221 protein-coding genes, 2 tRNA genes, 1 other RNA gene, 1 pseudogene and 1 riboswitch (1 of these 226 only partly in view) are annotated in these 223717 nt (G+C 61.7%); of the genes and pseudogenes, 121 read left to right on the forward strand and 104 right to left on the reverse strand.

The window, feature by feature from the left end; all coding sequences use genetic code 11:
• On the forward strand, positions 1-207 hold the 3' portion of the coding sequence (locus tag AC1PUL_RS16775) for a hypothetical protein (RefSeq protein ID WP_480465238.1). 444 nt of this gene lie to the left of the window's left edge; only the last 207 of its 651 coding nucleotides appear in the window; its start codon lies beyond the left edge, outside the window; it ends in the stop codon at positions 205-207.
• A 55-nt stretch (positions 208-262) separates the two neighbouring features.
• Here AC1PUL_RS16775 and AC1PUL_RS16780 read toward each other — a convergent pair whose 3' ends face one another.
• From AC1PUL_RS16780 to AC1PUL_RS16790, 3 genes are all read right to left on the reverse strand, one after another.
• Positions 263-517 carry a hypothetical protein gene (locus AC1PUL_RS16780; RefSeq protein WP_480465239.1) on the reverse strand — a complete coding sequence of 85 codons (255 nt, stop codon included), beginning with the start codon at positions 515-517 and terminating at the stop codon, positions 263-265.
• A 187-nt stretch (positions 518-704) separates the two neighbouring features.
• Positions 705-968, reverse strand: a complete 264-nt coding sequence (locus AC1PUL_RS16785; RefSeq protein WP_480465240.1) for a hypothetical protein — start codon at positions 966-968, stop codon at positions 705-707.
• A gap of 1 nt (position 969) precedes the next feature.
• Complete coding sequence (locus AC1PUL_RS16790) at positions 970-1263, reverse strand: hypothetical protein (protein ID WP_480465241.1); 294 nt, start codon at positions 1261-1263, stop codon at positions 970-972.
• A gap of 329 nt (positions 1264-1592) precedes the next feature.
• On the opposite strand from AC1PUL_RS16790, the gene AC1PUL_RS16795 reads away from it, so the two are divergent.
• The 6 genes from AC1PUL_RS16795 to AC1PUL_RS16820 all read left to right on the forward strand — a co-directional run bounded on the left by AC1PUL_RS16795 (position 1593) and on the right by AC1PUL_RS16820 (position 5408).
• On the forward strand, positions 1593-1922 hold the full coding sequence (locus tag AC1PUL_RS16795; RefSeq protein ID WP_480465242.1) for an SHOCT domain-containing protein: 330 nt from the start codon (positions 1593-1595) through the stop codon (positions 1920-1922).
• Between the two features lie 227 nt (positions 1923-2149).
• The gene (locus AC1PUL_RS16800) at positions 2150-3205 is read left to right on the forward strand and encodes an AAA family ATPase (protein WP_480465243.1); all 1056 of its coding nucleotides are present in this window, start codon (positions 2150-2152) and stop codon (positions 3203-3205) included.
• Positions 3206-3856 carry a DUF3226 domain-containing protein gene (locus AC1PUL_RS16805; RefSeq protein WP_480465244.1) on the forward strand — a complete coding sequence of 217 codons (651 nt, stop codon included), beginning with the start codon at positions 3206-3208 and terminating at the stop codon, positions 3854-3856.
• A 207-nt stretch (positions 3857-4063) separates the two neighbouring features.
• Entirely contained in the window at positions 4064-4633 is a 570-nt protein-coding gene (locus AC1PUL_RS16810) for a recombinase family protein (protein WP_480465245.1), read from the forward strand.
• A gap of 113 nt (positions 4634-4746) precedes the next feature.
• Complete coding sequence (locus AC1PUL_RS16815; protein ID WP_480465246.1) at positions 4747-4869, forward strand: hypothetical protein; 123 nt, start codon at positions 4747-4749, stop codon at positions 4867-4869.
• A 320-nt stretch (positions 4870-5189) separates the two neighbouring features.
• Positions 5190-5408, forward strand: coding sequence for a hypothetical protein (locus tag AC1PUL_RS16820; protein WP_480465247.1), 219 nt, complete (start codon positions 5190-5192; stop codon positions 5406-5408).
• Between the two features lie 63 nt (positions 5409-5471).
• Here AC1PUL_RS16820 and AC1PUL_RS16825 read toward each other — a convergent pair whose 3' ends face one another.
• The 5 genes from AC1PUL_RS16825 to AC1PUL_RS16845 all read right to left on the reverse strand — a co-directional run bounded on the left by AC1PUL_RS16825 (position 5472) and on the right by AC1PUL_RS16845 (position 10034).
• Entirely contained in the window at positions 5472-6644 is a 1173-nt protein-coding gene (locus AC1PUL_RS16825; RefSeq protein ID WP_480465248.1) for a Tad domain-containing protein, read from the reverse strand.
• A 250-nt stretch (positions 6645-6894) separates the two neighbouring features.
• Positions 6895-7266, reverse strand: a complete 372-nt coding sequence (locus AC1PUL_RS16830; protein WP_480465249.1) for a hypothetical protein — start codon at positions 7264-7266, stop codon at positions 6895-6897.
• A gap of 71 nt (positions 7267-7337) precedes the next feature.
• Positions 7338-8192 (reverse strand): C40 family peptidase, encoded by an 855-nt coding sequence (locus tag AC1PUL_RS16835; protein ID WP_480465250.1) that lies wholly within the window; start codon positions 8190-8192, stop codon positions 7338-7340.
• Between the two features lie 11 nt (positions 8193-8203).
• On the reverse strand, positions 8204-8551 hold the full coding sequence (locus AC1PUL_RS16840) for a MarR family transcriptional regulator (RefSeq protein ID WP_480465251.1): 348 nt from the start codon (positions 8549-8551) through the stop codon (positions 8204-8206).
• A 91-nt stretch (positions 8552-8642) separates the two neighbouring features.
• Entirely contained in the window at positions 8643-10034 is a 1392-nt protein-coding gene (locus AC1PUL_RS16845; protein WP_480465252.1) for a leucyl aminopeptidase family protein, read from the reverse strand.
• 254 nt (positions 10035-10288) lie between these two features.
• Between AC1PUL_RS16845 and AC1PUL_RS16850 the strand changes: the two genes are divergently transcribed.
• Positions 10289-11002: a tetratricopeptide repeat protein gene (locus tag AC1PUL_RS16850; protein ID WP_480468612.1), complete on the forward strand. Its 714-nt coding sequence runs from the start codon at positions 10289-10291 to the stop codon at positions 11000-11002.
• A gap of 4 nt (positions 11003-11006) precedes the next feature.
• Here the strand turns inward: AC1PUL_RS16850 and AC1PUL_RS16855 are convergent, their stop codons facing one another.
• Positions 11007-11594 (reverse strand): IMPACT family protein, encoded by a 588-nt coding sequence (locus tag AC1PUL_RS16855; protein WP_480465253.1) that lies wholly within the window; start codon positions 11592-11594, stop codon positions 11007-11009.
• Between the two features lie 7 nt (positions 11595-11601).
• Positions 11602-11991 carry a hypothetical protein gene (locus tag AC1PUL_RS16860; protein WP_480465254.1) on the reverse strand — a complete coding sequence of 130 codons (390 nt, stop codon included), beginning with the start codon at positions 11989-11991 and terminating at the stop codon, positions 11602-11604.
• Positions 11992-12245: 254 nt separating this feature from the next.
• On the opposite strand from AC1PUL_RS16860, the gene AC1PUL_RS16865 reads away from it, so the two are divergent.
• Positions 12246-15350: a DNA translocase FtsK gene (locus AC1PUL_RS16865; RefSeq protein WP_480465255.1), complete on the forward strand. Its 3105-nt coding sequence runs from the start codon at positions 12246-12248 to the stop codon at positions 15348-15350.
• A 15-nt stretch (positions 15351-15365) separates the two neighbouring features.
• On the opposite strand, the gene AC1PUL_RS16870 is transcribed toward AC1PUL_RS16865, so the two are convergent.
• Positions 15366-16175: an SDR family oxidoreductase gene (locus AC1PUL_RS16870; protein ID WP_480465256.1), complete on the reverse strand. Its 810-nt coding sequence runs from the start codon at positions 16173-16175 to the stop codon at positions 15366-15368.
• 169 nt (positions 16176-16344) lie between these two features.
• Between AC1PUL_RS16870 and AC1PUL_RS16875 the strand changes: the two genes are divergently transcribed.
• The gene (locus AC1PUL_RS16875; protein ID WP_480465257.1) at positions 16345-17154 is read left to right on the forward strand and encodes an SDR family oxidoreductase; all 810 of its coding nucleotides are present in this window, start codon (positions 16345-16347) and stop codon (positions 17152-17154) included.
• Here AC1PUL_RS16875 and AC1PUL_RS16880 read toward each other — a convergent pair.
• The 10 genes from AC1PUL_RS16880 to AC1PUL_RS16925 form a co-directional block, all read right to left on the reverse strand.
• Positions 17151-17561, reverse strand: a complete 411-nt coding sequence (locus tag AC1PUL_RS16880; protein ID WP_480468613.1) for a hypothetical protein — start codon at positions 17559-17561, stop codon at positions 17151-17153. The genes AC1PUL_RS16875 and AC1PUL_RS16880 overlap by 4 nt on opposite strands.
• Positions 17562-17893: 332 nt before the next feature.
• Positions 17894-18424 carry a copper uptake system-associated protein gene (locus AC1PUL_RS16885; RefSeq protein WP_480465258.1) on the reverse strand — a complete coding sequence of 177 codons (531 nt, stop codon included), beginning with the start codon at positions 18422-18424 and terminating at the stop codon, positions 17894-17896.
• Complete coding sequence (locus tag AC1PUL_RS16890) at positions 18421-19206, reverse strand: ABC transporter ATP-binding protein (protein WP_480465259.1); 786 nt, start codon at positions 19204-19206, stop codon at positions 18421-18423. The genes AC1PUL_RS16885 and AC1PUL_RS16890 overlap by 4 nt, the downstream gene beginning before the upstream one ends.
• On the reverse strand, positions 19203-20267 hold the full coding sequence (locus tag AC1PUL_RS16895) for a FecCD family ABC transporter permease (protein ID WP_480465260.1): 1065 nt from the start codon (positions 20265-20267) through the stop codon (positions 19203-19205). Before AC1PUL_RS16895 ends, AC1PUL_RS16890 begins: the two co-directional genes overlap by 4 nt.
• Complete coding sequence (locus AC1PUL_RS16900) at positions 20264-21364, reverse strand: ABC transporter substrate-binding protein (RefSeq protein ID WP_480465261.1); 1101 nt, start codon at positions 21362-21364, stop codon at positions 20264-20266. The genes AC1PUL_RS16895 and AC1PUL_RS16900 overlap by 4 nt, the downstream gene beginning before the upstream one ends.
• Positions 21365-21442: 78 nt before the next feature.
• Entirely contained in the window at positions 21443-22855 is a 1413-nt protein-coding gene (locus AC1PUL_RS16905; protein ID WP_480465262.1) for a PepSY-associated TM helix domain-containing protein, read from the reverse strand.
• A gap of 27 nt (positions 22856-22882) precedes the next feature.
• The gene (locus tag AC1PUL_RS16910; RefSeq protein WP_480465263.1) at positions 22883-23563 is read right to left on the reverse strand and encodes a Crp/Fnr family transcriptional regulator; all 681 of its coding nucleotides are present in this window, start codon (positions 23561-23563) and stop codon (positions 22883-22885) included.
• A gap of 96 nt (positions 23564-23659) precedes the next feature.
• Complete coding sequence (locus tag AC1PUL_RS16915; protein ID WP_480465264.1) at positions 23660-24052, reverse strand: hypothetical protein; 393 nt, start codon at positions 24050-24052, stop codon at positions 23660-23662.
• A gap of 130 nt (positions 24053-24182) precedes the next feature.
• Complete coding sequence (locus AC1PUL_RS16920) at positions 24183-25169, reverse strand: GlxA family transcriptional regulator (protein WP_480465265.1); 987 nt, start codon at positions 25167-25169, stop codon at positions 24183-24185.
• A gap of 166 nt (positions 25170-25335) precedes the next feature.
• Positions 25336-25425, reverse strand: a tRNA-Ser gene (locus AC1PUL_RS16925).
• 171 nt (positions 25426-25596) lie between these two features.
• Here AC1PUL_RS16925 and AC1PUL_RS16930 point away from each other — a divergent pair.
• The 10 genes from AC1PUL_RS16930 (at position 25597) to deoA (ending at position 34972) form a co-directional block, all read left to right on the forward strand.
• Positions 25597-25917, forward strand: coding sequence for a hypothetical protein (locus tag AC1PUL_RS16930; protein ID WP_480465266.1), 321 nt, complete (start codon positions 25597-25599; stop codon positions 25915-25917).
• A 185-nt stretch (positions 25918-26102) separates the two neighbouring features.
• Positions 26103-26762: a peptide-methionine (S)-S-oxide reductase MsrA gene (gene msrA, locus AC1PUL_RS16935; RefSeq protein ID WP_480465267.1), complete on the forward strand. Its 660-nt coding sequence runs from the start codon at positions 26103-26105 to the stop codon at positions 26760-26762.
• A 256-nt stretch (positions 26763-27018) separates the two neighbouring features.
• Positions 27019-28011 carry a BMP family lipoprotein gene (locus AC1PUL_RS16940; protein ID WP_480465268.1) on the forward strand — a complete coding sequence of 331 codons (993 nt, stop codon included), beginning with the start codon at positions 27019-27021 and terminating at the stop codon, positions 28009-28011.
• Positions 28012-28077: 66 nt separating this feature from the next.
• Positions 28078-29598 carry an ABC transporter ATP-binding protein gene (locus AC1PUL_RS16945; protein ID WP_480465269.1) on the forward strand — a complete coding sequence of 507 codons (1521 nt, stop codon included), beginning with the start codon at positions 28078-28080 and terminating at the stop codon, positions 29596-29598.
• A 7-nt stretch (positions 29599-29605) separates the two neighbouring features.
• Positions 29606-30709, forward strand: coding sequence for an ABC transporter permease (locus AC1PUL_RS16950; RefSeq protein ID WP_480465270.1), 1104 nt, complete (start codon positions 29606-29608; stop codon positions 30707-30709).
• A 10-nt stretch (positions 30710-30719) separates the two neighbouring features.
• Positions 30720-31691: an ABC transporter permease gene (locus AC1PUL_RS16955; RefSeq protein ID WP_480465271.1), complete on the forward strand. Its 972-nt coding sequence runs from the start codon at positions 30720-30722 to the stop codon at positions 31689-31691.
• A 3-nt stretch (positions 31692-31694) separates the two neighbouring features.
• Positions 31695-32087, forward strand: a complete 393-nt coding sequence (locus tag AC1PUL_RS16960; protein WP_140825762.1) for a cytidine deaminase — start codon at positions 31695-31697, stop codon at positions 32085-32087.
• Positions 32084-32890: a purine-nucleoside phosphorylase gene (locus AC1PUL_RS16965; protein WP_480465272.1), complete on the forward strand. Its 807-nt coding sequence runs from the start codon at positions 32084-32086 to the stop codon at positions 32888-32890. Before AC1PUL_RS16960 ends, AC1PUL_RS16965 begins: the two co-directional genes overlap by 4 nt.
• Entirely contained in the window at positions 32877-33653 is a 777-nt protein-coding gene (gene deoC, locus AC1PUL_RS16970; RefSeq protein ID WP_480465273.1) for a deoxyribose-phosphate aldolase, read from the forward strand. The genes AC1PUL_RS16965 and deoC overlap by 14 nt, the downstream gene beginning before the upstream one ends.
• A gap of 2 nt (positions 33654-33655) precedes the next feature.
• Positions 33656-34972 (forward strand): thymidine phosphorylase, encoded by a 1317-nt coding sequence (gene deoA, locus AC1PUL_RS16975; RefSeq protein WP_480465274.1) that lies wholly within the window; start codon positions 33656-33658, stop codon positions 34970-34972.
• An 11-nt stretch (positions 34973-34983) separates the two neighbouring features.
• Here deoA and AC1PUL_RS16980 read toward each other — a convergent pair whose 3' ends face one another.
• From AC1PUL_RS16980 to AC1PUL_RS17010, 7 genes are all read right to left on the reverse strand, one after another.
• Positions 34984-35502, reverse strand: a complete 519-nt coding sequence (locus AC1PUL_RS16980; RefSeq protein ID WP_480465275.1) for a TIGR02281 family clan AA aspartic protease — start codon at positions 35500-35502, stop codon at positions 34984-34986.
• 126 nt (positions 35503-35628) lie between these two features.
• Entirely contained in the window at positions 35629-36258 is a 630-nt protein-coding gene (upp, locus tag AC1PUL_RS16985) for a uracil phosphoribosyltransferase (RefSeq protein ID WP_298465702.1), read from the reverse strand.
• Positions 36259-36364: 106 nt separating this feature from the next.
• On the reverse strand, positions 36365-37333 hold the full coding sequence (locus AC1PUL_RS16990; RefSeq protein WP_480465276.1) for an adenosine deaminase: 969 nt from the start codon (positions 37331-37333) through the stop codon (positions 36365-36367).
• The gene (locus AC1PUL_RS16995) at positions 37330-38550 is read right to left on the reverse strand and encodes a phosphopentomutase (protein WP_480465277.1); all 1221 of its coding nucleotides are present in this window, start codon (positions 38548-38550) and stop codon (positions 37330-37332) included. Before AC1PUL_RS16995 ends, AC1PUL_RS16990 begins: the two co-directional genes overlap by 4 nt.
• Before the next feature lie 90 nt (positions 38551-38640).
• Positions 38641-39264: a TadE/TadG family type IV pilus assembly protein gene (locus AC1PUL_RS17000; RefSeq protein WP_480465278.1), complete on the reverse strand. Its 624-nt coding sequence runs from the start codon at positions 39262-39264 to the stop codon at positions 38641-38643.
• Entirely contained in the window at positions 39261-39902 is a 642-nt protein-coding gene (locus AC1PUL_RS17005; RefSeq protein ID WP_480465279.1) for a TadE/TadG family type IV pilus assembly protein, read from the reverse strand. Before AC1PUL_RS17005 ends, AC1PUL_RS17000 begins: the two co-directional genes overlap by 4 nt.
• A 146-nt stretch (positions 39903-40048) precedes the next feature.
• Positions 40049-40423 carry a pilus assembly protein N-terminal domain-containing protein gene (locus AC1PUL_RS17010; RefSeq protein WP_480468614.1) on the reverse strand — a complete coding sequence of 125 codons (375 nt, stop codon included), beginning with the start codon at positions 40421-40423 and terminating at the stop codon, positions 40049-40051.
• A 535-nt stretch (positions 40424-40958) separates the two neighbouring features.
• Between AC1PUL_RS17010 and AC1PUL_RS17015 the strand changes: the two genes are divergently transcribed.
• From AC1PUL_RS17015 to AC1PUL_RS17055, 9 genes are all read left to right on the forward strand, one after another.
• Positions 40959-41132 carry a Flp family type IVb pilin gene (locus AC1PUL_RS17015; RefSeq protein ID WP_480465280.1) on the forward strand — a complete coding sequence of 58 codons (174 nt, stop codon included), beginning with the start codon at positions 40959-40961 and terminating at the stop codon, positions 41130-41132.
• 133 nt (positions 41133-41265) lie between these two features.
• Complete coding sequence (locus AC1PUL_RS17020; protein ID WP_480465281.1) at positions 41266-41778, forward strand: A24 family peptidase; 513 nt, start codon at positions 41266-41268, stop codon at positions 41776-41778.
• 116 nt (positions 41779-41894) lie between these two features.
• Positions 41895-42707, forward strand: coding sequence for a Flp pilus assembly protein CpaB (gene cpaB / locus AC1PUL_RS17025; protein WP_480465282.1), 813 nt, complete (start codon positions 41895-41897; stop codon positions 42705-42707).
• Between the two features lie 13 nt (positions 42708-42720).
• The gene (locus AC1PUL_RS17030; protein ID WP_480465283.1) at positions 42721-44307 is read left to right on the forward strand and encodes a type II and III secretion system protein family protein; all 1587 of its coding nucleotides are present in this window, start codon (positions 42721-42723) and stop codon (positions 44305-44307) included.
• 59 nt (positions 44308-44366) lie between these two features.
• Positions 44367-45044 (forward strand): CpaD family pilus assembly protein, encoded by a 678-nt coding sequence (locus AC1PUL_RS17035; protein WP_480465284.1) that lies wholly within the window; start codon positions 44367-44369, stop codon positions 45042-45044.
• Between the two features lie 32 nt (positions 45045-45076).
• The gene (locus AC1PUL_RS17040; protein ID WP_480465285.1) at positions 45077-46366 is read left to right on the forward strand and encodes a CpaE/TadZ family protein; all 1290 of its coding nucleotides are present in this window, start codon (positions 45077-45079) and stop codon (positions 46364-46366) included.
• Positions 46367-46393: 27 nt separating this feature from the next.
• The gene (locus tag AC1PUL_RS17045; protein WP_480465286.1) at positions 46394-47878 is read left to right on the forward strand and encodes a TadA family conjugal transfer-associated ATPase; all 1485 of its coding nucleotides are present in this window, start codon (positions 46394-46396) and stop codon (positions 47876-47878) included.
• Positions 47879-47882: 4 nt separating this feature from the next.
• Positions 47883-48899: a type II secretion system F family protein gene (locus tag AC1PUL_RS17050; RefSeq protein WP_480465287.1), complete on the forward strand. Its 1017-nt coding sequence runs from the start codon at positions 47883-47885 to the stop codon at positions 48897-48899.
• A gap of 12 nt (positions 48900-48911) precedes the next feature.
• Entirely contained in the window at positions 48912-49898 is a 987-nt protein-coding gene (locus AC1PUL_RS17055; protein WP_480465288.1) for a type II secretion system F family protein, read from the forward strand.
• Positions 49899-50033: 135 nt separating this feature from the next.
• On the opposite strand, the gene AC1PUL_RS17060 is transcribed toward AC1PUL_RS17055, so the two are convergent.
• The 13 genes from AC1PUL_RS17060 to AC1PUL_RS17120 form a co-directional block, all read right to left on the reverse strand.
• On the reverse strand, positions 50034-50552 hold the full coding sequence (locus AC1PUL_RS17060) for an IS630 family transposase (protein ID WP_480465289.1): 519 nt from the start codon (positions 50550-50552) through the stop codon (positions 50034-50036).
• 40 nt (positions 50553-50592) lie between these two features.
• The gene (locus tag AC1PUL_RS17065) at positions 50593-50985 is read right to left on the reverse strand and encodes a helix-turn-helix domain-containing protein (protein WP_480465094.1); all 393 of its coding nucleotides are present in this window, start codon (positions 50983-50985) and stop codon (positions 50593-50595) included.
• Positions 50986-51065: 80 nt separating this feature from the next.
• On the reverse strand, positions 51066-51221 hold the full coding sequence (locus AC1PUL_RS17070; RefSeq protein ID WP_480465290.1) for a hypothetical protein: 156 nt from the start codon (positions 51219-51221) through the stop codon (positions 51066-51068).
• Between the two features lie 92 nt (positions 51222-51313).
• Positions 51314-51775: an SRPBCC family protein gene (locus tag AC1PUL_RS17075; RefSeq protein ID WP_480465291.1), complete on the reverse strand. Its 462-nt coding sequence runs from the start codon at positions 51773-51775 to the stop codon at positions 51314-51316.
• A gap of 104 nt (positions 51776-51879) precedes the next feature.
• On the reverse strand, positions 51880-53184 hold the full coding sequence (gene pncB / locus AC1PUL_RS17080; protein WP_480465292.1) for a nicotinate phosphoribosyltransferase: 1305 nt from the start codon (positions 53182-53184) through the stop codon (positions 51880-51882).
• A gap of 118 nt (positions 53185-53302) precedes the next feature.
• Complete coding sequence (locus tag AC1PUL_RS17085) at positions 53303-53599, reverse strand: hypothetical protein (RefSeq protein WP_480465293.1); 297 nt, start codon at positions 53597-53599, stop codon at positions 53303-53305.
• A 93-nt stretch (positions 53600-53692) separates the two neighbouring features.
• Positions 53693-54655, reverse strand: a complete 963-nt coding sequence (locus AC1PUL_RS17090) for a 2-hydroxyacid dehydrogenase (protein WP_480465294.1) — start codon at positions 54653-54655, stop codon at positions 53693-53695.
• A 13-nt stretch (positions 54656-54668) separates the two neighbouring features.
• Positions 54669-56297 carry an ABC transporter ATP-binding protein gene (locus AC1PUL_RS17095; protein ID WP_480465295.1) on the reverse strand — a complete coding sequence of 543 codons (1629 nt, stop codon included), beginning with the start codon at positions 56295-56297 and terminating at the stop codon, positions 54669-54671.
• Positions 56294-56794 carry a type II toxin-antitoxin system VapC family toxin gene (locus AC1PUL_RS17100; protein WP_480465296.1) on the reverse strand — a complete coding sequence of 167 codons (501 nt, stop codon included), beginning with the start codon at positions 56792-56794 and terminating at the stop codon, positions 56294-56296. Before AC1PUL_RS17100 ends, AC1PUL_RS17095 begins: the two co-directional genes overlap by 4 nt.
• Entirely contained in the window at positions 56782-57030 is a 249-nt protein-coding gene (locus AC1PUL_RS17105) for a hypothetical protein (protein WP_480465297.1), read from the reverse strand. The genes AC1PUL_RS17100 and AC1PUL_RS17105 overlap by 13 nt, the downstream gene beginning before the upstream one ends.
• A 66-nt stretch (positions 57031-57096) precedes the next feature.
• The gene (locus AC1PUL_RS17110; protein ID WP_480465298.1) at positions 57097-58233 is read right to left on the reverse strand and encodes an ABC transporter permease; all 1137 of its coding nucleotides are present in this window, start codon (positions 58231-58233) and stop codon (positions 57097-57099) included.
• Positions 58233-59327 carry a microcin C ABC transporter permease YejB gene (locus tag AC1PUL_RS17115; protein ID WP_480465299.1) on the reverse strand — a complete coding sequence of 365 codons (1095 nt, stop codon included), beginning with the start codon at positions 59325-59327 and terminating at the stop codon, positions 58233-58235. The genes AC1PUL_RS17110 and AC1PUL_RS17115 overlap by 1 nt, the downstream gene beginning before the upstream one ends.
• 142 nt (positions 59328-59469) lie before the next feature.
• Positions 59470-61308 (reverse strand): extracellular solute-binding protein, encoded by a 1839-nt coding sequence (locus AC1PUL_RS17120; RefSeq protein ID WP_480465300.1) that lies wholly within the window; start codon positions 61306-61308, stop codon positions 59470-59472.
• Positions 61309-61546: 238 nt separating this feature from the next.
• Here AC1PUL_RS17120 and mepA point away from each other — a divergent pair, with 238 nt between their 5' ends.
• From mepA to AC1PUL_RS17150, 6 genes are all read left to right on the forward strand, one after another.
• Positions 61547-62566, forward strand: a complete 1020-nt coding sequence (gene mepA / locus AC1PUL_RS17125; RefSeq protein ID WP_480468615.1) for a penicillin-insensitive murein endopeptidase — start codon at positions 61547-61549, stop codon at positions 62564-62566.
• Between the two features lie 90 nt (positions 62567-62656).
• Complete coding sequence (locus tag AC1PUL_RS17130) at positions 62657-63037, forward strand: methylglyoxal synthase (RefSeq protein WP_166600126.1); 381 nt, start codon at positions 62657-62659, stop codon at positions 63035-63037.
• Positions 63038-63064: 27 nt separating this feature from the next.
• The gene (locus tag AC1PUL_RS17135) at positions 63065-64105 is read left to right on the forward strand and encodes a glucokinase (RefSeq protein WP_298465774.1); all 1041 of its coding nucleotides are present in this window, start codon (positions 63065-63067) and stop codon (positions 64103-64105) included.
• A 138-nt stretch (positions 64106-64243) separates the two neighbouring features.
• On the forward strand, positions 64244-66007 hold the full coding sequence (locus tag AC1PUL_RS17140) for an ABC transporter ATP-binding protein (protein ID WP_480465301.1): 1764 nt from the start codon (positions 64244-64246) through the stop codon (positions 66005-66007).
• Positions 66008-66025: 18 nt separating this feature from the next.
• Positions 66026-66838 carry a 4-hydroxy-tetrahydrodipicolinate reductase gene (dapB, locus tag AC1PUL_RS17145; protein WP_480468616.1) on the forward strand — a complete coding sequence of 271 codons (813 nt, stop codon included), beginning with the start codon at positions 66026-66028 and terminating at the stop codon, positions 66836-66838.
• Positions 66839-66859: 21 nt separating this feature from the next.
• A complete protein-coding gene (locus AC1PUL_RS17150; protein WP_480465302.1) occupies positions 66860-67495 on the forward strand; it encodes a 2,3-bisphosphoglycerate-dependent phosphoglycerate mutase in 636 nt (211 codons plus the stop codon).
• A gap of 135 nt (positions 67496-67630) precedes the next feature.
• Here AC1PUL_RS17150 and pcaD read toward each other — a convergent pair whose 3' ends face one another.
• Together pcaD and polA are read right to left on the reverse strand one after the other, a co-directional pair.
• Entirely contained in the window at positions 67631-68419 is a 789-nt protein-coding gene (gene pcaD / locus AC1PUL_RS17155) for a 3-oxoadipate enol-lactonase (protein ID WP_480465303.1), read from the reverse strand.
• A 62-nt stretch (positions 68420-68481) separates the two neighbouring features.
• A complete protein-coding gene (gene polA, locus AC1PUL_RS17160) occupies positions 68482-71466 on the reverse strand; it encodes a DNA polymerase I (protein WP_480465304.1) in 2985 nt (994 codons plus the stop codon).
• A 427-nt stretch (positions 71467-71893) separates the two neighbouring features.
• On the opposite strand from polA, the gene AC1PUL_RS17165 reads away from it, so the two are divergent.
• From AC1PUL_RS17165 to dnaJ, 7 genes are all read left to right on the forward strand, one after another.
• The gene (locus AC1PUL_RS17165; protein WP_480468617.1) at positions 71894-72340 is read left to right on the forward strand and encodes a MarR family winged helix-turn-helix transcriptional regulator; all 447 of its coding nucleotides are present in this window, start codon (positions 71894-71896) and stop codon (positions 72338-72340) included.
• A gap of 106 nt (positions 72341-72446) precedes the next feature.
• Positions 72447-73835, forward strand: a complete 1389-nt coding sequence (locus AC1PUL_RS17170; RefSeq protein ID WP_480465305.1) for a dipeptidase — start codon at positions 72447-72449, stop codon at positions 73833-73835.
• Positions 73836-74150: 315 nt separating this feature from the next.
• Positions 74151-74609 carry a YbaK/EbsC family protein gene (locus AC1PUL_RS17175; protein WP_480465306.1) on the forward strand — a complete coding sequence of 153 codons (459 nt, stop codon included), beginning with the start codon at positions 74151-74153 and terminating at the stop codon, positions 74607-74609.
• A gap of 181 nt (positions 74610-74790) precedes the next feature.
• The gene (locus AC1PUL_RS17180) at positions 74791-77013 is read left to right on the forward strand and encodes a transglycosylase domain-containing protein (protein WP_480465307.1); all 2223 of its coding nucleotides are present in this window, start codon (positions 74791-74793) and stop codon (positions 77011-77013) included.
• A gap of 290 nt (positions 77014-77303) precedes the next feature.
• Positions 77304-79217, forward strand: coding sequence for a molecular chaperone DnaK (gene dnaK / locus AC1PUL_RS17185; protein WP_480465308.1), 1914 nt, complete (start codon positions 77304-77306; stop codon positions 79215-79217).
• Entirely contained in the window at positions 79217-79687 is a 471-nt protein-coding gene (locus tag AC1PUL_RS17190; RefSeq protein ID WP_480465309.1) for a hypothetical protein, read from the forward strand. Before dnaK ends, AC1PUL_RS17190 begins: the two co-directional genes overlap by 1 nt.
• Positions 79688-79691: 4 nt before the next feature.
• A complete protein-coding gene (gene dnaJ / locus AC1PUL_RS17195) occupies positions 79692-80843 on the forward strand; it encodes a molecular chaperone DnaJ (RefSeq protein WP_480465310.1) in 1152 nt (383 codons plus the stop codon).
• A gap of 102 nt (positions 80844-80945) precedes the next feature.
• Here the strand turns inward: dnaJ and AC1PUL_RS17200 are convergent, their stop codons facing one another.
• Both AC1PUL_RS17200 and AC1PUL_RS17205 read right to left on the reverse strand, forming a co-directional pair.
• A complete protein-coding gene (locus AC1PUL_RS17200; RefSeq protein WP_298465809.1) occupies positions 80946-81155 on the reverse strand; it encodes a SlyX family protein in 210 nt (69 codons plus the stop codon).
• Positions 81156-81226: 71 nt separating this feature from the next.
• On the reverse strand, positions 81227-81514 hold the full coding sequence (locus AC1PUL_RS17205) for a hypothetical protein (RefSeq protein WP_480465311.1): 288 nt from the start codon (positions 81512-81514) through the stop codon (positions 81227-81229).
• 159 nt (positions 81515-81673) lie between these two features.
• On the opposite strand from AC1PUL_RS17205, the gene recF reads away from it, so the two are divergent.
• From recF to AC1PUL_RS17220, 3 genes are read left to right on the forward strand one after another with little or no spacing between them, the layout of a single operon-like run.
• Complete coding sequence (recF, locus tag AC1PUL_RS17210; RefSeq protein WP_480465312.1) at positions 81674-82801, forward strand: DNA replication/repair protein RecF; 1128 nt, start codon at positions 81674-81676, stop codon at positions 82799-82801.
• 41 nt (positions 82802-82842) lie between these two features.
• On the forward strand, positions 82843-83601 hold the full coding sequence (locus AC1PUL_RS17215) for a molybdopterin-synthase adenylyltransferase MoeB (RefSeq protein ID WP_480465313.1): 759 nt from the start codon (positions 82843-82845) through the stop codon (positions 83599-83601).
• On the forward strand, positions 83598-84074 hold the full coding sequence (locus AC1PUL_RS17220) for a GNAT family N-acetyltransferase (protein WP_480465314.1): 477 nt from the start codon (positions 83598-83600) through the stop codon (positions 84072-84074). Before AC1PUL_RS17215 ends, AC1PUL_RS17220 begins: the two co-directional genes overlap by 4 nt.
• 3 nt (positions 84075-84077) lie before the next feature.
• Here the strand turns inward: AC1PUL_RS17220 and AC1PUL_RS17225 are convergent, their stop codons facing one another.
• Complete coding sequence (locus AC1PUL_RS17225; RefSeq protein ID WP_480465315.1) at positions 84078-85082, reverse strand: 2-hydroxyacid dehydrogenase; 1005 nt, start codon at positions 85080-85082, stop codon at positions 84078-84080.
• Positions 85083-85280: 198 nt separating this feature from the next.
• On the opposite strand from AC1PUL_RS17225, the gene AC1PUL_RS17230 reads away from it, so the two are divergent.
• A complete protein-coding gene (locus AC1PUL_RS17230; protein ID WP_480465316.1) occupies positions 85281-85823 on the forward strand; it encodes an SH3 domain-containing protein in 543 nt (180 codons plus the stop codon).
• On the opposite strand, the gene AC1PUL_RS17235 is transcribed toward AC1PUL_RS17230, so the two are convergent.
• Entirely contained in the window at positions 85816-86808 is a 993-nt protein-coding gene (locus AC1PUL_RS17235; protein WP_480465317.1) for an adenosine kinase, read from the reverse strand. The genes AC1PUL_RS17230 and AC1PUL_RS17235 overlap by 8 nt on opposite strands.
• Positions 86809-87132: 324 nt before the next feature.
• On the opposite strand from AC1PUL_RS17235, the gene AC1PUL_RS17240 reads away from it, so the two are divergent.
• Complete coding sequence (locus tag AC1PUL_RS17240; RefSeq protein WP_480465318.1) at positions 87133-88077, forward strand: AEC family transporter; 945 nt, start codon at positions 87133-87135, stop codon at positions 88075-88077.
• A 67-nt stretch (positions 88078-88144) separates the two neighbouring features.
• On the opposite strand, the gene AC1PUL_RS17245 is transcribed toward AC1PUL_RS17240, so the two are convergent.
• The gene (locus AC1PUL_RS17245; RefSeq protein ID WP_480465319.1) at positions 88145-88843 is read right to left on the reverse strand and encodes a c-type cytochrome; all 699 of its coding nucleotides are present in this window, start codon (positions 88841-88843) and stop codon (positions 88145-88147) included.
• Between the two features lie 155 nt (positions 88844-88998).
• On the opposite strand from AC1PUL_RS17245, the gene AC1PUL_RS17250 reads away from it, so the two are divergent.
• Together AC1PUL_RS17250 and AC1PUL_RS17255 are read left to right on the forward strand one after the other, a co-directional pair.
• Entirely contained in the window at positions 88999-89763 is a 765-nt protein-coding gene (locus AC1PUL_RS17250; protein ID WP_298465837.1) for a 3-deoxy-manno-octulosonate cytidylyltransferase, read from the forward strand.
• A 4-nt stretch (positions 89764-89767) separates the two neighbouring features.
• A complete protein-coding gene (locus AC1PUL_RS17255) occupies positions 89768-90619 on the forward strand; it encodes a prephenate dehydratase (protein WP_480465320.1) in 852 nt (283 codons plus the stop codon).
• 120 nt (positions 90620-90739) lie between these two features.
• On the opposite strand, the gene nudC is transcribed toward AC1PUL_RS17255, so the two are convergent.
• On the reverse strand, positions 90740-91699 hold the full coding sequence (gene nudC, locus AC1PUL_RS17260) for an NAD(+) diphosphatase (RefSeq protein ID WP_480465321.1): 960 nt from the start codon (positions 91697-91699) through the stop codon (positions 90740-90742).
• On the reverse strand, positions 91696-92103 hold the full coding sequence (locus AC1PUL_RS17265) for an HIT family protein (protein WP_480465322.1): 408 nt from the start codon (positions 92101-92103) through the stop codon (positions 91696-91698). The genes nudC and AC1PUL_RS17265 overlap by 4 nt, the downstream gene beginning before the upstream one ends.
• Positions 92104-92195: 92 nt before the next feature.
• Here AC1PUL_RS17265 and ffs point away from each other — a divergent pair.
• The 3 genes from ffs to AC1PUL_RS17280 all read left to right on the forward strand — a co-directional run bounded on the left by ffs (position 92196) and on the right by AC1PUL_RS17280 (position 94626).
• Positions 92196-92292: signal recognition particle sRNA small type (gene ffs, locus AC1PUL_RS17270), an RNA gene on the forward strand.
• 80 nt (positions 92293-92372) lie between these two features.
• Positions 92373-94253 carry a DNA polymerase III subunit gamma/tau gene (locus tag AC1PUL_RS17275; protein ID WP_480465323.1) on the forward strand — a complete coding sequence of 627 codons (1881 nt, stop codon included), beginning with the start codon at positions 92373-92375 and terminating at the stop codon, positions 94251-94253.
• Between the two features lie 49 nt (positions 94254-94302).
• Complete coding sequence (locus AC1PUL_RS17280) at positions 94303-94626, forward strand: YbaB/EbfC family nucleoid-associated protein (RefSeq protein ID WP_480465324.1); 324 nt, start codon at positions 94303-94305, stop codon at positions 94624-94626.
• A 22-nt stretch (positions 94627-94648) separates the two neighbouring features.
• On the opposite strand, the gene AC1PUL_RS17285 is transcribed toward AC1PUL_RS17280, so the two are convergent.
• Both AC1PUL_RS17285 and AC1PUL_RS17290 read right to left on the reverse strand, forming a co-directional pair.
• Positions 94649-95539: an alpha/beta hydrolase family protein gene (locus AC1PUL_RS17285; protein WP_480465325.1), complete on the reverse strand. Its 891-nt coding sequence runs from the start codon at positions 95537-95539 to the stop codon at positions 94649-94651.
• A gap of 82 nt (positions 95540-95621) precedes the next feature.
• Positions 95622-96242 carry an MOSC domain-containing protein gene (locus AC1PUL_RS17290; RefSeq protein ID WP_480465326.1) on the reverse strand — a complete coding sequence of 207 codons (621 nt, stop codon included), beginning with the start codon at positions 96240-96242 and terminating at the stop codon, positions 95622-95624.
• A 55-nt stretch (positions 96243-96297) separates the two neighbouring features.
• Between AC1PUL_RS17290 and recR the strand changes: the two genes are divergently transcribed.
• Both recR and AC1PUL_RS17300 read left to right on the forward strand, forming a co-directional pair.
• A complete protein-coding gene (gene recR / locus AC1PUL_RS17295) occupies positions 96298-96903 on the forward strand; it encodes a recombination mediator RecR (protein WP_480465327.1) in 606 nt (201 codons plus the stop codon).
• Between the two features lie 23 nt (positions 96904-96926).
• A complete protein-coding gene (locus AC1PUL_RS17300; RefSeq protein ID WP_480465328.1) occupies positions 96927-98189 on the forward strand; it encodes a lytic murein transglycosylase in 1263 nt (420 codons plus the stop codon).
• A gap of 9 nt (positions 98190-98198) precedes the next feature.
• On the opposite strand, the gene AC1PUL_RS17305 is transcribed toward AC1PUL_RS17300, so the two are convergent.
• Positions 98199-99833 carry an MFS transporter gene (locus AC1PUL_RS17305; RefSeq protein ID WP_480465330.1) on the reverse strand — a complete coding sequence of 545 codons (1635 nt, stop codon included), beginning with the start codon at positions 99831-99833 and terminating at the stop codon, positions 98199-98201.
• Positions 99834-100075: 242 nt separating this feature from the next.
• On the opposite strand from AC1PUL_RS17305, the gene rimP reads away from it, so the two are divergent.
• From rimP to AC1PUL_RS17360, 11 genes and pseudogenes are all read left to right on the forward strand, one after another.
• Positions 100076-100672 carry a ribosome maturation factor RimP gene (rimP, locus tag AC1PUL_RS17310; protein WP_480468618.1) on the forward strand — a complete coding sequence of 199 codons (597 nt, stop codon included), beginning with the start codon at positions 100076-100078 and terminating at the stop codon, positions 100670-100672.
• A 57-nt stretch (positions 100673-100729) separates the two neighbouring features.
• Entirely contained in the window at positions 100730-102337 is a 1608-nt protein-coding gene (nusA, locus tag AC1PUL_RS17315; protein ID WP_480465331.1) for a transcription termination factor NusA, read from the forward strand.
• Positions 102337-103021, forward strand: a pseudogene (locus AC1PUL_RS17320) (RNA-binding protein). The gene nusA and the pseudogene AC1PUL_RS17320 overlap by 1 nt, the downstream one beginning before the upstream one ends.
• 101 nt (positions 103022-103122) lie before the next feature.
• The gene (infB, locus tag AC1PUL_RS17325; RefSeq protein WP_480465332.1) at positions 103123-105792 is read left to right on the forward strand and encodes a translation initiation factor IF-2; all 2670 of its coding nucleotides are present in this window, start codon (positions 103123-103125) and stop codon (positions 105790-105792) included.
• Positions 105793-105948: 156 nt separating this feature from the next.
• Positions 105949-106353 (forward strand): 30S ribosome-binding factor RbfA, encoded by a 405-nt coding sequence (gene rbfA / locus AC1PUL_RS17330; protein WP_480465333.1) that lies wholly within the window; start codon positions 105949-105951, stop codon positions 106351-106353.
• A gap of 12 nt (positions 106354-106365) precedes the next feature.
• Complete coding sequence (truB, locus tag AC1PUL_RS17335) at positions 106366-107295, forward strand: tRNA pseudouridine(55) synthase TruB (RefSeq protein WP_480465334.1); 930 nt, start codon at positions 106366-106368, stop codon at positions 107293-107295.
• Between the two features lie 151 nt (positions 107296-107446).
• The gene (gene rpsO / locus AC1PUL_RS17340; RefSeq protein WP_185807864.1) at positions 107447-107716 is read left to right on the forward strand and encodes a 30S ribosomal protein S15; all 270 of its coding nucleotides are present in this window, start codon (positions 107447-107449) and stop codon (positions 107714-107716) included.
• A 314-nt stretch (positions 107717-108030) separates the two neighbouring features.
• On the forward strand, positions 108031-110175 hold the full coding sequence (pnp, locus tag AC1PUL_RS17345) for a polyribonucleotide nucleotidyltransferase (protein WP_480465335.1): 2145 nt from the start codon (positions 108031-108033) through the stop codon (positions 110173-110175).
• A 76-nt stretch (positions 110176-110251) separates the two neighbouring features.
• Positions 110252-111268 (forward strand): class I SAM-dependent methyltransferase, encoded by a 1017-nt coding sequence (locus AC1PUL_RS17350; RefSeq protein WP_480465336.1) that lies wholly within the window; start codon positions 110252-110254, stop codon positions 111266-111268.
• Positions 111269-111384: 116 nt separating this feature from the next.
• Positions 111385-112407, forward strand: a complete 1023-nt coding sequence (locus tag AC1PUL_RS17355; RefSeq protein WP_480465337.1) for an AraC family transcriptional regulator — start codon at positions 111385-111387, stop codon at positions 112405-112407.
• A 205-nt stretch (positions 112408-112612) separates the two neighbouring features.
• A complete protein-coding gene (locus AC1PUL_RS17360) occupies positions 112613-112876 on the forward strand; it encodes a LuxR C-terminal-related transcriptional regulator (protein ID WP_480465338.1) in 264 nt (87 codons plus the stop codon).
• A gap of 86 nt (positions 112877-112962) precedes the next feature.
• Here the strand turns inward: AC1PUL_RS17360 and fabB are convergent, their stop codons facing one another.
• Positions 112963-114186, reverse strand: coding sequence for a beta-ketoacyl-ACP synthase I (gene fabB / locus AC1PUL_RS17365; protein WP_480465339.1), 1224 nt, complete (start codon positions 114184-114186; stop codon positions 112963-112965).
• A gap of 44 nt (positions 114187-114230) precedes the next feature.
• Positions 114231-114746, reverse strand: a complete 516-nt coding sequence (fabA, locus tag AC1PUL_RS17370) for a 3-hydroxyacyl-[acyl-carrier-protein] dehydratase FabA (RefSeq protein ID WP_113458144.1) — start codon at positions 114744-114746, stop codon at positions 114231-114233.
• A gap of 304 nt (positions 114747-115050) precedes the next feature.
• Between fabA and irrA the strand changes: the two genes are divergently transcribed.
• Positions 115051-115467: an iron response transcriptional regulator IrrA gene (irrA, locus tag AC1PUL_RS17375; RefSeq protein WP_480465340.1), complete on the forward strand. Its 417-nt coding sequence runs from the start codon at positions 115051-115053 to the stop codon at positions 115465-115467.
• Positions 115468-115482: 15 nt separating this feature from the next.
• Here the strand turns inward: irrA and AC1PUL_RS17380 are convergent, their stop codons facing one another.
• Positions 115483-116118 (reverse strand): trimeric intracellular cation channel family protein, encoded by a 636-nt coding sequence (locus tag AC1PUL_RS17380; protein WP_480465341.1) that lies wholly within the window; start codon positions 116116-116118, stop codon positions 115483-115485.
• Positions 116119-116243: 125 nt separating this feature from the next.
• Between AC1PUL_RS17380 and AC1PUL_RS17385 the strand changes: the two genes are divergently transcribed.
• Positions 116244-116717: a hypothetical protein gene (locus tag AC1PUL_RS17385; RefSeq protein WP_480465342.1), complete on the forward strand. Its 474-nt coding sequence runs from the start codon at positions 116244-116246 to the stop codon at positions 116715-116717.
• Between the two features lie 6 nt (positions 116718-116723).
• On the opposite strand, the gene AC1PUL_RS17390 is transcribed toward AC1PUL_RS17385, so the two are convergent.
• On the reverse strand, positions 116724-117515 hold the full coding sequence (locus tag AC1PUL_RS17390) for a YdcF family protein (RefSeq protein WP_480465343.1): 792 nt from the start codon (positions 117513-117515) through the stop codon (positions 116724-116726).
• Positions 117516-117657: 142 nt separating this feature from the next.
• Between AC1PUL_RS17390 and AC1PUL_RS17395 the strand changes: the two genes are divergently transcribed.
• Positions 117658-117855 carry a hypothetical protein gene (locus tag AC1PUL_RS17395; RefSeq protein ID WP_480465344.1) on the forward strand — a complete coding sequence of 66 codons (198 nt, stop codon included), beginning with the start codon at positions 117658-117660 and terminating at the stop codon, positions 117853-117855.
• A 95-nt stretch (positions 117856-117950) separates the two neighbouring features.
• Here the strand turns inward: AC1PUL_RS17395 and AC1PUL_RS17400 are convergent.
• Positions 117951-118026, reverse strand: a tRNA-Ala gene (locus AC1PUL_RS17400).
• 155 nt (positions 118027-118181) lie between these two features.
• Positions 118182-118568, reverse strand: coding sequence for a TIGR02300 family protein (locus AC1PUL_RS17405; RefSeq protein WP_480465345.1), 387 nt, complete (start codon positions 118566-118568; stop codon positions 118182-118184).
• A 220-nt stretch (positions 118569-118788) separates the two neighbouring features.
• On the opposite strand from AC1PUL_RS17405, the gene cmk reads away from it, so the two are divergent.
• Positions 118789-119415: a (d)CMP kinase gene (cmk, locus tag AC1PUL_RS17410; RefSeq protein WP_480465347.1), complete on the forward strand. Its 627-nt coding sequence runs from the start codon at positions 118789-118791 to the stop codon at positions 119413-119415.
• Positions 119416-119566: 151 nt separating this feature from the next.
• A complete protein-coding gene (rpsA, locus tag AC1PUL_RS17415) occupies positions 119567-121270 on the forward strand; it encodes a 30S ribosomal protein S1 (protein ID WP_185811123.1) in 1704 nt (567 codons plus the stop codon).
• A gap of 75 nt (positions 121271-121345) precedes the next feature.
• On the opposite strand, the gene AC1PUL_RS17420 is transcribed toward rpsA, so the two are convergent.
• Positions 121346-123037, reverse strand: coding sequence for a hypothetical protein (locus tag AC1PUL_RS17420; protein ID WP_480465348.1), 1692 nt, complete (start codon positions 123035-123037; stop codon positions 121346-121348).
• 234 nt (positions 123038-123271) lie between these two features.
• On the opposite strand from AC1PUL_RS17420, the gene AC1PUL_RS17425 reads away from it, so the two are divergent.
• Entirely contained in the window at positions 123272-124669 is a 1398-nt protein-coding gene (locus AC1PUL_RS17425) for a nicotinate phosphoribosyltransferase (RefSeq protein WP_480465349.1), read from the forward strand.
• A 1-nt stretch (position 124670) separates the two neighbouring features.
• Here the strand turns inward: AC1PUL_RS17425 and AC1PUL_RS17430 are convergent, their stop codons facing one another.
• On the reverse strand, positions 124671-124922 hold the full coding sequence (locus AC1PUL_RS17430; protein ID WP_298465925.1) for a hypothetical protein: 252 nt from the start codon (positions 124920-124922) through the stop codon (positions 124671-124673).
• A 154-nt stretch (positions 124923-125076) separates the two neighbouring features.
• Between AC1PUL_RS17430 and AC1PUL_RS17435 the strand changes: the two genes are divergently transcribed.
• Positions 125077-125400 carry a DUF6665 family protein gene (locus AC1PUL_RS17435; protein WP_298465928.1) on the forward strand — a complete coding sequence of 108 codons (324 nt, stop codon included), beginning with the start codon at positions 125077-125079 and terminating at the stop codon, positions 125398-125400.
• A gap of 11 nt (positions 125401-125411) precedes the next feature.
• Here AC1PUL_RS17435 and AC1PUL_RS17440 read toward each other — a convergent pair whose 3' ends face one another.
• A complete protein-coding gene (locus tag AC1PUL_RS17440) occupies positions 125412-126035 on the reverse strand; it encodes a ribonuclease D (protein ID WP_480465352.1) in 624 nt (207 codons plus the stop codon).
• A 599-nt stretch (positions 126036-126634) separates the two neighbouring features.
• Between AC1PUL_RS17440 and AC1PUL_RS17445 the strand changes: the two genes are divergently transcribed.
• Positions 126635-128059 carry a phosphomannomutase gene (locus tag AC1PUL_RS17445; RefSeq protein ID WP_480465354.1) on the forward strand — a complete coding sequence of 475 codons (1425 nt, stop codon included), beginning with the start codon at positions 126635-126637 and terminating at the stop codon, positions 128057-128059.
• A gap of 51 nt (positions 128060-128110) precedes the next feature.
• Positions 128111-128863 carry an SDR family NAD(P)-dependent oxidoreductase gene (locus AC1PUL_RS17450; protein WP_480465356.1) on the forward strand — a complete coding sequence of 251 codons (753 nt, stop codon included), beginning with the start codon at positions 128111-128113 and terminating at the stop codon, positions 128861-128863.
• A gap of 140 nt (positions 128864-129003) precedes the next feature.
• Here AC1PUL_RS17450 and AC1PUL_RS17455 read toward each other — a convergent pair whose 3' ends face one another.
• From AC1PUL_RS17455 to AC1PUL_RS17465, 3 genes are read right to left on the reverse strand one after another with little or no spacing between them, the layout of a single operon-like run.
• Positions 129004-130221 (reverse strand): class I SAM-dependent methyltransferase, encoded by a 1218-nt coding sequence (locus AC1PUL_RS17455; protein WP_480465358.1) that lies wholly within the window; start codon positions 130219-130221, stop codon positions 129004-129006.
• Positions 130218-131012, reverse strand: a complete 795-nt coding sequence (locus tag AC1PUL_RS17460) for a DUF1365 domain-containing protein (RefSeq protein ID WP_480465360.1) — start codon at positions 131010-131012, stop codon at positions 130218-130220. The genes AC1PUL_RS17455 and AC1PUL_RS17460 overlap by 4 nt, the downstream gene beginning before the upstream one ends.
• Complete coding sequence (locus AC1PUL_RS17465) at positions 131009-132367, reverse strand: NAD(P)/FAD-dependent oxidoreductase (protein ID WP_480465361.1); 1359 nt, start codon at positions 132365-132367, stop codon at positions 131009-131011. The genes AC1PUL_RS17460 and AC1PUL_RS17465 overlap by 4 nt, the downstream gene beginning before the upstream one ends.
• Positions 132368-132608: 241 nt before the next feature.
• On the opposite strand from AC1PUL_RS17465, the gene AC1PUL_RS17470 reads away from it, so the two are divergent.
• From AC1PUL_RS17470 to AC1PUL_RS17490, 5 genes are read left to right on the forward strand one after another with little or no spacing between them, the layout of a single operon-like run.
• A complete protein-coding gene (locus AC1PUL_RS17470; protein ID WP_298466043.1) occupies positions 132609-133178 on the forward strand; it encodes a sigma-70 family RNA polymerase sigma factor in 570 nt (189 codons plus the stop codon).
• Positions 133175-133852 carry a ChrR family anti-sigma-E factor gene (locus tag AC1PUL_RS17475; protein WP_480465362.1) on the forward strand — a complete coding sequence of 226 codons (678 nt, stop codon included), beginning with the start codon at positions 133175-133177 and terminating at the stop codon, positions 133850-133852. Before AC1PUL_RS17470 ends, AC1PUL_RS17475 begins: the two co-directional genes overlap by 4 nt.
• Positions 133853-133891: 39 nt before the next feature.
• Positions 133892-134296, forward strand: coding sequence for a DUF2177 family protein (locus tag AC1PUL_RS17480; RefSeq protein WP_480465363.1), 405 nt, complete (start codon positions 133892-133894; stop codon positions 134294-134296).
• 39 nt (positions 134297-134335) lie between these two features.
• Complete coding sequence (locus AC1PUL_RS17485) at positions 134336-135349, forward strand: ligase-associated DNA damage response exonuclease (protein WP_480465364.1); 1014 nt, start codon at positions 134336-134338, stop codon at positions 135347-135349.
• Between the two features lies 1 nt (position 135350).
• Positions 135351-136970, forward strand: coding sequence for a cisplatin damage response ATP-dependent DNA ligase (locus AC1PUL_RS17490; RefSeq protein ID WP_480465365.1), 1620 nt, complete (start codon positions 135351-135353; stop codon positions 136968-136970).
• Between the two features lies 1 nt (position 136971).
• On the opposite strand, the gene glpK is transcribed toward AC1PUL_RS17490, so the two are convergent.
• From glpK to AC1PUL_RS17555, 13 genes are all read right to left on the reverse strand, one after another.
• Positions 136972-138465: a glycerol kinase GlpK gene (gene glpK, locus AC1PUL_RS17495; protein ID WP_480465366.1), complete on the reverse strand. Its 1494-nt coding sequence runs from the start codon at positions 138463-138465 to the stop codon at positions 136972-136974.
• A gap of 77 nt (positions 138466-138542) precedes the next feature.
• The gene (locus AC1PUL_RS17500; RefSeq protein ID WP_480465367.1) at positions 138543-140264 is read right to left on the reverse strand and encodes an ABC transporter substrate-binding protein; all 1722 of its coding nucleotides are present in this window, start codon (positions 140262-140264) and stop codon (positions 138543-138545) included.
• Positions 140265-140350: 86 nt separating this feature from the next.
• Entirely contained in the window at positions 140351-140632 is a 282-nt protein-coding gene (locus AC1PUL_RS17505; RefSeq protein ID WP_298465968.1) for a DUF2160 domain-containing protein, read from the reverse strand.
• 10 nt (positions 140633-140642) lie between these two features.
• The gene (locus AC1PUL_RS17510) at positions 140643-141461 is read right to left on the reverse strand and encodes a carbohydrate ABC transporter permease (protein WP_298465970.1); all 819 of its coding nucleotides are present in this window, start codon (positions 141459-141461) and stop codon (positions 140643-140645) included.
• A gap of 11 nt (positions 141462-141472) precedes the next feature.
• Positions 141473-142342, reverse strand: a complete 870-nt coding sequence (locus AC1PUL_RS17515; protein ID WP_298465974.1) for a carbohydrate ABC transporter permease — start codon at positions 142340-142342, stop codon at positions 141473-141475.
• Between the two features lie 2 nt (positions 142343-142344).
• Entirely contained in the window at positions 142345-143415 is a 1071-nt protein-coding gene (locus AC1PUL_RS17520; RefSeq protein WP_480465368.1) for an ABC transporter ATP-binding protein, read from the reverse strand.
• Between the two features lie 11 nt (positions 143416-143426).
• On the reverse strand, positions 143427-144506 hold the full coding sequence (locus AC1PUL_RS17525) for an ABC transporter ATP-binding protein (RefSeq protein WP_480465369.1): 1080 nt from the start codon (positions 144504-144506) through the stop codon (positions 143427-143429).
• A gap of 48 nt (positions 144507-144554) precedes the next feature.
• Complete coding sequence (glpD, locus tag AC1PUL_RS17530; RefSeq protein ID WP_480465370.1) at positions 144555-146066, reverse strand: glycerol-3-phosphate dehydrogenase; 1512 nt, start codon at positions 146064-146066, stop codon at positions 144555-144557.
• Positions 146067-146157: 91 nt separating this feature from the next.
• Positions 146158-146946: a DeoR/GlpR family DNA-binding transcription regulator gene (locus AC1PUL_RS17535; RefSeq protein ID WP_480468619.1), complete on the reverse strand. Its 789-nt coding sequence runs from the start codon at positions 146944-146946 to the stop codon at positions 146158-146160.
• Positions 146947-147019: 73 nt separating this feature from the next.
• Positions 147020-148027, reverse strand: coding sequence for a FecCD family ABC transporter permease (locus AC1PUL_RS17540; protein WP_480465371.1), 1008 nt, complete (start codon positions 148025-148027; stop codon positions 147020-147022).
• A gap of 60 nt (positions 148028-148087) precedes the next feature.
• Positions 148088-149041, reverse strand: coding sequence for an ABC transporter substrate-binding protein (locus tag AC1PUL_RS17545; RefSeq protein WP_480468620.1), 954 nt, complete (start codon positions 149039-149041; stop codon positions 148088-148090).
• A gap of 27 nt (positions 149042-149068) precedes the next feature.
• Positions 149069-149869, reverse strand: a complete 801-nt coding sequence (locus AC1PUL_RS17550; protein WP_480465372.1) for an ABC transporter ATP-binding protein — start codon at positions 149867-149869, stop codon at positions 149069-149071.
• On the reverse strand, positions 149866-150273 hold the full coding sequence (locus tag AC1PUL_RS17555; protein ID WP_298465992.1) for a DUF1636 domain-containing protein: 408 nt from the start codon (positions 150271-150273) through the stop codon (positions 149866-149868). The genes AC1PUL_RS17550 and AC1PUL_RS17555 overlap by 4 nt, the downstream gene beginning before the upstream one ends.
• A 109-nt stretch (positions 150274-150382) precedes the next feature.
• Positions 150383-150610, reverse strand: a riboswitch (cobalamin riboswitch).
• A 442-nt stretch (positions 150611-151052) separates the two neighbouring features.
• Between AC1PUL_RS17555 and AC1PUL_RS17560 the strand changes: the two genes are divergently transcribed.
• The 17 genes from AC1PUL_RS17560 (at position 151053) to hutC (ending at position 170943) form a co-directional block, all read left to right on the forward strand.
• Positions 151053-152006, forward strand: coding sequence for a sugar-binding transcriptional regulator (locus tag AC1PUL_RS17560; protein ID WP_480465373.1), 954 nt, complete (start codon positions 151053-151055; stop codon positions 152004-152006).
• A gap of 148 nt (positions 152007-152154) precedes the next feature.
• Positions 152155-153468, forward strand: coding sequence for an ABC transporter substrate-binding protein (locus AC1PUL_RS17565; RefSeq protein WP_480465374.1), 1314 nt, complete (start codon positions 152155-152157; stop codon positions 153466-153468).
• 142 nt (positions 153469-153610) lie between these two features.
• Positions 153611-154483, forward strand: coding sequence for a carbohydrate ABC transporter permease (locus tag AC1PUL_RS17570; RefSeq protein WP_166600197.1), 873 nt, complete (start codon positions 153611-153613; stop codon positions 154481-154483).
• An 11-nt stretch (positions 154484-154494) separates the two neighbouring features.
• On the forward strand, positions 154495-155319 hold the full coding sequence (locus AC1PUL_RS17575; protein WP_166600198.1) for a carbohydrate ABC transporter permease: 825 nt from the start codon (positions 154495-154497) through the stop codon (positions 155317-155319).
• A gap of 12 nt (positions 155320-155331) precedes the next feature.
• Positions 155332-156330: an ABC transporter ATP-binding protein gene (locus tag AC1PUL_RS17580; protein WP_480465375.1), complete on the forward strand. Its 999-nt coding sequence runs from the start codon at positions 155332-155334 to the stop codon at positions 156328-156330.
• Positions 156327-157106 (forward strand): L-iditol 2-dehydrogenase, encoded by a 780-nt coding sequence (locus AC1PUL_RS17585; RefSeq protein WP_480465376.1) that lies wholly within the window; start codon positions 156327-156329, stop codon positions 157104-157106. The genes AC1PUL_RS17580 and AC1PUL_RS17585 overlap by 4 nt, the downstream gene beginning before the upstream one ends.
• Positions 157107-157140: 34 nt before the next feature.
• On the forward strand, positions 157141-158625 hold the full coding sequence (locus AC1PUL_RS17590) for a mannitol dehydrogenase family protein (RefSeq protein ID WP_480465377.1): 1485 nt from the start codon (positions 157141-157143) through the stop codon (positions 158623-158625).
• A 6-nt stretch (positions 158626-158631) separates the two neighbouring features.
• A complete protein-coding gene (locus AC1PUL_RS17595; protein ID WP_480465378.1) occupies positions 158632-159339 on the forward strand; it encodes an HAD family hydrolase in 708 nt (235 codons plus the stop codon).
• Complete coding sequence (locus AC1PUL_RS17600; RefSeq protein ID WP_480465379.1) at positions 159332-160957, forward strand: FGGY family pentulose kinase; 1626 nt, start codon at positions 159332-159334, stop codon at positions 160955-160957. Before AC1PUL_RS17595 ends, AC1PUL_RS17600 begins: the two co-directional genes overlap by 8 nt.
• Positions 160958-161095: 138 nt before the next feature.
• Entirely contained in the window at positions 161096-162469 is a 1374-nt protein-coding gene (gene hutF / locus AC1PUL_RS17605; RefSeq protein ID WP_480465380.1) for a formimidoylglutamate deiminase, read from the forward strand.
• A gap of 43 nt (positions 162470-162512) precedes the next feature.
• Positions 162513-164021 (forward strand): HAL/PAL/TAL family ammonia-lyase, encoded by a 1509-nt coding sequence (locus AC1PUL_RS17610; RefSeq protein WP_480465381.1) that lies wholly within the window; start codon positions 162513-162515, stop codon positions 164019-164021.
• A complete protein-coding gene (gene hutI / locus AC1PUL_RS17615) occupies positions 164018-165238 on the forward strand; it encodes an imidazolonepropionase (protein WP_480465382.1) in 1221 nt (406 codons plus the stop codon). Before AC1PUL_RS17610 ends, hutI begins: the two co-directional genes overlap by 4 nt.
• A complete protein-coding gene (hutH, locus tag AC1PUL_RS17620; protein WP_480465383.1) occupies positions 165235-166770 on the forward strand; it encodes a histidine ammonia-lyase in 1536 nt (511 codons plus the stop codon). Before hutI ends, hutH begins: the two co-directional genes overlap by 4 nt.
• A gap of 235 nt (positions 166771-167005) precedes the next feature.
• Positions 167006-167806: an N-formylglutamate deformylase gene (hutG, locus tag AC1PUL_RS17625; protein WP_480468621.1), complete on the forward strand. Its 801-nt coding sequence runs from the start codon at positions 167006-167008 to the stop codon at positions 167804-167806.
• Between the two features lie 12 nt (positions 167807-167818).
• The gene (gene hutU / locus AC1PUL_RS17630; protein WP_480465384.1) at positions 167819-169492 is read left to right on the forward strand and encodes a urocanate hydratase; all 1674 of its coding nucleotides are present in this window, start codon (positions 167819-167821) and stop codon (positions 169490-169492) included.
• A gap of 17 nt (positions 169493-169509) precedes the next feature.
• The gene (locus AC1PUL_RS17635) at positions 169510-170154 is read left to right on the forward strand and encodes a HutD/Ves family protein (protein ID WP_480465385.1); all 645 of its coding nucleotides are present in this window, start codon (positions 169510-169512) and stop codon (positions 170152-170154) included.
• 51 nt (positions 170155-170205) lie between these two features.
• Positions 170206-170943: a histidine utilization repressor gene (hutC, locus tag AC1PUL_RS17640; protein WP_480465386.1), complete on the forward strand. Its 738-nt coding sequence runs from the start codon at positions 170206-170208 to the stop codon at positions 170941-170943.
• Positions 170944-170980: 37 nt separating this feature from the next.
• Here hutC and AC1PUL_RS17645 read toward each other — a convergent pair whose 3' ends face one another.
• The 8 genes from AC1PUL_RS17645 to AC1PUL_RS17680 are packed head-to-tail and all read right to left on the reverse strand — an operon-like array spanning position 170981 to position 178382.
• Entirely contained in the window at positions 170981-171313 is a 333-nt protein-coding gene (locus AC1PUL_RS17645) for a cupin domain-containing protein (protein WP_480465387.1), read from the reverse strand.
• A complete protein-coding gene (locus AC1PUL_RS17650; RefSeq protein ID WP_480465388.1) occupies positions 171306-171971 on the reverse strand; it encodes a cysteine hydrolase family protein in 666 nt (221 codons plus the stop codon). Before AC1PUL_RS17650 ends, AC1PUL_RS17645 begins: the two co-directional genes overlap by 8 nt.
• Positions 171971-173509 (reverse strand): ABC transporter ATP-binding protein, encoded by a 1539-nt coding sequence (locus AC1PUL_RS17655; RefSeq protein WP_480465389.1) that lies wholly within the window; start codon positions 173507-173509, stop codon positions 171971-171973. The genes AC1PUL_RS17650 and AC1PUL_RS17655 overlap by 1 nt, the downstream gene beginning before the upstream one ends.
• On the reverse strand, positions 173506-174183 hold the full coding sequence (gene biuH / locus AC1PUL_RS17660; RefSeq protein WP_480465390.1) for a biuret amidohydrolase: 678 nt from the start codon (positions 174181-174183) through the stop codon (positions 173506-173508). The genes AC1PUL_RS17655 and biuH overlap by 4 nt, the downstream gene beginning before the upstream one ends.
• Positions 174180-175196 carry a formamidase gene (locus AC1PUL_RS17665; RefSeq protein ID WP_480465391.1) on the reverse strand — a complete coding sequence of 339 codons (1017 nt, stop codon included), beginning with the start codon at positions 175194-175196 and terminating at the stop codon, positions 174180-174182. The genes biuH and AC1PUL_RS17665 overlap by 4 nt, the downstream gene beginning before the upstream one ends.
• 11 nt (positions 175197-175207) lie before the next feature.
• The gene (locus AC1PUL_RS17670; protein ID WP_298463153.1) at positions 175208-176128 is read right to left on the reverse strand and encodes an ABC transporter permease; all 921 of its coding nucleotides are present in this window, start codon (positions 176126-176128) and stop codon (positions 175208-175210) included.
• Positions 176125-177237 (reverse strand): ABC transporter permease, encoded by a 1113-nt coding sequence (locus tag AC1PUL_RS17675; RefSeq protein ID WP_480465392.1) that lies wholly within the window; start codon positions 177235-177237, stop codon positions 176125-176127. Before AC1PUL_RS17675 ends, AC1PUL_RS17670 begins: the two co-directional genes overlap by 4 nt.
• Positions 177238-177257: 20 nt before the next feature.
• Positions 177258-178382, reverse strand: coding sequence for a BMP family ABC transporter substrate-binding protein (locus AC1PUL_RS17680; RefSeq protein WP_480465393.1), 1125 nt, complete (start codon positions 178380-178382; stop codon positions 177258-177260).
• Between the two features lie 174 nt (positions 178383-178556).
• Here AC1PUL_RS17680 and AC1PUL_RS17685 point away from each other — a divergent pair, with 174 nt between their 5' ends.
• Positions 178557-179465 (forward strand): LysR family transcriptional regulator, encoded by a 909-nt coding sequence (locus tag AC1PUL_RS17685; protein WP_298463158.1) that lies wholly within the window; start codon positions 178557-178559, stop codon positions 179463-179465.
• 15 nt (positions 179466-179480) lie between these two features.
• Here the strand turns inward: AC1PUL_RS17685 and AC1PUL_RS17690 are convergent, their stop codons facing one another.
• From AC1PUL_RS17690 to cyoA, 5 genes are read right to left on the reverse strand one after another with little or no spacing between them, the layout of a single operon-like run.
• Complete coding sequence (locus tag AC1PUL_RS17690; protein ID WP_480465394.1) at positions 179481-180185, reverse strand: SURF1 family protein; 705 nt, start codon at positions 180183-180185, stop codon at positions 179481-179483.
• Between the two features lie 16 nt (positions 180186-180201).
• The gene (gene cyoD, locus AC1PUL_RS17695; protein ID WP_480465395.1) at positions 180202-180606 is read right to left on the reverse strand and encodes a cytochrome o ubiquinol oxidase subunit IV; all 405 of its coding nucleotides are present in this window, start codon (positions 180604-180606) and stop codon (positions 180202-180204) included.
• Positions 180606-181226, reverse strand: a complete 621-nt coding sequence (cyoC, locus tag AC1PUL_RS17700; RefSeq protein WP_480465396.1) for a cytochrome o ubiquinol oxidase subunit III — start codon at positions 181224-181226, stop codon at positions 180606-180608. Before cyoC ends, cyoD begins: the two co-directional genes overlap by 1 nt.
• Before the next feature lie 5 nt (positions 181227-181231).
• Positions 181232-183238, reverse strand: a complete 2007-nt coding sequence (cyoB, locus tag AC1PUL_RS17705; protein ID WP_480465397.1) for a cytochrome o ubiquinol oxidase subunit I — start codon at positions 183236-183238, stop codon at positions 181232-181234.
• Positions 183239-183250: 12 nt separating this feature from the next.
• Complete coding sequence (gene cyoA / locus AC1PUL_RS17710) at positions 183251-184456, reverse strand: ubiquinol oxidase subunit II (RefSeq protein ID WP_480465398.1); 1206 nt, start codon at positions 184454-184456, stop codon at positions 183251-183253.
• Positions 184457-184695: 239 nt separating this feature from the next.
• Between cyoA and AC1PUL_RS17715 the strand changes: the two genes are divergently transcribed.
• The 9 genes from AC1PUL_RS17715 (at position 184696) to AC1PUL_RS17755 (ending at position 197210) form a co-directional block, all read left to right on the forward strand.
• Positions 184696-186030, forward strand: a complete 1335-nt coding sequence (locus AC1PUL_RS17715; protein WP_480465399.1) for an MFS transporter — start codon at positions 184696-184698, stop codon at positions 186028-186030.
• A 187-nt stretch (positions 186031-186217) separates the two neighbouring features.
• A complete protein-coding gene (locus AC1PUL_RS17720) occupies positions 186218-186805 on the forward strand; it encodes an ANTAR domain-containing response regulator (RefSeq protein WP_480465400.1) in 588 nt (195 codons plus the stop codon).
• A gap of 33 nt (positions 186806-186838) precedes the next feature.
• Positions 186839-188113 carry a CmpA/NrtA family ABC transporter substrate-binding protein gene (locus tag AC1PUL_RS17725; RefSeq protein WP_480468622.1) on the forward strand — a complete coding sequence of 425 codons (1275 nt, stop codon included), beginning with the start codon at positions 186839-186841 and terminating at the stop codon, positions 188111-188113.
• A 344-nt stretch (positions 188114-188457) separates the two neighbouring features.
• Complete coding sequence (locus AC1PUL_RS17730; RefSeq protein ID WP_480465401.1) at positions 188458-189756, forward strand: CmpA/NrtA family ABC transporter substrate-binding protein; 1299 nt, start codon at positions 188458-188460, stop codon at positions 189754-189756.
• Between the two features lie 174 nt (positions 189757-189930).
• Positions 189931-190836 (forward strand): nitrate ABC transporter permease, encoded by a 906-nt coding sequence (gene ntrB / locus AC1PUL_RS17735; protein WP_480465402.1) that lies wholly within the window; start codon positions 189931-189933, stop codon positions 190834-190836.
• Between the two features lie 13 nt (positions 190837-190849).
• A complete protein-coding gene (locus tag AC1PUL_RS17740) occupies positions 190850-191647 on the forward strand; it encodes an ABC transporter ATP-binding protein (RefSeq protein WP_480465403.1) in 798 nt (265 codons plus the stop codon).
• 5 nt (positions 191648-191652) lie between these two features.
• The gene (gene nirB / locus AC1PUL_RS17745; protein WP_480465404.1) at positions 191653-194100 is read left to right on the forward strand and encodes a nitrite reductase large subunit NirB; all 2448 of its coding nucleotides are present in this window, start codon (positions 191653-191655) and stop codon (positions 194098-194100) included.
• A gap of 128 nt (positions 194101-194228) precedes the next feature.
• On the forward strand, positions 194229-194558 hold the full coding sequence (gene nirD, locus AC1PUL_RS17750) for a nitrite reductase small subunit NirD (RefSeq protein WP_480465405.1): 330 nt from the start codon (positions 194229-194231) through the stop codon (positions 194556-194558).
• Between the two features lie 3 nt (positions 194559-194561).
• Positions 194562-197210 carry a nitrate reductase gene (locus AC1PUL_RS17755; RefSeq protein ID WP_480465406.1) on the forward strand — a complete coding sequence of 883 codons (2649 nt, stop codon included), beginning with the start codon at positions 194562-194564 and terminating at the stop codon, positions 197208-197210.
• Between the two features lie 124 nt (positions 197211-197334).
• Here the strand turns inward: AC1PUL_RS17755 and AC1PUL_RS17760 are convergent, their stop codons facing one another.
• A complete protein-coding gene (locus AC1PUL_RS17760; protein ID WP_480465407.1) occupies positions 197335-197751 on the reverse strand; it encodes a GlcG/HbpS family heme-binding protein in 417 nt (138 codons plus the stop codon).
• A 309-nt stretch (positions 197752-198060) separates the two neighbouring features.
• Here AC1PUL_RS17760 and otnI point away from each other — a divergent pair, with 309 nt between their 5' ends.
• Both otnI and AC1PUL_RS17770 read left to right on the forward strand, forming a co-directional pair.
• Positions 198061-198828: a 2-oxo-tetronate isomerase gene (gene otnI / locus AC1PUL_RS17765; protein WP_480465408.1), complete on the forward strand. Its 768-nt coding sequence runs from the start codon at positions 198061-198063 to the stop codon at positions 198826-198828.
• A 173-nt stretch (positions 198829-199001) separates the two neighbouring features.
• Positions 199002-199802 carry a creatininase family protein gene (locus AC1PUL_RS17770; RefSeq protein WP_480465409.1) on the forward strand — a complete coding sequence of 267 codons (801 nt, stop codon included), beginning with the start codon at positions 199002-199004 and terminating at the stop codon, positions 199800-199802.
• Positions 199803-199809: 7 nt separating this feature from the next.
• Here the strand turns inward: AC1PUL_RS17770 and AC1PUL_RS17775 are convergent, their stop codons facing one another.
• Positions 199810-200763: a LysR family transcriptional regulator gene (locus AC1PUL_RS17775; protein ID WP_480465410.1), complete on the reverse strand. Its 954-nt coding sequence runs from the start codon at positions 200761-200763 to the stop codon at positions 199810-199812.
• A 178-nt stretch (positions 200764-200941) separates the two neighbouring features.
• Between AC1PUL_RS17775 and AC1PUL_RS17780 the strand changes: the two genes are divergently transcribed.
• The 6 genes from AC1PUL_RS17780 (at position 200942) to AC1PUL_RS17805 (ending at position 207539) form a co-directional block, all read left to right on the forward strand.
• Positions 200942-201958, forward strand: a complete 1017-nt coding sequence (locus AC1PUL_RS17780) for an ABC transporter substrate-binding protein (RefSeq protein WP_480465411.1) — start codon at positions 200942-200944, stop codon at positions 201956-201958.
• A gap of 158 nt (positions 201959-202116) precedes the next feature.
• Complete coding sequence (locus tag AC1PUL_RS17785) at positions 202117-202938, forward strand: ABC transporter ATP-binding protein (protein ID WP_480465412.1); 822 nt, start codon at positions 202117-202119, stop codon at positions 202936-202938.
• On the forward strand, positions 202938-203732 hold the full coding sequence (locus AC1PUL_RS17790) for an ABC transporter permease (RefSeq protein ID WP_480465413.1): 795 nt from the start codon (positions 202938-202940) through the stop codon (positions 203730-203732). Before AC1PUL_RS17785 ends, AC1PUL_RS17790 begins: the two co-directional genes overlap by 1 nt.
• Complete coding sequence (locus tag AC1PUL_RS17795) at positions 203732-205045, forward strand: cytosine deaminase (RefSeq protein WP_480465414.1); 1314 nt, start codon at positions 203732-203734, stop codon at positions 205043-205045. The genes AC1PUL_RS17790 and AC1PUL_RS17795 overlap by 1 nt, the downstream gene beginning before the upstream one ends.
• A gap of 2 nt (positions 205046-205047) precedes the next feature.
• Positions 205048-206460: an FAD-binding oxidoreductase gene (locus tag AC1PUL_RS17800; protein ID WP_480465415.1), complete on the forward strand. Its 1413-nt coding sequence runs from the start codon at positions 205048-205050 to the stop codon at positions 206458-206460.
• A gap of 497 nt (positions 206461-206957) precedes the next feature.
• Complete coding sequence (locus AC1PUL_RS17805; protein ID WP_480465416.1) at positions 206958-207539, forward strand: NAD(P)H-dependent oxidoreductase; 582 nt, start codon at positions 206958-206960, stop codon at positions 207537-207539.
• 15 nt (positions 207540-207554) lie between these two features.
• Here the strand turns inward: AC1PUL_RS17805 and AC1PUL_RS17810 are convergent, their stop codons facing one another.
• From AC1PUL_RS17810 to AC1PUL_RS17830, 5 genes are all read right to left on the reverse strand, one after another.
• Entirely contained in the window at positions 207555-207944 is a 390-nt protein-coding gene (locus AC1PUL_RS17810) for a RidA family protein (RefSeq protein WP_480465417.1), read from the reverse strand.
• An 84-nt stretch (positions 207945-208028) separates the two neighbouring features.
• Positions 208029-208253: a hypothetical protein gene (locus tag AC1PUL_RS17815; RefSeq protein ID WP_480465418.1), complete on the reverse strand. Its 225-nt coding sequence runs from the start codon at positions 208251-208253 to the stop codon at positions 208029-208031.
• A 76-nt stretch (positions 208254-208329) separates the two neighbouring features.
• Complete coding sequence (locus AC1PUL_RS17820) at positions 208330-209382, reverse strand: substrate-binding domain-containing protein (RefSeq protein ID WP_480468623.1); 1053 nt, start codon at positions 209380-209382, stop codon at positions 208330-208332.
• Positions 209383-209458: 76 nt separating this feature from the next.
• Complete coding sequence (locus AC1PUL_RS17825; RefSeq protein ID WP_298463192.1) at positions 209459-210481, reverse strand: ABC transporter permease; 1023 nt, start codon at positions 210479-210481, stop codon at positions 209459-209461.
• Between the two features lie 8 nt (positions 210482-210489).
• Positions 210490-211983, reverse strand: a complete 1494-nt coding sequence (locus AC1PUL_RS17830) for a sugar ABC transporter ATP-binding protein (RefSeq protein ID WP_480465419.1) — start codon at positions 211981-211983, stop codon at positions 210490-210492.
• A gap of 152 nt (positions 211984-212135) precedes the next feature.
• Between AC1PUL_RS17830 and AC1PUL_RS17835 the strand changes: the two genes are divergently transcribed.
• A complete protein-coding gene (locus tag AC1PUL_RS17835; RefSeq protein ID WP_480465420.1) occupies positions 212136-213131 on the forward strand; it encodes a LacI family DNA-binding transcriptional regulator in 996 nt (331 codons plus the stop codon).
• 15 nt (positions 213132-213146) lie between these two features.
• Here AC1PUL_RS17835 and AC1PUL_RS17840 read toward each other — a convergent pair whose 3' ends face one another.
• The 3 genes from AC1PUL_RS17840 to AC1PUL_RS17850 are packed head-to-tail and all read right to left on the reverse strand — an operon-like array spanning position 213147 to position 216051.
• Positions 213147-214037 (reverse strand): SMP-30/gluconolactonase/LRE family protein, encoded by an 891-nt coding sequence (locus AC1PUL_RS17840; RefSeq protein ID WP_480465421.1) that lies wholly within the window; start codon positions 214035-214037, stop codon positions 213147-213149.
• A gap of 32 nt (positions 214038-214069) precedes the next feature.
• Positions 214070-215104 carry an L-idonate 5-dehydrogenase gene (locus AC1PUL_RS17845; RefSeq protein WP_480465422.1) on the reverse strand — a complete coding sequence of 345 codons (1035 nt, stop codon included), beginning with the start codon at positions 215102-215104 and terminating at the stop codon, positions 214070-214072.
• Entirely contained in the window at positions 215104-216051 is a 948-nt protein-coding gene (locus tag AC1PUL_RS17850; RefSeq protein WP_480465423.1) for a 2-hydroxyacid dehydrogenase, read from the reverse strand. Before AC1PUL_RS17850 ends, AC1PUL_RS17845 begins: the two co-directional genes overlap by 1 nt.
• 97 nt (positions 216052-216148) lie before the next feature.
• On the opposite strand from AC1PUL_RS17850, the gene AC1PUL_RS17855 reads away from it, so the two are divergent.
• The 5 genes from AC1PUL_RS17855 to AC1PUL_RS17875 are packed head-to-tail and all read left to right on the forward strand — an operon-like array spanning position 216149 to position 219684.
• On the forward strand, positions 216149-216904 hold the full coding sequence (locus tag AC1PUL_RS17855; RefSeq protein ID WP_480465424.1) for an SDR family oxidoreductase: 756 nt from the start codon (positions 216149-216151) through the stop codon (positions 216902-216904).
• On the forward strand, positions 216901-217398 hold the full coding sequence (locus AC1PUL_RS17860; protein WP_480465425.1) for a gluconokinase: 498 nt from the start codon (positions 216901-216903) through the stop codon (positions 217396-217398). Before AC1PUL_RS17855 ends, AC1PUL_RS17860 begins: the two co-directional genes overlap by 4 nt.
• Positions 217395-218282 (forward strand): NAD(P)-dependent oxidoreductase, encoded by an 888-nt coding sequence (locus tag AC1PUL_RS17865; RefSeq protein ID WP_480465426.1) that lies wholly within the window; start codon positions 217395-217397, stop codon positions 218280-218282. The genes AC1PUL_RS17860 and AC1PUL_RS17865 overlap by 4 nt, the downstream gene beginning before the upstream one ends.
• A complete protein-coding gene (locus tag AC1PUL_RS17870; protein WP_480465427.1) occupies positions 218279-218614 on the forward strand; it encodes a hypothetical protein in 336 nt (111 codons plus the stop codon). The genes AC1PUL_RS17865 and AC1PUL_RS17870 overlap by 4 nt, the downstream gene beginning before the upstream one ends.
• A 53-nt stretch (positions 218615-218667) precedes the next feature.
• A complete protein-coding gene (locus AC1PUL_RS17875) occupies positions 218668-219684 on the forward strand; it encodes a LacI family DNA-binding transcriptional regulator (RefSeq protein WP_480465428.1) in 1017 nt (338 codons plus the stop codon).
• Between the two features lie 55 nt (positions 219685-219739).
• On the opposite strand, the gene AC1PUL_RS17880 is transcribed toward AC1PUL_RS17875, so the two are convergent.
• From AC1PUL_RS17880 to AC1PUL_RS17890, 3 genes are read right to left on the reverse strand one after another with little or no spacing between them, the layout of a single operon-like run.
• Entirely contained in the window at positions 219740-220714 is a 975-nt protein-coding gene (locus AC1PUL_RS17880) for a TRAP transporter substrate-binding protein (protein ID WP_480465429.1), read from the reverse strand.
• Between the two features lie 27 nt (positions 220715-220741).
• Positions 220742-222022 carry a TRAP transporter large permease subunit gene (locus AC1PUL_RS17885; protein ID WP_480465430.1) on the reverse strand — a complete coding sequence of 427 codons (1281 nt, stop codon included), beginning with the start codon at positions 222020-222022 and terminating at the stop codon, positions 220742-220744.
• Positions 222019-222510 (reverse strand): TRAP transporter small permease, encoded by a 492-nt coding sequence (locus AC1PUL_RS17890; protein WP_480465431.1) that lies wholly within the window; start codon positions 222508-222510, stop codon positions 222019-222021. The genes AC1PUL_RS17885 and AC1PUL_RS17890 overlap by 4 nt, the downstream gene beginning before the upstream one ends.
• 82 nt (positions 222511-222592) lie before the next feature.
• Here AC1PUL_RS17890 and AC1PUL_RS17895 point away from each other — a divergent pair, with 82 nt between their 5' ends.
• Positions 222593-223630, forward strand: coding sequence for a LacI family DNA-binding transcriptional regulator (locus tag AC1PUL_RS17895; RefSeq protein WP_480465432.1), 1038 nt, complete (start codon positions 222593-222595; stop codon positions 223628-223630).
• Positions 223631-223717 lie beyond the last annotated feature (87 nt).

A 223717-nucleotide genomic window follows, 5' to 3' on the forward strand; every position in this document is an offset into this window, starting at 1 on the left:
CCCATGGGTGGACAGCAGGAAATACACTGGGTTGCCGACCACTTCCCACACCTCACCCACGATCAGATGGCGCAAGCTGTCAGCCTGTCACGCCAGTTGGTTACAAGGTTCATGAAGATGAGGAGTGATCAGATTGCCAATGCCAAGGCACTCCGAGAACGTCATCGGGAATCCACGGGGGACACCTCGCGGTATGTTGCGCAGTAGACCTATACACAAGAAGGCAACACCCTGAAAAATGACCGCAGGAGCGGGAGACCGCTTAGGCCCTGTCGCTCCTGCCGATCCTTGCGCTGATCTCGCAGAGAACCCCGAGGGCAAGCCCGAGGAGCAGACCGACTACCGCCTCATCCATGGCCTCACCGCTTGTCGCAGCACTGAGATAACGCGCCGCAGCCGCTCGATTGCCTTCCATGTCGGGAGTGCTGAGCGCAACGAAGAGAGCCGTTGCCAGCCTGAACGCACTCCCCCAGAAGATGAAGTGCGCGACCACCTTGCCGATGCGAGTGAAGAACATGAACCGATACCCTCCAAAGTGGTCCCCGGCAGCGGCCTTAGCAGAGACCGAGCACATGGGGCAAGGTAGGGTGCGGAGACAGGTGGAGCGCTGAACCCAGCGTTCCCCGAGAGGATCGCCGGGGGATCATCGGCCCCCGGCAGGTCCCTCAGGTTACCCCGGTGTCGGTTACCGGGGTACTGTGGGGTCACGGCGAGAACACCGAGGGAACCCCGTGTTGCTTCAAGAGGGTCCGCAGGGACACCGTAAGGTCATGGGTCATCTGCCGCACCTCCAGCACCTCGTCAAACGCCTCGTACCTGACAGCCCCAAGGGGCATATGCCGGTAGGCGTAGAAGCCCACGTCCTCCGGCCCGTAGGCCTTGCGGGTTTCCGTGAGGACCACCTCCCCCGCCTCGTCATAGAAGACAACCGTGTAAACCGTCCTGGGGTCATGCTTACGCCGTGGCATTTCAAGCACCCTCCGCCGCCTTGTCCCTGCCGAGCAGGTCAAGCAGGAGCGAGTAGATCGAAGGGCCGAATAGCTCCCGGTTCCCAGCAGGTGCCAAGGGTCCCACGATGTCGAGACCTTCGACCAACTGGAACTCGCCGCCGTCAGCATCCTCTAAGGCTTGGTCCGCAGCGTCGGAGTAGTCCGTCGCATCAAGGAAGTCCGTGCTGAGGACTGTGCCATCCTCTTCGAAGTAGATGACACCCCAGAGGTTATCCAGCGTGGTCACAGTGGCGGCATTGGTGAGCGTGTGCATGTCCCTTGTTCTCCTCTTGGAACGCCGCAGGATCGCGGCAGGGACCTCCTACAATTCACACGAAATGACAGGCCGCAACATTATAAACCCTACGGTATCGCAGGGATTTCAATAGCTTCGCTATCGCAGGGACAGCCGACAGTCTCTCACACAGTGGGTCCCATGGGAAACATTGACCCACTTCTGGCTGTCTCTTCGATAACGCAGCATCGCTCTTTTTTGGGCTAGCGTGTCCCCGCCCCCTCCTTCGCTCTCCCGACTCCGTAGAGCGCCAGAGAGAGCGTTCTGTTGCGGGAGGTGTCGCAGGTCATCCGAGATGCTGGAGGCGCATGAATGCCCTCGACGGCAACAGGAAGAACCGCCTTCAAAGCTCGCTGTTGTCATTGACCGGCGGTTGCAGTAACTCAATCAGGACGAGACTGGAGGGGACGACCGTGGGAAGCTTTTCGATTTGGCATTGGATAGTTGTCTTCGTGATCCTCGTCCTTCCGTTCTACCTCCTCCTCCGCAAGCCCCGGCGCAACGCCAGCCAAGACAGCACAGCGCAGATCAGCGGATTGTCGAATGTCGAGAAGCTGGAGAAGCTCGCCAAGTTGAAGGCTGACGGTGCAATCACCGCAGCGGAGTACGACGCAGAGAAGCGGCGGATACTCGGGTAGCCTCGCAGGTCCCGGCAGGAGTCCCTGAGGGACCCCGCGACCTTTTCACAAAAACTGTGTGAGCGTGCTACATATACTCCAGCTCGCTGAAATCCCCCCGTGGGGTGGGGGTGGGGTCTAGCCCCGATGAGTGTTGCATGAGCCGGAGTTAAGCCTCATTACTGACTTAAGGGCGACAACCGGGTTGCAAAGTTACGCTCAGGGAAACCACTAGGATAGACATTGCTATGATCAAAGATATTGAGATTAGAAATTTCCGATGCTTCCCGTCCCTGAGGGTAGAGCAATGCAATAGCATAAATGTAATTGTTGGCGACAACGGGTCAGGTAAGACAGCATTGCTGGAAGCTGTATTTTTGGCTTTGAACAGCAGCGTTGACCTAGCCGTTAGATATAGACAGCAAAGAGGACTAGAAGGCAGCTTCAACGCTTCAGTGCGGGGTATTGAGGAGGCCATCTTCGGCGACCTATTTTACCAGAGGAATACGCAAAAACCGATCTTTATCGAATTGTCTGGTGACGGCCCAGAAGCTCGGTCCGTTAGCATATCGCGAGGCCTTGCCGACACGCCGCTAATTGAAAGCAGAAACAACGAATTGCCCAACCTGCAATCGACAGGAGCACTTACGTTTCAATGGAAAGACGCTGTTGGATCGACAAGGAGTGCAGGCTTCAGCATAGGACCAAACTCAAGCTTGTATTTTGGCAATACAGGTGAAGATCTTCCCACTTTCTTTTACTTCTCAGCCCAACAACCAATTGGGTCTACAGAAACTGCGGCCAGATTTTCAGAGCTTAGCAGAGCTCGCCGAGAGAGAGACTTCGTTGATGCTTTCGTCCGCGAATACCCATGGATTGAAAACCTCGGAATTGAGGTAATTGGTGGATCGCCGGTTCTGCATGCAACTGTTAAAGGTCTAGATGATAAAATACCGGTCTCACACATATCTGGCGCCATAAGCCGAATGATTGCTGTGCTTCTGGCCGTCTGTGCACACAAATCAGGAGTGGTATTGGCAGACGAGCTTGAGAATGGGATTTATCACAAACACTACAGGTCGATGTGGAAGACTATACTAAACTTCTGCCGGAGCAACGAGACGCAGATCTTTACAACCACCCATAGTCATGAGTGGATTTCAGCCTTACTGGACGCCGCCGGGGATCAGTTAGACGATATCGCTCTTTGGCGCGTTGAGCGCGGGGAGGCTGCTCCAGTGGTGCGACGGTTTACGGGTGAACAGGCTAAAGCCGCAATCGAACTTGGCGGAGAGCTCCGCTAAATGCCGCGCCCTACGCCACCAACCGAACTGACCCAAAACAGGCTGATCCTTTGCGAAGGGCCTCATGACAGTGACTTTTTGAGAGCGTTGATAGTCGCGAGAAACATTGGCTCGTTTCATATATGGCAACCGGATCACCAGAGCGGCCTTGGAGTAGATGGCTTCGGCAGGGCGCTACATGGCCTTCAAGCGGTCACCGGATATCAAAACATCACAGATGTCATAGTAATTGCAGACAATGACAACGACCCTTCATTATCTTTCTCCAGAGTCCGAGAGCAAATCGCATTTTCGGGACTGATTGCGCCAGAGCAACCTGGGGCTATCGCTGTAGGACAGCACCCTAGGGTTCACGTGCTGATGGTTCCGGCTTTCGGCACTGCCGGTTCACTTGAAGACCTTTGCTATACGGCAGCGACGAGTGGGCGAGACGGCGCCCGACAATGCATCGAAGACTTCGCTGCATGCGCAGGGGTGACAGCATGGCCCCCCCAGAAGCTCGCAAAGATGCGCATGAGGAGCTTTCTTTCCACGCACCACTATCAAAATCCAGATGTACCGTTTGGGAAAATCTGGACGCAAAATCCAAACTTGATCCCATTGTCGAACTCAGCTTTCGATTTCATTGCTGACTATCTTGAGTCAGTTTAACCACTCGGCACACAGGTGCTGTTGCAAGTGGAGATCGACGATTGGGGAGTGCGCCGCAGGTTCGCACCAGCGGAATTTAGCATCGCGTAACATCAGAGACCGGTCACCGTCCACAAAGTTTACTTTCTGGACACTGCCCACTTGACTGTCCATTTAGCGTCCACTAAGTCTACGTCCACAACAGCCATAGAGGAAAGTGGACGGCAGATGATCGTAGGATATGCGAGAGTGAGTTCAACCGGGCAGGATCACGCAACCCAGATTGACCGCCTCACGGCAGCGGGTGCGGAGAAGCTTTTCAGTGAGAAGCAGTCGGGTTTGGACAAGGACCGTCCTGCCCTTGAGGAATGCCTTCGGTTTGTCCGAGAAGGCGACGTGCTGCTAGTGACCAAGCTGGATCGCCTTGCCCGTTCTGCTTCGCACCTTCACCAGATCGTTGAGGGATTGAACCAGAAGGGCGTAGGGTTCCGAGTGCTGGACGACGCCACGCTAGACACCACCACCCGCACCGGAAAGCTCGTCTTCGGCATCCTCGCAAGCATCGCAGAGTTTGAGACAGCGCTTCGGAAGGAGCGGCAGCTTGAAGGCATAGCCAAGGCCAAGGCCGAAGGCAGGACCGGAGGTAGACCCGCCCAGATCACCCCCGGCATCAAAGCGGAAATCATTCAGTTGAGCGCTGAGGGCGTCAGTGTCCGCAAGATCGCGGCGGAGGTGGGGTTCAGCAAGTCAGCCGTGCAGAAGGTCTTGGACGAAGCGAAGGCCGCAAAGACACCCTGAGGGGCCCGTGGGCAATCTTGCTCGCGTCTGTCCTTCCACATTTTTCCACCTCCCCGCCTGACCCTCTCGTATCCCGCTGCGAACCCCGCAGATCACCAGCAAGGAAACCCGCCATGACCACCACAGGAACCGTTATCGTCACCATCGCTTGCATCGTGGGCTATGGGACCCTGTTCGGCCCTCCGATTGTCATCCTCCTGAACAAGCTCCGGGAGCGCAAACAGAGTGGGAAGTGAGGCACAATAAAATCGATGGGCAGGGGTACACTTTTGGTACAAACCGGGGTACACACTGGGAAAACCCCGGACTTCGATGGTCTCATAAGACTTTGATTTTGATGGTGGATTTGATGCGGCTGATTTGGAGTAAGGTGCTCACCTCTCCTCTTCTGGGCACCAAATTCCGATTTGAGATCAGCAGTTTATGCGATCGTCAAATATAGAAAAAGCCCGGTTCGCCGGGCTTTTTTCTTGCCTTAAAAAGGCGTGTTCCGCCACTTTCGGCCACGCGCCGATCCCCCTTTCCCAGCGCCGCAAACGGACGAGAAGGACAGACCATGGACGAGACCGTCGCAATCGAAAGCCGCAGCGATTTTGCGCTCTGGGCCATCGAGCGAGCCAAGGAAATCGTGGCGCAGGAGGGGACGGCTCTGGCGCTTGCGGCACGCGACATGAACGAAGAGGAGCTTCGCGAGGCCGGCCAGAAACTCGGCAGTGCCATCAGCGAGGCGCTGCTTGAAGTGTTCGATGGTCTGCTCGGCCAGGACGAAGGCTGAAGTCCATCTTTAAACGTCGAAGGGCGCCGATCTGGCGCCCTTCGAAGGTTTTGTGACGTGCGCTCAGCGCAGGATGCGCGGGTTGGGTAGTCCGCTCGTCGAGGTGGCGCCCCCACCGGAATAGGGCTCGATCTTCCAGTTCGCCGAGTTCATGATGATGGTATTGACCACCAGCGTGATGTTGTTTGTCTGGTTGGTCGTCGAGTTATAGGTGACGTCGCGGTTCGGCAGATGAATGATGCCTTTCAGGATCTCGCCCTGGCTGCCATTGAAGATGTATTGCTGCGGATTGCGATTGTTGTTCGCATCGCTGGTCTTCTCGAACATCAGGATGTCCTTGTAGGTGCCCGAGGTCGGTGCCGTCGCGGTGAAGCTCAGGCCACCATTGGCGCGGATCTCGCTGTTGACGTCGGGGAAATAGAAGGTCACGCCTTCGGCCCTTACCGTGGCACCGGAATTGATGATCATGCGGCCTGAGATGATGTGCAGGCCGGGCATGAAGGTAATTGTCGGCGAGCCATTGAAGGTGGTTCCGCAATGCTTGCCTGGCTGTAGGGTGATGTTCTGGCCATCTCTGGTGCCAGACGTGGTGCACGTGGACGGTACCGGCGGCTCCGGCAGTTTGCCCGCGAATGGGTCCGCTTCCGCCGCGCAGGGCGTCTTCAGGTTGGTCAGCGTACCGCCGTTTCTGATGAAGTTCGTTCCCTTGACGCAGAACTTGGCCGTATCGATTGTTGCACCGGAGTTCATAATGAAGGCCGGGGTGCTGGTCGAATGGACGTGGACCTCGCATTTCGCCGATTTGACGTTGGCGCCCGAGTTGATCAAGACCGCCTGGCTTCGATTGCCCAAGGCGTAGATGCAGCCATTGCCGGCTGCCGTCTCTGCCGGACCTGCCGCGACCGTCGTGCTGACGCCGATGTTGAACTCAGATAGGCCAATGATCCGCAAAAACTGGTTCTCGACCTTCTTCTCGTAACTCCCGGTCAGTGACCCATCTGCATTGACCGTCAGGCGAAAGCCAACGGTTTCATTGATCTCGTCTTCCCTGGCATCAAGTCCAAGAAAATTGCGAGCCTCCAGCTCCTGGGCCGTCTTGCCACTTTTGTGTGCCGCAGCCAGCATCGCCGCATCCAATTGTCCCTGGAAATCGACGCGTGCGTTATAGGCACTGACAACATCGAGCGCGCCCCCTGCCGAGACCAGCAGGATTGGCGCCAGCGCGGCAGAAATCATGCCGAAATTGCCTGAGCGATCTCGCCAAGCCTGACGAAGCTTTTCCAAGAGCATACGTTTCCCCATCGTTCTCAAGATCCGCCGTTCAGACCTCGATTTTCCGGCGAACGAGTGCGGCTATGGGCGAGAGTATCGCCGGGATGCGATACTTTTACGTGTGCGCGATCACTAAAATCTTAATCAAGACAGCCTGAAAGCCCGCTGAGATGGACTTTTTTGGTTCAAAGGGTCGTTACTGCGGGTGGAAAAATTAATCGATGACCCGCGGATTGACGCCGGGGTACCACATGCGACCTGTGCGCGGCGGTTCTGTCCCTTCGTAGACGATGCCGTTCTTCTTGCAACGATAGACGGTGTAGGGAAGGCTATCGCGCAGCTCGTTGCGTCCGAAGCGGCGATCGGGTAAGACGGTGCGTGTTTCGCAGCTGATGTTTTCGCCGAACTGGTTTGCTGGATCCTGGGGTTTGACACCCGGCAAGTCCTTAAAGCTCTCCTGCCCGGCCCGACCCCAGGCTATGCCTTCGGCGGCCTGAACAGGTGACACGAGGCCTCCAAGCAACAATGCCAGAGGAAGCAGGAGGCGCTTGCGCGGCAAATGAGGATTTTGGCGAACCGGCAGCATGGGCAATCATCTCGTCAGCTGTAACGGTGTCGATATAAGCGCTTGAACCGCCGCGACCAAGTCCAGCGTCATCACGTTTCGGCGACAGGGCGACGGTAGCCGGTCGGGGTGCCGTAGAGCCAGCCGATGCGCTCGATGGCGGCTTCAAGCGTTTCCCGCGCCACGGACATGGTGTTGCCGTTGGCGTGGATCATGGTCGTCTCGTCTTCCATGATCGCTACATGGCCCTTCCAGAAAACGAGATCGCCGCGCTGCAGGTCCTTCCGTTCGATCGGCGTCCCAAGACCCGATGCCTGCATGTCGCTGTCGCGCGGGGCTTTCTGGCCGGCAAGGCACATGGCCAGCTGGACGAGGCCAGAGCAATCAATGCCAAAACCGGATTTGCCGCCCCAGAGATAGGGCGTTTCGAGAAGGTGGGCGGCAACGCCGACATAATCCGAAGCGGGCGGATCGCCGATCGGGCGAAGATGGCGGGCGACGAGGGCTCCGCCATCCGCCAGCATGAGATAGCGGGTGCCGCGGGTTTCGGCCTCGCCGACGACCGTCAGCCGGCTTCCGATCGACAGGGCCATGCGGGTGGGAAAGCGGAGATCAGCCCCGGAATAGACGAAGGTGCGGGGTGCCGTGACGACATGGGTTGGTTGGACAACCGGGCCGAGCGCCTCCTCAAGCAGATAGCCGACATAGGCATCGTCGACGGCCTGCACCCAGGCCCAGCCATTGCTGTGTTCGAAGACACGGACTTCTTCCCCGATCAGGAGTTCGGTGTCGATGCCGACTGTAGGATCGGGCTTTGGGCGCAACGCGGCGACGGGCTTTGTGACCATTGCCGGTTCGGATGGGACGAAACGGTCGGCCTCAACCTGACCCTGAAGGGCGATGTCGGCAAGGTCGGGACGGAAGGCGTTGAGCCGCCGGTCGAGCATGAAAATCTCCGTCAGCCGAGGGATCGGCCCCTGGCGATGATGGTGTCGCCGAATTTTTCGAGATAGAGCGCACCGCCGACGGTGCGCTTGACGATGACGCTGCGGCGATCGAGGTCGTCCCTGATGCGATCGACAAGGCCCATTTCTCCGAGCGTATCGAGAGCACGGGTAATGACCGGCTTGGTGACGTTCAGCGTTGCCGCAAGACCACGCACCGTATGCGGTGGGGGCACAAGATAAATTTCCAACAGGATCGCGAGCTGGCGCATGGTGAGGTCAGGACCTTGCCTCTGCACCTGATCCAGCGTCACCCTGTGCCATAGGCCAAGTGCCTGGGTTGCCGTCATCTCCAGGGCCATGGCCCCTCCCCAATCGTGGTCCGGCCCGTTGGCCCTCACATATATCATTCCGGTAAAGGAACGATCTGGCAAGGGGTGCTCAGGCTAAGGGTCACTCGGTGCCGGACTGCAGATAACGGTAGAGGGCGCGAATGGCCTGGGCTTCGCCGCCGACCGGGGAATGGGCGCGCTCGGTCTGCGACCAGCCGAAGATATCGAAGTGCGCCCAACGGCGGCCGGGCGAGACGAAACGCTTGAGGAAGAGGGCTGCGGTGATCGCCCCCGCCATGCCGCCCGAGGGGGCATTGGTGAGGTCGGCGATCTGGGCTTTCAGCATGCGCTCGTAGCCCTTGTGCAGGGGCATTCGCCAGAGCGGATCATCGACTTCCAGGCTCGCCTCGGCAATTGAATGGGCGAGGTCTTCGTCATCGGTGAAGAAGGGGGGCACATCCGGGCCGAGCGCGACACGGGCGGCACCGGTCAGGGTCGCCATGTCGATCAGCAGTTCCGGCTCCTCGGCATCGGCATAGGCCAGCGCATCGGCGAGGATCAGGCGTCCTTCGGCATCGGTGTTGTCGATCTGGACAGTCAGGCCCTTGCGGCTCCTGTAGACGTCGCCGGGGCGGAAGGCATTGCCGGCGATGGCGTTTTCGACGGCGGGGATGACGACATGCAGGTCGACCTTGAGCTTGGCATCCATGATCATCAGCGCAAGGCCTAAAACATTGGCGGCACCGCCCATATCCTTCTTCATCAACAGCATCGAGGAGGCCGGCTTGATGTCGAGGCCGCCGGTATCGAAGCTCACGCCCTTGCCGACGAGAGTGACCTTGCGGTGGCCCTTCTTGCCCCAGCGCATCTCGATCAGGCGGGGTGCCACCGTGGAGGCGCGGCCGACGGCATGGACGAGGGGGAAATTCTTCTCGAGGAGTTCGTCGCCGGTGATGACAGAAACCTCGGCCTTGTAGTGCTCGGCCAGGTTCCGGACGGCGGCTTCGATATCGGCCGGGCTCATGTCGTTGGCCGGCGTGTTGATCAGGTCACGGGCGAGGTAGACGCCGGCGATCTGGCGCTTGATGTCGGCGGCATCGGCATCCTGCGGGATCAGCAGGCGCGGTTCGGTGACGCGCTCTGAGCGATAGCGGTCGAAGCTATAGGCACCAAGGCCGTAACCCAAGAGCAGGCGGTTGGCGGTGAGCGGGGCAGTCTCGATATGCCAGTCGCCGGCCGGCAGAGCGCGGGCGAGCTTGCCGGTCAGATAGGGATTCTCCGAGGGGTTGGAGCCGAGGCCGAAGAGGGCGCCACCGACATGGCCATCGGCCGTCGGGATCAGCAGGACCGAACCTGCTTCGGCCTTGAAGCCAGCTTTTTTTGCCCAGTCCAGAGCCAGCGGTTCCAGCGTTCCTGTCTCGACATGCGCCGGCGTGACCGCAAAGACCGGCAGCGATTTGCCGCCCTTGGTGCTGAAGGGCGATGGTCTTTCGATGTACTGGAACGGGGCCATGGTGGACGCTTTCTGGAGAGACGGCTGAAGAATCGCGGATTGTCAGATTAACACTCCGTTAGGGTTAACAGATTATTGCTTGAGTGGAGGTTGCGCCGCCCTTCACGGACGAGGCGGTGGATAGGATTTAACTCAGGACGATCACCATGCGCATGCGAAATCCAGGTTCGGCAAACCGTTTGCGGATCATGGCCACGGCCGGCCTCGTGCTGGCGGCGCTAACGCTGACAGGCTGTGCATCGTCGAAGAAGGAACTGACGACCGGCTCGATCCCGAAGATGAACCGGCAGCTCGACCAGCTGAGCGGGCCGCAGCTCAACCGTGCCGTTGAAGGGATCGGTCAGGCCTATGAGCGCAATCCGAAGGATCGCAATACGGGTCTATCCTATGCCAATGGTCTGATGATGACCGGGCGCAATACCCAGGCGCTTGCGGTGATGCAGCAGGTGGCGATCGCTCATCCGAGCGACCGGGAAGTGCTGGCGGCTCTCGGCAAGGCGCAGGCCGCCGCCGGCCAGCTGGAAAAGGCGCTTGGCACTATTCAGCGGGCGCAGACGCCCGACCGGCCCGACTGGCGGCTCTATTCGGCAGAAGGTGCCGTGCTCGACCAGCTCGGCCGCTCCAGCGAAGCGCGCTCGCGCTACCGCATGGCGCTGCAGATGCAGCCGAACGATCCGAGCGTGCTCTCCAACATGGGCATGTCCTTTGTGCTCTCCGGCGATCTGAAAACGGCGGAAGGTTTCCTGCGGCAGGCTTCGCAACAGCCGGGCGCAGACAGCCGCGTGCGCCAGAACCTGGCGCTGGTCGTCGGTCTGCAGGGACGCTTCCAGGAAGCCGAGCAGCTCGCGGCGCAGGAACTCGACCCGCAGCAGGCGGCGGCAAATCTGGAATATCTGCGCGGCATGCTTGCCCAGCAGAATTCCTGGAAGCAGCTGTCCAGCCAGGACAAGCCGAAGAAGAACGGCTAACCCGTCAATCTGGAAAGACCAGGTTCGAGCGTCCGCTGGTGAGATCGCGCACCAGACGGATCGCCTTGTCCTCGTCGCCCTGTCGAAGCGTGACGGTAAGGTCCACGCCTTCTGCCGTGAAACTCTCGTCGAGGACGAGATGCGGGATCGCAGTCAGGCGCGATTTGACGAGCGCGAGATCCGAAAAATTCACCGCACAGAGCCCTGAGACCATCGGGATGATCTCGCGCTTGTCTGAAGCGCGCAGCATCTGGGCTGCAGTGCCGCCATAGGCCCGCACCAGGCCGCCGCTGCCGAGCAGGATGCCGCCGAAGAAGCGGGTAACGACCACGACCACGCCATCGAGATCCTGGCCGTCGATTGCCTGGAGGATCGGCTTGCCGGCCGTGCCTGAGGGTTCGCCGTCATCGGAGAAACGATAGGCCTGACCGAGACGCCAGGCCCAGCAATTGTGATTGGCGGCGGGATCGGAGACCGAGGCCAGGAAGGCTTTCACCTCCTCTTCGCTTGAGATCGGCGCTGCCTGACCGATGAAGCGGCTCTTCTTGATGTCCTGGACCAATTCGACGGGAGCGACGAGGGTGTGGGGCATGGGCGGCTCAGTTGGCCGATTCGTGACGGTCGAGCCACTCCGCCAAGGCAGCAATGACCGAGAGCCGCAGCGAGGCCTTCATGGCAAGCGCGCGGGTGAGCGAGGCGTCACGGCTGGAATAGCCGAGTTCGGCCATCACAGCGGAGGGCGAGAGTTTGCGGGCACGCATCACCATTTCCACCCGCTCGATGGTCGAGGGCAGCAGATAGCGGCCATTGGCAATGAGGGCTGCGGCATCGTCGGGCACCGGGTCCTGGCCCTGCCGCGAGGTGTCGGCGCCCCTCGCCCGCGCCTCGGCCTGGACCAGATCGAGAAAGGCCTTACGCTCTTCCGGACCCGCTGATGTCCAGGCCTTCAGGAGCTTCTTCAAGGGGCTGGGCTTCTCTTTCTTCGACATGACCGGCTTTCTGTTCGTTACCGTCCATAGCCCGAGCCGAGATACGGCGCGAGAAAAAAACTTGGGGTCCCGCTTCTTGTCGCAGGTGAGGAAATTCGGCTTTGGCAACAGCGGCATCGGGGTCGAAACCGTCGTTTTAAGGGTGCCCGTACATTAGAGACACCTGCTGGATGGAAAGCGGTCGTTAACCTTTATTTTCTACTCAGATAGCTCCGTTTTCGCGTTCTTGTATCCCGCCAGCGTTCAGGTTTTCGATGCACCCTCCCCGTTCCAATTCCGCGTATCAGGTCAATCAGTTAGGGGATAACAAGGGTGAAGGCGCCGATCAGTCGGCGGCCAACCAGATCGAGGGCCGTGATGAAACACCGGTCTGGCAGACGGCTTTCGTGCTGGGCCCGAATGTGCGGTTTACGCGCACGCCCGACCGGGTGCCGGCCAAGCAGGAGCCCCAGCCAAACGCCGCCCCCTCGACAAGCGCACAGGCCGCGCGCCCGAGCGCGCCGCAGCACCCCATCGCAAAGCAGCATGGCGCCCAGCAGCCCGCACCCGTGACGCAGACGGCCACCCATCGCGCGCCGGCGATGCAGCCGCAGAGGCCGCAGGCAGCGGCCCCTTTGAACAACGTGCCCTTTGCCGGACTGCCGCGCACCGGCGCGCCTGCTCCGGCACCGAAGCCGGAAGCACCGCGCATGCCGGCCTCCGTGACGCTGCCGCAGCCGCCGGATGCGGTGGGCGCGCGGGCGCTTACCTACAAGCTTCGCCGCGAACTGGCGCGCCAGCAGGCCGAACAGGCTGCCTGGGAAGCCTCCATGACCGAGGGTGCTGCGACGGGCGAGATCGGCCCGGCACCACAGCCGATGCAGCCGGCGCCGCTCGTTCAGGGCATGCGCAGCGTGCTGGCGAGCACGCAAGCCGCCAGCGTCGGCTCTGCCACACGTCCGGGAACCGAGGCGCAAGTGCCGCCGCATCTGCAGCGGTCGCTGGCCCAACAGGCCGAGGCCGCACGGCTTGCCGCCCAGCAGGCAGCCCCGACGCCGCGTCCGCCGATGGTGCGCAACGCGTTTCTGCGCACACCGCCCCAGCCGGTCGCTCCGGAGCCGGTCGCGGCTCCGGTGACAGCGTCTGCACCTGCGCAGCCAGTTGCAACTGCTCCGGCTGCAAGCCCGGCTGCCGCACCGAGCTTTGCCGCCTGGGCGCAGATGACCAATCCGGCGCCGGCTATGCCCGAGCCACTGGTCGCTGTGGCACCCGCCGCAATACAAGCCGAGCCGCCGGCCTCACCGCTTCCGATCGCCTCCCTCCTGTCGGACCATATCTTCTTCGAGGCCATGGTTGCGCCGGTGGAGGCGCCCGCCGAAATCGAGATGGCACGGCCCGTTGCCGCAAGGCCGGTGGCGCAGTCGCGCATGCCGGTCGCTCGTCCGCCGGTTCAGCCGAGCGCGCCGCAGCCCGTGCGGACCATTCCCGAGCCGGCACCGCAGGCCGTTTCGGCCGTTCGCGCCGAAGTCGTGCGTTATCGTCCCGAGGGCGTTTCGCTCGCGACGCAGCCGGTCCCGACTGTGCCGCGCAAGCCTGCCTTCGAGCCGACGCCAGGCTCGGTGGTGGCGCTTTACCGCGAGGTGGCAAGCCGCGCCGTGTCGGCGGCGTCTTTCTTGCCGGCACAGGCCCAGCCGGCGATGAGCGAGACTGCCGCGCCGCTGGAGATGGCCGCTCCGGCAGCGGTTCAGGGGAACACCGCCCACTCTGCCCCGATCTCGACCGCACAGCCGCGCCAGCCGCTGTTCAAGGCGCAGGAAGCGCTGGGTGAAGGCGAATACGAGCTGCCCTATCTCGACTATCTGCAAATGCCGCCGGTGCAGACGGGCGTGACGATGACGGCAGAGGCGCTTGAGCAGAGCGCCGGGCTTCTGGAAAGCGTGCTCGAAGACTTCGGCATCAAGGGCGAAGTGATCGACGTGCGCCCCGGCCCCGTCGTCACGCTCTACGAATTCGAGCCGGCGCCGGGGGTCAAGTCCTCGCGCGTCATCGGCCTCTCGGACGATATCGCCCGTTCGATGTCGGCGCTGTCGGCGCGTGTCGCCGTCGTGCCTGGCCGCAACGTCATCGGCATCGAACTGCCGAACCCGGTGCGCGAGACGGTCTATCTGCGCGAGCTGATCGAGACGCCCGATTATGCCGAGACGCGCTACAAGCTGCCGGTCTGCCTCGGCAAGACCATCGGTGGCGAGCCCGTGATCGCCGAACTGGCGAAGATGCCGCATCTGCTCGTCGCCGGCACCACCGGCTCGGGCAAGTCGGTGGCGATCAACACGATGATCCTGTCCCTGCTCTACCGGTTCCGGCCGGACGAGTGCCGATTGATCATGGTCGATCCGAAGATGCTGGAGCTTTCCGTCTATGACGGTATCCCGCATCTGCTCACCCCGGTCGTGACCGATCCGAAGAAGGCCGTGATGGCGCTGAAATGGGCGGTGCGCGAGATGGAGGATCGCTATCGCAAGATGAGCCGCCTCGGCGTGCGCAATATCGACGGCTACAACGCCCGTGCGGCCCAGGCGCGCGAGAAGGGCGAGACGATCACCGTCACCGTGCAGACCGGCTTCGACCGGCAGAGCGGCGAGATCGTCTATGAGGAACAGGAACTCGACCTCTCGCCGATGCCTTACATCGTCGTCGTGGTCGACGAGATGGCCGACCTGATGATGGTGGCCGGCAAGGAGATCGAAGGCGCGATCCAGCGGCTGGCGCAGATGGCGCGTGCGGCCGGCATCCACCTGATCATGGCGACGCAGCGTCCCTCGGTCGATGTCATCACCGGCACGATCAAGGCCAACTTCCCGACGCGTGTTTCCTTCCAGGTGACGTCCAAGATCGACAGCCGCACCATTCTGGGTGAGCCGGGTGCCGAACACCTGCTCGGCCAGGGCGACATGCTGCATATGGTCGGCGGCGGACGCATTGCCCGCGTGCATGGTCCCTTCGTTTCCGACGAGGAAGTCGAGAAGGTCGTCGCGCACCTGAAGTTGCAGGGCCGCCCCGAGTACCTGGGCACCGTGACCGAGGATGCGGACGAGGTGGAAGACGAGCCGGAAGAGGATGTTGCCGTCTTCGACAAGAGCGCCATGGGCGAAGAGGACACCAACGACCTCTACGACAAGGCCGTAAAGGTGGTGCTGCGCGACAAGAAGTGCTCGACCTCCTATATCCAGCGCCGACTATCCATCGGCTACAACAAGGCCGCCTCGCTGGTCGAGCGTATGGAGCAGGAAGGCATCGTGGGGGCTGCCAACCATGTCGGCAAGCGGGCGATCATCGTCGGCGGACGCGAGGTGAGCGGCGACAGCGACTTCGAAGGCTAAGCCTTGGGCTGGCTGTCAGGGCCGGAACTCGGCCTTGACCTCCTTCATCGCCAGGCGATCGACGATCTCAGGCGCCAGAAGCCGGAGCCAGCGACCGAGCTTCATCCGGGGCGTCATGAGAACTTCACGGCGCCCCTTTTCCATGCCCTCGCGGATGAGCCTTGCGCAGGTTTCGACCGGCATGGCGCGGTCGTCCCGGATCATCGAGACGCCGGCCGGTGAACCGCCGGGGCCGAAGCCGCGCTTGCGCAGATCGGTATCGATCGTGCCGGGATAGGCGATCATCACGCGCAGACCCTTGGGAGCGAGTTCGGCACGCAGCGCTTCGAGAAAGCCGTTCATGGCGAATTTCGTGGCGCAATAGGCGGTGCGGCCGGGCACGCCGACGAGACCGGCGACAGAACTGACGCCAACCACGAGGCCTTTCGAGGCAATGAGATGCGACAGGGCGGCTTGGGTCAGCCAGACGACCGACCAGTAGTTCATCACCATCAGCTTTTCCGACCAGTCGAAATCGGCATTGGTGAAGCCTTCGAAATTGGCATGCGCCGACATGCCGGCATTGTTGACGAGCACATCGATCCGGCCGAGCCGGTTGATCGTCTCGGCGATCAGGTGACGGCAGGCTTGCTGGTCCGTGACATCGGTGGGAATCACATCCACGCGGGTGCCATGGCCCCGAAGCTCGCGGGCGAGATCGTCCAGACGCGCGACATTGCGGGCGGCGAGGACGAGGGCGACCGCGCTCTTCTCCTTTTCGGCGATCTGGCGCGCGAGCTCGCGGCCGATGCCTTCGGATGCGCCTGTTATGATGACGGTCTTCATGTCTTTGTTTGCCCTCGCCAAATGGTTTTGCTGAGGGTGCCGGTCGACACTGTCTCGGTCAAGCGCAGGATCAGGTTCGAAGGACCGTTACAGGGCTTGTGCCAGGATGGGAGACAGGGCCAAATGGCGGCCTGCGCTGCGGGCTGCGGCGCATGGCAGGAGGAAGAGCATGAGTCGTCTGGATGGCAAGATCGCGGTGGTCACGGGGGGAACGCAGGGGCTGGGCGCCGAGGTGGCGCGGCTGTTTGCCGAGCGCGGGGCGGCAGGCCTGGTGATCTGCGGGCGCAGCGTGGCAAAAGGCGAGGCCAAAGCGAAGGCGATCAGCGAGGCCCATGGTACCAAGGTGCACTTCGTGGCGGCCGATCTTGAAAAGGTTGAGGACTGCCGGCAGGTGATTTCAGCGGCCCGCGAGACCTTCGGGCGGCTCGATGCACTGGTGAATGTTGCCGCGATCACCGACCGGGGCACGATCCTCGACACCGATCCTGCGCTCTTCGACCGGATGTTTGCGATCAACACGCGGGCCCCGTTCTTCCTGATGCAGGAGGCGATCAGGCTGATGCTGGAGACGAAGACGGAAGGCACGATCGTCAACATCTCCTCGATGTCGGCGATGGCCGGTCAACCGTTCATTGCGGCCTATTGTGCCTCCAAGGGCGCGCTCGATACGCTGACGCGCAATACGGCCTTTGCGCTTCTGAAGAACCGCATCCGGGTGAACGCGCTCAATATCGGCTGGATGGCGAGCGACGGCGAAGACCGGATCCAGCGCGAGTTTCACGGCGCGCCCGAGGACTGGCTGGCCCAGGCGGCGGCGAAACAGCCCTTCGGGCGGCTGGTCGACCCGGCCGAGGTGGCGCGGGCCTGCGCCTATCTGTCCTCGGAGGAATCAGGGCTGATGACAGGGGCGACGATCAATTTCGACCAGTCGATCTGGGGCGCCTATGAGGACAGCCCGCATCCGTCGAAGGCGTTTTAGACCTGCACGGGACGGATGGTATCGATAGCGATGTCGCCCTTGAGAACACCACGACGAAGGTCGGTCCGGTCCCGGTCGATTTCGATCACGGTATAGAGCTTGTCCGAGCGGAAGGCGCTGGCCATGGATGTGGTCACGTCTTCGGCGGGTTTGGCGTCGACTTCCATGAAGTCGAGCTCTCGTCCGGCAGCGACGATTCGTGCATCACCGGTGGTACGCGCGGCAACCACCACGGTGCCCTGGAAGGGTGAGTTCTCCCAGCGGGGATCATCGGGTTCGGCGATGGGCTGCAGGCAATAGATATTGAGGCGCTCGGGATGCGCATCGCCGCCTTGCGCAGCCTCGGCGGCGTCGGCCTCGCGGGCGGCCCGCTCCAGAGGGCGAGCCGTCCTTTCCGACTTCACCATGTCATGGTTGTTGTCATCGTTGTGCGGATCCATGTTCCTCTCCTGCGGTTCGGTCGTTTTATCCAACCGCCGGAGATAGGCCTGGTTCCACTATTCGTCGGTGAGCGGGCAACCGTAACCTTTAGGGACGCCGTGCGGGCTTCGTGAAGCGTGACCCGAAGAGGAAATCGCGACCATCGGAGAGCCTTGCCTCAACGCCATCACGGCGCAAAGGGTCACTGTCTCTTGTGTGCATTCTTCGTGCGCGCCTATCACATTTATCGAAATCGAAAGTTTCCTGACTAACTGTTCGATAATGATGGGCAATTGCCCGTCACCGGGATGCGGAAGTGTCAGGGCTTATGGTCACCATGGGCGTGGCCGGCCTCGCCCTCGGCACCTTCGACCATCACCGTGCCCTCGAAGCTGGCGAAGAGAGCCAGCGTTTCGGCCGGCAGCGGCTTCTCGGCTTCGGCGAGGTGATGGGCGAGGTGTTCGGCGTCGTGAGCAGGGATGCCGATCTTGGTCAGCACCTCGGCTTCTTTCAGGCTGTCGCCGCTGCAGAGATGAATGCTCCAGCCTTCGCCCTTGCGCTTCAGAAGCGCGCGCCCACCCTTGCCGTCCTGCGTCCAGCCGGCGATCGCCCAGTCACCGGCGACCACGACCGGTTCGACGGAAAGCGGGTTTGCCTCGGTTTCGAACATCGCCTTGAGCTTTGCGGTGATATCGACGGTAGCGTCCCCTGTCGGGGCGGGTTCGTGGGCGGAGCCTGCGCCATGGGCCGCATGGGCCTCCGGGTGTTTGTGACCCGAATGGGCCGAGACCGAGGCGGGGATCGCGAGGGCAAGAATCGCCGCCAGGGCGGGTATCAGATGCCTGTTCATGGGGAATATCCTCCTGAGGGTGAGTGCTGCTGGATTGCTGAAAGCGGCAAGATGACGGGCCGCCCTTGGCGGCAGGTGAGAAACTCCGCTTCGACCCCGTAGATGTCGCGAAGCGTGGTGGGCGTCATGACGGCCTCGAATGGGCCGGCGCCAACGAGTCCACCCTGGCCGAGCATGATGACGCCGTCGGTATGGCGGGCGGCGAGATTGAGGTCATGGATGGCGAAGAGAACAAGGGCCCCGGTGCGCATGACATAGCGGCGCAGCAGGTCGAAGACGCGCATCTGGTGGGCGAGATCGAGCGCGCTGGTGGCTTCGTCGAGGAGCAGCAAACGGGGTTCGCGGAGCAGGCGCTGAGCCAGCATGACCAATTGCTGCTGCCCACCCGAAAGCGTGCGGATCTTGCGCGAAGCGAGATTGGCGAGGCCGAACTCGGACAGGATCGCACCTGCGGCTTCGAGAACATCCGTGGCCACGCGCCAGCCGAGGCGCTCGTGGCGGCCGAGCAGGATAACTTCCATGACGGTGAGATCCGCTGCCACCTGGCTCTGCTGCGGCATGAAGCCGATTTCGGCATGGTGGATCGGGGCGTCGGCAAAGCGGATCAGGCCATTATAGGCAACCGTACCGGCGATGGCGCCGAGCAGGGTGGATTTGCCGGCGCCGTTCGGTCCGATCACGCCGATGATCTGGCCAGCGGCCAGGCTGCAATCGATGTTGTCGAGGATCCGGCGGCGATTGCGGGTGACCGAGAGGTTTTCGAGTGTCAGCCTGTGGGTCATGCGCGCCCCCGGTTGCCGGAGAACAGAATGACTGCAAAAAGCATGGGAATGCCGGCGACGGCGGTGACGATGCCGACAGGAATGGCGGCCCCGGGTGAGATGGCCTTGCCGAGCACCGAGGCGCCGATTAGGATGATCGCACCTATGACGGCGGACAGCGGCAGCGAGAAACGGTGATCCTCGCCGACCAGCATGCGGCAGACATGCGGGGCAATCAGCCCGACGAAGCCGATGGTGCCGACGAAGCAGACGGCAGCGGCGGTGAGCAATGCCACGAGCACGAAGCTCTGCCGGCGCAGGCTGTCGACGGAGAGACCGAGGCTCCTTGCATTGGCATCGCCGAGCTTCAGAGTGGTGAGGGACCAGCAGTTGCGGGCAACAAAGGGCAGGCAGGCGAGGAAGATCAGGCCGCTGACCGTCACGCTGGTCCAGCTTGCCTTGAGCAGGCTGCCGAACAGCCAGAAGACGATCTGCTGGAGGACTTCCGGCGACGCCATGAATTGCAGGAGCGACTGCAGGGACTGGAAAAAGAAGGACACGGCGATGCCGCCCAGCACCAGGATTTCCGGCGAAGCGCCACGCAGTCTTGCGATCAGATGCACGATGCCGGCGGCGCCAAGCGTCATGGCGAAGGCGGCGAGCGGGGTGACGATATAGATCGGGAGTGGCAGGACGCCGCCGAACATGATGGCGAGTGCTGCACCGAAGCCGGCGGCGGCCGAGAAGCCCAGCGTGAAGGGGCTGGCGAGCGGATTGTCGAGAATGGTCTGCATCTGCAGGCCGGCAAGCCCGAGGCAGGCGCCGACGATGGCTCCCATCAGGGTCTGCGGCATGCGCAGCTGCCAGAGGATGGTGGCGATCGTCTTGTCTTCGCCGGCAGGCCCGGCGATGAGACCCGTCCAGACATCCTGCAATGGCATGCCGGAGAGGCCGGTGGTCAGATCGAGCAGCATCAAAGCAACGAGTGCGGATGCGGCCAGCACGAGGCTGACCGCACGGCGGACGGATGCACGGCGGAACGCGCCGTGCATCGCATCGATATCGCCGGAGGCGAGGCTCATTGGCCGGCGGCCTGATAGGGCAGCACGAAGACGCCTTCGGCCTTGATCGGCAGCCACTTGGCGTAATAGTCGGCGATGTTCTTCGCCGGATCGACGTCCTTGAAGGCGTCCGGATAAAGCTGCTTGGCGATATACTGGGCGTAGACGAAGTCCGACAGGGTGCGGGCGCCGCCATGGTAGATCGCATGAACCTGGCCGTTCTTGACCGCCGGAAGCTCGCTCCAGCCGGCGCGCTCGACATAGGGCTTCATCCGCTCGCGGGTGACGGCAGGATCGGCACCGAAGCCGACCTGGACCGACTGCGGGCGGTTGACCCATTCGGAACCGGCGAGGAAGATCAGGTCGGGCTTTTCGGCAAGCACATATTCGGGGCTGAGCGGGCCCCAATTGCTGACCTGGCCCTTGGCGATGTTCTTGCCGCCAAGCTTTTCGATGAGCGCACCCCACATCGTGTCGCCATAGGAGTTGCCGACTTCGGCAGCGCCCTTCTGGGCGAGTTCGACATAGACCTTCTTGTCTGTTGGACCGGCTGCCTTGATGCGGGCGTCGATGTCGGCCATTGCCGCTTCATAGTCCTTGGCGAGCTGCTCGGCGCGATCTTCCGTGCCCATCAGCTTGCCAAGCGCCAGCGTCGAGGCGATGTGCTTTTCGACGGTCTGGGCGTTGTAGTCGAGCACGACGATCGGGATGCCGGCGGCTTCGATCTGCTTCACGCCTTCGCCCAACGCGTCATAGGACCAGGCAGCCAAGATCAGGAGATCCGGCTTGGCGGCCACGACCTTTTCAATCGAAAACGTGTTGTCTTCGGTGTTGCCGATATCCGGGATGGAGGAGAGCTTCGGGAGGGCCTTCTCGTAGAGGGCGAACTGGTTCGGGCGCCAGTCCTTCCAGGTGGAGAGCGACAGCGCCACGACCTTGTCGAGGGCATCAGGGCCGGCGATGGCCAGATAGTCTTCGTAGTAGAAGCCGAGCACGACGCGCTCAGGCACATCCGGCACGGTGACCGTCCGGCCCTTGACATCGGTGACGGTGATATCGGCAAAGGCCTGGCCGACAAAGGCGAGCGTCGCGACAGCGGCGAGGAGGAGTTTCTTCATCAATGGTACCCTTTGTATTTCATGGATTTAAAGTGGGTGCGGCGGCAGCAAGCCCGCCGCCGCACCGATCGCCGTCAATCAGCTGAGCGCCTTCTTCAGCGGCGTGATGTGGCGGAAGACGAGGAGGTCGAGGAGGAGAACCGCCAGGAGAACGGCGCCGGAGAGCGGGAAGAGCAGGGCCGTTCCCAGCATGACCAGCGCTCCGGTCTTCCAGAGCGGTCCGGGCTCGCCGACTGTCGGGGCGACGAGGCGGGCAGCACCCTTCGGGCGGCGTTTCCACCACATGACGAAACCGCTGACCGAGAGGAAGATGAGCGACAGACAGAAGACATTGACCAGGATGAGGTTCCAGAGGCCCATGTCGCCCTCGTGGAAGGCGATGCCGGCGGCCATGGCCTTGCCGGCGGCGCCGTAATCGTCGAAGCCGACATCGGCGAGAATGCGACCCGAATACTGGTCGACATGCACGGTGCGATCCATCAACGGATTGGCGCTGTCATTGCTCATCGTGTCACGCGAAATGGTCCAGACGGCCGTCTCGTCGCCGGGGAAGGCAAGCTGGAAGCGCTGGTCGAAGCCGAGCGTGCGGGCGAGCGTGACGATGGCGTCGAGCGTGACGGGCTGGCCTTCGGGCGTGCCGGTGACACCGGCATCCGAGCCGGAAGCCGGCATCGGGGTCTGTTCCAGCGTCCACGGCACTTCCTTCACGCCGCCATGGTTCATGCTGGCATGGGTCTTGTCGGACAGGGGGACATTGTCCCACTTCTCGGCGGGGAAGGTGCTCCAGGCCTGGGTCATCTTCTCGCCCCAGATCCCGGCCCAGGTGAGGCCCGAAATGAGGAAGACCACAAGGAAGAGCGAGGCATAGAAGCCGATCGTCAGATGCAGCGACTTCCAGAGTTGGCGGCCCTTGGACGCGAGGCGGGGAACGAGAACGGAGCCGAAGCCCTGGCCGTCACGCGGCCACCAGAGGTAAAGCCCGGTGATGACCAGCACGATGCCGAAGCCGGCGGCGATCTCGATCAGGCGGTCTCCGAGGTCGCCGATCAGCAGTGTGCCGTGGATATCGCTTGCGAGATCATAAAGACCGCTGCGGCGGTCCCAGTGACCAAGGACCTCGGCGCTGTAGGGATCGACCGCGACCATGAAGGAGGTTTCGCCCTGATTGATGCGGAAGAGCGCGGCCTGTTCAGGGGTCCGCGGCGCGATGTACTGGATGATCTGGCCGGGGATCTCCAGGGTGGCGGCGCCGGCCTGGGCGGAGACGGAGGCAACCGTCGCCTGTGGCTCGACCGTGTAGGTCTTTTCGCCGTCGCGACCGAAGAGGGTCGCCGTCCACAGCATCATCAGGCCGGTGACGGCGAGCATGATCATGAAGGGCGCGACATAGAGGCCGGCATAGAAGTGCCAGCGCCAGGCGGTGATGTAGAAGCGGCGCGACAGAGCTGTGCTGTTCGCCTTGTCGGGGGAGAAATCGGAAACGGTGGTCATTCTGGGTCTCGACTGGTTGGAATGGGTTCACGGGGAGAGCGGGCGATCGCCGGCAGCGATGCCCGAGAGCTTTTGCGGGTCGAGCAGGGTGACGAGGTCGCCCTGTCTGATGTCGATGAGGCCTGCCTTTTTCAGACGGCTGAGGCAGCGGCTGACTGTTTCGAGGGTCAGGCCGAGCCAATCGGCGAGGTCGCCGCGCGTGGGGTAAAGATGAAAGGTGATCGCACCCCGTCGCTTGTCGCGCGCCGGGCGACCGAATTGTCCGGCAAGATCAAGCAGCGCCGAGGCGACACGTTCGGGGGCTGTCTTGCGTCCGAGCAACATGACGAGCGCCTGGGACCGGGCCAGCATTTCGGCGAAGGCCTGGTCACGCTCGCCCTGGGCCATGGTTTCGGACACGGCTTCCAGTCGGGTGAAACCCAGCGTTTCCGCAGAACAACGGTTTCGGTCACCGAAGCCGAGGCCGATCAGGCGGCCAGGCCCGATGAGATCGATGATCTGGCGCCGGCCGTCGGACAGGGTCTGGGCGGTGGCGACGCAGCCATCGACGACGCGATACTGTGGCGTACTGGCCGAGCCTTCGCGGAAGACCATGGTCCGCGGCGGAAGAAGCGGGCCGATGACCTGCGATATCCTGACTTCGGCCAGTGGAGCAGACAGGTTGGGGAACGGAGGCGTTGCCCCGTGGGTTGCGAGCATTTGCAGCATGACAGACATCCGATTGCGACCGGAGCTGCAGAGACTGCATGCCCGCCGGTCTGACGATGCGAACGACCGACGCGAAGCGCCGGCGACGACAGTCGATCAGACGGACACGGGGGGTGCGCGGGGATGGCTGTCGGGCGGGAAAAGCTGGCGGTAGTGGGCTTCTGCCGGCTGAGGCAATGTCACGGACGCCGTGAGCGGCAGGCGGATGCCCGTCGCATCACCCGGCGCGGGCAGAAGCGCTGCTGCGGAGATGCGGCAGGCCTCGCAATCGGATGACAACGCATGGGCCTTGCCCTTGCCATCCTCGGATGGCAGGCAGAGTTCCGGCAGGGTGCCGTCCGGCAGTGTCAGGGCGGCAATTTCCTGCGGGGAGAGCTGCGGGGCGGGCGAAACGGCAGGCCGATGCGCCAGGCCGAGCAGGACCAGCGCGACAACGCAAAGCAAGCGTGTCGCCCGGTCAAAACTCATCCGGATGCGCCAATCGGCCATTCTATCCCCCGACAGATTTGGCATGGATAGCACTCGTCCGGATCGCTCACAAGCGGGTGATCGCACCCCATGACGTCGCAGGCAGGGACGCTAAAACAGCAGATCCTGAAGCTAGAGTATCGCCGGGTTGTCAGGCGGCGGGCTGGCTGCGCATCTGGCCGGGCGTCTTGCCGTATGTGCCCTTGAAGACGCGGGTGAAATGGGAGGTGTTCTGGAAACCGACCTGCAGGGCGATATCGATCAGCGAGGCATTGGTCTGGGTGACCAACATCTTGGCTCGCTCCATGCGGAGCTTGGTATAGATGCGGGCGGGGGAGACATCGATCTTCTGGGCGAAGAGGCGCTCCAGCTGGCGGCGCGACAGACCGACGGAGCGGGCGAGCTGGTCGATGGTCAGTTCGTTTTCGAGGCTCTGCTCCATCAGGATCAGAACCGCTTTCACCCGGGGATCGTCGCATTCTATCGTCAACGGCCGGCGGACCTGGATGTCTTTGTTGGTGCGGGCTTTCTCGATCTGCAGGACTTCGAGCGCATTGCGTTCGGCGTCGTGGCCGAGATACTGGCGGACGATGAAGGCAGCGAGGTCGGCAGAGCTGCTGCCGCCAGCGCAAGAGCCACGGCGGCGATCGAGATTGAACAGGCGGTCGGAGCGGACCTCGTGATCGGGGAAACGATCGCGGAACTCCTGGTAATGCAGCCAGCTGACGCAGGTCTGGTGGTTCTTCATCAGCCCGGCATCAGCGAGGATGAAGGTGCCGGTGCACAGCCCGATCAGAGGGACCTTCTGGGCATCGGCCTTCCTGATGAAGGCGATGGTCTGATCATCGACGGCCGGCTGGCGGGACAGCAGGCCACCGACCACGACGATGTAATCGAAGCGGCTGGGATCGACGAAATCGCTTGTCGGCGCGACCTGCACGCCGCAGCTGGAGGTGATCAGATGGCGGGTGCTGCCGAGCACCTGCCAATCGGCCAGCACGCGGCCGGAGCGGTCATATTCGTCGCTTGCGAGGCGAATGGTATCGATGAACAGGGCAAAGGCCGAGAGCGTGAACGAGCGCGATAGCACGAAGCCGATCTTCAGCCTTGGCCTTTTTGCCGCTTCATCCGCCGACATGGGTTCGATCTCCGCATTTCCGGATCGGGACTCTATCAGTGGGGCGGTGTTGCCGCAATCGGAGCGACATGCTGGAGGGTATCAGGATCGCACAGATCTGTGAGTCCAGGGCACACGGCGTAAAGGGCCGATGCCGATTTCGAAATGGTCGCACGTTATAGGATAATGGCGGACAGGGTGGGATTCGAACCCACGGTACGCTTTCACGCACACACGCGTTCCAGGCGTGCGCCTTAAACCACTCGGCCACCTGTCCAGGGGGATCGCGGGGAAAAACTACCGCGGTTGGTCGGGCGCGATATATACCGAGGAATTTCGGCGGATCAACCTAAATCTATCAGAATTTTGACAACGGCCGACAAATCCCTATCTATAGGCGCAGCACGCGGGGTCCCGAGAGGGAAGCGGGCTTCAGCCGGAGAGTTTTGTGGTGCGGTTCCTGTTCAGGTTCTTGAGTTTGCTTGCGCTTTGTGTGGCCGTCGTGCTCGGCGTCGTCGATGCGATCGCATCCGTTTCGGCTTCGCAGGTGCTGATGACGCCGCTTTCGGTGGCCTGGATCGGCGCCCATCCAGGGTCGCTGATGGGGCTGGAGACCCTGGTGGTTACGCGGCTCGGCGATGGCGCCTGGCTTGCCGTTCGCGACGTGGTGCTGCCGCAGCCCGCCTTTGCGGCGATGCTGGTTCTGTCTCTCGTCTTCTGGATGATCGGGTACAAAAGACCCTCTCCGGCCGGACGGTTTGCCGCCTGACGGGGCGGGCTGAGATCAGGAACCAGCGCCACAGGGCGCCGTGAGCTTGTAAGTTTTACAGGGTATCGGCGACCATAGACGCAGAAGCAGAAGCCGATTTGCCTGATGTCGTGAGCAGCAAGCTGCCGGCGGTGCAAAGCTTCAAACGGGAAAACAGGCCGAAGGACGGCCTCAGGAGGTTTCATATGTTCCTGATCGATATGTTCAACAAGAAGACTGTCATGCCCACGGCCGAGAACGCGCTTCCAGGCCGTGCCGAGCCGATCCCGACGGCATCGACGCATTTCGTCTCGGGTCTGCCGCTCAAGGGCGCCGTGCCGCAGGGCATGAAGACCGTCTATCTCGGGATGGGCTGCTTCTGGGGTGCTGAGCGCCTGCTCTGGCAGACGCCTGGGGTTTATCTGACGGCATCCGGCTATCAGGGCGGGATCACGCCGAACCCGACCTATCAGGAAACCGTGACGGGCCTCACCGGACACACGGAAGTGGTCAAGGTCGTTTATGACCCGGGAAAGATCACGCTCGAAGGCCTGCTCAAGGTGTTCTTCGAGGCCCATGACCCGACACAGGGCATGCGCCAGGGCAACGATATCGGCACGACCTACCGCTCGGCGATCTATGTCGAGGATGAGGACGATATGGCGCTTGCCGTTGCCGTGCGCGACCGGTTCCAGGAGGCGTTGGTGAAGGCCGGAAAGAACAGCCGGATCACCACGGAAATCGCCCATGCAGATACGTTCTATTATGCCGAGGACTATCACCAGCAGTATCTGGCGAAGAATCCCAACGGTTATTGCGGGCTGCGCGGTACGGGCGTCTCCTGCCCGATTACGCCTGCGGCTTAAGGGCAATTGCTCAATCCAGCAGCACAAATCTCATTGATCTGACTGATTTTTCAGCGCCAGGCGCTGAAAAATCAGCAGGCTTGTGAATCTTTACCAGATGAAAAAAATCTGGTGAATTTTGAAACGAGCCATGCAAGGATGAAAGCCAGCCAGGACCTCCGGAAAAGGGGGCGGCGGTTCCGCAGACATGTCTTTCTCTTCGGAGAAGGCTTGCGGGAGGACCCAACAAGATCAATAGCAACAACAGGGCTGCACAATGAAGAAAACCCTCCTCAGTCTCTTTGCCTTGGCCGCGATGTCGACGACCGCGCTTGCGGCCGATATCAAGCCGGCGCTGGTTTACGGCACGGGCGGCAAGTTCGACAAATCCTTCAACGAAGCTGCTTATGGTGGCGCCGAAAAGTTCAAGGCCGAGACCGGCATTGAATATCGCGACTTCGAGCCGACCAGCGACACGCAGGGCGAACAGGCTATCCGCAACTTCGCCTCGCGTGGCTTCAACCCGGTTGTGGCCGTGTCCTTCGCCTGGACATCGGCCATCGAAAAGGTTGCCGCTGAATTCCCGGATACCCAGTTCGTGCTCATCGACTCCGTGGTCGACAAGCCGAATGTCCGTTCGGTCGTCTACAAGGAGCATGAGGGGTCCTACCTCGTCGGTCTTCTCGCCGGCATGGCCTCCACCACCGGCAAGGTCGGTTTCATCGGCGGCATGGACATCCCGCTGATCCGCAAGTTCGCCTGCGGCTACGAGCAGGGCGCACGCGCTGCCAAGGCTGACATCGAAGTCTTCCAGAACATGACCGGCACGACCGGTGCTGCCTGGAACGACCCGGTTCGCGGCGGTGAACTCACCAAGAACCAGATCGACCAGGGTGCGGATGTCATCTACGCGGCAGCCGGTGCGACCGGTCTCGGCGTTCTGCAGACGGCCACCGACAACGGCAAGCTGTCGATCGGCGTCGATTCCAACCAGAACTACCTGCATCCGGGTTCGGTCCTGACCTCGATGGTCAAGCGCGTCGATCTCGCTGTCTACAACGCCTATGCCGATGCAAAGAACGACAAGTTCACGCCCGGCCTGCAGGCCCTCGGCGTTGCCGAAGACGGCGTTGGCTATGCGCTGGACGAACACAACGCCAAGCTGATCACCGAAGAGATGAAGGCTGCCGTCGAGAAGGCCAAGGCTGACATCATCGCTGGCACGGTCAAGGTGCACGACTACATGTCGGACAATTCCTGCCCGAAGTGAGTGCAAATCCGAGCGCAGGACGGCTGATCAGTCGTCCTGCGCTTTTTTTATGTCTGGGAGACCGGAATGAGTACAGCGAGCCAGGTACCCGCGATCGAACTGATCGGCATCGACAAGAAGTTCGGTGCGGTGCATGCCAACAAGAATATCAATCTGACGGTCGCCAAGGGCTCGATCCACGGCATCATCGGTGAAAACGGCGCCGGCAAATCGACGCTGATGTCGATCCTCTACGGCTTCTATCAGGCCGATCATGGATCCATCCAGATCGACGGCAAGCCGATCACCATCAAGGACAGCCAGACCGCCATCAGTTCCGGAATCGGAATGGTGCACCAGCATTTCATGCTGGTCGAGAATTTCACCGTGCTCGAAAACCTGATGCTCGGCGCCGAAGGCGGCGCCCTGCTCGGCAAGGGCACGGATGCGGCGCGCGCGGCGCTGAAGAAGCTGGAAGAAGACTACGAGCTGGAAGTGGATCCCGATGCGATCATCGAGGAACTGCCGGTCGGTCTGCAGCAGCGCGTCGAAATCCTGAAAGCGCTTTATCGCGGAGCCGAGATCCTGATCCTCGACGAGCCGACGGGCGTTCTCACCCCGGCGGAAGCCGATCACCTGTTCAAGATCCTTGGCGTGCTGCGCGACCAGGGCAAGACTGTCATCCTGATCACCCACAAGCTCCGCGAGATCATGGCGATTACCGATACGGTGTCGGTCATGCGCCGGGGCGAGATGGTCGCGACCCGTAAGACCTCGGAGACCACGGTCGAAGAGCTCGCTGAGCTGATGGTCGGTCGCCGCGTGCTCCTGCATGTGGAGAAGAAGCCGGCCAATCCGGGCGAGGTCTTCCTCTCCGTGCGCAACCTGACGGTCAAGGACAACCGCGGCGTCGTCATGGTCGACAATGTCTCCTTCGACGTTCGCGATGGCGAGATCGTCGGGATCGCAGGTGTTGCCGGCAATGGCCAGAGCGAGCTTCTGGAAGCAATCACCGGCATCCGCAAGCCGACCTCGGGCGAAATCTGGATCAACGGGCAGAATGTGGCGGGTCTCGATCCGGCAGAGCTGCGCGGCATCGGCGTGGCGCATATACCGGAAGACCGCCATCACATGGGTCTGGTGCTTCCCTTCGAGGAAAGCCAGAACGCAATTCTCGGCTATCACCGCGACGAGCGTTACGGCAAGGGTCCGTTCCTCGATCCGAACCTGATCCGCAAGGCGGCGGTGGACGAGATCGAGAAATACGACATCCGCCCGCCGAACCCGCGGCTGAAGACGGCCAACTTTTCGGGCGGCAACCAGCAGAAGATCGTCGTGGCGCGCGAAATCGAGCGCGACCCGAAGCTGCTGATCGTCGGCCAGCCGACGCGCGGCGTCGATATCGGCGCCATCGAATTCATTCACAAGCGGATCGTGGAAACGCGCGACGCCGGCAAGGCCGTGCTGCTCGTCTCCGTCGAACTCGACGAGATCCGCTCGCTCTCCGACCGCATTCTGGTGATGTTCGCCGGCAAGGTCGTCGGCGAAAAGACGCCTGACACAGGCGAACAGACACTCGGCCTGATGATGGCCGGCATTGCCGCTTGAGGTTTTGATGAGCACTGCATCCGTACCCCTTCCGAACTGGATCAACTACGCGCTGCTGCCGCTGATTAACCTCACGCTGGCCTTTTTGATGTCGGGCCTAGTGGTCTGGATCATCGGTGAAAACCCGTGGGAAGCGCTGAAGCTGATGATCGAGGGCGCACTTGGCAGCGGCGAAGGCATCGGCTTTACGCTGTTTTATGCGACAAGCTTCATCTTCACCGGGCTTTCGGTGGCGGTCGCCTATCATGCCGGTCTGTTCAATATCGGCTCCGAAGGTCAGGCCTATCTCGGCGGTCTCGGTGCAGCACTCGCGGCACTCGCGCTCGATCACTATGTGCCGTGGTATGTGACCATGCCGTTTGCGATTATGGCGGCAGCGCTCTTTGGTGCTGCCTGGGCCTTTATCCCGGCCTGGCTGCAGGCCAAGCGCGGCAGCCATATCGTTATCACCACGATTATGTTCAACTTCATCGGCGCGGCGCTGATGGTCTATCTTCTGGTCAACGTGCTGATCGTGCCCGGCAAGATGGCGCCGGAGACCCGCACCTTCCTCGAAGGCGGCCAGCTGCCGAAGCTCGACTGGCTGATCGCCATGTTCGGCGGCACGCTCGGGCCTGCGCCGTTCAACGTGTCCTTCCTGATCGCACTCGTGATGTGTGTTGTCGTCTGGGTGCTGATCTGGCGCACCAAGCTCGGCTATGAGATGCGCACACTCGGCATCAGCCGGTCGGCGGCCGCCTATGCCGGTATTCCCTATGTGAAGATCGTCATGATCACCATGCTGATCTCCGGCGGTCTCGCCGGCATGATGGCTCTCAATCCGGTACTGGGCGCCTCGGCCCGTCTTCAGGTGGAATTCGTTGCCGGCGCCGGCTTTGTCGGGATTGCCGTCTCGCTGATGGGGCGCAACCATCCGCTTGGCATCGTGCTCGCTGCCATCCTGTTCGGCATTCTCTATCAGGGTGGCGCCTGGCTCTCCTTCGACATGCCCAACATCACCCGCGAAATGATCGTGGTCATCCAGGGTCTGGTGATCCTGTTTGCCGGCGCGCTGGAATTCATGTGCCGCCCGATGATCGTGCGGATCTACCAGTCAATGACAAAGGCCTGAGGACGCGACCATGGAATCCTTTGACATGCTCATCAGCATCCTCGGCTCGACGATCCGTCTGTCGATCCCGTTGATCCTGGCCGCCCTTGCCGGCCTCTATTCCGAGCGCGCCGGCGTGTTCGACATCGGGCTTGAAGGCAAGATGCTGGCCTCGGCCTTTGCTGCCGCCTGTGTCGCCTATCTTACCGGTTCGGCCTGGCTCGGACTGTTTTCCGGCATTGCCGTCTCGCTGGTCTTCTCGCTGATCCACGGCTTTGCCTCGATTACCAATCGCGGCAACCAGATCGTCTCCGGCGTGGCGCTGAACTTCGTAGCGGCGGGTCTGACTGTTGTGCTGGGCCAGGCCTGGTTCGGCCAGGGTGGCCGGACGCCGCAGGTTTCTGGCGAAGGCCGCTTCGCACCGATCATCCTGCCTGGTGCGGATATGATGCGCGACGTGCCCTTTATCGGGCCGCTCTATTCGAACGTCATCTCCGGCAACAACATCATCACCTATATCGCCTTCCTCGCAGTGCCGATCTCGTGGTGGGTTCTTTATCGCACGCGTTTCGGTCTTCGCCTGCGCGCGGTGGGCGAAAATCCCGGTGCGGTCGATACGGCCGGCATTTCCGTGACCTTCCTGCGCTACCGCGCGGTTCTGGTGGCCGGTGTGCTCTGCGGCATCGCCGGGACCTATCTGGCGATCGCCCAGTCGGCGGCCTTTATCAAGGACATGTCGGCGGGCAAGGGCTTCATTGCGCTTGCCGCGCTGATCTTTGCCAAGTGGAAGCCGGTGCCTGTGATGTTCGCCTGCCTGTTGTTCGGTTTCCTTGATGCGCTTGCCAACTTCATGCAGGGCAAGGAACTGCCCGTCATCGGCGAGGTGCCGGTGCAGCTCTTCCAGGCACTGCCGTATATCCTGACCTGCATTCTCCTTGCGGGCTTTATCGGCTCCGCCAATCCGCCGAAGGCCGGTGGTGTGGCCTATACCAAGGAGCGCTGATCCATGGCTCACGATCTCTTCGAGGCGGCACGCGGCGCCATGGCCTTTGCCCATGCCCCCTACTCCAAGTTCCCGGTGGGGGCAGCGATCCGTGCCGATGACGGCAAGATCTATACGGGCGCCAACATCGAGAACCTCTCCTTCCCTCAAGGATGGTGTGCGGAGCCGACGGCGATCGGCTGCATGATCATGGGCGGGGGCAAGAAGATCGTCGAGATGGCGGTGATTGCCGAGAAGCTGGCGCTCTGCCCGCCCTGCGGTGGCTGCCGGCAGAAGATCTCGGAATTCGCCTCTGCGGACACCAAGATCTATCTCTGCGACGAAGTGGGTGTGCAGAAGACCATGACCATGGACGAGCTTCTGCCGCTCAGCTTCAAGACGGATGTCATCGGATGAAGGCGGCTGTCGATCTTCTCGTGGAAAGGCTCAACGGGCTTATTCCGCGCCACGCGATCGTGCTGGGGTCTGGCCTCGGTTCGCTTGTCAACGAGGTGCGGGATGCGGTTCGCGTGCCCTATTCCGAGCTTCCCGGCTTTCCGGTGAGCGCCGTCTCCGGCCATGCGGGGGAACTTGTGGCCGGCATGCTGGGCAAGACGCCGGTGATCATGCTGGCGGGTCGGGTGCATTATTACGAGCACGGCGATCCGACCGCGATGCGGGTTCCGATCGAAGTGCTGATGGGACTTGGCGTCACGACGCTGATCCTCACCAATGCCGCAGGATCGCTGCGCGAGGACATGGCCCCGGGCTCGGTCATGCAGATCACCGACCACATCAACTTCTCGGGCAAGAACCCTTTGATCGGCGAGCCGAGCGATGCGCGCTTCGTCGGCATGACTTCGGCCTATGATGCCGAGCTGCAGGCTGCGATGCGGGCGGCAGCGGAGGCTGAGGGCGTACCGCTGTCGCAGGGCGTCTATATGTGGTTCTCCGGCCCGAGCTTCGAAACGCCGGCGGAGATCCGCATGGCGCGCGTGCTGGGTGCGGATGCCGTGGGCATGTCGACCGTGCCGGAGGTGATCCTCGCCCGATTCTACGGGTTGAGGGTTGCAGCTGCCTCCGTGATCACCAATTATGGGGCGGGCATGACCGGTGGCGAGCTGAGCCACGAAGAAACCAAGGACATGGCGCCGATCGGCGGCAAACGTCTGGCCACCATCCTGAAACGGATGATCGGCGGAGGAAATGATATTGGATAATCAAGAACTGCGCGCTGTCGCGTCGCGGGCGCTTTCGCTGCTCGACCTCACCAACCTCAAGGACGACTGCACGCCCGAACAAATCGTAACCCTTTGCGGCAAGGCGCAGAGCGCCTTTGGCCCGACGGCTGCCATCTGCATCTGGCCGCGCTTCGTGATGCAGGCGCGTACGCTGCTTGGACCGGACAGCCCGATCCGGATCGCGACCGTCGTCAACTTTCCTTCGGGCGAGATGAGGACCGAGGACGTTCTGGCCGAAACGCGCGATGCGGTTGCGGATGGCGCCGACGACATCGATCTCGTGATCCCCTATCGGGCGCTGGCGGCCGGTGACGACAAGGCCGTGACCGATATGGTGTCTGCCGTGAAGGGTGCCTGCGGTCCGGCGATCCTGAAGACGATCCTGGAAACCGGCGAGCTCAAGGACATCGCACTGATCCGCCGTGCTTCGGATCTGGCGATCGCGGCCGGTGCGGACTTCATCAAGACCTCGACCGGCAAGGTCGGCGTCAATGCGACGCTGGAAGCCGCCGACATCATGCTGCAGGCGATCCGCGACAGCCGCAAGAAGGTGGGCTTCAAGCCGGCTGGCGGGATCTCGACCGTGGCCGATGCCGCCCTTTACCTCAGCCTTGCCGACACGATCATGGGCGAGGACTGGGTGATGCCATCGACCTTCCGCTTCGGTGCTTCGGGCCTGCTCGACAACATTCTTGCGGTGCTTTCGGGCCATCAGGCTCAGGCTCAGATTTCGGGGTATTGACCATGCTTCCCCAGGAGATCATCCGTCGCAAGCGGGATGGCGGCACGCTGACAGGCGAAGAGATTGCCGCGTTCATCGAGGGGCTCTCCAAGGAAACGATCTCCGAGGGGCAGGTCGCGGCCTTTGCCATGGCCGTCTTCTTCAAGGGCATGACGCTGGACGAAATCGTTGCGCTGACGCTTGCGATGCGCGATTCCGGTGACGTGCTCTCCTGGGCAGGCGTCGGCAAGCCGGTGGCTGACAAGCACTCAACCGGTGGCGTGGGCGACAATGTCTCGCTGATGCTGGCGCCGATCGTGGCGGCCTGCGGGCTGGCGGTGCCGATGATCTCGGGCCGCGGGCTTGGCCATACCGGCGGCACGCTCGACAAGCTGCAGTCGATCCCCGGCTATGACGTGATGCCCGACAATACGATCTTCCGCCGAACGGTGGACGGCGCCGGCTGTGCGATCATCGGCCAGACGGGCGATCTCGCACCCGCCGACAAGCGGCTCTATGCGATCCGCGACGTGACGGCGACGGTGGAATCCATTCCGCTGATCACGGCCTCCATCCTGTCGAAGAAACTTGCCGCCGGGCTGGAAAGCCTGGTGCTCGACGTGAAGGTCGGCAATGGCGCCTTCATGGCCAAGAGCGAAGATGCGGAGGCCCTGGCGCGCTCGCTGGTCCGGGTGGCGAATGGTGCCGGCGTGAAGACCACGGCACTTCTGACCGACATGAACGAGCCCTTGGCCGATTGCGCCGGCAATGCAATCGAAGTGCAGAATGCCGTCGATTTCCTTAAAGGTCAGAAGAGCGGCACACGGCTTGAAGAGGTGACGCTGGCACTCGGGGCCGAAATGCTGGTGAATGCCGGCGTCGCGACCGATACGGCAGGGGCGCTTGCCCGCTGCCGCGAGGCGCTTGCCTCCGGCAAGGCGGCCGAGATCTTTGGCCGGATGGTCGTGGAACTCGGCGGACCCTCTGATTTCATGGACAAGGCGGAGAGTTATCTGCCACGCGCCAAGGTCGAAGTGGCCGTTCTTGCCGAGCAGGACGGCTATCTCAGCGCCTGCGATACGCGCGGGCTGGGGCTGGCGGTTGTCACGCTTGGCGGGGGCCGCCAGCGTCCGAGCGACAAGATCGACCACGGCGTTGGCATTTCCGGCTTCAGACCGCTGGGCACAGCCGTCGCCAAAGGCGAGCCCATCGCCTTCGTGCAGGCCAATGATGAGACGGCAGCCAAACAGGCCGCGAAGACGGTTGCCGAATGCTACCGGATTTCAGAGACGAAGCCCAATGCCACGCCAGTTATCGGCTTGAGGATCGGCGCTGAGTAAAGGCCGCAGGCCTACTGGATCATCCGCAGCTTGCGGTCCTCGGCTGTGTAGGACTTGAGTTTTTTCATGAAGCTCATGCCAACCAGCGTCGATGACAGCGCCTGGTCGGACAGGACGAAGGCATCGACCTCGCGCACCCGGATGCTGCCGATCTCGACACGATCCAGAATGACATGGGCAGCCTTGATCGATCCATTCGCGGTGTTGACCTCGTGGCGAAAATCGAGACTTGCGGGGCTGAAGCCAAGACGGCGGGCGGTCGAGACATTGATCGCAACCAGCGAGGCTCCCGTATCCACCATGGCCTCGACCGGCTTTCCGTTCATCTTGAACGTGCCTTCATAGTGGCCGCCCGGCCCCATGGTCAGTACTGTCTGGCCGGAAGGGGCATTGGTGGGCCTGGCTGCGACGTCTTCGGGCGCGGTGGTCTCACGCTCGGCCAGCATAGCCTCGACCTTCGACGCGATCGTCGGCCACTGGCTGGCGGAAAGCGCAAGCATCAGGACTGTGAAGAGCGTACGGGCAAACATCGGCAATATCCCCTTGGACAATGCCGGGATCGTAGCAGGCAGGCAGAAGAAGTTGGATAACCTGCAACGCAAAACGGCCCGAAACCGGAGTTTCGGGCCGTCAAACCTTGCGATCTGGTTAAGAAATCACTTCGTTCCGTACATACGGTCGCCGGCATCGCCGAGGCCGGGCACGATGTAACCCAACTCGTTCAGGTGGCTGTCGATCGATGCCGTGTAGACATGTACGTCGGGATGGGCTTCGACGAAGTTCTTCACGCCTTCCGGGGCTGCGAGCAGGCAGAGGAAGCGGATGTTCTTCGCACCGCGCTCCTTCAGCTTGTCGACGGCGGCGATCGAGGAGTTGCCGGTGGCGAGCATGGGGTCGACGACGATGACGAGGCGCTCGGCGAGGTTTTCGGGCGCCTTGAAGTAGTACTCGACCGGTTGCAGCGTCTCATGATCGCGGTAGACGCCGATATGTGAGACGCGGGCGGCTGGCACCAGCTCCAGCATGCCCTCGAGCAGGCCATTGCCGGCGCGCAGGATCGAAGCGAAGACCAGCTTCTTGCCCTCGAGGATCGGTGCCTGCATCTCGGTGAGCGGCGTCTCGATCGTCTCCATCGTCAGTTCGAGGTCGCGGGTGACCTCGTAGCAAAGCAGCGTCGAGATCTCGCGCAGCAGGCGGCGGAAGCTCGAGGTCGACGTTTCCTTGCGGCGCATGATCGTCAGCTTGTGCTGCACGAGGGGGTGATCGATGACTGTTACGCCGTCCATGGTCGAGCCTTCTTTTCTTGTTTTCTGAGGTGCTTCTATTTTCACGTTCTCTGATGGTGCCGCAAGAGCGTTGCCGGATTTTGCCCGGTCTTCAACAGCTGCGGCATCAAAGGCGGGCGAGAAGCTGCGCTCTCGTCTCCTCATCGACAAAAGCCGCCTCAATTGCCGTGCGCGTCATGCCGTTGATCTCAGCGTCGGTGAAGCCGAATTCGCTGGACGCCCATTCGTATTCCTGGGCGAGCGACGTGCCGAAGAAGGGCGGGTCGTCGGAATTGATGCATACCTTGACGCCGGCTTCGTGGAACCTCCTCAGAGGATGGCTGGCGAAATCGGGAAAGACCTTGAGTGCGATGTTCGAACCCGGGCAGACTTCGAGCACGGTGCCGAGATCGGCAAGGCGGCGGACGAGTTCGGGATCCTCGATGGCACGGACCCCGTGGCCAATCCGGGTCGGTTTCACCAGGTCGAGCGCGTCGGCGACACTGAAGGCGCCACAGACTTCCCCGGCATGGATGGTGAGGCCCAAACCTGCTTCACGGGCGATATCAAAGGCACGGGCATATTCTGCGACGCGGCCCATGCGCTCCTCGCCGGCCATATTGAAGCCCGTCACCAGCGGATTGTTGCTGCGGGCAGCATATTCGGCGGCGGCAATGACGCTTTCAGGGCCGAAATGGCGCTCGCCGGTGACGATGATGCGTGCCTCGATGCCCGTTGCGGCTTTCGCAGCCTCGATGCCGGCGGTGATGCCGGAGAGATAGGTATCCGCGCCGAGGCCGATGCGGTCGCCGTGATCGGGCGAGACGATGATCTCGCTATAGATGGTGTCCACGGCGGCGAGTTCGCGCAGATAAGTCTCGGTCAAGAGCGCGTAATCGTCTTCCGTGCGGAAGAGAGCAGCAACACGGTCATAGGCCTTGATGAACTCGGCAAAGTCGGTCCAGGCATAGGTGCCGTCGCGCATGAAGGTCGCGGGATCGACGCCGTATTTCTCGGCCTGAGAGAGTGCGAGAGCCGGCGACGCCGCACCTTCGATATGACAGTGCAGTTCGGCCTTCTTCAATCTTTTCGTCACAGGAAGCTCCGTCCGTGGCGGCCGGGAGCGAGACCCAAATGCGCCGCGATGGTTTCGCCGATATCGGCATAGGTGTTGCGGACACCGATGTTGCGCGAGCGCACACCAGGCCCGAAGCACATGATCGGCACGCGTTCGCGGGTGTGATCGGTCCCACGCCAGGTGGGGTCGCAGCCGTGGTCTGCGGTCATCAAAACCATGTCGCCGGCTCTCAGCTTGCGATGGACTTCCGGCAGACGGCGGTCGAAGGCCTCTAAGGCGGCGGCGTAACCCGGGACATCACGGCGGTGGCCGAAGAGCATGTCGAAATCGACGAAATTGGTGAAGACGAGATCGCCGTCTTCCGCCTCGTCCATGACCTTTAGTGTCGCATCCATGAGCGCCATGTTGCCATTGGCCTTGATGACACGGGATACACCCTGATGGGCGAAGATATCGCCGATCTTGCCGACGGCATGGACCTTGCGACCGGCCTCCTGGAGGCGATCGAGCAGGGTGGGCTCGGGCGGCAGGACGGAATAGTCGCGGCGATTGCCAGTGCGTTCAAAGGTCTGGACCGTTTCGCCAACGAAGGGACGGGCGATGACGCGACCGATGTTGAGCGGATCGAGCAATTTCCGGACGATCTGGCAGAGTTGGAGCAGGCGCTCGAGGCCGAAATGGGTTTCGTGGGCAGCAATCTGGAAGACGGAATCGCTCGATGTGTAGCAGATCGGCTTGCCCGTGCGGATATGCTCCTCGCCGAAGCGGGTTATGACCTCAGTGCCCGAAGCGTGGCAATTGCCGAGAATGCCGGGGAGGCTCGCCTCGCGGCAGATCGCCTCGACGAGATCGGCGTGGAAGGCTTCGTCGCCTTCGGGGAAATAGCCCCAGTCGAACATCACGGGCGTGCCGGCGATCTCCCAGTGTCCTGAGGGGGTATCCTTGCCTTTCGAGACTTCGCTTGCGGCGCCATGCAGACCGAAAACCCGCTCGGGGATCGGCATACCCTGCGGCGTTCTGCCGGTGGCAAGCTTTGCAGCGGCCAGGAGGCCGAGTGCCGACATGTTGGGCAGCACAAGCGGGCCCTGGCGCAGACCCTTGCGGTCGCCGGCGCCGGCAGCACAGAATTCGGCAATATGGCCCAGCGTATCGGAGCCGTCATCGCCATAGGCCGGCGCATCAGGAGCACCACCGATACCGAAGGAATCAAGGACGAAAAGGAAAGCGCGTGCCATATGCAACCCATGGCCGGGTCTGGTTTGTTGTTCTGCCGGCCGTCGAGAGCATCCTTACCGTTTAGCCCCGAGCTTGGCAAATATTGGCGATCAGCAACCCTGGCAGGTCACGCTCGTGCCGAGACGCTGGCGGAAATAGAACTCGCGGAAGATGGTCAGGCTTTTGGCTGCGGTCCCCGACAATCCGGGCAGGTACATCATCAGTTCATGGGAGACGCTGAGCTCGCTGCGGATCAGGAAGGTATTTGCGACGAGCATGTCGGCGGGCACCGGCGCGTTGCTGCCGACCGCGTAGGGCGCCACGCCCGTGGTCGACCATGACCACATGACCTTTGGTGCCTTGCTCGCGTCGATATTGATGCCGCTGATCTTGATCAGCAAGTTCTTTGACTCATAAGGAACGAAGATGGCGTTGGACACGTCCACCATATCGGACAGGAAGGTCGGGTTGACCGTTTCCTGACGCGCCACGAGATCGGCAATCGTGCTGCTTGCCATCGAGGTCTTCTTGGCGACGCTGAGGCCCATGGTGAGCTCAAAGGCCATGAGATAGAGCACGATCAAAAGCGGAGCGATCAGGGCGAACTCAACGCCACCCACGCCCTGGCGGTCTTCTGCGAGACGTTCTGCGTTCCGGGACAGGCTGTGCCAATTGCGCCGAATGCACGTGAACCCTCTCATCAGAACAGCCATCCGTCGGGTGATCTCGATCATGGATACTTCTCGTTCTGGAAGGCGGTGGTGGCGACGATCAGGAAATCTGAGGGCATAGAGCCATCGGAAGGACGGATCGTCGTGATGTAGGGACGGACGAGGTCGGTGATCACCTGCCAGCGATAATAAGCGCGCAGCATGTTGACCGTATCGGGCCCTCCGGGGGTAAATCTAAAGCTTTTCGGATCGATGTCGGCAAAGGTGTTCGTCGAAACCCTGGGAATTGTGGTCGGGATATCGCCGAAGGAGTTGAAGGTGCGGGCATCGATGTAAAGCTTGCTCGGCGTTGCAATCTCGCTTTCGGAGCACTGGATCATGATGTTCAGTTCAGCGCAGAAAGCCCGGCGGAACTTGGTCACATCCATATCCGTTGCCGGCCGGTTGAGCTGATAGGTGATCTGGCCAGTGCGCAATTGTCTGCCAAGCGTATTGACCGCATTGGTGACAAGCTGCTCTGCGGCGAAGGCCACAAAGGTCTCGATAATGGCGAAGATGATCAGGAAATAGGGAACTGCGAGGATCGCGAACTCGATTGCGGCAGCACCATCTTTGGATCTCGCAAGCCGCCGCCACAGACGAAACCGTAGTCTGGGCAGACGTTCAATCCGGTGGTCTCGGTCAAGTTCGTGGCTCGTCATAGCCTGGCTCATCCTCAAAGATGAGGTGAAGCTACGGGTCAAATGTTGATTTTCCGTTTCCCGGATCTTTACACTTTGCCACGACTGACAGGCCCCAAGGGGCTAAAAACCGGCCTTGTCCGGGACATCAAAGCCTGAACTGAGGCCTACTGGGTTGTCGCGCCAGTCTGTGCGTGTTCTTCGCAATTGGGCGTGCAGGAGAGGACCGTTCTTTCGGTCGATTTGAAGACGCGCACGGTGCTCGACTCGTCGATCGACACAAGAATGCGCTCATCGACGATGGCGTTACCGTCCGCGTCGAGCAAAACGAGATTGGTCGTGCCATAGGCGCGTCCCGTTAGAACGATCGTCTTGGAGTCCGCGACAGTGGCGTCCGCGACCTCGGCATTGCCAACGATCACCTTGCTGACAGGACGATCGAGCTTCAACACGCGGGCGCTGTTCATATAGACACGCAGGATTCCCTCGTCTTCCGCCAGAGCTGCCGTGGCCGGGAATACCATGGCCATGGCCAAGGTCATGGCAGCTGCAGCGGCAAAGGTACGGTCGAACATGAGCTTGCCTTAAAGTACGCGCGTGAGAGATGGCCGAAGGATGCCGGCTTTAGGTGAATGAAGGGTTAAGGCGGGCCTTTGATGCCTTAGACTCCGCGATACCGGCAGTTGGCAGGTTTATCCGCGATGGAGGGTCCAGAGATGATCAGACGATTGCCTGCGCCTCTATGGTTGGGGAATCCGGATCGTTTTGGGACAGTTGCTGCCTTTGGGAACGGCCATATCGCTGCAATCGATTGCGGAGAAGGGCCAGGCGCTTTGCGATGCAATTGGTCTCGCTCGGGCCTCGGCCGGCAAAAGGCCGAAAAACCGGGCGAATGTTCGACATCTTATCAATTCGCGGCAGCATTCATTTACCACTGCAGTCGCTTGAAGCTTTTCACGATCTGCTAACCTTTTTTCTTAAGTCGATGGCAACAGGCCGGCGTTTAGTTTGGCGATATCCGAGCAACGGCAACAGTTGCCGGCAGTGCTGAACAACCTCGCGGAGTAGGAGAATAACATGACCAAGCTTTTCGCACGTTTCGTCAAGGACGAGTCCGGTGCAACCGCTATCGAATACGGCCTGATCGCCGCCCTCATCTCGGTCGCCCTGATCACTGGCGCCACGACCCTCGGCGGCGCCCTGAACAACCAGTTCAACGAAGTATCCAAGAAGCTGAACTACAAGGGCTGAGACCTTCCACGTATCGGCTGAAAGGGCTGCATCGCTGCTGGCGATGCAGCCCTTCGCATTTACGGGAATGGGCGAATTCTGTTTTCGAAACGTTCATCCCTGGAGGTTAGGCTATAGACAACTGGAGCTGAACATGTATCACACGGTCATACTTACGGTTCTGCCTTTCTGTCTGGTCATCGCGGCGCTGACCGATTTTTTCGAGATGACGATTCCCAACTGGATATCGGCGCTGCTCGTCTTATCCTTCCTGCTCGTGAGCCCATTTAGTGGCCTAACACTGATCGATCTTGGTTGGCATATGGCCGCAGCTTCCGCGGTTTTCGTCGCATGTTTTACCCTGTTTGCATTCAACGTAATGGGCGGAGGCGACGCAAAGCTCCTGACGGCAGCAGCGCTCTGGTTTGGCTTCAATCACTCACTTTTCGAGTTCTTGGTGCTGACGGGATATTTCGGCGGAATGCTGACAATCATCGTATTGCTGATGCGTGCCAACTGGGACAAATTTGCCACCGTTGGCCTCGCGCTCCCCGCGACCCTGATGGTCGCCAAGAAGATCCCCTATGCGATCGCTATCGGGGCTGCAGGTCTGATGGCCTATCCCAGCTCTCCGCTGGTTGTTGCCGCCATCCAAAGGGCGCTCTGACCGACGAGGCGGCAACCTCCCGTTAACTACAAATGTAAGCCGCTTATTAACCATAAGTACACCAATTCCTGATCAACCTTGCCGGTAGAACCTATTGCGTCGCCCGAGGATCGATCATGAAACCCGCCCGCCTTATCATACTCGCTGTCGCCGTCGTGGCCGCCGGTATGGCCGGCCTTCTCGCCATGCGGCTCAGCGGTAATGAGACCGTGATTGTGCAGGATGCCGTGGTCGAGAAGGAACCGACCGTCGATGTTCTCGTCTCTGCGGCAAATCTGCCGGTCGGCGCCCGTCTTGATGAAAACTCCATGCGCTGGATGCCCTGGCCTGAAGGCAGTGTCGTGGATGGGTTCATCACTTCCTCCACGCGCCCCGACGCGATAACCGAACTGTCCGGCGTCGTCGTGCGCCTGCCGGTTTTCGAAGGCGAGCCGCTTCGACGCGAAAAGATCGCTGACTCCTCTTCTCGTATCCTCTCGGCCCTGCTGCCATCGGGCAAGCGTGCCGTATCGACCGAGATCTCGGTGGCCACCGGGGCGGGCGGCTTCATCCTGCCCAATGACCGGGTCGATGTGATCATGGTACGCAAGGGTGACGACGACAATTTCCTGACTGAAACCGTGCTTTCAAACGTCCGTGTGCTCGCCATCGATCAGCAGATCGAGGAGGCGCCGGACGGTTCCAAATCCGTTATCGGTACGACGGCGACGCTCGAACTGACGCCCGAACAGACGAAGGTGATGGCAGTGGCGCAGCAGATGGCGGATCGCCTGTCGCTGGCGCTGCGATCGGTTGCGGACGCGCAAGAAGAGGATACCTCCGCCGCCGACCATCTGTTGAGTGGTGGAGATGGTCAGCCGAACATCCAGGTCATCAAGTCAGGTGAGGTCATCAAGTCGAATTCCTCGCCCGCCAATTCCATGCAGTGAGTGGGGACGCATCGTGGCAAGTCTGACGCACAAACTTCGAGTATCCCTAACCGCCGGCATCGCGTTCGCGGTCGCGTTTACGGGCGCTCACCCCTCGTTCTTCAACCTTCAGCCTTCTGTACCGGTCGCTGAGGCCGCGCAGGAGACGGTCCTTCGCATCACCAATGCCGGCCCCGGTGCGCGCCGAACAGTAAAGCTGGGCCTTAAGAAAGCCCTTGTCGTTGATCTTCCTGTTGATGCCCACGACATCTTGGTCGCCGATCCGCTGATGGCTGACGCCGTGACGCGTTCTTCACGGCGGATTTATCTCTTTGGCAAGACAGTCGGACAGACGAACATTTTCATTTTCGGCGCCGATGGCCAAGAAATCGTCAGCCTGGATATCGAAATCGAGCGGGACATTGCTGGACTAGAAGCCAATCTTCGTCGTTTCATTCCGGAATCGGATATCAAGGTCGAGATCGTCTCGGACAATATTGTCCTGACCGGCACCGTGCGGACGCCGCAGGATGCGACACGCGCCGAGGGCCTGGCCGAGGCATTCCTCAAGGGCGGTGAAGCAACAACCCGTTTTGCCACAGCCTCCGGCGGCGACAATGGCGGTGATGTGGCAATCTTTGCAGAGGGTCGTCAGCAATCCCAGATCGTCAACCTGTTGACAATCGAGGGCGAGGATCAGGTCACGCTGAAGGTCACCGTTGCGGAAGTCAGCCGGCAGGTACTCAAGCAACTCGGCTTTTCGGGTACCATCCAGGATGCCAGCAACGGTATTGGCTTCACAAATCCAGCCAATCTGGGGAACGCTGTCAATCTTTCAAACCTGACATCAAACGCGCTGGGCCAAACCCTTTCCACAATGAGCGGATCGGTCGGCGGATATGGCTTTGCAAGCTACATAAACGCGATGGAACAGGCCGGAGTGATGCGCACTCTCGCCGAGCCCAGCCTGACTGCAATTTCGGGTGAGTCCGCCAAATTTTATGTCGGTGGCGAATTTCGGATCGCCGGTGTCCAAGAGGTTGATGTTGACGGAGAAACCGGAGAAACGAACGTAACTAGGACTGTGCAGACGGTCGACTACGGGATTGAGCTGAATTTCCGTCCGGTCGTGCTCGCGCCGGGTAGAATCAGCCTCCAGATTGAAACAAACGTATCTGAACCGACCTGGGAAGGCTCACAGGTCACCGGCAACTCGTTGCGTGGCGCTCCCGGCAGCACGTTCATGTCTATCCGCAAGCGCGAGGCATCCACCACTGTGGAGCTTCCTTCTGGTGGCTCCATTGTCATCGGTGGTCTCGTGCAGGACAATATCCGTCAGGCCATGTCTGGCCTGCCTGGGCTTTCCAAGGTGCCGGTTCTCGGTACGCTGTTCCGCAGCAAGGACTTCCAGCGCAACGAGACCGAACTCGTGATCATCGCGACACCCTATCTGGTGCGACCGGTGGCGCGCGGTGCGCTCTCGCGTCCGGATGACAATTTCAACCCCGAAAACGACGGCGCGACCTTCTTCCTGAACAAGGTGAACAAGGTCTATGGCCGCCGTGAGAACAACCAACCTGCCGGCCAATATCACGGCGCGGTTGGCTTCATCTACAAGTGAACGGCGTGAGGATCGTGATGAACCATTCGACACGTCTAGTCAGGGAAAGTCGGCCAGCCATGGCATCTCAAGGTCACTCAATCCACCGCATTCTGTTTACTGGCCTGGTTCTCGGCACGGTCGCCGTTCTATCGGGCTGCGGCAGTATAAAGGATCAGATGTCGACATCCGCCATCCCCGACGACTATCGCACGCGGCATCCGATCATGCTGAGCGAGGTGGAGCACACACTCGATGTTCCGATCGCTTCGGGTGACCGTAAGCTGACGATGAGCGTCCAGGATTCGATCGCCGGTTTTGCGGCCGACTATCTTTCCGCATCGACAGGCACGATCCAGATCATGGTCCCGCACGGATCGCCAAATTCCGGTGCGGCCTCGGGCATGCGCAAACAGATCCGGCAGGTTCTAACGACACGCGGCGTTCCATCCAACCGGATCATCGAAACCTCCTATCAAGCTGAGGCGAACAGCAACGCGGCACCCGTGCGCATCAGCTATGTCGCGATCACAGCGACGACCAATCCTTGCGGCGAATGGCCGGAGGATCTGCAGAACAACACGTTTAGCAACAAGAACTATCACAATTTCGGCTGTGCGACGCAGAGCAACCTCGCCGCACAGATCGCCAACCCGATGGATCTCGTGACACCGCGCGACATGGCCCCGATTGATGCGACCAGACGCTCGACCGTGATCGGGCTCTATCGCCAAGGCGGCGACACCTCCACGAACTGATGTGACCGAGGTCCAAGAGGCAGGATGAAAGCATGAACGCGATCGACTACGACATCGGCGACACCACCGGCGGACATCGCGGAACGTCCGAAACCGTGATTGCGGGCGATGTCGAGAACCTGCGCCCGCTTCCGCGCATTTCCATTCACGCCTTTTGCATCAGCGAGGGTGTGCATCGGACCATGGAACAGTGTGCCGCAGATCGGCGCATGACGCGCGTCAGCATGCGCATCACCCATGGGAATATCGCCGCAGCAGCGAATATGTTCTCGTCGACGCCGACGCCGAACCTGATCATCCTGGAAACCGACGCGGGTCCGCGTGACCTCGTGGCCGAACTTGCGCCGCTTGCCGAGGTCTGCGATCCGAGCTCACGCGTGATCATCATCGGCCGGCACAATGACATTGCGCTTTACCGCGAACTGATCCGAAGCGGCATTTCCGAATACATCGTGGCGCCTTTCACAATGGCTGACATGATGGGATCCATCGCCTCGATTTTCGTTGATCCGGAGGCCGAGCCGCTGGGTCGCAGCATCGCGTTTATTGGCGCAAAGGGCGGTGTGGGCTCTTCGACGATCGCGCATAACTGCGCCTTCGGAATTGCGTCGCTCTTCTCCACCGAGACGGTGCTTGCCGATCTCGATCTGCCTTTCGGCACGGCGAATATCGACTTCGACCAGGATCCAGCCCAGGGCATGGCCGAGGCTGTGTTCTCGCCGGAACGCCTGGACGAGGTCTTTCTCGATCGCCTGCTGACAAAGTGCGGCCAGAACCTTTCGTTGCTGGCTGCACCCTCGATGCTCGACCGCGGCTATGACTACGAACGCGGAGCATTTCAGCCGATTCTCGATGTGCTGCAGCGGACTGCACCGGTGACCGTGCTCGACCTTCCCCATACATGGGCGGATTGGACCCGCGCCGTTCTGTCCGACGTCGATGAGATCGTCATCACCTGCGCCCCGGATCTGGCCAATCTGCGCAACATGAAGAACATGATCGATGCTCTGAAGAAGCTCAGACCGCAGGACAAGCCGCCGCATCTGATCCTCAACCAGGTGGGCATGCCGAAGCGGCCTGAGATCGCGCCAGCGGACTTCTTCGAACCTCTGGAGCTCGAACCCGTCGCCATCATTCCCTTCGACGCACAGCTGTTTGGAACGGCTGCCAATAGCGGCCGGATGATCTCGGAACTCGATGGCAAGTCGCCGACGGCCGAGACCTTCTCCCAGCTCGCGCATCTGGTGACGGGCCGCGCGACGATCAAGAAGCCGAAGAAGGCGGGCCTCGGCTCGCTGATCGAGAAACTCCGCAAGAAGTAAGACCGGTAACAAGAACAGGTAGAGCTCATGTTTGGCAAACGCGGAAACGACGGTTTCGGCAAAGGCGAGGCGGGCGTCGGCACGATCCCGGCACAGCCGGCTGCTGCCGCGCCTGCGGCACGTTCTAGTACGCTCCTCGAACCCGGCAGCCCCGAAGCGAGCAGCCGGCAACAGATGACGCCCCCCTCCATGCAGACGCCGAGCCGCAAGCGGCCGCCGCGGACGGAGGACTATTACGACACCAAAAGCCAGGTGTTTTCGGCGCTGATCGATACGATCGATCTGTCGCAGCTGGCCAAGCTTGACGGCGAAAGCGCGCGCGAAGAAATCCGCGACATCGTCAACGACATCATCACGATCAAGAATTTCGCGATGTCTATCTCCGAGCAGGAGGAACTGCTCGAGGACATCTGCAACGACGTTCTGGGCTATGGTCCGCTTGAACCGCTTTTGGCGCGGGACGACATCGCCGATATCATGGTCAACGGCGCCGGCCAGACCTTCATCGAAGTCGGCGGCAAGACGATCGAGTCGGAAATTCGCTTCCGTGACAATTCCCAGCTCCTCTCGATCTGCCAGCGCATCGTTAGCCAGGTCGGTCGTCGCGTGGACGAATCGAGCCCGATCTGCGACGCGCGTCTGCCGGACGGCTCTCGTGTCAACGTGATTGCCCCGCCGCTGGCCATCGACGGGCCGGCGCTGACCATTCGTAAGTTCAAGAAGGACAAGCTCAATCTCGCGCAGCTGGTCAAGTTCGGCGCGATCACGCCGGAAGGCGCCGAGGTTCTGCAGATCATCGGCCGCGTGCGCTGCAACGTGGTCATATCAGGTGGTACCGGTTCAGGTAAGACGACACTTCTCAACTGCCTGACAGGCTTCATCGACCAGGACGAGCGCATCATCACCTGCGAAGACACGGCCGAACTGCAACTGCAGCAGCCGCATGTGGTGCGGCTTGAAACGCGCCCGCCGAACATCGAAGGCGAAGGCGAGATCACCATGCGCGATCTCGTAAAAAACTGCCTGCGTATGCGCCCCGAACGCATCATCGTCGGTGAAGTGCGCGGACCGGAAGTCTTCGACCTGTTGCAGGCGATGAACACCGGTCACGACGGCTCGATGGGCACGATCCATGCCAACACGCCGCGTGAATGCTTGAGCCGTATGGAATCGATGATCGCCATGGGCGGCTTCTCGCTGCCGGCGAAGACGGTACGCGAGATCATTTCCGGCTCGATCGACGTCATCATCCAAGCTGCACGTTTGCGCGACGGTTCGCGTCGCATCACCCACATTACCGAGGTCATCGGGATGGAAGGCGACGTGATCATCACCCAGGATCTGATGCGCTACGAGATTGAAGGGGAAGACGCAGCCGGCAGGATCATTGGTCGGCATATGTCAACGGGTATCGGCAAGCCGCATTTCTGGGATCGCGCTCGCTATTACGCAGAGGACCGCCGTCTCGCGGCGGCTCTCGATGCCATGGAACAGAAGTCGCAGGGGATGTGAGTTCATGTTCGGCATAGATCCCACCATTCTCGCCATCGTTGTCCTGGTCGCCGTTTCGACCGGTGCCGTGGCCTATGGTGTGCTCTATTCCCGGATCGAAACCGACAAAAAAACGGCGAGCCGCATCAACCGCGTGCGCGCGGCCGAAACGGATATGTCACAGGTCAAGGCCGCCCGCGACCGGATGCAGGAAGTGTCCAAACGCCGCAAGTCGGTTCAGGACTCGCTGAAGGAACTCGAGAAAAAGCAGCAACAGGAAAAAACCAAGAAGGCGAATGCCGCCAGCATCAAGGCCAAGCTGACACAAGCCGGCCTTTCGATCACCCTGACACAATTCTACCTGTTCAGCGCGCTGTTCGGCTTCCTGGTGCTCGCCCTGGCCTTTCTGGCGGGCATGCCGCCGCTTGTCATGCTCGGTGCCTCCTTCGTTGCGGGTCTCGGTCTACCGCGCTGGATCGTCGGCTTTCTCGTCAACCGCCGGCAGAAGAAATTCCTCGAAGAGTTCCCCAATTCCCTTGACGTCATGGTGCGTTCGATCCGATCCGGCCTGCCGCTCAATGATGCAATCCGCATGATTGCCTCCGACGGGCAGGAGCCGGTGAAATCCGAATTCCGACGCATCGTCGAATCGCAGCAATTGGGTCTCAATGTTGCCGATTCAGTCGCCCGCATGCATTTGACCATGCCGCTGTCTGAGGTGAATTTCTTTGCCATCGTCATCGCGATCCAGGGGCAGGCGGGTGGTAACCTGTCCGAGGCTCTTGGCAATCTTTCCCGCGTTCTGCGCGACCGTAAAAAGATGAAGGCCAAGGTCAATGCGCTTTCCATGGAGGCCAAGGCTTCGGCTGCCATCATCGGCGCCCTGCCCTTCATTGTTGCTCTCCTCGTCTACCTGACATCTCCCGAATACATCATGATCCTCTTTACCGACTCTCGTGGCCACCTGATCCTCGGGTTCTCGGCCATCTGGATGAGCATCGGACTGCTGGTCATGCGCAACATGATCAATTTCGAGATCTGAGGAGCAAGGCCGATGTCGGAAAGTTGGGCCGCACAAGTGACCGATCCGGCATTGCTGATCGCCGTGCTCGTGGCGCTCGCGGTGTTCGGGACATTCTACACCATCGCAATGCCCTATCTGGAGCGCGGCGACCTGAACAAACGCATGAAGGCCGTATCGACCGAGCGGGACCTGATCCGGGCGCGCGAGCGCGCCAAGCTGAATGCGGAGGCGTCCCAAAACCGGGCATCCCTCCGGACCACGAACAACAAGTCAGTTCGAAACATTGTCGAAAAATTCAACCTGCGTCAGGCACTGGTGGACGACCAGACGGTTGACAAGCTGAAGGCTGCCGGTCTTCGCTCCCAGAACGCGCTGAACATGTTCCTCGTCGCGCGTTTCCTGCTGCCGTTCGCAACTCTGGCGCTCACCGCATTCTGGATCTTCGTTCTCGGCAATCTGGGTGAAAAGCCTTTGCCGATTCGGCTCTTTGCCACCATTGTGGGCGGCTATATCGGCTTCTACCTGCCGAACATCTATGTCTCGAACCGCATCACCAAGCGACAGCAATCGATCAAGCGCGCCTGGCCCGATGCATTGGACCTGATGCTGATCTGCGTCGAATCGGGTATTTCGCTGGAAGCATCGATGCGGCGCGTGTCGGACGAGATTGGCGAGCAATCGCCGGAGCTGGCCGAGGAGATGGTCCTGACCACTGCTGAACTGTCATTCCTCCCCGATCGCCGTCAGGCGCTGGAGAATCTCGGCACACGTACCCAGCTTGATGGCGTTAAAAATGTGGTTCAAGCGCTCATTCAGGCCGATAGATACGGCACGCCGGTCGCACAGGCGCTGCGTGTTCTCGCGCAGGAGGGTCGCGACGAGCGCATGAACGAGGCGGAGAAAAAGGCCGCAGCGCTTCCCCCGAAACTGACCGTCCCGATGATCCTATTCTTCCTGCCGGTGCTGATCGCCGTCATTCTGGGACCAGCCGGCATCCAGGTATCAGATCGCTTCTGATCGGACGAGCCAACCCGCTAGAGCATCTCCGGCGAAAACCGTTTTGCCCTCAAGTCTCTATCTCCTAGGTATGCCGCAATTCCCAGCGCAAAACGCTGCGCACTCTTATCGGGATTGCCCTAAAGCGTGTCGCATTTATTCAGCCTCATATCCTGCGGCTTTGAAGAAGTTTCGGCATTCAGTGACAGAGAAGAGGGCGATGATGTCGCCGAGGGCTTGGGCAATCGTGTCGAAGCTCCTGGCTGCTCGCTTTCGCAAGAGCGCCTTGAGCTTTGAGAACGCCATTTCGATGGGGTTCAGGTCCGGCGAATAGGGCGGCAGGACGAGAAGCCAGGCCCCCTTCGCCTTGACCAGTTGTTCGGCTTTCTCGCTTTTGTGGAAGCCGACATTGTCGAGGATGACAACATCGCCGGGCGACAGTGTCGGCGCAAGCTGTGTCTCGATCCATGTTTCAAAGATGCGGCTGTTCATGGGTGCATCGACAATCCATGGCGCGGTCAGGCCATGGCAGCGCAGTCCGGCGATGAATGTCTGCGTCTTCCAGTGGCCGAAGGGAGCGTAAGCCGCAAAGCGACTGCCTTTGGCAGACCATCCGGTGCGCTTCGTCAGACGGGTATTCGTGGACGTCTCATCGATAAAGATGAGCCGTGACAACGCCTTGTTGAAGAACCGCTTTCGCCGGCTAATCCAAAGATCACGCGCCTTGGCGATCTCCGGTCTGAGCTGCTCGCTTGCCTTGAGGCTTTTTTTTATTGCTGAGCCCAAGCCGATGTAGAAACCGCCCGACGGTTGCGCGGTGGACTTCGATGCCGCGCTCGGCCAGTTCGAGACACAGTTCGTCCAGCGTCACTTCGCCATTGAGGGCTACGCGCTCGCTGATCCATTCCCCATACGGCGAAAGTTTACTGCCAGGCGGGTGGCCCTGTCTGGCAGGCCGAAGAGAACCAGAGGAACGATGCAGGATCATCATGTTGTTGACGAACCGGGGCGAAACCCGGAAATGCCGGGCGGCTTCCCGATTGCTGTTGCCTTCATTCACAAACGCAACGACACGCTCACGCAACTCCATCGGATGCGGCTTGCCCATGGCGCTTCTCCTTCCACGGGCACAGTCAATCACAGATCAAGAAAAACCGGAATCCTGAATCCCGTTTGCCGCGACACGCTTTAGTGGACGGTTGTAAGTTCTTCCTGGAGGAGCTTCAGCGCATCCTGGAGCGCTTCGACAAGGATATCCGTCAATTCGTCGGATTTATTCTCGAGAAGCATCAGCTTGACCGCCATGTCCTGCTGCTCGAAATACTGATCAGGTCCTTCGTTCATCATCATGTCCCCTTAAAGCCGAATCATCTCGGCTGGTTCCACGATGCCGCCGCTTCCTTGTGCCGGGCTTTCACCCGATCCCGCGTCATCCGTCAAGCCTCTGTCTCGACACCACCGGTCACAGCGGAATTGAAGTTCGAGAAAAACTCACCGGCGAGCTTCTTTGAGGTCGATTCGATCAGCCGGCTGCCAAGCTGGGCGATCTTGCCGCCGACCTCGGCCTTCACGGTATAGGTCAGGAGGGTCGCACCATCCTCTTCCTCAGTCAGCGTCACATCGGCGCCGCCCTTGGCGAAGCCCGCAAGACCGCCCTTGCCCTCGCCCGAGATGGTGTAGGAATACGGCGGGTTCAGATTCTGCAGTTCGACGGCCCCTTCAAACTTGGCCTTGATCGGCCCGATCTTCAGGACGACCTTGGCTGCCATCTGGGTCTCGGATGTCTTTTCCAGACTTTCGCAGCCGGGGATCGACTGACGGAGGATTTCCGGATCGTTCAGCGCCCGCCACACGGTTTCGACCGACGCTTCGATGCGCTCGCTGCCTTGCATATCCATCCGGCATTCCTCCCTTGCAGTGTGCGGGCTCCCTCCCGCAAGTCCCAAGACTGCATGTCGAAGGCGGCGGATGCAAGACTGCTAAAGCAGCAGATCAGCTCCAATCAGACGAGGACGGCCTGCTCGACGCGATCCTGCGAGCCGAAGAAGCGGAGATAGCGCCCCACTTCAGCCGGGTCGCCGGTTGCCTTGCGCGGATTGTCGGAGAGCTTCACCGCCGGACGGCCATTGGCTTCGGAGACCTTGCAGACAATCGAAATGGGGCGCAGACCTGCGATTTCCTGCGGCGCGCAGCCGGCAAAGTCGTTGGTGAGGTTTGTGCCCCAGCCGAAGGACATGCGCACGCGCCCGGCGAAGTGCCGGTAGGTGTCGATGATGGCATCGACGTCGAGGCCGTCGGAGAAGATCAAGAGCTTCTTGCGGGGATCGCGGCCCATCTTCTTCCACCAGTCGATGATCTTTTCGCCACCTTCGATCGGGGGGGCGCTATCGGGGCGGAAGCCGGTCCAGTCTGCAACCCATTCCGGTGCATGCTGGAGGAACGATGTGGTCCCGAAGGCATCGGGCAGGACGATCAGAAGATTGCCGCCGTAGAGGCGATTCCAATCCTTCAGAACCTGGTAGGGCGCGGCGGCTAGCTGTTCGTCATTCCTAGCCAGCGCCGCGACGACCATCGGCAATTCGTGGGCATTGGTTCCGACGGCTTCGAGATCCGAATCCATGGCGAGCAGGACATTGCTGGTGCCGGTAAAGGCCGGACCGATGCCTTCCTTCAAGGCTTCGACGCACCAGCGCTGCCAGAGGAAGCTGTGACGTCGGCGGGTGCCGAAGTCGGAGATCCGCAGACCCGGCAATTCCCTAAGACGCTCGACCTTCGACCACATCTTGGCCTTGGCGCGGGCATAGAGGACATCAAGGGTGAAATAGCCCAGCGAGCGCATCGCGGCGCGGGAGCGCAATTCGTTGATGATGGCGAGCGCCGGGATTTCCCAGAGCGTCGTTTCCATCCAGGATCCGTGGAAGGTCAGTTCATACTGGCCGTCGCGCTTGGAAAGCTCGTATTCGGGAAGCTGAAGATTGCCGAGCCAGGCAAGAAATTCCGGTTCGAAGATCTGGGCACGGCCATAGAAGGTGTTACCGGCCAGCCAGATCATCTCCTTCTTGGTCAGGCGCAACGACCTTACGTGATCGAGCTGCTCGCGCAGCTCATGCTCGTCAATTTCATCCGCCAAGCGAACCGAAGTCGTGCGGTTGATCAGGGTGAAAGTCGCGTTGACCTCAGGGTAGAGCTTCCAGATCATCTGGAGCATCAACAGCTTGTAAAAGTCCGTGTCGATCAGGCTGCGGATGATGGGATCGAGCTTCCAGGCGTGGTTGTAGACCCTGGTCGCGATATCTGTCTTGGTCATGATCGACTGCCTTATCATCCGCAGCGGGCGCTGCGGGGGACGACCGGAACGTTTCGGTCGCTTCCGCAGCAGTTATCGGCAATCGACTTCGGATTGTCCAGTCAGCGACGCGCTATGTCTACTGTCCGGGGGTCGGGTTGGACTGTGGCATGTTCTGGTCCGCACTGTCCGGGCCCGCAGGAGCGGGTGCCGTCGTCTGCGTGGGCTCATTGGCCGGGTTTTCCGGCGCGATTGAATTGCCCCACCATTCGGCAGGGATCCAGACCAACATCGCCAGGATCAAACCGGCGAGCAACACGATCAGTACCGGTTTGCCGCGAAAGCCCTGACGTGCTTCGGTAGGCGTCATCGGCTCCGGTTTCAGGCCCCGGGTCCGGCGGTCGGTGGTATCGGGCAGATCGGTTCGGCTGCTCATGTCGTTGCTCCCTATGTCCTGGGGCGCTCAAGGCGCAATTCTCAGGACAAACGGGAGCTGACGGCGGTTTGTTCCGCGAGGTGTCGTGCTCGATCAGTAACCGCTTGCGCGATCGACAACAAACTCCAGCGGCTGGCCGGCTTCGAACCGGGCGATCTGCTCCTCGACATGACGGAAGAGGGCGCGGACATCGGAGGCTGCCGCAGCATGGGGCGTGACGATGACATTCGGCATCGACCAAAGGGGGCTTTCGGAGGAGAGCGGCTCTTTCTCGAAGACATCCAGAGATGCGGCTTTCAAGGTACCATCGGCCAGGCATTCAATCAGCTCGGCTTCCTTCTGGCTGCCGCCTCGACCGGCATTGAGGAAGATGGGACCGCCCAGAGGACCGGTACGGCGGAGCTTGGAGAAGAGCGCGCGATCATAGATGCCGCGCGTGTCATCCGTCAGGGGCAGAAGGCCGACAAGCATGTCCGTACGTGCCAGAAAGGCATCCAGCCCTGCGGCGTCGAAGGTTTCGATCCCTTCGATCGCCTTGGGCCGTCGGGACCAGCCAATGACATCAAAGCCCATGACCTTCAGCTTGCGGACGGAATCGGCACCGAGGACGCCGAGACCCATGACACCGACCGTCACGTCGCGAGCTTCCGGCTGGTCGGCGATCTCGTGCCAGACGCGATCGCGCTGTTGGCCTGCATAGGCGATGCCGTTGCGCAGGTGATGCAGGCATTGCCAGACGACCCACTCGCTCATGCGGTCCGTCAGGCTGCGATCGACGAAACGGACGATCGGCAGGTCCGGCAGCTCATAGGCGGAGAGGATGTGATCGACGCCGGCACCGCCGGAGAAGATGGCCCTGAGCCCCGTGGCGCGGCGAAAGAGCGCCGGATCCGGCTTCCAGACCACCGCGAATTCGGCGTCCGAGAGATCCCGGTCGGCATTGGCCGGATCGCCCATGTCGATCACAGGGCGATCCATGAAGGCGGAACGGAGAGCGGAGACGACGCTTTCGCGGGCGAAACGGAGGTCGATGACGACGGGGCGTTTTTCGGACATCTGGAAACTCACATTATTGGCGGATGCCGCCGGCCTCGACGGCTTCGAGATCGAAAGCCGCAGCCATCAGCGCGCGGGTGTAATCGGCCTTGGGTGCTGCGAAGACCTGCGCTGCCGGGCCCTTTTCGACCACCTTGCCGCCGCGCATGACAATCAGCTCGTTGGCGAGCGCCTTCACCACCTTCAGGTCGTGGCTGATGAAGAGATAGGCGAGATCGTGTTTCGCCTGCAGATCGCGCAGGAGATCAACGACCTGGGCCTGGACGGTCATATCAAGCGCGGAAGTGGGTTCGTCGAGCATCACAAAGCGGGGCTTCAGTACCATGGCACGGGCGATCGCGATGCGCTGGCGCTGGCCACCGGAGAATTCATGCGGGTAGCGCCAGCGGGTGGCTGGGTCGAGGCCGACCTCCTCAAGAGCCCAGGCGACTCGGGCATCACGTTCGTCTGCGGACAGCTGCTTTTCGTGGACCTTGAGACCCTCGGCGATGATTTCACCCACGGACATGCGGGGGCTGAGCGAGCCGAACGGATCCTGAAAGACGATCTGCAGGCGATCGCGAAGCGGGCGCATTTCGCGGTATGAAAAGGCGTGGATGTCCTTGCCGATAAAGCTGATGCGGCCCTTCGACGAGATAAGACGCGACAGGGCGAGACCGAGCGTGGTCTTGCCGGAGCCGGATTCACCGACGACGCCAAGCGTCTGGCCGGCGCGAAGCGTGAGATCAACGCCATCGACGGCCTTCACGTGATCGACGGTGCGGCGCAGGAAGCCGGCCTTGATCGGGAACCAGACGCGGATGTCCTCGCCCTGCATCACGATCGGCTTCGTCTCGTCCAGGACGGGCGGCTCGCCGCGCGGCTCGGAGGCAAGCAGCTTCTTCGTATAGGCATGCTGTGGCCGTTCGAAGATATCCTCGACGGCTCCGGCCTCGACGATCTTGCCCTTGGTCATGACGCAGACCCGATCGGCGAACTTGCGGACGATGCCAAGGTCATGGGTGATGAAGAGCATGGACATGCCGTGCTCGGATTTCAGGCGCCCCAGGAGTTCGAGGATCTGAGCCTGGACGGTGACGTCGAGGGCTGTGGTCGGCTCGTCGGCGATCAGCAGCTTCGGCCTGTTGGCGAGCGCCATGGCGATCATCACGCGCTGGCGCTGGCCGCCGGAGAGTTCATGTGGGAAGGCTGTCAGCCGTTTTTCCGGCTCCCGGATGCCGACCTGATGCAGGAGCTCCAGCACGCGGGCACGGGCTGGTGCGCCTTCAAGGCCCTGATGGAGAGCCAGGATTTCGCCGATCTGCCGCTCGATCGTGTGCAGCGGATTGAGCGAGGTCATCGGCTCCTGGAAGATCATGGTGACGTCGTTGCCCCGCACGGCGCGGAGCTCAGGCTCGCTGGCGGTCATTAGATCACGACCGTCGAAAAGGATCTGGCCTGAGGGATGGCTCGCAGCCGGATAGGGCAGAAGCTTCAGGATCGAGGCGGCGGAGACCGACTTGCCGGAACCGGATTCCCCGACCAAGGCGACGATCTCGCCACGGCGGATGTCGAAGGAGACGCGATCGACAGCCAGGCTTTCTCGACCGCCCTGGTGGAAGGCGACGGAGAGCTCGCGCACGGAAAGCAGGGGTTCGGTCATGCGGTGAGGCTTTCGATCAGGGAGGTGAGCGACGGGGCGTCCAAGCGGCAAACTTCGAACAAGGCAGGCTCCTCCGAGGACCTATCTATCACAGAGTTCGCGATGCCTTGATCATCAGTTAAGAAATGCGTGGTGCCGATCGCCAGAGCCGATGCGACATGGATGGCATCGGGAAGCTTCAGACCACTGCGTCTGGCACGTAATTGTGCAGCCACATCAAGAACGCTGTTGGAAACCGGAACGATCTGCAACCATGGCAGACCCGAACCCCAGTCTCTGTAGACTTCAATCAGCCTCGTGTCGTTGTTGCGCAAAGGCTTGACCAAAAGTTCCGACACAGTAAACGCGCTGGTGGCGAGGATCGCGCTTGGTCGGGATGATGCCTTATCCGTCAGGTCTCGCAACATTTCACGCAGGACACCCTCACCCTCGACGAGCAAGATCGCGGCATTCGTGTCGAGATAGAGTTGGTGCCGTTGCGGCATCAGTCGTCCCATTCGTCGCGAAGTTCCCGAATACGCGCCACAGCTTCAGCGGTCGTCACGCGGCGGTCGTCCTGGCTGCGATAGGCCGCTACCTTTTTCATGAACTCTTCAAAGCTGGTTTTGGACGGGCTCGGGACTTCACCTTCCATCTCCACCACGACACGCACAGTGGTGCCTTCGGCCAGCCCTTCTCGTAGGTCGGCGGGCAAATTCTCAACCGGATAATGCTCTCTGACGATCTTGTTCATGGCATCACGCTCCTGACCGGACTCGTCGCATCATGCCACAGATGCGTCTCCATGACGAACCCGCACTCATCGGAAGGTCTTCCTGGGATCGAACGCATCGCGCACGGCTTCGCCGATGAAGATCAGGAGCGAGAGCATGATCGACATGGTGAAGAAGGCGGTGAGGCCGAGCCAGGGGGCCTGGAGGTTTCGTTTGCCCTGGGCGATGAGTTCGCCGAGCGAGGGCGAGCCGGGGGGCATGCCGAAGCCGAGGAAGTCGAGCGAGGTGAGCGTGGTGATCGAGCCCGAGAGGATGAAGGGCAGGAAGGTCAGGGTCGCGACCATGGCATTCGGCAGCAGGTGGCGGAACATGATCGTGCCATTGCCGACGCCGAGCGCGCGGGCTGCGTTGACATATTCGAAATTGCGGGCCCGCAGGAATTCGGCGCGCACGATGCCGACGAAGCCGACCCAGGAGAAGAGCAGCATGATGCCGAGCAGGACGAAGAAGCCGGGCGGCAGGATGGCTGCGATAATGAGCAGGATGTAGAGCACCGGCATCGACGACCAGATCTCGATGAAGCGCTGCATCAGAAGGTCGGTCCAGCCGCCGAAATAGCCCTGGACGGCACCGGCCGTCACCCCGATCGCGGCAGACGCAAGCGTCAGTGCCAGGCCAAAGAGGATCGAGATGCGGAAGCCGTAGATCATCCGGGCCATGACATCACGCGCCTGGTCGTCGGTGCCGAGCCAGTTCATGTTGCCGAGCACGCAGTTCGGATCTTCGGCCTTCAAAGGATAGGCGGCACAGCGGGTTTCCTTGTCCATCAGCCAGAAGGGCGCAGTTGGTGCGGAGTGGGGCACTTCGGAATTGACCGTGCGGTAAGAATAGCGGATCGGCGGCCAGACCATCCAGCCATTGGCGTTGATCTCATCTGATATGAAGGGCGAGCGGTAGTCGGTGACCGCGAGGAAGCCGCCGAATTTTTCTTCGGGGTAGTCGACGAGCACAGGGAACAGGATCTCGCCCTTGTAGGACGCGATCACAGGCTTGTCATTGGCGATGAACTCGGCAAACAGGCTGAGGACGAAGAGGACCATAAAGATCCAGAAGGACCAGAAACCGCGGCGGTTCGCCTTGAAATTCTCAAGGCGACGGCGGTTGGTGGGATTGAGCCAACCCTTTTTCGGCGGGGCGATGGTTGCGGTCTCGACGGCGGACATCAGACGTCCCTCCGGTCGAAATCGATGCGCGGGTCGATCCAGGTGTAGATCAGGTCGGAGATCAGGCCGATGACGAGGCCCATCAGCGAAAAGATGTAGAGCGTGGCAAAGACGATCGGATAGTCGCGGTTGACGATCGCGAGGTAGCCAAGACGGCCAAGGCCATCGAGCGAGAAGATGTTCTCGATCAAAAGCGAGCCGGTGAAGAAGGCGGAGATGAAGGCCCCCGGCAGGCCGGCAATGACGATCAGCATGGCGTTGCGGAAGACATGGCCATAGAGCACCTGACGCTCACCGAGCCCCTTGGCGCGGGCGGTCACCACATACTGCTTCTTGATCTCATCGATGAAGGAGTTCTTCGTCAAAAGCGTGGTGGTCGCGAAGGCCGAGAGCAGCAGGGCGGTCAGCGGCAAAGCGAGGTGCCAGAAGTAGTCGAGGATCCTCTGCCACCAGGACAATTCGTCGAAATTGTCGGAGGTCAGTCCCCGAAGCGGAAACCAGTCGAAGAAGGAGCCGCCGGCGAAGAGCACGATCAGCAGGATGCCAAAGAGGAAGCCCGGGACGGCATAACCGATAACGATGATGCCGGAGGTCCAGACATCGAAACGCGAGCCGTCGGCGACCGCCTTGCGGATGCCGAGCGGGATCGAGATAGCATAGGAAATCAGGAGCACCCAGAGGCCGAGCGAGATCGACACCGGCAGCTTTTCGATGATCAGGTCGATGACCGAGGTGTTGCGGAAGAAGCTCTCGCCGAAATCGAAGCGGATGTAGTTCCACATCATTTCGAGGAAGCGCTCCAGCGGCGGCTTGTCGAAGCCGAACTGCTGTTCGAGCTTGGCAATCAGTTCGGGATCGAGACCCTGAGCGCCGCGATAGCTTGAGCCGCCCTCCTCCGTGCCCACCTGCTGGTTCAGCATGTCACCGCCGCCAGACAGGCGGGCGTCGGCGCTGTCTCCCTGGCCGCTCAGCTGGGCGATGACCTGCTCAACAGGGCCGCCGGGTGCAAACTGGATGACGATGAAGGAGATGCCCATGATGCCGATCATGGTCGGGATCATCAAAAGCAGGCGGCGGAGGATATAGGCCGTCATGCGCGGCGCTCCCGTTTCCGGTCAGGTCTGCCCACGATGTCCAGTCTCGTTTCGTCCGCCAATATCAGCCGCTCCGTCTCACCGCGATTCGTCCCCTCCATTCCTAGAGTCTCATGCAGGCGGCGCAAGCCCCGCGGCGACATCACGGGGCCTTGGCCCACCAGATGCTGGGAAAGCCGGTGCTATAGGTCGGCAGCTCGGGCGGATGTTCGAACTTGTCCCAATAGGCATAGCGAGCCGTCCGACCGTAATAGAGCGGGATGACATAGTCGTGGGCGAGCAGAACGCGATCCATGGCCTTGGCGGCGGCGATCTGCTCGGCGCGGTCGGCCGGGAAGATGATCTTCTCGATCAGGGCGTCGACGGCAGGATCGGCGATACCGGCATAGTTTCGCGAGCCCTCCTTGTTGGCCGTGGACGAGCCCCAGTAATTGCGCTGTTCGTTGCCGGGGTTGAGCGTCTGAGCCCAAACGACCCAGGTCATGTCATAGTCGAAGGTCCGGGTACGGTTGGTGTACTGGCTGTCATCGACGGTGCGCACCGCCATCTCGACGCCGATCTTGCGCAGTTGCTGCTGGTAGGGGACGGCCACGACCTCAAGCTGAGGGCTTGGCAGCAGGAGCTCGAAACGGAAGGGCTGGCCCGTTGCGGAGTTCACCATGGCATTGCCGCGCAGCTCGTAGCCCGCCTGCTTGAACAATTCGACCGCCTTGCGAAGATTGTCGCGCGAGGCCTGCGGCGTTCCGCCGACCGGGTTCTTGAACGGGGTGTCGAAGACGGAAGCCGGGACCTTGTCCTTCAGGCTTGTCAGCAGCTCCAGCTCCTTGCCCTCAGGCAGGCCAGTGGAAGCGAGTTCGGTGCCGAAAAAGAAGCTGTCGACGCGCTGATAGGCGTTGAAGAAGACGGTTCGGTTCAGCTCCTCGTAGTCGAAGGCGTAGTTCAAGGCTTCGCGCACACGCTGATCCTTGAACAGGTCACGCCGCATATTCGGCACAAGAGCCTGCATCACGCCCGTGGCGCGGAAGGGATTTTCAAACTCTTCCCTCTTCACACGACCATCCTGCGCGGCGGGGAAATCGAAGCCGGTCGCCCAGCGGGCCGCACGCGTTTCCTGCCAGAAATCGGTATTGCCCGAGCGGAAGGCTTCGAACTCGACGTCGCGGTCGCCGAACATCGTGTAGGTGACGTCCTTGAAGTTGTTGTAGCCGCGGTTGACGTTGAGATCCTTCGCCCAGTAATCGTCGCGCAATTCATAGCGGATGGTGGCGCCGGCCTTGAATTCGGCGATCTTGTAGGGTCCCGATCCCAGGACGGGCTCCAGCGTCGTGCGGGAGATATCGCGCGGCTTGCCATCGGGGCCGTTCCCCTCCCACCAATGCTTCGGCACGACGGGGAACTGTCCCAGGATCATCGGCAGTTCGCGGTTGTTCTTCTGGTCGAAGCGGAAGGTCACATCCCGCTCGCCGGTCTTTTCTGCCGAAATCACATGGCTGTAGTAGCTGGTATAGAGCGGATTCAGCTCCTTCAGCTTCTCGAAGCTGAAGATCACGTCCTCTGGCTTGACCGGTTCTCCATCGGCGAAGCGGGCTTCCGCACGCAGTCGAAAGGTGGCGCTGGAAAAATCGGCCGGGAAGGAGACGCCTTCCGCCAGAAGGCCGTAAGCCGCCGACACTTCGTCGTCCGAATCCTTCAGCAGTGTGTCGAAGACGGTTGCAAGCCCGGGCGCCACCTCACCCCGGTTCAGCACCGGATTGAAGGTGTCGAAGGTGCCCGTAGAGGACATCCGAAGCGTACCGCTCTTCGGGGCGGCGGGATTCACGTAGTCGAAGTGCTCGAAGCCAGCGGGGTATTTGAGATCGCCGACAATCGCCACGCCATGCCGGAACGGCTCGGCCGGTTCCTGCGCGATGGCCAGTGAGGGCGGCCCTGCGAGCAATGCCACCAAGCCCCAGACTGCCACGCCCATCCTGTTCAGACCCATCGCCAACATCCCCTGATTTGCTTTTGTTGCAGAGCAGAATAAGGCAATGTCCGGCAAAAAACAGGGGACTGACACAGATGTGAGCATCTGAGCTTCCGCAGATTCACCCCATTTCCGTTTCAGGCTAGAATGACAGGTGATTCACCCGGCGACGATGCGCGGGGTGAGGTTCGGACAGACCGGGGACATGCGCACGATGAAGAAGACCTGGGGCACGCGCCCGATGGCCACGGCCCTGATGCTCGCGGCGGCCTTTGCCGGCGCCGTCAGCGATACGGCCTTTGCGGAAGGACGACCTGCCAAGGAATTGTTTGGCGGCATGGCGCTGCCGGCGAAGGCGGCCCCCTCGCCTTACGGCTCCTATGCCAAGGGCTGCATTGCAGGCGCTGTCGCCATCCCGACCGACGGACCGACCTGGCAGGCGATGCGGCTTTCGCGCAATCGCCGTTGGGGCCACCCGGACATGATCGCGCTGCTCGAGCGCTTCTCGAAAGATGCCGTGCAGCTCGGCTGGGGTTCCGGCATCCTGATCGGCGATATCTCGCAGCCGCGCGGCGGACCGATGCTTTCGGGCCATGCCTCGCATCAGATCGGGCTTGATGCCGATATCTGGTTCACGCCGAAGCCGGCCAATCCGCTTTCCCCGCAGCAGCGCGAGGAGATGCCCTTTACCTCGATGCTGGAGAAGGACAAGTTTCTCACCGTCGACAGAAGGCTCTGGACCAATACCCATGCGCGGCTTGTGGTGCAGGCGGCCAGCTATCCGCAGGTGGAGCGCATCTTCGTCAATCCGGCGATCAAGAAGAAGCTTTGCGACACCTGGACGGGCGACAGGGCGGTGCTCGGCAAGATCCGGCCGATCTATGGCCATGATGCACATTTCCATATCCGCATGCGCTGCCCGGACGGCGCTGCCGGCTGCAAGCCGCAGGCGGCCGTGCCGCCCGGCGACGGTTGCGACCAGTCGCTTGCGTGGTGGTTTACCAAGGAGCCCTGGGCGGCGCCGAAGAAAGACCCGAACGCAAAGCCTGCGCCGAAGCCGCGCGCCATGCAGGTTTCCGATCTGCCGAAGGCATGCGCCATGGTGCTTGACGCACGGGGGCCGGCAAGCGAGCTCGAAGTCACCTATCAGGCTGATGGAGGGGTGATGCCCGGCAGCGCGGCTTCGGCATTTGCGGCTCCCGCTCCGGCATCGCAGCAGGCTTTCGAGCTGCCGGCCGTGGTCCCCGTGCCCGCCGCCCGCCCAACCGGCTGGTAGGCACGGCACTCTGAAAGGGTGCCTTTTCAAGTCCGTGCGCCTGCGCTAGATGGGTGGATCAAATCGATTTAAATCAGTTGGGGACCCGTCGTGAGCCGCACCCGTTGCATCGCCCTGATCGCGCATGACCAGAAGAAGGACGACATGGCGGAGTTCGCCAAGCGTCACCAGGCCAAGCTGATGAACTGGCGAATCGTGGCGACGGGAACGACGGGCGGGCGGATCAAGGATGCCGTGCCCGAACTCGATGTGACACGACTGAAAAGCGGGCCGCTCGGCGGCGACCAGCAGATCGGTGCGCTGATCTCGACGGGTGAAGTGGACATGCTCGTCTTCTTCGTCGACCCCTTGACTCCGATGCCCCATGATGTGGATGTCAAGGCGCTGATGCGGCTTGCGACCGTCTACGACATTCCGATGGCGCTGAACCTCGCAACCGCCGACATCCTGATGCAGACCCTCACTGCCTGAGCAGCAGGGCCCTAGACCGGACAGACCATGGCCAAGACACAGCGTGACGACAAACTCCCCTTCCCGATCCTGATCGGCGATATCGGCGGCACCAATGCCCGCTTTTCGATCCTGATCGACGAAAGCGGTGAGGCGATCAGCTTCCCGAATGTGGTGAACAAGAATTTCCCCACGATCGACGAGGCGATCCGCACCTGCGTGCTGGAAACCACGAGCCACAAGCCGCGCTCGCTGATCCTGGCGCTGGCCGGCCCGATCAAGGGCGATGAAGTGCCGCTGACCAATTGTCCCTGGATTGTGCGCCCCAAAGTGCTGATGGCAGATCTCGGCTTTTCGGAGGTTCTGCTGCTCAATGACTTCGAGGCGCAGGCGCTGGCCGCCGCGACGCTTGGCGTCGAGGACCGGCAACATCTGGGTTCGCTCAGCGAGGCGCCGATCGGCTCGCGCGTCGTGCTCGGCCCCGGCACGGGGCTAGGCGTTGCCGGCCTTGTCAGGGCGCGCGACATGTGGTTCCCGGTTCCGGGCGAAGGCGGGCATGTGGACGTCGGTCCGCGCACGGCACGCGACCACCAGATCTGGCCGTATCTGACACCGGTGCGCGATCCGAACGCGACGCTCGGGCGGATTTCGGCGGAGGAGCTTCTGTCCGGCCGTGGCCTCATGAACATCTACCGGGCGCTCTGCAAGGCCGACGGGAACCTGACGCCACGCTATGAGGATCCGGCCCAGGTTTCGACCTCCGGCATTTCCGGGGCGGATGCACTGGCGGGTGAAGCGCTCAGCCTGTTTGCCACCTATCTCGGCAGGGTTGCGGGCGATCTGGCGCTGATCTTCATGGCCAAGGGCGGCGTGTTCCTGGCCGGCGGCATTTCACCGAAGATCCTGCCGGCGTTGCAGAGCGGCGAATTCCGCGCCGCCTTCGAGGACAAGGCGCCGCATCAGGCGGTGATGCACGGGATCCCGACCTTCGTCGTTACCCATCCGCAGGCCGCTCTGCACGGACTGGCCGCCTATGCGACCGCGCCTTCTGATTTCGGGCTTGCGACCGAGGGGCGCCACTGGCGCTGAAGGCCTGCCTGCCGGCCCTCTATGGCCAAAGGCGCCGCGACTGGCTATAGAGCGGCGGCGCCCGGCAGGGGCATGGACGGCAACAGCACAGGACACTCTTTTTTGGACGCCCAGGACAGCCAGACCGAGAAACCCAACATGGACAGCGTCTCCGCCGTCCTCAAGCGCGTCATCGCCGAGAACGGGCGACAGCATGTGGGCGGGTATGCCTTCGCCATCGTCTGCCTGGTCACGGTTGCGCTGACGACCGCTTTCACGGCCTGGATCATGGAAGCCGTCATCAACGAGGCCTTCGCCAACCGGCGCGCCGATCTGGTCTGGATCATCTGCGGGTCGATCTTCGCCGCCTTCGTGATTCGCGGTTTCGCCGGCTATGGGCAGGCCGTGACGCTTTCGACGATCGGTAACAACATCGTGGCGCGCTACCAGCGGCGGCTGTTTTCGCATCTGATGTCGCTTTCAATCGGCTATTTCAGCGAAGCGCGCTCGGCCCGGCTCGCCGCGCAGATCAATGAAAACATCAACGGGATCCGCGATGTCCTGAACATGACGATCACCTCGCTGGCGCGGGATCTCATGACACTGATCGCGCTTCTCGGCGTGATGCTCTATCAGGACATCGTTCTGTCGCTGATCGTGTTTACCGTGGCGCCGCCGCTCTTCCTCGGCCTTCGCTACATTTCCCGGCGCCTGCGCAGCGCGACGAAGGAATCCGTCATCCTAAATTCGCATGTACTCGGGGCCATCCAGGAGGCGGTCCAGGGCATTGCGATCGTCAAGGCCTTCACCATGGAAAGCCAGCTGGAGAACAAGATCCAGTCGACGATCGATGCCGCCGAGGGCCGTGCCAACCGGATCGCCCGCCTTAGCGAACGCAATGGCCCGCTGACCGAAAGCCTTGCGGGCCTCTCGATTTCCGGCGTCATGGTCTATGCAGCCTATCAGTCGATCTATGGCGGCGTTTTGCCGGGCGCCTTCTTCTCCTTCGTGACCGCGCTGCTGTTGGCGTATGAGCCGGCCAAGCGGCTGGCGCGCCTGCAGGTGTTCATGGAACGCGCCGCTGTCAATGCGCGGATGATCTACGAGATCCTCGATACGCAGCCCAACCAGCAGGACAAGGACGGCGCCAGGCAGATTGCGGTCAACGGGGCGAAGATCGAGTTTCGCAACGTCACCTTCGCCTATGGTTCGAACGAACCGACCTTGCGAAATCTGAGCTTCACGGCCGAAGGCGGCAAGACAACCGCGCTGGTTGGCCCGTCGGGCGCCGGCAAGTCGACCGTGATCACGCTGGTGCCACGCTTCTACGACCCGGAGGAAGGCGAGATCCTGATCGATGGTCAGAATATCGCCGATGTGACGAAGTCGTCGCTTCGACGTCATCTCGCCTATGTCTCGCAGCAGCCCTACCTGTTCGAGGGCTCGATCCGCGACAACATCCGCTACGGGCGCCCGGAGGCGACCGATGCCGAAATCGAGGATGCGGCACGGCTGGCAAATGCCCATGACTTCATCCTGGCGCAGCCGCAGGGCTACGACACGCCCGTCGGTGAGAACGGCATCACGCTTTCCGGCGGCCAGCGGCAGCGGCTTTCGATTGCCCGTGCGCTGGTACGCAATGCGCCGATCCTGCTGCTCGACGAAGCGACCTCGGCGCTCGATACCGAATCGGAGGCTGCCGTGCAGCAGGCGCTCGATGCCGCCATGGCCGGGCGCACCGTCATCGTCATCGCGCACCGGCTTTCCACCGTCGTGAATGCCGACAAGATCATCGTCATGCAGGATGGTCAGGTGGCGGAAGAAGGCACCCATGAGAGCCTTGCACAGCAGCCGGGCGGTCTTTACGCTCGCCTCAACAACCTTCAGGCCGCTTCCAACGGCCAGCACAGCAGCCAGGAATAATCGCGCATGGATACGCCCATGAAGCTCGTCGTCGTCGGTGCCGCCGGTCGCATGGGGAAGACGCTGATCAAACTGATCAGCGAAACGCCGGGTCTTGTCCTGCATGCCGCCGTCGAGCGGACCGGCTCTGCCGCTCTCGGCCAGGATGCGGGCGAACTGGCAGGCGTGCCCAAGCTTGGCGTTGCCGTCACCGACGATCCGCTGGCGGCTTTCCTGCATGCCGATGGCGTCATCGACTTCACGACACCGGCTTCGACCGTCGAATTTGCAGCGCTCGCGGCGCAGGCGCGGATCGTGCATGTGATCGGCACGACCGGCTGCCTGCCGGAGCACGAGGAGAAGATCGACGCGGCGGCACGTCATGCACGTGTGGTGAAGTCGGGCAATATGAGCCTTGGCGTCAATCTGCTTTCGGTTCTGATCAAGCAGGCGGCGCGCGCGCTCGATGCGGCCGGCTGGGATATCGAGGTGCTCGAAATGCACCACAAGCACAAGGTCGACGCGCCCTCGGGGACCGCGCTTCTGCTCGGCGAAGCAGCGGCCGAGGGCCGTGGCATTTCGCTTGCCGATCATTCGGTCCGCGTGCGCGATGGCCATACCGGACCGCGCGAGGAAGGCTCGATCGGCTTTGCCACACTGCGCGGCGGCTCGGTGATCGGGGAGCATCAGGTGCTGTTTGCCAGCGAAGGCGAGATCGTCACGCTCTCTCACAGCGCTGCCGACCGTTCGCTGTTTGCCCGTGGCGCGCTGAAGGCCGCCACCTGGGCCCGGGACAAGAAACCCGGCCGCTATACCATGCTCGACGTGCTCGGGCTCAACTCCACCCCCTGATCGTCAAGAGAGGAATTGTCGATGACCGGTACACTCGTGCTCGTGCGCCATGGCCAGAGCGACTGGAACCTGAAGAACCTGTTTACCGGCTGGCGTGATCCGGACCTGACGGAACTCGGCGTGCAGGAAGCCAATGCCGGCGGCAAGGCGCTGGCCGATTACGGCATCAAGTTCGATATCGCGTTCACGTCCGTCCTCACCCGCGCGCAGAAGACCTGCAACATCATCCTCGAAAACGTCGGCCAGACGGGTCTTGAGACGATCAAGGACCAGGCGCTGAACGAGCGCGACTACGGCGATCTCTCGGGTCTCAACAAGGACGACGCGCGCGCCAAGTGGGGCGAGGAGCAGGTGCATATCTGGCGCCGCTCTTACGACGTGCCGCCGCCGGGAGGCGAAAGCCTGCGCGACACCGGTGCCCGCGTCTGGCCCTATTATCTCACCGAAATCCTGCCGCGCGTGCTGCGTGGCGAAAAGGTGCTGGTTGCAGCGCATGGCAACTCGCTGCGCTCGCTGGTCATGGTGCTCGACAAGCTGACCAAGGAGCAGATCCTCGGCGTCAATCTCGCGACCGGCGTTCCCATGATCTACAAGCTGAACGCGGATTCGACCGTGGCTTCCAAGGAAGTGCTGGGTGACATGTCTGGCGCGCATTGAGCGCAAACTACCCTCCGCTAGAGGGGGAGGGTCGGGCCAAAGGCCCGGGGTGGGGTGAGCGTCCGGTCGATCGGAAACGTGTCACCCCCACCCGCCGCTTTGCGGCGACCTCCCCCCTCAAGGGGGAGGTGGAGACTACTGCTTGCGCATGAACCCCTGGATCAGATCGGCGAGTGCTTCCGGCTGTTCGACCGAGGGGATATGGGCGCAATCCGCGATCTCTTCGAAACGGGCGCCCGGCACGAGATCGGCAGCGGCCTTGACGGTGGCGGGGGGCGTCGAACCGTCCTGGTCGCCGACGACGAAGAGCGTGGGGACCGTGATGGTCGGCAGGACATCGGAAAAGTCCGTGTCGCGCAGGGCCGCACAGGTCGACAGATAGCCGGCGATGGACTGGCGTGTCATCATCAGGCGGTAGCCGGCAAGTTCATCGGCGCGATCTTCGTGAAAGGCCGGCGTGAACCAGCGCGCCATGGCACTGTCAGCAGCACTGTCCAGGCCGCCCTTCTCGATCCCGGCGATGCGCTCGGCCCAGATTTCGGCAGACCCGATGCGCGGGGCGGTGTCGCAGAGAATGAGCTTGCGTAAGAGATCCGGTCGTTCCTTCCAGAGGCCCTGGCAGACGAGACCGCCAACGGAGAGGCCGCAAAAGGTGGCCTTGCGAATGCCGAGTTCGTCGCAGAGGGCCGCGAGATCCGAGACGAGATCGGCCATGCCGAAGGGCTTGTCGGCATGGCCGGACAGGCCGTGGCCGCGGCTGTCATAAAGCAGCACCGAGACATCATCGCCGAGCTCATCGAAGAGCGGCAGCCAGATGCGGAAATCGGTGCCGAGCCCGTTGGAGAAGACGATCAGGTTCTTGGCTTTCGCCTCGCCGATCAGCTCGTAATGGACGACATTGCCGTTGATGGTCTTGAAGGCCAAGATTGATACTCCTGTGGGCCGAACGGGCCCCGTGTTTCGTTAACCGGCGAGGCCGGAAATTCTCAATGCGCCTCGTCCCAATTGTGGGCGGCGCGGGCGTCGACCTTGAGCGGCACGCGCATGGAGACGGCCGGCATGGCGGCGTTTTCCATGATGTCGACGATGACAGGCATGGCGGCATCGACGGCGTCGTCCTCGACCTCGAAGATCAATTCGTCATGCACCTGCAGCAGCATGCGGACACGCTCCGAGAGACCGGCTGCGGCAAGCGCCGGCTCGATCTGGATCATCGCACGACGGATGATATCGGCGGCCGAGCCCTGGATGGGCGCGTTGATCGCGGCACGCTCGTTGAAGGCACGCATGGAGGGGTTGGACGACTTGATCTCCGGGTAATGGGCGCGCCTGCCGAAGATGGTTTCCACATAGCCATGCTCACGGGCGAAGGCCTTGGTGCTCTCCATGTAGTCCTTGATGCCCGGGAAGCGCTCGAAATACTTCTTGATGTAGTCGCCGGCCTCCGAGCGCTCGATGCCGAGCTGATTCGCAAGGCCGAAGGCGGAAATGCCGTAGATGATGCCGAAGTTGATCGCCTTGGCGCGGCGGCGGACTTCCGACGGCATGCCCTCGACCGGCACGCCGAACATCTCCGACGCGGTCATCGCGTGGATGTCGACACCGTCGGCAAAGGCCTGGCGCAGCTGCGGGATATCGGCGACATGGGCGAGCACGCGCAGTTCGATCTGGCTGTAGTCGGCCGAAAGCAGCTTGTGGCCCGGCGTCGAGATGAAGGCCGTACGGATCTTGCGGCCTTCGGCGGTGCGGACCGGGATGTTCTGCAGGTTCGGTTCTGACGACGACAGGCGGCCGGTGGTCGTCGAGGCGAGCGAATAGCCGGTGTGAACGCGTTTTGTCTGCGGATGGATGTATCCGGGAAGCGCGTCCGTATAGGTGGATTTCAGCTTGGTCAGCTGGCGCCAGTCGACGATCTTGCGCGGCAGGGGCGCCCCCTCGGCGGCAAGATCTTCCAGCACCTGGGCGGAGGTGGACCACTGGCCAGTCTTGGTCTTGGACCCGCCGGGCAGGCCTAGTCTGCCGAAGAGGATATCGCCGAGCTGCTTGGGCGAGCCGATGTTGAAGCGCTCGCCGGCGAGTTCATAGACCTCATCCTCGGCAGCGGCGGCCTTCTGGGCAAGCTCGCCCGACAGGCGCGAGAGGATCTGGCGGTCAACGGTGATGCCGCGCTCTTCCATATGGGCGAGTACCGGCACCAGCGGGCGTTCCAGACGCTCGTAGATGCGGGTGAGACCCTCGGCGGCGAGGCGCGGTTTGAGCACCAGCCAGAGACGGAGGGTGACATCGGCGTCTTCGGCGGCATAGGCGGTGGCGCGATCGATATCGATGAGGTCGAAGGTGACGGAGGACTTTCCGGAGCCGGCGACATCCTTGTAGGCGATTGGCATGTGGCCGAGCCACTTTTCCGACAGGCCGTCCATGCCGTGATTGCCCTTGCCGGCGTCGAGCACGTAGGACATCAGCATGGTGTCGTCGAAGGCCTGCATGACGATGCCGTGGCGCTTCATCACCAGGTAGTCGTATTTCAGGTTCTGCGCGACCTTCAATACGGAAGGGTCTTCCAGCAGCCCTTTCAGAGCAGCCAGCGCCTCCTTCATCGGGATCTGGCCCTCGGCATGACCACCGCCGAGCAGATCGCCGACGCCGGTCTTGTGGGCCAGCGGGATATAGGCGGCGCGGATGTCGGTCGAGCCGGGGGATACGACATTGTCCTGGATCGCGAGCGAAACGCCGACGAGTTCCGCCTGCATCGGATCGAGAGACGTGGTCTCGGTGTCGAAGGCAACGAGGCCAGTCTCGCGGGCAGCGGCGATCCAGCGTTCCAGGGTCGCGATGTCGCGGATCGTCACATAGGCGCTGGTATCGATCGGCTTGCCCGCGAAGGCGTTGGCGCGGCTGGCCGCAAGATCGGCAGGGGTTTTACCGTCAGGACTGCCGGTCGTTGCGGCTGCCGGCGTGGCAGATGGTGCCGTGGCAGGAGCAGACGAGGCGGCGGGAGCATCTCCGGCATCGAGATCTGGGCCGCGAGCGGCATCACCCCATTCGACGGGGACGTCTGCGGGTTCGATGGCGGACGCATCGCAGTCACAGACTTCGGCGACACGGCGCGTCAGCGTGGTGAACTCCATCGCCTTCAGGAAGGCGATGAGCTTCGGGCCGTTCTGCGGTTCGAGCACCAGGTCTTCGAGCTTCATGTCGAGCGGCACGTCGGTGCGCAGTTCGACGAGCTGGCGGGAGACACGCGCGAGTTCGGCATTGGCGACGATGTTTTCGCGGCGCTTGACCTGCTTGATCTCGCCGGCGCGGGCGAGCAGCGTTTCCAGATCGCCGAATTCTTCCAAGAGCTGGGCGGCGGTCTTCGGACCGATGCCTGGAATGCCCGGCACGTTGTCGGTCGAATCGCCGGTCATCGCCTGCAGATCGATCATCTTTTCCGGCGGCACGCCCCATTTCTCGATGACGTCGGGAATGCCGATCTGCTTGTCCTTCATCGCGTCGTACATGTGCACGTTCGGCGTGACGAGCTGCATCAGGTCCTTGTCGGAGGAGACGATGGTGACATCGGCGCCGACGGCTTCCGCCTGGCGGGCATAGGTGGCGATGATGTCGTCAGCCTCGAAACCTTCGGTCTCGATGCAGGGCAGGTTGAAGGCGCGGGTCGCATGGCGGATCAGGCCGAATTGCGGGATCAGATCTTCCGGCGGGGCCGAGCGATTGGCCTTGTAGAGCGGGTAGATTTCCTTGCGGAAGGTCGTCGACGAATAGTCGAAGATCACAGCGAGATGGGTCGGCGTCACCCCGACATTGGTGTTGCGCGCATCGCGCAGCAGCTTCCACAGCATGTTGCAGAAGCCGGAGACCGCGTTGACGGGCAGGCCGTCCGACTTGCGGTTGAGGGCCGGGATGGCGTGGAAGGCGCGGAAGATGAAACCCGAACCGTCGACGAGGAAGAGATGATCGCCTTTTTTCATGTCGGCATGGATAGCGCGGGGCGGCTGAAACGTCCATGACGGTTTGACCCTGCTGCCGCAAAAACGCTCGCCATCCATGGGACACGATCGTGCCGGATCACCACCGAACCATCACGAAAAGCTTACCGATTTGTAATCCCGACTTCCCTTGAAAAACCACATTCCGGATCACAAATCCTAGTCATCGGCGCCTGATCACGCCGTAGTCTGAAAGAGGCTCGTCCCCCGCCGCTTCAGACTCGGGCAAAGGCCTTATCCCCCTCTCCGGGCCTTTGTCCCCATATTCCGGAGCCGTCGTGGCAGTCCCCCGCCTTTTGCCACGACGGCCTCCACTTCCCGCCCCTAAAACCCAAAATAAGTCAGCCTCGGAAATGGATCGCATGCGATGCTTCCGACCAGACGAATCTGCGACACCGTGTCGAGCGCCATGGCCCATGACCGTACGACCCCTGACCGCTCCGAATCCGCTACCTGGCTGGCGAGCCAGCTGGCGCGCGGCTTTACACGGGCGCTGCAGACGCGAGCGGCGAAACTCGGCTTTTCGCCGGGACAGTTTCCGATCCTGATCGAACTCTGGGAGGAAGAGGGGCTGACGCAGAGGCAGCTTCTCGACCGCGTCGATGTGGAGCAGGCGACGATTGCCAATACGCTTGCGCGCATGGAGCGCGACGGGCTGATCGAACGCCGGGCGCACCCAAAGGACAAGCGGGCACAGCAGATTTTCCTGACCGACAAGGCGCGCGACATGCGCGAGGAGGCGCTTGCGGCGGCCGAGGAGGCCGAGCAGGCCGTCTTTCAGGGCTTCCGGCGGTTCGAGAAGGAATTGCTGAAGGAATACATCCGCTGGGCGATCGCCAATGCGCGCAAGCTGTGAATGGATCTTGATGGCACCTTGAGAAAAATTCGCGGTCCATGCGCCTCGAAACCCAGGGAGGTTTGGTCTATCGTCCGCCGCAATTTCAAAATTGCAGGACATGACCATGACCGATCTCTCCCCAATCCTCGCGAAGGCCGACGAGGCCCTGCCGCAGAGCCTTGAGCGCCTGTTCGACCTCGTGCGGATTCCCTCGATTTCGACTGATACGGCCTACAAGGCCGAGTGCCGCAAGGCCGGCGAGTGGCTGGTGTCGGCTCTCAACGAGCTCGGTTTCGACGCATCGCTGCGCGACACGCCCGGCCATCCGATGGTGGTGGCGCATCACGCCGCTGACCGGGCCGACGCGCCGCATGTGCTTTTCTACGGCCATTACGACGTGCAGCCGGTCGATCCGCTGGATCTGTGGGAAGACGATCCCTTTGCGCCTGCCATCAAGGAGAAGGATGGCCGCAAGGTGATCACCGGTCGCGGCACGTCTGACGACAAGGGGCAGTTGCTGACCTTCGTCGAAGCCTGCCGCGCCTACAAGGCGGTGAAGGGTTCGCTGCCGGTGAAGATCACGATCCTGTTCGAGGGAGAAGAAGAATCCGGTTCGCCGTCGTTGAAGCCCTTCCTGGCGGCCAATGCCGACGAGCTGAAGGCCGACTTCGCGCTGGTCTGCGATACCAGCATGTGGGATCGCGAGACGCCGGCGATCGCTGCGGCGCTGCGCGGTCTCGTCGGCGAAGAAGTCACTGTCATCGCTGCCGACCGCGATCTGCATTCGGGTCTCTTCGGCGGTGCGGCTGCCAATCCGGTGCACATCCTGACCAAGATCCTGGCCGACCTGCATGACGAGACCGGCAAGGTCACCCTTCCCGGCTTCTACGATGGTGTCGAGGAGACGCCGGCAAATATCAAGGCCTCCTGGGAGAGCCTGGGGCGGACGGCAGAAAGCTTCCTCGGCGAAGTGGGCCTGTCGGTCCCGGCCGGTGAAAAGGGCCGTTCCGTGCTGGAACTGACCTGGGCGCGACCGACGGCGGAAGTGAACGGCATCATCGGCGGCTATACCGGCGAAGGCTTCAAGACCGTGATTGCGGCCAAGGCCTCGGCGAAGATTTCCTTCCGCCTGGTCGGCACACAGGATCCGGCCAAGGTGCGCGAAAGCTTCCGCGATTTCGTGCAGGCGCGCATTCCCGCCGACTGCAAGGTGGAGTTTCACGAGCATGGCGGTTCGCCGGCCATTCAGCTGTCCTATGATTCGCCTGAGCTGACCAAGGCGAAGAACGCGCTTTCGGACGAATGGCCGAAACCGGCCGTGATCATCGGCATGGGCGGGTCGATCCCGATCGTCGGCGATTTCCAGAAGATGCTCGGCATGGATTCGCTGCTGGTCGGCTTTGGCCTGACCGATGACCGCATCCATTCGCCGAACGAGAAGTATGACCTCAACTCGTTCCACAAGGGCATCCGATCGTGGATCCGGATCCTCGACGCGCTTGCGAACGGCTAAACCTAAAAAAGCAAAAAGGCCGGTCACAAACCGGCCTTTCCTTTACGCTTCAACGCTACCTGCCAGTACATCCGTGGTCAGGGACGGAAACGTGCCATTCGATGTCTCGGATGTTGGTCCACCTTCGTGAACCGCATCCCGGATCTTGATGATCGCGCTGGATGCTTAACAACCGGTTAAGCGCACAGAAGTTCCTGTAATAGGATCTCCGCAAACGCTCTATCGTCTGGTGACCCTGAAATGGGGACGCGGCTTGCGTCTTTCAAGTGGGCTCACAGGTTGAAATGCCTCGTCGGCTGCGGATAGACTTGTCTCATGAGCCTCGAATCCGTCCGCCAGTTCTTCCGGGAAAACGCACCCGACATCTCCGTCATCGTCACCGAAGCGAGTTCCGCCACCGTTCCGCTTGCGGCCGAGGCGCATGGCGTCGAGCCGGACCAGATCGCAAAGACCATCTGCCTCAGGATCGGCGAAGACGTCGTGCTGGTGGTTACGGCGGGAACGATGCGGCTCGACAATCGCAAGTTCAAGGACCGCTTCGGGGTCAAGCCGCGTATGCTCGATGCAGACGCCGTCGTCGAAGCGACCAGCCATCCCGTGGGTGGCGTCTGCCCCTTCGGCCTGCCCTCGCCGCTCAAGGTCTATTGCGATCTGTCGCTCAAGGCCTTCGACGAAGTCGTGCCGGCGGCGGGCGCGACGAATGCGGCCGTGCGGATTGCGCCGGAGCGCATGCTGTCACTTGTCGGCGGCGAGTGGGCCGATCTCTGCCAGTAAACTCACGGCGCGTTCAAGGCTTGTTTACGGGGCTTTAACCACCCCTTAAATCGCCGCATTTACTTTGCATTTGCGCGATCATCGACCGACGGGGCATGATCGTCCGAGATTTCTTGAAGCGATTTCCGCGCGGGTCCTCCACGGGCCGCGCATCACGAGCATCTGGAGCAAGATCACCGCAATGGTGAGCCGAGGAAAATCCCGCGACCGCATCGAGCCGCGCTTTGACGACGAGCGCGAGGACGAGGATTTCCGTCTCGATGCCGAGGATCGCGTTATCGGCGGACGCGCGGCCCGTGCCAGTGGCAAAAAGGCGACGAGCTCCGCAAAACGCGGGAGATCGGCCGGTCAGAAAAGCCGCAAGGCGAAGAGCGGTGGTGGGTTCGGGCTCGGCAAGCTGATCTACTGGGGTTTCGTGCTGTCCATCTGGTGCGGCATCGGCGTAGTTGGCCTTGTTGCCTATTACGGCTCGCAGATGCCCAGCGCCAGCAGTTGGTCGATCCCCGAGCGGCCGCCGAACATGAAGATCGTGTCGGTTGAGGGAACGCTGATCGCCAATCGCGGCGCGACCGGTGGCGAGGCCCTGCCGCTCGAGGAAATGTCGCCCTTCATCCCGCAGGCGGTGATGGCGATCGAGGATCGGCGCTTCTATTCGCATTTCGGCGTGGATCCGCTGGGTCTGGCGCGCGCGATCGTCACCAATGTGACCAGCGGCCGGGCCGTTCAGGGTGGTTCGACGCTGACGCAGCAGCTTGCCAAGAACCTCTTCCTGTCGCCGGAACGGACCATCGAGCGCAAGGTGCAGGAAGTGTTGCTCGCCTTCTGGCTGGAGCAGAAATATACCAAGGACCAGATCCTGGCGATGTATCTGAACCGGGTGTTCTTTGGCTCCAATGCCTATGGCGTGGAAGCCGCAGCACGGCGCTATTTCAACAAGTCGGCGCGCGACGTGAACCTCGGCGAGGCAGCGCTTCTGGCGGGTCTGCTGAAGGCGCCGTCACGGCTGTCGCCGGCGCGCGATCCGGAAGCGGCCGAGGCACGCGCGCAGGTCGTGCTGCAGGCGATGCTCGAAGAGGGTTACATCACTCAGGACGAAATCAAGACGGCGATGACGCAGCCGCCGACAAAGGCGAAGCGCTACTGGAGCGGTGCCGGGCAATATGTCGCCGATCTCGTGCGCGACGAAGTCACCATGCTGATCGGCAAGGTGACCGAAGACATCGTGGTCGAGACGACCATCGACATGACGCTGGAGAAGAAGGCGGAGGCGGCGCTGACAGAGGCCCTGGAGGCCGAGGGCGAGAAGGTCAATGCCTCGCAGGCGGCGCTCGTGTCGATCGACGGGACGGGCGCGATCCGCGCGCTGGTCGGCGGGCGCGATTATGCCGAGAGCCAGTTCAACCGGGCGGTCAAGGCCAAGCGCCAGCCGGGCTCGGCCTTCAAGCCCTTCGTCTATGCGGCAGCGGTCGAGAACGGTCTGCGTCCGACTTCGGTGCGCAACGATGCGCCGATCCGGATCGGCTCCTGGACGCCGGAGAATTACGACGAAAAGTATCGCGGACCGGTGAGCGTAACGCAGGCTCTCGCCGAATCGCTCAACACGATTGCAGCCCAGCTGGTGATGGAGGTTGGTCCCGAGCAGGTGATCAAGGTCGCGCACCGGATGGGCATCGAATCAGACATGCAGAACAATGCCTCGATCGCGCTCGGCACATCCGAGGTGTCGCTGCTCGAGCTGACGGCGGCCTATGCGCCCTTCATGAACGGCGGCTACAAGGCCACACCGCATATCGTGCGCCGGATCTCGAAAGCGGATGGTACGCTGCTCTACGAGAACAATTATCTGGAGCCGCCGAAGGTGTTGAATGACGGGGTCGTCGCGGCGATGAACGTGATGATGCGCAGCGTCATCGATCATGGCACCGGCAAGAAGGCCCAGCTGCCCGGCTGGGAGGCAGCCGGAAAGACCGGGACGACGCAATCCTTCCGTGATGCGCTGTTCGTCGGCTATACGAGCAATCTGACCACCGGCATCTGGTTCGGCAATGACGACGGCCAGTCGATGAAGAAGGTGACCGGCGGCGGGCTGCCTGCCCAGGCCTGGCACGAGTTCATGACGGCAGCACATCAGGGTCTGGCGCCTGCCCCGCTACCAGGCGGTGATTTCCTCGAGCCGGCACCGACCGAAGAGCCGATGACGATCGGTACGATTATCTCGGAAGTGCTGCAGGGCGGCGGCGAGGAGCGCTACACCGGTGAGCCTGTTACGGCGGAGCAATACCCGCTGGAGCCCGTTCCCTCGCAGGACGTCACCGGCTCACCCGGTCCCGTTCCGCCCGGAGAGGTCGGCCAGACCCAGGCTCCGCGCAGAACAACGCTTCTCGACTTGATTCTGGGGCAATGAAGGTCCACATCACGGTCGGGATAAGGATCGGCCTGACGCAAGCTGAGGGCGCTAACATTCCGGATCAATGACAGACGGACGGGTGCTGCAAACCAGGTGAAGCTGCTGCGCCAATCTGTTCTTTTTTCCCGGTTTTCGGCGGATTTCCAGCCTTGCAGTCAGAAATTCCGCTTCTTATATACGCGACATAACCGCAGCGGCGCTGCAGTGTATCCCAGACAATCCACGTCGAGGGGCTGTCAGGAATGCCTGATTGGGGTTCCGATGGCCTGCTTCAAGGAGAATATGACATGGCAAAAGTAATCGGTATCGACCTTGGAACGACCAATTCCTGCGTCGCCGTCATGGACGGCAAGGATGCGAAGGTCATCGAGAATTCGGAAGGCGCGCGCACCACGCCCTCCATGGTGGCCTTTTCGGACGATGGCGAACGCCTCGTCGGCCAGCCGGCCAAGCGCCAGGCCGTCACCAACCCGACAAATACGCTCTTCGCCGTCAAGCGCCTGATCGGCCGCCGCTACGAAGATCCGACGGTTGAAAAGGACAAGGGCCTCGTGCCGTTCCAGATCGTCAAGGGTGACAATGGCGACGCCTGGGTCGAGGCCCAGAACAAGGGTTATTCCCCGTCGCAGATTTCGGCCATGATCCTTCAGAAGATGAAGGAAACGGCGGAAGCCTATCTCGGCGAAAAGGTCGAAAAGGCCGTCATCACCGTTCCCGCCTATTTCAACGACGCGCAGCGCCAGGCCACCAAGGATGCCGGTCGCATCGCGGGTCTTGAAGTTCTGCGCATCATCAACGAGCCGACGGCTGCCGCTCTTGCCTATGGTCTCGACAAAAAAGACGGCAAGACGATCGCCGTTTACGACCTTGGCGGCGGTACCTTCGATATCTCGGTTCTGGAAATCGGCGACGGCGTCTTCGAAGTGAAGTCGACCAACGGCGACACCTTCCTCGGCGGTGAAGACTTCGACATGCGTCTCGTCGAATATCTGGCCGGCGAATTCAAGAAGGACCAGGGTATCGACCTCAAGGGTGACAAGCTTGCCCTGCAGCGCCTGAAGGAAGCCGCTGAAAAGGCCAAGATCGAACTGTCGTCCTCGCAGCAGACCGAAATCAACCTGCCCTTCATCACGGCAGATGCTTCCGGTCCGAAGCACCTGACGATGAAGCTGACGCGCGCCAAGTTCGAAAGCCTGGTCGACGACCTCGTCCAGCGCACGATCGCACCGTGCAAAGCAGCCCTGAAGGATGCCGGCGTTTCGGCAGCCGACATCGACGAAGTGGTCCTGGTCGGCGGCATGAGCCGCATGCCGAAGGTGCAGGAAGTCGTGAAGCAGCTGTTCGGCAAGGAGCCGCACAAGGGCGTCAACCCGGATGAAGTCGTCGCACTCGGTGCAGCGATCCAGGCCGGCGTTCTGCAGGGCGACGTCAAGGACGTTCTGCTGCTCGACGTGACCCCGCTGTCGCTCGGCATCGAGACCCTCGGTGGCGTCTTCACCCGCCTGATCGACCGCAACACGACGATCCCGACGAAGAAGAGCCAGACCTTCTCGACCGCCGAAGACAACCAGCAGGCCGTCACCATCCGCGTCAGCCAGGGCGAGCGCGAAATGGCTGCCGACAACAAGCTGCTCGGCCAGTTCGACCTCGTCGGTCTGCCGCCGGCACCGCGTGGCGTTCCGCAGATCGAAGTCACCTTCGACATCGACGCCAACGGCATCGTCCAGGTTTCGGCCAAGGATAAAGGCACCGGCAAGGAACAGCAGATCCGCATCCAGGCCTCCGGCGGTCTCTCCGACGCCGACATCGAAAAAATGGTGAAGGATGCCGAAGCCAATGCCGAGGCCGACAAGAAGCGTCGTGCCGTGGTCGAAGCCAAGAACCAGGCCGAAAGCCTCGTTCACTCCACCGAGAAGTCGGTTAAGGAGTATGGCGACAAGGTTTCGGAAACCGATCGCAAGGCGATCGAGGATGCGATTGCGGCCCTGAAGGGCGCCATCGAAGCCTCCGAGCCCGATGCCGACGACATTCAGGCCAAGACCCAGACGCTCATGGAAGTTTCCATGAAGCTGGGCCAGGCCATCTATGAAGCCCAGCAGGCCGAAGGCGGTGCAGGCAACACAGATGGCGGCAAGGACGACAACGTCGTCGACGCCGACTATGAAGAAGTAAAGGACGAAGACGCGAAGAAGTCGGCCTGATGCAGGGCCGCTTCGGACGCCGTTTTCCGCGCTGGCTGGCCCTTGGGCCAGCCGCCATTTCGTTGATCCTGGCGACCGGTGCCATGGCACAGGACAGGGGGCAGGTCAGCGCCGTTCACCGCCAGGTGAGCGCCGCCGAGGCTAAAGTGGCCAAGGCGATTTCCGCGAAGGACAGCAATTCCCTTTCCCGCATCGGCAACGATCTCGGCAAGATCATCGACGCTGCGCTTCAGCGGCGCGAGAACGGTGGCGAGGTTTCGTCCTGCGACATGGCTGCGCATTCGCTGGCCTTTGCCGCGGTCACATCTGCGGATGGGCTGATCAGCAAGGGCGAAGCGCGCAAACTTCTGATGCAGGATGCAATGGCTGCGGCCTCCGACTTCCAGAAAGACATGCAGGCCTGCGACAAGCAGGCCGGCAAGGCAGCGGGCAGCCACACGAGCGTTGGGAAAGCTTTGAGAGCTTTGTAAGACCATGGCAAAAGCAGATTTCTACGAGACCCTCGGGGTTGGCCGGATGGCGGATGAGAAGGAGCTGAAGAGCGCCTTCCGCAAGCTGGCCATGAAATATCATCCGGACAAGAACCCGGATGACAGCGAAGCCGAGAAGAAGTTCAAGGAGATCAACGAGGCTTACGAGACCTTGAAGGATCCCCAGAAGCGCGCGGCCTATGACCGCTTCGGCCACGCCGCCTTTGAACAGGGCGGAATGGGCGGTGGCGGCTTCGGCGGTGGCGGCGGTTTCGCCGGCGGCGGCTTCTCCGACATCTTCGAGGATATCTTCGGCGAGATGATGGGCGGCGGCCGTGGTGGTCGTGCCCGCTCTTCCGGCGGTCGCGAACGTGGCGCAGACCTGCGCTACAACATGGAAATCAGCCTCGAAGAGGCGTTTACCGGCAAGACCGCGCAGATCCGGGTTCCGACCTCGATCACCTGCGATGTCTGCACGGGTTCGGGTGCCAAGCCCGGCACGCAGCCGAAGACCTGCACGACCTGTCAGGGCTCGGGTCGCGTTCGTGCGGCCCAGGGTTTCTTCTCGATCGAACGGACCTGCCCGACCTGTCACGGTCGCGGCCAGACGATTAGCGATCCCTGCGGCAAGTGCCACGGCCAGGGCCGGGTGACCGAAGAGCGCTCGCTATCCGTCAGCATTCCCTCGGGGATCGAAGACGGCACGCGTATCCGCCTGCAGGGCGAGGGCGAAGCCGGACTGCGTGGCGGTCCGTCGGGGGATCTCTACATCTTCCTGTCGGTGAAGCCGCACGAGTTCTTCCAGCGCGACGGGGCGGATCTCTACTGCTCCGTGCCGATCTCGATGACGACGGCGGCGCTTGGCGGCACGTTTGATGTGGTGACACTCGATGGCACCAAGTCGCGGGTCACGGTGCCGGAGGGTACCCAGGCGGGCAAACAGTTCCGCCTGAAGGCCAAGGGAATGCCGGTGCTGCGTTCGACGCAGGTGGGTGACCTCTATATCCAGATCCAGATCGAGACGCCGCAAAAGCTGACCAAGCGTCAGCGCGAGCTCCTGCAGGAATTCGAGCAGCTCTCGTCGAAGGAGAACAACCCGGAATCGACGGGCTTCTTTGCCCGGATGAAGGATTTCTTCGACACGCTGAGCGACTGAGCGCCGTTTCCGATCGAGTCGATTTGCAAGGGCGGTCCTGACGGTGCCGCCCTTTTGCGTGCCTCTATCGTGAGACGCAGACACGGCTCACGTGAGCTGCGATCAGTAATGCGGCGGGCGAGTGATGGCTGGCGCCTCCAGGCCCTGCTCTTCCAAGGACAGGAAGCGTTCCGTGAGGCGGTCGAGCTTGGCGCGGGTCTGTTCGACCACCTTCCATTGTTCGGCGAGTTGGTCCGATAGCTCCTCGATAACGCGGGTCTGGTGGGCCACCGTCTCTTCAAGACGGGTTATGCGCTCGTCTTTCGCGTCCATGGCTCTCTCCATCATCGTCAGCCGCGCCTTGATGCCGCAAGACGCGGGCGCGGTCAAACGGGGAGTAAGCCTCAGCGCTGCTTCTTCTTGCGATAGGGCATTGTCATGATGGCAGAGGCGGTCACGGCTGCTGCAAAGATCAGTGCCAGAGGCACGGCCATCATAATCGTCGGGAGGACGGGATGGCTTGACCGGGAGAGCGAGGTGCCCAGTCCGCCAAGGTCGAGCCAGACGATGGCGAAAGCGACCAGGAAACCGAGCGCTGCTCCGAGAGTGGCGTTCAGTGCCAGGAAGCCCAGCATCTCCCAGTGGTCGCGGCGGGCCTCTTCGGGGGTGAGTTCATCGGACTGTGGGGGCATGGCACGGCCTCCGCTTCGGTTGCTCCACGAAACTAGAGCATCCGGCCAAGAGTTCCATGCCGCCAAGCGCCGCAGTCGCCCGAAGGGTTCAAGATCATCGCTTGCGCCTTGCCTTCGTGTGCCAATCGGCCTAGCTCAAGGCGACAACGATTCCGACCGATGACCCAGAAGACACAGATCCACCGGCTCAAACTCTCAGACTTCCGCAACTATGCCCAGGCAGGTCTGGCGCTGGACGGGCGGCATGTCGTGCTGGTCGGCGACAACGGGGCCGGCAAGACCAATTTCATGGAGGCGATCTCCTTCCTGTCGCCAGGCCGCGGGCTTCGCCGTGCGGTGCTCTCGGACATTCCCCGCCTCGGGGCATCGGCAAGCTTCACGATCTTTGCGGCGATCGACGGCATGGCAGGCGAGGCCGATATCGGCACGGGAACGGAGACGACGGAGGAGGACAATCTCGTCCGGCGGCTTAGAATCAACGGCGCGCCGGCCAGATCGGTGGACGAGCTCACCGATCATCTGCGCATTCTCTGGCTGACGCCGGCCATGGACGGGCTCTTCACCGGACCATCGGCCGACAGGCGCCGCTTTCTCGACCGGCTGGTGCTGTCGCTCGACCCGGCCCATGGACGGCGGGCAAACGACTTCGAGCGGGCCATGCGCAGCCGCAACAAGCTCTTGTCCGAGGGCCGCTTCGATCCGGCCTGGCTGTCCGGCATCGAGCAGCAGATGGCAGCGCTCGGCACGGCCATGGCCGCAGCGCGGCGGGAGATGCTGGGATTGCTGTCCGGCCTCATTGAAGCCGACCGGGAGACCTCCGCCTTCCCGTCGGCATCGCTTGCCCTGACGGGCTTCCTCGACGAGCTCGCCGATCTGCCGGCCTTCGAACTGGAGGAGCGGTATATCGAGATCCTCGCCCAGTCGCGTCACCGCGATGCGGCAGCCGGGCGGACGCTGGACGGCCCGCACCGCGCCGACCTGATCGTGCGGCATATCGAGAAGGACATGGATGCCGAGCGCTGCTCGACGGGCGAGCAGAAGGCGCTCCTGATCGGCCTTGTTCTTGCCCATGCCCGACTGGTGGCGACGATGACCGGCTTTGCTCCGATCCTGCTGCTGGATGAAATCGCGGCACATCTCGATGAAGGACGCAGGGCGGCCCTCTTCGCCCGCATCGATGCACTCGGTGGGCAGGCCTTCATGACGGGGACGGACAAGGCGATGTTCTCGGCGCTTGGCGAGCGCGCCCAATTCGTCACCGTCAGGGATGGGCAGATCGATGGCTGAGCGCGCTTTTCTTCCGCGCCTCCCGGTGGCAAGGTGAGCCTATGGATCCGCTCTCGCCCGAAGAACTTTCCCGCTATCACCGCCATATCCTGCTGCCCGAGGTGGGTGGCCATGGACAGCAATTGCTGAAGGCGGCGCGGGTGCTGGTGATCGGGGCCGGCGGGCTTGGGTCTCCGGTGCTGCAATATCTGGCGGCGGCGGGCGTCGGCACGCTCGGGATCGTCGACGACGACGGGGTCTCGCTCTCCAATCTGCAGCGCCAGGTCATCCACGATAGCGGGACGCTGGGTGCAAAGAAGACCGAGAGTGCGGCCCAGGCCATTACACGGCTTAACCCGCATTGCCGGACGATCCGCTACGAAGAGCGTTTCACGGCGGCATTCGCGCGGGATCATCTCGCCCGTTACACACTGCTGATCGACGGCTCGGATAATTTTGTTACCCGCTATGCGGCAGCGGATGCTGCGGAACTCGCGAAGGTGCCGCTGGTCACGGGGGCCGTCGGGCGCTTCGACGGGACTGTCACCGTGTTGAAGCCTTACGAAAGCGGACCGGATGGTCTGGCCTATCCGCGCTATACCGATCTCTTCCCCGAGCCGCCGCCCGAGGGGCTGGTCCCGGCTTGTGCCGAGGCCGGCGTGATCGGTGCGCTGACCGGTGTGATCGGTACGCTGATGGCCATGGAGGCGATCAAGGTGATCACCGGGATCGGCGAGCCGCTTGTTGGCAGGCTACTGATGTATGACGGGCTTGCGGCCCGTTTCGACACGATCCGCTACAAGAGACGTGCAGGGACATGAGTGTGAGCATTCGCCGGATTGATGAGAGCTTTACGCGCTACGAGGACTTGCTGGCGCTGATCATGGGTTCGTTTGCCTATATGGACGGTGTCATCGACCCGCCCTCCTCCGCGCATCGACTGACCGTTGCATCGCTCAAGGACAAGGCAAGGGACGAGATCGGCCTGGTGGCGGAGGTTGATGGACGGCTTCTCGGCTGTGCCTTCCTGCGGCCGGAAGAAGCGTTCCTCTATGTCGGCAAGCTGGCTGTGTCGCCGGAGGCACAAGGTAGCGGGATCGGCAGCCGCTTTCTGGCCGAAGCCGAGGCGATCGCGCGGGAACTCGGCAAGCCGGCCTTGCGGCTGGAGACCCGGATCGAACTGACCGGCAATCATCGGCGGTTCGGCGCCTGGGGCTTTGTCCGGACGGCCGAGAAAAGCCATGCAGGCTATGACCGCCCGACCTTCATCGAAATGCAGAAGCCCCTCACCTGACGATCAGCTGCGGTTCGGCAGGACCCTGTTCGGCGGCCGGTGGCCGTCTATATAGGCGCGGATATTGATGATCACCTTGTCGCCCATGTCGATGCGGCCCTCGATCGTGGCCGAGCCGGTATGGGGCAGCAGCACGACCTTGCCCTCGTTGGCGAGTTTCACCAGCTTAGGGTTCACCGCAGGCTCGTTCTCGAAGACGTCGAGGCCGGCCCCGGCGATCTTTCCGGCACGCAATGCCTGGATCAGCGCATCTTCGTCGATGATGTCGCCACGGGCGGTGTTCACCACATAGCTTGTCGGCTGCAGGAGCGCCAGACGACGGGCCGAGAGCAGGTGGAAGGTAGCAGGCGTTGAGGGGCAGTTGACCGAGACGATGTCGACCCGCGCGAGCATCTGGTCGAGGCTGTCCCAATAGGTCGCCTCCAGCTCGTCCTCGGTCGCCGGATTGACGCGCTTGCGATTGTGATAGTGGATCGACAAGCCGAAGGCCTTGGCGCGGCGGGCGACGGCGGTGCCGATGCGGCCCATGCCGATGATGCCGATGCGCTTGCCCCAGATGCGTCGCCCGAGCATCCAGGTGGGCGACCAGCCTTCCCATTCGCCCGGCTTGTCCATCAGCACGCGCGCGCCCTGCACCAGACGGCGCGGCACGGCGAGGATCAGCGCCATGGTCATGTCGGCCGTATCTTCGGTCAGGACATTTGGCGTGTTGGTGACGGTGATGCCCTTCTTTGCCGCCGCATCGATATCGATATGGTCGGTGCCGTTGGAGAAACTGGCGATGAGCTTCAGCTGCGGGCCGGCTTCGGCGATGAGGGCTGCATCGATTCGGTCGGTGACCGTGGGCACCAGCACGTCGACCACCTTCACTGCAGCGATCAATTCTTCGCGCGTTCGCGGCTTGTCATCGACATTCAGTTCGGCCTCAAACAGCTCTCGCATGCGTGTTTCCACGGCATCCGGGAGTTTCCGCGTGATATAGACCTTGGGTCTCTTCCTGTTCGTCATGGGCCGCATCGATGCCTTGTTCAGAACTCGTTAACCAAGTCGCGGGATACTTCGCTCCTCAGGAAGGCAATTTCTACCAAACCCGCCGGCGAAGACAAACAAAACTCGTCGGATAGCGGCGGATTTGTCCCTGATGCGCGCGAGGCGCTACGGGGCGGTGGAAAGCACTTCATTTCCATAGCTTAACCCGGAACGACCATGTTTGATAAACCGCGCCGCGTCAGCCTTGCATTCAGCATCCTTTCGCTGTCTCTCGTGGTCGCTCCGATCGCCGGTCACGCCCAATCGACAACGAAGGGATCGAGCGGTCTGCCCCTGCCGCGCTTCGTCAGCCTGAAGGCCGAGAAGGTGAACCTGCGGATCGGGCCGAGCACCGACTACGCCGTGTCCTGGCGCTACATGAAATCCGGCCTGCCGGTGGAAATCATCCGCGAATACGAGAACTGGCGGCAGATCCGCGATGCCGACGGGACCGAAGGCTGGGTGAACCAGACCCTGCTGACGGGCGAGCGCACGGCCGTTGCCGCACCCTGGATGCGCGGCAACGGTGACAATGTCTATGTGATGATGCGCCGCGATTCGAATTCGTCGGCTCAGGTCATCGCCAAGCTCGAGCCGGGTGTCGTACTCAAGCTCAGCGAATGCAATGGCAACTGGTGTCAGGCAGAAACCAGCGGCGTCAGCGGCTGGGTCTCACAGAACGAGATCTGGGGCGCCTATCCGGGCGAGGCCTTCAAATAAGGCCGACTGCGGCAGCGCCCTTCTGCAAGGACATCATCGGCCGTGGGCCGATCTGCTGGATGACGACACCGGCAGCATAGCAGCCGAGATGGCCGCAATCCTCAAGGCTTCGACCATTGGTATAGCCATAGAGGAAGCCGGAGGCGAAGAGATCGCCGGCACCTGTCGTATCGACGACAGTCTCGACCTTCGTGGCAGGTACGCGGATGCGCTGGTTGTCCTTGACGATCACGGCGCCCTGCTCGCCCATGGTCACGGCTGCGAGCTTGCAATCCTTTGCGATGCGATCCAGCGCTTCAGCAAAGTTGTCGGTCTCATAGAGGGAAAGTGCTTCCTGCTCATTGGCGAAGACGATGTCGACGGTGCCGGAACGCATCAGATCAAGGAACTCCGACCGATAGCGGCCGACGCAAAAGCTGTCGGACAGCGTCATCGACATTTCTCGGCCAGCCTCGTGGGCAATACGAGCGCAATCGACAATCGCCTTTTTGGCACGCGGCGGATCCCAGAGATAACCTTCGAAGTAGGTAACCTTGGACTGTGCGACCACGTCGGGTTCGACGTCCTCGGGTCCGAACTCGACGCAGGCGCCGAGATAGGTGTTCATCGAACGCTCGCCGTCCTCGGTCACGAAGATCATGCTGCGGGCGGTCGGTGGCTGGGTGCCCAGCGGGCGGGTCTGAAAATGAACGCCCTGGGCGCGGATATCATGGGTGAAAATGTGGCCGAGCTGGTCTTCCGCGACCTTGCCGAAATAGGCAGCCTTTCCCCCGAAATTGGCAATGCCGGCTGCCGTGTTACCGGCGCTGCCGCCGGAGGCTTCGACTGCCGGACCCATCATGCCGTAGAGCCGTTCGGCACGTTCCGCATCGATCAGGTTCATTGCGCTCTTGGTAATGGCGTTGTCGATCAGAAACTGGTCGTCGCAGCGAGAAATAATGTCGACGATCGCGTTGCCGATCGTCAGGACATCGAACTGGCTCATGAGGTCCGGGGCTCCGTTTGCTTGGCCTGACGGTCATAGTCGTTTTTGCAGGGAAGAAAAGGGGCAAGCGGACATACGTCATCTTGTCGTTACATCAGACAAGTAAAAGCAGCTCGTGGACGACCATCTCCCCTGGGCGCCACACGGACCCTCCGGGGTCCAGAATTCGGGAGTGCTGACCACGGATGTACTGGCGGCAGATCCCATCCCGGCCTTACCGGGCGTCGAAGCAGGCTCACCGCCTGCTTTTGTCGTTTCTGGCGGATTGGCCGCGCGGGACAAGAGGCCTAAACAAGGTTCATCTTGTCATCACGAGTCGATTTCATGACCACCGTTGCCCAGGACGTTCTTCCCATCTTCATCCTCATTCTGTTCGGCTGGGCGCTTGTCCGGCTGAAGATCCTGGCCGCCGAGATCGGCGACGGTCTCGGAGACTTCGTTTTCAAGGTGGCCGTGCCGCTGCTCCTGTTGCGGACGATTGCGAATGCAGACTTCCACGGCGCCTCTCCCTTTCGCCTGTGGATCGCCTATTTCGCCGGCGTCTTCATCGCCTGGGCGATCGGTCACCTCGTCGCGACGCGGATCTTCAAGCGCGATCAGAAGCTCGGCGTGCTCGCCGGCATCTCGTCAGCCTTCGCCAACAATGTGTTCATCGGTCTGCCGCTGGTCGAAAGGACCGTGGGCCCCGAGGGTATCGTCGCCATGTCGATCCTGCTCGCCATCCATTTGCCGCTGATGATGATCGCCGGTGTGCTGGCCATGGAGCGGGCGGAGCGGCAGACGGGCGGGCGCGAGGGCGCCGGCCTCGTTGCGGTTTCCAAGCAGGTCGGCGGCAATCTGGTGCGCAACCCGCTGATCATTGGCCTAGCAGTCGGGATCCTGCTGCAGCTTCTGGGGACGCCGGTGCCCGCCTTGATCGATGGTGTCGTCGCCCAAGTCGCGGGCATGGCGGCACCGGCGGCTCTGATTTCGCTGGGCATGACACTGAACAAATACGGCATGGCAGGAAACCTGAAGATCGCCGGAACCATCTCGCTGCTGAAGCTCGGGCTGATGCCTGCCGTCGTCTGGTTGGCGTCGACCCTTCTCGGTCTCTCGCCGCAATGGACGGCGGCGCTGGTGCTGACCTCATCCGTTCCGACGGGCATCAACGCCTGGCTGATTGCCAGCCGCTTCGGCGTCGGCCAGGGGCTGGCGGCATCGGCCATCACGCTTTCGACGGCTGCCGGGGTGGTGACCGTATCCTTCTGGGCGCTGCTGCTTCTCTGACGACCAGAACGAAAAAGCCCGGCCGCAAGGGCCGGGCGCAAGATCTCGACGGATAATCGAATAGCGATCAGGGCGTCGCAGGCTGTGCCGGCGCGGCAGGAGCTGCTTCTGCCGGAGCTGCAGGAGCAGCCTCGGCGGGCGTTGCGGCCGGAGCTTCTGCAGGCGCAGCAGCCGCATCAGCCGGGGCGGCAGCGGCATCAGCCGGTGCTGCAGCAGCTGCATCCGGCGACGGCAGCGGAACCGGGCTGTCTGCCATGGTGTGCAGATACATGATCACGTTGGCGCGCTCGTCGTCCTTCTTGAGGCCGGCGAAACCCATCGATGTGCCAGGAATGTGCTGCTTCGGAGCAAGCAGGAACTCGTTCAGGTGATCCCAGGTCCAGAGCTCGGTGCCGCCCTTCGAGAACTCGGTGATGGCAGCCGAATAGCTGAAGCCTTCATGCGAAGCGATCGGACGGTCGACAAGGCCATAGAGGTTCGGGCCAACCTTGTTGGCGCCACCCTTGTCGACGGTGTGACAGCTTGCACACTTCTTGAACGAGGCTTCGCCTGCAGCCGCATCGGCGCTGGCGAGCAGGACTGCGATCGGCACTGCGGCCACTTCGGGAGCCGCCTCGGCAGGTGCTGCCTCTTCGGCAACGATGGCAAAGCCTTCCTTCTCAGGCGTTTCCGAATGGAAAATTCCCTCCGAAGCGATCGACACAGACATCAGGACGAAGACGGTGCCGAGAAAGGCACCCACGCCCATGTTGGTATAAGAGTTCATCTGCAAAGCTCCCCGTGCAGCCGGCCGATGAGCAACCGGACGATCTTGAAATCGCGCGGAACCTATGTCTTTTGCATAACACTTGCAACACGATTATGGTCCCGCAGCTGGGACTATTTGACACTTCTGTGCGGTGATTTGAAGGGGTTACGGACATGAATGAAGGCAGAACTGCCAAAACCCTAGTCCTCATCCCCGCCCGCATGGCGTCCACCCGACTTCCGGGCAAGCCACTGGCCGATATTGCCGGCCTGCCGATGATCGTGCAGGTCGCAAAACGGGCTCACGAGGCCAATGTCGGGCGAATCATTGTTGCCGTCGACGACCAGACTGTCTTCGACGCGGTCGAGTCTGCAGGCTTCGAGGTGGTGATGACGCGGAGCGACCACCAGTCGGGTTCCGACCGGATTTTCGAGGCGCTGACAAAGGTCGACCCCGACGGACAGGCCGAGATCATCATCAATGTGCAAGGTGACCTCCCGACAATCGATCCGCAGACGATCCGGGCGGCATTGCGCCCCCTTGAAGACCCGGCCGTCGACATCGCGACGCTGACGGTGGAGATCGAGGACGAGCAGGAAAAGACCAATCCGAATGTGGTGAAGGTCGTCGGCTCGCCGCTTTCGGCCGACAGGCTTCGGGCACTCTATTTCACCCGCGCCACCGCACCGCACGGGGCCGGGCCGCTCTATCACCATATCGGGCTTTACGCCTATCGCCGGCAGGCGCTTGAACGCTTCGTGGCGCTCTCCCCCTCGACGCTTGAAAAACGCGAATCGCTCGAGCAGCTCCGGGCGCTCGAAGCCGGCATGCGCATCGATGTCGAGGTGGTGAAGACCGTGCCGCTCGGCGTCGACACGCCTGCCGACCTCGAAAAGGCCCGTCTCATTCTTTCCGCATCCTCCAACGCAGGACACTGATCCCTTGGCACCGACGAACAAGATTTCCTTCCAGGGCGACTATGGCGCCAATTCCGACATGGCCTGCCGCGACATGTTCCCCGACATGGAGCCGCTGCCCTGCCCGACCTTCGAGGATGCCTTCGTGGCGCTGGAGACGGGCGAGGTGGATCTGGCGATGATCCCGATCGAGAATACGCTGGCGGGCCGCGTGGCCGACATCCACTATCTGCTGCCGCTCTCGCGCCTGCATATCGTCGGCGAATATTTCATGCCGATCCGCTTCCAGCTGATGGTGCTGCCAGGCGTGAAGCTCGACGAGATCCGCACCGTGCACAGCCATATCCACGCGCTTGGGCAGTGCCGCAAGATCATTCGCAGCCATGGCTGGAAGGCCGTCGTCGCCGGAGACACGGCCGGTGCGGCAAAGCTGGTTTCCGAGAAGGGCGACCGGAGCATGGCGGCGCTTGCTCCGCGGCTTGCGGCCTCACTCTACGGGCTGGAGATCCTTGCCGAGAACGTTGAAGACTCCGAAAACAATGTGACCCGCTTCGTGGTGCTGTCGCGCGACGAGGACGAGCCGAAGCGCGCAAGCGCCGACGAGCGCTTCATCACGACCTTCGTCTTCAATGTCCGCAACATTCCGGCGGCCCTCTACAAGGCGATGGGCGGGTTTGCGACGAACGGGGTCAACATGACCAAGCTCGAAAGCTACCAGATCGGCGGCAAGTTCATCGCCACCCAGTTCTACGCCGATATCGAGGGGCATCCGGACGATGCGCCGGTGAAGCGGGCGCTGGAAGAGCTGCGGTTCTTCTCGGAGAAAGTCCGCATCCTCGGCGTCTACAAGGCGCATCAGATGCGCGGCAAGCTTTGAGTTGACGCAAAGAGGGCGGCGTAGAGCATTTCCGGCGCAAAGGAGCGCCTTCAATGCTCTATCCGTTTGTTTCCACGCAATTCCGGACGCAAAACCGCTTTGCACTTTTGCTGGAATTGCTCAGTGCCGCCACTCGTACCAATCTTCGATCAGCCTCCGGGCGATCGTGCCGTTTATCGGCAAAGTTCGGCCATCGGCTGAACCTTCCGACAGCATTTGACCGATCTCCGCGCGGGTGAACCAGCGGCAGTCTTCGAGTTCGGTCGTGTCGAAGGTGATGTCGAAGTCTGTGGCCTCACCGTAACAGCCAATCATCAGCTGGTGCGGCATCGGCCAGGGCTGGGAGGCGTGATAGCGGACGCGGCCGACGGTGATGCCGGACTCCTCGCGTGTTTCACGACGGACGGCGTTTTCGATCGTTTCGCCCGGCTCGACGAAACCGGCAAGCGAGGAATACATGCCCGTCGGGAAGCGCGGGCTGCGGCCCATCAGGCAGCGATCCTTCTTCTCGTCGACGACCAGCATGATGGCGACCGGATCGGTGCGCGGGAAGATTTCGTGGCTGCAGGCGGTGCATTTGCGCTTGTAGCCGCCGATGAGGGTTTCCATCGTGCCACCACAGCGACCGCAGAACTTGTTGTCGGCATTCCAGCGAAGCAGGCTCAGCGCCTGGGCGACTTCACCCAAGAGTTCGTCGCCAACAAGCGCATCGCGGAACAGCGCGCGTGGATCGGCGGGCTTGTAGTGGGCGGCAAGCGCTTCCGGCGGCACGTTGACGGGAACTGCGAGACGCGGCTCACCCGACGGCTGGTGGCCGAGAAGGATCGCATCATCGAAGTTCGGCTGGAGATCCGCCAGCTCGTACGGGGCAAAGAGCGGATCGAGCACCTGGCCATCATGCTTCAGGACCAGCTGCGTGCCGGAGAAGGCGAGAATATGCGTACCCTCGACCTTCAACGCCTTTTCGAGCGAGGTCTCGTCGCGGTGCTCGCTGTCACGATCAAGGCAATTGCCCGAGAAGGCCGTGAGTTCGCTGGGTTCGAGATGCGGGGCGCGGTTGAGGAAAATCGAATTCTTCATTGGAATGCTTCAAGTATCCTGTGCTTCATGGCCTCGAAGGCCTTTTCCTCATAGGGGACCGGCTGTCCGAACCCCCAGATCGGGCCGGGCCAGTTCGGGTCATTCTCGTTGCGGGCGACGACATGCACATGAAGCTGGCGGACGATGTTGCCGATCGCAGCGATGTTGATCTTCTCGGCACCGGTCGCCTTTTTCAGTGCTGCTGCGACCGTAACCTGCTCCAGGGCGAGGGTGACCTGATCGGTTGGCGTCAGGTCGAAGATCTCTGAAACATCAGGACGTTGCGGGACCAGAATCAACCACGGCCAGCGGCTGTCCCTTGCCAGCCGGAGGTCGCAGAGGTCGAGTTTCAGGATCGATACACTGTCTCGGCCAAGACGGTCATCGAGGATGAAGGGCTGCAAGGTGTTTCTCTCCGTAACGTTTTGATCGAGGCTAGCAGTTTTTTCAGCGCTTGGCTTGCATTTGGCGACGTTATTGCCGATATGTCTCCTCGGGAGGTTGGTGGTGGACGAGCCACTCGCCAACCGGGTCAGGTCCGGAAGGAAGCAGCCCTAACGAGCGCGGCACGGGTCATCGTGCCAGCCTCCCACCTCATCTTCATTTCCGGCCTCTGTTTCCGACATGGGCCGTACCATGCCCGGAGCCGGGCGACGGGGAAGCTGGCAACGCGATGAGCGATTTCGAGCCGACTGCAGAGGCCAAGCCCGCCCCCGGCGGCTACCGCGTTCTCGCCCGCAAATATCGCCCCAAGGATTTCACGGACCTGATGGTCGGCCAGGAGCCGATGGTGCGGACGCTGACCAATGCGTTCGAGACCGGCCGTATCGCCCAGGCCTATATGCTGACCGGCGTGCGCGGGGTGGGCAAGACGACCACGGCCCGCATTCTGGCGCGTGCGCTGAACTACAAGACGGCTGAGATCGACAAGCCGACGATCGACCTGCGCATCCCCGGCGAACATTGCCAAGCGATCATGGAAGGCCGGCATGTCGACGTGATCGAGATGGACGCCGCTTCGCACACCGGTATCGACGATATCCGGGAAATCATCGAGCAGGTGCGCTACCGCCCCGTCTCGGCGCGCTACAAGGTCTACATCATCGACGAAGTGCACATGCTGTCGACGGCGGCCTTCAACGGGCTTTTGAAGACGCTCGAAGAGCCGCCGGAGCATGTGAAATTCATCTTCGCGACGACCGAAATCCGCAAGGTTCCGATCACCGTCCTTTCCCGCTGCCAGCGCTTCGACCTGCGCCGGATCAGTGCGGGCGATCTTGTCGGGCTTTTCTCGACGATCGCGTCGAAGGAAGGCATCGAGGCGGACGAAGACGCGCTCGCGATGATCGCGCGTGCCGCCGAAGGCTCCGCGCGTGACGGTCTTTCGCTGCTCGATCAGGCGATCGCTCATGGCGGCGGGGCCGTGCATGCCGATGCCGTGCGCGCCATGCTGGGCCTTGCCGACCGGGCACGCATCGTCGATCTCTTCGAGCATATCGTCCGCGGTGATGTGGCGGCGGCCCTTTCCGAATTCGGCAGCCAATACGAGGCGGGCGCGAACCCGACCGTCGTTCTGACCGATCTTGCCGACTTCACCCATCTGGTGACCCGGCTCAAATACATTCCCTCTGCCGCGCAGGATCCTTCGCTCTCCGAAGTCGAGCGTATCAGGGGTGCGGAACTCGCCGACAGCGTGGCGGTAACGACGCTGTCGCGTATGTGGCAGATGCTGCTCAAGGGCATCCCCGAAGCCGAGGCCTCCTCGCGGCCGGCGGGTGCTGCCGAGATGGTGCTGATCCGGCTGGCGCATGCCGCGCATCTGCCATCGCCCGAGGATGCGGCGCGACGTCTGCTCGAGCTTTCCAATGGCGATGGCGGAGCAGAGCGCGGGCCTTCTCAGCCGCGTCCGAATGGCGGCGGCGGTGGAGCTTCGATGGCCATGCGGGTGCAGGCCGTTTCTCAAGCATCGCCAGACAGCGCTTCGCGCCCGGCGATGAGCCAGCCCGTTGCACATCTGCAGAGCGTGCCGGCGGGCGACGCGTTGCCGCAAGGCATGGAGCGGCGGGAAGCCAAGGTCGAGGACGCGCCGATCCCGGGCGGCCGCGTGGAGACGCTCGACGATATCGCCGATCTTTGCACCAAGAACCGGGCGCCGGTGCTGCGTGCGCAGCTGCGCCAGTTCGTGCATCTCGTGAAGATCGAGCCGGGCCGGCTGGAGATAAGGCTGGAATCGCAATGCCCGCCCACGATCGTCAACGAGCTGAAGATGAAGCTCAGCGAATGGACGGGCATTACCTGGTGGGTGACGCTGTCCAACGAGGCAGGCGCACCAACGCTGGTCGAGGTGGAAAAATCGACGCGCGAGGCACGGCTTCTCGACGCGCGGCAGGATCCGGACGTGGCCGCGATCCTCGCACGCTTTCCCGGCGCCAAGATCACCGATGTGAGAATCAAGGCGGCGGCGATCGAGGATGACGATATCGTTGCGGCACCGCCGGCTGCGGCGGAATCCGCCGATGGTGACATCCTGCCGGGCGACGACATCGAATTCTAGGGCTTCAAGCCCTCCCCGCAGAACACGACAACAATCCAAGGAGACGGTAATGCGCGACATCATGGGCATGATGGGCAAGGTCAAGGAAATGCAGTCGAAGATGGAGAAGATGCAGGCGGAAATCGCCTCGCTCGAAATCGAGGGCAAGTCCGGCGGCGGCCTGGTGACCGTGGTGCTGACCGGCAAGGGCGAGATGCGCAGCATCAAGATCGACCCCTCGCTGTTCAAGGAAGACGATGTCGAGATCCTCGAAGACCTGATCGTTGCTGCCCACAAGGACGCCAAGGACAAGGGCGAAGCCCAGGCGCAGGAAAAGATGGCGGCACTGACCGCCGGCATCCCGCTGCCGCCGGGCATGAAGTTCCCGTTCTGATCAGGAGGGCTGATCGGTTCTGTCAGCGATAGACCCGATCTCCCCAGGGGTTTTTCCCCTCGTGCAGGAAGACCAGGCTCTGGTGCCAGAACCCGTCCTGGTGGCGAGCGTGGAAAAGATCGAAGTGGCCGACCCGGTCGAAGCCAAGGTCTTCCGGCGTTAGCAGCACCTTGGTCACCGATGCGCGACGGTAGTATCGCATGGCACGATCAATCGCCTTCGGCGGTGCAATTTCATCATCCGACATGGTGACGGCGAGGATGGGGCCGGTTGCGGTGGCGAAACGATCACGCATGACCTCGGCGGCCTCACGCGTCAGGCCCTGCTCCGCCCTGCCCTGCTGCAGCCCCCAGCCATAGGCGACCCCCTTCGGCAGATCCTCCAGCCAACCGAGACGCCTGCCGGGAAAGTGCCCGAGCGCGAAGGTGATTGCGGGCATCGCGACATGCCATTTCAGGAACAGCGGCAAGCGGCGGTTCAGCCTGTAGTCCCCCCAATAGCCGTACTGGCCACCGACCGAAAGCATGGCCGAGACGCGCCCGACTGCCGGCGAATAGCCGGGCAGGAAACCGCCGATGCTGTGGCCGACGACGAGCACAAGTCCCGTCTCGTCTTCCTGCAAGGCATGGCGCAGGGCCGTGTCGAAATCCCGCTCGCCCCATTGCCGCCAGGTGAAGGTCGAGCCATGCAAGCTTTCGGGGCGGGAGAGGCCTATGCCGCGATAGTCATAGGTGAGGACAGAAAAGCCATTCTCCGCGAGATAGGCCGCGTAACGGTGGTAGTAGCGGGCTTGAACGCCGGTTGCCGGATTGATGATCACAGTTCCGAAAGGCCCTCGGTCGGCTGACCGCCACCAATGACCGGTGAGCAGCACGCCATCGGCTGCGGTCAGCTCTGTTCTCCTCGGGTCCATCACTCCTCCACTCCGGGCGGCATGATGACGAGAAGCATGGGACGGGTAAAGCCGAGCGAGCCTGAGACCTTTGGCGAGGGCCTTACATCTCGCCGGCGTGGATCGCGTCCTTGACCTTGTAATGGACCGGAGCCGCCATGTAGCGGGCGCGATCGGTTTCGCTGAGCTTGCGACCGAAGGTCGCCATCATCTCGCGCATCGTCACGCGGTCGCCGTTCCAGGGCGTGAATTCGACGGATTGACCGGCTTCGACCATGCCACCCTGGAGCACGCGGGTATAGGCACCCGGGCGGGCAGCGCGGGTGTAGCGCTTGACGATGGTCGGATCGCCCATCTTGGCGGCGAAGGTGGCGCAGGGCATGCGAGCGGAGGTGACTTCCAAGAGCACCTCACCGATGGCCAGCCTGTCGCCTGCCGCCAGCATGGCGCTTTCCAGACCCTCGATCACGAGGTTTTCGCCGAATGTGCCATAGGGCAGATCGCGGTCGAGTTCGGCCTGCCACCAGTCGAGATCGATGGAGCCCTCGATATAGACGGCCTGATCGACGCCTCCGTGGTGCTTGCGGTTGAGGATCGCGTCGCCAACGAGGCCCTCGGCGTCGACCATGATCGGACCCTGGATGGCGAGCTTGTTGATGCCGGTCTTGTATTTCTTACCCGGCAGGATCTCGGGTCGACCCAGGCAGACAGCGAGGATTTTCATTTCACGCACCCTTCGGCGATTCCGTTCTTTGGCTATATGGGCTAGAAACACGGCCATGGCAAAACGAGTCACCGGCCCCGAAATCGAGAAACTCATCCAGCTTCTGGCGAAGGTGCCGGGACTTGGCCCACGCTCGGCGCGGCGCGCGGCGCTGCATCTGATCAAGAAGAAGGACCAGCTTCTGGGACCCTTGGGCCACGCCATGGGCGAGGCCTATGACAAGGTGAAGATCTGCTCCTGCTGCGGCAATGTCGACACGATCGATCCCTGCACCGTCTGCACCGATGTAGCTCGCGACCAGTCCGTCATCATCGTCGTCGAGGATGTCTCCGACCTCTGGGCTCTGGAACGCGCGGGCGCGATGAACGCTGCCTATCACGTGCTCGGCGGCACGCTGTCGCCGCTCGACGGGATCGGGCCCGATGATCTCAACATCAAGGGGCTGATCGACCGGGTGGCAAAAGGCGGGATCCGCGAGATCATCATCGCTGTTAATGCGACCGTCGAGGGGCAAACCACAGCACACTATATAACCGACCACCTGACAGGGCTCGACGTGAAGATCACAAGGCTCGCGCATGGCGTGCCTGTCGGTGGCGAACTCGATTATCTCGACGAGGGCACATTGTCGGCGGCGCTGCGCGCCCGGACGGCAATCTGACGGTTTTGCGGGAGGAAAGATCGATGGCACGACTTCGAAAGCCGCTGCGCTGGCTGCTGACCACCGTTTCACTGGTCGCCGCCGCAGGTTTCGCCACGCACGCTTCCGCGGTTTCCCGCAGTGCCGTCGAAGCGCAGTTCCGGCAATGGATTGCAGGTGATCTCTGGCGGGCGGCTCAAGAAGGCGGGATCAGCAAGGAGGCCTTCGATCGGACCTTGCAGAACGTCAAGCTGGAATGGGACCTGCCCGATCTCGTGCCGCCGGGCACGGAGCCGCCGAAGGAGCGGACGCAGAGCCAGGCGGAATTCAGCTCGCCGGCCTCCTATTTCAACGAGAAACGGATGCAGGGCCTGGCCGCGACCGGACGAACGCTTGCAAGCCAGCATGCGTCGACGCTGCGTAAGGTGGAAGCGACCTATGGGGTTCCAGGATCGATCATTGTCGCCATCTGGGGGCGCGAGTCCGGCTATGGAAGGGCGAAGCTGCCGCATTCGGCGATCGATGTGCTGGCAACAAAGGCCTTCATGTCGACGCGCAAGCCGATGTTCCAGCAGGAGCTGATCTCGGCACTGCACATCGTCGAAAGCGGCGACGTGAGTGCCGACAGGTTGATGGGCTCCTGGGCCGGGGCGCTGGGGCAGCCGCAATTCATGCCCGGAAGCTATCTGAAATATGCCGTCGACTTCGACGGCGACGGCAAGCGCGACATCTGGAATTCTGTGCCGGATACGTTGGCATCCATAGCCAACTATCTGGTGAAGAGCGGCTGGCAGAAAGGCCGCGACTGGGGCTACGAGATCAGCATCCCCGACGGTGTTTCCTGTGCGCAGGAGGGGCCCGACAGAGCCAAGGCGGTCTCGGCCTGGGCGAGCAGCGGGCTGACGAGGATTTCGGGTCAGGCCCTTCCCTCATCAGAAGCGTCGCAGCCGGCGATGATGCTGGTGCCGGCCGGGACCTATGGCCCTGAATTCCTCGTCACGCCGAATTTCTATGTGATCAAGGAATACAACAATTCCGATCTCTATGCGCTGTTCATCGGCAATTTGGCCGACCGGATCGCGAGTGGCGGTGGCGCGTTCAGGGCGCCCTGGGGCGATGTCGGCAAGATGCTGCGCTCGGATGTGCTTGCGATGCAGCAGGCGCTGGTGCGCCAAGGCTACGATGTAGGCAGGGTCGATGGTCTGCCCGGCTTCAAGACGCGGCGGTCGCTCGGTGAATGGCAGGCGAAGAACGGGATGAAACCCACCTGCTATCCGAGTGCGGATCTGAAGGCCAAGCTGCGCTGACCCTCAGGCTCAATGATGATCGATATGCGGCTGATGGAAGACGTCATCAGCCGGCGGGATCGCCTGACGCTCGATCATCCGGTGGACCTTGGGCGGCCGGCCGCCGCGATGCAGTTCCAGTAGGCGATCGGTGATCTCGGCATCGGCTTTGGTGCGTCGCTGGTTGTGGCGGACGTAATCCACCCAGGTCGGGACGTGATAGGTTTCCGTCCAGATATCGGGGTTTTCCAGGTCGCGCATCAGCGCCCAGTTTCGCGCCCCGTCGCGCAGACGGATACGGCGGCGCTCGACCATCACGCCTAAGAATTCCGGTACGTCCTCGTCCCTGATTTCAAAATCGACATGGATGACGATCGGGCCGCTACGCGGGCGGATATCGAGCTTCAGGGAAGGCTCGTTGAAGCGGTTGAGCGGATCGAGGTCGAGGGTGGCGAAGGCCGGCATCGGCAGGAAGAAGCCGATGAACACACCAACCATCATCAGGAGGCTCGAGGCGACCAGCGCGTGACCGGAGCCGTAGCTTTCGGCCACACTGCCCCAGAGCCAGCTGCCGGTTGCCATGCCGCCGAAGGTGGCGGTCTGGTAGAGCGAGAGTGCCCGGCCGACGACCCAACGCGGGGTGGAGAGCTGGACGACGGTGTTGAACAGTGAGAGCGCCAGAACCCAGCAGGTGCCAGCGACCATCAGGGCAAGCGCCGTGATCCAGACTGAAGTGCTGATCCCCGTGACGCCGGCGGCCACGGCAAAACCTGCGAAGGCAGCGCGGACGATATCCTCGCTCGACAGGAGTTCGCGGGCGCGCTGGTTGGAAAATGCGCCGAAGATGGCGCCGAGGCCGAAGGCGCCGAGCAGGCCGCCAAAGGTGAGCGGACCGCCGGACAGCTGGTCGCGGGCGACGATCGGCAGCAACGAGAGGATCGCGGTTGCGGTGAGGCCGAAGACGAAGCCGCGGAAGAGAACCTTGCCGAGATTGGGCGACATCGCGACGTAGCGCAGGCCGGCGGCGATCGCCGAGCACAGATGCTCGCGCGGGAGCGGGCTCTTCGGAATGTCCGGGCGCCAGCGGAAAAGCGCGTAGATGATTGCGATATAAGAGAGCGTGTTGGCCGCGAAGGCAGCAGCGGCTCCCGCTGCAGCGACAATGGCACCACCGATCGCCGGGCCGACGCTGCGGGTGATGTTGAAGCCCATGCTGTTGAGTGACACGGCTGCAGGCAGATCACTGCGCGGCACGATATCGCCGACCGAGGCCTGCCAGGACGGATTGTTGAGCGCGGTACCGCAGCCGATGAGAAAGGTGAAGGCGAGTAGCGCCCAGGGGGTGATAAGATCGAGCAAGGCAAAGAGTGTCAGAAGCGCCGAGACTACGATCATGAAAAGCTGGGCGGCGATCATGACCTTGCGGCGGTCGAAGCTGTCGGCAATGGCACCGGCGATCAGCGAAAGGAGCATGATCGGGCCGGTGTTCGACGCCTGGACCAGCGCTACCATGTTTTCAGAGGTGGAGATCGACGCCATCATCCAGGCGGCACCGACGCCCTGGATCAGACCACCGAGATTGGACGAGATGCTGGCGAGCCAGATCCGGCGATAGGCTTCGTTGCGGAGCGGCAGAAGCGGAGAACGGCGTTCGTTTGCGGACATGTCTACACTTTTCTGGCCATGGCGACCTCGCGGGAACGACCACGGTGGGTCAGACCTTGCCCTGCGCAACGCATGAATGGCAAGTTTGTTTTCAACCCTTCCCGAAAAGCTTGCAAAAGCCGGGGCAGTCGCGTATATGACCTTCAAATTCTTGATCGACAGATGAAGGGTGGGCCCGGAAGGACCCGCTCTTTTTTATTGGCGATCGCAGCCAATCGGGAGTAAAACGATTGTCCGAAGACATGCCGAAGCCGGAACCCGGCGAAGCACGGATCATCACCGAGACGGGCCTTGACCGTCGTATCGCAGACATTATCGAGCCCGTGCTCGTCGCGATGGATTTCAAGCTGGTTCGCGTGCGCATGATGAACCAGAACGGAATGACGCTGCAGATCATGGCAGAACGCACCGACGGCACCATGACCGTCGAAGATTGCGAAGCCGTATCGATGGCGATTTCGCCTGTGCTCGACGTCGAAGATCCCGTCGACAAGGCCTATCATCTGGAAGTGTCGTCGCCGGGTATCGACCGCCCGATGGTCCGCAAGTCGGATTTCAGCCGCTGGCAGGGCCATATCGTGAAGTGCGAGACCTCGATCCTGGTCGAGAACCGCAAGCGCTTCCGCGGCAAGATCACCGACGTGAACCAGGACGGTTTCACCCTGGAGCGCGACCAGGTGGCCTATGGCGAGGAGCCGAAGGTGGTCATCCCCTTCAACACGCTCGCCGAAGCCAAGCTCATTCTGACGGACGATCTGATCCGTGACGCGCTGCGTGCCGACAAGCTCGCCAAGGCGCAGGCCGCGAACCAGAACGACGAAGACGACAGCGAAGAATAACGTTTTGACCTATAGCCCGAGGCCGATGCCCGGGCGTGAAGACGGAGACCTAAGACAATGGCAGTCAGTGCTAACAGGCTCGAGCTCTTGCAGATCGCAGATGCCGTCGCCCGTGAAAAGGTGATCGACCGCGAAATCGTGCTCGCCGCCATGGCCGACGCGATCCAGAAGGCTGCCCGTTCGCGTTACGGCACCGAGACGAACATCCGCGCCGACATCAACTCGAAGACCGGCGAGATCCGCCTGCAGCGTCTGCTCGAAGTCGTCGAGAAGGTCGAGGACTATTCGACCCAGATCGCGCTGGAACTCGCCCGCGACCGCAATGTCGACGCCAAGATCGGCGACTATATCGCCGATCCGCTGCCGCCGATGGATTTCGGTCGTATCGCTGCCCAGTCGGCCAAGCAGGTCATCGTGCAGAAGGTGCGCGAAGCCGAGCGAGATCGCCAGTTTGACGAGTTCAAGGACCGCGTCGGCGAGATCGTCAACGGTACCGTCAAGCGCGTCGAATACGGCAATGTCATTGTCGACCTCGGCCGTGGCGAAGGCATCATCCGTCGCGACGAAATGATCCCGCGCGAAGCCTATCGCTATGGCGACCGCGTGCGCGCCTATGTCTATGACGTGCGCCGCGAACAGCGTGGCCCGCAGATCTTCCTGTCGCGTACCCATCCGCAGTTCATGGTGAAGCTCTTCACCATGGAAGTGCCTGAGATCTACGACGGCATAATCCAGATCAAGTCGGTTGCCCGTGATCCGGGTTCGCGCGCCAAGATCGCTGTCATCTCGAACGATAGCTCGATCGATCCGGTCGGCGCCTGCGTCGGTATGCGCGGTTCGCGTGTTCAGGCCGTCGTCGGCGAGCTTCAGGGCGAGAAGATTGACATCATCCCGTGGAGCCAGGATCCGGCCTCCTTCATCGTCAACGCCCTGCAGCCGGCGGAAGTCGCCAAGGTCGTTCTCGACGAAGATGCGGAGCGCATCGAAGTCGTGGTTCCGGACGAGCAGCTGTCGCTGGCGATCGGTCGTCGCGGTCAGAACGTCCGTCTGGCGTCGCAGCTGACCGGCTGGGACATCGACATCATGACGGAAGCCGAGGAGTCCGAGCGCCGCCAGAAGGAATTCAACGAGCGCACCAACCTCTTCATGAACGCGCTCGACGTCGACGAAATGGTCGGCCAGGTGCTGGCGTCGGAAGGCTTCGCCCAGGTCGAGGAAGTGGCTTACGTCGATCTCGACGAAATCGCCTCGATCGACGGCTTCGACGAAGACACGGCTCAGGAAATCCAGACGCGCGCCCGCGAATATCTGGAAAAGATCGAAGCCGAGATGGATGCCAAGCGCCGCGAACTCAGCGTGTCGGATGAGCTGCGCCAGATCGATGGCCTGACGTCGGCCATGCTGGTCGCTCTCGGCGAAGACGGCATCAAGACGATCGAGGACTTTGCCGGCTGCGCCGCTGACGATCTCGTCGGCTGGAGCGAGCGCAAGGATGGCGAGACGAAGAAGTTCGAGGGCCTGTTCTCGAAGTTCGACGTTTCGCGCGCCGAGGCAGAAGCCATGGTCGTCCAGGCTCGTCTGGCCGCTGGCTGGATCACCGAGGAAGACCTTGCAGCTCAGGCTGAAGGTGAACTCGAAGGCGAAGAAGCCGAGCAGGAAGCGTGATGAGCGCGCAGACGCCCGACGCGACAGAGGCCGAAGACGACTTCGACCTCTCCGACGTGAACGGACGGATGTGCATCGTCACCCGCGAAAGCGGATCGCCGGAGACGCTCCTGCGGTTCGTAGCGGCCCCGGACGGGACCATCGTTCCCGATCTGAAGCGGACGCTTCCGGGCCGGGGCTGCTGGGTCAGCCCCAGCCGCGAGGCTGTCGACAAGGCGGTGGCGAAGAAGCTCTTCGCCCGCGCCCTGAAACGGGATGTGAAGGCGGATCCGGAAGCTCGGATCTGTCGTCGACCGTCTCCTGGTCGCGCAGCTGATCGGCATGATGAACATGGCCCGCAAGGCCGGCCAGTTCATCAGCGGTGCGGCGAAGGTCGAGGCGGCCGTGCGCAGCGGCGAGGCCATCGCGGTATTCCATTCGCTGGATGCCGCGGCGGATGGCGTGAGAAAGATCGACCAGGCCCGAAAGGCCTGGCACCTCGGAACGGGGGCGGATGCGGAAGTGCCCGCATTCCACCTGCTCACCGGGGCGGAATTGGACGAACAGATGGGCCAGAATGCGTTTATCCATGCTTGCGTGCTTGCAGGGCAGGCAGGTGAGGGTGTAGTGAAGCGCGCAACTCTGCTCGAAACCTATCGCGGCCACGCGCCGCAGGGATCGGGCGCTGGCCCGAAATCACAATGACGCGGTCACCGGCACAGGTCGGCCTCCGTGGTTTAGGACAGTATGTGAACGGCGAGGCCTGATGCTCGGCATCCGGCCCCGCTCGAAGGAACGGGAACGGAATGACCGACAACAAAGACGACAAGACAATCGGCGTGAAAAAGACTCTCACCCTGAAGCCCTCGGGGATGAGCCAGGGTACCGTGCGCCAGGACATGGGGCGCGGCCGTACGAAGTCGGTCGTCGTGGAGACGGTCAAGCGCCGCACCACCCGCCCGCTAGACGAAAAGCCGATCACCCCTATCGTGGCTCCTGCAGCGCGCGCTCCGGAAGCCCCTGCCCCGCAGGCACAGCGCCCGGCACCGGCGCAGCCTCAGGCACAGGCCCCGCGCGCCCAGCAGCCCGCCCCTCAGCAGCAGCGTCCGCAACAGCAGCCGCAGCGCCAGCCGGAACGCCCACGGGGTGCCGTCCTGCACGACCTGTCGGCCAGCGAAATGGACGCACGTCGCCGCGCTCTGATCGAGGCCCAGGCCCGCGAGGTCGAGGAAGCCAAGCAGCGCGCCATCGAAGAAGAGCGTCGCAAGGCAGAAGCTGCAGAAGCTGCCCGCCTTGCCGCAGAAGAGGCGGCTCGCCGGGCACTGGAACCGAAGGTGGAAGTGGAGGCCGAACCCGAGCCTGCACCCGCACCGGCTCCCGTTGCCGCAGCACCCGTCGTACCGGTTCGTCCGGCCGCTCCCGCTGCCCCGGCTGCACCGGCAGCACCGGGCTTTGTTCGCGGTCGCAAGACCGATGACGATGACGATGATCGCGGCCCCGCACGCAGCATTCCGGGTCGCGGCAAGGTCGCAGCTCCGGCTCCGGCCAAGGTCCCTGCCCGTCCGAAGGCCGAGGAAGACCGCCGTCGCGGCAAGCTGACCGTGACCAGCGCCAACGTGGACGACGACGGCAATGCCCGTGGCCGTTCGCTCGCCTCCATGCGTCGCCGCCAGGAGAAATTCCGCCGCAGCCAGATGCAGGAGACCCGCGAAAAGGTCATGCGCGAAGTCATTCTGCCGGAAACCATCACCATTCAGGAACTGTCGCAGCGCATGTCCGAACGCGCCGTCGACGTGATCAAGTACCTGATGAAGGAAGGCCAGATGATGAAGCCGGGCGACGTCATCGACGCCGACCTCGCCGAACTCATCGCCACCGAATTCGGCCATACCGTCAAGCGCGTTTCGGAATCGGACGTCGAAACCGGTATCTTCAACGTGGCTGACGACGAAGGCGAGCTTCTGCCGCGTCCGCCTGTCGTCACGATCATGGGTCACGTCGATCACGGCAAGACCTCGCTGCTCGACGCCATCCGTCATGCCAACGTGGTTGCCGGTGAAGCCGGTGGCATCACGCAGCATATCGGTGCCTATCAGGTCGAACAGAACGGTCAGAAGATCACCTTCATCGACACCCCCGGCCACGCCGCGTTTACCGCAATGCGTGCCCGTGGTGCCCAGGCAACCGACATCGCGATCCTCGTGGTCGCGGCCGACGACAGCGTGATGCCGCAGACGATCGAGTCGATCAACCACGCCAAGGCGGCCGGCGTGCCGATCATCGTGGCGATCAACAAGGTCGACAAGCCGACAGCCGATCCGCAGAAGGTTCGCACACAGCTCCTGCAGCACGAAGTCTTCGTCGAATCCATGGGCGGTGAAGTTCTTGACGTCGAAGTCTCGGCAAAGAACAAGACCAACCTCGACAAGCTCTTGGAAGCGATCCTGCTGCAGGCCGAAATTCTCGACCTCAAGGCCAATCCGAACCGGACGGCCGAAGGTACGGTCATCGAAGCCGAGCTCGACCGTGGCCGTGGCGCGGTTGCGACCGTGCTGATCCAGAAGGGTACGCTGCGTCCGGGCCAGATTATCGTGGCCGGCGACCAGTGGGGCCGTGTGCGCGCTCTGGTCAACGACAAGGGCGAGCACGTCAAGGAAGCGGGTCCTGCCATGCCGGTCGAGGTTCTCGGCCTGTCGGGCACGCCGGCTGCCGGTGACAAGTTCGCCGTGGTCGAAAACGAAGCCCGTGCGCGCGAAATCTCCGAGTACCGCCAGCGTCTGGCCCGCGACAAGGCGGCTGCCCGCCAGTCCGGTTCGCGCGGCTCTCTCGAGCAGATGATGAACCAGCTGCAGACCTCCGGCATGAAGGAGTTCCCGCTGGTCATCAAGGGCGACGTGCAGGGCTCGATCGAAGCCATTGCCGGCGCGCTGGACAAGCTCGGCACCGACGAAGTGCGTGCCCGCATCGTTCACTCCGCCGTTGGTGGCGTGACCGAGTCGGACATTTCGCTCGCCGAAGCGTCGAACGCTGCCATCATCGGCTTCAACGTCCGTGCAAACGCCCAGGCCCGTTCGCTGGCCGAACGCGAAGGCATCGAGATCCGCTACTACAACATCATCTACGATCTGGTGGATGACGTGAAGGCAGCGATGTCGGGTCTTCTGTCGCCGGAACGTCGCGAGACCTTCCTCGGCAATGCCCAGATCCTCGAGGTGTTTAACATCACGAAGGTCGGCAAGGTCGCAGGCTGCCGTGTCGTCGAAGGCAAGGTCGAACGTGGTGCGGGTGTCCGCCTCGTGCGCGACAACGTCGTCATCCACGAAGGCAAGCTCAAGACGCTCAAGCGCTTCAAGGACGAAGTGTCCGAAGTGCCGGTCGGTCAGGAATGCGGTATGGCTTTCGAGAACTACGAAGACATCCGCGCCGGCGACACGATCGAGTGCTTCCGCGTCGAACACGTTACCCGTACGCTCTGATACCAGGCGTTTCGAACCCAAGATCTCTTCGGGCGCCGGGTCTTCCGGCGCTCGCTGTTTATGGAGATCGTGATCTTCGGCCTGGCGCCGGATGAACCAAATTTCACGGCATGACGGAAAGACCTCGGGTCGGCGCATGCGAAAGGCAACTGAACCATGACCAAACCAACCTCATCGGCACCCTCGCAGCGCATGCTGCGCGTCGGCGAGCAGGTGCGCGCCGCCATTACCCAGGTCTTGCAGCGCGGCGAAGTCCGCGACGATCTGATCGAGAAGACGGTGATCTCCATCTCCGAAGTCCGGATGTCGCCGGACCTGAAGATGGCAACCGCCTATGTCACGCCGCTGGGCGTGAAGGACCACGATACGGTGATTGCCGCGCTCAACAGGCATGCCAAATTCATCCGCGGCCGACTCGGCAATCAGCTCCGCCAGCTGAAATACATGCCGGAAGTGCGCTTCCGCGACGATACGAGCTTCGACAACTACCAGAAGATCGATGCGCTCCTGCGTTCGCCGGAGGTCCAACGCGACCTCGGGCCAGACAACGAAGAAGACTGAGAAACAAGACAGATGTCCAAACCCCGCAAGCCCAAGGGCCGTCCGATTTCGGGCTGGCTCATCCTCGACAAGCCGGTTGATTTCGGCTCGACCGAGGCTGTCGGCAAGATCAAGTGGCTGTTTAACGCCCAGAAGGCCGGCCATGCCGGCACGCTCGATCCGCTCGCATCCGGCATGTTGCCGATTGCACTTGGCGACGCGACGAAGACCGTCCCTTACGTCATGGACGGGCGCAAGATCTACGAATTCACCGTGACCTGGGGCGAAGAGCGCTCGACGGATGATCTTGAGGGCGAGGTGACCCAGAGCTCGGACAAGCGTCCGGATGAGGCCGATATCAAGGCTCTGCTGCCCAACTATACCGGCACGATCAGCCAGATCCCCCCGCAGTTTTCGGCGATCAAGATCTCCGGCGAACGCGCCTATGACCTCGCTCGCGACGGCGAGACGGTCGAAATCCCTTCACGCGAAGTCGAAGTGCATCGCCTGACGCTCTTGAACTGCGAGGCCGACAAGGCGCATTTCGAGGTCGAATGCGGCAAGGGCACCTATGTGCGCTCGCTGGCGCGCGACTTCGGTCGTGATCTCGGCTGCTATGGCCATATCTCCTCGCTGCGGCGCACCTTTGTGGCGCCATTTGCAGAGGATATGATGGTGCCGCTTTCGGAGCTCGTGGCGCTCGAGGCCATCGAAGATCGCGACGAACGGCTTGCGGCACTCGACGCGTTCCTCGTCGATACGGCCGAGGCGCTCTCTGCCCTGCCGCAGCTTCGCATCACCGACGATCAGGCGCATCGCCTGCGGATGGGCAACCCGATTATTCTGCGTGGACGCGATGCGCCTGTTGCAGAACCAGAGGCTGTGGCGCTTGCCGGCGGGAAGCTGATCGCCATCGGCGAGATCGCCGGCGGCGAATTCCACCCGCGGCGCGTGTTCGCCTGAACCCATACCGCCGCCTGCTCTTTCCTTTCGTCAGCGAATGGAGTATAGGCGGCGGCAGCTGGCCCTTCGGGTGCCCGCATTCACGGCCAATGCTGGACGACATCCCGGCCTTTGGCGTCTTTTGTTTCCCGTTATCCAGAAAGGATTTCCGATGTCGATCACTGCAGAGCGCAAGGCTGCCCTCATCAAGGAATACGCGACCACCGAAGGCGACACCGGTTCTCCGGAAGTCCAGGTTGCGATCCTGACCGAGCGGATCAACAACCTGACCGAACACTTCAAGGGTCACAAGAAGGACAACCACTCGCGTCGTGGCCTTCTGACCATGGTATCGAGCCGCCGTTCGCTTCTTGACTATCTCAAGAAGAAGGACGAAGGCCGCTACACGACCCTGATCGGCCGCCTCGGCATCCGCCGCTAACGACTTCCCGGCGGACCTTCCTCACGACGGTCCGCCGGTTGCCTTTCCGGGTCAGGCAAACGACCCGCGACCGGTTCCGCGCGAAGACCGCCCGGAACGAACGACAGGCCGGATGGGCCGGATCTGTCGACGACAACCGATGACCTGTCATGGGGCAGGATTGTTGGATGCTTCCGCACCCTCAAGGGTGCATCTGCCGGCAGATGCCGATGAAGAAGCCTCCCACTGTCTTGCCCGTGATTGCGTCAGCACATTGCAGACCGACCGACCCTGCCCACCCGGCAGGACGCGGCTCTGCATATGAAGGACAAGATATGTTTGACATTCACAGCGTCGAAATCGAGTGGGCAGGTCGCCCGCTGAAGCTGGAAACCGGCAAGATCGCCCGCCAGGCTGATGGTGCCGTTCTCGCGACCTACGGCGAAACCGTCGTTCTCGCCACCGTCGTTTCCGCCAAGGCGCCGAAGCCGGGCCAGGACTTCTTCCCGCTCACCGTCAACTACCAGGAAAAGACCTATGCCGCCGGCAAGATTCCGGGTGGCTACTTCAAGCGCGAAGGTCGTCCGTCGGAAAACGAAACGCTGGTTTCGCGCCTGATCGACCGCCCGATCCGCCCGCTCTTCCCGGAAGGCTACAAGAACGACACGCAGGTCGTCGTCACCGTCATCCAGCATGACCTGGAAAACAACCCGGACATCCTGTCGATGGTTGCCACCTCGGCCGCTCTGACGCTGTCGGGCGTTCCGTTCATGGGTCCGGTCGGCGGCGCTCGCGTCGGTTACATCAACGGCGAATATGTTCTGAACCCGCATCTCGACGAGATGGACGAGTCCTCTCTCGACCTCGTCGTTGCCGGTACCTCCGACGCCGTTCTGATGGTCGAGTCGGAAGCCAAGGAACTCAACGAAGAGATCATGCTCGGCGCCGTCATGTTCGGCCACAAGGGCTTCCAGCCGGTTATCGACGCGATCATCAAGCTCGCTGAAGTCGCTGCCAAGGAGCCGCGTGAATTCGAACCGGAAGATCATTCCGCCCTCGAAGCCGAAATGCTCTCGATTGCCGAGACCGAGCTGCGCGCAGCCTACAAGATCACCCAGAAGGCTGAACGCTACGCCGCCGTCGACGCCGTGAAGGCCAAGGTGAAGGCACACTTCCTCCCCGAGGAAGGCGAAGCGAAGTATTCTGCCGAAGAAGTCGGCGCCGTCTTCAAGCACCTGCAGGCCAAGATCGTTCGCTGGAACATTCTCGACACCAAGAGCCGCATCGACGGTCGTGACCTGGAAACGGTTCGCGCGATCGTGTCGGAAGTCGGCATCCTGCCGCGCACGCATGGTTCGGCCCTCTTCACCCGCGGCGAGACGCAGGCGATCGTTGTCGCCACGCTCGGCACCGGCGAAGACGAGCAGTATGTCGACAGCCTGACCGGCATGTACAAGGAACGCTTCCTGCTGCACTACAACTTCCCGCCCTACTCGGTCGGTGAAACCGGCCGCATGGGTTCGCCGGGTCGTCGCGAAATCGGTCACGGCAAGCTCGCATGGCGCGCCATCCGTCCGATGCTGCCGTCGGCCGAGCAGTTCCCCTACACGCTGCGCGTCGTCTCCGAGATCACCGAGTCGAACGGCTCGTCCTCGATGGCAACCGTTTGCGGCACCTCGCTCGCCCTGATGGACGCCGGCGTTCCGCTCGCCAAGCCGGTTGCCGGTATCGCCATGGGTCTGATCCTGGAAGGCGATCGTTTCGCCGTTCTTTCGGACATCCTGGGTGACGAAGACCACCTCGGCGACATGGACTTCAAGGTCGCCGGTACCGCCGACGGCATCACCTCGCTGCAGATGGACATCAAGATCGCCGGTATTACCGAAGAGATCATGAAGGTCGCGCTTGCCCAGGCCCAGGGCGGCCGCAAGCACATCCTCGGCGAAATGTCGAAGGCGATCACCGAAAGCCGTGGCCAGCTGGGCGAATTCGCTCCGCGCATCGAAGTGATGAACATCCCGGTCGACAAGATCCGTGAAGTCATCGGTTCGGGCGGCAAGGTCATCCGCGAAATCGTCGAGAAGACGGGTGCGAAGATCAACATCGAAGACGACGGCACCGTGAAGATCGCTTCCGCCTCCGGCAAGGAAATCGAAGCGGCCCGCAAGTGGATCCACTCGATCGTGGCCGAGCCGGAAGTCGGCGTGATCTACGAAGGTACCGTTGTGAAGACCGCCGATTTCGGCGCCTTCGTCAACTTCTTCGGCTCGCGTGACGGCCTCGTGCACATCTCGCAGCTGGCTTCCGAGCGCGTTGCCAAGACCTCCGACGTCGTCAAGGAAGGCGACAAGGTCTGGGTCAAGCTCATGGGCTTCGACGAGCGTGGCAAGGTTCGTCTGTCGATGAAGGTCGTCGACCAGGCCACCGGCCAGGAAATCGTTGCCGAAAAGAAGAAGGAAGACGGCGAAGCCGCTGAATAAGCGGACGTCGTTCCCGATCCGAGGCGCGGGAGGGTTTCCCGCGCCTTTTTTGTTCGCCGAGAGAGAAGACCGAGCCATGAGCCGCGAGACCCTGAAGACCCTGTTCCATCCCTTCGTGACGGAGGCTGTCGCCCTTCCGGATGCGGCAAGTCGTTACCTGTTTCTCGGCGCAGAGGCCGGGTTTGCCAGACCTGAGGGCTTTGCCGCCGAACTGACGGTCGTTCAGGACTTCCGCCCGGAGTTCCGCCGCCTGGAGGCAAGCCATCAGAACCCAGTCCCGACCATCGAAGGCGACGGCTATGACGGGGCCCTGATCCTGTGCAGCAAGCACAAGGGCGTCAACGAAGATCGTCTGGCAGAAGCGCTCAAGCGGGTGAAGGCGGGTGGTCTGGTGCTGGTCGCAGGCGCCAAGGAAGACGGGATCCTGCCGCTGCGCAAGCAGCTCGATCGGTTGGGGTTTGCGCCGGAATCCATGCCCAAGTATCACGGCGTGGTCGTTTGGTTCACCGTTCCCTCCGACACGTCTGCACAGGTTTCGACGCTCGCGGCCAAGCCGGTGATGGTCGATAGCCGTTTCGAGACGCGCTCAGGACTTTTCTCGCATGCCCATGCCGACGAAGGTTCAGAGCTGCTGGCAAGCCGCCTGCCGACGAATTTCGACGGCAATGCCGCCGATTTCGGCGCTGGCTGGGGCTATCTCTCGGTGATGCTGGCGGAAGCTTCTCCACGCACCAACCGCATCGATCTCTTCGAGGCAAGCCATGAAGCGCTGGAGCATGCCAAGCGCAATCTGGCCCGCAACTGCCCCGATCTTACCGCCCGCTTCTTCTGGCAGGATCTCGGCAACGAGCCGCCCAAGGAGAAGTACGATCTCGTGATCATGAACCCGCCCTTCCATGAGGGCCATGCCGCCGAGCCTTCGATCGGCGCGGCGATGATCAAGGCGGCGGCAGATTCACTGCGTGGCAGCGGCGACCTTTTGATGGTCGCCAATCGTGGCCTGCCTTACGAGCCGGTGCTGGCGCAACACTTCAAGCAGCATGGCGAAGTCTGCCGCAACGCCCGGTTCAAGGTCCTCTGGGCCAAGCGCTGACATCCGCGTGATGAGCGGCGCATGGCGCGCGTCTTAGACTACGTGCCGCTCGACTCAACCCGAACGCTGCCTTAGCATTCCACGCCATCAGCTTCTCTTTTGGCGCCAACGGTCACATGCCTCCTCGGAGTATCACCGATGAATTGACCACTGTGGCCGGCCTCGCCTCGGCGGTGGTCGAGCATGCGCAGTCCTACGGCATCGACATAAAGCCCATTTGCAAGGCCCTGGAGATCGATCCGGAGATTTTCCAGCAGTTGACTGCTCGGATGAGCCTTGACCGCCTGTGCAGGCTGCTGGAGGCCTGTGCTCTGCTTGCCGATGACGAAGCCTTCGGGATCACCAGCATCAAGGGCTACGAGGCCGGCTCTACGGGACCTTTCGGCTATGGGCTGATGGCCGCGCCAACCGGACTCGATTTCGTCCGGTTTCTTGACGACCACATTCAGTATGTCACCAACACAAGCTATTCCAAGCTGACGATGGATGAGCGCGGCGCGCATCTCGCCTGGACATTCGCCCCGGTGATAGTCAAACGCGACCAGTATGTCGATATGTCGGTCGGGCTGGTGATGCAAAGAGCCAGAGCCTTTGCCAATAGCGATAGCATCGAAGTGCAGCTGGAACGACCACCGCCCCGCAATCCGCAGCCGTTCAAGCAGTTGCTGGCACGACGGATCAGCTTCGGAGCACGGGTGAACTGCGTGCATTTTCCGCGCAGTTTTCTTGACGCGAAAAACCCGACCGGGGATCGCCGGCTGTTCGAGCTCATGGATCTCCAGTGCCGCAGCCTGAGACCCCCCTCGCCTGCGAAGAACGAGGATTTCCTCGAACAGGTACGCCGGTATCTGTTGCTGCATGTCTCAGACGAGGATTTTCCTCTGGCGCAGATCGCCCCTTACTTTGGTATGTCGGAACGGACCTTCCAGCGGCGCCTTGCGGCACATGGCACGAGCCTGAACGATCTGAGGGACCAGATCCGCAAAGAGGTCAGCTTTAATCTTTTGACCGAAAGTGAATTGCCGATCTCTGAAATCTGCTACCGCCTCGGCTATTCCGCACCCAGTGCTTTCACCCGCTCCGTCACCCGCTGGTTCGGTACGACGCCAACAGAGGTGCGGGAACGGAAGTCGGCCTGAGCCCTTACTCGGCTTGACAAGAACCGATCAATGACCCCTAATCTTCCTCATCAAAGCGCTTTTAGTGCCGGTTTTTGCTTGTTTAGCGCCTTCGGATAAGTTCTTGGCGTCTGCTGTGAAGGACGCGGTATCATCGCAATGGTATTAGCGCCGCCAACGACCTGATGCGGATCAAGTCGTCTTTCTCCATTGCGGCACAACAACCATGAAAACCGATACCAGACGGGCCATCGGACGAGCCCCTGCTGTTTCTGTCCTCAACGATCGCGAAATTCGCTGTCTGCAACTCGTTGCAGAGGGTAACCGCGCGGAGGACGCTGCGCGTGAACTCTTTCTGTCGCGAGACGAGGTGAACCACGCGCTCATAAGCGCTCAGGAAAAGCTTGAGGCGCGCAACCTGATGCAGGCTGTCAGTCTTGCCATGCTGATCGGCGTCATCGAGCTCACCGATCCTCCTCAACCGAAGTAAGCCGTACTCCCACGGCTGGCGGACCACTTCGGATGAACGCCTGGCGCGGCAACGCGCCAGGCATTTTTGTCTTTGGCGTCCGTCGATCAGCCGTTGTGGCGCTGGAAGACCAACGTGGCATTGGTGCCACCGAAGCCGAAGGAATTCGATAGCACAGTATCGATCTTGGCGTTGTCGATGCGCTTACGCACGACCGGCACGCCTTCGAATTCGGGATCGAGCTCGGTGATGTGGGCGCTTTCCCCGATGAAGCCGGCCTGCATCATCAAAAGACCGTAGATTGATTCCTGCACGCCGGCAGCACCCAGCGAATGGCCGGTCAGCGACTTGGTCGATTGGATATGCGGGATCTTGGCACCGAAGACTTCGCGGATGGCACCGATTTCCTTGCTGTCGCCGACGGGTGTCGAAGTGCCGTGGGTGTTGATGTAGTCGACATCGCCCTTTACCGTGGACAGCGCCTGACGCATGCAGCGGATGGCGCCTTCGCCCGAGGGAGCGACCATGTCGTAACCGTCGGAGGTTGCGCCATAGCCGACGATTTCGGCATAGATCTTGGCGCCACGAGCCTTGGCGTGCTCAAGTTCTTCGAGAACCAGAACGCCAGCGCCACCGGCGATGACGAAGCCGTCACGCGAGACGTCATAGGCGCGCGACGCGGTGGAGGGCGTGTCGTTGTACTTCGAGGACATGGCACCCATGGCATCGAACAGGCTCGACATGGACCAGTCGAGATCTTCGTGGCCGCCCGCGAAGACCATGTCCTGCTTGCCCCACTGGATCATCTCATAGGCATTGCCGATGCAATGGGCCGAGGTCGAGCAGGCCGACGAGATCGAGTAATTGACGCCGTGCAGCTTGAACCAGGTGGCGAGCGTCGCAGACGCTGTCGACGACATCGCCTTCGGAACGGCAAACGGGCCGATGCGCTTCGGGCTGTTGTTCTGGCGGACGATATCGGCCGCTTCGACGATCTGCTTCGTGGACGGGCCACCGGAGCCCATGATGATACCGACGCGCTCGTTCTGCTGATAATCGGCCTCTTCGAGACCGGCATCGGCGATCGCCTGCTTCATGGCCACATGGTTCCAGGCGCCGCCCTGGGACAGGAAGCGCATGGCACGGCGATCGACCAGCTCAGTCGGATCGAGCGTGGGCTTGCCCCAGACCTGGCACTTGAAGCCGTGTTCGGCGAAATCGGGAGAAAAGGTGATGCCCGACTTGGCATCGCGCAGCGATGCCGTGACTTCGGCGGCATCGGCACCGATGGAGGACACAATGCCAAGACCTGTTACTACAACCCGTCTCATCTCTCAGACCTTCTATATGAACTTCAGGTGCGGACCGGGCCGGATCAGGCCGTCTTGTCCTTCGACAAACCGACGCGCAGGTCGGTTGCCTGATAGATAGTTTCGCCATCGGCTTTCAACCAGCCGTCCGCCGTGCCCAGCACGAGACGACCGCGCATGACGCGCTTGAAATCAATGCCGTACTCAAGCAGCTTCGTCTCGGGGCGGACCATGCCCTTGAACTTTACTTCACCGGTGGAGAGCGCCATGCCGCGGCCCGGCTCGCCCAGCCAGCCGAGGAAGAAGCCGGTCAGCTGCCACATACCATCAAGGCCGAGGCAGCCCGGCATGATGGGGTTGCCCTGGAAATGGCACGGGAAATACCAGTCATCGGGACGAACATCGTATTCCGCGCGGATATAGCCCTTGTCGAAGGCACCACCGGTTTCCGAAATGTCAGTGATCCGGTGCACCATCAGCATAGGCGGCAGAGGGAGCTGCGCGTTGCCCTCACCAAAAAGTTCACCGCGGCCGCAGGCGAGGATTTCGTCGTAATTGTAGCTGGATTGTCTCGTAACCATTGTTCTTCTTCTTCCCCCCTCTGCTTCACATAACCCGGACCCATTAGAGCAAGACGGTGGCAAATTGAAGCCCCGCAGGCGATCCGCCGGTTCTCTGAGGCCTCATCGGCCTGATCCTCATCTCATCGTCGCATACAGGAAGGAAAAGGGCATCACCAGACCCGATATGCCAAAAACCGGGCGACTCATGGCTCGCCAGGGTGCGTCCTCCACCGCAACTATTGAAACAGCCTGATTTTGCAGCTATATCCACAATCGTGCATGCCAATGCAGAGCACAGAACGACTGGAGTGCGTCTTTGACGATGGCAACCTGCCAAACGGGTATCGAACTGAAACTGCGCCGCTCGGGCCTTCGCCCGACGAAACAGCGTATTGCGCTGGCCGGCCTGCTGTTCGCCAAGGGTGATCGCCACCTGACAGTCGAAGAATTGCACGAAGAGGCGATTGCTGCTGACTTTCCGGTGTCGCTGGCGACTGTCTACAACACGCTCCACCAGTTTACCGAGGCGGGCCTGATCCGCGTCCTCGCGGTCGAAAGTTCCCGGACCTATTTCGACACGAATGTTTCCGACCATCATCACTTCTTCGTTGAAGGGGAGAACAAGGTGCTGGACATTCCGGTCAACAATATCAGCATCGACAATCTGCCGGCCCCACCGGAAGGCATGGAAATTGCCCATGTCGATGTCGTGATTCGTCTTCGCCCCAAGCAGGGCTGATACGCCACAAATCCGTTACATGACCTCATCCGGGTGTCGACCAGGCCTGTGCTTGTAGGTCGGAAACGTCCAGCCGAAATACAGTGCGCCGCCCCGAAGCAGGAAGGCGGCAATGGCGCCCATGGCGGAGGCTACATAAAGCGGCGCGCCGAACTCGTGGGCTCCGGTAAAGACCGCAGCGCCCACCAGGGCAGCCGTAATGTAGATCTCCGGCCGCAGCAGGACGGATGGCTCATTGGCCAGGAGGTCACGCAGTACGCCCCCCAGACTGGCCGTCAGCGTGCCCGTGACGATGGCGATTGTGGGCGAGCCTGTCGCGGCCAGGCCTTTTGCGGCACCCATGACGCAGTAGGCCGAGAGCCCGATGGCATCGAGCCAGATCAGCAAACGGTAGCGCGATTCGACCAGGTGCGCGGTGAAGAACACAAGCACACCTATGGCACAGCAGATCAGGATGTAATCGGGGTTGAGCACCCAGTAGACCGGCACGCGCCCAAGCACGATGTCGCGGACCGTGCCGCCGCCGAGGCCCGTGACCACGGCGAAGAACAGGAAGCCGATCATGTCGAGCTGCTTGCGCGACGCAGCAAGCGCCCCGGTCGCGGCGAACAGGGCAATGCCCGCATAGTCGAGATAAGACAGGAGCGACATGGCTACTTTCCTTGCTGGAGGCCCGGGGCCCGGCCAGATTTGCATCATGCCGTTAAGGGTGAGGCAAGACGCTGGCGCTAAACTTCCTCCTCGTTCAGCACAAATTGCGATCCGGAGTCCAGACCGTGTCTTTCTTCGCCCGCCTCTTCCTCATCGTCGCCGCCGGTCTTTTTGCCGCGCCTGCGGTGGCACAGCAGGAATTGCTGATTGATCCCGAAATCTACGAGAAAGACCATTATGGGAAACGCTGCGACGTTGTGCAGTATGGAAGCGGGTTCATCGACCGGATCGACATCAACAACGACGGAATCATCGACGCGGTGACCAACAGCAGCGAGATCGTCTGTGACGGCGTTCGCGGCCCTGACTGCACGGCGGAAGGTTGCCCCTTCAATTTCTATCTGCAGGTCAAGGAGGGCGGCTATTTCATGATCGCCACCGCGCAGATGTATTCCTATGACTTCATCAAACGCTTCGGCAATATGGTCTTCGTGTTGAAGATGCATCCACGCTATTGCGAGCGCGAAGAGGGCCAGGAGCCCTGCGCGATGACGGTGCGTGTGCGCGGCACGAAGTTTCTCACCATCTCGAAGAAGTGATCGACCTCAAGGGCCGGGATAGAACTCGTCAATCCGCCCGAGAGCCCTGTAGGCAGCAAGTCCGACCCATTCGCGGACCGAGGTCGACATCTGCTGCGCGTTCAGCGTCGGCTGGGTGAAGTCGAGTGCGAATGAAATGTTGCCGGCAGTCCGGTAATCGACCGGCCAGGGCGTTACCTCGATGCCCGCCTTGCGGAACAAGCCGACGGAGCGCGGCATGTGAAAGGCCGAGGTAATCAGGAGGCACTGGCCCAATCCGTTCGACGCGAGCAGGTCGCGGCTGTTCTGGGCGTTTTCGTCGGTGTTTCTGGATGTCGTCTCGGTGATCAAGCGATCACGCGAAATGCCGAAAGCTTCGAACAAGCGAACCGACGCGGCCGCATCACCCTCAAGAGTTCCGCTCAACGAGCCATCACCGCCCGAAACGAGGATCTTTGCCTGCGGATGGCGCATCGCCAGGCGCAGGGTTTCGACGAAACGGTCTGCCGCCTGGTTGAGATCGACCCCGCCGCGCGCGGTGGTCACCTCTGTCTCGAAGGCGCCGCCGAGCACGATCATGCAGGACACTTCGGCAGGCTCCGTATCGGGTCGCGGAAAACGCGCCTCCAGCGTCTGCAGCAGGAGCGAGCCGAGCGTCGTATAGAGTGTAAGGAAGAGGATGATCAAAGCGAGCGAAAGCGACGCGGCGGCAAGGCGCAGGCGCCGGAACCAGATGAGGACCAGACAGACGCTTCCGAACAGGAAGACAAGGGACAGCGGCTGGACGGCATTCCAGAACAGTTTGGAAAACACGAACACAGCCCAATCTCCTTGCCCAAGCCCTCAGGTCCTTCGGGAAGCTCCCTGCCGTTACGGAAAGAAAGCCTCGCTCAAGGACGCGTTACTAAACCCTCGTCCCACTGTCACCCATTTCGATTCTGAATTTTCCGGGAGGAAGCCCATGCGATTTGCCATCGACACCGTGGATGATTCCGGGAACGACCGCCTTTACATCGGCACCCCTGTTGAAGTCAGCGAAGACAAGCTGCATCTGAAGCTGCGTGACGGCGAGGTGAAGCTCGACATCCGCAAGATCATCGACTGGTTCCAGATCGATTTGACAGAGACGGGCGAGCGGGTGGAGCTGTTTCAGCGGTGAGTAGGCTTAAGCCGCAAGCTACCTACCGATCCGCGCCGACGAGGGATTAACGCGCTTCTTGCGCGACCCGATCACAAAATTCTCTGAAAAAGTTTTGGTGGAGCTAAGCGGGATCGAACCGCTGACCTCTTGCATGCCATGCAAGCGCTCTCCCAGCTGAGCTATAGCCCCATCAGGGTACCGGTATGTTTCCGGCTCCGGGAACCCCTTGGAGCGCAGTGCTTCCGTCGGGGTGGCGGCTTGATACTTCCGGTTATCGGAGATGGCAAGCCGAAAAATGAAAGCCCGGGCATTTTTTTGTGCCCGGGCCCGAAATGCTTGAAATCTCAGACTTCGTCGTCGTCGCCTGTAACGCCGATCAGGCCGGTCATGTCGTCGTCGTCATCGTCTTCGTCGGCTTCGAGGAAGGTGTCGTCATCGTCGCCATCGATCTCGACGTCATCGTCGCCGATATCGGGCAGATCGTCGCCGCCGGCCGCGTCGTCGCCGTCTTCGAGCGAGACAAGCTCGACATCGGTGTTTTCGGTATCGACTTCTGCCACGTCCTCTTCTTCAGCCTTTTCCATGATGGCTGCGACCGAGGTTTCCTCAAAATAGGACAGCGGCCAGGACTTGCCCGTGTAGGGCGACACAATCGGGTCCTTGTTCAGGTCGTAGAATTTCTTGCCGGTGTCGGGGCAAGTCCGTTTCGTTCCAAGTTCTGCCTTCGCCACTGTCAAAGCCTCATGAAGTCGTGAAGAATAGGGGCATGCGCCTAGCGCCCGGCGCGAGGCCGGCTAAACTGTAGTCGGTCCCCTTAATCGCTGGCGCCCGTCCTGTCAAAGGCAATCTGCTCGGGTGTTTTCGCAACCGCCGGATCGCATGCTTCGCTTGGCAAGGGCATCCAAGATTTGTATCAGCGATGGTAAGACAGACAGATATGAAGAGGCCCGGATGATCATCGCCATCGACGGACCGGCCGCAGCCGGCAAGGGCACGCTTTCGCGCCGGATCGCGGAGACTTTTGGCTTCCACCATCTCGATACGGGGCTCACCTATCGGGCGACCGCGAAGGCGCTTCTCGATGCCGGCCTGCCACTCGATGACGAGGCGATTGCAGAGCGGATGGCTCTGGCCGTGGAACTCGCCGGGCTCGACCGGGACATTCTCTCTGCCCATGAGATCGGCGAGGCGGCCTCGAAGATCGCCGTGATGCCGGCGGTTCGCCGGGCACTCGTCGAGGCTCAGCGCGCGTTTTCGAAACGTGCGCCCGGCACGGTGCTCGACGGGCGTGATATCGGCACGGTCGTTTGCCCCGAGGCGCCCGTAAAGCTCTATGTCACCGCCTCTCCCGAGGTGCGCGCGAAACGGCGCTATGACGAAATCCTGTCGAAGGGCGGCCAAGCCGATTTCGAGGCGATCTTTGCGGATGTGAAGAAACGCGACGAGCGCGACATGGGACGGGCCGACAGCCCATTGAAACCAGCGGATGACGCGCACTTGCTAGACACGTCCGAAATGAGTATAGAGGCCGCATTCTTGGCGGCGAAGGCTCTCGTCGACGCTGCCCTGACGAAATGAAGTGACCAGGGGCCGGCAAAGCCGGTGCCTGAGGGCCGACATCCAGTCCCCGCGCCGGAATTGCTCTTTTGAAGAGCGGATCGGTTGCCGGCCAAGATCAACACCAACCCCCGGCGCTCACGCATCCAGTGGGATGCGACTAGGAGATTTCATGTCTGTTTCTACCCCGTCGCGTGAGGACTTCGCAGCCCTCCTCGAGGAATCCTTTGCCAAGACCGATCTGGCCGAAGGCTATGTTGCCAAGGGCATCATCACGGCCATCGAAAAGGACGTCGCCATTGTTGACGTCGGCCTGAAGGTCGAAGGCCGCATCGCTCTGAAGGAATTCGGTGCACGCGCCAAGGACGGTTCGCTGAAGGTCGGCGACGAAGTTGAAGTTTATGTCGAGCGCATCGAAAACGCTCTCGGCGAAGCTGTTCTGTCGCGCGAGAAGGCTCGTCGCGAAGAAAGCTGGATCAAGCTCGAAGCCAAGTTCGAAGCTGGCGAGCGCGTTGAAGGCGTCATCTTCAACCAGGTCAAGGGCGGCTTCACGGTTGACCTCGACGGCGCCGTTGCCTTCCTGCCGCGTTCGCAGGTGGACATCCGTCCGATCCGCGACGTCACCCCGCTGATGCACAACCCGCAGCCCTTCGAAATCCTCAAGATGGACAAGCGTCGCGGCAACATCGTTGTATCGCGTCGTACGGTTCTCGAAGAAAGCCGCGCCGAGCAGCGTTCTGAAATCGTTCAGAACCTCGAAGAAGGCCAGGTTGTTGACGGCGTCGTCAAGAACATCACCGATTACGGTGCGTTCGTTGACCTCGGCGGCATCGACGGCCTGCTGCACGTCACCGACATGGCATGGCGCCGCGTCAACCATCCTTCGGAAATCTTGTCCATCGGCCAGTCGGTCAAGGTTCAGATCATCCGTATCAACCAGGAAACCCACCGTATCTCGCTCGGCATGAAGCAGCTCGAGTCGGATCCGTGGGATGGCATTGCTGCCAAGTACCCGGTTGGCAAGAAGATCTCCGGTACCGTCACGAACATCACCGACTACGGCGCATTCGTCGAGCTGGAGCCGGGCATCGAAGGCCTCATCCACATCTCGGAAATGTCCTGGACGAAGAAGAACGTTCATCCCGGCAAGATCCTTTCGACCACGCAGGACGTCGACGTCGTCGTTCTCGAAGTCGATCCGTCCAAGCGCCGTATCTCGCTCGGTCTCAAGCAGACCCTCGAGAACCCGTGGCAGGCATTCGCCTACAGCCACCCGGCCGGCACTGAAGTCGAAGGCGAAGTCAAGAACAAGACCGAATTCGGCCTGTTCATCGGCCTCGAAGGCGACGTTGACGGCATGGTTCACCTGTCGGATCTCGACTGGAACCGTCCGGGCGAGCAGGTCATCGAAGAGTACAACAAGGGTGACGTGGTCAAGGCCGTCGTTCTCGACGTTGACGTCGAGAAGGAGCGCATCTCGCTCGGCATCAAGCAGCTCGGCCGTGATTCGGTCGGCGAAGCTGCCCAGTCCGGCGACCTGCGCAAGAACGCCGTGGTTTCGTGCGAAGTCATCGGCATCAACGATGGCGGCATCGAAGTGAAGCTCGTCAACCATGAAGACATCACCTCGTTCATCCGTCGCGCCGACCTGTCGCGTGACCGTGACGAGCAGCGTCCAGAGCGTTTCTCGGTTGGTCAGGTTGTCGACGCCCGCGTCACCAACTTCTCCAAGAAGGACCGCAAGGTCATGCTGTCGATCAAGGCTCTCGAGATCGCAGAAGAGAAGGAAGCCGTTGCTCAGTTCGGTTCGTCCGACTCGGGCGCGTCGCTCGGCGACATCCTGGGTGCAGCCCTGAAGAACCGCAACAACGACTAATCCTCGCTGTTGAGTAAATGCAAAGAACCCGTCGGGAGCGATCCCGGCGGGTTTTTTCTTTTGCGGCTGTGATTGTCAGGTGAGCCCGGCCATTCGGAGATAGAGCTCATGGGCGGGCTCCGGCTGGAGCTGCAGGGCTTTATCCGAGGGCGGCGGCAGCAATGGCCTATCGGAGACGGTCGTCTCGGCGGCGTCCGAAGCGATTGCCACAGTCACCTGGCCCGAAGCTTCCGTTTCGCCGGCCGTGTGCGCGTCTTGATCACCGGCCTCTTCTTCGGCGTCCCGACCCGTGTCCCGCTCATCTCTGCCCCGGCTGTCCTCGTCCTCCTCCTCCTCGACACGCTCCATCTCGCCGTCATCGGCGATCAGATAGGGCACGAAAGGCAGAGGCATTCCTTCGCGGACAACGTGGTTGCGGAGCAGAGCCTGCTCGGGCACGGGGATGGGGAGAGGCAGCGGACGCTCGTCCCCGGGATTCCTGGTGGCGGCTTCGGGCGTCTGCGCAGCCTCTTCGGCAGCGCTGCGGAAATTCTCGCCAGCTGCGCCATCCTTCAGAGGTGGCTCGGCGATGGTTTTCTCTGAGCCTGGCGGAACTGAGGGTCTGGCTGCAGCCTGCGGATCGAAAGGCAGTGTCTTCAGCTGCAAGAGCGTGCGGACAAAATCCGTTTCGAACAATTCGGCGAGCCAGCTTGTCGGGGCCGGTGTGATGGGCCGGCTCTGCGGCTGGGCTGGCATGGCCGGGGTGGCCGAAGCGGCGGATCGATCTGCGGATGGTCGCAGGCCGTCCCGGACAGGTTCGTCGGCCTGATCGGGCGGCGTATTCGGTGCGCTTGCAAGACGCTCACTGCCATTTGAACGCGATTGGATCGCTTCCGGCGTGGCGGCGGGTCGGCCGCCCAGTTCGGGTGCTGCGCCTGCCTGCCGTGCAGTCGCGGCTTTTGGATCGGGCTGGCCGCTGATGCCGTTGCGCGATGTCTCTGGGAATTCGCTGGTGGTATCCAGATCCTGCGGTCGGGACATTGAGGGTGGAGATACGCCCTTTGCATCTGACAAGGCTGTCGCGACTTGCTCAGGACGCGACAGTGGAGCGGAAGAGGAAGAGAAGGCGACATCTCCCCTGCCCCGGGTTTCGCCTGCAGGCATCCTCTGCGGTTGACCGGGATCGACCGTCGGCTGGGCGGTCCGTTGAGGATCGGCGGACGGCCGGCTGCTGTCATTGGCGGCGGCGGGACGGCCCGATCCAGGTGCGCTGCCTCGCCCTTCGGCCGCAACTTCGCGGTAAGACGAGATGACCGAGCGCATCGCACCGTCCCTGTCGGTCTGGCGGTAGAGTTCGAGATAGAGTGCGAGCGTGGCACGCTCCGGCCCGGAGGGGTTGGCCATGGCCTCCAGCAGCGTGCGCAGCTGCAGTCCGGCAAAGGATTGGGTCAAAAGCTTCTGCAGCCGGAGGCGATCGGCCTGGGGCAGATTTGCGATACCCTCGATGAGGCGGCCCATATAGTCGTTCAGGCTTTCGTCCGGGCGCCGCTCGATCTTCAGCGCGCTATCCAGAACCTCCGCGAGTGCCGCGAGGTTCTGAGACATGCGTTCGGGACCGGAGAGCAGCATGATATTGAGCTGTCCTGCAATCGCCGAATTCTGGCTGAGGGCTGCCGGCTGCGCTGCCGAAGGAAGCGCCACCGGTCGAGGCGTTGCCGAGGGATCGGGACGCAGCTTTGGCTCGGTCACCGTAAAGGTTGCAGGGGACGCAGGGACTGGAGGAAGCATAGGCAACCTCTCCGGTTCTGGTGCCTCGGGATTCTTTGCATCCGGTGGATCATGACGGCGTGACGCGAAAGCAGTCACTTCGTCGGCTGACACCGATCCTCAATCCTCCCGCATTATGGTTAACGAAACCCTAAATTGATCGAGTAGCAGGGTACTCCAGCCTCGCGCATAGATGGGTGTGCATGATGGAGGCGCGGCGGACCATATTCTCATCAAGCAATCACAGGCCCAGGCATGACAGACAATCTTCTCCTGAACACCGACAGCTACAAGCTTGGCGTCTTTCTTCAATATCCGCAGAATACGCGCGCCGTCAGCGCCTTCGTCACCACTCGGGGGCACTCGTTTCGGCCCGAGGTGATGTTCTTCGGACTGCAGATGTTCCTGAAACGATATCTGTCCAAGCCGATTACCAGTGCGGACATCGACGAGGCGGAGGAAGTCGCACGCGCCCATGGCCAGCCTTTTGACCGCAGGGGTTGGGAGCATATTCTCAAGACCCATGGCGGGGTGCTGCCTCTCAAGATCGAGGCCCTGCCGGAAGGCCTGGCCATCCGCCGCGGGGTACCTGCCATGCAGGTGGTCAATACCGATCCGCTGGTGCCCTGGCTCACCTCCTATATGGAGACGGCACTGCTTCGGGCGGTGTGGTATCCTTCGACCGTCGCCACCACGGCCTGGCGGCTGCGTCTTGCGATCCAGCCATTTCTCGACCGGACAACCGACGACCCTGCGGGACTGCAGCCGAGCCGGATCAGCGACTATGGCTGCCGCAGCACATCAAGCACAGAGCAGGCCGCCATCGGCGGCGCGGCGCATCTGGTGCATTTCAACAGCTCGGATTCGCTACCAGCCATCCTTCAGGCACGCCGCTTCTACCATGCTTCCATGCCGGCCTATTCGATTCCGGCAGCCGAGCACGGGACGATCATCGCATGGGGTCAGGGGCGAGAGGTCGATGCCTACTCCAACATGATCGACAATTTCGCGAGCTTCGGCGCCTATTCCGTCGTTTCAGACAGTTTCGACCTGCACAATGCCGTCTCGGAGATCTGGGGCAAGAGGCTGCAGACAAAGGTGCGTGCCGCCGGCGGCGTTTTGGTCGTGCGTCCGGACAGCGGCGACCCGATCGACACGCCCGTCCAGGTGGTCGCGCAGCTCGCCTACGCCTTCGGCACCCGGCTCAACGGCAAGGGATTCAAGGTGCTCGACGGCAATGTGCGGGTTATTCAGGCAGATGGGGTGTCGATACAGGACATTCAGATGATTCTCGGCAGGCTCGAAGGCATGGGCTTTTCGGCCGAGAACATTTCCTTCGGCATGGGATCGGGACTGCTGCACAAGATCAACAGGGACACCATGTCCTTCACAATGCGCACGAGCGCCGTGCAGGATGATGGCGGACAATGGCATCCGATCGCCCGGCGTCCTTCCAATCCGCAGGAAAAGGCGCCGATGGCCGGCCGAATGGCCGCGATTGCCGATGGCTACGACATCGTGGCCATACCGCTGCAGGATCTCGGGAACAGGACCAACCTTCTGCAGCCGGTCTGGCAGGATGGCAGGCTGATGGTGGATTGGAGCCTAGAGGAAATCCGGGCACGTGCGACGGCCGCGAGTTTGCCTCGTTAACTCATACATCCACGAGGCGCATGTAACTCGGATAGAGGCCAGCCTCATCAGAGGGTAGCGGCACGCGCTCGCCGAAGGCCTCGTCCGAACGGCTGCGCTCGTCGACGATGAAGGCATCGAGCCAGTTGGCCGGTGCATATCGCGGACCTTCTTCGATTGCGGCTTGGTCGGCGGACGATTCGATCAGATCGACATCATAGATGGAGGGGTTACGCGATACCGAGTCGAGGAGGATACTGGATGCTTCCGTCATGGTCGCCTGATCAACGCCTTTGTCACACGGGAGACTTGAAAGACCCGTTTTTGCCACCGATTTGTATGTGGGGATGATGCGAAGTCTGGGTTAACGAAACCTTGGCGAACTTCGCAGAAGCCCTCCCAATTCTCATCCATGAGAAGATCTAGGCATGAGCGTCAGGCCACCTGTTTTCCTGCTGTCATCGAAACCTGGTGAGGTGCCGACGCCGCTTGATGTGGAGCTTGCCGGCGAGAAAGCGGATGCTCTAGGCCGAGCAGGTCGCAAGGCGGAAGACGCTCTCCTGAGGCTGTCGCTCGCACGTGATCAGGGCAAGACGGACCTCGACGATCTGCTTCACGAGGCGGCAGATGCCGTATTCGGCCTGATGGTTCAAAGGGAGCTTTGCGGCTTGCGAAACCAGGCCGACATGATCCGACGCTATGCCATCCCCGCAGATGTCATCGCCCGCGTTGGTGTCAGTCGCCGCAGATAGGCGCCGAAGGATCAGCTATGGGCAAAGATATCGGTTTCTTCCCAGCCGAGCAGGTCGAGCTTTGAGCGGGTGGGCAGGAAGGCGAAGCAGGCCTCGGCATGCTCGATGCGACCGTCCCGCACCAGACGCTGGGTCAGCTTGTCCCGCAGCGCATGCAGGTGAAGGACATCGGATGCGGCATATTCAAGCTGGGCCTGGCTCAAGGTCTCGGCCGCCCAGTCCGAGGATTGCTGCGCCTTGGAGATATCCACCTCCAGCAGCTCCTTGAGATTGTCCTTCAGCCCATGGCGATCGGTATAGGTCCGGCTCAGGCGGGAGGCGATCTTGGTGCAGAAGATGTTCGTCGTCGTCACGCCGAAGGTGTGAAAGAGTACGGCGATGTCGAACCTGCCGTAATGAAAGATCTTCTGCCGCGCGGGATCGGCAAGCATGGCTGTCAGATTGGGCGCAGCCGTCTGGCCTCTGGCGATGCGGATGACGTCGGCGGTGCCATCACCGGGAGACAGCTGGACGACGCAGAGGCGATCACGACGCGGGACGAGGCCCAGGGTCTCTGTGTCGATCGCGATTGCATTCACATAGCGCGCGGCATCTTCCGCTGCGATATCTCCCTCGTGATAGCGAATCGTCGTCATGCAGATCTCCGGAACCCACTCAAGCTTCCTGCCGCTATAGCCCAAAGCGCCTGCCGGCACCATCCTGAGGGCCCTCGCTGGCACGCTCACCGGCGCAGTTCGCAGAGGCACGAGACGGATAACAGCCTTGTGATAGGCGCATGCAGTCATCGTAGGCAGCCCTCCTGGCTGCATATTAGATGCGCAAACGCACTTTCATTTCCCGGAAACCGCGCCGATTCGAAAGGAATCAGGGGGAATTCGCATTCATCTGGCCGACACCACCCGACATGCCCGAGGCAAGCTATGCGCCAAACGCACTGCTGCGTTGCAACAACGGTGATTGGCAGGCCAAAGCGATGTGAGTATAACAAAACCATCGAAGCGGCGCACTCCTCCTCCCAGTGCCGCTCGGTAGGATCGGCAATACTCCTCCTCCTCCCAATTGCCGATCAAGTTTAAGAGCCTGGCGCATCCTCCTCCCGCGCCAGGCTCTTTTCATTTCAGGCCTCCTTCACTGATTATTCCTCCATGGCGCCCACGGCGGTCACTTCCGCTTGCTGCATGCGGTCGCGGGGCCATATAAGGCCTTCTGCTTGCAACACGCTCAGGAGGCATTCATGACGGTGAAGTTTGGCACAAGCGGCCTGAGGGGTCTTTCGACGGATCTGGTCGGCTCGGTATCGGCGCTTTACTCAACCGCATTCGCCCGGCACATGCTGGAGAGCGGCGCGCTGACATCAGGTGCTCCCATTGTCATTGGCCGCGATTTTCGGCCATCCAGCCCGGACATCTCCGCAACCATCATGGCTGCCGTGAAGCGGCTCGGCCTGCATCCCATCGATTGCGGAACAATCCCGACACCGGCACTCGCCCTTTACGGTGCCTCGATCGGCGCAGCCGGCATCATGGTGACGGGCTCCCATATTCCTGCGGATCGGAACGGCATCAAGTTCTACCGGCCCGATGGCGAGATCAACAAGGCCGATGAAGACGCGATCACCCGAATCGCGCAGGACCTCAAGGAGGATATAGAGGCCAACAGGGTCGAGGCGGGATCCGGCGATGATCGCGAAGCGGATGCCACCCGGCTCTTCATCGACCGCAATCTCGGCATCCTTGCGCCCGACGCCCTGAAGGGCAAGCGAATCGGGGTCTACCAGCACAGTTCCGTCGCCCGGGACATGCTGGTCACCGTCTTCGAACAGTGTGGCGCGACCGTGTTTCCGCTGGGGCGCTCGGAAGAGTTCATCCCCGTCGATACGGAAGCCGTCTCGGCTGATACCGTGGCGCAACTCGCCAAATGGACGGACGAACTTGCACTGGATGCGGTGCTCTCGACCGATGGAGACGGAGATCGGCCGCTTGTGGCCGACGAACACGGCGTGCCGCTGCGTGGTGACCTGCTCGGCTTGATCGTATCGCGGTTCCTCGGCGCAAAGGTCGTCGCCACGCCTGTCACGTCGAATTCCGGTCTGGAACAGGACGGGGGCTTTGCCGTTCGCCGCACCCGTGTCGGCTCACCTTTTGTCATTGCCGCGATGGAAGAGGCGCTTGCGGCCGGCGAGAGAAGCGTGCTGGGCTTCGAGGCGAATGGCGGCCTGATGCTCGGTTCCGATTTCACCCTCGGCGAGAAAGCGATCACGGCGCTTCCGACCCGGGACAGCTTCCTGCCGGCACTGGCGGTGCTCGGAACCGCCGCCAAACGGGGACTGTCGCTCTCGCAGCTGGTCGAGGATTTCAGTCTGCCCGTGGCGCTCAGCGATCGTCTGGAGAATTATGCCAGCGAGCGCAGCACCTTGCTGATGGCGCATCTGAGGGCTTCGCGGGAACAGTTGTCCGCATTTCTCGCCCCGCTTGGCGAGGTGGCGACGGTCAGCGATATCGACGGGCTGCGCGTGACGCTGGCCGATGGTCGCGTCATCCATTTCCGTCCATCGGGCAATGCCCCGGAAATGCGCTGCTATGTGGAGGCGGCAGACAAGGCGAGTGCTGCCTCGCTCCTGGAAGAGGGGCTTTCGCTGCTGGGGCGCTGGTCGGTCTGAACCATAGGAGATCCTGCGGCGTATTGGTCATACCAGAACCAAGAGGATGTCATGACCAAAATCGCCTGGATTACCGGTTCCAGCACCGGCATCGGTCGCGCACTTGCCGAACGGCTTGTGCGTGACGGGTATCGTGTTGCCGTCAGTGCGCGCAGTGAAGAAGGCCTTGCGACGATTGCCGCGAGCCATCCCGGCAAGGTGGGCGTTTATCCGCTCGACGTCACCCAGCCCGATGCCGTGAAGCAGGTGTTCGAGCGGATCGAGAGCGAGATGGGTCCTGTCGATCTCGCCGTTTTTGCCGCCGGTTCCTACACGCGCGATTACGCAGAGGATTTCGACAGCGAACGCACGCGCCAGATGTTCGAATTGAACGTGCTGGCGACGGCGTCGTGCCTGGAAACCGTCATGCCGGCCATGATAGCCCGCCGCCGCGGCCATATCGCGGTCGTCGCTTCGGTTTCCGGCTATGTCGGCCTGCCGGGTGCTGCGACCTATGGAGCGACCAAGGCAGCACTCAACGTCATGTGCGAGGCGCTCTATCCCGAGCTGGAGCGGCATGGCGTCAAGATGACCATCATCAACCCGGGCTTCGTGGATACGCCGCTGACGAAGAAGAACGATTTTCCGATGCCGTTCCTGATTTCTTCGGAAGAAGCCGCAGACACCATCGCCAGGGGGCTGGAAAAGGGCAAGTTCGAGATCATCTTCCCGTGGAAGATGGCGCTTGCAATCCGGTTTCTGCACGCCCTGCCGCACGGCCTGCGCTTTGCACTGACGCGCAAGATGCTCCGGCCCAAGCCGTGAGCTACTGCATAATTCCTTAAATCGGAATCGATTTAAGGTGAAAATTATGCAGCAGATATAAAGCGCTACAGCGAACCTTTGTGCGCCATGTTTGGCGCACGGCGCTGTAGAACGTCGACATCCTCACACGTGGCATATGTTCAGGCTGGCTTGTCCAGCCTGAACTGTACGACGTCGATGCGACCAAAGCGGAAGCCAACTGCGCAATAATGCAGATAAAGCCGCCACATGCGGTAGAAGCGGCGATCGAAGCCGAGCGGCTCGATCTTCTGCCAGTTGGCGGTGAACGCGCTGTCCCAGGCGATCAGCGTCCGGTCGTAGTCGCGACCGAACCGGAAGCGATCTCCAACGGCCAGTCCTGCAGCCTCAGCATCCCGTTCGAAGACGGTCACGGACGGGAGCATGCCGCCCGGGAAGATGTAGGTCTGGATGAAATCGGCACTGCGGCGATAGTAGTCGAAGCGGCTTTCATCAATCGTGATGGTCTGGATCAGCGCCTGGCCGCCCGAGACGAGGCGTTCCTGTACGGTCTTGAAATAGACCGGCCAGTTTTCTTCGCCGACAGCCTCGAACATCTCGATCGATACAATCTTGTCGTACTGCCCGCGGCAGTCGCGATAGTCTTCAAGGCGGATGTCAACGCGGTCGGCGAAACCCGCCTTCTCCAAGCGCTCACGGGCAAACTTCGCCTGCTCGGTGGACAGGGTCAGGCAGGTGACCCGACAGCCGGTCTTACGGATCGCGTGTTCGGCAAACCCGCCCCAGCCACAGCCGATTTCCAGCACATGATCATCCGGGCCGATCTTCAACTCCTCGACGATGCGGGCGTATTTGGCTTCCTGTGCATCGGCGAGCGTCATCCCAGGCTGGCTGTAGAGCGCCGACGAATAGGTCATGGTCCGGTCGAGCCAGAGACCGTAAAAGGCGTTTCCGAGATCATAGTGATAGGCGATGTTCCGCCGGCTGCCCTTTTTCGAATTGCGACGCAGCTTGTGGCGCAGGCGGGCGAGCGTCTTGAAGATGGACGAAGAAGCAAGCACACGTCCGAGCTGGGGCTCGTTGGCAAGCGCCAACTCCAGAACCGCGCCGATGTCGGGCGAGTCGAGATCACCATCAATAAAGGACTGCGCAAAGCCCAGTGTGCCGCTGGTGAGGATGCGTAATACGGGGCTCGCGTTGCGCACACACAGCACGGCATTCGGTCCGGCATCCGCACCAATCGCCACATGTTCGCCATAGCCTTCGAACTGCAGGGTCAGCCGGCCGACTGCGATGCGGTCGGCCCAGCGGCACATCATCCGCTGCCAGAATGTGAGAGAGCTAACGACAGGGTGCATTTCCTGTTCAGCGTGACTCATGACTTGTTCATCCCATTCTGCACAACGATCGTGGAGGCTATTTTGGCTGCGGCTGGCTTGTGTCGATAAATCGGAACTCCCTTCCACCAGAGCTTCAGTGCCTCCCAGTGAATGCCCCCCATCACCTTGAGGGTCATCAAAGGATACTTCAGCACCATGTGCAACAAGCCTTTGTCTGACAAAGGACGGCGCCTGCCGGAAAAAGTTGCAAACAAAAGCGGGCCTTCCGGATCATTTTCGCCAATGTTGATGGCCACGTCGTCCGAAGGCGGGCTGATGCGGAAATTGTATTCGCAGTTCATCGGCATGAAGGGGGAAACATACATTTCCTTGGCGCAACGGTGCCGTAGGATCGCACCACCATCGGCCTTCACGGGGATCACATAGGTGTGGCGCTCGTTGAAGGTGTTGCAGACCTCGTAAAGCACGGCTTCGAGGGCGCCATCTGCGCGGTAGCAGAAATAAACGGTCAGCGGATTGAAGACATAGCCGAGAATCCGCGGATAGCAGAGCATGCGGATTTTCCAATCCGTGGCTTCCAGACCCGCCGCCGAAAGTCGCTCTTCCACCCAGTTGCGGAGCTCGCCGGGCCGGCCATTGCCGTGGTCGACGTCATGCACGGAATAGAGGGCTGCCCGGTTATATCCAAACAGCCGCATGCGTCCGTTCAGCTCCTCGATTTCGTCGAGATCGATCAGCAGCGAGAAGACGCTGTAGCGCAGGCTGTGCTTCTTAGGCCGGCTGCGGACATGCAGCACATGCCCGGCATAGATTGCGGAATTCAGGGTCATTCCGCAGCCTCGAGCTGGCGGCTGATCACGATGCGGCCAGACTCGTTGGGAACCGACCATGGACGACGGACACCACCAAGTGCCTCCGCGACGGCCAAGCCGGCTTGCAGACCATCCTCATGGAAGCCACTGCCGAAATAGGCGCCGCAGAACCAGGTCTTGCGACGTCCCTGCAGCCCCCAGATCCGGCGCTGCGCGCGAATGGCCGCAACGTCGAACAGCGGATGTTCATAGTTGAAGGTCTTGATGATCTTGGACGGATTGATCGGGCGGCATGGGTTCAAGGTGACGAAGAGCGGAGTTGCCGGATCGAGCGACTGCAGCTTGTTCATCCAGTAGGTCACGCACAGGGTTTCGCTCGCATCGGCATGTGTTTCGGCCACGTAGTTCCAGCTCGACCACACGGCCTTGCGCTTCGGCATCAGCCGCTCGTCCGAATGCAACACGGCGAGGTTCGGCGTGTACTGGAAGGATTCCAGGATCTCACGCTCTTCGCTGTCTGCATCTTCGAGAAGGTCGATGCTCTGGTTGGCATGGGTGGCGAGGACAATCTCGTCAAAAGTTTCCACATGCCCATGAACATCGGTCACCTCAACGCCGGAGATCCCGCGCCGAACGCCGGTCACCGCGGTTCCGAGGCGCACTTCGCCGCTGAAATCGGCGAGAATGCGGGCGACATATTCACGGCTGCCGCCCTTCACGGTCCTCCAGCGCGGGCGATCCTTGAGCACCAGCAAGCCATGGTTGGCGAAGAAGCGAATGAAGGCATGCAGCGGATAGAGCCGCATTTCGGACGCCGTCGTCGACCAGATGGCCGCGCCCATCGGCAGAAGATGATCCTCCACGAAGGAGGGCGCATAGTTGGCGGAGGCAAGATAATCGCCAAGCGAGACACCTTCGAGTTCCGAGCGATCGAGAAGACCGGGGGCTTCCTTGTAGAAGCGCAGGATGTCCTTCACCATGCGCCAGAAGCGTGGGCGGAAGATGTTCGACTTCTGGCCCATCAGCCCGGACAGGCCGGAGCCGGAATATTCAAAAGCTCCACCGCCGAGCGAAGCGGCAAAGGACATGTTCGACGGCAAGGTCGGAACGTCGAGCTGCTCGAACAGTTTCACCAGATTGGGATAGTTCCGGTCATTGTAGACGATGAAACCGGTATCGACGGGAATATCCTTAGTGGCCCCGGGCGCAAGCACCGTATTGGAATGGCCACCTGGACGGTTTTCCGTTTCGTAAAGGACGACATCGACACTTTTCGAGAGCAGCCACGCACAAGAAAGACCCGAAATTCCCGAACCGACGACCGCGATCCTGCGTTTACCGCCGATTGCGGCCTTCGTAATACCAGTGTCCATTATCCGCCCTTTATCAAGTGTTCCATCCAATGGAATTGTCTTGGATTACGCAAGGCAATTCTCAATGGATTGATCGACACGAATAAATTCACATGAAGTGATCCGGGCGAAGAGCTGCGGCGTAGACTGGCTCATGATGAACGCGATACACATCTCGGCAGATGCGTGCCACAATGACCCCGGGCGGACAGCACGGCAACAGGTCGTTGCGCCGCTCAAACGAGGGAAAAAAAGCGTTTCGATGACCGAGTCGGTGGAAGAACTGGACCAGCGTAACTTCTCGCAGCTTCTGGCCGCCGTTGGCCGCGACAGAGACATCGAGGCCTTTGAGACGCTCTTTAAGTATTACGGTCCGAAAGTGCGTGCCTATATGGCAAAGCTTGCCCGAGACGGACAGGCCGCAGAGGAGCTGATGCAAGAGACGATGCTGGCGGTCTGGAACAAGGCCGAGCAGTTCGACCCGACCCGGGGGAACGTCTCCAGCTGGATCTTCACCATCGCCCGAAATCAGCGCATCGACGCGTTCCGACGCGAAAGACGGCCGACCTTTGACCCGTCCGATCCGGCTTTCGTGCCCGACGACGTTCCGCCGGCCGATGTCGAATTCGAAGGCAAGCAGGAGGCAGACCGTCTCCGGCGTGCCATGGAAACCCTACCACCCGAACAGCTCGAACTCCTCAAAATGTCATTCTACAGAGAAGCATCCCACAGCACGATCGCAGCCGAACTCGGGCTGCCAATGGGAACCGTGAAATCGCGCATCCGCCTCGCCTTCGCGAAGCTGCGTGCAGCACTGGAGGAGCGGGCATGACCCTCCACGTTCAACACCATATCAGCGACGAGCTTCTGCTCGACTATGCTACCGGAAATCTGGCCGAAGGCTGGAGCATCGCCGTTGCGACGCATCTGGCGCTCTGCCCGTCCTGCCGCGACCGACTGTCCTTCATGGAACATACTGGCGGACAGTTGCTGGAGGCGACCGAGGTTACAGCCGAGGAGACGCCGGCGGCAGACAGCTGGTCGGCGATGAAATCGAAGCTAAAGACACAGGCCGGTTCTCAGACATCGACCGCCAAGCCAGTTGCCGCTCCGAAAGATCTGCCAGTTCTGCCTGAGCCATTGCGTTCTTATCTTGGAAGCGATGTCGATGGTTTGAAATGGAAGGCACTCGGGCGTGGCGCCTATCATATTCCGATCAAGACAGGCGACAGCGAAAGCCAGGTGCGCCTGCTCAAGATCCCTGCGGGCAAGCCTGTGCCCGAGCATTCACATGGCGGACGCGAACTGACGCTGGTGCTGAAGGGGGCCTTCACTGATGGGGCAACGGTCTTCAAGCGCGGCGATATCGAGGAAGCGGACGAGACCCTGACGCACCAGCCGGTGGCGACACCGGATGAAGATTGCATCTGTCTTGCGGTGACCGATGCGCCGCTGAAGTTCAAGAGCCTTCTGGTCCGAATGGTCCAGCCGGTTCTCGGGATCTGATTGGAGGCCGGGCGCCCGCCCGGCCCTGGAGGAAGACCTATGCCTTACGTCATCGCCTACATCTCGACGGCCGTGGTCTTTTTTGCGATCGATTATCTCTGGCTGACCCGGATCGCGATCGGCTTCTACCGCGAGCATATCGGTGCGCTTCTACTGGAGACGCCTAACTTCGCGGCGGCGGGGATCTTCTATCTGTTCTATGTGGCCGGCCTTGTCTATTTCGCAGTCATGCCGGCTGTATCTGCCGGGACCGTCGTGACCGCACTGGTCAATGGCGCGCTGATCGGACTGCTTGCCTACGGCACCTATGACATGACCAATCTTGCCACGCTCAAGGGCTGGTCGCTGCAGGTCAGCCTTGTGGATATGGCCTGGGGCGCTTTCCTGTCCGCAACCGCCTCTGCGGCTGGCTATCTCGCCGTCTCACGCTTTGCCACGACCTGACCGCTGGCAGCCTCGGCAGCGGCGCCCTATGTTCTGGGCATGATCAAGCCGGACCTTCTTCTCCATCCGACACCCGGCGGGCTCTATTGTCCGCTGGGTGATTTTTTTGTCGATCCGGTCCGGCCGGTCGATCGGGCGCTGATTACGCACGGCCATTCCGATCATGCCCGCTCGGGACACGCCCATGTCCTGGCGACACGGCAGACGCTGGATATCATGGCAATCCGCTACGGCGCGGATTTCTGCGGCACGTCGCAGAGCGCGGCCTTTGGCGAGACCCATGTGATCAATGGGGTTTCCATCCGCTTTCATCCCGCTGGTCATGTTCTGGGGTCGGCACAGATCGAGATTGAAGCGCAGGGGACGCGAATCGTGGTGTCCGGCGACTACAAGCGCGGCGCTGATCCGACCTGCGCCAGTTTCGAGCCGGTCCCTTGCGATGTCTTCATCACCGAGGCGACCTTCGGACTGCCCGTGTTCCACCATCCCGAGCCACGGCTGGAAATCCAGAAGCTTCTGACGTCCCTGCAGCAGTTTCCCGAACGCAGCCACCTGATCGGTGCCTATGCGCTGGGCAAGGCGCAGCGGGTGATTTCGCTGATCCGCCGCGGCGGCTATGAGAAGCCGATTTATATCCACGGGTCGATGGCCAAGCTTTGCGACTACTACTCCGAGCAAGGGGTGGAGCTTGGGGAGTTGAGGCCTGCGACGACGGAAGACAAGAAGTCGGGTCATCTCAAGGGCGCCGTGGTGATCGGCCCGCCCTCGGCCTTCAACGATCGCTGGGCGCGACGCTTCGAGGATCCGCTCGCCATCTTCGCATCCGGCTGGATGATGGTGCGTCAGCGGGCGAAACAGCGGGGCGTGGAACTGCCACTCGTCATTTCCGACCATTGCGACTGGCCGGAACTGCTCGATACGATCCGGGAAGTCGGGCCGCAGGAGGTCTGGGTGACCCATGGACGCGAGGAAGCGCTGGTGCGCTGGTGCGAACTTGAGGGCATCAGGGCCCGACCGCTGCACCTTGTCGGCTATGAAGACGAGGGGGATTGAGATGAAGGCCTTTGCCCGCCTGCTCGACCGTCTGGTTCTCACCCCGAGCCGGAATGGCAAGCTGACGCTGCTGACGGACTATTTTCGCGACACGCCCGATCCCGATCGCGGCTATGCGCTGGCCGCACTCACCGATGGGCTCGACATCAAGGGTGTGAAGCCCGCTCTGCTCAAGGAGCTCGTGCTGGAGCGGATGGACCCGATCCTCTTCCAGTATTCCTATGACTATGTCGGCGATCTGGCCGAGACCATTTCTCTCGTCTGGGAGCCGCAGGCACTCGAGCCTGAAAGCGATCAGGATCTCGAAAGCCTTTCCAAAATCGTCGAGCGGCTGCAGCGGCTTGGGCGAAACGAGACGCGCTCGGTCATGCGCGACCTCTTCGACAGGCTCGACACATCCGAGCGGTTTGCGCTTATCAAGCTCGTGACCGGAGGCCTCCGGATTGGCGTCTCGGCGCGCCTCACCAAGCAGGCGCTGGCGCTCTATGGCAACAAGGACGTCGTTGACATCGAGAGCCTGTGGCACGGATTGAAGCCGCCTTACACCGAGCTTTTCGCCTGGCTGGAGGATCGGGTCCAAAAGCCTGTCTTGTCGACGCCGGCGATCTTCCATTCGGTGATGCTGTCCACGCCGATCGAGGACAGGGACCTCCCCAACCTGGACCCCAAGGATTTCGCCGCCGAATGGAAGTGGGACGGCATCCGCGTGCAGCTCTCCTGCTCAGGTGGACGCAGCCGGCTCTATTCCCGCTCGGGCGACGATATTTCCGGCGCCTTTCCGGATATCATTGAGGCGGCCCGGTTCGATGGCGTGATCGATGGCGAACTGCTTGTGGGTGGTACATCACGAACGAATGCACCGACGCGCACCTTTTCCGACCTGCAGCAGCGGCTCAATCGCAAGACCGTGACGGCCAAGATGATCGAGGACTTTCCGGTCTTCATCCGCGCCTATGACATTCTGTTCGACGGCGATGCCGATGTCAGGCCTGAAACCTTCCTTGCCAGGCGCGAGCGGCTGAGCGCCCTGGTCGAGCGGCAGGAGCCACGGCGCTTCGATCTCTCGCCCCTCGTCTCCTTCTCGACCTGGGAAGAACTGGAGCAGTTGCGGGCGGCACCGCCCGATCCGGTGATCGAAGGGGTGATGCTGAAGCGGCTGGATAGCAGCTATCAGGCGGGACGCGCCAAGGGGCCGTGGTTCAAGTGGAAGCGCGATCCGATGAATGCCGATGCCGTGCTGATGTATGCGCAGCGCGGGCACGGCAAACGGTCCAGCTATTATTCCGATTTCACCTTCGGGGTCTGGACGGCAATCCCCGGCGAAGGGGATGTTCTGGTGCCTGTCGGCAAGGCCTATTTCGGCTTTACCGACGAGGAACTCGAGGTGCTCGACCGCTTTGTGCGCAACAACACGGTCGACCGCTTCGGGCCTGTGCGGGCTCTCAGGGCCGAGCCAGAGCACGGGTTTGTGGTGGAAGTGGCTTTCGAGGGACTGGCGCGCTCCAACCGGCACAAGTCCGGGGTGGCGATGCGGTTTCCCCGCATCGCGCGTCTGCGTCAGGACAAGCTGCCCAGGGATGCCGACCGGCTGGAGACGCTGGTCTCACTCATCGACAAATAATTCAGCGCGTGGTCAGGCAGCGCGAGACGCTGTCCTGCCAGCCGGCAATCGCTGCCTCGCGCTCACTTGCAGCCATCCCGGGCTCGAAGCGGCGATCACGCCGCCACGTCGCCGCAAAGCCCTTCTGGTCGGGCCAGAGACCGGCGCGGGAACCAGCCAGCCAGGCGGCACCGAGGACGGTGGTTTCGAGAACCACGGGACGATCGACGGGGGCTGCGAGGATGTCGGCAAGCCGCTGCATCGTCCAGTCGGAGGCGACCATGCCGCCATCGACGCGGAGCACCGTCTTCGAGGCGCTGCCGTTCCAGTCCTTCTTCATCGCTTCGAGGAGATCGTGGGTCTGGTAGGCGACGCTTTCGAGCACGGCGCGGGCGAATTCGGCTGGGCCCGTGCCACGGGTCAGGCCGAAGATGGCGCCGCGGGCATCGGCATCCCAATGCGGTGCGCCGAGACCGGTGAAGGCAGGCACGAGATAGACACGCTGATGCGGATCAGCCTTGCTGGCCAGCGCATCGGTTTCCGAGGCGACCTTGACGAAGCCCATCTGGTCACGCAGCCACTGGACAGCGGCGCCAGCGATGAAGATCGAGCCTTCGAGGGCATAGGTCGTTTCGCCATTCAGGCGATAGGCGATGGTGGTGAGCAGACGGTTCGATGACGCGACGCGATCCGGTCCGGTGTTCAGAAGCGCGAAGCAGCCCGTGCCATAGGTCGATTTCATCATGCCCGGTTCGAAGCAGGCATTGCCGATGACGGCGGCCTGCTGGTCGCCGGCGACGCCGAGGATCGGGATTGCGGCTCCGAGAACTGCGGCGTCGGTGATGCCGAAGTCATCGGCGCAGTCCTTGACCTCCGGCAGCATGGCGCGCGGGATTTCGAGGATGGACAGAAGCTCGTCGTCGAAGCGGTTTTCGCCGATGTCATAGATCAGGGTGCGCGAGGCATTGGTGGCATCGGTCGCATGGACCTTGCCCCCCGTCAGCTTGTAGATGAGCCAGCTATCGACCGTGCCGAAGCATATCTCGCCCTTATCGGCGCGGGCCTTCAGACCATCGACATTCTTGAGGAGCCAGGACAGCTTGGTGCCGGAAAAATAGGGATCGAGCAGCAGGCCGGTCTTTTGCGTGAAGAGCGGCTCCAGACCCTTCTGCTTGAGTTCATCGCAGAAACGGGCGGTGCGACGGTCCTGCCAGACGATGGCGCGGTGAACAGGCTTGCCGGTGCTGCGATCCCAGACGACGACGGTTTCACGCTGGTTGGTGATGCCGATCGCGGTGACATCGCCGATCTTGATCTTGGCGGCGGAGAGCGCCTTTTCGATGGTCGCCAGCACGCTCTGCCAGATTTCGTCCGCATCATGCTCGACCCAGCCGGAATCCGGGAAATGCTGGGTGAACTCCTGCTGGGCGACGCCGACGATATGCATCTCGTGATCGAAGATCATCGAGCGGGTCGAGGTCGTTCCTTGGTCGATGGCCAGAATGTAACCGCTCATCAGGCGAAGACTCCTTATGTGAAGAAGCCGGGGCGTAGATTTCGCCCCGGCGGTTGTCAATCGACAGAGTTGTCAGATCAGTTCTGCCAGCTCTTGACCAGTTCGTCGTAGTTGACGGTCATCGGGGTGCCCTTCTCGTCAGCCAGCTTCAGCTGAGGAGCGAGGTTGCCCTTGGCAACGGCATCGGCATTCCACTCTTCGAGGGTCTTTTCCTCGGCGAGCTTCGGACCGATGTCGCCCTGAACGCCTGCACGCTCGAGACGCTCAAGAACCTTTTCCTGCTCAGCGCAGAGCGAGTCCATGGCTTCCTGTGCGGTCTTGGCGCCGGAGGAGGCATCACCGATTGCCTGCCACCAGAGCTGAGCCAGCTTCGGATAGTCAGGAACGTTGGTGCCGGTCGGCGACCACTGCAGACGGGCCGGCGAGCGATAGAATTCGATCAGACCGCCAAGCTTCGGAGCGCGCTCGGTGAAGGAGGCATGATCCAGCGTCGACTGACGGATGAAGGTCAGACCGACATGGCTCTTCTTCACGTCGACAGTCTTGGAGGTGACGAACTGAGCGTAGAGCCAGGCTGCCTGGGCACGGTCGACCGGGGTCGACTGCATCAGGGTCCAGGAACCTGCGTCCTGATAGCCAAGCTTCATGCCGTCCTTCCAGTATGCGCCCTTCGGCGAGGGTGCCATGCGCCACTTCGGCGTGCCATCCTCGTTCATGACCGGCAGGCCTTCCTTGACCATGTCGGCGGTGAAGGCGGTGTACCAGAACATCTGCTGGGCGATTTCACCCTGTGCCGGGACCGGGCCCGATTCAGAGAAGGTCATGCCGGCAGCCTGCGGCGGAGCATAGGCCTTCAGCCACTGCAGGTACTTCTCGATTGAGTAGACGGCGGCCGGACCATTGGTGTCACCACCACGGGCAACGCAGGAGCCAACCGGACGGGAGTTCTCGTCAACCTTGATACCCCATTCGTCGACCGGGCGGCCGTTCGGGATGCCCTTGTCGCCATTGCCGGCCATGGAGAGCCAGGCATCGGTGAAGCGCCAGCCGAGCGACGGGTCCTTCTTGCCATAGTCCATATGGCCGAAGACCTTCTTGCCGTCGATTTCGCGACCTGTGAAGAATTCGGCGATGTCTTCATAAGCCGACCAGTTGACCGGCACGCCGAGGTCGTAACCATACTTGGCCTTGAAGTCGGCCTTGTTCTTCTCGTCGTTGAACCAGTCGTAGCGGAACCAGTAGAGGTTCGCGAACTGCTGGGTCGGCAGCTGATAGAGCTTGCCATCCGGAGCCGTGGTGAAGGAGCGACCGATGAAGTCCTCGACGTCGAGCGTCGGGCTTGTCACGTCCTTGCCTTCGCCTGCCATCCAGTCCGTCAGGTTGCGGACCTGCTGATAGCGCCAGTGGGTGCCGATCAGGTCTGAGTCATTGATGTAGGCGTCGTAGATGTTCTCGCCCGACTGCATCTGCGTCTGCAGCTTTTCGACGACGTCGCCTTCGCCTATCAGGTCATGGGTGACCTTGATGCCGGTGATGGCGGTGAAGGCCGGAGCGAGGACCTTGGATTCGTATTCATGCGTCGTGATGGTTTCGGAGACGACCTTGATCTCCATGCCCTGGAACGGCTTGGCAGCGTCGATGAACCACTGCATTTCGGCTTCCTGGGCCGCACGGTCGAGTGACGACAGGTCACCGATTTCCGCGTCCAGGAACTTCTTTGCCGCTTCCATATCGGCAAAGGCGACGCCCGTCATGGCCAAGAGCATGGCAGCCGTCGTCGTCAAAAGTTGCTTTCGCATATTTGTCCTCCCTAAAGGTTTGCGATTGCAGACACTTTGCAGTCTCGAGGATGGCGACCTCCCGCCGCCATCCGCCTTTTCTTGCTCTACACGTAGCGGAATACGCCGATGGCGTAGACAACGGAGAGAGCGAGAGCCCACCACAGACTCGGTCCGACGAGACCGAGCCAAGCGAGATGAATGAACGCCGAACCGAGCAGCGAGACGAAGAGTCGATCGCCGCGTGTGGTTTCAAAGCGCAAGATACCAATCCGCGGATTGCCGCCGGGCGAGAGATATTCCCAAACCGCCATCGACAGGATCAACGCGAAAATCACGAGGAAGAAGATCGCCGTCGGCAGCGTCCAGGCCATCCATGAGAAATCCATCGAACCCTCCTCAGACGCGGCCCAGGGCAAAGCCCTTGGCGATGTAGTTACGGACGAAATAGATCACGAGCGCTCCGGGGATGATGGTCAGCACACCGGCTGCCGCCAAGACGCCCCAGTCCATGCCGGATGCCGAGACCGTACGGGTCATGGTCGCCGCAATCGGCTTGGCATCCGTGGTTGTCAGGGTGCGGGCAATCAGCAGTTCGACCCAGGAGAACATGAAGCAGAAGAAGGCTGCGACGCCGATGCCGGATGCAATCAGCGGCATGAAGATCTTCACGAAGAACTTCGGGAAGGAATAGCCGTCGATATAGGCGGTCTCGTCGATCTCCTTCGGCACGCCCGACATGAAGCCTTCGAGGATCCAGACGGCGAGCGGCACGTTGAACAGGCAGTGTGCGATGGCAACCGCGATATGCGTGTCGATCAGATTGAAGGCCGAATAGAGCTGGAAGAATGGCAAGGCGAAAACGGCTGGCGGCGCCATGCGGTTGGTCAGCAGCCAGAAGAACAGGTGCTTGTCACCGAGGAAGCGATAGCGCGAGAAGGCGTAGGCTGCCGGGAGCGCCACCGCAACCGAGATCACCGTGTTCAGCACCACGTAGATGATCGAGTTGATATAGCCATTGTACCACGACGGATCGGTAAAGATCACAACATAATTGGCGATCGTCGGATCTGTCGGCCACAACGAGAAATCTCCCAGGATCTCGTTGTTGGTCTTGAAGCTCATGTTGACGAGCCAGTAGATCGGCAGGATCAGGAAGACGATGTAGATCGTCGGGATCAGGAAGCCGAAGCGGGAACGGGTATCGGAAGCGTTCATCTCTCTCCTCCTCACTGGCTCTTGGCGTCGCTGACGGTCATGACGGTGTAGAAGACCCATGACAGCAGCAGGATGATCAGGAAGTAGATGATCGACATGGCCGCAGCCGGACCGAGGTCGAATTGCCCAACCGCCATCTTGACGAGGTCGATCGACAGGAAGGTGGTCGAGTTGCCGGGGCCGCCGCCGGTGACGACGAAAGGCTCGGTATAGATCATGAAACTGTCCATGAAGCGCAGCAGTACGGCGATCAGCAGGACGCGCTTCATCTTCGGCAGCTGAATGTAGCGGAAGACGGACCAGCGCGACGCGCCATCAATCTTGGCTGCCTGATAATAGGCGTCGGGGATCGACACGAGACCGGCATAGCAGAGGAGCACGACAAGGCTCGTCCAGTGCCAGACATCCATCACGATGATCGTCACCCAGGCGTCGATCGGATCCCGGGTATAGTTGTAGTCAACGCCCATCGCATTCAGGGTGTAGCCGAGCAGACCGATGTCGACGCGTCCGAAGACCTGCCAGATGGTGCCGACGACATTCCACGGGATAAGAAGTGGCAGTGCCATCAGTACGAGGCAAACAGGTACGCCCAACCCCTTCTTCGGCATGTTGAGGGCAATGAAGATGCCGAGCGGCACCTGGATCGCCAGGATGATCATCGAGAAGGCGAGGTTTCTGAAGAGGGCGTCCCAGAAGCGGTCTGACGAGAGGATGTCGGCAAACCAGTCCGTGCCAGCCCAGAAGAACTGGTTGTTTCCGAACGTGTCCTGAACGGAATAGTTCACCACGGTCATCAGCGGGATGACGGCCGAGAAGGCCACCAGCACGAGGACCGGAATGACCATGAACCAGGCTCTGTTGTTCCAGGTCTTTTCCATGGTCAGCCCTCCAAACCTACGCGCCAGGAATCGGCATAGATACCGACACCTTCGGGAACGAATGTAATCTTGGGATCAGCCGGGATTTCGGCATCCTCCGGCACGACGATCGACAAGAGCTGGCCGGCGAAGCTGGCACGGACGATCTTCTGTCGGCCAATATCCTCGACCTTGGCGACGGACACCGGCATGCCTTCACGGCCGAGGCGGACGAATTCGGGACGAACGCCAAGCTCGATCTTGCCCTGGCCCGAGAGCTTCGGGGTGCCGGGCAGGCTGACGGTCTGGTCGCCGATCGTGGCTGTTGCGCCGGAAACCTTTGCTGGCATGACATTCATGCCGGGAGAGCCAATAAAATAGCCGACAAAGGTGTGGCTCGGGCGCTCGAAGAGTTCGGCCGGCGTTCCGATCTGGACGATCTGGCCGTCATACATGACGACGACCTTGTCGGCGAAGGTCAGAGCCTCGGTCTGGTCATGGGTGACATAGACCATGGTAAAGCCCGACTGGCGATGCAGACGCTTGAGCTGTGAGCGCAGCACCCATTTCATGTGTGGGTCGATGACCGTCAGCGGTTCGTCGAAGAGGATGGCGTTGACATCGGAGCGGACGAGACCTCGACCGAGCGAGATTTTCTGCTTCTGGTCGGCGGTCAGTCCCTGGGCGCGCTTTTGCGCCATGGGCTGCAGGTCGATCATGTCGAGGATCTCGTTGACCCGCTTGGTGACCTGATCTTCCGGGACATGGCGGTTGCGCAGCGGGAAGGCCAGATTGTCGTAGACGCTCATCGTGTCGTAGACGACCGGGAACTGGAAGACCTGGGCGATGTTGCGGGCGGCCGTCGGCAGGTTCGTGACGTCGACGCCGTCGAATTCGATGCGGCCATCGGACGGATGCAAGAGGCCCGAGATGATGTTGAGCAGCGTGGTCTTGCCGCAACCGGATGGACCGAGCAGCGCATAGGCGCCACCGTCGTCCCATTCGTGATGAACTTCTTTCAGAGCGTAATCGCCGGCTGCCCGGGCGGCGGGGGAGTATGCGTGACGGATATGGTCGAGGTTGATGCGTGCCATGACGTTGCTCCTCACGCGGCCAGTTCGGCCGGCGCGCCAAGCGCCCTGCCGTCGGCGCCGAACGCCATCAGGTGACGGGTATCGATGAAGACGTCGATCTCACGGTCCGGATCGATGTCGTGGATGCCATGCGCCAGGCAGACCCAGCGGGCATCGCCAAATTCGACATGAATGAAACTTTCGGAGCCTGCGATTTCCGAAACCAGCGTGCGTGAGCGCATCGGCAGGGCCGAGGGCAGGGCCGCAAGCGACAGATGATGCGGATGGAAGCCAAGGGTGACAGGACCGTCTGCGATCGTCGCGAGATGAGCGGGGACGCTCAAGACCGGCTGGCCGTTCAGCTCGAAATGCGCCCCCCGCTTTATAAGCGCAATCGTATTGAGCGGCGGATCGGCGAAGGTCCGGGCAGTCAGAATATCGAGGGGGCGGCGATAGACATTGATCGTCTCGCCGAACTGCGTGATCCGGCCTTCGGAGAGCGTTGCCGTGTATCCACCCAACAGCAGAGCTTCCGATGGCTCTGTCGTCGCATAGACGAAGATTGCGCCGGACTCGGCAAAGATCTTCGGCAGTTCCTCACGCAGTTCTTCGCGCAGCTTGTAGTCGAGGTTGGCGAGCGGCTCGTCGAGGAGCACCAGCGTCGCCTTCTTGACGATGGCGCGGGCGAGCGCCGTGCGCTGCTGCTGGCCGCCGGAGAGATTGAGCGGGGTTCGCTCGAGATAGGGCGTGAGCCGCAGGAGATCGGCGGCCTTGCGCACTTCGCGATCGATGGTGGCTGCGTCCTTGCCGGCAACGCGCATTGGCGAGGCGATGTTTTCGTAGACCGTGAGCGCCGGGTAGTTGATGAACTGCTGGTAGACCATCGCGACATTACGCTTCTGGACCGGCATGCCCGTGACATCCTGGCCATCGAAATGGATCGTGCCAGACGTCGGCTTGTCCAGGCCCGCCATGAGGCGCATCAGGGATGTCTTGCCCGAAAGGGTGGGCCCGAGCAGGACGTTGAGCGTACCCCGCTGCAACGTCAGGTCGGTCGGGTGAATGTGATATTCACCTCCCGCCTTCTTCGAGACTTTACGCAGTTCCAACATATGTCCTCGGGCCTCCTCCAAACCGTCGGTCTTCATCGAGATGGGCGATCAGGCCGCCGCCAGCATCCCCAGATAGGCATCCAGCCCCTTCGCCTCCTCCGGCGTCAGGAACAGTCCTTGTTTCGTTCGCCGCCACAGCACGTCTTCCGACGTCACCGCCCATTCCTGCTCGACGAGCCAGCGGACTTCCGCTTCGTAAAGCGTGCCGCCGAAATGGCGGCCGAGATCGACCGCGCTCTTCGCCCGCCCGAGGATCGCCTTCGAATCGGTGCCGTAGCAGCGGATCAGTCGCTCGGCATGGATACGATCCAGGAAAGGATAGGCTTTCATGAGATCGGCGACCGTCGGCTCGAAGGCCGTCGCGGCGAAATCACCACCCGGCAGGCGGCTTCCTGCGGTCCAGGGCGTGCCCTTTTCGCCGATCGCTTCACCGATCTTCTCAAGCGCATGTTCGGCAAGGCGCCGGTAGGTCGTAAGCTTTCCGCCGAAGACGTTCAAAAGCGGCGCATCGCCTGCAGTTCCCTCGACCTTCAGGACATAGTCGCGCGTCGCTTCCTGGGCCTTGGACGCGCCATCATCGAAGAGCGGGCGCACGGCGGAATAGCTCCAGACGATATCGTCGGGACGCACCGGTTCCCGGAAGTATTCGCTTGCGGCATCACAGAGATAGCTCACCTCTTCGGGGCTGATGCGAACGTCCTTCGGATCTTCGGTGTAGTCGCGATCCGTCGTGCCGATAAGGGTGAACTCGCCCTCGTAGGGGATAGCGAAGATGATGCGGTTGTCCGGATTCTGGAAGAAATAGGCACGCGGATCGGTGAACTTCTTGCGCACGATAATGTGGCTGCCCTGTACGAGGCGGACATTATGCACGTTGTTGCGACCGAAGGCTCCGGCCAGCACCTGATCGACCCAGGGGCCGGCGGCATTGACCAGCATGCGGGCACGATGGGTCACGGTCGAGCCGTCGCGCTGCGATTTCGTCGTCACGACCCAGTGGCCGTCTTCACGATGGGCCGAGACGACGCGGTTGCGGCTCAGGATCGTCGCGCCGCGGATCTGTGCATCGCGGGCGTTCAGAACCACCATGCGGGCATCATCGACCCAGCCGTCGGAATATTCGAAAGCCTTGGAGAAGACCGGCTTCAAGGGCTTGCCGGCAGGATCACGGCGCAGATCAAGCGTCTTCGTCGCCGGCAGCAGTTTGCGACCGCCGAGGTTGTCGTAGAGGAAGAGGCCGAGGCGGATGAGCCAGGCCGGTCGGATGCCACCCTTCTGGAAGGGAAGGACGAAACGCAGCGGCCAGATGACATGCGGCGCCATGGCCCAGAGCACTTCGCGCTCCATCAGCGCTTCGCGCACCAGACGGAATTCGTAATGTTCGAGATAGCGCAGGCCGCCATGGATCAGCTTGGTGGCGCCGGAAGACGTGCCGGAGGCGAAGTCGTTCATTTCAGCCAGGGCGACGGAGTAACCACGACCGGCCGCATCGCGCGCGATCCCGCATCCGTTTATACCGCCGCCGATCACAAAGAGATCGTAGATTGGCTGCCCCGACATCGTTCCTCCGTATGTTCGCACCTGCAGCATTTGCTGCCATTGCGAAAGCGTGAATATATTTTTCGAAATTTAAACGAATGTCAAACGAAAGTTATTCCGCAACTGCGTCGGGGGTTTCAGGCGCTGTTTCAATGATGCGCACATCGCGTTCGGCGCAGATCTGGCGCACGCTGGCCGAGGGACAGTGGTCAGTGATAAAGGTCTGAACCTGCGAGATATGGCCGATGCGGACGGGTGCGGTGCGCTCGAATTTCGAGGCATCAGAGACCAGGATGACATGACGCGCATTGGCGATGATGGCCTGGGCCACTTTCACTTCGCGAAAATCGAAATCGAGAAGTGCCCCATCCTGATCAATCGCCGAGACGCCGATGACGGCGAAATCCACCTTGAACTGGCGAATGAAATCGACCGCGGCCTCACCTACGATACCACCGTCCGAGCCGCGCACCACGCCGCCGGCAATGACGACTTCGATCGAGGGAAAGATACGCAAACGATTGGCAACATTGATGTTATTAGTAATGACCATCAATTCCTTGTGGTCGATCAACGCGTCGCCGACGGCTTCCGTCGTGGTGCCGATATTGATGAAAAGCGAGGAATTGTCCGGGATCAGGCTGGCTGCGGCGCGACCGATCGCCTGTTTCTCGGTGGCCGCCATGGAGCGGCGCGCTTCGTATTTGACGTTTTCATTTCCGCTGGGATAGACAGCGCCACCGTGGATGCGGTTGAGGGCGCGGGAATCGCACAGGTCGTTCAAATCCTTGCGTATTGTCTGCGGCGTGACCGCGAAGCGCGCCGCGAGCTCATCCACCAGGACGCGGCCATGCTCCTTGGCCAGAGCCATGATCTCTGCCTGCCTTGCCGAGAAAATCATATCGGCCCCTCCCCTTTTTTCGTTTTTCTTCAATCTAGGCAAAAACGAAAGAGGAGCAATAGAGGAATGAGAATTACCGGCGGCGCAGGAGGAGAATGAATGCGACGCCGCCGACCAGTCCGGTGACCACACCGATCGGAACGTCTTCCGGTGCCATGATGGTGCGGGAGACGATGTCGGCGAGGATCAGCACGATGGCCCCGAGGAATGCCGACCAGGGAATGACCCTGACATTGTCACTCCCCACGATCAGGCGGACAAAATGCGGCACGAGCAGTCCAACAAAGCCGATTGCGCCGGAGAAGGCGACCATGACCCCCGTCAGGAGGGCCGTCACAAGGAAGAGTTCGGCGCGAAATCTGGGCACGACGACGCCGAGCGTGGCGGCCGTTTCGTCGCCCATGGCCAAAGCATTGATCTCTCGCGCCCGCAGCATCACGAAAGCGAGACCCAGGGCGAGCGTCACGGCCGGGTACGGGATGTGATCCCATTGCGCGAGGCCGAGACCGCCCAGCATCCAGAATACCACCGTGTGAGCGGCACGCGGATCGGCGAAGAAGATGGCAAGATTGGCCAGCGCGGTTGCCACGAATGCAATCGCAACCCCGGAAAGCACCAGCCGATCTGCGGCAGCGCCCGAGAAGCGGGTGACCATGAGGACGGCACCGGTTGCGAGCAGCGCACCGCCAAAGGCAAACAGCGGCACAGTCAGGAGGCCGAAGACGAGGCCCGTGTGAAGCAGCGCGATCACGGCTCCAAGCGCACCGCCGGAGGACACGCCGAGCAGATGCGGGTCAGCCAGAGGATTGCGGGTCACGGCCTGCAGCACCGTACCAACGACGGCCAATCCTGCGCCGACCAGCGCCGCCAGCAGGACACGCGGAAAGCGGACATCCCAAACGATGCTTTCGCGTCCCGGCGACCAGGTCGGCTCGAAGGTGCCCGGTGCGAGCTTGTTGACGATGATCGCCCAGACGGTTTCGACCGGAATGGCGGCCGAGCCTAAGGACACGCCTGCGGTTACGCACAGGACGAGCAGCACCATAGCCAGACCCGTCCAGAGAAACAATCGACCCTGCATTACTGCTGCCTTGCCTATTCCTTGCCGGGCGGGGCCGCGTCCACGGCCCCGCCAGAAGTGTCACATATTGCGAGGATGGAAGGCCTTCGCGAGGCGATCGATGGCCTGGACATTGCGCGGACCGGGCGTGGCCTCGACATATTCCAGGACCACGAAGCGATCCTGCTTGACTGCGTCGAGGTTCTTGAAGGCCGGGTTTTCTTTCATGAAGGCGATCTTCTGCTCCGCGGTCACTTCACCGTAGTTGACGATCACGACGACTTCCGGATTGCGCTCGATGACCGGCTCCCAGGAGACTTCGGTCCAGCTCTTTTCCACGTCTTCCATGATGTTGACGCCGCCAGCGGCCTCGATCATCGCCGTCGGGATGCCAAAGCGGCCCGAGGTGAAGGGTTTTTCGGTACCAGAATCATAGACGAAAACGCGCACAGGCTTTTCGACGGCGCCGATCCGTGTGGTGATGTCGGCGAGCTGCTTGCGGTAGCCAGCCACCAGCGCCTCGGCACGATCCTCGACGCCGAAGATCTTGCCGAGATTCAGGAGATCGACAAACATGTCGTCCATCGTCGGCTTGTTCTTGGCCATGATGTGGATGCAGGATTCGGTCAGCTCATAGACCTTGATGCCGAAGGGGGCGAGCGTCTCGGGCGTCACCTCGCCGCCGACCTTCATGCCGTAGTTCCAGCCGGCGAAGAAGAAATCGGCGTCGGCGTTCAGCAGGACTTCCTTACTCGGATATTTGGGCGAAAGCTCCGGCAGTTCCCGAACACCTTCCCGCAAGCTCTCGTCCAGGGTCTTCCAGCCGGAAACACCGGTATAGCCAACCATTCGGTCCTGAAGCTTCAGCGCCAGCATCATCTCGGTCAGATTGACGTCGTTAGAAATTGCACGCGCCGGTGCGGCGTCAAAGGTGACATCGCGGTTGCAGCTTTTCACGGTGACGGGGAAAGCGGCTGCGGACGTTGCAGCAACCAGTCCTGCCAGCAAAGTGACGGAGGAAGCGACGAGAGAAATCTTGAACACGGTTTATGCCTTTCAGTTTTAGCTGAGCGTTCTGGAAAAGGTGAAATGGCCGGCATGACTGGATGAGCTCGAGACCGAATACATGCGGGCACTGACGCCGAAGGTCTGCGATACGGCATCCTCGGTTAGGATTGCCTCCGGACTGCCGAATGCCGTCATCCGGCCGTGATGCATGATGGCGACATGCGAGGCGAAAGAGGCGGCAAGATTGATATCGTGCAGCGTGGTGATGATGGTCAGCTGGAGCCCCGCCAAGAGATCGAGGATCTCCAGCTGGTGGCGAATATCGAGATGGTTCGTCGGCTCATCGAGGATGATGATCTGCGGGTCCTGTGCCAGGGCTCTGGCGACGAGCACTCGCTGCTTTTCCCCGCCCGACAGGGTGGAGAACTGGCGATGGGCAAGCCCCACGACATCGAGATGTTCGAGCGCATGGATGACGGCCTCATGATCCCGTTCCGCCCAGCCGGTCAGACCCTGGCGCCACGGCACCCGCCCCATCATCACGACGTCTCGGGCGGTGAACGGGAAATCAGCGGGCATTTCCTGCAGGACAACGCCAATCTTGCGGGCGAGCTGGCGGGGCGAGAGGCCGCGAAGATCCGCCCCGTCGATTTCCACTTTTCCCTGAAGGGGTGTCACGCCGCGATAGAGGCAGCGAAGCAGAGAGGTTTTGCCCGCACCGTTTGGTCCGACAATCGCGAGCCGGTCGCCGGCGGCGATGCTGAAGCTTACATCGCGAACGAGATAGTGGCCGAGCTTCGGTCCCCAGGCGAGACCGGATACGGTAACGGAGCAGCCGAGCGTATCGCAACTCATTGGACGGCCTCCGGGCTCATTTCCGACACAAGGATCGCAGCCGGGATGCGGGCAAGGGTCTTGCCACGCAGGCCTGCAGGTCGCTCGGCCTCACGCGTCATGCCATCCGGCATACGCAGATAGAGGTCCGCGAAATCGACCAGGGCCTCAAGGTCGGTGTCGGGCTGAACATCGCCAAAGAGATAGGTGACCTTGCCAGACGCCTGAAAGGCAATCGTGCACGGGCGATCGCAGCCGGCCATGCAGACGGTTCCCGCGACCATGAAATCGGAGCCGGTATCGGCTCCGAGCCGGTGAAGGCTGTCCGTCAGACGATGCAGCAGATCAAGGCCTGGCCGGCATGTTTCGCCACGCCGCCGGCAGTCGGTGCATACCGTTACATGATGTCGTTTTGATTCTGCCACCCAAGCCCTCCGCAGGAGATCTCCGGAGGCAAAATGACAATATGTTGCACGCGCAAAGACGCGCGGCCGCAAAGCCAGTTCGTATCCATCGGCACACCCCGTCCGCTACGTTTTTTCCCACTTGACGGCAGGTCTCCTGGCTTACGGATATCTGCTGCATCCACCTTCCCACGACAAAGCGCAGTGGCCCGGCGCTGACGCGCCGAAAGGATGACAGCAATCCGCCTACAGTTGCGGGGGCAGCCACGGTCTTGGTCCCTGTTGGGTCGTCCGCACCGTGTTCCCTATTAATCCCCTCGGAGTCATCCGCTGGGGAACCGTCATCTGTTTGATTAAGGCCAGCGAGCCCCGTCAGTCAAGTCTTGTCGTTTTGTTATGTAATATCGTTACATTTGTCTAGTGTGATTTTGTCCCGTCCTTGGGGAGAGTACCGTCACGGTTTCACTTCGACACCATGACAATGGCAATGTGTCAGACCTCGCGGGCTCGATCAGCGCTTGTTGTACTCGTCCATGGTCTACGTCCAGGGATCGGGCGAAATCCTTCGCCCATGGATCTCGGCTGCGGCTAGCCTGGCGACATCTACTGAGCCAAGCGTTTCCCTCTCCACAGCGACCATTGAGATCCGGCGTATCATCATCATGACCCTGAGGTTGAAGTGCCTCAAAGGCTCAACCGGTCACCCGTCCGGACGTTCCCGCGGACCTTTGGAAGCAGAGGCCGGATTTGACACGGATCGGCAAAATTGGCAGCAGTGTCTTGGACTGGGAGGAGACTGCATGGCACGACGTGGTGAGGGTCACACAAGACTGGATGATGCGGCTCGGGCCGGATGGCTCTATTATGTCGCCGGCCGGACGCAGGACGAGATCGCCGCCGCCATGGGGATATCGCGCCAGAGCGCGCAGCGCCTGGTTTCGCTCTCTGTCGCGGAAAAGCTCATCAAGGTGCGGCTCGATCATCCGATCGCAGCCTGCCTTGAACTTGCCGACGCCCTCAAACGCAAGTTCGGACTGAAGGAGGTGGAGATAGTTCCCACCGATCCCGGGTCTGAATCCGCAACCGTGGGCGTTGCGGAAGCCGGCGCAGCGCAGCTTGAGCGCTGGCTGAAACAGACCGATCCGCTCGTCATCGCGATGGGCACTGGCCGCACGCTGCGCGCGATGATCGATCAGCTCTCGCCCATGGAATGTCCGCAGCACAAGATTGTCTCTTTGACCGGGAACATCAGTCCAGATGGATCGGCCGCCTATTTCAACGTCATCTTCTCGATGGCCGATGCGATCAAGGCACCCCATTTCCCGATGCCGCTCCCGGTTATCGTGTCCTCAGCCGATGAAAAACAGCTTCTGCACAAGCAACCGCTCGTGGCGCCCACCATTGCGCTCGGCCGGCAATCGGACGTCACCTTCGTCGGCGTCGGCGAAATGAACATGAAGGCGCCGCTTCTGGTCGACGGCTTTCTGAAACCCGACGAGATGCAGGATCTTCTGGGCGCCGGGGCCGTCGGCGAAATCTGTGGCTGGATTTTCGGAGAAGACGGCACACTGCTCAAGCATCCTGTCAATGAGCGGGTTGCCAGCCTGGAAATCCCCTCGCGGGAAACCTCGACCGTTGTCGGTCTGGCACGGGGTCGACGCAAGCATCCGGCGATTCTCGCGGCGGTGCGCGGCGGGCATATCAACAGCCTGATTACCGATGAAGAGGCGGCACGCTATCTCCTCTCCAGCTGAGATAGACTAAATTTTTCAATTGGATTTCATGGATTTAGGTCATCCTTGCGGCACCGCAGCAAGGAATCTGGATTGACATTTTTCGCCCTTGAAGTGAGTAATTGCCCATGAGCAAAGCGAATGCTCATTACTCTTCTGGGAGGAAGACATGAACTTGAAGACGATTTTGCTGGGCGCCTGCTCAGCGCTGGCGCTTGCCGGCATGGCCTCGGCCGAAACCCTGACGATCGCAACCGTCAACAATGGCGACATGATCCGGATGCAGGGTCTGACCTCGGAATTCACCGCCAAGAACCCCGACATCCAGGTCGAGTGGGTCACGCTCGAAGAGAACGTGTTGCGCGAGCGCGTCACGACCGACATCGCGACAAAGGGCGGCCAGTACGACATCATGACGATCGGCACCTATGAAGTTCCGATCTGGTCCAAGCAGGGCTGGCTGCTGCCGCTCGAAAACCTCGGTGCCGACTACGATGTCGATGACCTTTTGCCGGCGATCCGCTCGGGCCTGACCGGCGATGACGGCAAGCTCTATGCTGCTCCGTTCTACGGCGAATCCTCGTTCATCATGTACCGCAAGGACCTGATGGAGAAGGCCGGGCTCACCATGCCTGACGCGCCGACCTGGGAATTTGTCGCCGATGCTGCCCGCAAGATGACGGACCGCGCCAACGACATCAACGGCATCTGCCTGCGCGGCAAGGCCGGCTGGGGCGAGAACATGGCCTTCCTGACGGCCACATCGAATGCCTTTGGCGCCCGCTGGTTCGACGAGAACTGGAAGCCGCAGTTCGATCAGCCGGAATGGAAGAACACGCTCGACTTCTACGTCAAGCTGATGAACGACGCCGGCCCGCAGGGCGCCTCGTCGAACGGCTTCAACGAGAACCTTGCGCTCTTCCAGCAGGGCAAGTGCGGCATGTGGATCGACGCCACCGTCGCCGCTTCCTTCGTGACCAACCCGAAGGATTCGACCGTTGCCGACAAGGTGGGCTTCGCGCTCGCCCCCGACACCGGTCTCGGCAAGCGCGGCAACTGGCTCTGGGCCTGGAACCTCGCCATTCCGGCAGGCTCGCAGAAGGCGGAAGCTGCCGAGAAGTTCATCTCCTGGGCAACCAGCAAGGCATATCTCGAACTCGTCGCTTCAAAGGAAGGCTGGGCCAACGTTCCTCCGGGTACGCGGACCTCTCTCTACGAGAACCCGGAATACCAGACGGCGGCGCCTTTCGCGAAGATGACGCTGGACTCGATCAACGCGGCTGACCCGAAGAACCCGACCGTCAAGCCGGTGCCCTATGTCGGCGTGCAGTTCGTGGCGATCCCCGAGTTCCAGAGCCTCGGCACCTCCGTCGGTCAGCTCTTCTCGGCAGCGCTTGCAGGCCAAATGTCGGTCGATGATGCGCTGGCCCAGGCACAGAGCCTGACCGAGCGCGAAATGACCCGCGCCGGCTACATCAAATAATCCACCTCCCAAACCTGCCTGCCCGGATTGCGATCCGGGCAGGAGAGACCTCGACCGCTTGCGGCCAATGCCGGTCGTTGTCACTTTGCCTCCAACGGGTCCCGGACCTTGTCCGCTTGGGGCCATCAGGGCGAGCTTTATCATGGCTACTCAAAACACACGCACCCTGGCCCGTCTGATGATGGCGCCGTCCGTCGGTCTCCTGCTGATCTGGATGATCGTGCCGCTGGCGATGACCTTGTGGTTCTCCTTCCAGAACTACAATCTGCTCAATCCGGCCAATGTCAGCTTCGGTGGGTTGTTCAACTACCGCTATTTCTACACGGATCCGGCCTTCTTCCAGTCGGTCTGGAACACGCTGCTGATCGTTGGCGGCGTGCTGTTCATCACCATCGTCGGCGGCATCCTTCTGGCCCTGCTGCTTGACCAGCCGATGTTCGGCCAGGGGATCGTGCGCATTCTGGTGATTTCGCCCTTCTTCGTCATGCCACCGGTCGCCGCGCTGATCTGGAAGAACATGATCATGCATCCGGGCTACGGCGTGCTGGCGGACATCAACCGCGCGCTCGGCTTCCAGCCGGTGGACTGGTTCGCGCAATATCCGCTGCTCTCGATCATCATCATCGTCGCCTGGCAGTGGCTGCCCTTTGCGACGCTCATTCTCCTGACCGCCCTGCAGTCGCTCGATGGCGAGCAGCAGGAGGCGGCCGAGATGGATGGTGCACGCTTCATCGACAAATTCATCTATCTGACGCTGCCGCATCTCGCCCGCGCGATCACCGTGGTCATCCTGATCCAGACGATCTTCCTGCTCGGCGTCTATGCAGAGATCCTGGTCACGACCAATGGCGGTCCGGGCTATGCCTCGACCAACCTCGCCTTCCTCATCTACCGCACGGCATTGCTCGGCTACGACGTCGGCGGAGCCTCTGCGGGTGGCATCATCGCTGTCGTGCTTGCCAATCTCGTCGCCATCTTCCTGATGCGCGCCGTCGGCAAGAACCTGGACCGGTAAGGAGACCCGCCATGGCCCGTGCCACAAGCCCCCGCCGCAAGATCCTCTTCACGGTCCTCGCCTGGAGCATCGCCTTCGTGATCTTCTTCCCTATCCTCTACACGCTGATCACCAGCGTGAAGACGGAAACGGAAGCGATCCAGGGCTTCGACATGATCCCCACCTTCACGCTCGAGAACTACGTGACGGTGCAGACACAGCGCGACTACATCAAGCCCTTCATGAACTCGGTTATCCTGTCCGTGGGCTCGACCATCCTGGCGCTGATCGTCGGCATCCCGGCCGCCTGGGCCATGGCGTTTTCGCCGACCCGGCGGACCAAGGACATCCTGATGTGGATGCTGTCGACCAAGATGATGCCTGCCGTTGCCGTGCTTGTGCCGATCTATCTGCTGTTTCGTGATTTCGGCCTGCTCGACACCCGCATCGGGCTCACGGTGATGCTGACGCTGATCAATCTGCCGATCGTCGTGTGGATGCTCTACACCTATTTCCGCGAGATCCCGGGCGAGATCCTGGAAGCCGCGCGAATGGACGGTGCCTCGCTGTTCAACGAGATCGTCTATGTGCTGACGCCGATGGCACTGCCGGGCATCGCCTCGACGCTACTCCTCAACATCATTCTCGCCTGGAACGAGGCCTTCTGGACGATCCGGCTGACCACCACCAATGCGGCGCCGCTCACCGCCTTCATCGCCTCCTTCTCCAGTCCGCAAGGCCTGTTCTGGGCGAAGCTGTCGGCGGCCTCAACGATGGCGATCGCGCCGATCGTCATCCTGGGCTGGTTTAGCCAGAAACAACTCGTACGCGGCCTCACCTTCGGCGCCGTCAAGTAAGGATACCCGATCATGGGCAGCATCAAACTCGAACAGCTCTCCAAGTCCTTCGGCGAGCATGCGGTCATCCCGGGGATCGACCTTGAGATCAACGACGGCGAGTTCGTCGTCTTCGTCGGCCCCTCGGGCTGCGGCAAGTCCACCCTTCTGCGTCTGATCGCAGGTCTGGAAGACGCGACAGGCGGGCGGATCCTGATCGACGGCAAAAACCAGACGCAGACGCCACCCGCCCAGCGCGGTCTTGCCATGGTCTTCCAGTCGTATGCGCTATACCCACACATGAGCGTGCGCTCGAACATCGGCTTTCCGCTGAAAATGGCGAAGGTCGATCCGACTGAGATCAGCCGCAAGGTCGAGGAGGCAGCCCGCATCCTGAACCTCACCGACTATCTGGAGCGTCGTCCGGGCCAGCTCTCGGGCGGCCAGCGCCAGCGCGTCGCGATCGGCCGTGCCATCGTGCGCAATCCGCGCTGCTTCCTTTTCGACGAACCGCTCTCCAACCTCGACGCCGCCCTGCGTGTCGCCATGCGGCTCGAAATCACCGAACTGCACCAGAAGCTCAAGGCGACCTCCGTCTACGTCACCCATGACCAGGTGGAAGCCATGACCATGGCCGACAAGATCGTCGTCCTCAACAAGGGACGCATCGAGCAGGTCGGCTCGCCGCTCGACCTCTATCGCAGCCCGGCCAATCTCTTCGTCGCCGGCTTCATTGGCTCGCCGAAGATGAACCAGATTTCCGGCCAGGCGGCTTCGGCACATGGCGCCCATACGATCGGCATCCGGCCGGAGCATGTGACGCTGTCGACCACCGAGGGCATGTGGCGCGGCCTGGTCACGGTTGCCGAGCATCTCGGCTCCGACACCTTCCTGCATGTCCAGGTCGAGGGGGTCGGCACGATCACCACGCGGACCGGCGGGGAGTTCCCCGTCCGTCACGGCGATACCGTCTTTGTCACGCCGGATCTTACCCGCCTGCACAAATTCAACGATAAGGGACTGGCATTATGACCGGCAGACTGAGTGGAAAAACAGCTGTCATTACAGGCTCGGCCCGCGGCATTGGTCGCGCCTTTGCCGAGGCCTATGTGCGCGAGGGTGTCGCTGCTGTGGCGATCGCCGATATCGATTTCGAGCGGGCCTCGGCGACGGCAGCTGAAATCGGTCCGGCTGCCTATCCGGTGCGGATTGATGTCTCCAGTCAGGCGTCGATCGACGAGGCCATTGCAGCCTGCGTGGCGCGCGCCGGCGGCATCGACATCCTCGTGAACAATGCCGCGATCTTCGATCTGGCACCCATCGTCGAGATCACCCGCAAGAGCTACCAGCGCATCTTCGATATCAATGTCGGCGGCACGCTCTTTACCCTGCAGGCCGTGGCGCGGCAGATGATCGCCCAGGGGCGCGGCGGCAAGATCATCAACATGGCGAGCCAGGCCGGACGGCGCGGCGAGGCTCTCGTCGGCGTCTACTGTGCTTCAAAGGCAGCGGTGATCTCGCTGACCCAATCGGCAGGTCTTGATCTCATCAAACACGGCATCAACGTCAACGGGATCGCGCCCGGCGTGGTCGGCAGCGAGATGTGGGACGAGGTCGATGCGCTGTTCGCCAAGTATGAAAACCGGCCGCTGGGGGAAAAGAAGAGGCTCGTCGGCAAGGCCGTGCCCTTCGGCCGCATGGGCCGGGCGGAGGATCTCACGGGCATGGCGGTTTTTCTCGCCTCGGCGGAGGCCGACTACATCGTTGCCCAGACCTACAATGTCGACGGCGGAAACTGGATGAGCTGACGGCTCCCCGAGCCCCAAGCCAAGGAATGCACCCATGACGACCAAACTCTCGCTTGCAACTCTTGATGACATCGGTGACCGGGCTTCCCTGCCCGCCTATCGCCGCGATGAGATCCGTCCCGGAATCCTGCATTTCGGTGTCGGCAATTTTCATCGCGCCCATATGGCGATCTATCTGCACGAGTTGTTCAACCGGGGGCGCGACCTCGACTGGGGCATTATCGGTGCCGGCGTGATGCCGTCCGACCAGCGGATGCGTGACACGCTGAAGGCGCAGGATTTCCTGACGACCGTGGTCGAGCAGGATATCGACCGCTCGGCTGCGACGATCACCGGGCCGATGCTCGACGTGATCACGGCACCCGACTTCGACCGGATCATCGCGACGCTGGCTTCGCCGGAGATCCGCATCGTGTCGTTGACGATTACGGAGGGCGGCTATTTCATCGATCCGGCCACCGGTCGGTTCGATCCCAATCACCCGGCGATCGTTGCCGATGCCAAGAACCCGGAGCAGCCGAAGACCGTCTTCGGTCTGATCATTGCCGGCCTGAAGGCACGCAAAGCAGCCGGGATTCCGGCCTTTACCGTGATGTGCTGCGACAATATCCCCTGCAATGGCGAGGTCACCGAAGCGACCGTCTGCGGGCTTGCGCGACTGTCCGATCCTGAAATCGCCGACTGGATCCACCATAATGTCGCCTTCCCGAATTCGATGGTGGACCGGATCACGCCAGCGACCGGGCAGCGGGAGATCGCCATCACCCGCGACGCTTACGGCATCGAAGACGGCTGGCCGGTGTTCTGCGAAGGCTTCAAGCAGTGGGTGTTGGAAGACAAGTTCCCGCTCGGCCGGCCGCCGCTCGAGGATGTCGGGGTTACCTTCGTTCCCGATGTCGCCCCTTACGAACTGATGAAGCTCCGGATCCTGAATGGCGGCCATGCGGCGATCGCCTATCCGGCGGCGTTGATGGACATCCATTTCGTGCATGAATCGATGGAGAACCCTTTGATCCGTGGGTTCCTCGCAAAGCTGGAAAACGACGAGATCATTCCTGTCGTGCCGCCTGTCCCGAACACCAGTCTTCAGGACTATTTCTCCCTGATCGAGACGCGCTTCTCAAACCCGAAGATCGGCGACACCATTCCGCGCTTGGCCCAGGACGGATCGAACCGACAGCCGAAATTCATTTTGCCCTCGACAGCCGACCGGCTGGCCAAGGGGCTCGAAGTTCAGGGCCTGGCACTGGTCTCGGCCCTGTGGTGCCGTTATTTCGAGGGGGAGAGCGACAGCGGCAAGGCGATTGCCTTCAACGACCCAAGTGCCGAACGGCTGCATGCCGCAGCGCTCGCCTCCCGCAGCGATCCCCAGGCTTTCATCGGGATCACCGATATCTTCGGCTCGGTGGGCACCGATCCCCGTTTCCAGAAGCGATTCGGTGAGGCGATCGGCAGCTTGCGGAGCCACGGCGCCGCCGCTACGCTCCAGCGTTACATCGATGGAACCCTTGCCAGCTGAGTGATCATGGACCCGCAGCCGATCCACCTTGTGATCTTCGACTGTGACGGGGTTCTCGTCGACAGCGAGGGGATTGCGCTGGAGGTTCTGGTCGAGGCGCTGGCGAAGAAGGGGATCCTGCTTTCGACGAACGAGGCAGCGGAGCGCTTTCTGGGACGAAGCCTCGGATCTCTGGCGAAGGTCGTGCGCTTAGAATTCGGCGTCGAGATCGATCCGCCCTTTCTCGCCGACATGCGCGAAGTGCTCTACGCGCGCTTCAGAGGCGAACTCAAATCCGTGTCCGGCGTCGCTGGTGTTATCGATGGCCTGAAGGCCGCAGGGGTTCACTGTTGCGTGGCGTCATCGAGCCAGCGGGAGCGGATCGAGCTGTCGCTTTCGGTGACGGGCCTCCTTGCACGGCTGACACCACATATCTTCAGCGCCACAATGGTGGAAAACGGCAAGCCGGCCCCGGATCTGTTTCTGCATGCCGCGCGGCAGATGGGATATCAGCCATCGCAATGCCTCGTCATCGAAGACAGTCCCGCCGGGATCCGTGCCGCCCAGGCGGCGGGCATGCGGGTTCTTGCCTTCACCGGTGGGTCGCATACGCAGCATGCCAGCTACGAGACTTCCCTTGGCCAACTTCATCCGGACGGACAGTTTGACGCCATGGAGAAACTCCTCCACTTTGTCCTCGGAGTGAGGAGACCGGAAGATCTGACTGATGCGTGAACACCTCTTGGCCGTGGATGTCGGCACGGGCAGTGCGCGGGCGGGGGTGTTTGACCTCAGCGGCCGGCAACTGGCGCGATGCGTCGTCCCGATCAGCGTTCACCACTCCCTGCCCAAACACATGGAACAGGACAGCGAAGAGATCTGGTCGGCGGTCTGTGAAGCCGTCAAGGCTGCGATTGCCGAAAGCGGCATCGGCGCGGCGAGCGTTCTGGCAATCGGCTTCGACGCAACATGCTCGCTGGTCGTCCGCGATCGAGATGGAAAACCGCTCTCCGTTTCAGAGACGCAAGCACCCGGGCTCGATACGATCCTCTGGATGGATCATCGGGCGCTTGCCGAGACCGACGTCTGCAATGCGGTCGCCGATCCGCTGCTGGAGCGCTTCGGTGGACGGCTCTCAGTCGAGATGCAGATCCCCAAACTGCTCTGGCTGAAGACCCACCGACCCGAACTCTGGGCCGCATGCGGACAGATCTTCGACCTCTGTGACTACCTGACATGGCGCGCGACGGGATCAGCAAAGCGTAGCCATTCGGCGCTTGCCTCGAAATGGGGTTATTCGCCCGAAGCGCCTGGCACACCTCCGACCGACTATCTGAAGAAGATCGGTCTCGGCGATCTGATGGAGCGGGCGGGTCTCCCACTGCAATCGGAGCCGCCGGGCCGGCCGATCGGCAGGCTTTCGGAAGTCAGCGCCCGTGAACTGGGCCTCGACAAGGACTGCCTCGTGGCGCCTGGATTGATCGATGCCTATGCAGGGACCGTCGGCCTGTTTGCAGCAGGTGTGCGTCCCGACGTGCCGTTGTCTTCGGAAGCCGTGCTGATTGCGGGAACCTCGAGCTGTATCGTCCGGCTTTCGCGAGAGCCTGTCTCCGGGACCGGATGCTGGGGCGGGTTCCGCGATGCGGCTATTGCGGACCTATGGCTGACCGAAGCGGGTCAATCTGCATCCGGCGCCTTCCTCGACCATATCGTCTCCCTGCATCCGTCAGGCGGCATACCGACAAAAGCCCGCCACCGCGCAATCCTCGATGCGATCGCCGAGCATCTGGCCACCGAAGGCCCGGATTTCGGGCTTCCGATCAGTGTGCTGCCCGATCTGCACGGGACCCGGTCGCCGGTGTCTGATCCCTTTTTGACGGGCATCCTTGCCGGTGTGGATCTCGACCGGAGCGAGCGCTCGTTGCACAGGCTTTATTGGCGCAGCTGCGTGGCGCTTGCCTGCAGCATCCGCCATATCCTCGACCATCAGCCGCGACGCGCCGGAGCGCCGAGGCAGCTGTTGCTGGCCGGCGGGCTCGCGGACCATCCGCTGCTCGCTCAGCTATATGCCGATGCCACGGGCTGCGATGTCTTCGTGCCGGCGGAATGCGATGCCGTGCTGCTCGGCTGCGCGCTGCATGCGGCCGTCGCCGCTGGCGCCTTCTCAACGACAGGGGAAGCCGGGGCGCAGATGCGGTTTGCCATGGCGCATTTCCCCGCATCACCGACCCGCCAGGCTGCCCTTTCCCGCGACCATGCACTGCTCAAGGCGATGATGCGCCACCGCGACGAGCTCACCTTGCTGGCCTCGCCGCAGATCGCCGAGCCGAGTGCGATTCCCCTCGCCATCTGACATTTGGCGAAAGCCCAGCGGGATTTCGACACCCGCCTGGCAGTGACTTTCGACTTCGACAGCAGCACATATCCAAGCCCTCTTGCGCCAAAACTCCGAACCTGTCATGTTGCCTATACAACTTGCAAAGGTTTCGCGATGAGAGCTTCTCAAAGTCTGTTCTGTGAGCGCGTGCTCCTGCCCGAGGGCTGGACAAACGATGTGACAATCGGGATCGATCAGAGCGGCTCGATTGCCTCGATCGAATGCGGCAAGGTGCGTGGGCCAGATTCGACGATGCTGGCCGGGCCCGTGGTTCCGGCCCTGCAAAACCTGCATTCTCACGCTTTTCAACGTGCCATGGCGGGTCTCGCCGAACAGGCGGGCTCGACCGATGACAGCTTCTGGACGTGGCGCGACACGATGTATCGGCTGGTCGCGCAGATGTCGCCTGATGATGTCGAGGCTGTCACGATCAAGTTGTATAGTGAACTTCTGAAAGGTGGCTTCGGTCAGGTGGTGGAATTTCACTATTTCCACCATGCCCTGGCCGAGGTTGGCACCTCCAACGGCTTCGAAATGTCGAGCCGTATCCTGCGGTCAGCAGAGACGGCGGGGATCGGTCTCACGCACCTGCCCGTCTTCTATGCACATTCCGGCTTCGGTGGACTTGCGCCCAATGCCGGACAGCGCCCGTTCATTCATAACATCGACAGTTTCCTCGCCCTGCTCGATCGGCTGAAACCTGAGTGCAAGGCTGCCGACGTGGAGCTCGGCCTCGCCATCCATTCGCTGCGGGCCGCCACCCCCGATGAGATGCGTGCCGTGCTCTCCGCAGAGCAGACGGGCGGACCGATCCACATCCACGTGGCGGAGCAGGAGCGCGAAGTTGGGGATTGTCTGGCCTGGAGCGGTCGCCGACCGGTCACTTATCTGCTCGATGAGTTTGCGGTCGATGAGCGCTGGTGCGCCATCCATGCGACGCATATAACGGCGGAGGAAACAGCGTGGCTGGCGAAATCCGGTGCGGTCGCGGGTCTCTGCCCGGCCACCGAAGCCAATCTCGGCGACGGGATCTACCCAGCAACGGAATTCATGGCCTTGGGCGGGCGATTCGGGATCGGCACGGACAGCCATGTCGCAACCTCCGTGGCGGAAGAATTGCGCGTGCTGGAGTACGGACAGAGGCTTCGCGATCGGCGCCGCAACCGGCTTGTATCCGGTCCCGGAGCCTCGGTCGGCCGCACGCTGATCGAGGCCAGTCTGTCAGGCGGGGCCCAGGCTGCGGGTCTCAAGACGAGTGGCATTCGCGTCGGCGCACGGGCCGATCTCATCGTCCTCGACGGCGCCAACCCCTTCATCGCTGCGGCCAAGGACGACCAGATCCTCGACCGCTGGATCTTTGCACTCGGCAGCGAGGCCGTGCGCGACGTGATGGTTCGCGGAGACTTCGTGGTTCAGGAGGGTCGCCACCGGGCCGAAGAGCGCATCGACAGTGACTTTGCCCGTGCGCTGAAGAGAATACTGCAGTGAGTTTCATTAGCCGGCGAATTGTTTTCAGCGGATGGAGCGCCTGATGGTGCAGACGATCACTCTCGATACTGTTCTGACAGCCGATGCGATCGCTGCAATTGCAGAGGGCGCCAGGCTGGTTTTGAGCGAACCGGCGCGGCAGCGGATTCTCGATGCCCGGACGATCGTTGACACGTTGGTCGATCAGGGTATCCGAGGCTACGGCATCAACACGGGGGTCGGCGCACTCTGCGACGTGGTCATCGATCGCGCGGAGCAGGCGTCGCTTTCCCGCAATCTGCTGTTCAGCCATTCCTGCGGCGTTGGCGAACCGCTCGGGCTGCTGGAGACCCGTGCGATCATGGCAGCCCAGATCGCCAACTTCGCCCATGGTTATTCGGGCATCCGGCTTGAGGTCGTCGAGACGCTCATCGCCCTCCTGAACAAGGATATGCTTCCGGTCATCCCATCCAGGGGTTCGGTCGGTTACCTGACGCATGGCGCGGCGATCGGGCTCGTCGTCATCGGCGCTGGCGAATGCCGACACGAAGGCAAGCTGATCTCGGGCGCCGAGGCGCTGGCTGCGCTGGGTCTCAAGCCGCTCGTGCTCCAGGCGAAGGAAGGCCTGAGCCTGATCAACGGTACACCTTGCGCCACCGGCCTTGCTTCGCTTGCCGTCACCAGGCTCGCGCATCTCGTCGACTGGGCAGATGCGAGCGCGGCGATGAGCTATGAGAACCTCGGCGCGCAGACTGCTCCCTTTGCGGAAATGCCGCTTTCTTTGCGAAAGTCCGATGGGCTGCAGCAGGTCGGACACAACTTGCGAAGGCTGCTTGCCGGGAGCGCACTTCTGGCGGTATCTGCCGGCAAGCGGACGCAGGACCCGCTCAGCCTGAGAGCCGTGCCGCATGTGCATGGCGCGGTGCGTGATGCGCTCGTGGAGGCGCGGGCGGTGGTGGATCAGGAGCTTGCGAGCGTCACCGACAATCCCGCCGTCAGCGGCTCGCCCGAGGAGCCGAAAGTGCATTCGCAGGCACATGCCGTGGGTGCAGCCCTTGGCCTTGCCATGGATCATCTGGCGACGGCGGCAGCCGAACTCGCCGCCATTTCCGAGCGGCGGATAGACCGGCTGGTCAACCCGCTGGTGAGCGGCCTGCCGGCCTTCCTCGCCTCGGGCAGCGGCGTCGAATCCGGCTTCATGATCATCCAATATACGGCAGCAGCGCTGGTGGCGGAAAACCGGCGGCTCGCGATGCCCGCGAGCCTCGACGGTGGGATCACCTCCGGCCTGCAGGAAGACATTCTCACCCATGCGACGCCGGCTGCGGCCAAGGCGCTCGCCATCCTCGACAATCTCGAGACGGTGCTCGCCATCGAACTGACCGCCGCTGCGCAGGCCCATGACCTGCAGTCTTCCGAGGCGGCCAAGGCTGCGATGACGCAAAGGATCTACGAGCGGGTTCGTCACGCGGTGCCCTTCTACCGCGACGATCGGCCCCTGAACGGCGACATCCGGCAGATCCGGACACTCCTGAAGACGACGGCCGCCTGGTCGGAGAGCGAGGACGCATGACGACTATCCTCACCAATGCACGACTGGCGACCATTGCGCCCGACCGGCTAGGGCTCGGTGTGGTCGAGAATGGCAGGGTGATGATCGAGGGCGGGCGGATCGTTGCCGTCGGAGAGGCGAGCGAGATCGCAATACCCGCTGGCGCCGAGGTCATGGACTGCGAGGGTCGCTGGGTGACGCCGGGCCTGATCGATTGCCATACGCATCTGGTGCATGCCGGCAATCGGGCACGAGAATTCGAGATGCGTCTTGCCGGCGCTTCCTACGAGGAAATCGCACGCGCCGGCGGCGGCATCGTCTCGTCGGTGCGCCAGGTGCGGGAGGCGAGCGAGGCGGATCTTGTCGCGCAAACGCTTCCCCGGCTCGATGCGCTGATCGCCGAGGGTGTGACAACCGTCGAGGTCAAATCCGGCTACGGGCTCACCGTCGAAGACGAGCTCAAGATGCTGCGTGCCGCCCGGCAGCTCGCCGACAAGCGTCCGGTCGCCATCACCACAACCTATCTCGGCGCCCATGCAACGCCTGCCGACTACAAGGGGCGCAATCGCGACTTCATCGAAGACGTCGTGCTGCCGGGGCTCAAGGCTGCCCAGGAGCAAGGACTGGTCGACGCGGTGGACGGCTTTTGCGAAGGCATCGCCTTTTCGCCTGAGGAGATGCGGATTGTCTTCGATGCGGCGAAATCTCTCGGACTGCCGGTGAAACTGCATGCTGACCAGCTGTCGAACCTGCAAGGGGCAGCGCTTGCCGCCGAATACCGGGCGCTGTCAGCCGACCACCTGGAATACACCGATGAAGCCGGCGCTTCTGCGATGACCCGGGCCGGAACCGTCGCGGTGCTTTTGCCCGGCGCCTATTACTTCATCCGTGAGACGAAGAAGCCGCCGGTCGAGGTCTTCCGCAAACATGGAACGGCCATGGCGCTTGCCACGGACTGCAATCCCGGCACCTCGCCGCTGACCTCCCTGCTGCTGACCATGAACATGGCCGCCACGCTGTTTCACATGACGGTCGAGGAATGCCTTCTCGGCGTGACCCGCAATGCCGCCCGCGCGCTGGGGCGTCTCGATACGGTCGGCACCATCGAGGTCGGCAAGCAGGCCGACCTTGCCATCTGGTCGGTCGAGAGCCCGGCGGAGCTCGTCTACCGCATCGGCTTCAATCCGCTCTACCTACGCATCTGGAACGGCCACATCGCCAAAGGAATTCTGTCGTGACCATTACGCTTCACCCCGGCCGTGTCTCTCTCGCCGAACTCGCGCAGATCTACTGGAGCAGCGAGAGTGCCGTACTCGACCGCAGCTTCGATGCCGGTATCGAGAAAGCTGCCGCGCGCATCGCGGAAATCGCCGCCGGCAACGAACCGGTCTACGGCATCAATACCGGCTTCGGCAAACTCGCCTCGATCAAAATCGATGCGGCCGACACGGAGACACTGCAGCGCAATCTGATCCTCTCGCATTGCTGCGGCGTGGGCCAGCCGCTTGGTGCCAACATCGTGCGTCTGATCATGGCGCTGAAGCTGATCTCGCTCGGTCGCGGTGCCTCCGGCGTCCGCCTGGACCTGGTGCGGCTGATCGAGGGCATGCTGGACAAGGGCGTCACCCCGCTCATTCCCGAAAAGGGCTCCGTCGGCGCATCGGGCGATCTTGCGCCGCTCGCCCATATGGCAGCCGTGATGATGGGCGAGGCGGAGGCCTTCTTTGAGGGCGAACGGCTTTCCGGCGCCGAGGCGCTGAAGCGGGCGGGGCTAAAGCCCGTCGTGCTGGCGGCCAAGGAAGGCCTGGCCCTGATCAACGGTACGCAGGCCTCCACGGCGCTCGCGCTAGCCGGCCTGTTCCGCGCCCATAGGGCCGCACAGGCGGCACTGATCACCGGCGCGCTCTCGACCGATGCCGCGATGGGCTCGTCGGCCCCCTTCACCGCCGACATTCATACGCTCCGTGGCCACAAGGGCCAGATCGATACGGCAGCGGCTCTGCGCGGCCTACTGGCCGGCTCCGTCATCCGGGAAAGCCATCTGGAAGGCGACGAGCGGGTGCAGGACCCCTATTGCATCCGCTGCCAGCCGCAGGTCGATGGCGCCTGCCTCGACCTGTTGCGCATGACGGGCCGTACCCTTGAAATCGAAGCGAATGCCGTCACCGACAATCCGCTCGTGCTTTCCGACATGAGCGTCGTCTCGGGTGGCAACTTCCATGCGGAACCGGTGGCCTTTGCCGCCGACCAGATTGCGATTGCCGTCTGCGAAATCGGCGCCATTGCACAACGTCGCATCGCGTTGCTGGTCGATCCGGCCCTGTCCTACGGGCTGCCGGCCTTCCTCGCCAAGAAGCCGGGCCTCAATTCCGGTCTGATGATCGCGGAGGTGACGTCGGCGGCGCTGATGAGCGAAAACAAGCAGATGGCGCATCCGGCCTCGGTCGATTCGACCCCGACCTCGGCCAATCAGGAAGACCATGTCTCCATGGCCTGCCACGGCGCACGGCGCCTGCTGCAAATGACGGACAACCTCTTCTCGATCATCGGTATCGAGGCTCTGACGGCAGCGCAGGGCGTGGAATTCCGCGCGCCCCTGACGACGAGCCCGGAACTGCAGAACGTGATCTCCATCCTGCGTGCCCACGTCGCCACCCTGGAGGAGGACCGCTACATGGCGCCGGATCTTGAGGCTGCCGGTCGCCTGGTTGCTGACGGGACGCTGGTTTCGGCCGTGTCCGCCTGGTTGTTGCCGGGTCTGGAGGGGTGAACGTGATGTTGGCAATCATGGTACCCCCCTCTGTCCTGCCGGGCATCTCCCCCTCAAGGGGGGAGATCGGCAAGACGCTCTCTTCCTACCTCGTTGAGGCAGCTCTGCATGCCGCCAACTCCACGGGCAGATGGTCATTCCGGCCTTGCCGCAGATCGATCTCCCCCCTTGAGGGGGAGATGGTCGGCAGACCAGAGGGGGGTATCACAGCCTCCTGCAGAGGAGGTTTGCAATGATGCCGGTCTTCGAAATCAACCAAGGCACCTCCCCCGTCATTCTCGCCTTCCCGCATACGGGCACGGATGTGCCGCCCGCGATCTGGGATCGCCTCAATGACAACGGCAGACTGCTGGCCGATACCGACTGGCACATCCACGACCTCTATGCCGGGTTGTTGCCGGATGCGACGACGGTCCGGGCGACCTTCCATCGCTACGTGATCGATGCGAACCGCGACCCTGATGGCGTGAGCCTCTATCCGGGACAGAACACGACGGGCCTTGTGCCGGAAACGGATTTCGACGGTGTCGCCATCTGGAAGAGCGGGGAAGAGCCAACGAGCGACGATATCGCCGAGCGGCTGGCAGGCTTCCATGCGCCCTATCATGCGGCGCTGAAAGCCGAGATCGAGCGCGTAAAGGCGATCCATGGCGTGGCGGTGCTGTATGACTGCCACTCGATCCGTTCGCTCATTCCCTTCCTGTTCGAAGGACCTCTGCCGGATTTCAACATCGGCACGGATATGGGCCGCACCTGCAATGCCAGGATCGAGAAAACCGCAGCCGAGATCGCCGGTCGGGCCGAGGGCTACACGTCGGTGGTCAATGGGCGCTTCAAGGGCGGCTGGACGACGCGGCATTACGGACAGCCGGAGAGCGGCGTGCACGCCATTCAGATGGAACTGGCGCAGGTCACCCATCTCGCCACCGAAGCACCACCCTTCGCCTATGACGCCGGGAAGGCCGAGGCGCTGCGACATCATCTCAAGATCATTCTGACATCAATCGAAGCCATCGCGCTCGAACTGAAACGCTGAGGAGCGAGGACCATGAGCAATCCCAGACACAATATCCGCGACGTCCGCGCCGCAACCGGAACCGAACTCTCGGCCAAGAGCTGGATGACGGAAGCGCCGCTCCGGATGCTGATGAACAATCTCGACCCTGATGTCGCCGAGCGGCCGCATGAACTGGTCGTCTATGGCGGTATCGGCCGGGCGGCGCGCACCTGGGATGATTTCGACCGGATCGTCGAGACGCTGAAGACGCTCACCGAAGAGGAGACGCTGATCGTGCAGTCGGGCAAGCCGGTCGGCGTGTTCCGCACCCACAAGGACGCACCGCGCGTGCTCATTGCCAATTCCAACCTCGTGCCGCACTGGGCGACCTGGGATCACTTCAACGAGCTGGATAAAAAGGGGCTGGCCATGTACGGCCAGATGACCGCCGGCTCGTGGATCTATATCGGCACCCAAGGCATCGTGCAGGGCACCTATGAGACCTTCGTGGAGGCCGGGCGCCAGCACTATAACGGCAATCTCAAGGGCAAGTGGATCCTGACGGGTGGTCTGGGCGGCATGGGTGGCGCCCAGCCGCTCGCCGCCGTCATGGCCGGCGCCTGCTGCCTTGCCGTCGAATGCGACGAGACCCGCATCGATTTCCGTCTGCGCACCCGTTACGTCGATGCCAAGGCGCATACGCTGGACGAGGCGCTTGCCCTGATCGACCAGTGGACCAAGGCGGGCGAAGCGAAATCCGTCGGCCTCGTCGGCAATGCCGCCGAGATCTTCCCGGAACTCGTGCGTCGCGGCGTGCGCCCCGACATCGTCACCGACCAGACCTCGGCCCATGATCCCATCCACGGCTATCTGCCACTCGGCTGGACGGTCGCCGAATGGCGGGCGAAACAGGAGAGCGATCCGAAGGCGGTGGAAGTCGCCGCCCGCGCTTCGATGAAGACCCATGTGCAGGCGATGGTCGACTTCTGGAACAGGGGCATTCCGACGCTCGACTATGGCAACAACATTCGCCAGGTCGCCAAAGAAGAAGGCTTCGAGAATGCCTTCGCCTTCCCCGGCTTCGTGCCGGCCTATATCCGCCCGCTCTTCTGCCGCGGCATCGGCCCGTTCCGCTGGGCCGCACTTTCGGGTGATCCGGAGGATATCTACAGGACCGATGCCAAGGTGAAGGAGCTGCTGCCCGACAACAAACATCTGCACAACTGGCTGGACATGGCGCGCGAGCGCATCGCCTTCCAGGGGCTGCCAGCCCGCATCTGCTGGGTCGGCCTCGGCGATCGCCACAAGCTCGGCCTTGCCTTCAACGAGATGGTCCGCAACGGCGAGCTCAAGGCACCCGTCGTCATCGGTCGTGACCATCTCGATTCCGGTTCGGTCGCCTCGCCCAACCGCGAGACGGAAGCGATGAAGGACGGTTCCGATGCCGTGTCCGACTGGCCGCTTTTGAACGCGCTTCTGAACTGCGCCTCCGGTGCGACCTGGGTCTCGCTGCATCACGGCGGCGGTGTCGGGATGGGCTTTTCCCAGCATTCCGGCATGGTTATCTGCGCGGATGGTACTGACGATGCCGCCCGCAGGCTGGAGCGGGTGCTCTGGAACGATCCGGCGACCGGCGTGATGCGGCATGCCGATGCGGGCTATGACATCGCGCTCGATTGCGCCAAGGAAAAGGGCCTGCGCCTGCCCGGCATCCTTGGCAACTGAGAGGAACGAATGAGCCCATGTGCATCCGCATCCAGCGCTTCGACGAGCACCTGACGATGCCTTGGAAAAACGGGTTGGGGATCACCCGCGAGGTGATCTCCCGGCCTGCTTCGGATGGCTCCGGCGGGTTCGACTGGCGAATCAGCCTGGCAACCGTCGGAACCTCCGGTCCGTTCTCGGTCTTTGCCGGGATCGACAGAACGATTGCCGTTCTCCAGGGCGACGGCATGCAGTTGACAGTCGATGGGAGGCGGGAGGTGCCGCTTGTCGTGGGCTCGCCTCCCTTCGTGTTTTCCGGCGATGCGGAGGTTCAGGCGGATTGCCTCGGAGGAGAAACGCTTGATCTCAACATGATGAGCCGTCGCGGGGTTTTCGTCCATCGCATGACGAAGATCGCCGTGTCAGCCGCGCAGACCCTTTCGGTGTCCGGCGACACCGTCGCGATCGTGTTTCGCGGCGATGCTGTGGTTAAGATCGATAGCATGCGATCGGATGTTGGGCTCGGCGACGTCCTCATCGGTGACGAGATACCATTCGAAATCGCCGTCGAGCCTCTCGGGGCGGATTGTGCCCTTTACGTCATCGAGGTGTCTGCCGTGGCCGATCAGGGATCTGGTCTTGAACCGGTTGCCTCGACAAGGCCTGAGCCGATAAGTGAATGACCGCCGCGCCGCGAGAACATATTCGCTTCGCCACCAGCAGGATCGACCAGCATGTCCGATGATCAACCAGGCTTTGCGCTTCCCGAGGAAGGTCAGGATACGCCGCTTTACGAGCAGATGAAGGCGGAGATCAAGGCGCGGATCGAGCGGGGCGAATGGCCGATCAATTTTCGTATCCCCTCTGAAAACGAGCTCGTCGAGATGCTGGGGGTCAGCCGGATGACGGCGCATCGGGCGCTGAGAGAACTGGCCAGCGAAGGCGTCATCGTGCGGGTCCAGGGGCGCGGCTCCTTCGTTGCGCCGAAGAAGCGCCGGGCCAATGTCAGCGACGTGCGCAACATCGCCGAGGAGATCGCCGAGCGCGGCGGCCAGCATTCCGTCGAGATCGTGCTGATGCAGGCAGAAGTCTGCGATCACGATCTGGCTGATAGGCTGGAAGTGGAGGCCGGCACATCGGCTTTTCATTCGGTCATCGTGCACAAGGAAGACGATCTGCCGATCCAGCTGGAAGATCGCTTTGTACATGCTGAGCTTGCGCCTGCCTATCTCGACCAGGATTTTCGGGCGATCACGCCCAATGCCTATCTGAGCGGAATTGCGCCGATCTCACGCGCCGAGCAGTTCGTCGAGGCGGTGTTGCCGCAACCCTGGGAATGCCGGTTGCTGGCGATCGCCAGGTCCGAACCCTGCCTTCTGGTTCGGCGTCGGACCTGGTCCGGCGACCGGCTGGTCACGGCGGTGAGGCTGCTTTATCCGGGCAGCCGCTATAGCCTGGAAAGCTCCTACTGAGTTATCCGGGCGTTAGAAACTTAGCCGGCAACAGAGTTCAGAGGATCTTGACCGGCTTCGTCCATTGGATGAGCACGACGCAACCCTCCTCCGACGACACCGAATGCGTTGTACCCTCAGGATTGGCGATCAGCGACCCCTTCGGATAGTGGCCGAATTCATCGCTCTGGGACCCATCGAGCACAAGGATGGTCTCAAGGCCCTGGTGAAGGTGGCGGGGGACCGAGGCGCCGGCGGCGTAGCGCAATAGCGCCACTTCGGGCTCGCCTGTCACCAAACGGCAGATCTCGACACCCTCGCGAAAATACTCGAACTGGCAATGCTGCCAGCCACCGCGCAGGAAATCCGGAAAACTCAAGGCTTCAGACATCGAGCACCTCTACGATTTCTTCCACGGTTGCCGCCCAGCCGACGAGGGCTCCTTGTGCGGTGATCATGTCGATGGCCGCCTTCTTGAATTCTGGGAAATAGCTTTCCGTGGCATCCGTCGCGAGCAGGCATTCGAAGCCGCGATCATTGGCCTCGCGCATGGTGGTCTGGACGCAGACTTCGGTGGTGACGCCTGCGAAAACCAGCTGACTGATCTTCCGCGCGGCCAGGATTTCTCCGAGGGGCGTGGCGTAGAAGGCGCCCTTGCCGGGTTTGTCGAGCACGATTTCGCCTTCCACCGGATAGAGCTCCGGAATGATGTCGGCACCGGGTTCGCCGGAAATAAGGATGCGGCCCATGGGGCCGGGATCGCCGATGCGCAGAGACGGCTTGCCGCGCTCGCGCTTGGCCGGCGGGCAATCGGAAAGATCGGGACGATGGCATTCGCGGGTGTGGATGACGGGCAGGCCGGCAGCGCGGAAGGCGGCGAGGAGGAGTGCCGTTGCCGGAATGATCGCCTGCAGAAGAGCCACCTTGTTGCCCAGTGTTTCGCCGAAACCGCCGGGCTCGACGAAGTCGCGCTGCATGTCGATGATGATGAGGGCCGCATGGTCCCGATCGAGGTCGAAGTCGAAGGGACGCGCCTTGATGATTGCCATCAGTGATGTCCTGCCATGTGCCGGCCGATCTCGCCGATATCGGCGTTTGCGGCTGGGGTCTCATACGCGATATGCCCTTCCGACATCACCAGGATCCGGTCGGAGAGCTGGAGAATTTCGTCGAGGTCTTCTGAGATAAGAAGAACTGCGGCTCCGGCATTCCTTGCGGCCATGATGCGGGCGCGGATTTCGGCGACAGCCGAGAAATCGAGCCCGAAGCAGGGATTGGTGATGATCAGAAGATCGACGTCGCCGGTGAGCTCGCGGGCAAGAACCGCGCGCTGCACATTGCCGCCGGAGAGCGAGGCAATCGGGGACTGGAGCGAGGCCGTCTTGACCTTGTACTCGCCGACCAGATGGCCCGCCTGTTCGAGCATGCGGCTGCCATCGAGCCAGAACTGGGCGCGCCCTGCGGTGAAGTCAAAGTCCCGGAAGAAGATGTTTTCGGCCACCGTCATGCGCGGCGCGCAGGCGTTCTTCAAGGGCTCTTCGGGCAGATAGCGGACGTTGAGTTTGCGGGCTTCGTCGCGGCGTGCGTGATAGGGCTCCGCCTTGACCCGGATCTCGCCCTTTTCCAGCGGCCGCTGGCCGGTCAGGATCTCCATCAGCTCCATCTGTCCATTGCCGGAGATGCCGGCGATGCCGACGATCTCGCCGGATTTCACGGTGAGATCGGCGATGTCGATGGTCTTCAGGCCGGAGCGATCAGGGGCCCTGACGCCGGAGACGGAGAGGACGGGCACACCCTGGTAGGCGACGCGGGCGGCCGGCTTCACCAGCTCCTTTTCGCCGATCATCATCGCCGCCATGTCGGAGGTCGAGAGATCGGAGACCTTGCCGCCGCCGACATATTCGCCGCGTCTCAGGATCGAGACCTCGTCGGCAAAGGCGGTCACTTCGCGGAACTTGTGGCTGATCATCAGGCAGGTGAGTTCGCCGGCACTCGTCAGCCCCCTGACCATGCCGAGCAATTCGTCGGCTTCCGCCGGTGTCAGAACCGAGGTGGGCTCATCGAGGATCAGGAAACGGCGGCCGAGATAGAGCTGCTTCAGGAGTTCCAGCTTCTGCTTCTCGCCGGCAGCGAGCCGGCCGACGGGTATGTCGAGCGGCACGGAGAAGGGCATGCGGTCCATGAAGGCGGAGAGCGCCTGGCGCTCCTTCTTCCAGTCGATCAGCGCCGGTGCGTCCGCCCGGCTGATGACGAGGTTTTCGGCTGCGGTGAGCGAGGGAACGAGCGTGAAATGCTGATAGACCATGCCGAGTCCGAGATCATGGGCGGCACGGGGATCGGGGATCTCGACTTCCAGGCCTTCGACCATCATCTGGCCCGACGTCGGCTTGTAGAAGCCCATCATGCATTTGACGAGGGTCGACTTTCCCGCGCCGTTTTCGCCAAGCAACACATGGAAGGAGCCGGCGGCGACACGGATTGAAACATCGTTGAGCGCCGTGAAGCTGCCGAAGCGCATGGTCATGCCGACGGTTTCCACCGACATGGCGTGATCGGGTGCTTTGAACTCTTGCGCCGGGACCCTCATGGCAGAGCGTCCACGAGCTTTTCGCTGTCGGAGACGGAGCCGAAGACGCCGCCCTGCATCTTGACCATCTTGATGGCGGCGGCGTGGTTGCCGGGATCAGTCGCGCCGCAGCAGTCCTCAAGGATGACGCATTCGAAGCCACGGTCATTGGCCTCGCGCATTGTCGTGTGCACACAGACATCGGTGGTGATGCCGGTCAGGACGATGTTCTCGATGCCGCGGGTGCGCAGGATGAGTTCGAGATCGGTGGCGCAGAAAGAGCCCTTGCCCGGCTTGTCGATGATCGCTTCGCCCGGCAGGGGCGCCAGTTCGTCGATGATTTCCCAGCCCGGTTCGCCGCGTACGAGAATGCGACCGCAGGGACCCGCATCGCCGATGCCGGCGCCAATCTGCTGCGAGCGCCAGCGCTTGTTCGGCGGCAGGTCGGAAAGATCAGGGCGATGGCCCTCGCGGGTGTGGATGATGTGGTAGCCCTTGGCCCGCATGGCGGAGAGCACCTTCTTGATCGGCTCGATCGGCGCGCGGGTGAGCGAGAGGTCGTAGCCCATCTTGTCGACATAACCGCCGACGCCGCAGAAATCGGTCTGCATGTCGATGATGATGAGCGCGGTGTTCTCAGGACGGAGATCGCCGTTATAGGGCCAGAGATAGGGATTTGCCTTGATGGTCGTCATTCCGCCGCCTCCTTGTTGATCTCGCCATAGAGGCGCACGGGTTTCGGGAAGCCGCAGGATGTACCGTCGGTCACCTGGACTTCGTCTTCCCAGGGCAGGCGGTACTTGTTCGCGACCAGATCCTGCATGAAGGTGTAGGGGCAATCGCCTGCACCGCCGGCCACGGCCGAAAAGCCGCGATGGCCGAGCTGGTAGATGTTGTTTTCGACACCCCAGACCCGGCGCGCCTCGCGAACGAGATCGGGGCGGACTTCCGCCGTGATGATCTCATCCGGTCTACCGGACGTGCCGTGGGCGATAATGCTGCCGTCGAAATTGACGATCATGCCCTCGCCCATGGAATCGAAGGTGCCGTCAGATCCGCACATGCAGACATTGGCGGTGACCATCAGATTACAGAAGGAATTGGACTGGTTGGTGAAGCGCCAGGCCTCACGCATTGGGGCGGTGTAACCCGCCGTGCGCAGCATGATTTCGGCGCCTTTATAGGCTGCCTCGCGGGCCATTTCCGGGAACATGCCGTCGTGGCAGATGATCAGCGAGAGCTTGCAGCCCTTCGGGCCTTCGATGACGGGAATTCCGAGATCGCCGGGTTCCCAGGGTTCGACCGGCACCCAGGGATGGAGCTTGCGGTAATAGAGCCTGATCTCGCCCTGGTCATCGATAACAAGACCGGTGTTCCACGGATTGCCGCCCGGATTGTATTCCATGATCGAAAAGCAGCCCCAGATGCGGTTGCCGCGGCAGGCCTCTCTGAAGGCTGCGACTTCCGGACCATCCATCCGGCACATGATCTCCGGGTTGGTGTCCATCGACAGGCCGTGCAGGGCATATTCCGGGAAGACGACGAGATCCATTCCGGCGATGTTGCGGCGCGCCTTGGCGACCATGCCGACGACCTTGTCGGTCTGGGCTGCGAGATCGGCCCGCGTCACCGTGTTCGGCAATTGCAGCTGCACGAGGCCGATGACCACCCCCTCGGGCGACTTATTGAGACCGCCAAGTCCGTTCATGGATCCTGCTCCTATTTGGTGATGCTGAGTTCGCCCGGGGCCGAGACCATGGCCCGGCTGCGCGAACTGATCGCGATCAGAAGGCCAAGGGTGAGCACGTAAGGCGCTGCGTAGAAGAGGTAGTAGCCCTGGGTGACGCCGACCGATTGAAGGGCGGGCCCCAACGCCCCTGCGCCGCCGAAGAGCAGCGAGGCATAGAGGCAATGGACCGGGTTCCAGCGGGCGAAAATGACGAGGGCAACGGCCATCAGGCCCTGGCCTGAGGAAATGCCTTCGTTCCAGCTGCCCGGATAAAATAGCGAGAGATAGGCACCGCCGACGCCGGCCATGGCGCCGCCCACCGCCGTCGACCAGAGGCGCACGCGGTTGACATTGATCCCAAGCGCACGGGCCGCATCGGCGCTGTCACCGGCGACGCGGATGGTGAGGCCGACGCGCGTGTTTTTCAGAACCCAGGCGGCGAGGAAGGCGAGTGCGATGCCGACGAGGAAGAGGACGTTGACGTTGAGGGCCGCCTGGACCTGCGGGATATCCGACCAGAAACCGAGCGGTATCGACGGCAGATCGGGGGCGACGGGCTGAACGTAGGGCTTGCCGAAGAAGAAGGCGAGGCCCGAGCCGAAGATCATCAGGGCGATGCCGATCGCGATGTCGTTCACCTTCGGGAACTTGCAGATCCAGCCGTGCAGGAGACCGAAGAGTAGACCTGAGACTGCCGCCGCGAGCGTGCCCGCCCAGGCGGAACCGGTATGATAGGCGACGGCATAGCCGCTCATGGCGCCGAAGACGAGCGTGCCTTCGAGGCCGAGATTGATGCGGCCGGAGCGTTCTGTCAGGCATTCACCGATGCTGACGAAGATGAAGGGGGTGGAGACACGGATCGCGCCGCCGAGGATGGCAAGGGGCACGCCCCAGAGACCGATATCCGTCATGCGCGCTTTCCCTTCAGCAGAAGGCCTTCCAGCGTGATCCGATCACGGAACGCGTCGGACAAGAGGATGGCAATGAAGATCATGCCCTGGAAGACCACGATGGTCGCATCCGGCAGGTCGAGCCTTCGCTGGACGAGGCCGCTCGACGCCTCGAAGCCGGCAAAGAGCAGTGTGGCTGGGATGATCGCCAGACAGTTGTGACGGGCGAGGAAGGCGATGAGGATGCCGGTATAGCCATAACCGCCGGCAAGCGAGGCATTGGCCGAGCCATGGACGGCGGCGACCTCGAAGGTGCCGGCGAGACCGGCCAATGACCCACCTAGCGCTGTAAAGCCGATCATCAGCAGGCCTGCCGGCAGACCCTGCACCTGGGCGGCCCTCAAGTTTCCGCCGACAATGCGCGCCGCAAATCCGAAGGTCGTCTTTTCGATCAGCACCCAGCAAAGGATGCAGGCGATGATGCCGGCCGCGAGCCCCCAGTGCACACCGATGCCGGGGATTTCGCCGATCCGGTAGAGTTCCGGCAGGGGTGCCGTGGAGGGCTTGTTGAGGCTGGCGGGGTCGCGCAGCGGTCCTTCGACCAGATGGTTCATGAGCGCGATCGCGATATAGGCGAGCAGCAGGCTGGAGATCGTCTCATTGACCCCGCGGAAATGCCTGAGAGCCCCGATGCCGCCGATCCAGATGGCGCCGACGAGCGCTCCTGTGATCATCATGGCGAGGATCCCCACCGGACCCGGCATGCTAGGTGCCAGCATGGCGATTGCACCGGCGCCGACACCGCCCAGCACGATCGCCCCCTCCCCGCCGATCACCACGAGACCAAGCCGGGCCGGCAGGGCGACGCAGAGGGCTGCGAGAAGAAGGGGTGCCGCACGGGCAAGCGTGTTGGTCCAGGAGAAGGACGTGCCGAAGCCCGCCTTGTAGACGAGGGTGTAGAACTCGATCGGCGACGTGCCGATCAGGAGCAGAAAGACGGCAAAGAGGAGCATGCCGGCGAGCAGCGCTGCCAATGGCAGGAAAAGCGGGTCGAGCCAACGCAGAACCGTCTCGAGCGAGAGACTGCGTCTGGCCAGGCCCTGGCTTGCGAGATCCGCCGGTGCACTCATGGCATGCCCCTCCCGGATGCTTAAGACGTGGATCCGACGACGCCCTCGACGAGGTAGCTCATGCTTTCGAGCGCAACATCCGTCTCGGCGAAGGCCTGTCCCTCGGTCGCGATGACATTGCCCTTGTTGTCCTTGAGCGGTCCCTTGATGACCGAGAAGCCGCCCTTGAGGATTTCGGCAAGGGTCGCGTCGAACTGCTTGCGTGCCGGTTCGGTGACCGCCGGGCCGAGCGGGCTCATCTTGACGAAGCCTTCGGCAAGGCCGCCACGGACGAAGTTGTCAATGGTGCCGCCGGCCAACGTCGTGTTGACCATGTCGGTATAGACCTTGGACCAGTTCCACTCGGCGCCGGTCAGATACTTCTCGGGCGCCAGCGGGCTCTGGTTGGCGTGGTAGCCGCAGAGGAACATGCCGCGGCCGGCGCCGGTTTCCATGACGACCTTCGGGCCGTCGACATGGCAGGTGACGACGTCGACGCCCTGGTCGGCGAGTGCGTTTGTGGCTTCCGCTTCCTTGACGGCGAGCGACCATTCACCGGTGAAGATGACCTGGCAGGTGATCGTGGGATCCACGGCTCGGGCGCCGAGCAGGAAGGAGTTGATGTTGAGCAGGACCTGCGGAATGGGCTTTGCCGCGACGAAGCCGATCTTCTTGGTCTTGGTCATGTGACCGGCAACGATGCCGTTCAGATACTGGCCCATGCCGATATAGCCGAAATAGGAGCCGGTATTGGCGGGCTTGTCCGGCGTCCAGAGGCCGCCGCAATGTTCAAAACGGACATTGGGATATTTCGGCGCCATGGTCAGGATATGGGGGTCGAAATAGCCGAAGGAGGTCGGGAAGAGCAGCGTCGCCCCGTCGAAGTTGATCATGCTCTCCATGGTCTTCTGGACGTCGACCGTTTCCGGTACCTGTTCTTCCTCGACCACGGTCACGCCCTCGATTGCCTTGATCGCGGCAGCGCCTTCGGCATGGGCCTGGTTGTAGCCGAAGTCATCCTTCGGGCCGACATAGATGAAGCCGACGGTCAGGCCTGCGGCGCGGGCGATGTCGAAGGGAAGCACGCTGCTTGCGGCGGCAAGGCCGGCGAGGCCGGCTGACTGGCGCAGAAACTGGCGGCGGCTCGGCATAAGAAACTGGCTCATGAAGGATCTCCCAGATCACGGTATGGACGGCGAACAGTCGGGCGGGCGCTGGTTCCCCTGATTATTGATGGCGCTCCGCGTTCACCTTTGAGTAACCCATATGGCGCCGCTTCTGTCTTGTGCTAAGTTTTGCGCGAGCCGCTGCAAATTTTGCATCACCCGGAGAGCCGTCGCATGCGCCATCTGACTTCGCTGCGTTATATCGATGCCGTTGCCAAGGCCGGCTCCATTCGTGGGGCGGCCGAATCGCTGGCAATCACATCGACGGCGCTCAATCGGCGCATCCTCGCGCTGGAAGAGGAACTTGGCGTGCCGGTCTTCGAGCGGCTGCCGCATGGGGTTCGGTTGTCGAGCGCCGGCGAGATCCTGATCCATCACATCCGCAACCAGATCTCCGACATGGAGCGGGTACGCTCACAGATCGCCGACCTCTCTGGCGTCAGGCGTGGTCATGTGTCGATCGCCTGCAGCCAGGCGCTCCTGCCCTATTTCCTGCCGCATCAGATCGCTCACTATCGAAAGGACCATCCGGCGGTGACCTTCGGCGTGCATCTGCGCGACCGGCAGGCGGCGGAGCAGTCGCTGGTCGATCATTCGGCGGATCTGGCGATCGTCTTCGAGCCGGTGCGTATGGCGGATTTCATGACGCTGATCCGGGTGCATCAGCCGGTGCATGTGGTGATGGCACCGCATCATCCTCTGGCAACCAAGGACACCATCCGGCTGAGCGACTGCCTCGGCTACCCATATTCGCTGCCGACGGCCCCCTTTGGCGTGCGCCACTTGATGGACATGGCAGCGCAGAAATCCTCACATCGACTGGAACCGGTGATCGAATCCGACAGTTTCGAATTCCTGCGCAACCATGCGGTCGCGGAGAACATCATCACCTTCCAAATCCCGATCGGGCTTTCGGACCATACGATGACGGGCGAGATGATCACGCGCCCGCTCGACAAGCGCGATGTGCCGGCGGGCGTGCTCTATATGGGGCAGTTGCGCGGAAGAACCCTTCCGGTCGCCGCCGCACGGTTCGCCGCCCAGCTGTCGACTGCCCTTGCCAGCCGATACGAAGTGTCGTGACGGCTTGGCCGAAAATTACCGCTCGACCGCGTCAGGTCGCGTGGCGCGATAGAGCAGATAGGCGAAGACCGCCGCCAGGCCGAACCAGGTCATGGCATAGCCGAAATGCTTGTTGGGGAAGGAAACCACCGTCAGCCCGCCGACCGGCATGCCATCGCCCTGTTGATCGGCATCGATGAAATAGGGTGCGACCTCTGCGAGCCCGAGGGCCTCAGCCATGGCGACCGTATCACGGGAGAACCATCGATTGCCCGCGGGGTCGTTGTCGCGGAGAAAGGCACCGCCCGGCTGGGTGATGCGCAGGAGCCCTGCCACCCTCTGCTCAGCCTCAGGTCTCGGCCTGTCTGCGACGGAGGTCCGGTCATCGGGCACGAAGCCGCGGTTGATGAAGAGGCGCCAGCCGTCATCCGTCTCAAAGGGCGTCATCACCCAGAAACCGGATCCGCGCGAGGTCACGGCCTTCACCAGGAGGTCGTCTACGGGCAGATAACGGCCGCGCACTTCGATGCGGCGATACTCTGATGTGTCGAAGGTCACCTGAGCCCAGGTATCGGGACCCGGTGCGGAGACCGGCGGGGCCACAAGCCCCGCCTCGACGCGTTCGATGAGAGCCGTCTTCCATTGCAGGCGCTGGAGCTGCCAGACGCCAAGGCCAACGAGCAGGCCGATGGCGAGGACGCCCAGTCCAATGAACCACCATGGTCTGCGCGCCTCGGTCATTGCCTTGCCGATCTCTTCAGGAGCCGAAGCCCTGGAAGCTCTCGTGATCCATTGTCGGCATCATGTTGGTGTTCAGGTTGTACATGACCCAGACCGATCCGGCGATCATGATGACCACGACGATGATCGTGAAGATCATCGAAAGCATGGTCCAGCCCTCGTCGGAGCGGGTGTTCATGTGCAGGAAATACACCATATGAACGAGAATCTGCACGACGGCGAAGCCGATCACCGTCACCGCTGTAAGCACGCGGCTTTCGAAGCCGCCGCTCATGACCACGGCAAAGGGAATGATCGTCAGGATCGCGGCCAGCACAAAGCCCGTCAGATACGAGCGGTAGCTGCCGTGATCATGGCCGGTATTGTCGTGACCGTGGCCCTGGTCGTGATGGCCGTGGGGCTGGATGGAAGGTTTGGACATCAGATCATCCCCAGGAGATAGACGAAGGTGAAAACCCCGATCCAGATGACATCAAGGAAGTGCCAGAACATACTCAGGCATTCCATGCGGCGGGTGTTTGCCGGGATCAGGCCCTTTTGGTTGATCTGGACCATGAGAGTAACGAGCCAGATACAGCCGAACAGCACGTGCAGGCCATGCGTGCCGACGAGCGCGAAGAAGGCCGACAGGAAGGCAGACCGCTGCGGGCCGGCGCCGAGTTCGATCAGGTGGTGGAACTCATAGATTTCGAGCGCCAGGAAGGCGAGGCCCAGCAGCAGCGTGACGGCCAGCCAGATCTGCATGCGGGCCTGACGGCCCTCATACATGGCCAGCATCGCAAAGCCGAAGGTGATCGAGGAGACCAGCAGGAAACCGGTGTTGATGGCAATCAGCGTCAGATCGAACAGAACCTTGGGGCCGGGGCCGGCCGCATAGCTCTGGCCGACCACGGCGAAAACGGCGAAGAGGACCGCGAACATCAGGCAGTCGCTCATCAGGTAGATCCAGAAGCCGAGACGCGTGGACGCGCCTTCCGGATGATGATGCGGCTCGGTTTCCCAATAGACGGCAGGCGTATCGGTGTGGGTGACGGTGCTCACGGTCTTCACGCTCCTACGCTGGCCAGTTCGCGGTCACGGGCCTTTTCGACACGCTCGACCTCGTCGACGGGGACATAGTAATCCCGGTCATAGTTGAAGGTATGGGCGATCGAGACGGCAATGATCGCGAGGAAGGACAGGGCTGCCAGCCACCATATGTACCAGACCAGGGCGAAGCCGCAGAGCGTCGCCAGTGCTGACAGGATAACACCTGTGCCGGTGTAACGCGGCATGTGGATCGGCAGGTAGGGTGCCTTCGGGCGCGTCTGGCCAACCTGCTTCATGTCGTGCCATGCATCGAGATCATGGACCACGGGCGTGAAGGCGAAGTTGTAGGCCGGCGGCGGGGAAGACGTCGCCCATTCCAGCGTGCGGCCATCCCAGGGGTCGCCGGTCACGTCCATATTGTCCTTCCGCTGCAAGATCGAAACGGCGATCTGGATGAAGAAGGCAGCAATACCGATAGCGATCAACAGCGCACCGAGGGCTGCCAGGATGAACCAGATCCTGAGATCCGGATCATCGAAGACACGCATGCGGCGGGTGACACCCATCAGGCCAAGCACGTAGAGCGGCATGAAGGCGAGCCAGAAGCCACTGACCCAGCTCCAGAAGGAGACCTTGCCCCAGAAGACGTTCAGCTTGAAGCCGAAGGCCTTGGGCCACCAGTAGACGATCGCGGCAAAGCAACCGAACAGCACGCCGCCGATGATGACGTTGTGGAAGTGCGCCACGAGGAAGAGCGAGTTGTGCAAGACGAAGTCGGCCGGCGGTACGGCGAGGAGGACGCCCGTCATGCCGCCTATGGTGAAGGTCAGCATGAAGGCAATCGTCCACATCATCGGCAGGTCGAGGCGGACCCGGCCCTGATACATCGTGAAGAGCCAGTTGAAGATCTTCGCGCCCGTTGGCACCGAGATGATCATCGTGGTGATGCCGAAGAAGGCGTTCACCGATGCGCCAGAACCCATCGTGAAGAAGTGGTGCAGCCAGACCACGTAGCTCAGGATGGTGATGCAGACGGTGGCATAGACCATCGAGCTGTAGCCGAAGAGCCGCTTGCCGGAGAAGGTCGATGTGATCTCCGAGAAGACGCCGAAGAGCGGCAGGATCAGGATGTAGACTTCCGGGTGGCCCCAGATCCAGATGAGGTTGATATACATCATCGGATTGCCGCCGAGATCGTTCGTGAAGAAGTTCGTTCCCACGTAGCGGTCAAGCGTCAGAAGGATCAGCGTCATCGTCAGGACCGGGAAGGACGCGACGATCAGGACGTTGGTGCAGAGCGCGGTCCAGGTGAACACCGGCATACGCATCAGGGTCATGCCCGGTGCACGCATCTTGATGATGGTCACGAGCAGGTTGATGCCCGATAGCGTCGTGCCGACACCCGCGATCTGCAGACCCCAGATGTAATAATCGACCCCGACCCATGGACTGTAGCCGATGCCCGACAGAGGCGGGAAGGCGAGCCAACCCGTCTGGGCGAATTCACCGACGAAGAGCGAGGCCATCACCAGCACGGCGCCGCCGACGGTCATCCAGAACGAGAAATTGTTGAGGAAGGGGAAGGAGACGTCGCGCGCGCCGATCTGCAGCGGCACGACGTAGTTCATCAGACCCGTGACGAAGGGCATCGCCACGAAGAAGATCATGATCACGCCATGAGCCGTGAAGATCTGGTCGTAATGGTGGGCGTTGAGATAGCCCTCGGACCCGTTGAAGGCCAGCACCTGCTGCAAGCGCATCATGATGGCATCGGCGAAGCCGCGCACCAGCATGACCAGCGCCAGAATGATGTACATGATGCCGATCTTCTTGTGATCGACGGAGGTCAACCACTCACGCCAGAGATAGCCCCAGAGGCGGAAATAGGTCAGCGCGCCAACGGTTGCGGCACCGCCGATGGCGACGACCACAAAGGTGGAGAGAACGATGGGATCCGTCGGGATCGCACTCCAATTGAGGCGACCGAGAAGAAACGTGGTGGAATGGTCTATTGCGGTGGCCATGCCAGTATCCTGTCAGAGTTGCGGCGCAGTGCCGGAGGCCTGCCGAACGAGCGCGATGAAGCGCTCAGCATCCCCGCCGAAGGGCGATGCGGGCTGTGGCATGTTGTGTCCCATGAGCGGGCCGGAAACGATCGGTTCCACATCGGCGGAAGCGGGCTGGGCGGTCAGCATCTGCTCGAGTTCCTCGATGGTGCAGAAACCGAGGACCTTGAATGGCTCCCAGCCGAAGACCGGCTCGCGCATGCCGCGGCGCTCGTGCTTGTCGTAGATCAGGGCGCTCATGTTGACCGTGCCGGCGAGACCCGTGCCGCCCTGGGCGTCGAGCGCCATCATCTCGGCCATGCAGATCTTGCCATCCTCAACGCACATGTTGACGACACGCGGGAAGAGCAGCGGATCAACGCTAGCAAAGGTCATAGGCTCGACATTTTCGGTGGGACGCTCAAGCTCCAAGTAGCGGGCGCGGTCCAGCTTGTCGGCGCCTGCACGGGCTTCAGCAACCCAGGCATCGAATTGCGTGGAGTCGCTGGCCTTCGCCTTGAAGCGCATCCCCGAGAAGCCCGCGCCGGAGTAGTGCGAGGCAAGGCCCTGGAAGGTGCCCTCCTGATTGAAGACGCCATGCAGTGTCGTCTGCATGCCAGGCATCGCGTAGATCATGCCGGCCATGTGCGGAATGTAGAAGGCATTCATTACGGAAGAGGATGTCAGCGAGAAGCGGATCGGGCGATCCACGGGAACCGGCATCTCGTTGAGCGCAGCCACGCCATATTGCGGATAGATGAACAGCCATTTCCAATCGAGGGCGACGACCTGGATTTCCAGCGGCTCCTGTTGCGGGTCAAGCGGCTTTTCGGCCGAGACCCGGGCCAGTGGCCGGTAGGGATCAAGCAGGTGCGTCTGTACCCAAGTCAACGCGCCAAGGCAGACAATGATCAGAAGTGGGATCGCCCAGATGATCAATTCGAGCTTTGTCGAATGAGACCAGTTCGGCTTGTAGACGGCTTGCTTGTTCGAAGCCCGATAATGCCAGGCAAACCAGCAGGTCAGCACCATCACCGGAATGATGATGATCAGCATTAACAGGGTGGATGTGATCAAAAGATCGCGCTTCTGAGCGGCGAGGTCTCCTGTCGGAGCAAGGACTTCTGCCTTGCAAGCGGATAGAAACAAGACCGCCCCAAGGGCGGCCAGTATTTTCGGGAGGCGAAGCTCTTGCATCTCTTACCCTGGCACACTGGAGGGTCACAGAGCAGGGGTCCCCCCGAACGCTACTCGACGACCATTGATATTCGTGGAGGTAGTTAGTCCGGTTTTGCGGTGCAGCACATACGACAATTTGTCACCTGTCAATTTGGCCGCACCTGAAGCATTTCGTTTCAGCATGTTAGACTACGGTTTGGACCGCATATCCCCCAATGCATGTCCGTCCTGTTCCAACCAGAAAGTGAGCACGCGTAATGGCGAGCATGACCGGTTCTGCTTCCCCCGCCGCCCAGAAAGGCCGCACGACGTCCGATGACGATCACCACGTCTCACCGTCGGACATTGCGGTCGGCGTTATCATCGGGCGCACGTCGGAATTCTTCGACTTCTTCGTCTTCGCCATCGCCTCGGTGATCGTCTTCCCGGCGCGGATCTTCCCGTTCCTCGATCCGCTGACGGGGACATTGTGGTCATTTGCGCTGGTGGCCCTTGCCTTCGTGGCGCGGCCGCTTGGGACCGTGCTCTTTACCGCTCTCGACCGTCGCCATGGGCGTGTAACGAAGCTGACTGTGGCGCTTTTCCTCCTGGGAACGTCAACCGTGGCCATGGGTCTGGTGCCCTCCTACGAGACTGCAGGCTGGTGGGCAATCGCCATGCTCGCGCTCTTGCGCATCGGCCAGGGTCTTGCGCTCGGCGGTACCTGGGATGGTCTGGCACCGCTGCTGGCGATCACCGCGTCAAAGGAAAAGCGCGGTTTCTATGCGATGATCCCTCAGCTCGGCGCCGTGGTTGGTTTGGCCGTGGCCGCCGTTCTCTTTGCCTATCTGGTGATGACGCTGTCAGCCGAAGACTTCCTCGACTGGGGCTGGCGCTATCCGTTCTTCGTCGCCTTCGCGATCAACGTGGTGGCACTCTTTGCACGTCTGCGCATCGTCGACACGCCTGAGTTCAAGGAACTGTTCGAGACGAACGAACTGACCCCGACGCGGTTGCGCACCACCATGTCGCAGGACGGCCGCACCGTGTTGCTGGGAATCTTCGTGCCGCTCGCCAGCTTCGCCATGTTCCACATGGTCACAGTCTTCCCGCTGTCGTGGATCTTCCTCTACACCGATGAAGCACCGGGCACCTTCCTTCTCATCGAAGCTGCCGGCGCCGCAGTGGGCGTGATCGCAATGTTGTTCTCGGGCTGGCTCTCTGACCGCATCGGTCGTGAAAAGATCCTCGTCTGGGGTGCATGGGCGATCGGCGCTTTCGCACTTACGGCGCCGCTCCTGCTCAACGCAGGTCAATCGGGGGTCATCGCCTATATGATGATCGGCTTCCTGATCCTCGGCTTCAATTTCGCACAGTCGTCGGGGACGATCGCCTCGCTGTTTGACAGGCGCAACCGCTACACCGCGTCTGCCATGGTGTCGGCACTGTCCTGGATGTTTGGCGCTGGCTTTGCTCCGCTGGCAGCACTTCTTCTGTCGACCTGGTTCGGGCTCTATGCCGCAGGTCTCTATCTTCTGTCCGGTGCGGTCTGCACACTGATCGCCTTGGCGCTTGTTCGCCAGATCTCGTTGCAGCCCAAAGCGCAGGAATAGACGGCGGCCGTCGACAGCCGTTAAACACGCTCAACAAGCCCCCGCACGCGATCGCGTCCGGGGGCTTTACTTTGGCCGGCATCTGAGCGAAGGCCCCACAATGCTTAAAAAATGGAACCAATTTCGCCAAGCTTAAATTTTAGGCCGACAGCTTGCCAATTTTGCTGCATTGCGTCATCAATCGCGCATGAACCATTTGGACCTCACCATTCTCGTCATCGATGAGAACGCCGTTCGCGCGGCGATCATCGAAGATGGGCTGCGCGAGGCGGGACACCAGCATGTCACGGTGGCACTGGAGGTGCAGGGGATCGCCAAGACGGTCGAGACACTGTCGCCGGATGTCATCATCATCGATATCGAAAACCCGAACCGCGACATGATGGAGCATCTGTTTCAGCTGACCCGTTCGGTCAGTCGGCCAATCGCGATGTTCGTGGACCGCTCCGACACCGCCTCCATCGAGGCCGCCGTCGATGCCGGCGTCTCGGCCTATATCGTTGATGGCCTGCGCAAAGAACGCGTGAAACCGATCCTGGACACGGCGGTCAGCCGCTTCAATGCCTTCAGCCGTCTGCAGCGCGAACTGGCCGACGCGAAGAATGCGCTTGAAGAGCGCAAGGTGATTGAGCGCGCCAAGGGCATCCTGATGAAAATGCGCGGCATGAGCGAGGAGGAAGCCTTTGCGCTGCTGCGTCAAACGGCGATGAACGAGAAAAAGAAACTGGTCGACATAGCCCAGAGCGTGGTGACAGCAGCAGGACTGCTGCTGTGATGCCAAGCCTGCGGGGACAGTGAAATGAGCGACATGATGAGCAGGCAGCGAGATATCGACACGGACGCTCCCGCAGTTCACGGCGCCGGCCGGGAGCAGCGGATCCTGCGTGCGGGCTTCATACCGCTGATGGATGCCTCGATCCTGATTGCGGCCGCAGAGATGGGCTTCGCGGACAAGGAAGGCCTGACCCTTGATCTCGTCAGAGATGTGTCCTGGGCAAATGTTCGTGACCGCCTCGCCTTCCGGCAGTTCGACATCGCACACATGCTGTCGCCCATGCCGGTCGCCTCGATGCTGGATCTTGGCTCGAACCCGTCCCCGACCATCACTCCGTTTGCACTCGGGCGCGGCGGCAACGCGATCACGCTGTCGATGCGGCTTTTCGAGCGGATGAAAGCACGCGCCAATCTGCAGGAAGATGCAAGCGCGCTCGATCATGCGCGAGCCCTGGCCGCAGTCGTGAGAGACATCAGGAATAACGGTGAGCAGCCGCCGACGCTCGGTATGACCTATCCCTTTTCTTCGCACAATTACGAGTTCCGCTACTGGCTGGCAGCGGGTGGGGTCGATCCCGACCGTGACGTGAAGCTCGTGGTCGTGCCGCCGCCTCTGACCTCCGATGCGCTTGCAGCGGGGGCGATCGACGGCTTCTGTGTAGGCGCACCCTGGAACATGGTCGCGTCCGAGCGTGGCGTCGGGCGTATCGTGGCGGCGAAACAGGATATCTGGCCATCCGCCCCTGAAAAGGTAATCGGCATGCGACCGGATTGGGCCGAAGCCAATGCCGACACGGTCGGTCGGTTGATCGTCGCTCTCGACAAGGCTGCCCGCTGGTGTGACCAGCCAGAGAATCATGATCACCTCTCGGAGATCCTGGCATCGCCCCGATATATCACAGCGCCCCAAGACATTATCCGCCGTGTTCTGGCAGGTGAATTCAGCCTGGATGCCTTCGGCAATCGCCGACTGATCCGCGATTACTTCGTCTTCCATCGCCAGGCGGCAAACTATCCTCAAACCCATCAAGCACTATGGATCTATAGCCAGATGATCCGCTGGGGCCAGGTGGAACACAGCCCGGAAAATCTCGGGCGCGCACAAAGCGCCTATCGCGCAGATCTCTATCGCGCCGCGCTGGGGCCTGCAGTTCAAGAATACGAGTTCCCATCCCTACTCCCCGGCACATCGCCAGACGACCGCTTCATGGATGGGCGGATTTTCGATCCGAGCCGCATGGCGGACTATGTGGCGGGATTTGAGGTTCGATCCGGCGCGAAGACGGCTGCAAGGGCTCCGGACGACTGACCGTATGCCTGAGAGAGCGGCCTCAATTTCAGGCGCAGATGAGCAATTGCACAAAAATTGATCCGCTCACTCCATCTTCCCAGTCAGGACCGCCTGCGGCTTTGGGAATTTTCTGCTCGCAATTTCATGTGCTTGCACCACCTGGCCGAAACTGGCACGGCCTTTGCATCTTAGAAAACTATCCGGTCAACGGCGACCGGACGAAAGAGCGCCTGAAGCGCGCTCACCAGAGACACCGACGTCGCTTGGTTTGCACACGGGATCCTCCCATCCCGCGGATGCAGTCACCGAGCGGCGTTTTTTGTTTTTTCCGGATCTCCGTCACACCAGAGGGACACGACAACATGACGAAGACTACAGGAATGTTCACCACCCGCCGCCAGCTTCTGAAGCTGACATCGGCTGCCGCTGTCGTCAGTGCCGCAAAAATGGCTTTCCCGTCAGGCGCCTTTGCCGCCGGCGCAGGCCCCGAAGTCAAGGGCGCCAAGCTCGGCTTCATCGCACTGACCGACGCAGCGCCACTGATCATCGCCAAGGAAAAGGGGCTGTTCGACAAGTTCGGCCTGCCGGAGATGGAAATCCTGAAGCAGGCTTCGTGGGGTGCGACGCGTGACAATCTCGTGCTTGGCGGAGCCTCGAATGGAATTGACGGCGCGCATATTCTGACCCCGATGCCTTATCTGATTTCGACCGGCAAGGTGACGCAGAACAATGTGCCCGTGCCGATGTCGATCCTCGCGCGCCTCAATCTGGATAGCCAGGGCATCTCGGTTGCCAAGGAATATGCCGAGACCGGCGTTGGCCTCGATGCCTCGAAACTGAAAGATGTTTTCGCCGCCAAGAAAGCTGCCGGTGGCGAAGTGAAGGTCGCCATGACCTTCCCGGGCGGCACGCATGATCTCTGGATCCGCTACTGGCTGGCGGCCGGCGGCATCGATCCGGACAAGGATGTCTCGACCATCGTCGTGCCGCCGCCGCAGATGGTCGCCAACATGAAGGTTGGCAATATGGACGCCTTCTGTGTGGGCGAGCCCTGGAACGAGCAGCTCGTCAACCAGGGCATCGGTTTCACTGCCTGCACGACAGGGGAGCTCTGGAAGGGGCATCCGGAAAAGGCGCTGGGCCTCCGGTCGGATTGGGTGGAGCAGAATCCGATCGCTGCCAAGGCGATGTTGATGGCCGTGATGGAAGCTCAGATCTGGGCCGACAGCATGGACAACAAAGAAGAGATGTCCGAGATCCTCGGAAAGCGCCAATGGTTCAACGTGCCGCCGAAGGACGTCGCGGGACGGCTGAAGGGCACCATCAACTACGGCAACGGCCGCGTGGTCGAGAATTCCGGGCTTGAGATGAAGTTCTGGAAGGATCACGCCTCCTATCCGTTCAAGAGCCATGACGCCTGGTTCCTCACCGAGAATGTGCGCTGGGGCAAGTTTGCACCCGATACCGACATCAAGGCGCTGGTCGATAAGGTGAACCGCGAGGACATCTGGCGTGAAGCCGCCAAGGAGCTCGGCGTCGCGGCTGCCGACATCCCGGCCTCTGCCTCGCGCGGCCCCGAAACCTTCTTCGACGGCAAGGTCTTCGATCCCGAAAACCCGCAGGCCTATCTCGACAGCCTCGCCATCAAAGCCGGCGCGTAGGCAAGACCGACGACGAGCCCACCTCCCCCTTGAGGGGGGAGGTCGCGCGGAACGCGCGGGTGGGGGTGATCTTGGCAAATGCCGCCGTCACCCCACCCCGGACCTGCGGTCCGACCCTCCCCCTCAAGGGGAGGGTGCCGATACCAACCAATGACCACCCAAGAGGACCACACCATGACCGCAACCGCCCTCAAGACAGACCAGACGGCGAAAGCGACGGCCCACAAGCTGTCCGACAGCGGCACGACCGTCGTGATGCTGGCCAAGCGTCCGGCCCGCAAGCTCAACATCCGGCCAGCTCTGACGGCCGTCTGTCGCAACGTCCTACCGCCTCTGGTCGTGCTGTTCGTGCTGCTCGGCATCTGGCAGGTCGCCTGTTCGCAGCCGGGGGCCACTCTGCCTCCGCCATCCCAGATCTGGTCCGACAGTTATGACCTGATCGCCTATCCCTTCTTCGACTACGGTTCGCAGGATATCGGCCTTGCCTGGCGTGTCCTGACATCCTTGGAACGCGTGGCAATAGGATTCGGGCTAGCGGCCATCGTGGGCGTTTTCCTCGGTGCCGTCGTCGGCCAGTCCATTTGGGCGATGCGCGGCCTCGACCCGATCTTCCAGATCCTGCGCACCGTGCCGCCGCTCGCCTGGCTGCCGCTGTCCCTTGCTGCCTTCCAGGACAGCAACCCGTCGGCCATCTTCGTCATCTTCATCACCTCGATCTGGCCGGTGATCATCAATACAGCGGTCGGCGTCCGTAACATCCCGGATGACTATCGCAACATCGCCCGCGTGCTGCGCCTCAACCCGCTGGAATTCTTCGTACGGATCATGGTGCCGGCGGCTGCGCCCTACATTTTCACTGGGCTGCGCATCGGTGTCGGCCTCTCCTGGCTCGCGATCGTCGCCGCCGAAATGCTGACCGGCGGTGTGGGCATCGGCTTCTTCATCTGGGATGCGTGGAATTCCTCCCGTCTCTCCGACATCATCGTGGCGCTCGTCTATATCGGCGTGACCGGCTTCGTCCTCGACAAGCTCGTCGCCCTGCTTGGCAGCGTCGTCACCCGTGGCACGGCCAAGAACTGAGGGGGACGTCATTATGACCAGCTATCTCAAGATCGACCATATCGACAAAAGCTTCGAGCGCGGCGGTGTCCGCACCGAAGTGCTCAAGGACATCACGCTCACCATCGACAAGGGCGAATTCGTCTCGATCATCGGGCATTCCGGCTGCGGGAAGTCCACCCTGCTGAACCTGATCGCCGGGCTCACCAGAGTGAGTGCCGGGGCGGTTCTGCTCGAAAACCAGGAGGTCAACGCGCCCGGGCCGGATCGGGCCGTGGTGTTCCAGAACCACTCCCTGCTGCCCTGGCTGACGGTCTACGAAAACGTCAATCTGGCAGTTTCCAAGGTGTTTGCCGGACGCAAGACAAAGGCTGAGAAACACGACTGGGTGATGCACAATCTCGACCTCGTGCAGATGGGCCACGCCAAGGACAAGCGACCGGCCGAAATCTCCGGTGGCATGAAGCAGCGCGTTGGCATCGCCCGTGCGCTCTCGATGGAGCCCAAGGTGCTGCTTCTCGACGAACCCTTCGGGGCGCTCGACGCGCTTACCCGAGCGCATCTGCAGGATGCGGTGATGGAGATTCATAGCCGGCTCGGCAACACGATGATCATGATCACTCATGACGTGGACGAGGCAGTCCTGCTCTCCGACCGGATCGTGATGATGACCAACGGGCCCGCAGCCCGGATTGGCGAAGTGCTTGAGGTGCCCATCGCGCGACCGCGCAATCGCATCGAGCTCGCCTCCGACCGCACCTATCTCAAATGCCGCGAGGCCGTGTTGAAGTTCCTCTACGAGCGCCATCGTTTCGTGGAAGCTGCGGAGTGAAAGCCATGGCGGAAAAACTTGTTATCATCGGCAATGGCATGGCGCCGGGGCGCATGCTGGAAGAGCTGTTCGAGACGGCGCCCGGCCTCTACGACGTGACCATCTTCAACGCCGAACCAAGGGTCAATTACGACCGCATCATGCTGTCGCCGGTCCTCTCAGGCGAGAAAGCCTATGAGGACATCGTGATCCATGACGATGCCTGGTATGCGGCACACGGCGTGACGCTGCACAAGGGAGCCAAGGTCACGGAGATCGACCGTCAGGCAAAGACGGTGATGTCGGCGAACGGCATGACCGTAAGCTATGACAAGCTGGTCATCGCGACGGGATCGCTGCCCTTCATCATCCCGGTTCCCGGGCATCAACTGCCGGGGGTTCTGGCCTATCGCGATCTCGACGATGTCGAGAAGATGCTCAAGATTGCCGAAGGCAAAGGCCGCGCGATCGTCATCGGCGCAGGTCTGCTGGGCCTTGAGGCCGCCTATGGGCTGAAGCGCCAGGGCATGGAGGTGACCGTCATCCACCTGATGCCGACCATCATGGAGCGTCAACTCGATCCTGCGGCCGCCTATCTGCTCGAAAAGGCACTCACCGAACGCGGCATCGAAATCATCACCAAGGCGAATACCAAACAGATCCTCGGCACCGACAAGGTGGAGGGGATAGAACTCGAAGACGGTCGGACCATCTCTGGCGACATGGTGGTGATGGCAGTCGGGATCCGCCCCGCGTCGCAACTGGCCAAGGATGCGGGTCTTGCCGTGAACCGTGGCATCGTCGTCGACGACGGCATGATGACCTCGGATGCATCCGTCTTCGCTCTGGGTGAATGCGCGGAGCATCGCGGGGTCTGTTACGGTCTCGTTGCCCCACTCTATGAAAGCGCCCGCGTTCTCGCCGATCGCCTGACCGGCGGCTCGTCCGAGTATCATGGCTCGGTCGTCAACACGAAGCTCAAGGTTACCGGCATCAACCTCTTTTCCGCCGGCGACTTCGCCGAGGCACCCGACCGCGAGGAGATCGTGCTGCGTGATGCCTCCGCAGGCGTCTACAAGCGTCTCGTTCTGAAGGACAACCGGATCATCGGTGCCGTTCTCTACGGCGAAACCTCCGACGGCTCATGGTTCTTCGATCTCCTGAAGAAGCAGACCGACATCTCCGCCATGCGGGATACCTTGATCTTCGGCCAGTCCTATCAGGGAGGGTCTCCGCTGGACCCTATGGCGGCCGTTGCAGCCTTGCCGGATGATGCGGAAATCTGCGGCTGCAACGGCGTCTGCAAGGGCAAGATCACCTCGACGATCACCGGCAAGGGCCTGACGACGCTGGATGGCGTGCGTGCACATACCAAGGCGTCCGCCTCCTGCGGCAATTGCACGGGCCTGGTCGAGCAGCTGATGGTGCTCACCCTCGGCGAGGCCTACAATCCTGCCGCCGTAACACCGATGTGCACCTGCACCGAACTTGGGCATGACGACGTGCGCCGTCTGATCAAGGCCAAGGGTCTGAAGACCATTCCCGCCGTCATGCAGGAGCTCGAATGGAAAACCTCCTGCGGCTGCGCCAAGTGCCGACCGGCGCTGAACTATTACCTCGTCTGCGACTGGCCGGATGAGTATGCCGATGACTATCAGTCGCGGTTCATCAATGAGCGCGTGCACGCCAACATCCAGAAGGATGGCACCTATTCCGTGGTGCCGCGCATGTGGGGTGGCGTGACCAATGCCGCCGAACTGCGCGCCATTGCCGATGTCGTCGACAAGTTCGAGATCCCGATGGTGAAGGTCACCGGCGGCCAGCGGATCGACCTGCTCGGCATCGAGAAGGAAGACCTGCCTGCCGTCTGGGCCGATCTCGGCAAGGCCGGTTTCGTATCCGGCCAGGCCTACGCCAAGGGCCTCCGGACCGTGAAGACCTGTGTGGGCTCCGACTGGTGCCGCTTTGGAACGCAGGACTCGACTGGTCTTGGCATTCGCATCGAAAAGTTCATGTGGGGTTCCTGGACGCCGGCCAAGCTCAAGCTTGCCGTTTCGGGGTGTCCGCGCAACTGCGCGGAGGCAACCTGCAAGGATATCGGCGTCATCTGCGTCGATTCAGGCTTCGAGATCCACTTCGCAGGCGCTGCCGGCCTTGACATCAAGGGCACGGATGTCCTGGGCCTCGTGAAGACAGAAGACGAGGCGCTGGAGCATATCGTGGCGCTCACCCAGATGTATCGCGAACAGGGCCGCTATCTCGAGCGCATCTACAAATGGGCAAAACGCATCGGCCATGACGAGATCCGCAGGCAGATCATGGAGGATCACGACAAGCGCCGCGCGTATTACGAACGCTTCGTGTTCTCGCAAAAGTTTGCCCAGGTCGATCCGTGGTCGGAGCGTGTCTCCGGCAAGGACAAACACGAATTCAAGCCCATGGCGACCGTCGGCTTTTCGGCGGCAGCGGAGTAGTCCCTTCTCCCCGCTGGCGGGGAGAAGGTGCCCGAAGGGCGGATGAGGGGCGTGTTGGTCTGCCCCTCACCCTGGCCCTCTCCCCGCAAGCGGGGAGAGGGGAAAAGCAACAACAAGGAGCATGCCCCATGAACTGGATCGCCATCGGCACGATCGACGACATTCCCCTGCGCGGTGCCCGTTGCGTGAAGACGCCTCAGGGGAAGATCGGGGTCTTTCGAACCGCAGAGAACCAGGTCTTTGCGATCGAGGATCATTGCCCGCACAAAGGCGGGCCGCTGACCCAAGGCATCGTGCATGGCGCTTCCGTCACCTGCCCGCTGCACAACTGGGTCATTTCGCTGGAGACGGGAAAGGCGCTCGGCGCCGACGAAGGCGCGGTGCGCACCATCCCCATTCGCAATATCGATGGCCAGCTATCGATCGCGCTCGAAAGCGCGCTTGCGGCGGCGGAGTAGTCCATGGCTTGCGAAACCCGCACCACATGCCCCTATTGCGGCGTCGGCTGCGGCGTGATCGCCAGCGTCGATGACGCAGGTGACGTGACCGTGCGCGGCGACCCCGAACATCCGGCCAATTTCGGACGGCTGTGTTCAAAGGGTTCGGCGCTCGCCGAGACGCTGGACCTGAAGGGTCGCCTGCTTTTTCCGGCAATCCATGGTCAACGCGCGGGCTGGGACGAGGCCCTCGACCTTGTTGCCGAACGTTTTGCGTCCACGATCAGGGAACACGGACCGGACTCCGTGGCCTTTTACGTCTCCGGTCAATTGCTGACGGAAGACTATTATGTCGCGAACAAGCTGATGAAGGGCTTCATCGGCTCCGGCAACATCGATACAAATTCCCGGCTCTGCATGGCGTCGTCGGTTGCGGGTCACCGCCGGGCCTTTGGATCGGACACGGTGCCGGGAACCTATGAAGATCTCGAGCTTGCCGACCTGGTGGTTCTCGTCGGCTCAAACCTCGCCTGGTGTCATCCGGTACTCTATCAGCGCGTCGCTGCCGCCAAGGCGGCCCGTCCGGCGATGAAAGTCGTGGTGATCGATCCTCGCCGGACCGCGACTTCCGATATTGCCGATCTGCATCTCGCGGTGCGTCCGGACGCCGATGTGGCGCTGTTCAACGGGCTACTGGCACATCTCGCCGAAACCAACAGGATCGACGAGGCTTTCGTCGGGGCGCATACCGAGGGACTTGCCGAGACGCTGATTGCGGCATCGCGTCTGTCGATGGCCGAGCTTTCGGAGGCCACAGGCCTGTCCGGCATGTTGATCCGGCAGTTTTTCTGGCTGTTTGCAGGCACGGAGCGTGTCGTCACCTGCTACAGCCAGGGGGTCAACCAGTCGGCATCGGGCACCGACAAGGTCAACGCGATCATCAACTGCCATCTCGCGACAGGGCGCATCGGGAGGCCCGGGATGGGGCCGTTTTCGCTGACCGGCCAGCCGAATGCCATGGGCGGTCGCGAGGTCGGTGGGCTCGCAAACATGCTCGCGGCCCATATGGCAATCGAGAATGCCGATCACCGGGATCGAGTACAGCGCTTCTGGGGATCTCCGCAGATCGTGGATCGCCCGGGGCTCAAGGCCGTCGAGATGTTCGAGGCCGTGGCAGATGGTCGGATCAAGGCGCTCTGGATCATGTCGACCAATCCCGTGGTCTCGATGCCAGACGCGGACAAGGTCAAGGCCGCGATCGCGGCCTGTCCTTTCGTTGTTGTCTCTGACATGCAGGCGAATACGGATACGGCCCGTCTGGCGCATGTCCTTCTCCCGGCGATGGGCTGGGGGGAAAAATCCGGCACGGTGACCAATTCGGAGCGGCGCATTTCCCGCCAGCGCGCGTTTCTCCCTGCGCAGGGTGAAGCGAAGCCGGACTGGTGGCACATCACCGAAGTTGCGCGACGGATGGGGTTTGCAGACAGATTCGATTTTGCTTCTCCAGCCGAGATCTTTGCAGAGCATGCGGCGCTTTCCGCCTTTGAAAACCAGGGATCCAGAGACTTCGATATCGGTGCATTCGCGTCGATCAATGCGGATCAGTACGAGGACCTGCGACCATTCCACTGGCCGCGGCCATCGGCCGGCGATGCTCCAGCCCGTTTCTTCGGCGATGGTCGTTTTTACCATCCCGATGGCAAGGCACGTTTCGTGCCCGTGCAAGCGGCTGCACTGCCTTTGCAAGAGGGTTTCGTTCTGAACACCGGACGGGTGCGCGACCATTGGCACACCATGACCCGTACAGGCAAAAGTGCCCGGCTCTCTGCTCACATGGCGGAACCCTATTGCGAAATCCATCCGCTCGACGCTGCCACCTACAAAATCGGGCATGCCGATCTGGTTCGCATCACTGGTCGAGCTGGGCACGACGTCATCGTCCGGGCCTTGCTGACCGACCGGCAGGCGCGCGGATCGCTTTTCGTTCCAATGCACTGGAGCGATGAAACCGCCTCAAGGGCGCGCGTGGACAGTCTTGTCCCATCACTGAGGGACCCGGTGTCCGGACAGCCGGCTCTGAAACAGGCAAGGGTATCGATCGACCGTTACGCCGCCGCGAGGCATGCATTTCTGGTGACACGCAACAAGCCTATAGATCTGCCCTTCGCTTATTGGGCTCTGGCGAAAACCGAGGCGGGATATCGACTGGAACTAGCCGGAGACGAACCGCCCGGCGGGTTCGAAGCATGGCTCACACAAAGTCTCGCGCTTCCTGAGGATGCGGAGGTCGTCATCTATGCCGACGCCAATTCGGGTGACACCCGCATCCTTGTCTTTCACGCTTCGGATCTGCTTGCCGCCCTCTTCGTCTCGGCAGCACCCGTTCCGGTATCCCGCCAGTGGGCGGCCGATCAGCTTTTGGCCGATCATTGCGATCCCCTTACGCGCTGCAGGCTTGTCGCCGGACGCCCCGGCGGTGATCGACCGGACCGTGGCGCCATTGTCTGCGCATGCTTTTCAGTCGGAGCCAATGATATACGCCATGCTGTCAACGGCGGCTGCCAATCGCTGGAAGCCATTGGCGCGGCGCTTTCTGCCGGCACCAATTGCGGATCCTGCCGCCCCGAAATCAGGAGGATTATCGAGGCGCAACCGCTTCTTGCCGCAGAGTGAATCTCTTGTGGCGGTGATGCACTTGTGGCGTCAGGTCTTCAGGACGCTCACAAAGGTCTGCGCCAAGCATGCTGGCAGCATGGACCATGTCCAAGCTGCCTTGAGCGAAGCGTCAAGCAGATCTTCAGTCTGCTCCGACGACCTGAAGTGCTGCACGGGCAACCTCTTCGTCCTGTTCGCCGCTGCCGGAACCCACACCGATTCCACCCACGAGAACGCCTCCAAATCGGATCGGCAGACCACCCTTGAGACCGGTAACTTCCCCTTGCGTCGCTCCAGAGAGCAAAAGCCGCGCCTGTTCCGGAATAGTTGCCGAAGGCGCATTGATCGAGGCCGCCGTGCGGGCCTTGGCAAGAGCACTCTTCAACGAGAGAAACCGGGCACCTTTCATCCGGAAAGACCCGAGAACGACGCCGCTCTGATCGACGATGACAATGCATTGCGGCTGGCCCATGGCGGAGGCGGCATCGATCGCTGCCTGCAACATGGCGAGTACGCCCTTGTCCGTCAGTTGTGCCGAAGGTTCAAAGAAGCTTGTCATGCAATCGCTTTCTGCTGGTTATGGAGGAATGCGGCCAGCGCGCAGTACGCAACTTTGTCCGCAGGCGGTCACGTTTTTCCCGTGCCTCACATATTAGCATACTGATCGCGGCCATCATTTCTAGGATCAACGACATTTTTGGGTTCGTCTCGCGCGCCGATAGTCCCGTGGATGGCCATTGGTAGCCATGGGATATCAGCCCCCAGCGAAGTTTTCCTTGCCGATTTCGGCAGCCACGCTACAGCTGCTGATCCTGCCGGCAAGGGTGACCTGCGTCAAACAAGCAGGAATTGAGGGAGGGGGACGGACATGCCGAAGTTTGCGGCCAATCTTTCGATGATGTTCAACGAAGTGCCCTTCCTCGACCGTTTCGCGGCAGCGGCGGAGTGCGGCTTTGCGGCAGTCGAATATCTCTTTCCCTATGACCATCCGGCCGAAATCGTCGCAGAACGTCTGCAGGCTACCGGCCTTGCCCAGGCACTGTTCAACATGCCGCCAGGTGACTGGGCAGCCGGCGAGCGCGGCCTGGCGGCCCTTCCTGGGCGCGAGGGGGAATTTGCGGACGCGCTGGAGACTGCCATAACCTATGCCAAGGTCATCGGCACGCCGCTGCTGCACATGATGGCAGGCCTGGCACCCGCCAGCGATCCGGCCGCGATCGCAACCTATCGCACCAACCTGAAACGCGCCGTCGATTCCACAGGCGAGGCCGGAATCGGTCTTGTGATCGAGCCGATCAACGGGCGGGACATGCCCGGCTACTTCCTCAACGACTTCGATCGCGCACGCGATTTCATCGAAGAGATGGATGCGAGCCATCTGAAACTGCAGTTCGACGTCTACCATCGGCAGATCCTGCATGGCGACGTGATCGTGGCGCTGCGACAGATGGCACCCGTCATCGGCCATATCCAGATTGCCTCGGTGCCCGAGCGCCACGAGCCGCTCTCCGGCGAACTCGATGACCGCCGGATCTTCGCTGAGATCGATGCGATCGGCTATCAGGGCTATGTTGGCTGCGAATACCGTCCGGCCACCGGAACCCGAGAGGGACTGGCCTGGATGTCCAAGGTCTAGAGTCATCGACATGGTGGCCCCCTCGCAATTGCCTGACAGGCGTTGCAGGAAGTCGCCTGACCTTCAGCATCGCGAGCACAATTTGGCATCGCGGCGAGCGAAATATGGTGCTTTTCGCATCCTGCGATTTTGCCTTATCGAAAGGGAAAAGAACACAAAAGCGGGGCACCGACATGGCCAGACCATTCTTCTGGAACGAACTGACGACCTATGATTTCGCCTCGCTTTCTCCCGAAACAACGGTCGCCATCCTGCCGATCGCCTCGACCGAACAGCACGGCCCCCACCTGCCGATCGCCACCGACGTCGCCATCGCCAACGGCATGCTGGCCGAACTGAAGGTCCAGCGTCCTGATGACCTCGACTTTCTCGTTCTCCCTACCCAGGAGATCGGCAAGGCGAACGAACACGTCTACGGCCCCGGTAGCCTGTCCTTCGGCCCGGAAATCCTGATCCCGGCCTGGACGGCGATCGGCAGCAAGGTTGCCGAAGCCGGCATCCGCAAGCTGGTCATCGTCAACTCTCACGGCGGCAATGTCGACGTCATGAGCATCGTCGCCCGCGAACTGCGCGTCCGCCACCAGATGGTCGTCGTCTCGACCCAATGGGGCCGTTTCGGCAACCCGGAGGGAATGATCTCCGAGGATGAAAGCCGCTACGGCATCCATGGCGGCGAAGTCGAAACCTCCCTGATGCTGCATTTCCGCCCCGAGCTGGTGCGGATGGACAAAGCCCAGAATTTCGTTTCCAAGGCCGAGGAGATGCGTGCGAATTCGAAGTTCCTCACGCCGCTGCCGCCGCATTCGCTGGCCTGGATCGCCCATGACCTGAACCCCTTTGGCGTCGTTGGCGACGCCTCGAATGGCACGGCGGAAAAGGGAGCCGCGATCTGCCGCCACCAGGTGGCCGGCTTTATCGACCTGCTGCGGGACGTCGCGGCCTATCCGCTGTCCAACCTCTATACGCCCGGCTAAAGAGGGCTCAGGCCTGCCCGCGAATGGTTTCGGGGATATGTCCCCGGGCCTTGAGATCCTGGACCAGAGCCAGAAGCTCCTGCATCAGATACTCGACGAACAGGCTTGTGGCGGAATCGAGCGGCGCACGCGCACGCGCAAAGAGCTTCATCGGCTGATGCCGGATATGCGCATCCGTCAGAGGTCGAAAAATCAGTTCGCCCCGCCGGCATTCGGCCACCGCATCCAGCGGATTGAGCATGGTGAGCCCCGTCCCCGCCTTCACGAGCTGCTTCATCAGTTCCGAGGAGTTGGTTTCAACGACCGGCTCGACCAGCAGCGGCAGCGGCGCAAGCGCAAGATCGATGATGTTGCGCAGACTGGTGCCCGATTGCGCCAGGATCAGTGGCTCCTGAACGACCTCGACCAGATCGACCGGCCCCTCCTCCTGCGCAAGCCGATGCCCGGGCGGCAGCACCACGCCAACAGGCACGTCGAAATTGGCCAGCGTGCGGATGCCGGGCGTCGCCGGTATGTTGAAGCCGAGGCCGAGATCGACCTCTCCGGTCAGCACCGGGTTGATCGTCGTCGACCCACCGTCATTGCGGAGCTTGATCTGCACCCTCGGATGCTCGGCGACAAAACCGGCCAGGATCGCCGGCAGCGGCCCGGAGGCAAGCCCGACGGTCGTCACCAGCGAAACCTTGCCCGCCTGCGGGGTCTTGAGACCGCGAATGCGCCCTTCCAGCCGCTCGTAGTTTTTCAGAACGTCGCGGATATGCTCGACGCAGAGCTCACCCGCCGCCGTCAGCCGCAAGCCTTTCGGCAGCCGCTCGAAGATCGGCGCACCCAACTCTTCCTCGAGCGCCAGGATCTGGCGGTTGACCGCCGATGATGCGACATTGAGGCGCTGGGCTGCTTTCCGGATCGAACCGCAGCGGACGATTTCGTTGATGTAGACGAGCTTTCGGGAGTGCAGCACGGGACCTCCGCTGCGCAAAAATTAGTCATGCCGCATCACTATGCATCAATCTCGGGAGCGATGCAAAAAAAGCATCGATGCGGACGAAATTTGATGCTTTTCAAGACGCAACGCGACCGATCAAATGACCAAAAAGGGAGCCCGAAAACGGGTCCTGCAACGAACAGGGGAACGATCAATGCGCGACACGCTCACCAAGACCAGCCTCTTTGCCCTGATGGGCCTTGCAGCTTCGCTGGCCTCCACCTCCTCGGCTCTCGCTCTCGACGAGGTCAGCTATGGCACCAACTGGCTCGCCCAGGCCGAACATGGCGGCTTCTACCAGGCCGTAGCCGACGGCACCTATGAGAAATACGGCCTCAAGGTCACCATCATCCAGGGCGGCCCGCAGGCGGCCAACCGCTCCCTGCTGATCGCCGGCAAGGTCGATTTCTACATGGGAAGCCCGCTCGGCGAGATGGACGCCGTCAAGGAAGGCATTCCGCTGATCGACGTCGCCGCCATCTTCCAGAAGGATCCGCAAGTCCTGCTCGCCCATCCCGATCAGGGCATCGAGACATTTGCCGATCTCGCCAAGCTCGACACCATCTTCATGGGCAAGGATGGCTATGTCACCTATTACGAGTGGATGAAGAAGAATTTCGAGGGCTTCACCGACGAGAAGTACAAGCCCTATACCTTCAACCCTGCCCCCTTCATCGCCGACCCGAAGTCTGCGCAGCAGGGCTACCTGACTTCCGAGCCCTATGAAATCGAGAAGCAGGCCGGCTGGGCTCCGAAGGTCTTCCTGCTCGCCGACAACGGTTACAACCCCTACTCCACCATGATCACCACCACGACGACCATGGTCGAGACCAAGCCGGATGTCGTCCAGCGCTTCGTCGATGCATCGATCGAGGGCTGGTACAACTACATCTACGGCGACAACAAGGCCGCCAACGACCTCATCAAGAAGGACAATCCGGAAATGACGGATGGCCAGATCGAGTATTCGATCGCCAAGATGAAGGAATATGGCATTCTCGAATCCGCCGAAGCGCTCGACAAGGGCATCGGCTGCATGACCGATGAGAAGTACAAGGCCTTCTTCGACGCCATGGTCCAGATCGGAGTCCAGCCGGCCGACCTCGACTACAAGAAAGCCTACACCACCCAGTTCGTCTGCAAGGGCGTCGGGATGGCGCTGAAGAAGTAAGGGTCTGCCCCTCATCCGGCTGCCGCCACCTTCTCCCCGCAAGCGGGGAGAAGGAGTTTCTGGGCAAGCGCCGGGGATGACATCCCCTCTCCCCGCTCGCGGGGAGAGGGTTAGGGTGAGGGGCAACGCTCCTCTTCGTTCATAGTCCAAGGCCATCCATGTCCCTTTCCGAAGTCCAGACGCTCGCTCCTCCCCCCGAACAGCGCCGGGCGCTGGTGGTGATGAAGGACGTGTCCAAGGTCTTTTCCAGTGGCACGGTGGCGCTTACCGGCATGTCGCTCACCGTCAATGGCGGCGAATTCGTCTCACTTCTGGGTCCTTCCGGCTGCGGCAAATCGACGGCACTCAGGATCATCGCAGGCCTCGGCGACGTAACGACCGGCACCATCGACTGGCCAAGCTCGCGCATCAATTCCAGGGGTCTGCCCGAAGGCGATATCTCCTTCGTCTTCCAGGAGCCGACGCTGATGCCGTGGGTGACTGTCTTCGGCAATGTCTATCTTCCGTTGAAGCTGAGGGGTGTCTCGAAGGCCGCGGCAACGCCGGACATTCTCGTCGCCCTGGAACGCGTGGGCCTCAAGGACTTCACCGAAGCTTACCCACGCGAACTCTCCGGCGGCATGAAGATGCGCGTCTCGATTGCCCGGGCGCTGGTCACCAAGCCAAAGCTTCTGCTGATGGACGAGCCGTTTGCTGCGCTCGACGAGATCACGCGCCAGAAGTTGAACGACGACGTGCTGCGCCTCTGGAAGGAGACCGGCATCACGGTCATTTTCGTCACCCATTCCGTCTTTGAGAGCGCCTACCTTTCCAACCGCATCGTCGTCATGAAGGCGCGCCCCGGTCGCGTGCATGCGGACTTCCCGCTGGTGACGAGCCTTGAGCGCGATGCGCTTTACCGTTCCTCGGAAGACTATCGCCAGGCCTGCGAAACGGTCTCGAAGACATTGCTGGAAGCCATGGGTGGGGAGCAACACTGATGACCGGACCGGCCGAAACCCTCTTAAAGATCCTCATTCCGATTCTCGTCGTCTGCGTGCTTCTTATGATCTGGCAGGTCGGCGTCTGGGTCTCCGGCGTACCGCAATACATTCTGCCGGGCCCGATCGCCATTGCCGGCGCCCTGGTCAAGGACTGGAGCACGCTCTCGCCAGCGCTCTGGGTCACCACCCAGATCACCCTGATGTCACTCACGCTGGCGCTGATTGGCGGCGTTGGCATCGCCGTCTTCCTCGTCCAGTCGAAGTGGATCGAAGTCGCCTTCTATCCGATCACCGTCATCCTGCAGGTGACCCCGATCGTGGCGATCGCACCGCTGATCCTGATCTACGCGCCCTCGACACAAGTGGCGCTCCTGATCTGCGCCTTCCTCGTCGCCTTCTTCCCGATACTCTCAAACATGGTGCAGGGCCTGAAGAGCGTCGACCACAATCTCCTGAACCTCTTCGATCTCTACGGCGCCTCACGTTGGCAGACCCTGCTCTACCTGAAGCTGCCGGCATCGCTTCCCTATTTTATGACGGGCTTGCGCATCGGCGGTGGCCTCGCGCTGATCGCCGCCGTGGTCGCCGAATTTGCCGCCGGTTCCGCCGGCGCCGGATCGGGCCTTGCCTTCCGCCTGCTTGAGGCTCAGTTTCGCCTGAATATTCCCCGTCTCTTCGCCGCCCTGTTCCTGCTCTCCTGCCTCGGCGTGTTCATCTTCGCTATCACCTCCTTCATCTCCTGGCTGGCGCTGCACCGCTGGCACGAGAGCAGCCTGAAACGAGAAAACTGATGTCGAATGCCGTTGCCACTCTGCCCGCTGCCAAGCGCTTCGTCCTTGCCAATGCGACGCTGCCGCAGATCTGCGTCGATGGTGTCGAGGCACCCTCCTGCGAGGGCCTTATCAGTGCCGACATCGTGGTGGCCGATGGCAAGGTCGAGGCGATCCTGAAGCCTGGAAGCGCCCCTGCCGGCCTCCCCTCCACGGATCTCCGCCACGGCATGGTCTGGCCGACCTTCGTCGACATGCACACCCATCTCGACAAGGGTCATATCTGGGACCGCAAGCCGAACCCGACGGGCGACTTCATCGGCGCGCTCGAGGCCGTGCAGGCCGACCGCGTCGCCCGCTGGACAGCTGATGACGTGAGGGCCCGCATGGAGTTTTCGCTGCGCACGGCTTACGTCCATGGGACCAGCCTGATCCGCACCCATCTCGACAGCCTGGCGCCCCAGCACCGCATCTCTTTCGAGGTCTTCGCCGAAGTGCGCGACGCCTGGGCCGGCAAGATCGACCTGCAGGCCGCCGCCCTCTTTCCCTTCGACCAGATCACCGACGAGGCCTTCTTCAAGGATCTGGTCGAGGTCATCGTCGCGCATAAAGGCCTGCTCGGCGGTGTCACCTACCTGATGCCCGGGCTTGATGAGAAGCTCGACATCCTCTTCCGCACGGCAACCGAGAAGGGCCTCGACATCGACCTGCATGTCGACGAGACACAGGACAAGGAAACCCTGACGCTGAAGACGATCGCAGAAGCCAAGCTCCGCAACCGCTTCGAGGGCTCTGTCACCGTCGGCCATTGCTGCTCGCTCGCCCGCCAGGACGATGATCTGGCAAAACGCACCATCGATCTGGTGGCGGAGGCCGGCCTCTCCGTCGTCTCGCTGCCGATGTGCAACATGTATCTGCAGGATCGTCATGCCGGCCGCACCCCCCGCCAGCGCGGCGTCACCCTCTTCCACGAACTGTCCGCCGCAGGCGTCGCGACCGCCGTCTCCTCCGACAACACCCGCGACCCCTTCTATGCCTATGGCGATCTCGACCCCGTCGAAGTCTTCCGCGAAGCGGTGCGCATCATCCATCTCGACCATCCACTCGACACCGCCGCGAGGGTCGTCACCCGCACGCCGGCCGACATCCTGAAGCGCCCCGATCATGGCCGCATCGCCGTCGGCGCCAAGGCCGATCTCGTTCTCTTCAGCGCCCGCCGCTGGAGCGAATTTTTGTCCCGTCCGCAGGCTGACCGCATCGTGATGCGGAATGGCATGGGCATCGACCGCAGCCTGCCGGATTACCGCGAACTTGACCCGTTGCTTGGAGTTTAGCCATGGCTGACTACGCCAAAATCAAGGAAGAGCTTGAAGGCATCGCCGTCGAAGACAATCCGGCGCTCGTCAAACAGAAAAGCCGCGACTTCTACTGGTATTCGCCGATCCTGAAGGAAGAACTCGACAACGTCGTCGGTGACCTCGTCGTTTCGCCAACGACGGAAGAAGAGGTCATCCGGGTTCTGAAGGTCGCCTATGCGCATGGCGTGCCGGTCACTCCGCGTGGCGGTGGCACCGGCAATTATGGCCAGGCCATGCCGCTCTCGGGTGGCATCGTCTTGAACCTCATCAACATGAACAAGATCAAGGAGATCCTGCCCGGCCGCGTCATCTGCGAGCCGGGCATCATCATCTCCGAACTGGACAAGCAGACCAAAGCCCATTCCGGCCAGGAACTGCGCTTCCACCCCTCGACCGCCCAGACCGCCAGCGTCGCAGGCTTCATCGCCGGCGGCTCCGGCGGCGTGGGCTCGATCACCTGGGGGGGCCTGCGCGATCTCGGCAACATCCTGAGGCTGCGCGTCGTCACCATGGAAGCCGAGCCGCGCGTGCTCGAACTCTCCGCATGGGACCTGCAGAAGGTTTCCCACGCCTATGGCACCAACGGCATCATCACAGAAGTCGAGATGCCGCTCGCCCCGGCTTACGACTGGGTGGACGTCATCGTCGGCTATGACGACTTCATGGACGCGGTGAAATTCGCCGATGCGCTCTCCCACAAGAACGGCATCCTCCTGAAGGAAGTTGCCCCGATCGCAGCCCCGATCCCGTTCGACTACTTCACCCGCCACAAGCCCTGGCTGAAGGAAGGCCAGTCGGTCGTGGTGCTGATGGTGGCGCCGCACTCGATGGAGCCTTTCCTGGCGCTCGCCGAGCGGATGAAGGGCGATGTGCGCTTCCGGTCCGACACGGTCGAAAGCATAAAGGGCATCCCGCATGCCTATGAGCTCACCTGGAACCATACAACGCTGCGGGCGCTCAAGCTCGACACCAACATCACCTATCTCCAGGTCCAGTATCCCGGCCCCGACCATGTCGAGAAGGTTCGCGTGATGACCGAGCTCTTCCCCGACGAGGTCATCGGCCATCTCGAATTCATCAAGTTCGACGGCCAGATCCAATGCGCCGGCCTGCCCCTGGTGCGCTACACGACGAAGGAAAGGCTGGAAGAGATCATCCGCATCCACGAGGAAAACGGCTGCCCGATCTTCAACCCGCATCGTTACACCCTGGAGGAAGGCGGCATGAAGCAGACCGACCAGGTCCAGCTCGCCTTCAAGAAGGAAACCGATCCGAAGGGTCTGCTGAACCCTGGCAAGATGATCGCCTGGGAGAACCCGGACTTCGATTTCTCTGCGGGGAAGAACTATCTGTTTCCAGGGCTGGAGGTGTTCGCCGAAGCGGGGGAATAGGCGTCGAGCAACGCTTTGACATGGCTTCGGTAGGCGTCTGGGGTACCCCCCTCTGCCCTGCCGGGCATCTCCCCCTCAAGGGGGGAGATCGGGACGGAGCCAGTGCTTTGCCCAGCCAATACGGTGTCAGTCCGGGGTTAGCGATTGAAGACGCTGACTTACGAAAATAGGTTCGACGAGGTAGCGCCACTTAAAGCGCCTGAAGGAAGGAAGCCGGCGCGCCCATCCGCTCTCCCCCCTTGAGGGGGAGATGTCCGGCAGGACAGAGGGGGGCACCCCAAACTCAACAGAATACAAAGGACAACACTTAGCCGCCACACCACCCCCATTCCGAAGGTACTCCCGGCCGGCCCTCCGGCTCATGCAACACCTGACATGGCATCCCCCATCCCTCGACATCTGGCGGCGAAGGATCGGGATGCTGGGACAAACGGCGCGGAAGTTTTGAATTGAACCCCGACGATGCAAGCGGCGGGCAACGACTTGGAGCTTTTCACATGCGCGTACTCGTTCTTCACTCCCACCCGCTCGACGAGAGCTTCGGCCGGGCGCTTTACAAGCTCACCTGCGAAAGCCTGGAAAAGGCCGGCCACGAAGTCGATGGCTGCAATCTCTATGAAGAGGGTTTCGACCCCGTGCTGTCAGCCCATGACCGCCGCGTCTATCACGACATCCCGGACAATCTGACGCTGGTGAAACCCTATGTCGATCGCCTGCTGAAGGCCGAAGCGCTGGTGATCGTCTCCCCCGTGTGGAACTTCGGCTTCCCGGCGATGCTGAAAGGCTATTTCGACCGCGTGTGGCTGCCCGGCGTTTCCTTCGATCTGGTGGACGGCAAGCTCACCCCGACGCTTCGCCACATCAGAAAACTTGCCGCCGTCATGACCTATGGCGCGACCCCGATGCGCGCCTTCCTCGCCGGCAATCCGCCAAAGAAGATCGTCAAGCGCGTCATCCGCGCCCAGATCAAGATCGGCGCGCCGGTCAAATACTTCGCCCACTACGACATGAACAATTGCACGGAAGAGACCCGCGCAGCCTTCATGGCCAAGGTCCGCAGCGAGATGGAAAACTTCTGAGAGAAAGGCTGGCGGTCAAACCACCTTGGCAGCCGTCACCTCGACCTCGACCAGGAATTCCGGCCGTGTAAAACCGCCGACGACGAGCAGCGTCGAGACCGGCTTCGGATCGAGCGTATAGCGATCACGCACCGCCATATACTCAGGAAAATCCTCCCGCCTGGTGACAAAACCGGACACACGGATCACATCCGCGAAGGTCATCTCAGCCTCTTCGAGAATGGCCTTGATCGCTTCGAAGCAAAGCTCGGCCTGGCCGGTGACATCGGCTGGGATGGTGTCATCGGGCCGGATACCGAGCTGGCCGGACGTTACCAGCAGGCTTGCGCCGGGCGGGACCAGCAGACCGTGATTGTAATGCCCGAAAGGACGGCGGACGGACGGCGGATTGAAGACCTTTTTCATAGGCTTGAGCCTAGCGCGACAGTCTGTCGGGCGAAAGGGCAAAGCGCGTTCAGGCGCAAAATCTGCCCCCTATCCGGATAGAGTCTACAGAAGGCTTGGCCGTGACATTGCCCTGGCGAGCAGATCGCATCGAGTGCGGTGCGCAAACCCTGTCACTTGCCCCTTGGTCGCGCCGACCATCAGTAGCCGGGGATGTTCGGGGATAACGGTTGAGGGACCGTTGATCGAAGCGGTGTCGATGGCCGCCTGCAGCACCGCAGGTACGCCCCTGTCCGTCAGTTGCGCCGAAGTCTTGTGAAATTCACTCATCACGTCGTTCCCATGTCATGCATGCAGAAAGTCGCGGCCGGCGCGGAGGAGCCTGCGCCGGCCGCGGGTTCAAGTTCTACTTACCCCAGATCTTGGCATACTGCTCGCGGTAACCGTTGCCCGGATCGAAGATGTTCTTGTCGCCACCATCGGAGCTGATGTTCGCCTTTGTCACGACATGCAGCGGCGAGGTGTAACCCGACCATTCGGCCTTGCTCACCGCGCGGTTCAGCTCGTCGATCAGCTGCCAGCCCTGCAGGTTCAGCGGCTCGGCCACCGTCACCGCCTGATACTGGCCGGAACGGATGCGCTGATAGGCGGACTCGGAACCGTCACCGGCGGCAACGGCCTTGGGCGCACCATCACCGGGAATGCCGGCAGCCGCCAGGCTCGGGCCCATGAAGTCGAAGTAGATGTCGTTGATCGCAAGCGCATGCGTCCAGCTTGCGCCATACTTCTGCAGAAGCGAGGTCGTCAGCGTCGGCATGCGGTTCGAGGTGTCGGCGATCGGCGTGTCCACATATTCGAGCACCGTACCGCCGAGCTTCTCGATTGTTTCCTTAATCTTGTCGGCCTTGGCAATCGCGATGGCATAGGTCGAGTCGGTGAAGATCACGACGCCCGGCTTGCCACCGGCATCAGCAAAGGCCCATTTTGCGGCAGCGGCCGAGACTTCCATGGCGTCGGTCGAGACATTGGCAAAGAGGCAATTGGCCGGATCAGGACCGATGACCGGGCCGGCATGCCAGCTGACCATCGGGATGCCGGCATCGCAGGCCTGCTTGAGGGCTGCCTGTTGTTCGACGGCATCGAAACCATTGATGATGATGCCATCGGGCTTCAGCGCAAGCGCCTGACCGAAGGCGCCGGCACGGCTCTGCACGGAACCAGCGCCATCAAGAACGGTGACCTCCCAACCGATCTTGGCAGCGGCTTCCTGGATGCCATTGGTGACGCCGAGAATGCCGCCATTCTTCATGTCAGCCGCGAGCACGACGACCTTCTTCGCCGCAGCTGCGGTCGGGCCACTGGTCGGACCATCCCAGGTGGTCTTTTCACCGGCATATTTCTGGACTTCTGCCATCGCGTCTGAAATCGCGTCGGCATTAGCAGGCATGGCGGCAGGCATGGCGGCCGTCAGCGCCAGGATTGATACGGCTAGGGCTCTCTTCAGCATGGTTTCCTCCCAAAGTAGCTGAATGGACTTATTTCGACTTCGCGCCTTTCTTTCTTTGCGCGTAACCGGCGATCCCGATGGCGATCAGAAGTGTCGTGCCGTTGAACAGGGGCTCGACCCAGAAGCTGCCGCCGAATTGCTGGATGCCGGAAATACCGACGGCGAGGATCATCACGCCGACGATGGTGCCCCAGACATTGACACGTCCGGGCTTGATGGTGGTGGAGCCGAGGAAGGCGCCGACAAGTGCGGGCAGCAGGAATTCGAGGCCGACCGAAGCCTGGCCGATCCTGAGCTTCGAGGCGAGCAGCACGCCGGCAAGCGCTGTCATCAAACCAGAGGTGACAAAGGCACCGATGACGAATTTGCGGGTCGGGATGCCATTGAGCTCGGCAGCGCGCTGGTTGGCGCCGATGGCATAGAGATAGCGGCCGATCGGCGTGTATTCGAGCGCGATCCAGAGCACGACCGTGATGACCAGCACGTAGATCGCGGTGATCGGCAGGCCGAAAACGAAGGTGCCGTTGATCGCATAGAAAGCATCCGGCAAAGCGCCGACCATCTGGCGTCCCCCGGTATGCCAGAGCGCGAGGGCGTAGAGGATCGTGCCTGTGCCAAGGGTTGCGATGAAGCTGTCGATCCGTGCGACCTCGACAAGGAGACCATTGAGCGCGCCGATCACCACACCGAGCACCAGCACGACGGCGACGGCCACTGGCCAGGGGAAGCCGTAAAGCGTCTGCAGGCTGATCGCCAGGATATGCCAGAGCACGATGCCGTAGCCGACCGTCAGGTCGATGCGTCCGGCGACCATGGGGATCATCGCCGCCAGCGACAGAAGCGCGATAATCGCCTTGTCGGACAGGATGGCCCTGACATTGAGCATGGTCGGGAATGTGGTCGGCAACAGGATCGAGAACAGCAGGATCAGGCCGAACATCAGGATGACGAGACCATAGGTGGGCGCGAGGCGCACCAGCTTGCGACCGGGCGACAGGCCCCGCAATTCGTCCTTGGTGGGTTCAACGGCGTTGGATTGGATACCGGGCATGGCGGTCCTCAGGCGGCTTCACCGGCCGATGCGGCCTGGATCAGGGATTCGGTTGACAGTTCGACGCCACTCAGCTCGGCCACGGGCAGGCCGCGGCTGAAGACGATGGCGCGATGGCAGATATTGGCGGTTTCTTCGAAATCGGTGGACACCACGAGGACGCCCATGCCGCTTGCAAGAGCCTGGTAGAGAAGGTGGTAGACCTCGGCCTTGGCTCCGACATCGACGCCGGCAGTCGGATCCTCCGCAATCAGCAGGCGGCGGCCGGAATCGAGCCAGCGCCCGACAACGACCTTCTGCTGGTTGCCACCCGAAAGCGCCTCGATGGCGAGCGTCGGATCATTGGGTGACAAGCCCACGCGCCGACCGAGTTCATGGGCGAGTTCATCTTCCGCCTTGGGCGACAGCAGGCTGAGCAGGCGCCGCCCCGTGGCCGACGGATTGAGAAACGCGTTTTCGCGGATGGAGAGGCCCGGCGCGACACTTTCGGCGATACGATCGCGCGCCACGAGGCCGATGCCCGAGCGCATGGCGGAACCTGCGTCTTTCAAGTCCGGCGCAACGCCGTTCAGCGTGATCTTGCCGGCATGCGGGATGAGGCCGAAAAGGGCTCGACCGACATCCTCGTGACCGGCGCCGCGGAGCCCTGCGAGACCGAGCAGCTCGCCGCGCTTGATTTCGAAACTGACGGGACCGACAGCGCCCGTCGCGAGACCTGAGACCTTGAGAATGGACGGCCCTTCGAGAATGGCAGGGCGGGCAATTTCGCGCGCCTTTCGGCCAACGATGAGGCCGACCAGTTCCTCGGGCGTGGTATGTTCGATCGCGCGCATACCGACCATCTGGCCGTCGCGCAGCACGGCGACGCGATCCGCGATCCGGAAGATCTCATCCAGCCGATGGCTGACATAGATCATGCCGACGCCCCGCGCCTTCAACGGACGGAGCGCCGCAAACAGACGCTCGACTTCATCGGCGGGCAAGCTTGCCGTCGGCTCGTCAAGCACGAGATAGTCGCAATCAGCGGCAAGCGCCCGGGCAATGGCGACCAGAGACTTTTGCGTCCGCGTCAGACTGGAAACCCGCGCGGTCGCCGAAAAGTCGGCCTCGACCAGTGCCAGCGCTTTGTCGGCCAGAGCTTCGGTCGCAGACCAATCGATCCGACGGCCCTTCTTTACATAGCCAAGCGACAGGGCAATGTTTTCGGCAACACTCATCCACTCGATCAGACCGAGATCCTGGTGGATGAAGGCGACCTTCTGGCCGCCGGCCCTGCCGGCCTCATGAGCGTAGGGTGTGCCATCGATGAAGACGCCGCCCTCGTCGGGGCGGTGGATGCCGCCGAGGACCTTGATGAGCGTCGATTTGCCGGCTCCGTTCTCGCCGAGCAGGGCGACGATTTCGCCACGCTCGACCTTCAGCGAAACACCCTTGAGGGCCTGGGTGCCACCAAAGGATTTCACGATGCGATCGAAAAGCAGGCCGTCTGCGGACGGTTGCATGATGGTTCCTCCTCCCATGCCCGGCCCCAGATCTTGCGTCAGGTTTACCGGTAACGTAATTAACCTACTTGCATCATTTGCCGAGTCAAGAAAAAAGTTATCGATAACATGAACTGTCTCACCAGCACCGGTTCACAAGGACCGCGCCTCCGATGAAGGCCAATCTCGAAGACATCGCGCGCGCCGCAGGCGTATCGAAGATGACGGTCAGCCGCGTCCTGCGCGACGGCTCCGGCTTCTCGGCTGAGACGCGCCGGAAGGTCATGGAGATCGCCGCGCAATTGGGCTATGTCCCAAACCGGCTGGCCGCCGCCTTCGGCTCGGATCAGGCGGAAACGCTGGTCGGCATGTGTGTCCCGCGCCTGACATCGGGCCTGTTCGGCCATGTGCTGGATGGCGTGGACCGGGCGCTGGGACGTCTCGGCTATCAGCTGATCATCGGCGCCAACGATCATTCGATGACCGAGGAAGAAGCCTGGATCCGGCAAGTGGTGAGCTGGCGTCCGGCGGGCCTCATTCTCTCCGGTCGCCACCATACGCCCGGCACAATCGAGCTCCTGCGCAGTGCCGCCATGCCTGTCGTCGAGATCTGGGACCTGACCACCAGCCCGATCGATATGGCCGTCGGTTTTTCCCATGCCGATTGCGGCGCCGAAATGGCTCGTCACCTTCTCGCGCGTGGCCGTCGCAAGGCTGGCTATGTCGGCGCACTCGCCCGCTCCGACGTCATGGGACAGGCGCGGTTCGAAGGCTTTCGCGACGCGCTCGCCCGGGCCGGACATCCGCTCGTCGATGCCGAAATGCTGCACGACGCACCGGGCTTCTATGCCGGCTATTATGGTCTGGAGACCCTGCTCAGCCGAAAGAACGATTTCGATGTCGTCTATTTCCACAATGACGAGATGGCGATCGGCGGCCTTGCCTTCTGCCAGTCGCGCGGCTTGAGCGTGCCCGAGGAAATCGGCATCGCCGGTTGGGGCGGGATGGAGGCGGCCTCGATCCTCCAGAAGCGCCTGACCACGACCGTCGTGCCGACGACCAGCATCGGCAAGGCTGCCGCCGAAGCCCTGGTCGCCAAGCTGAAGGGGGAACCGGTCCAGACCGTCACCTTCGTGCCGACTCGCCTTGTGCCCGGCGAGACGGTCTGACCGGCTACGCTGGCCTCAAGGGGTCTGGATGCCGCGCCGGTTGAGCACCACCGAATAGACGCTCGTGGTCGCCGTGATGAACAGACGGTGCTTCGAATGACCGCCAAAGCAAAGGTTCGAGACCATTTCCGGCACCAGGATCTTGCCCATCAGATGCCCATCCGGCGCGATGCAGTGAACGCCGTCAGCAGCTGAGGACCATAGGTTTCCGTCCGTATCGACCCGTATTCCGTCGGCACAGCCGGGCGTGATCACGTGGAAGATACGCCCATTCAACGGCCGCCCGTCCACCATGTCGAACACCCGGATGTGCTGCGGATCGGAAGAGAACATACGCCCTGTATCCGCCACATAAAGACGGCTGCCATCAGGGCTGAAAGCCAGACCGTTCGGCCCCTGCATGTCGGTGATCACGGCCTCGATGCCGCCCTCCGGCGACACCCGGTAGACCGTGCAGGGCAGCTCCTGTTCCGCCTTTGCGCCCTCGTAATCCGTCATGATCCCGTAATGCGGATCGCTGAACCAGATCGCGCCATCAGACGCAACGATGACGTCGTTCGGACTGTTGAGCCGCTTGCCCTGAAAGCTGTCGGCGATGACAGTGATCGACCCGTCCCATTCGGTGCGGGTGACCCGACGCGTCCCATGCTCGCAGCTGACAAGACGACCCTGACGGTCCCGCGTATGGCCGTTCGCAAAGTTCGACGGCTGGCGATAGGTGGTGACGCCATCTTCGCTCCAGCGGACGATGCGGTTGTTCGGAATGTCGGAAAACAGAAGGCAGCCGGCATCGCCGAACCAGACCGGCCCTTCCGTCCAGTCAAACCCGGTCGCGAGCCGCTTGACCGGCGCATTGCCAAGCACATAGGTGGCGAAGATCGGGTCGATGACTTCGAAAAACGACATGAATGAAACTCCTCCCAAAGCCGACGCGCCACTCAGGCCGAAAACGCGATCTGCGCCTTCATCGCCTGGCTTCGATCCGAAGCCAGTAGAAAACCCTTCTCGGCTTCGGCCAGCGATACGGTATGCGTGATCAGCGGTTTCACGTCGATCAGCCCCTTGCGCATGAGCTCGACGCCGATGGCAAACTCCTGATGGAATCGGAAGGAGCCTCTCAGTTCGAGCTCCTTGGCCGTGATTGCCATCATCGGCAGTGTCATGTCGCCACCCAGGCCAAGCTGCAGGATGACGCCCCGCGGCCTGAGTGCCGGAATGGCGCCTGCAAGCGCCGCAGCAACACCCGTGCATTCGTAGAGGACATCGAAGGTCCCCTTGTCGCCCGCATAGGCCGACAGCGCATCCGGCTCTTTGGCCGTGTTGATCACGCGGTCCGCGCCGACTTTTGCGGCGAGCGCCAGTGTGAAATCGGACAGATCAGTCGCAACGATCTCGGCAGCACCAGCGCGTCGTGCCGAGAGGATCGAGAGTACGCCGATTGGACCGCAGCCGGTGACGAGAACCCGCTTGCCGAACAGGCTGCCCGCCCGCGTCGTGGCATGCAAAGTCACCGCCAACGGCTCCGCCATCGCCGCTTCGCCGGCAGAAAGCCCCGTAGCGTCGACGCATTGATAGGCGTCTGCCACGAGACTTTCCCGGAAAGCGCCCTGGATATGCGGGAAGGGCATGGCGCTGCCGTAGAAGCGCATGTTGAGGCACTGGTTCTGCAGCCCCTCCCCACAGTAGCGGCACTGGCCGCAGGGCCGCGAGGGCGAAACGGCCACAAGCTGTCCGATCTCGAAGCCGGACACTACGTCACCGATCGCCTCGACCCGAGCCGAAACTTCATGGCCAAGGATCATGGGCTCCTTCAGCCGCACCGCGCCAAATCCACCGTGATTGTAATAGTGCAGGTCCGACCCGCAGATCCCGCCGGTCGCGAGGCTCAGGCGAAGCTGCCCGGCCTGAGGCTCTTCCACCGGGCGATCTTCGATCCGGAGATCACGGGCGGCATGAATGACGATGGCTTTCATCAGAGCACCGGGGTGAGGAGGGCTTCACCGGCGAAATGCGCGGTGAGATTGTCACGGACGAGCTTGCCCATCGCCTTGCGGGTCTCGATGGTGCCGCTGGCATGATGGGGCTGGAGCAGCACATTCGGCAGCGACAGAAAGCGCGGATTGAGATTGGGTTCGCCTTCAAAGACATCGAGAGCCGCCGAACCGAGCTTGCCCGTCTCAAGCGCTTCCAGCAGGGCTTCCTCATCGATGTTGGAGGCGCGGCTGATATTGATCAGCATACCCTCGGGGCCCAGCCCCTCGATCACCTTGGCCCCGACGATATGGCGGGTCGCAGCGGAAGCCGCCAGCGTCACAAAGAGAAAGTCAGAACGCTCTGCGAGTGCCACGGGATCGGCGATGAATTCCCAATCGCCGGCAAAATCCTTGGCCGAGACATCGCTATAGGCGATCTCCATGTCGAAGCCGGCAAGGCGTTTGGCGACTTCGAAGCCGATCCGCCCGAGGCCAAGCACCCCTGCCCTGCGGCCCCAGACGCGACGCTTCAAGGGATAGAGCCCCTTGGCCGCCCAGGACCCGTCCTTCACCCAGGTTTCCGCACCGATCATCCCACGCGACTGGACGAGCATCATGGCGACACCGAGATCGGCGACGTCGTTCGTCAGCACGTCCGGCGTGTTGGTGACACGGATGCCGCGCTCCCGGCAGGCGCCAAGATCGACCGCATCGAAGCCGACGCCATAGACCGAGATGACTTCGAGATTGGGGCAGGCAGCTATGATTGAGGCATTCGCGCCGAGTTCGCCACGAGTCGCGATACCCCGGATCTTCGGCCCGATCTCGGCCAGGAAGGCAGCCTTGTCGGCGGCCTCGAAGTAACGATGCATGTGGAAGCTTTGCTCCAGCGGCACCTGATCCCACTCCGGATATGGACCCATCTGCAGGATGTCGGGCTTGGTCATGATGTCTCTCCCCAGGGATGCTTGACTTTCGATTGTTATCGATAACATATACAAATCATCCGACGCTTGTCGAGAGCGAAACTGAAGGGAGTAAACCGTGGCACTGAACCTGTTCGACCTGAGAGGCAAACGCGCCTTGATCACGGGATCGTCGCAAGGGATCGGCTTTGCGCTTGCAGAGGGTCTCAAGGCCGCCGGTGCTGAGATCGTCCTCAATGGTCGCGACGCAGCCAAACTCAAGGATGCAACCGCACGGATCGAGGGCGCCGACCAGCTCGCTTTCGACGCGACAGACCACGAAGCCGTACGCGCGGCCGTTGATGCCTACGAGGCCTCCGGCAAGGCTATCGACATTCTCGTCAACAATGCCGGCATGCAGCACCGCGCGCCGCTCGAAGACTTTCCTGCCGACGCTTTTGAGAGTCTGCTGCAGACCAATATCGCCAGCGTCTTCCATGTCGGCCAGGCCGTTGCCCGCCACATGATCGCCCGGGGTCGCGGCAAGATCATCAATATCGCCAGCGTCCAGACCGCGCTCGCCCGCCCCTCGATTGCCCCTTACACCGCGACCAAGGGCGCGGTCGGCAACCTGACCAAGGGCATGGCCACCGACTGGGCCAAACATGGCCTGAACTGCAACGCGATTGCACCCGGCTATTTCGACACCCCGCTGAATGCTGCCCTGGTTGCCGACCCCACCTTCTCCGCGTGGCTGGAAAAACGGACACCCGCCGGTCGCTGGGGCAAGGTCGAGGAATTGCAGGGTGCCTGCATCTTCCTCGCTTCCGATGCTGCAAGCTTCGTCAACGGACATATCCTCTATGTCGACGGCGGGATCACGGCATCGCTATGAGCTTGCGTCTGGTCATCATGGGCGTGGCAGGCTGCGGCAAATCCACCGTCGGCGCCGCTCTCTCCGAACAGCTCCACATTCCCTACCGGGACGGCGACGATCTCCACAGCGCCGAAGCCGTGGAGAAGATGCGGGCCGGCATACCACTCACCGATGACGATCGCTGGCCCTGGCTCGATCGGATTGCCAACACCCTGAAGGGTGACGCGCCGCTGATCATCGGATGCTCGGCACTGCGACGCGCCTACCGCGACAGAATTCGCGCTGGCGCTGGCGGCCTCGTGACATTCGTCCATCTGGCAGGTGATCGCGATCTCATCGCATCCCGCATGGCCGCACGCTCCGGCCATTACATGCCCCTGTCGCTGCTCGACAGCCAGTTCGCGACCCTCGAGCGACCGGGACCGGACGAAGCGATTGAAGTGACGATAGAACAATCGATGGACGCCATCGTCGGACAGGTTCTGTCCTATCTGGAAGGAAGCCAGCAATGACCAACAGGATCGCCCTGATCGGGGCAGGCGCCATGGGCGGTGCCATCGGAGCCCGGCTGACGGAGAGCGGAACGGATCTGATCGTCTACGACCGAGACCCGCAAAAGATCGCAGTTCTTGTCGATAAGGGTGCCACTGCGGCTTCGTCGGCAGCAGATGCGGCAAGCCAGGCGAAGGCCGTCATCCTGTCGCTGAATTCCGCACCCATCGTCCGCGCCGCCGTCTTCGGGCAACAGGGCGTCGCCGAGGGCGCCAAGCCCGGCACGCTGATCATCGACATGTCCTCGATCGATCCGGAGACAACCAAGGCGCTCGCGACCGAAGGCGCGGCCCGTGGCTTGCGCTGGGTAGACAGTCCGCTGTCCGGCGGCATTCCGAAAGCGGCGATCGGCCAGTTGACGTTGATGCAGGGCGGCACCGAAGCTGATGTGCAGGAAACGCAAAGCATCCTGTCAAAGCTTGCCGGCAACCAGACCCATATGGGCGGCCCGGGAGCTGGACAGACCACCAAGATGATCAACCAGGTGCTCTGCGGCCTCGGTTTCCTTGCTGTCGCCGAAGCGACCGCCCTCGCCGAAGCAGCCGGTGTGGATGTCGAAAAGATCCCGCAGGCGCTCAAAGGTGGCCGCGCCGACAGCGCGCTGCTGCAGGAATACATGCCGCGCTTTGCCAGCAGGGATTATCGCCGCACAGGTCGCATCGACAACATGGTCAAGGACCTCAACGCCGCCCAGGATCTGGCAAGGCTCACCCACACCTCGATGCCGCTGACGGCGATCTGCGCCGAAGTGCATCGCATGCTGACAGCCGCCGGCCTCGGCGGCGAGGACCAGGCCGCGCTGATGGAATATTTCAAGGGACCCAACAAGGAGATTGCCCCATGATCACCCGCTATGCACTGTTCGATGGCAAGATCCATGACGGACAGACGGATGCTTTCCGCGCCGCTGTCCTCGCCGAAATCCTGCCGAAGTGGCGCCAGTTCCCCGGCGCCCTCTCTGTCCGCGTCACCTTCGCGGAAAGCCGCGATGAGGGCGCACCGGAATATCCGATGATCCTCGCCATCAGCTATCCCGACTTGGCCAGCGTGGACGCAGCACTCGCAAGCCCCGTTCGCAGCGAGGCGCGCGCCGCAACGGAGGCGGTTCTTGCCCGCTTCTTCACCGGCAAGATCCATCACCACGTGACGACGGCGCATGAATATGCACCCCTGTGATCTGACCCCTGCATAGGCTGGATTTTCGCAGGAGATAACGATAACAAAATGGTATGAGCACGCCCCGCAAAGCACCGACCATGGCTGATGTCGCCCGCCTTGCGGGCGTCTCGCCCATGACGGTCAGCCGGGCCTTCAAGCGGGACGCCTCCGTCAGCGATGCGACCCGCAGTGCCATTCTGGAAGCGGCCGACAGTCTCGGCTACGTCTTCGACAGCACGGCGTCCAACCTGCGCTCGCAGCGCACGGATTTCGTAGCGGTCACCATTCCCTCGATCAACAACGCCAACTTCGCCGATACGGTTCGCGGTCTTTCAGAAGGCCTGAAGGCCCGGGGTCTGCAGATCCTGCTTGGCTACACCGATTACGACATCCAGGAAGAAGAGCGGCTGATCGAGCAATTGCTGCGCCGTCGTCCGGAAGCGATCGTCGTCACTGGCGGGCGCCATACGCCTCGTGCACGCCGTCTGCTTGAAAACGCTGGCGTACCCGTGATCGAAACCTGGGATCTGCCGGAACATCCGGTCGGCCACGTCGTCGGCTTTTCCAATGCCGGCGCCGTGCGTTCCATGGTCGATCACTTCGTGTCGGTCGGCATCACAAGGATCGCCTTTATCGGCGGCGATGCAGACCGGGACACCCGCGGTACGGACCGACGCGCAGGATTTATCGCAGCCATGCAGGCGCATGGCCTGGACCCGGATCGATTGATTGCCGCGGGAACGCCACCCATCTCGATGCGTGAGGGTGCCGATGCCATGGGAAGACTGCTTGAAACGCACCCGGATACGCAAGCCGTGATCTGCGTGTCCGACCTCTCTGCGTTTGGCGCGCTCACGGAGTGCCAGAGACGCGGCATTGATGTTCCCGGCCGTATCGCCGTCGCAGGTTTCGGCGACTACGAGATCGCCGGGATCTGCGTCCCGTCGCTGACCACGATCAACCCTCTGCCCCGCGAAATCGGCAAACGAGCAGCAGACCTCATCCTAGACGTGCTCGATGGCCACCAGACAGGTCCGGCAAGGATTGCGATTGCACCGATCCTCATGCGTCGCCAATCTAGCCCTTGAGCTCATGCAAAAGGGGCGCGAATGAACGCGCCCCTCCTGTTTTCATTCTCAGGGATCACTTCTGGGTGGCAAGAATGGAATTCACGACGGCGTCGCCATTCTGCGCAATGTAGCCGTCCCAAACCGGCTTGACCGCAGCCTGGAAGGCGGCAGCATCGACATCCGTGTTGACCTCCATGCCGGCAGCCTGGAGCTCGGCGATCATCGATGCCTCCTTCTCCTGTGCGAGCTTGCGCTGCATGGCAACAGCCTCGGCGGCAACCTCAAGGACCACCTTCTGCTCGTCGGCCGTCAGGCCGTTGAACTTGGCGTCGTTCATCGCAAGTGCCAGAGCCGAATAGGCATGCTGGGTCAGGCTCAGATAGTCCTGCACTTCGTTGAACTTGAAGGACAGGACGATGCCGATCGGGTGATCCTGCGCATCTACCACGCCCGTCTCAAGCGCCGTGTAGAGCTCGGCGACCGGCAACTGCGTCGGGTTGGCGCCGAGCGTGGCGAACATGTCGTTCAGCGCCTTGGAGTTGTTGACGCGCATGTTGAGCCCGGAAACATCAGCCGGCACGCGGATGGGGCCGCGATTGTTGGTCATGTTGCGGTAGCCGTTTTCCGGATAACCGAGCATCTTCAGGCCAAGCTGGGTGAACTGGGCGGACACGCCCTGGCCGACTTCCCCATCGAGGACCTTGTAGGCCAGTTCCCGATTGGGGAACATGAAGGGCAGTTCGAAGGCGCCGGCATCGGGCACAAGTCCGGTCAGGTTGTTGAGACCGGTCATGACGATGTCGATGATACCCGACCGAGCGCCGTCGATCATCGCCTGGTCGTTACCGAGCTGCCCCTGCGGGAAGATGGTGACCTTCACCGAGCCATTGGTGCGGGCCTCGACCTGCTCCTTGAAGAAGACAGACAAAGTCTGCTGCAGGTCTGTGTCGGGGGCGGCATGGGCGAGTTTCAACTCCGTTTCGGCATAGGCCGAAGCGCCGGTGAAGGCGATCGCGGTTGCCAGTCCAAGCATTTTCAAGATTTTCATTGTCAGGCTCCTCCCTGTTGTGAAGTCTCAGCCGCCAAGGAACTTGGCGGGAACGGTAATGAGTTGCGGAAAGATGATGAACAGGCCGAGCAAGGCCACGTAGGCCAGGATGAACGGCACGACCCCGCGCACCGCGACACTCATCTGGACACGCCCAACGCCGCAGATGACGTTGAGGACCGTGCCGACCGGTGGGGTGAGAAGTCCGATCGAGCAGTTGAGGATGAACATCAGGCCGAAATAAACCGGGTCGATGCCCGCCATCTTCACCACCGGCATGAACAGGGGCACCAGGATAAGGACCGTCGGAGACAGGTCCATCACCATGCCGACTGCCAGCACGATCAGCATGATGACCAGCATCAGAAGTCTGGGGCTGTCGATCAGCGGCTGCAGCGTTTCGGCAAGCTGCTGCGGCAGTTGCGCGACGGTGATCAGCCAGGCGGCAACCATGGCGGCACCGACGAGGAACATGACCATCGCCGTCGATCGACCGGCCGTCACCAGAACATCGAACATGATCTTCCAGGTCAGGGCCCTATAGATGAACGTTGAAACCAAGATGGCGTAGACGGCGGCAACAACGGCAGCCTCGGTCGGCGTAAAGGCACCGGATCGGATGCCACCGATGATGATGACGGGCAGAAGCAAGGCCCATATGCCATCCTTCAAAGCGGCCAGTCGCTCCTTGCCGCTCGCCTTGGGTAGCGTGTCGATCTGCTCGTTGCGCATGATGAAGGACCAGACAACCATCAGCGTCAGCCCCATCATCAGCCCTGGCGCAATGCCCGCCATGAACAGTTTGGCGATCGAGATGTTCCCGGCAACACCGATCAGGATCAGTGGCAGAGACGGAGGAATGATCGGGGCGATGATTCCGCCCGATGCCAGCAGTCCGAGACTGCGGCCTTCGGGATAGCCGGCCTTTCGCATCATCGGATAAAGGATCGCCACAAGCGCCGCAGCATCGGCAACGGCCGAGCCGGAGAGCCCTGCCAGAACGATTGCGGTGATGATCGCCACATAACCGAGACCGCCGCGCTTGTGACCAACCAGGGTCATGGCAAGGCGCACGATCCGCTCAGACAACCCGCCCTTGGACATGACCTCGCCGGCAACCAGGAAAAAGGGGATGGCAAGTAGCGGGAAGCTGTCGACGCCATTGATCAGCCCCTGGGCCAGGATATCGGGGCTGAACGTACCCAGATGCAGCATCAGCGCCATGGCGGAGAGCAGCAAGGCAAAGGCAACAGGAAGACCGGCCAGGATCGCGACGAAGAGGACGCCGAGGAACAGGATCAGGGTCATTGGTGGATGTCCTCCGGCATGCGGGTATCGACGCTCATGGGATAGATGAAGCGGACAACCGCGATCGCGCCCATCAGCACGGCGGATACGACACCGGCGAGATAGAAGAGACCGGAGGGCAGACCCGTTAGCGGCGACAGGTTTTTCCAGTTCGCGATGGTCTGATTGAGAGCACCGATAAAGAGCATGCCGACGGCGACAAGCACCACGATCCAGCAAAGCCGACGCAGGAGCGGCACAGCTCTCGGCATCAGGGCCTCGGAGAATTCCGCCACCGCCAGATGCTCCCCGCGACGCAGGACAACGGCGGCCCCCAGCATCACAATCCACACGAACCAGAGCCGCGCGAGTTCGACCGACTCACGGATGCCCGACGAGAAGCCATAGCGCAGAACGACATTGGCAAAGACAAGCGCGATCATGGCCGCGAGAATGACCGCCATCAGTATGTCGATGATCGACCAGATTGCCTCAATCAGGCGTCGCATGAGATCCTCCTCCCCGAAGACTCGTTGCGTTTAACCCACGACTGGGTTATCGTTAAACCAATTTGGTATCGATAACATTTCCATGAGTCAAGTCCCGCATTTCTCCCGAACGATCACGATCGCCGATGTGGCAAGGGCCGCCGGTGTCAGCAGCATGACCGTTTCGAAGGTCATGCGTGGAACAGGCCGCATTGCGGCGGAGACACGCACGCGTGTTACACAGATTGCAGAAGAGTTGGGCTATGTCCCCAATCGATTGGCCGGTGCTCTGTCATCGCAAACAAGTTCCCTGATCGGGATCATCATCCCTTCTATTGGCGAGCAAGTGTATGCCGGGGTACTGGCTGGGATTAACGAGGTGCTCCACAAGGAGGGGTTCACGGGATTTATCGGCGAGAGTTTCTTCGATCCGGAACGGGAGCTGCACATCGTCCACATGATGCTGACGATGAAGCCGGCTGCCCTGATATTGACGGGTGGGCTTCCGCGCGACCAACGGACCAAGCACCTTTTGCACCGATCGGGCATCCGAGCCATCCACCTTTGGGATGGCGACAATCCTGATCTCGATGCAACCGTCGGGCTTTCCCACAGAAAGGCGGGACAGCTGGCGGCTCAAAGCTTCATCACTGTCGGGTTGACCAAGTGCGCGTATATTGGCTCGCAACTTGAGCGCGACGTCTGCGCCTCCCTAAGACTAGAGGGGTATGCACAGGCTTTGGCGGAGAGCGGCGCCAGCTTGCGGCAGGTCACGGACACCAACCTACCGCGAACTGCAGAAACGGGCTATGCCCTGACCAAACACCTCCTTGCGCAAGGAGAAATTCCGCAGGCGATCCACTATCTTAACGATGCGATGGCGATCGGTGGCATGCGCCTGATGATCGAACGAGAGATTGCCGTACCGGACGCCGTCTCGGTCATCGGCTTCAACGGGACGGCACTGCCCTATTCGCTGACGACACGTCTCACCACCATTGAAGTTCCGTTGCTGGAGCTTGGCCGTAGGGCAGCAGCCGTGGCTATGGAAACTCCAGACCCAGACGCGAAGCAGGTCGTAGACTTGGTGCAGACACAGATCATCGCAGGCAATACTGTTTTGAGTGCTACCGCCCGATAGCCACTGCGGGGAACATGTGGGTCGAGCAACTCTTGCAGTTATCTGCCTGATAGACTGGGCTCATGGGTCCCATAGCTATGGTTTCTA

The organism is Rhizobium sp. P43, from assembly GCF_056730705.1.

What these genes read in the sequence shown, in the direction of transcription:
- rimP (WP_480468618.1), top strand. Translation starts at nt 100,076, where the DNA reads ATGCCGAAGCCGGAACCCGGCGAAGCACGGATCATCACCGAGACGGGC.
- AC1PUL_RS17845 (WP_480465422.1), bottom strand. Translation starts at nt 215,104, where the DNA reads ATGAAAGCCATCGTCATTCATGCCGCCCGTGATCTCCGGATCGAAGAT.
- AC1PUL_RS17245 (WP_480465319.1), bottom strand. Translation starts at nt 88,843, where the DNA reads ATGAACTCTTATACCAACATGGGCGTGGGTGCCTTTCTCGGCACCGTC.
- AC1PUL_RS16815 (WP_480465246.1), top strand. Translation starts at nt 4,747, where the DNA reads ATGACCACCACAGGAACCGTTATCGTCACCATCGCTTGCATCGTGGGC.
- AC1PUL_RS17550 (WP_480465372.1), bottom strand. Translation starts at nt 149,869, where the DNA reads ATGAGTTGCGATACGCTCGGCTGCTCCGTTACCGTATCCGGTCTCGCC.
- AC1PUL_RS17895 (WP_480465432.1), top strand. Translation starts at nt 222,593, where the DNA reads ATGAGTCAAGTCCCGCATTTCTCCCGAACGATCACGATCGCCGATGTG.
- recR (WP_480465327.1), top strand. Translation starts at nt 96,298, where the DNA reads ATGGCAAAACGAGTCACCGGCCCCGAAATCGAGAAACTCATCCAGCTT.
- dnaK (WP_480465308.1), top strand. Translation starts at nt 77,304, where the DNA reads ATGGCAAAAGTAATCGGTATCGACCTTGGAACGACCAATTCCTGCGTC.
- AC1PUL_RS17180 (WP_480465307.1), top strand. Translation starts at nt 74,791, where the DNA reads ATGGTGAGCCGAGGAAAATCCCGCGACCGCATCGAGCCGCGCTTTGAC.
- fabB (WP_480465339.1), bottom strand. Translation starts at nt 114,186, where the DNA reads ATGAGACGGGTTGTAGTAACAGGTCTTGGCATTGTGTCCTCCATCGGT.
- AC1PUL_RS17800 (WP_480465415.1), top strand. Translation starts at nt 205,048, where the DNA reads ATGGCTGACTACGCCAAAATCAAGGAAGAGCTTGAAGGCATCGCCGTC.
- cyoA (WP_480465398.1), bottom strand. Translation starts at nt 184,456, where the DNA reads ATGCAAGAGCTTCGCCTCCCGAAAATACTGGCCGCCCTTGGGGCGGTC.
- AC1PUL_RS17300 (WP_480465328.1), top strand. Translation starts at nt 96,927, where the DNA reads ATGGCACGACTTCGAAAGCCGCTGCGCTGGCTGCTGACCACCGTTTCA.
- hutF (WP_480465380.1), top strand. Translation starts at nt 161,096, where the DNA reads ATGAGAGCTTCTCAAAGTCTGTTCTGTGAGCGCGTGCTCCTGCCCGAG.
- AC1PUL_RS16835 (WP_480465250.1), bottom strand. Translation starts at nt 8,192, where the DNA reads ATGCTCGACCGGCGGCTCAACGCCTTCCGTCCCGACCTTGCCGACATC.
- AC1PUL_RS16965 (WP_480465272.1), top strand. Translation starts at nt 32,084, where the DNA reads ATGAAGGCGGCTGTCGATCTTCTCGTGGAAAGGCTCAACGGGCTTATT.
- AC1PUL_RS16950 (WP_480465270.1), top strand. Translation starts at nt 29,606, where the DNA reads ATGAGCACTGCATCCGTACCCCTTCCGAACTGGATCAACTACGCGCTG.
- AC1PUL_RS17200 (WP_298465809.1), bottom strand. Translation starts at nt 81,155, where the DNA reads ATGGACGCGAAAGACGAGCGCATAACCCGTCTTGAAGAGACGGTGGCC.
- AC1PUL_RS17440 (WP_480465352.1), bottom strand. Translation starts at nt 126,035, where the DNA reads ATGACGACGATTCGCTATCACGAGGGAGATATCGCAGCGGAAGATGCC.
- AC1PUL_RS17015 (WP_480465280.1), top strand. Translation starts at nt 40,959, where the DNA reads ATGACCAAGCTTTTCGCACGTTTCGTCAAGGACGAGTCCGGTGCAACC.
- rpsA (WP_185811123.1), top strand. Translation starts at nt 119,567, where the DNA reads ATGTCTGTTTCTACCCCGTCGCGTGAGGACTTCGCAGCCCTCCTCGAG.
- deoA (WP_480465274.1), top strand. Translation starts at nt 33,656, where the DNA reads ATGCTTCCCCAGGAGATCATCCGTCGCAAGCGGGATGGCGGCACGCTG.
- AC1PUL_RS16795 (WP_480465242.1), top strand. Translation starts at nt 1,593, where the DNA reads ATGAATGCCCTCGACGGCAACAGGAAGAACCGCCTTCAAAGCTCGCTG.
- AC1PUL_RS17590 (WP_480465377.1), top strand. Translation starts at nt 157,141, where the DNA reads ATGACGACCAAACTCTCGCTTGCAACTCTTGATGACATCGGTGACCGG.
- AC1PUL_RS16895 (WP_480465260.1), bottom strand. Translation starts at nt 20,267, where the DNA reads ATGAGCCTCGCCTCCGGCGATATCGATGCGATGCACGGCGCGTTCCGC.
- AC1PUL_RS17560 (WP_480465373.1), top strand. Translation starts at nt 151,053, where the DNA reads ATGGCACGACGTGGTGAGGGTCACACAAGACTGGATGATGCGGCTCGG.
- AC1PUL_RS17240 (WP_480465318.1), top strand. Translation starts at nt 87,133, where the DNA reads ATGACCACCGTTGCCCAGGACGTTCTTCCCATCTTCATCCTCATTCTG.
- AC1PUL_RS17715 (WP_480465399.1), top strand. Translation starts at nt 184,696, where the DNA reads ATGGCGAGCATGACCGGTTCTGCTTCCCCCGCCGCCCAGAAAGGCCGC.
- AC1PUL_RS17355 (WP_480465337.1), top strand. Translation starts at nt 111,385, where the DNA reads ATGCCTCCTCGGAGTATCACCGATGAATTGACCACTGTGGCCGGCCTC.
- AC1PUL_RS17665 (WP_480465391.1), bottom strand. Translation starts at nt 175,196, where the DNA reads ATGAACGGACTTGGCGGTCTCAATAAGTCGCCCGAGGGGGTGGTCATC.
- rpsO (WP_185807864.1), top strand. Translation starts at nt 107,447, where the DNA reads ATGTCGATCACTGCAGAGCGCAAGGCTGCCCTCATCAAGGAATACGCG.
- AC1PUL_RS17840 (WP_480465421.1), bottom strand. Translation starts at nt 214,037, where the DNA reads ATGTCGTTTTTCGAAGTCATCGACCCGATCTTCGCCACCTATGTGCTT.
- AC1PUL_RS17000 (WP_480465278.1), bottom strand. Translation starts at nt 39,264, where the DNA reads ATGATCGAGATCACCCGACGGATGGCTGTTCTGATGAGAGGGTTCACG.
- AC1PUL_RS17880 (WP_480465429.1), bottom strand. Translation starts at nt 220,714, where the DNA reads ATGAAAATCTTGAAAATGCTTGGACTGGCAACCGCGATCGCCTTCACC.
- glpD (WP_480465370.1), bottom strand. Translation starts at nt 146,066, where the DNA reads ATGTCGGGGCAGCCAATCTACGATCTCTTTGTGATCGGCGGCGGTATA.
- AC1PUL_RS17485 (WP_480465364.1), top strand. Translation starts at nt 134,336, where the DNA reads ATGATCAAGCCGGACCTTCTTCTCCATCCGACACCCGGCGGGCTCTAT.
- AC1PUL_RS17865 (WP_480465426.1), top strand. Translation starts at nt 217,395, where the DNA reads ATGACCAACAGGATCGCCCTGATCGGGGCAGGCGCCATGGGCGGTGCC.
- AC1PUL_RS17010 (WP_480468614.1), bottom strand. Translation starts at nt 40,423, where the DNA reads ATGACCTTGGCCATGGCCATGGTATTCCCGGCCACGGCAGCTCTGGCG.
- AC1PUL_RS17720 (WP_480465400.1), top strand. Translation starts at nt 186,218, where the DNA reads ATGAACCATTTGGACCTCACCATTCTCGTCATCGATGAGAACGCCGTT.
- AC1PUL_RS17785 (WP_480465412.1), top strand. Translation starts at nt 202,117, where the DNA reads ATGTCCCTTTCCGAAGTCCAGACGCTCGCTCCTCCCCCCGAACAGCGC.
- AC1PUL_RS17820 (WP_480468623.1), bottom strand. Translation starts at nt 209,382, where the DNA reads ATGCCTGCCGCCATGCCTGCTAATGCCGACGCGATTTCAGACGCGATG.
- polA (WP_480465304.1), bottom strand. Translation starts at nt 71,466, where the DNA reads ATGAAAAAAGGCGATCATCTCTTCCTCGTCGACGGTTCGGGTTTCATC.
- nusA (WP_480465331.1), top strand. Translation starts at nt 100,730, where the DNA reads ATGGCAGTCAGTGCTAACAGGCTCGAGCTCTTGCAGATCGCAGATGCC.
- AC1PUL_RS16980 (WP_480465275.1), bottom strand. Translation starts at nt 35,502, where the DNA reads ATGTTTGCCCGTACGCTCTTCACAGTCCTGATGCTTGCGCTTTCCGCC.
- AC1PUL_RS16825 (WP_480465248.1), bottom strand. Translation starts at nt 6,644, where the DNA reads ATGATTTCTGCCGCGCTGGCGCCAATCCTGCTGGTCTCGGCAGGGGGC.
- AC1PUL_RS17350 (WP_480465336.1), top strand. Translation starts at nt 110,252, where the DNA reads ATGAGCCGCGAGACCCTGAAGACCCTGTTCCATCCCTTCGTGACGGAG.
- AC1PUL_RS17525 (WP_480465369.1), bottom strand. Translation starts at nt 144,506, where the DNA reads ATGTTGGAACTGCGTAAAGTCTCGAAGAAGGCGGGAGGTGAATATCAC.
- AC1PUL_RS17075 (WP_480465291.1), bottom strand. Translation starts at nt 51,775, where the DNA reads ATGGATATGCAAGGCAGCGAGCGCATCGAAGCGTCGGTCGAAACCGTG.
- AC1PUL_RS17770 (WP_480465409.1), top strand. Translation starts at nt 199,002, where the DNA reads ATGGCCAGACCATTCTTCTGGAACGAACTGACGACCTATGATTTCGCC.
- biuH (WP_480465390.1), bottom strand. Translation starts at nt 174,183, where the DNA reads ATGACGACCATCAAGGCAAATCCCTATCTCTGGCCCTATAACGGCGAT.
- AC1PUL_RS17490 (WP_480465365.1), top strand. Translation starts at nt 135,351, where the DNA reads ATGAAGGCCTTTGCCCGCCTGCTCGACCGTCTGGTTCTCACCCCGAGC.
- AC1PUL_RS17065 (WP_480465094.1), bottom strand. Translation starts at nt 50,985, where the DNA reads ATGGGCAAGCCGCATCCGATGGAGTTGCGTGAGCGTGTCGTTGCGTTT.
- AC1PUL_RS17885 (WP_480465430.1), bottom strand. Translation starts at nt 222,022, where the DNA reads ATGACCCTGATCCTGTTCCTCGGCGTCCTCTTCGTCGCGATCCTGGCC.
- AC1PUL_RS17755 (WP_480465406.1), top strand. Translation starts at nt 194,562, where the DNA reads ATGGCTTGCGAAACCCGCACCACATGCCCCTATTGCGGCGTCGGCTGC.
- truB (WP_480465334.1), top strand. Translation starts at nt 106,366, where the DNA reads ATGTCCAAACCCCGCAAGCCCAAGGGCCGTCCGATTTCGGGCTGGCTC.
- hutC (WP_480465386.1), top strand. Translation starts at nt 170,206, where the DNA reads ATGTCCGATGATCAACCAGGCTTTGCGCTTCCCGAGGAAGGTCAGGAT.
- AC1PUL_RS16905 (WP_480465262.1), bottom strand. Translation starts at nt 22,855, where the DNA reads ATGACCACCGTTTCCGATTTCTCCCCCGACAAGGCGAACAGCACAGCT.
- AC1PUL_RS16955 (WP_480465271.1), top strand. Translation starts at nt 30,720, where the DNA reads ATGGAATCCTTTGACATGCTCATCAGCATCCTCGGCTCGACGATCCGT.
- AC1PUL_RS17190 (WP_480465309.1), top strand. Translation starts at nt 79,217, where the DNA reads ATGCAGGGCCGCTTCGGACGCCGTTTTCCGCGCTGGCTGGCCCTTGGG.
- AC1PUL_RS17580 (WP_480465375.1), top strand. Translation starts at nt 155,332, where the DNA reads ATGGGCAGCATCAAACTCGAACAGCTCTCCAAGTCCTTCGGCGAGCAT.
- AC1PUL_RS17740 (WP_480465403.1), top strand. Translation starts at nt 190,850, where the DNA reads ATGACCAGCTATCTCAAGATCGACCATATCGACAAAAGCTTCGAGCGC.
- AC1PUL_RS17450 (WP_480465356.1), top strand. Translation starts at nt 128,111, where the DNA reads ATGACCAAAATCGCCTGGATTACCGGTTCCAGCACCGGCATCGGTCGC.
- AC1PUL_RS17140 (WP_480465301.1), top strand. Translation starts at nt 64,244, where the DNA reads ATGGACAGCGTCTCCGCCGTCCTCAAGCGCGTCATCGCCGAGAACGGG.
- AC1PUL_RS17635 (WP_480465385.1), top strand. Translation starts at nt 169,510, where the DNA reads ATGTGCATCCGCATCCAGCGCTTCGACGAGCACCTGACGATGCCTTGG.
- AC1PUL_RS16900 (WP_480465261.1), bottom strand. Translation starts at nt 21,364, where the DNA reads ATGAAGAAACTCCTCCTCGCCGCTGTCGCGACGCTCGCCTTTGTCGGC.
- AC1PUL_RS17480 (WP_480465363.1), top strand. Translation starts at nt 133,892, where the DNA reads ATGCCTTACGTCATCGCCTACATCTCGACGGCCGTGGTCTTTTTTGCG.
- AC1PUL_RS17690 (WP_480465394.1), bottom strand. Translation starts at nt 180,185, where the DNA reads ATGACCGAGGCGCGCAGACCATGGTGGTTCATTGGACTGGGCGTCCTC.
- AC1PUL_RS17455 (WP_480465358.1), bottom strand. Translation starts at nt 130,221, where the DNA reads ATGAGTCACGCTGAACAGGAAATGCACCCTGTCGTTAGCTCTCTCACA.
- AC1PUL_RS17685 (WP_298463158.1), top strand. Translation starts at nt 178,557, where the DNA reads ATGCGCCATCTGACTTCGCTGCGTTATATCGATGCCGTTGCCAAGGCC.
- AC1PUL_RS17120 (WP_480465300.1), bottom strand. Translation starts at nt 61,308, where the DNA reads ATGGGTCTGAACAGGATGGGCGTGGCAGTCTGGGGCTTGGTGGCATTG.
- AC1PUL_RS17100 (WP_480465296.1), bottom strand. Translation starts at nt 56,794, where the DNA reads ATGGGACGACTGATGCCGCAACGGCACCAACTCTATCTCGACACGAAT.
- AC1PUL_RS17850 (WP_480465423.1), bottom strand. Translation starts at nt 216,051, where the DNA reads ATGACCAAGCCCGACATCCTGCAGATGGGTCCATATCCGGAGTGGGAT.
- AC1PUL_RS17600 (WP_480465379.1), top strand. Translation starts at nt 159,332, where the DNA reads ATGCGTGAACACCTCTTGGCCGTGGATGTCGGCACGGGCAGTGCGCGG.
- AC1PUL_RS17395 (WP_480465344.1), top strand. Translation starts at nt 117,658, where the DNA reads ATGCGATTTGCCATCGACACCGTGGATGATTCCGGGAACGACCGCCTT.
- AC1PUL_RS17815 (WP_480465418.1), bottom strand. Translation starts at nt 208,253, where the DNA reads ATGAGTGAATTTCACAAGACTTCGGCGCAACTGACGGACAGGGGCGTA.
- AC1PUL_RS16940 (WP_480465268.1), top strand. Translation starts at nt 27,019, where the DNA reads ATGAAGAAAACCCTCCTCAGTCTCTTTGCCTTGGCCGCGATGTCGACG.
- AC1PUL_RS16920 (WP_480465265.1), bottom strand. Translation starts at nt 25,169, where the DNA reads ATGTCGGCGGATGAAGCGGCAAAAAGGCCAAGGCTGAAGATCGGCTTC.
- AC1PUL_RS16910 (WP_480465263.1), bottom strand. Translation starts at nt 23,563, where the DNA reads ATGCTGCAAATGCTCGCAACCCACGGGGCAACGCCTCCGTTCCCCAAC.
- AC1PUL_RS17835 (WP_480465420.1), top strand. Translation starts at nt 212,136, where the DNA reads ATGAAGGCCAATCTCGAAGACATCGCGCGCGCCGCAGGCGTATCGAAG.
- AC1PUL_RS17425 (WP_480465349.1), top strand. Translation starts at nt 123,272, where the DNA reads ATGACAGACAATCTTCTCCTGAACACCGACAGCTACAAGCTTGGCGTC.
- AC1PUL_RS17020 (WP_480465281.1), top strand. Translation starts at nt 41,266, where the DNA reads ATGTATCACACGGTCATACTTACGGTTCTGCCTTTCTGTCTGGTCATC.
- AC1PUL_RS16820 (WP_480465247.1), top strand. Translation starts at nt 5,190, where the DNA reads ATGGACGAGACCGTCGCAATCGAAAGCCGCAGCGATTTTGCGCTCTGG.
- hutG (WP_480468621.1), top strand. Translation starts at nt 167,006, where the DNA reads ATGCCGGTCTTCGAAATCAACCAAGGCACCTCCCCCGTCATTCTCGCC.
- AC1PUL_RS17115 (WP_480465299.1), bottom strand. Translation starts at nt 59,327, where the DNA reads ATGACGGCCTATATCCTCCGCCGCCTGCTTTTGATGATCCCGACCATG.
- cyoB (WP_480465397.1), bottom strand. Translation starts at nt 183,238, where the DNA reads ATGGCCACCGCAATAGACCATTCCACCACGTTTCTTCTCGGTCGCCTC.
- ntrB (WP_480465402.1), top strand. Translation starts at nt 189,931, where the DNA reads ATGACCGCAACCGCCCTCAAGACAGACCAGACGGCGAAAGCGACGGCC.
- AC1PUL_RS17460 (WP_480465360.1), bottom strand. Translation starts at nt 131,012, where the DNA reads ATGACCCTGAATTCCGCAATCTATGCCGGGCATGTGCTGCATGTCCGC.
- AC1PUL_RS17035 (WP_480465284.1), top strand. Translation starts at nt 44,367, where the DNA reads ATGGCATCTCAAGGTCACTCAATCCACCGCATTCTGTTTACTGGCCTG.
- mepA (WP_480468615.1), top strand. Translation starts at nt 61,547, where the DNA reads ATGCTCGCGGCGGCCTTTGCCGGCGCCGTCAGCGATACGGCCTTTGCG.
- cyoD (WP_480465395.1), bottom strand. Translation starts at nt 180,606, where the DNA reads ATGTCCAAACCTTCCATCCAGCCCCACGGCCATCACGACCAGGGCCAC.
- AC1PUL_RS16855 (WP_480465253.1), bottom strand. Translation starts at nt 11,594, where the DNA reads ATGCCCCACACCCTCGTCGCTCCCGTCGAATTGGTCCAGGACATCAAG.
- infB (WP_480465332.1), top strand. Translation starts at nt 103,123, where the DNA reads ATGACCGACAACAAAGACGACAAGACAATCGGCGTGAAAAAGACTCTC.
- glpK (WP_480465366.1), bottom strand. Translation starts at nt 138,465, where the DNA reads ATGAGCGGTTACATTCTGGCCATCGACCAAGGAACGACCTCGACCCGC.
- irrA (WP_480465340.1), top strand. Translation starts at nt 115,051, where the DNA reads ATGGCAACCTGCCAAACGGGTATCGAACTGAAACTGCGCCGCTCGGGC.
- AC1PUL_RS17445 (WP_480465354.1), top strand. Translation starts at nt 126,635, where the DNA reads ATGACGGTGAAGTTTGGCACAAGCGGCCTGAGGGGTCTTTCGACGGAT.
- AC1PUL_RS17565 (WP_480465374.1), top strand. Translation starts at nt 152,155, where the DNA reads ATGAACTTGAAGACGATTTTGCTGGGCGCCTGCTCAGCGCTGGCGCTT.
- fabA (WP_113458144.1), bottom strand. Translation starts at nt 114,746, where the DNA reads ATGGTTACGAGACAATCCAGCTACAATTACGACGAAATCCTCGCCTGC.
- AC1PUL_RS17805 (WP_480465416.1), top strand. Translation starts at nt 206,958, where the DNA reads ATGCGCGTACTCGTTCTTCACTCCCACCCGCTCGACGAGAGCTTCGGC.
- AC1PUL_RS16875 (WP_480465257.1), top strand. Translation starts at nt 16,345, where the DNA reads ATGAGTCGTCTGGATGGCAAGATCGCGGTGGTCACGGGGGGAACGCAG.
- AC1PUL_RS16945 (WP_480465269.1), top strand. Translation starts at nt 28,078, where the DNA reads ATGAGTACAGCGAGCCAGGTACCCGCGATCGAACTGATCGGCATCGAC.
- AC1PUL_RS16780 (WP_480465239.1), bottom strand. Translation starts at nt 517, where the DNA reads ATGTTCTTCACTCGCATCGGCAAGGTGGTCGCGCACTTCATCTTCTGG.
- AC1PUL_RS17070 (WP_480465290.1), bottom strand. Translation starts at nt 51,221, where the DNA reads ATGAACGAAGGACCTGATCAGTATTTCGAGCAGCAGGACATGGCGGTC.
- AC1PUL_RS17095 (WP_480465295.1), bottom strand. Translation starts at nt 56,297, where the DNA reads ATGACCGAACCCCTGCTTTCCGTGCGCGAGCTCTCCGTCGCCTTCCAC.
- AC1PUL_RS17090 (WP_480465294.1), bottom strand. Translation starts at nt 54,655, where the DNA reads ATGTCCGAAAAACGCCCCGTCGTCATCGACCTCCGTTTCGCCCGCGAA.
- otnI (WP_480465408.1), top strand. Translation starts at nt 198,061, where the DNA reads ATGCCGAAGTTTGCGGCCAATCTTTCGATGATGTTCAACGAAGTGCCC.
- AC1PUL_RS16790 (WP_480465241.1), bottom strand. Translation starts at nt 1,263, where the DNA reads ATGCACACGCTCACCAATGCCGCCACTGTGACCACGCTGGATAACCTC.
- AC1PUL_RS17110 (WP_480465298.1), bottom strand. Translation starts at nt 58,233, where the DNA reads ATGTCCGCCGTCGAGACCGCAACCATCGCCCCGCCGAAAAAGGGTTGG.
- AC1PUL_RS17380 (WP_480465341.1), bottom strand. Translation starts at nt 116,118, where the DNA reads ATGTCGCTCCTGTCTTATCTCGACTATGCGGGCATTGCCCTGTTCGCC.
- AC1PUL_RS17040 (WP_480465285.1), top strand. Translation starts at nt 45,077, where the DNA reads ATGAACGCGATCGACTACGACATCGGCGACACCACCGGCGGACATCGC.
- AC1PUL_RS17645 (WP_480465387.1), bottom strand. Translation starts at nt 171,313, where the DNA reads ATGTCTGAAGCCTTGAGTTTTCCGGATTTCCTGCGCGGTGGCTGGCAG.
- AC1PUL_RS17860 (WP_480465425.1), top strand. Translation starts at nt 216,901, where the DNA reads ATGAGCTTGCGTCTGGTCATCATGGGCGTGGCAGGCTGCGGCAAATCC.
- AC1PUL_RS17520 (WP_480465368.1), bottom strand. Translation starts at nt 143,415, where the DNA reads ATGGCACGCATCAACCTCGACCATATCCGTCACGCATACTCCCCCGCC.
- AC1PUL_RS17050 (WP_480465287.1), top strand. Translation starts at nt 47,883, where the DNA reads ATGTTCGGCATAGATCCCACCATTCTCGCCATCGTTGTCCTGGTCGCC.
- AC1PUL_RS17305 (WP_480465330.1), bottom strand. Translation starts at nt 99,833, where the DNA reads ATGTCCGCAAACGAACGCCGTTCTCCGCTTCTGCCGCTCCGCAACGAA.
- AC1PUL_RS17540 (WP_480465371.1), bottom strand. Translation starts at nt 148,027, where the DNA reads ATGCAGGGTCGATTGTTTCTCTGGACGGGTCTGGCTATGGTGCTGCTC.
- AC1PUL_RS17205 (WP_480465311.1), bottom strand. Translation starts at nt 81,514, where the DNA reads ATGCCCCCACAGTCCGATGAACTCACCCCCGAAGAGGCCCGCCGCGAC.
- AC1PUL_RS16880 (WP_480468613.1), bottom strand. Translation starts at nt 17,561, where the DNA reads ATGGTGAAGTCGGAAAGGACGGCTCGCCCTCTGGAGCGGGCCGCCCGC.
- AC1PUL_RS17150 (WP_480465302.1), top strand. Translation starts at nt 66,860, where the DNA reads ATGACCGGTACACTCGTGCTCGTGCGCCATGGCCAGAGCGACTGGAAC.
- AC1PUL_RS16845 (WP_480465252.1), bottom strand. Translation starts at nt 10,034, where the DNA reads ATGGCCCCGTTCCAGTACATCGAAAGACCATCGCCCTTCAGCACCAAG.
- AC1PUL_RS17810 (WP_480465417.1), bottom strand. Translation starts at nt 207,944, where the DNA reads ATGAAAAAGGTCTTCAATCCGCCGTCCGTCCGCCGTCCTTTCGGGCAT.
- hutU (WP_480465384.1), top strand. Translation starts at nt 167,819, where the DNA reads ATGAGCAATCCCAGACACAATATCCGCGACGTCCGCGCCGCAACCGGA.
- AC1PUL_RS16830 (WP_480465249.1), bottom strand. Translation starts at nt 7,266, where the DNA reads ATGCTGCCGGTTCGCCAAAATCCTCATTTGCCGCGCAAGCGCCTCCTG.
- AC1PUL_RS17870 (WP_480465427.1), top strand. Translation starts at nt 218,279, where the DNA reads ATGATCACCCGCTATGCACTGTTCGATGGCAAGATCCATGACGGACAG.
- AC1PUL_RS17610 (WP_480465381.1), top strand. Translation starts at nt 162,513, where the DNA reads ATGGTGCAGACGATCACTCTCGATACTGTTCTGACAGCCGATGCGATC.
- AC1PUL_RS17575 (WP_166600198.1), top strand. Translation starts at nt 154,495, where the DNA reads ATGGCCCGTGCCACAAGCCCCCGCCGCAAGATCCTCTTCACGGTCCTC.
- AC1PUL_RS16870 (WP_480465256.1), bottom strand. Translation starts at nt 16,175, where the DNA reads ATGAAGACCGTCATCATAACAGGCGCATCCGAAGGCATCGGCCGCGAG.
- AC1PUL_RS17435 (WP_298465928.1), top strand. Translation starts at nt 125,077, where the DNA reads ATGAGCGTCAGGCCACCTGTTTTCCTGCTGTCATCGAAACCTGGTGAG.
- AC1PUL_RS17135 (WP_298465774.1), top strand. Translation starts at nt 63,065, where the DNA reads ATGGCCAAGACACAGCGTGACGACAAACTCCCCTTCCCGATCCTGATC.
- cmk (WP_480465347.1), top strand. Translation starts at nt 118,789, where the DNA reads ATGATCATCGCCATCGACGGACCGGCCGCAGCCGGCAAGGGCACGCTT.
- AC1PUL_RS16785 (WP_480465240.1), bottom strand. Translation starts at nt 968, where the DNA reads ATGCCACGGCGTAAGCATGACCCCAGGACGGTTTACACGGTTGTCTTC.
- AC1PUL_RS17220 (WP_480465314.1), top strand. Translation starts at nt 83,598, where the DNA reads ATGAGTGTGAGCATTCGCCGGATTGATGAGAGCTTTACGCGCTACGAG.
- AC1PUL_RS17655 (WP_480465389.1), bottom strand. Translation starts at nt 173,509, where the DNA reads ATGAGGGTCCCGGCGCAAGAGTTCAAAGCACCCGATCACGCCATGTCG.
- AC1PUL_RS17570 (WP_166600197.1), top strand. Translation starts at nt 153,611, where the DNA reads ATGGCTACTCAAAACACACGCACCCTGGCCCGTCTGATGATGGCGCCG.
- AC1PUL_RS17420 (WP_480465348.1), bottom strand. Translation starts at nt 123,037, where the DNA reads ATGCTTCCTCCAGTCCCTGCGTCCCCTGCAACCTTTACGGTGACCGAG.
- upp (WP_298465702.1), bottom strand. Translation starts at nt 36,258, where the DNA reads ATGGACGGCGTAACAGTCATCGATCACCCCCTCGTGCAGCACAAGCTG.
- dapB (WP_480468616.1), top strand. Translation starts at nt 66,026, where the DNA reads ATGAAGCTCGTCGTCGTCGGTGCCGCCGGTCGCATGGGGAAGACGCTG.
- AC1PUL_RS16840 (WP_480465251.1), bottom strand. Translation starts at nt 8,551, where the DNA reads ATGGCCCTGGAGATGACGGCAACCCAGGCACTTGGCCTATGGCACAGG.
- AC1PUL_RS17725 (WP_480468622.1), top strand. Translation starts at nt 186,839, where the DNA reads ATGATGAGCAGGCAGCGAGATATCGACACGGACGCTCCCGCAGTTCAC.
- AC1PUL_RS17285 (WP_480465325.1), bottom strand. Translation starts at nt 95,539, where the DNA reads ATGGACCCGAGGAGAACAGAGCTGACCGCAGCCGATGGCGTGCTGCTC.
- AC1PUL_RS17230 (WP_480465316.1), top strand. Translation starts at nt 85,281, where the DNA reads ATGTTTGATAAACCGCGCCGCGTCAGCCTTGCATTCAGCATCCTTTCG.
- AC1PUL_RS17475 (WP_480465362.1), top strand. Translation starts at nt 133,175, where the DNA reads ATGACCCTCCACGTTCAACACCATATCAGCGACGAGCTTCTGCTCGAC.
- AC1PUL_RS17730 (WP_480465401.1), top strand. Translation starts at nt 188,458, where the DNA reads ATGACGAAGACTACAGGAATGTTCACCACCCGCCGCCAGCTTCTGAAG.
- AC1PUL_RS17045 (WP_480465286.1), top strand. Translation starts at nt 46,394, where the DNA reads ATGTTTGGCAAACGCGGAAACGACGGTTTCGGCAAAGGCGAGGCGGGC.
- cpaB (WP_480465282.1), top strand. Translation starts at nt 41,895, where the DNA reads ATGAAACCCGCCCGCCTTATCATACTCGCTGTCGCCGTCGTGGCCGCC.
- AC1PUL_RS17225 (WP_480465315.1), bottom strand. Translation starts at nt 85,082, where the DNA reads ATGACGAACAGGAAGAGACCCAAGGTCTATATCACGCGGAAACTCCCG.
- AC1PUL_RS16890 (WP_480465259.1), bottom strand. Translation starts at nt 19,206, where the DNA reads ATGACCCACAGGCTGACACTCGAAAACCTCTCGGTCACCCGCAATCGC.
- AC1PUL_RS17235 (WP_480465317.1), bottom strand. Translation starts at nt 86,808, where the DNA reads ATGAGCCAGTTCGATGTCCTGACGATCGGCAACGCGATCGTCGACATT.
- AC1PUL_RS16995 (WP_480465277.1), bottom strand. Translation starts at nt 38,550, where the DNA reads ATGGCACGCGCTTTCCTTTTCGTCCTTGATTCCTTCGGTATCGGTGGT.
- AC1PUL_RS16810 (WP_480465245.1), top strand. Translation starts at nt 4,064, where the DNA reads ATGATCGTAGGATATGCGAGAGTGAGTTCAACCGGGCAGGATCACGCA.
- AC1PUL_RS17250 (WP_298465837.1), top strand. Translation starts at nt 88,999, where the DNA reads ATGAATGAAGGCAGAACTGCCAAAACCCTAGTCCTCATCCCCGCCCGC.
- AC1PUL_RS17360 (WP_480465338.1), top strand. Translation starts at nt 112,613, where the DNA reads ATGAAAACCGATACCAGACGGGCCATCGGACGAGCCCCTGCTGTTTCT.
- pnp (WP_480465335.1), top strand. Translation starts at nt 108,031, where the DNA reads ATGTTTGACATTCACAGCGTCGAAATCGAGTGGGCAGGTCGCCCGCTG.
- AC1PUL_RS17165 (WP_480468617.1), top strand. Translation starts at nt 71,894, where the DNA reads ATGGCCCATGACCGTACGACCCCTGACCGCTCCGAATCCGCTACCTGG.
- rbfA (WP_480465333.1), top strand. Translation starts at nt 105,949, where the DNA reads ATGACCAAACCAACCTCATCGGCACCCTCGCAGCGCATGCTGCGCGTC.
- AC1PUL_RS16805 (WP_480465244.1), top strand. Translation starts at nt 3,206, where the DNA reads ATGCCGCGCCCTACGCCACCAACCGAACTGACCCAAAACAGGCTGATC.
- AC1PUL_RS17790 (WP_480465413.1), top strand. Translation starts at nt 202,938, where the DNA reads ATGACCGGACCGGCCGAAACCCTCTTAAAGATCCTCATTCCGATTCTC.
- AC1PUL_RS17005 (WP_480465279.1), bottom strand. Translation starts at nt 39,902, where the DNA reads ATGACGAGCCACGAACTTGACCGAGACCACCGGATTGAACGTCTGCCC.
- nirD (WP_480465405.1), top strand. Translation starts at nt 194,229, where the DNA reads ATGAACTGGATCGCCATCGGCACGATCGACGACATTCCCCTGCGCGGT.
- AC1PUL_RS17875 (WP_480465428.1), top strand. Translation starts at nt 218,668, where the DNA reads ATGAGCACGCCCCGCAAAGCACCGACCATGGCTGATGTCGCCCGCCTT.
- AC1PUL_RS16915 (WP_480465264.1), bottom strand. Translation starts at nt 24,052, where the DNA reads ATGGCCGATTGGCGCATCCGGATGAGTTTTGACCGGGCGACACGCTTG.
- AC1PUL_RS17465 (WP_480465361.1), bottom strand. Translation starts at nt 132,367, where the DNA reads ATGGACACTGGTATTACGAAGGCCGCAATCGGCGGTAAACGCAGGATC.
- nirB (WP_480465404.1), top strand. Translation starts at nt 191,653, where the DNA reads ATGGCGGAAAAACTTGTTATCATCGGCAATGGCATGGCGCCGGGGCGC.
- AC1PUL_RS17890 (WP_480465431.1), bottom strand. Translation starts at nt 222,510, where the DNA reads ATGCGACGCCTGATTGAGGCAATCTGGTCGATCATCGACATACTGATG.
- AC1PUL_RS17795 (WP_480465414.1), top strand. Translation starts at nt 203,732, where the DNA reads ATGTCGAATGCCGTTGCCACTCTGCCCGCTGCCAAGCGCTTCGTCCTT.
- hutI (WP_480465382.1), top strand. Translation starts at nt 164,018, where the DNA reads ATGACGACTATCCTCACCAATGCACGACTGGCGACCATTGCGCCCGAC.
- AC1PUL_RS16960 (WP_140825762.1), top strand. Translation starts at nt 31,695, where the DNA reads ATGGCTCACGATCTCTTCGAGGCGGCACGCGGCGCCATGGCCTTTGCC.
- pncB (WP_480465292.1), bottom strand. Translation starts at nt 53,184, where the DNA reads ATGACCAAGACAGATATCGCGACCAGGGTCTACAACCACGCCTGGAAG.
- AC1PUL_RS16865 (WP_480465255.1), top strand. Translation starts at nt 12,246, where the DNA reads ATGCACCCTCCCCGTTCCAATTCCGCGTATCAGGTCAATCAGTTAGGG.
- AC1PUL_RS17175 (WP_480465306.1), top strand. Translation starts at nt 74,151, where the DNA reads ATGAGCCTCGAATCCGTCCGCCAGTTCTTCCGGGAAAACGCACCCGAC.
- AC1PUL_RS16800 (WP_480465243.1), top strand. Translation starts at nt 2,150, where the DNA reads ATGATCAAAGATATTGAGATTAGAAATTTCCGATGCTTCCCGTCCCTG.
- AC1PUL_RS17670 (WP_298463153.1), bottom strand. Translation starts at nt 176,128, where the DNA reads ATGACGGATATCGGTCTCTGGGGCGTGCCCCTTGCCATCCTCGGCGGC.
- nudC (WP_480465321.1), bottom strand. Translation starts at nt 91,699, where the DNA reads ATGAAGAATTCGATTTTCCTCAACCGCGCCCCGCATCTCGAACCCAGC.
- AC1PUL_RS17505 (WP_298465968.1), bottom strand. Translation starts at nt 140,632, where the DNA reads ATGGATTTCTCATGGATGGCCTGGACGCTGCCGACGGCGATCTTCTTC.
- AC1PUL_RS17215 (WP_480465313.1), top strand. Translation starts at nt 82,843, where the DNA reads ATGGATCCGCTCTCGCCCGAAGAACTTTCCCGCTATCACCGCCATATC.
- AC1PUL_RS17085 (WP_480465293.1), bottom strand. Translation starts at nt 53,599, where the DNA reads ATGAGCAGCCGAACCGATCTGCCCGATACCACCGACCGCCGGACCCGG.
- AC1PUL_RS17290 (WP_480465326.1), bottom strand. Translation starts at nt 96,242, where the DNA reads ATGAAAATCCTCGCTGTCTGCCTGGGTCGACCCGAGATCCTGCCGGGT.
- AC1PUL_RS17595 (WP_480465378.1), top strand. Translation starts at nt 158,632, where the DNA reads ATGGACCCGCAGCCGATCCACCTTGTGATCTTCGACTGTGACGGGGTT.
- AC1PUL_RS17055 (WP_480465288.1), top strand. Translation starts at nt 48,912, where the DNA reads ATGTCGGAAAGTTGGGCCGCACAAGTGACCGATCCGGCATTGCTGATC.
- AC1PUL_RS17650 (WP_480465388.1), bottom strand. Translation starts at nt 171,971, where the DNA reads ATGGCAATCATCAAGGCGCGTCCCTTCGACTTCGACCTCGATCGGGAC.
- AC1PUL_RS17585 (WP_480465376.1), top strand. Translation starts at nt 156,327, where the DNA reads ATGACCGGCAGACTGAGTGGAAAAACAGCTGTCATTACAGGCTCGGCC.
- recF (WP_480465312.1), top strand. Translation starts at nt 81,674, where the DNA reads ATGACCCAGAAGACACAGATCCACCGGCTCAAACTCTCAGACTTCCGC.
- AC1PUL_RS17500 (WP_480465367.1), bottom strand. Translation starts at nt 140,264, where the DNA reads ATGCGAAAGCAACTTTTGACGACGACGGCTGCCATGCTCTTGGCCATG.
- AC1PUL_RS16885 (WP_480465258.1), bottom strand. Translation starts at nt 18,424, where the DNA reads ATGAACAGGCATCTGATACCCGCCCTGGCGGCGATTCTTGCCCTCGCG.
- AC1PUL_RS17675 (WP_480465392.1), bottom strand. Translation starts at nt 177,237, where the DNA reads ATGAGTGCACCGGCGGATCTCGCAAGCCAGGGCCTGGCCAGACGCAGT.
- AC1PUL_RS17510 (WP_298465970.1), bottom strand. Translation starts at nt 141,461, where the DNA reads ATGAACGCTTCCGATACCCGTTCCCGCTTCGGCTTCCTGATCCCGACG.
- AC1PUL_RS17170 (WP_480465305.1), top strand. Translation starts at nt 72,447, where the DNA reads ATGACCGATCTCTCCCCAATCCTCGCGAAGGCCGACGAGGCCCTGCCG.
- AC1PUL_RS16860 (WP_480465254.1), bottom strand. Translation starts at nt 11,991, where the DNA reads ATGTCGAAGAAAGAGAAGCCCAGCCCCTTGAAGAAGCTCCTGAAGGCC.
- AC1PUL_RS17105 (WP_480465297.1), bottom strand. Translation starts at nt 57,030, where the DNA reads ATGAACAAGATCGTCAGAGAGCATTATCCGGTTGAGAATTTGCCCGCC.
- AC1PUL_RS17280 (WP_480465324.1), top strand. Translation starts at nt 94,303, where the DNA reads ATGCGCGACATCATGGGCATGATGGGCAAGGTCAAGGAAATGCAGTCG.
- msrA (WP_480465267.1), top strand. Translation starts at nt 26,103, where the DNA reads ATGTTCCTGATCGATATGTTCAACAAGAAGACTGTCATGCCCACGGCC.
- AC1PUL_RS17470 (WP_298466043.1), top strand. Translation starts at nt 132,609, where the DNA reads ATGACCGAGTCGGTGGAAGAACTGGACCAGCGTAACTTCTCGCAGCTT.
- deoC (WP_480465273.1), top strand. Translation starts at nt 32,877, where the DNA reads ATGATATTGGATAATCAAGAACTGCGCGCTGTCGCGTCGCGGGCGCTT.
- AC1PUL_RS17760 (WP_480465407.1), bottom strand. Translation starts at nt 197,751, where the DNA reads ATGACAAGCTTCTTTGAACCTTCGGCACAACTGACGGACAAGGGCGTA.
- AC1PUL_RS17275 (WP_480465323.1), top strand. Translation starts at nt 92,373, where the DNA reads ATGAGCGATTTCGAGCCGACTGCAGAGGCCAAGCCCGCCCCCGGCGGC.
- AC1PUL_RS17680 (WP_480465393.1), bottom strand. Translation starts at nt 178,382, where the DNA reads ATGAGCCAGTTTCTTATGCCGAGCCGCCGCCAGTTTCTGCGCCAGTCA.
- AC1PUL_RS17780 (WP_480465411.1), top strand. Translation starts at nt 200,942, where the DNA reads ATGCGCGACACGCTCACCAAGACCAGCCTCTTTGCCCTGATGGGCCTT.
- AC1PUL_RS17535 (WP_480468619.1), bottom strand. Translation starts at nt 146,946, where the DNA reads ATGATTTTCTCGGCAAGGCAGGCAGAGATCATGGCTCTGGCCAAGGAG.
- dnaJ (WP_480465310.1), top strand. Translation starts at nt 79,692, where the DNA reads ATGGCAAAAGCAGATTTCTACGAGACCCTCGGGGTTGGCCGGATGGCG.
- AC1PUL_RS17830 (WP_480465419.1), bottom strand. Translation starts at nt 211,983, where the DNA reads ATGCAACCGTCCGCAGACGGCCTGCTTTTCGATCGCATCGTGAAATCC.
- AC1PUL_RS17515 (WP_298465974.1), bottom strand. Translation starts at nt 142,342, where the DNA reads ATGGAAAAGACCTGGAACAACAGAGCCTGGTTCATGGTCATTCCGGTC.
- AC1PUL_RS17825 (WP_298463192.1), bottom strand. Translation starts at nt 210,481, where the DNA reads ATGCCCGGTATCCAATCCAACGCCGTTGAACCCACCAAGGACGAATTG.
- AC1PUL_RS17430 (WP_298465925.1), bottom strand. Translation starts at nt 124,922, where the DNA reads ATGACGGAAGCATCCAGTATCCTCCTCGACTCGGTATCGCGTAACCCC.